The organism is Pseudomonas sp. DTU12.1, from assembly GCF_009873475.1.
Taxonomy (GTDB): Bacteria; Pseudomonadota; Gammaproteobacteria; order Pseudomonadales; family Pseudomonadaceae; genus Aquipseudomonas; species Aquipseudomonas proteolytica.
The window spans coordinates 1,660,554-1,887,669 of record NZ_CP045254.1; the positions used below are offsets into that span (position 1 = coordinate 1,660,554).

General features: G+C 61.1%; 210 protein-coding genes, 2 tRNA genes and 1 riboswitch (2 of these 213 only partly in view). Of the genes, 127 read left to right on the top strand and 85 right to left on the bottom strand.

The window, feature by feature from the left end; translation table 11 throughout:
• Positions 1-444: the 5' end (the start) of a DUF4917 family protein gene (locus tag GDV60_RS07325; RefSeq protein WP_159906735.1), read on the bottom strand. 573 nt of this gene lie to the left of the window's left edge; only the first 444 of its 1,017 coding nucleotides appear in the window; the start codon lies at positions 442-444; its stop codon lies beyond the left edge, outside the window.
• A gap of 126 nt (positions 445-570) precedes the next feature.
• On the opposite strand from GDV60_RS07325, the gene yiaY reads away from it, so the two are divergent.
• The 6 genes from yiaY (at position 571) to GDV60_RS07355 (ending at position 7,053) form a co-directional block, all read left to right on the top strand.
• Positions 571-1,719: an L-threonine dehydrogenase gene (gene yiaY, locus GDV60_RS07330; protein ID WP_029299114.1), complete on the top strand. Its 1,149-nt coding sequence runs from the start codon at positions 571-573 to the stop codon at positions 1,717-1,719.
• A gap of 91 nt (positions 1,720-1,810) precedes the next feature.
• Positions 1,811-2,485: an NAD-dependent epimerase/dehydratase family protein gene (locus GDV60_RS07335; RefSeq protein WP_159906737.1), complete on the top strand. Its 675-nt coding sequence runs from the start codon at positions 1,811-1,813 to the stop codon at positions 2,483-2,485.
• On the top strand, positions 2,485-3,402 hold the full coding sequence (locus GDV60_RS07340) for a LysR family transcriptional regulator (protein WP_029299111.1): 918 nt from the start codon (positions 2,485-2,487) through the stop codon (positions 3,400-3,402). Before GDV60_RS07335 ends, GDV60_RS07340 begins: the two co-directional genes overlap by 1 nt.
• Positions 3,403-3,532: 130 nt before the next feature.
• Positions 3,533-4,726, top strand: a complete 1,194-nt coding sequence (locus GDV60_RS07345) for a CaiB/BaiF CoA-transferase family protein (RefSeq protein ID WP_159906739.1) — start codon at positions 3,533-3,535, stop codon at positions 4,724-4,726.
• Positions 4,723-5,664, top strand: a complete 942-nt coding sequence (locus GDV60_RS07350) for a hydroxymethylglutaryl-CoA lyase (RefSeq protein WP_159906741.1) — start codon at positions 4,723-4,725, stop codon at positions 5,662-5,664. The genes GDV60_RS07345 and GDV60_RS07350 overlap by 4 nt, the downstream gene beginning before the upstream one ends.
• Before the next feature lie 60 nt (positions 5,665-5,724).
• Positions 5,725-7,053, top strand: coding sequence for an MFS transporter (locus GDV60_RS07355; protein ID WP_029299108.1), 1,329 nt, complete (start codon positions 5,725-5,727; stop codon positions 7,051-7,053).
• Between the two features lie 4 nt (positions 7,054-7,057).
• Here the strand turns inward: GDV60_RS07355 and GDV60_RS07360 are convergent, their stop codons facing one another.
• Positions 7,058-7,546, bottom strand: a complete 489-nt coding sequence (locus GDV60_RS07360) for a DMT family transporter (protein ID WP_029299107.1) — start codon at positions 7,544-7,546, stop codon at positions 7,058-7,060.
• Positions 7,547-7,614: 68 nt separating this feature from the next.
• On the opposite strand from GDV60_RS07360, the gene GDV60_RS07365 reads away from it, so the two are divergent.
• From GDV60_RS07365 to GDV60_RS26530, 4 genes are all read left to right on the top strand, one after another.
• Positions 7,615-8,541, top strand: coding sequence for a LysR family transcriptional regulator (locus GDV60_RS07365; protein WP_159906743.1), 927 nt, complete (start codon positions 7,615-7,617; stop codon positions 8,539-8,541).
• A 65-nt stretch (positions 8,542-8,606) separates the two neighbouring features.
• Positions 8,607-9,248, top strand: coding sequence for a LysE family translocator (locus GDV60_RS07370; protein WP_029299105.1), 642 nt, complete (start codon positions 8,607-8,609; stop codon positions 9,246-9,248).
• A gap of 118 nt (positions 9,249-9,366) precedes the next feature.
• Complete coding sequence (locus GDV60_RS07375) at positions 9,367-9,894, top strand: DUF4142 domain-containing protein (protein ID WP_029299104.1); 528 nt, start codon at positions 9,367-9,369, stop codon at positions 9,892-9,894.
• Positions 9,895-10,050: 156 nt separating this feature from the next.
• Positions 10,051-10,197, top strand: a complete 147-nt coding sequence (locus GDV60_RS26530) for a hypothetical protein (protein ID WP_166647832.1) — start codon at positions 10,051-10,053, stop codon at positions 10,195-10,197.
• 5 nt (positions 10,198-10,202) lie between these two features.
• On the opposite strand, the gene GDV60_RS07380 is transcribed toward GDV60_RS26530, so the two are convergent.
• From GDV60_RS07380 to GDV60_RS07410, 7 genes are all read right to left on the bottom strand, one after another.
• Entirely contained in the window at positions 10,203-10,703 is a 501-nt protein-coding gene (locus tag GDV60_RS07380; RefSeq protein ID WP_159906745.1) for a methylated-DNA--[protein]-cysteine S-methyltransferase, read from the bottom strand.
• A 102-nt stretch (positions 10,704-10,805) separates the two neighbouring features.
• Positions 10,806-11,216, bottom strand: coding sequence for a type II toxin-antitoxin system HicB family antitoxin (locus tag GDV60_RS07385; protein ID WP_070995801.1), 411 nt, complete (start codon positions 11,214-11,216; stop codon positions 10,806-10,808).
• A 23-nt stretch (positions 11,217-11,239) separates the two neighbouring features.
• Positions 11,240-11,422 (bottom strand): type II toxin-antitoxin system HicA family toxin, encoded by a 183-nt coding sequence (locus GDV60_RS07390; RefSeq protein WP_029299101.1) that lies wholly within the window; start codon positions 11,420-11,422, stop codon positions 11,240-11,242.
• Positions 11,423-11,692: 270 nt separating this feature from the next.
• Positions 11,693-11,766 (bottom strand) — tRNA-Gly (locus GDV60_RS07395).
• Positions 11,767-11,907: 141 nt separating this feature from the next.
• On the bottom strand, positions 11,908-12,792 hold the full coding sequence (locus GDV60_RS07400) for an alpha/beta fold hydrolase (RefSeq protein WP_029299099.1): 885 nt from the start codon (positions 12,790-12,792) through the stop codon (positions 11,908-11,910).
• Between the two features lie 299 nt (positions 12,793-13,091).
• Positions 13,092-13,784, bottom strand: a complete 693-nt coding sequence (locus tag GDV60_RS07405; RefSeq protein ID WP_092234235.1) for a pseudouridine synthase — start codon at positions 13,782-13,784, stop codon at positions 13,092-13,094.
• Complete coding sequence (locus GDV60_RS07410) at positions 13,784-13,996, bottom strand: cysteine-rich CWC family protein (RefSeq protein WP_092234238.1); 213 nt, start codon at positions 13,994-13,996, stop codon at positions 13,784-13,786. Before GDV60_RS07410 ends, GDV60_RS07405 begins: the two co-directional genes overlap by 1 nt.
• Before the next feature lie 218 nt (positions 13,997-14,214).
• Between GDV60_RS07410 and GDV60_RS26760 the strand changes: the two genes are divergently transcribed.
• The gene (locus GDV60_RS26760; protein WP_029299096.1) at positions 14,215-14,574 is read left to right on the top strand and encodes a hypothetical protein; all 360 of its coding nucleotides are present in this window, start codon (positions 14,215-14,217) and stop codon (positions 14,572-14,574) included.
• Between the two features lie 143 nt (positions 14,575-14,717).
• The gene (locus GDV60_RS07415) at positions 14,718-15,146 is read left to right on the top strand and encodes a DUF3757 domain-containing protein (RefSeq protein ID WP_092234241.1); all 429 of its coding nucleotides are present in this window, start codon (positions 14,718-14,720) and stop codon (positions 15,144-15,146) included.
• A gap of 22 nt (positions 15,147-15,168) precedes the next feature.
• Here the strand turns inward: GDV60_RS07415 and GDV60_RS07420 are convergent, their stop codons facing one another.
• Positions 15,169-16,281 (bottom strand): enoyl-CoA hydratase/isomerase family protein, encoded by a 1,113-nt coding sequence (locus GDV60_RS07420; protein WP_092234244.1) that lies wholly within the window; start codon positions 16,279-16,281, stop codon positions 15,169-15,171.
• Between the two features lie 131 nt (positions 16,282-16,412).
• Between GDV60_RS07420 and ung the strand changes: the two genes are divergently transcribed.
• Positions 16,413-17,108 (top strand): uracil-DNA glycosylase, encoded by a 696-nt coding sequence (ung, locus tag GDV60_RS07425; protein ID WP_166647838.1) that lies wholly within the window; start codon positions 16,413-16,415, stop codon positions 17,106-17,108.
• Positions 17,109-17,248: 140 nt separating this feature from the next.
• Here the strand turns inward: ung and GDV60_RS07430 are convergent, their stop codons facing one another.
• From GDV60_RS07430 to GDV60_RS07450, 5 genes are all read right to left on the bottom strand, one after another.
• Positions 17,249-18,286 (bottom strand): AbrB family transcriptional regulator, encoded by a 1,038-nt coding sequence (locus GDV60_RS07430; RefSeq protein ID WP_159906747.1) that lies wholly within the window; start codon positions 18,284-18,286, stop codon positions 17,249-17,251.
• Complete coding sequence (locus GDV60_RS07435) at positions 18,279-19,793, bottom strand: tripartite tricarboxylate transporter permease (protein ID WP_029299091.1); 1,515 nt, start codon at positions 19,791-19,793, stop codon at positions 18,279-18,281. Before GDV60_RS07435 ends, GDV60_RS07430 begins: the two co-directional genes overlap by 8 nt.
• 1 nt (position 19,794) lies before the next feature.
• Positions 19,795-20,253, bottom strand: coding sequence for a tripartite tricarboxylate transporter TctB family protein (locus GDV60_RS07440; RefSeq protein ID WP_029299090.1), 459 nt, complete (start codon positions 20,251-20,253; stop codon positions 19,795-19,797).
• Positions 20,254-20,397: 144 nt separating this feature from the next.
• A complete protein-coding gene (locus GDV60_RS07445) occupies positions 20,398-21,381 on the bottom strand; it encodes a tripartite tricarboxylate transporter substrate binding protein (protein WP_029299089.1) in 984 nt (327 codons plus the stop codon).
• A 44-nt stretch (positions 21,382-21,425) separates the two neighbouring features.
• Positions 21,426-22,718, bottom strand: a complete 1,293-nt coding sequence (locus GDV60_RS07450; protein WP_029299088.1) for an OprD family porin — start codon at positions 22,716-22,718, stop codon at positions 21,426-21,428.
• 246 nt (positions 22,719-22,964) lie between these two features.
• Between GDV60_RS07450 and GDV60_RS07455 the strand changes: the two genes are divergently transcribed.
• Together GDV60_RS07455 and GDV60_RS07460 are read left to right on the top strand one after the other, a co-directional pair.
• Positions 22,965-23,636 (top strand): response regulator, encoded by a 672-nt coding sequence (locus tag GDV60_RS07455; RefSeq protein WP_029299087.1) that lies wholly within the window; start codon positions 22,965-22,967, stop codon positions 23,634-23,636.
• On the top strand, positions 23,629-25,014 hold the full coding sequence (locus GDV60_RS07460; RefSeq protein ID WP_065943869.1) for a sensor histidine kinase: 1,386 nt from the start codon (positions 23,629-23,631) through the stop codon (positions 25,012-25,014). The genes GDV60_RS07455 and GDV60_RS07460 overlap by 8 nt, the downstream gene beginning before the upstream one ends.
• 130 nt (positions 25,015-25,144) lie before the next feature.
• Here the strand turns inward: GDV60_RS07460 and GDV60_RS07465 are convergent, their stop codons facing one another.
• Together GDV60_RS07465 and GDV60_RS07470 are read right to left on the bottom strand one after the other, a co-directional pair.
• The gene (locus GDV60_RS07465; protein ID WP_029299085.1) at positions 25,145-25,966 is read right to left on the bottom strand and encodes an HDOD domain-containing protein; all 822 of its coding nucleotides are present in this window, start codon (positions 25,964-25,966) and stop codon (positions 25,145-25,147) included.
• A gap of 36 nt (positions 25,967-26,002) precedes the next feature.
• On the bottom strand, positions 26,003-26,944 hold the full coding sequence (locus GDV60_RS07470) for a folate-binding protein YgfZ (RefSeq protein ID WP_029299084.1): 942 nt from the start codon (positions 26,942-26,944) through the stop codon (positions 26,003-26,005).
• A gap of 137 nt (positions 26,945-27,081) precedes the next feature.
• On the opposite strand from GDV60_RS07470, the gene GDV60_RS07475 reads away from it, so the two are divergent.
• Both GDV60_RS07475 and GDV60_RS07480 read left to right on the top strand, forming a co-directional pair.
• Positions 27,082-27,336 carry a succinate dehydrogenase assembly factor 2 gene (locus GDV60_RS07475; RefSeq protein ID WP_017736358.1) on the top strand — a complete coding sequence of 85 codons (255 nt, stop codon included), beginning with the start codon at positions 27,082-27,084 and terminating at the stop codon, positions 27,334-27,336.
• Positions 27,320-27,772 carry a hypothetical protein gene (locus GDV60_RS07480; RefSeq protein ID WP_159906749.1) on the top strand — a complete coding sequence of 151 codons (453 nt, stop codon included), beginning with the start codon at positions 27,320-27,322 and terminating at the stop codon, positions 27,770-27,772. The genes GDV60_RS07475 and GDV60_RS07480 overlap by 17 nt, the downstream gene beginning before the upstream one ends.
• Here the strand turns inward: GDV60_RS07480 and nadB are convergent.
• Positions 27,741-29,357 (bottom strand): L-aspartate oxidase, encoded by a 1,617-nt coding sequence (gene nadB / locus GDV60_RS07485; protein WP_029299082.1) that lies wholly within the window; start codon positions 29,355-29,357, stop codon positions 27,741-27,743. The genes GDV60_RS07480 and nadB overlap by 32 nt on opposite strands.
• A gap of 469 nt (positions 29,358-29,826) precedes the next feature.
• Here nadB and rpoE point away from each other — a divergent pair, with 469 nt between their 5' ends.
• The 4 genes from rpoE (at position 29,827) to GDV60_RS07505 (ending at position 33,684) form a co-directional block, all read left to right on the top strand.
• The gene (rpoE, locus tag GDV60_RS07490; protein WP_003172477.1) at positions 29,827-30,408 is read left to right on the top strand and encodes an RNA polymerase sigma factor RpoE; all 582 of its coding nucleotides are present in this window, start codon (positions 29,827-29,829) and stop codon (positions 30,406-30,408) included.
• Between the two features lie 32 nt (positions 30,409-30,440).
• Positions 30,441-31,028 carry a sigma-E factor negative regulatory protein gene (locus tag GDV60_RS07495; RefSeq protein WP_029299081.1) on the top strand — a complete coding sequence of 196 codons (588 nt, stop codon included), beginning with the start codon at positions 30,441-30,443 and terminating at the stop codon, positions 31,026-31,028.
• A gap of 16 nt (positions 31,029-31,044) precedes the next feature.
• Positions 31,045-32,001, top strand: coding sequence for a MucB/RseB C-terminal domain-containing protein (locus GDV60_RS07500; protein ID WP_159906751.1), 957 nt, complete (start codon positions 31,045-31,047; stop codon positions 31,999-32,001).
• Positions 32,002-32,253: 252 nt separating this feature from the next.
• Positions 32,254-33,684: a DegQ family serine endoprotease gene (locus GDV60_RS07505; RefSeq protein WP_092234285.1), complete on the top strand. Its 1,431-nt coding sequence runs from the start codon at positions 32,254-32,256 to the stop codon at positions 33,682-33,684.
• A gap of 73 nt (positions 33,685-33,757) precedes the next feature.
• Here the strand turns inward: GDV60_RS07505 and GDV60_RS07510 are convergent, their stop codons facing one another.
• Positions 33,758-35,191: a M48 family metalloprotease gene (locus GDV60_RS07510; RefSeq protein ID WP_029299078.1), complete on the bottom strand. Its 1,434-nt coding sequence runs from the start codon at positions 35,189-35,191 to the stop codon at positions 33,758-33,760.
• A 95-nt stretch (positions 35,192-35,286) separates the two neighbouring features.
• Between GDV60_RS07510 and GDV60_RS07515 the strand changes: the two genes are divergently transcribed.
• On the top strand, positions 35,287-35,526 hold the full coding sequence (locus tag GDV60_RS07515) for a sulfurtransferase TusA family protein (RefSeq protein WP_029299077.1): 240 nt from the start codon (positions 35,287-35,289) through the stop codon (positions 35,524-35,526).
• Positions 35,527-35,613: 87 nt separating this feature from the next.
• Here the strand turns inward: GDV60_RS07515 and GDV60_RS07520 are convergent, their stop codons facing one another.
• Entirely contained in the window at positions 35,614-36,087 is a 474-nt protein-coding gene (locus GDV60_RS07520) for a peroxiredoxin (protein WP_070995811.1), read from the bottom strand.
• 11 nt (positions 36,088-36,098) lie between these two features.
• The gene (locus GDV60_RS07525) at positions 36,099-36,659 is read right to left on the bottom strand and encodes a glycine cleavage system protein R (protein ID WP_029299075.1); all 561 of its coding nucleotides are present in this window, start codon (positions 36,657-36,659) and stop codon (positions 36,099-36,101) included.
• A 260-nt stretch (positions 36,660-36,919) separates the two neighbouring features.
• Here GDV60_RS07525 and dapA point away from each other — a divergent pair, with 260 nt between their 5' ends.
• The 12 genes from dapA to GDV60_RS07585 all read left to right on the top strand — a co-directional run bounded on the left by dapA (position 36,920) and on the right by GDV60_RS07585 (position 50,074).
• A complete protein-coding gene (gene dapA / locus GDV60_RS07530) occupies positions 36,920-37,798 on the top strand; it encodes a 4-hydroxy-tetrahydrodipicolinate synthase (protein WP_029299074.1) in 879 nt (292 codons plus the stop codon).
• A gap of 17 nt (positions 37,799-37,815) precedes the next feature.
• Positions 37,816-38,931: an outer membrane protein assembly factor BamC gene (bamC, locus tag GDV60_RS07535; protein WP_029299073.1), complete on the top strand. Its 1,116-nt coding sequence runs from the start codon at positions 37,816-37,818 to the stop codon at positions 38,929-38,931.
• A gap of 4 nt (positions 38,932-38,935) precedes the next feature.
• Entirely contained in the window at positions 38,936-39,694 is a 759-nt protein-coding gene (locus GDV60_RS07540; protein ID WP_133714159.1) for an MBL fold metallo-hydrolase, read from the top strand.
• A 28-nt stretch (positions 39,695-39,722) separates the two neighbouring features.
• Positions 39,723-40,436 (top strand): phosphoribosylaminoimidazolesuccinocarboxamide synthase, encoded by a 714-nt coding sequence (gene purC / locus GDV60_RS07545; RefSeq protein WP_003211975.1) that lies wholly within the window; start codon positions 39,723-39,725, stop codon positions 40,434-40,436.
• An 83-nt stretch (positions 40,437-40,519) separates the two neighbouring features.
• Positions 40,520-40,609: transfer RNA gene (locus GDV60_RS07550), tRNA-Ser, on the top strand.
• Positions 40,610-40,988: 379 nt separating this feature from the next.
• Entirely contained in the window at positions 40,989-42,242 is a 1,254-nt protein-coding gene (locus GDV60_RS07555; protein ID WP_029299060.1) for an OprD family porin, read from the top strand.
• Positions 42,243-42,299: 57 nt separating this feature from the next.
• Positions 42,300-43,664, top strand: a complete 1,365-nt coding sequence (locus tag GDV60_RS07560) for an MFS transporter (RefSeq protein ID WP_050493012.1) — start codon at positions 42,300-42,302, stop codon at positions 43,662-43,664.
• A gap of 173 nt (positions 43,665-43,837) precedes the next feature.
• Positions 43,838-45,943, top strand: a complete 2,106-nt coding sequence (locus GDV60_RS07565; RefSeq protein ID WP_159906753.1) for a 3-hydroxyacyl-CoA dehydrogenase NAD-binding domain-containing protein — start codon at positions 43,838-43,840, stop codon at positions 45,941-45,943.
• Positions 45,944-45,983: 40 nt separating this feature from the next.
• Positions 45,984-47,180, top strand: coding sequence for an acyl-CoA dehydrogenase family protein (locus tag GDV60_RS07570; protein WP_029299057.1), 1,197 nt, complete (start codon positions 45,984-45,986; stop codon positions 47,178-47,180).
• Between the two features lie 12 nt (positions 47,181-47,192).
• Positions 47,193-48,332: an acyl-CoA dehydrogenase family protein gene (locus tag GDV60_RS07575; protein ID WP_092234300.1), complete on the top strand. Its 1,140-nt coding sequence runs from the start codon at positions 47,193-47,195 to the stop codon at positions 48,330-48,332.
• 31 nt (positions 48,333-48,363) lie between these two features.
• Positions 48,364-49,113, top strand: coding sequence for an electron transfer flavoprotein subunit beta/FixA family protein (locus GDV60_RS07580; RefSeq protein ID WP_092234303.1), 750 nt, complete (start codon positions 48,364-48,366; stop codon positions 49,111-49,113).
• Between the two features lie 16 nt (positions 49,114-49,129).
• Complete coding sequence (locus tag GDV60_RS07585) at positions 49,130-50,074, top strand: electron transfer flavoprotein subunit alpha/FixB family protein (RefSeq protein ID WP_092237323.1); 945 nt, start codon at positions 49,130-49,132, stop codon at positions 50,072-50,074.
• 49 nt (positions 50,075-50,123) lie between these two features.
• Here the strand turns inward: GDV60_RS07585 and GDV60_RS07590 are convergent, their stop codons facing one another.
• The 3 genes from GDV60_RS07590 to GDV60_RS07600 all read right to left on the bottom strand — a co-directional run bounded on the left by GDV60_RS07590 (position 50,124) and on the right by GDV60_RS07600 (position 52,808).
• On the bottom strand, positions 50,124-50,912 hold the full coding sequence (locus GDV60_RS07590; RefSeq protein WP_029299054.1) for an IclR family transcriptional regulator: 789 nt from the start codon (positions 50,910-50,912) through the stop codon (positions 50,124-50,126).
• A 139-nt stretch (positions 50,913-51,051) separates the two neighbouring features.
• Positions 51,052-52,383, bottom strand: a complete 1,332-nt coding sequence (locus tag GDV60_RS07595) for a hypothetical protein (RefSeq protein WP_235860996.1) — start codon at positions 52,381-52,383, stop codon at positions 51,052-51,054.
• Positions 52,380-52,808 (bottom strand): PaaI family thioesterase, encoded by a 429-nt coding sequence (locus GDV60_RS07600; RefSeq protein WP_092234306.1) that lies wholly within the window; start codon positions 52,806-52,808, stop codon positions 52,380-52,382. Before GDV60_RS07600 ends, GDV60_RS07595 begins: the two co-directional genes overlap by 4 nt.
• Positions 52,809-52,968: 160 nt before the next feature.
• Between GDV60_RS07600 and GDV60_RS07605 the strand changes: the two genes are divergently transcribed.
• Together GDV60_RS07605 and GDV60_RS07610 are read left to right on the top strand one after the other, a co-directional pair.
• On the top strand, positions 52,969-54,501 hold the full coding sequence (locus tag GDV60_RS07605; protein ID WP_159906755.1) for a 3-hydroxyacyl-CoA dehydrogenase: 1,533 nt from the start codon (positions 52,969-52,971) through the stop codon (positions 54,499-54,501).
• 2 nt (positions 54,502-54,503) lie between these two features.
• Positions 54,504-55,706 (top strand): 3-oxoadipyl-CoA thiolase, encoded by a 1,203-nt coding sequence (locus GDV60_RS07610; protein ID WP_092234312.1) that lies wholly within the window; start codon positions 54,504-54,506, stop codon positions 55,704-55,706.
• Positions 55,707-56,110: 404 nt separating this feature from the next.
• Here the strand turns inward: GDV60_RS07610 and GDV60_RS07615 are convergent, their stop codons facing one another.
• From GDV60_RS07615 to GDV60_RS07625, 3 genes are all read right to left on the bottom strand, one after another.
• Positions 56,111-57,295 carry an acetyl-CoA C-acyltransferase gene (locus tag GDV60_RS07615; RefSeq protein ID WP_159906757.1) on the bottom strand — a complete coding sequence of 395 codons (1,185 nt, stop codon included), beginning with the start codon at positions 57,293-57,295 and terminating at the stop codon, positions 56,111-56,113.
• Positions 57,296-57,298: 3 nt separating this feature from the next.
• Positions 57,299-58,984 carry a long-chain-fatty-acid--CoA ligase gene (locus GDV60_RS07620; RefSeq protein WP_159906759.1) on the bottom strand — a complete coding sequence of 562 codons (1,686 nt, stop codon included), beginning with the start codon at positions 58,982-58,984 and terminating at the stop codon, positions 57,299-57,301.
• Positions 58,985-59,113: 129 nt separating this feature from the next.
• On the bottom strand, positions 59,114-59,914 hold the full coding sequence (locus GDV60_RS07625) for an oxepin-CoA hydrolase, alternative type (RefSeq protein WP_029299047.1): 801 nt from the start codon (positions 59,912-59,914) through the stop codon (positions 59,114-59,116).
• Positions 59,915-60,031: 117 nt separating this feature from the next.
• Between GDV60_RS07625 and GDV60_RS07630 the strand changes: the two genes are divergently transcribed.
• Both GDV60_RS07630 and GDV60_RS07635 read left to right on the top strand, forming a co-directional pair.
• Complete coding sequence (locus GDV60_RS07630) at positions 60,032-60,961, top strand: LysR family transcriptional regulator (protein WP_070996410.1); 930 nt, start codon at positions 60,032-60,034, stop codon at positions 60,959-60,961.
• Positions 60,937-61,467, top strand: a complete 531-nt coding sequence (locus tag GDV60_RS07635; protein ID WP_104911796.1) for a PadR family transcriptional regulator — start codon at positions 60,937-60,939, stop codon at positions 61,465-61,467. Before GDV60_RS07630 ends, GDV60_RS07635 begins: the two co-directional genes overlap by 25 nt.
• Before the next feature lie 159 nt (positions 61,468-61,626).
• Here GDV60_RS07635 and GDV60_RS07640 read toward each other — a convergent pair whose 3' ends face one another.
• On the bottom strand, positions 61,627-62,601 hold the full coding sequence (locus GDV60_RS07640; protein WP_092234328.1) for a nitronate monooxygenase family protein: 975 nt from the start codon (positions 62,599-62,601) through the stop codon (positions 61,627-61,629).
• Positions 62,602-62,768: 167 nt separating this feature from the next.
• Here GDV60_RS07640 and GDV60_RS26535 point away from each other — a divergent pair, with 167 nt between their 5' ends.
• On the top strand, positions 62,769-62,915 hold the full coding sequence (locus GDV60_RS26535; protein WP_166647833.1) for a hypothetical protein: 147 nt from the start codon (positions 62,769-62,771) through the stop codon (positions 62,913-62,915).
• Between the two features lie 28 nt (positions 62,916-62,943).
• Here the strand turns inward: GDV60_RS26535 and GDV60_RS07645 are convergent, their stop codons facing one another.
• Both GDV60_RS07645 and GDV60_RS07650 read right to left on the bottom strand, forming a co-directional pair.
• On the bottom strand, positions 62,944-63,336 hold the full coding sequence (locus GDV60_RS07645) for a VOC family protein (RefSeq protein ID WP_159906761.1): 393 nt from the start codon (positions 63,334-63,336) through the stop codon (positions 62,944-62,946).
• 33 nt (positions 63,337-63,369) lie between these two features.
• Positions 63,370-63,561 (bottom strand): hypothetical protein, encoded by a 192-nt coding sequence (locus tag GDV60_RS07650; RefSeq protein ID WP_029292315.1) that lies wholly within the window; start codon positions 63,559-63,561, stop codon positions 63,370-63,372.
• A 129-nt stretch (positions 63,562-63,690) separates the two neighbouring features.
• Here GDV60_RS07650 and GDV60_RS07655 point away from each other — a divergent pair, with 129 nt between their 5' ends.
• Positions 63,691-64,593, top strand: coding sequence for a LysR substrate-binding domain-containing protein (locus GDV60_RS07655; RefSeq protein ID WP_029292316.1), 903 nt, complete (start codon positions 63,691-63,693; stop codon positions 64,591-64,593).
• Positions 64,594-64,610: 17 nt separating this feature from the next.
• Here the strand turns inward: GDV60_RS07655 and GDV60_RS07660 are convergent, their stop codons facing one another.
• The 4 genes from GDV60_RS07660 to GDV60_RS07675 all read right to left on the bottom strand — a co-directional run bounded on the left by GDV60_RS07660 (position 64,611) and on the right by GDV60_RS07675 (position 69,227).
• Positions 64,611-65,567, bottom strand: coding sequence for a LysR family transcriptional regulator (locus GDV60_RS07660; protein WP_159906763.1), 957 nt, complete (start codon positions 65,565-65,567; stop codon positions 64,611-64,613).
• A gap of 137 nt (positions 65,568-65,704) precedes the next feature.
• On the bottom strand, positions 65,705-66,892 hold the full coding sequence (locus GDV60_RS07665; RefSeq protein WP_092234335.1) for a cyanate transporter: 1,188 nt from the start codon (positions 66,890-66,892) through the stop codon (positions 65,705-65,707).
• A gap of 819 nt (positions 66,893-67,711) precedes the next feature.
• On the bottom strand, positions 67,712-68,326 hold the full coding sequence (locus GDV60_RS07670; RefSeq protein ID WP_159906765.1) for an NAD(P)-dependent oxidoreductase: 615 nt from the start codon (positions 68,324-68,326) through the stop codon (positions 67,712-67,714).
• A 34-nt stretch (positions 68,327-68,360) separates the two neighbouring features.
• Positions 68,361-69,227, bottom strand: coding sequence for an MBL fold metallo-hydrolase (locus GDV60_RS07675; RefSeq protein ID WP_159906767.1), 867 nt, complete (start codon positions 69,225-69,227; stop codon positions 68,361-68,363).
• Between the two features lie 113 nt (positions 69,228-69,340).
• Between GDV60_RS07675 and GDV60_RS07680 the strand changes: the two genes are divergently transcribed.
• On the top strand, positions 69,341-70,246 hold the full coding sequence (locus GDV60_RS07680; protein WP_029292321.1) for a LysR family transcriptional regulator: 906 nt from the start codon (positions 69,341-69,343) through the stop codon (positions 70,244-70,246).
• A 99-nt stretch (positions 70,247-70,345) separates the two neighbouring features.
• Positions 70,346-70,519, top strand: a complete 174-nt coding sequence (locus GDV60_RS26540; RefSeq protein WP_166647834.1) for a hypothetical protein — start codon at positions 70,346-70,348, stop codon at positions 70,517-70,519.
• Here the strand turns inward: GDV60_RS26540 and GDV60_RS07685 are convergent.
• Complete coding sequence (locus GDV60_RS07685; RefSeq protein WP_070995095.1) at positions 70,493-71,407, bottom strand: helix-turn-helix domain-containing protein; 915 nt, start codon at positions 71,405-71,407, stop codon at positions 70,493-70,495. The two genes, GDV60_RS26540 and GDV60_RS07685, sit on opposite strands and share 27 nt — an antisense overlap.
• 179 nt (positions 71,408-71,586) lie before the next feature.
• Between GDV60_RS07685 and pobA the strand changes: the two genes are divergently transcribed.
• Positions 71,587-72,780, top strand: coding sequence for a 4-hydroxybenzoate 3-monooxygenase (pobA, locus tag GDV60_RS07690; RefSeq protein WP_159906769.1), 1,194 nt, complete (start codon positions 71,587-71,589; stop codon positions 72,778-72,780).
• 53 nt (positions 72,781-72,833) lie between these two features.
• On the top strand, positions 72,834-74,351 hold the full coding sequence (locus GDV60_RS07695) for an MDR family MFS transporter (RefSeq protein ID WP_159909191.1): 1,518 nt from the start codon (positions 72,834-72,836) through the stop codon (positions 74,349-74,351).
• A gap of 182 nt (positions 74,352-74,533) precedes the next feature.
• On the opposite strand, the gene GDV60_RS07700 is transcribed toward GDV60_RS07695, so the two are convergent.
• Entirely contained in the window at positions 74,534-75,376 is an 843-nt protein-coding gene (locus GDV60_RS07700) for a cache domain-containing protein (protein WP_159906771.1), read from the bottom strand.
• Positions 75,377-75,793: 417 nt separating this feature from the next.
• Here GDV60_RS07700 and GDV60_RS07705 point away from each other — a divergent pair, with 417 nt between their 5' ends.
• From GDV60_RS07705 to GDV60_RS07730, 6 genes are all read left to right on the top strand, one after another.
• Positions 75,794-77,167 (top strand): glutamine synthetase family protein, encoded by a 1,374-nt coding sequence (locus GDV60_RS07705; RefSeq protein ID WP_154906397.1) that lies wholly within the window; start codon positions 75,794-75,796, stop codon positions 77,165-77,167.
• Between the two features lie 91 nt (positions 77,168-77,258).
• Positions 77,259-77,915 carry a class I SAM-dependent methyltransferase gene (locus GDV60_RS07710; RefSeq protein ID WP_159906773.1) on the top strand — a complete coding sequence of 219 codons (657 nt, stop codon included), beginning with the start codon at positions 77,259-77,261 and terminating at the stop codon, positions 77,913-77,915.
• A gap of 122 nt (positions 77,916-78,037) precedes the next feature.
• Complete coding sequence (rnd, locus tag GDV60_RS07715) at positions 78,038-79,171, top strand: ribonuclease D (protein WP_070995099.1); 1,134 nt, start codon at positions 78,038-78,040, stop codon at positions 79,169-79,171.
• Positions 79,168-79,461: a YcgL domain-containing protein gene (locus tag GDV60_RS07720; protein WP_029292329.1), complete on the top strand. Its 294-nt coding sequence runs from the start codon at positions 79,168-79,170 to the stop codon at positions 79,459-79,461. Before rnd ends, GDV60_RS07720 begins: the two co-directional genes overlap by 4 nt.
• Positions 79,462-79,574: 113 nt before the next feature.
• Complete coding sequence (locus tag GDV60_RS07725) at positions 79,575-80,507, top strand: D-2-hydroxyacid dehydrogenase (RefSeq protein ID WP_070995100.1); 933 nt, start codon at positions 79,575-79,577, stop codon at positions 80,505-80,507.
• A gap of 90 nt (positions 80,508-80,597) precedes the next feature.
• On the top strand, positions 80,598-84,050 hold the full coding sequence (locus GDV60_RS07730; RefSeq protein ID WP_159906775.1) for a hypothetical protein: 3,453 nt from the start codon (positions 80,598-80,600) through the stop codon (positions 84,048-84,050).
• A gap of 49 nt (positions 84,051-84,099) precedes the next feature.
• On the opposite strand, the gene GDV60_RS07735 is transcribed toward GDV60_RS07730, so the two are convergent.
• Complete coding sequence (locus GDV60_RS07735) at positions 84,100-84,693, bottom strand: nitroreductase family protein (protein ID WP_029292332.1); 594 nt, start codon at positions 84,691-84,693, stop codon at positions 84,100-84,102.
• Positions 84,694-84,847: 154 nt separating this feature from the next.
• Here GDV60_RS07735 and GDV60_RS07740 point away from each other — a divergent pair, with 154 nt between their 5' ends.
• Both GDV60_RS07740 and GDV60_RS07745 read left to right on the top strand, forming a co-directional pair.
• A complete protein-coding gene (locus GDV60_RS07740) occupies positions 84,848-85,297 on the top strand; it encodes a YcgN family cysteine cluster protein (protein WP_029292333.1) in 450 nt (149 codons plus the stop codon).
• 12 nt (positions 85,298-85,309) lie between these two features.
• The gene (locus GDV60_RS07745; RefSeq protein ID WP_159906777.1) at positions 85,310-86,542 is read left to right on the top strand and encodes a hypothetical protein; all 1,233 of its coding nucleotides are present in this window, start codon (positions 85,310-85,312) and stop codon (positions 86,540-86,542) included.
• Positions 86,543-86,646: 104 nt separating this feature from the next.
• Here GDV60_RS07745 and GDV60_RS07750 read toward each other — a convergent pair whose 3' ends face one another.
• The 4 genes from GDV60_RS07750 to GDV60_RS07765 form a co-directional block, all read right to left on the bottom strand.
• Positions 86,647-86,988, bottom strand: coding sequence for a DUF2892 domain-containing protein (locus GDV60_RS07750; protein WP_029292335.1), 342 nt, complete (start codon positions 86,986-86,988; stop codon positions 86,647-86,649).
• Positions 86,989-87,057: 69 nt separating this feature from the next.
• Positions 87,058-87,525, bottom strand: a complete 468-nt coding sequence (locus GDV60_RS07755; RefSeq protein ID WP_003210674.1) for an RNA methyltransferase — start codon at positions 87,523-87,525, stop codon at positions 87,058-87,060.
• Between the two features lie 182 nt (positions 87,526-87,707).
• Positions 87,708-88,082 carry a YajD family HNH nuclease gene (locus GDV60_RS07760; RefSeq protein ID WP_003210675.1) on the bottom strand — a complete coding sequence of 125 codons (375 nt, stop codon included), beginning with the start codon at positions 88,080-88,082 and terminating at the stop codon, positions 87,708-87,710.
• 71 nt (positions 88,083-88,153) lie between these two features.
• Positions 88,154-88,840: a spermidine synthase gene (locus tag GDV60_RS07765; protein ID WP_159906779.1), complete on the bottom strand. Its 687-nt coding sequence runs from the start codon at positions 88,838-88,840 to the stop codon at positions 88,154-88,156.
• Positions 88,841-88,921: 81 nt separating this feature from the next.
• Between GDV60_RS07765 and GDV60_RS07770 the strand changes: the two genes are divergently transcribed.
• The gene (locus tag GDV60_RS07770) at positions 88,922-89,212 is read left to right on the top strand and encodes a hypothetical protein (protein WP_029292337.1); all 291 of its coding nucleotides are present in this window, start codon (positions 88,922-88,924) and stop codon (positions 89,210-89,212) included.
• Here the strand turns inward: GDV60_RS07770 and GDV60_RS07775 are convergent.
• A complete protein-coding gene (locus GDV60_RS07775; RefSeq protein WP_092234364.1) occupies positions 89,209-91,263 on the bottom strand; it encodes a S9 family peptidase in 2,055 nt (684 codons plus the stop codon). The genes GDV60_RS07770 and GDV60_RS07775 overlap by 4 nt on opposite strands.
• 90 nt (positions 91,264-91,353) lie before the next feature.
• Between GDV60_RS07775 and GDV60_RS07780 the strand changes: the two genes are divergently transcribed.
• Genes GDV60_RS07780 through GDV60_RS07790 form a run of 3 tightly spaced genes read left to right on the top strand, consistent with a single transcriptional unit; the run spans position 91,354 to position 93,179 of the window.
• Positions 91,354-91,818: a hypothetical protein gene (locus GDV60_RS07780; protein WP_029292339.1), complete on the top strand. Its 465-nt coding sequence runs from the start codon at positions 91,354-91,356 to the stop codon at positions 91,816-91,818.
• A 30-nt stretch (positions 91,819-91,848) separates the two neighbouring features.
• Positions 91,849-92,625 (top strand): class II glutamine amidotransferase, encoded by a 777-nt coding sequence (locus GDV60_RS07785; protein ID WP_029292340.1) that lies wholly within the window; start codon positions 91,849-91,851, stop codon positions 92,623-92,625.
• Positions 92,626-92,636: 11 nt separating this feature from the next.
• The gene (locus tag GDV60_RS07790; protein WP_029292341.1) at positions 92,637-93,179 is read left to right on the top strand and encodes a DUF2937 family protein; all 543 of its coding nucleotides are present in this window, start codon (positions 92,637-92,639) and stop codon (positions 93,177-93,179) included.
• A 265-nt stretch (positions 93,180-93,444) separates the two neighbouring features.
• Here GDV60_RS07790 and GDV60_RS07795 read toward each other — a convergent pair whose 3' ends face one another.
• Positions 93,445-94,383, bottom strand: a complete 939-nt coding sequence (locus GDV60_RS07795) for a LysR family transcriptional regulator (protein WP_159906781.1) — start codon at positions 94,381-94,383, stop codon at positions 93,445-93,447.
• A gap of 178 nt (positions 94,384-94,561) precedes the next feature.
• On the opposite strand from GDV60_RS07795, the gene GDV60_RS07800 reads away from it, so the two are divergent.
• The 3 genes from GDV60_RS07800 to GDV60_RS07810 are packed head-to-tail and all read left to right on the top strand — an operon-like array spanning position 94,562 to position 96,917.
• Positions 94,562-95,305, top strand: coding sequence for a 5-oxoprolinase subunit PxpA (locus GDV60_RS07800; protein WP_159906783.1), 744 nt, complete (start codon positions 94,562-94,564; stop codon positions 95,303-95,305).
• Positions 95,302-96,006 carry a 5-oxoprolinase subunit PxpB gene (pxpB, locus tag GDV60_RS07805; protein ID WP_029292344.1) on the top strand — a complete coding sequence of 235 codons (705 nt, stop codon included), beginning with the start codon at positions 95,302-95,304 and terminating at the stop codon, positions 96,004-96,006. The genes GDV60_RS07800 and pxpB overlap by 4 nt, the downstream gene beginning before the upstream one ends.
• Entirely contained in the window at positions 96,003-96,917 is a 915-nt protein-coding gene (locus tag GDV60_RS07810; RefSeq protein WP_070995108.1) for a biotin-dependent carboxyltransferase family protein, read from the top strand. Before pxpB ends, GDV60_RS07810 begins: the two co-directional genes overlap by 4 nt.
• A 114-nt stretch (positions 96,918-97,031) precedes the next feature.
• Here GDV60_RS07810 and GDV60_RS07815 read toward each other — a convergent pair whose 3' ends face one another.
• The 3 genes from GDV60_RS07815 to GDV60_RS07825 form a co-directional block, all read right to left on the bottom strand.
• Positions 97,032-98,210, bottom strand: coding sequence for a VWA domain-containing protein (locus tag GDV60_RS07815; protein WP_029292346.1), 1,179 nt, complete (start codon positions 98,208-98,210; stop codon positions 97,032-97,034).
• 11 nt (positions 98,211-98,221) lie between these two features.
• On the bottom strand, positions 98,222-99,067 hold the full coding sequence (locus GDV60_RS07820) for a MoxR family ATPase (protein ID WP_029292347.1): 846 nt from the start codon (positions 99,065-99,067) through the stop codon (positions 98,222-98,224).
• 117 nt (positions 99,068-99,184) lie between these two features.
• A complete protein-coding gene (locus GDV60_RS07825; RefSeq protein WP_159906785.1) occupies positions 99,185-100,261 on the bottom strand; it encodes a DUF748 domain-containing protein in 1,077 nt (358 codons plus the stop codon).
• A gap of 124 nt (positions 100,262-100,385) precedes the next feature.
• Between GDV60_RS07825 and cysK the strand changes: the two genes are divergently transcribed.
• On the top strand, positions 100,386-101,360 hold the full coding sequence (gene cysK / locus GDV60_RS07830; protein WP_159906787.1) for a cysteine synthase A: 975 nt from the start codon (positions 100,386-100,388) through the stop codon (positions 101,358-101,360).
• A 301-nt stretch (positions 101,361-101,661) separates the two neighbouring features.
• A complete protein-coding gene (locus tag GDV60_RS07835; protein ID WP_092234378.1) occupies positions 101,662-102,600 on the top strand; it encodes an aspartyl/asparaginyl beta-hydroxylase domain-containing protein in 939 nt (312 codons plus the stop codon).
• 44 nt (positions 102,601-102,644) lie between these two features.
• Here the strand turns inward: GDV60_RS07835 and GDV60_RS07840 are convergent, their stop codons facing one another.
• Together GDV60_RS07840 and GDV60_RS07845 are read right to left on the bottom strand one after the other, a co-directional pair.
• The gene (locus tag GDV60_RS07840) at positions 102,645-102,809 is read right to left on the bottom strand and encodes a hypothetical protein (protein WP_159439625.1); all 165 of its coding nucleotides are present in this window, start codon (positions 102,807-102,809) and stop codon (positions 102,645-102,647) included.
• Positions 102,810-102,851: 42 nt separating this feature from the next.
• Complete coding sequence (locus GDV60_RS07845) at positions 102,852-103,400, bottom strand: hypothetical protein (RefSeq protein ID WP_070995111.1); 549 nt, start codon at positions 103,398-103,400, stop codon at positions 102,852-102,854.
• Between the two features lie 445 nt (positions 103,401-103,845).
• Here GDV60_RS07845 and GDV60_RS07850 point away from each other — a divergent pair, with 445 nt between their 5' ends.
• Entirely contained in the window at positions 103,846-104,706 is an 861-nt protein-coding gene (locus GDV60_RS07850; protein WP_029292352.1) for a DMT family transporter, read from the top strand.
• A 30-nt stretch (positions 104,707-104,736) separates the two neighbouring features.
• Here GDV60_RS07850 and GDV60_RS07855 read toward each other — a convergent pair whose 3' ends face one another.
• Both GDV60_RS07855 and GDV60_RS07860 read right to left on the bottom strand, forming a co-directional pair.
• Positions 104,737-105,633: a DMT family transporter gene (locus GDV60_RS07855; RefSeq protein WP_092234383.1), complete on the bottom strand. Its 897-nt coding sequence runs from the start codon at positions 105,631-105,633 to the stop codon at positions 104,737-104,739.
• A 71-nt stretch (positions 105,634-105,704) separates the two neighbouring features.
• The gene (locus GDV60_RS07860; protein WP_092234386.1) at positions 105,705-107,330 is read right to left on the bottom strand and encodes a methyl-accepting chemotaxis protein; all 1,626 of its coding nucleotides are present in this window, start codon (positions 107,328-107,330) and stop codon (positions 105,705-105,707) included.
• A 400-nt stretch (positions 107,331-107,730) separates the two neighbouring features.
• Between GDV60_RS07860 and aceK the strand changes: the two genes are divergently transcribed.
• The 7 genes from aceK (at position 107,731) to GDV60_RS07895 (ending at position 118,916) form a co-directional block, all read left to right on the top strand.
• The gene (aceK, locus tag GDV60_RS07865) at positions 107,731-109,464 is read left to right on the top strand and encodes a bifunctional isocitrate dehydrogenase kinase/phosphatase (protein WP_029292355.1); all 1,734 of its coding nucleotides are present in this window, start codon (positions 107,731-107,733) and stop codon (positions 109,462-109,464) included.
• Positions 109,465-109,663: 199 nt separating this feature from the next.
• Positions 109,664-113,575 carry an ATP-dependent RNA helicase HrpA gene (gene hrpA / locus GDV60_RS07870; protein WP_092234389.1) on the top strand — a complete coding sequence of 1,304 codons (3,912 nt, stop codon included), beginning with the start codon at positions 109,664-109,666 and terminating at the stop codon, positions 113,573-113,575.
• 226 nt (positions 113,576-113,801) lie between these two features.
• On the top strand, positions 113,802-114,923 hold the full coding sequence (locus GDV60_RS07875) for a beta-ketoacyl-ACP synthase III (RefSeq protein WP_029292357.1): 1,122 nt from the start codon (positions 113,802-113,804) through the stop codon (positions 114,921-114,923).
• Positions 114,924-115,118: 195 nt separating this feature from the next.
• Positions 115,119-115,733, top strand: a complete 615-nt coding sequence (locus GDV60_RS07880; RefSeq protein WP_029292358.1) for an RNA polymerase sigma factor — start codon at positions 115,119-115,121, stop codon at positions 115,731-115,733.
• Positions 115,727-115,960: an anti-sigma factor gene (locus GDV60_RS07885; protein ID WP_029292359.1), complete on the top strand. Its 234-nt coding sequence runs from the start codon at positions 115,727-115,729 to the stop codon at positions 115,958-115,960. Before GDV60_RS07880 ends, GDV60_RS07885 begins: the two co-directional genes overlap by 7 nt.
• Before the next feature lie 331 nt (positions 115,961-116,291).
• Positions 116,292-117,626: an OprO/OprP family phosphate-selective porin gene (locus tag GDV60_RS07890; RefSeq protein ID WP_029292360.1), complete on the top strand. Its 1,335-nt coding sequence runs from the start codon at positions 116,292-116,294 to the stop codon at positions 117,624-117,626.
• A 165-nt stretch (positions 117,627-117,791) separates the two neighbouring features.
• A complete protein-coding gene (locus tag GDV60_RS07895; RefSeq protein WP_104911813.1) occupies positions 117,792-118,916 on the top strand; it encodes a GNAT family N-acetyltransferase in 1,125 nt (374 codons plus the stop codon).
• A 128-nt stretch (positions 118,917-119,044) separates the two neighbouring features.
• Here GDV60_RS07895 and aqpZ read toward each other — a convergent pair whose 3' ends face one another.
• The 5 genes from aqpZ to GDV60_RS07920 all read right to left on the bottom strand — a co-directional run bounded on the left by aqpZ (position 119,045) and on the right by GDV60_RS07920 (position 124,138).
• Positions 119,045-119,746: an aquaporin Z gene (aqpZ, locus tag GDV60_RS07900; protein WP_092234393.1), complete on the bottom strand. Its 702-nt coding sequence runs from the start codon at positions 119,744-119,746 to the stop codon at positions 119,045-119,047.
• A gap of 167 nt (positions 119,747-119,913) precedes the next feature.
• A complete protein-coding gene (locus GDV60_RS07905) occupies positions 119,914-121,746 on the bottom strand; it encodes an ABC transporter ATP-binding protein (RefSeq protein WP_092234396.1) in 1,833 nt (610 codons plus the stop codon).
• Between the two features lie 83 nt (positions 121,747-121,829).
• Positions 121,830-122,393: a peptidylprolyl isomerase gene (locus GDV60_RS07910; RefSeq protein WP_092234399.1), complete on the bottom strand. Its 564-nt coding sequence runs from the start codon at positions 122,391-122,393 to the stop codon at positions 121,830-121,832.
• Between the two features lie 3 nt (positions 122,394-122,396).
• Positions 122,397-123,200, bottom strand: a complete 804-nt coding sequence (locus GDV60_RS07915; RefSeq protein ID WP_159906789.1) for an alpha/beta fold hydrolase — start codon at positions 123,198-123,200, stop codon at positions 122,397-122,399.
• 14 nt (positions 123,201-123,214) lie between these two features.
• A complete protein-coding gene (locus tag GDV60_RS07920; RefSeq protein ID WP_092234405.1) occupies positions 123,215-124,138 on the bottom strand; it encodes a LysR family transcriptional regulator in 924 nt (307 codons plus the stop codon).
• A gap of 49 nt (positions 124,139-124,187) precedes the next feature.
• Between GDV60_RS07920 and GDV60_RS07925 the strand changes: the two genes are divergently transcribed.
• The 3 genes from GDV60_RS07925 (at position 124,188) to GDV60_RS07935 (ending at position 126,329) form a co-directional block, all read left to right on the top strand.
• Positions 124,188-124,502, top strand: coding sequence for a 3-phosphoglycerate kinase (locus GDV60_RS07925; RefSeq protein WP_070995119.1), 315 nt, complete (start codon positions 124,188-124,190; stop codon positions 124,500-124,502).
• Between the two features lie 151 nt (positions 124,503-124,653).
• Complete coding sequence (locus GDV60_RS07930; RefSeq protein WP_092234408.1) at positions 124,654-125,253, top strand: FMN-dependent NADH-azoreductase; 600 nt, start codon at positions 124,654-124,656, stop codon at positions 125,251-125,253.
• 203 nt (positions 125,254-125,456) lie between these two features.
• Positions 125,457-126,329, top strand: coding sequence for a carboxylate/amino acid/amine transporter (locus tag GDV60_RS07935; RefSeq protein WP_092237330.1), 873 nt, complete (start codon positions 125,457-125,459; stop codon positions 126,327-126,329).
• 153 nt (positions 126,330-126,482) lie between these two features.
• Here GDV60_RS07935 and GDV60_RS07940 read toward each other — a convergent pair whose 3' ends face one another.
• Positions 126,483-127,781 carry a mechanosensitive ion channel family protein gene (locus tag GDV60_RS07940; RefSeq protein ID WP_092234415.1) on the bottom strand — a complete coding sequence of 433 codons (1,299 nt, stop codon included), beginning with the start codon at positions 127,779-127,781 and terminating at the stop codon, positions 126,483-126,485.
• A 193-nt stretch (positions 127,782-127,974) separates the two neighbouring features.
• Here GDV60_RS07940 and GDV60_RS07945 point away from each other — a divergent pair, with 193 nt between their 5' ends.
• Positions 127,975-129,321 carry a DEAD/DEAH box helicase gene (locus tag GDV60_RS07945; RefSeq protein ID WP_029292371.1) on the top strand — a complete coding sequence of 449 codons (1,347 nt, stop codon included), beginning with the start codon at positions 127,975-127,977 and terminating at the stop codon, positions 129,319-129,321.
• A gap of 48 nt (positions 129,322-129,369) precedes the next feature.
• Here the strand turns inward: GDV60_RS07945 and GDV60_RS07950 are convergent, their stop codons facing one another.
• On the bottom strand, positions 129,370-129,645 hold the full coding sequence (locus GDV60_RS07950; protein ID WP_159906791.1) for a hypothetical protein: 276 nt from the start codon (positions 129,643-129,645) through the stop codon (positions 129,370-129,372).
• Positions 129,646-129,800: 155 nt separating this feature from the next.
• Here GDV60_RS07950 and GDV60_RS07955 point away from each other — a divergent pair, with 155 nt between their 5' ends.
• The 5 genes from GDV60_RS07955 to GDV60_RS07975 all read left to right on the top strand — a co-directional run bounded on the left by GDV60_RS07955 (position 129,801) and on the right by GDV60_RS07975 (position 133,873).
• Complete coding sequence (locus GDV60_RS07955; RefSeq protein ID WP_029292373.1) at positions 129,801-130,190, top strand: hypothetical protein; 390 nt, start codon at positions 129,801-129,803, stop codon at positions 130,188-130,190.
• A 98-nt stretch (positions 130,191-130,288) separates the two neighbouring features.
• On the top strand, positions 130,289-132,064 hold the full coding sequence (locus GDV60_RS07960; RefSeq protein ID WP_159906793.1) for a copper resistance system multicopper oxidase: 1,776 nt from the start codon (positions 130,289-130,291) through the stop codon (positions 132,062-132,064).
• Positions 132,065-132,074: 10 nt separating this feature from the next.
• Positions 132,075-132,917, top strand: a complete 843-nt coding sequence (locus tag GDV60_RS07965; RefSeq protein WP_159906795.1) for a copper resistance protein B — start codon at positions 132,075-132,077, stop codon at positions 132,915-132,917.
• Positions 132,918-132,977: 60 nt separating this feature from the next.
• Positions 132,978-133,364, top strand: a complete 387-nt coding sequence (gene copC, locus GDV60_RS07970) for a copper homeostasis periplasmic binding protein CopC (RefSeq protein ID WP_029292376.1) — start codon at positions 132,978-132,980, stop codon at positions 133,362-133,364.
• Positions 133,361-133,873, top strand: coding sequence for a hypothetical protein (locus tag GDV60_RS07975; protein WP_159906797.1), 513 nt, complete (start codon positions 133,361-133,363; stop codon positions 133,871-133,873). The genes copC and GDV60_RS07975 overlap by 4 nt, the downstream gene beginning before the upstream one ends.
• On the opposite strand, the gene GDV60_RS07980 is transcribed toward GDV60_RS07975, so the two are convergent.
• The 3 genes from GDV60_RS07980 to GDV60_RS07990 all read right to left on the bottom strand — a co-directional run bounded on the left by GDV60_RS07980 (position 133,870) and on the right by GDV60_RS07990 (position 135,922).
• Positions 133,870-134,736 carry a DUF6279 family lipoprotein gene (locus GDV60_RS07980; protein ID WP_159909193.1) on the bottom strand — a complete coding sequence of 289 codons (867 nt, stop codon included), beginning with the start codon at positions 134,734-134,736 and terminating at the stop codon, positions 133,870-133,872. The genes GDV60_RS07975 and GDV60_RS07980 overlap by 4 nt on opposite strands.
• A 66-nt stretch (positions 134,737-134,802) precedes the next feature.
• The gene (locus GDV60_RS07985) at positions 134,803-135,525 is read right to left on the bottom strand and encodes a TorF family putative porin (protein ID WP_029292379.1); all 723 of its coding nucleotides are present in this window, start codon (positions 135,523-135,525) and stop codon (positions 134,803-134,805) included.
• A gap of 217 nt (positions 135,526-135,742) precedes the next feature.
• Positions 135,743-135,922, bottom strand: a complete 180-nt coding sequence (locus tag GDV60_RS07990; RefSeq protein ID WP_007946007.1) for a hypothetical protein — start codon at positions 135,920-135,922, stop codon at positions 135,743-135,745.
• A gap of 333 nt (positions 135,923-136,255) precedes the next feature.
• Here GDV60_RS07990 and GDV60_RS07995 point away from each other — a divergent pair, with 333 nt between their 5' ends.
• Both GDV60_RS07995 and GDV60_RS08000 read left to right on the top strand, forming a co-directional pair.
• Complete coding sequence (locus GDV60_RS07995; RefSeq protein WP_029292380.1) at positions 136,256-137,092, top strand: S1 RNA-binding domain-containing protein; 837 nt, start codon at positions 136,256-136,258, stop codon at positions 137,090-137,092.
• A gap of 66 nt (positions 137,093-137,158) precedes the next feature.
• Positions 137,159-137,566 carry a DUF2177 family protein gene (locus GDV60_RS08000; RefSeq protein WP_092234431.1) on the top strand — a complete coding sequence of 136 codons (408 nt, stop codon included), beginning with the start codon at positions 137,159-137,161 and terminating at the stop codon, positions 137,564-137,566.
• Here the strand turns inward: GDV60_RS08000 and GDV60_RS08005 are convergent.
• Entirely contained in the window at positions 137,556-138,722 is a 1,167-nt protein-coding gene (locus tag GDV60_RS08005) for a YbfB/YjiJ family MFS transporter (protein WP_159906799.1), read from the bottom strand. The genes GDV60_RS08000 and GDV60_RS08005 overlap by 11 nt on opposite strands.
• A gap of 102 nt (positions 138,723-138,824) precedes the next feature.
• On the opposite strand from GDV60_RS08005, the gene GDV60_RS08010 reads away from it, so the two are divergent.
• From GDV60_RS08010 to GDV60_RS08015, 3 genes are all read left to right on the top strand, one after another.
• On the top strand, positions 138,825-139,718 hold the full coding sequence (locus tag GDV60_RS08010) for a LysR family transcriptional regulator (protein WP_029292383.1): 894 nt from the start codon (positions 138,825-138,827) through the stop codon (positions 139,716-139,718).
• A gap of 139 nt (positions 139,719-139,857) precedes the next feature.
• Positions 139,858-139,980: a PA1414 family protein gene (locus GDV60_RS26765; RefSeq protein WP_003210728.1), complete on the top strand. Its 123-nt coding sequence runs from the start codon at positions 139,858-139,860 to the stop codon at positions 139,978-139,980.
• A gap of 255 nt (positions 139,981-140,235) precedes the next feature.
• Positions 140,236-140,838, top strand: coding sequence for a peptidoglycan recognition family protein (locus GDV60_RS08015; RefSeq protein WP_133714199.1), 603 nt, complete (start codon positions 140,236-140,238; stop codon positions 140,836-140,838).
• A 427-nt stretch (positions 140,839-141,265) separates the two neighbouring features.
• Here the strand turns inward: GDV60_RS08015 and GDV60_RS08020 are convergent, their stop codons facing one another.
• Positions 141,266-142,648 (bottom strand): sodium:solute symporter, encoded by a 1,383-nt coding sequence (locus GDV60_RS08020; RefSeq protein WP_070995126.1) that lies wholly within the window; start codon positions 142,646-142,648, stop codon positions 141,266-141,268.
• A gap of 66 nt (positions 142,649-142,714) precedes the next feature.
• Positions 142,715-143,665: an agmatinase gene (gene speB, locus GDV60_RS08025; protein ID WP_029292385.1), complete on the bottom strand. Its 951-nt coding sequence runs from the start codon at positions 143,663-143,665 to the stop codon at positions 142,715-142,717.
• Between the two features lie 287 nt (positions 143,666-143,952).
• Here speB and GDV60_RS08030 point away from each other — a divergent pair, with 287 nt between their 5' ends.
• Together GDV60_RS08030 and GDV60_RS08035 are read left to right on the top strand one after the other, a co-directional pair.
• A complete protein-coding gene (locus tag GDV60_RS08030; RefSeq protein WP_133714200.1) occupies positions 143,953-144,846 on the top strand; it encodes a LysR family transcriptional regulator in 894 nt (297 codons plus the stop codon).
• Between the two features lie 2 nt (positions 144,847-144,848).
• Positions 144,849-145,445: a tRNA-uridine aminocarboxypropyltransferase gene (locus GDV60_RS08035; protein ID WP_159906802.1), complete on the top strand. Its 597-nt coding sequence runs from the start codon at positions 144,849-144,851 to the stop codon at positions 145,443-145,445.
• Positions 145,446-145,701: 256 nt separating this feature from the next.
• On the opposite strand, the gene GDV60_RS08040 is transcribed toward GDV60_RS08035, so the two are convergent.
• From GDV60_RS08040 to GDV60_RS08050, 3 genes are read right to left on the bottom strand one after another with little or no spacing between them, the layout of a single operon-like run.
• Positions 145,702-147,057 carry an HlyD family type I secretion periplasmic adaptor subunit gene (locus GDV60_RS08040; protein ID WP_029292388.1) on the bottom strand — a complete coding sequence of 452 codons (1,356 nt, stop codon included), beginning with the start codon at positions 147,055-147,057 and terminating at the stop codon, positions 145,702-145,704.
• A gap of 10 nt (positions 147,058-147,067) precedes the next feature.
• Positions 147,068-149,227, bottom strand: coding sequence for a type I secretion system permease/ATPase (locus GDV60_RS08045; RefSeq protein WP_159906804.1), 2,160 nt, complete (start codon positions 149,225-149,227; stop codon positions 147,068-147,070).
• A gap of 23 nt (positions 149,228-149,250) precedes the next feature.
• Entirely contained in the window at positions 149,251-150,609 is a 1,359-nt protein-coding gene (locus GDV60_RS08050) for a TolC family outer membrane protein (RefSeq protein ID WP_029292390.1), read from the bottom strand.
• A gap of 477 nt (positions 150,610-151,086) precedes the next feature.
• Here GDV60_RS08050 and GDV60_RS08055 point away from each other — a divergent pair, with 477 nt between their 5' ends.
• The 6 genes from GDV60_RS08055 to GDV60_RS08080 all read left to right on the top strand — a co-directional run bounded on the left by GDV60_RS08055 (position 151,087) and on the right by GDV60_RS08080 (position 167,668).
• Positions 151,087-161,154, top strand: a complete 10,068-nt coding sequence (locus GDV60_RS08055; RefSeq protein WP_159906806.1) for a retention module-containing protein — start codon at positions 151,087-151,089, stop codon at positions 161,152-161,154.
• A 334-nt stretch (positions 161,155-161,488) separates the two neighbouring features.
• A complete protein-coding gene (gene cysM, locus GDV60_RS08060; protein WP_029292392.1) occupies positions 161,489-162,391 on the top strand; it encodes a cysteine synthase CysM in 903 nt (300 codons plus the stop codon).
• On the top strand, positions 162,391-163,743 hold the full coding sequence (rlmD, locus tag GDV60_RS08065; RefSeq protein ID WP_029292393.1) for a 23S rRNA (uracil(1939)-C(5))-methyltransferase RlmD: 1,353 nt from the start codon (positions 162,391-162,393) through the stop codon (positions 163,741-163,743). Before cysM ends, rlmD begins: the two co-directional genes overlap by 1 nt.
• Positions 163,744-163,863: 120 nt before the next feature.
• Positions 163,864-166,107 carry a GTP diphosphokinase gene (gene relA, locus GDV60_RS08070; RefSeq protein ID WP_029292394.1) on the top strand — a complete coding sequence of 748 codons (2,244 nt, stop codon included), beginning with the start codon at positions 163,864-163,866 and terminating at the stop codon, positions 166,105-166,107.
• 156 nt (positions 166,108-166,263) lie between these two features.
• The gene (gene mazG, locus GDV60_RS08075) at positions 166,264-167,097 is read left to right on the top strand and encodes a nucleoside triphosphate pyrophosphohydrolase (RefSeq protein ID WP_133714205.1); all 834 of its coding nucleotides are present in this window, start codon (positions 166,264-166,266) and stop codon (positions 167,095-167,097) included.
• A gap of 25 nt (positions 167,098-167,122) precedes the next feature.
• Complete coding sequence (locus GDV60_RS08080) at positions 167,123-167,668, top strand: DUF2058 domain-containing protein (protein ID WP_070995894.1); 546 nt, start codon at positions 167,123-167,125, stop codon at positions 167,666-167,668.
• A 253-nt stretch (positions 167,669-167,921) separates the two neighbouring features.
• Here the strand turns inward: GDV60_RS08080 and GDV60_RS08085 are convergent, their stop codons facing one another.
• The 4 genes from GDV60_RS08085 to purM all read right to left on the bottom strand — a co-directional run bounded on the left by GDV60_RS08085 (position 167,922) and on the right by purM (position 170,852).
• The gene (locus GDV60_RS08085) at positions 167,922-168,110 is read right to left on the bottom strand and encodes a hypothetical protein (protein WP_029292397.1); all 189 of its coding nucleotides are present in this window, start codon (positions 168,108-168,110) and stop codon (positions 167,922-167,924) included.
• A 311-nt stretch (positions 168,111-168,421) separates the two neighbouring features.
• Entirely contained in the window at positions 168,422-169,135 is a 714-nt protein-coding gene (locus GDV60_RS08090; protein WP_029292398.1) for a DUF3108 domain-containing protein, read from the bottom strand.
• Between the two features lie 8 nt (positions 169,136-169,143).
• On the bottom strand, positions 169,144-169,794 hold the full coding sequence (gene purN, locus GDV60_RS08095) for a phosphoribosylglycinamide formyltransferase (protein WP_159906808.1): 651 nt from the start codon (positions 169,792-169,794) through the stop codon (positions 169,144-169,146).
• On the bottom strand, positions 169,794-170,852 hold the full coding sequence (purM, locus tag GDV60_RS08100) for a phosphoribosylformylglycinamidine cyclo-ligase (protein ID WP_029292400.1): 1,059 nt from the start codon (positions 170,850-170,852) through the stop codon (positions 169,794-169,796). The genes purN and purM overlap by 1 nt, the downstream gene beginning before the upstream one ends.
• A 358-nt stretch (positions 170,853-171,210) precedes the next feature.
• Here purM and GDV60_RS08105 point away from each other — a divergent pair, with 358 nt between their 5' ends.
• From GDV60_RS08105 to GDV60_RS08125, 5 genes are all read left to right on the top strand, one after another.
• Complete coding sequence (locus GDV60_RS08105) at positions 171,211-172,269, top strand: DUF2066 domain-containing protein (protein ID WP_029292401.1); 1,059 nt, start codon at positions 171,211-171,213, stop codon at positions 172,267-172,269.
• Positions 172,270-172,312: 43 nt separating this feature from the next.
• The gene (locus GDV60_RS08110; protein WP_133714206.1) at positions 172,313-173,386 is read left to right on the top strand and encodes an AI-2E family transporter; all 1,074 of its coding nucleotides are present in this window, start codon (positions 172,313-172,315) and stop codon (positions 173,384-173,386) included.
• A gap of 215 nt (positions 173,387-173,601) precedes the next feature.
• Complete coding sequence (hda, locus tag GDV60_RS08115) at positions 173,602-174,306, top strand: DnaA regulatory inactivator Hda (protein ID WP_029292403.1); 705 nt, start codon at positions 173,602-173,604, stop codon at positions 174,304-174,306.
• A 213-nt stretch (positions 174,307-174,519) separates the two neighbouring features.
• Positions 174,520-175,149, top strand: a complete 630-nt coding sequence (locus GDV60_RS08120; RefSeq protein WP_159906810.1) for a C40 family peptidase — start codon at positions 174,520-174,522, stop codon at positions 175,147-175,149.
• A 144-nt stretch (positions 175,150-175,293) separates the two neighbouring features.
• The gene (locus GDV60_RS08125; protein WP_159906812.1) at positions 175,294-175,833 is read left to right on the top strand and encodes a C40 family peptidase; all 540 of its coding nucleotides are present in this window, start codon (positions 175,294-175,296) and stop codon (positions 175,831-175,833) included.
• A gap of 130 nt (positions 175,834-175,963) precedes the next feature.
• Here GDV60_RS08125 and GDV60_RS08130 read toward each other — a convergent pair whose 3' ends face one another.
• On the bottom strand, positions 175,964-177,277 hold the full coding sequence (locus tag GDV60_RS08130) for a sorbosone dehydrogenase family protein (protein ID WP_159906814.1): 1,314 nt from the start codon (positions 177,275-177,277) through the stop codon (positions 175,964-175,966).
• 99 nt (positions 177,278-177,376) lie between these two features.
• Positions 177,377-177,625: riboswitch (cobalamin riboswitch) on the top strand.
• A 79-nt stretch (positions 177,626-177,704) separates the two neighbouring features.
• On the opposite strand from GDV60_RS08130, the gene cobO reads away from it, so the two are divergent.
• The 13 genes from cobO (at position 177,705) to GDV60_RS08195 (ending at position 188,972) form a co-directional block, all read left to right on the top strand.
• Positions 177,705-178,316 (top strand): cob(I)yrinic acid a,c-diamide adenosyltransferase, encoded by a 612-nt coding sequence (gene cobO, locus GDV60_RS08135; RefSeq protein ID WP_029292407.1) that lies wholly within the window; start codon positions 177,705-177,707, stop codon positions 178,314-178,316.
• Positions 178,313-179,695 carry a cobyrinate a,c-diamide synthase gene (locus tag GDV60_RS08140; protein WP_159906816.1) on the top strand — a complete coding sequence of 461 codons (1,383 nt, stop codon included), beginning with the start codon at positions 178,313-178,315 and terminating at the stop codon, positions 179,693-179,695. Before cobO ends, GDV60_RS08140 begins: the two co-directional genes overlap by 4 nt.
• Positions 179,692-180,342, top strand: a complete 651-nt coding sequence (gene bluB / locus GDV60_RS08145; RefSeq protein WP_159906818.1) for a 5,6-dimethylbenzimidazole synthase — start codon at positions 179,692-179,694, stop codon at positions 180,340-180,342. Before GDV60_RS08140 ends, bluB begins: the two co-directional genes overlap by 4 nt.
• Entirely contained in the window at positions 180,339-181,247 is a 909-nt protein-coding gene (gene cbiB, locus GDV60_RS08150) for an adenosylcobinamide-phosphate synthase CbiB (protein WP_159906820.1), read from the top strand. The genes bluB and cbiB overlap by 4 nt, the downstream gene beginning before the upstream one ends.
• Positions 181,240-182,229: a threonine-phosphate decarboxylase CobD gene (gene cobD / locus GDV60_RS08155; RefSeq protein WP_159906822.1), complete on the top strand. Its 990-nt coding sequence runs from the start codon at positions 181,240-181,242 to the stop codon at positions 182,227-182,229. The genes cbiB and cobD overlap by 8 nt, the downstream gene beginning before the upstream one ends.
• Positions 182,226-183,677 (top strand): cobyric acid synthase, encoded by a 1,452-nt coding sequence (locus GDV60_RS08160; protein WP_159906824.1) that lies wholly within the window; start codon positions 182,226-182,228, stop codon positions 183,675-183,677. Before cobD ends, GDV60_RS08160 begins: the two co-directional genes overlap by 4 nt.
• Before the next feature lie 10 nt (positions 183,678-183,687).
• Positions 183,688-184,209: a bifunctional adenosylcobinamide kinase/adenosylcobinamide-phosphate guanylyltransferase gene (gene cobU, locus GDV60_RS08165; RefSeq protein WP_159906826.1), complete on the top strand. Its 522-nt coding sequence runs from the start codon at positions 183,688-183,690 to the stop codon at positions 184,207-184,209.
• Positions 184,206-185,261 (top strand): nicotinate-nucleotide--dimethylbenzimidazole phosphoribosyltransferase, encoded by a 1,056-nt coding sequence (gene cobT, locus GDV60_RS08170; protein WP_159906828.1) that lies wholly within the window; start codon positions 184,206-184,208, stop codon positions 185,259-185,261. The genes cobU and cobT overlap by 4 nt, the downstream gene beginning before the upstream one ends.
• Positions 185,258-185,833, top strand: coding sequence for an alpha-ribazole phosphatase family protein (cobC, locus tag GDV60_RS08175; RefSeq protein ID WP_159906830.1), 576 nt, complete (start codon positions 185,258-185,260; stop codon positions 185,831-185,833). Before cobT ends, cobC begins: the two co-directional genes overlap by 4 nt.
• Positions 185,833-186,561 carry an adenosylcobinamide-GDP ribazoletransferase gene (locus tag GDV60_RS08180; protein WP_159906832.1) on the top strand — a complete coding sequence of 243 codons (729 nt, stop codon included), beginning with the start codon at positions 185,833-185,835 and terminating at the stop codon, positions 186,559-186,561. Before cobC ends, GDV60_RS08180 begins: the two co-directional genes overlap by 1 nt.
• A gap of 42 nt (positions 186,562-186,603) precedes the next feature.
• Positions 186,604-187,008, top strand: a complete 405-nt coding sequence (locus tag GDV60_RS08185; RefSeq protein ID WP_159906834.1) for a MarR family winged helix-turn-helix transcriptional regulator — start codon at positions 186,604-186,606, stop codon at positions 187,006-187,008.
• Between the two features lie 62 nt (positions 187,009-187,070).
• On the top strand, positions 187,071-188,270 hold the full coding sequence (locus GDV60_RS08190; RefSeq protein ID WP_169872029.1) for an MFS transporter: 1,200 nt from the start codon (positions 187,071-187,073) through the stop codon (positions 188,268-188,270).
• Positions 188,271-188,420: 150 nt separating this feature from the next.
• On the top strand, positions 188,421-188,972 hold the full coding sequence (locus GDV60_RS08195; RefSeq protein WP_159906836.1) for a glutathione peroxidase: 552 nt from the start codon (positions 188,421-188,423) through the stop codon (positions 188,970-188,972).
• Between the two features lie 65 nt (positions 188,973-189,037).
• Here GDV60_RS08195 and GDV60_RS08200 read toward each other — a convergent pair whose 3' ends face one another.
• The 4 genes from GDV60_RS08200 to GDV60_RS08215 all read right to left on the bottom strand — a co-directional run bounded on the left by GDV60_RS08200 (position 189,038) and on the right by GDV60_RS08215 (position 192,225).
• The gene (locus GDV60_RS08200) at positions 189,038-190,312 is read right to left on the bottom strand and encodes an OmpP1/FadL family transporter (protein WP_159906838.1); all 1,275 of its coding nucleotides are present in this window, start codon (positions 190,310-190,312) and stop codon (positions 189,038-189,040) included.
• A 146-nt stretch (positions 190,313-190,458) separates the two neighbouring features.
• On the bottom strand, positions 190,459-190,941 hold the full coding sequence (locus GDV60_RS08205) for a hypothetical protein (protein WP_092234485.1): 483 nt from the start codon (positions 190,939-190,941) through the stop codon (positions 190,459-190,461).
• Positions 190,942-191,219: 278 nt separating this feature from the next.
• Complete coding sequence (locus GDV60_RS08210) at positions 191,220-191,444, bottom strand: hypothetical protein (protein WP_007898912.1); 225 nt, start codon at positions 191,442-191,444, stop codon at positions 191,220-191,222.
• 475 nt (positions 191,445-191,919) lie between these two features.
• Positions 191,920-192,225, bottom strand: coding sequence for a hypothetical protein (locus tag GDV60_RS08215; protein ID WP_029292434.1), 306 nt, complete (start codon positions 192,223-192,225; stop codon positions 191,920-191,922).
• A 456-nt stretch (positions 192,226-192,681) separates the two neighbouring features.
• Here GDV60_RS08215 and GDV60_RS08220 point away from each other — a divergent pair, with 456 nt between their 5' ends.
• Both GDV60_RS08220 and rmuC read left to right on the top strand, forming a co-directional pair.
• A complete protein-coding gene (locus tag GDV60_RS08220; RefSeq protein ID WP_029292437.1) occupies positions 192,682-193,005 on the top strand; it encodes a sel1 repeat family protein in 324 nt (107 codons plus the stop codon).
• Between the two features lie 175 nt (positions 193,006-193,180).
• The gene (gene rmuC, locus GDV60_RS08225) at positions 193,181-194,545 is read left to right on the top strand and encodes a DNA recombination protein RmuC (RefSeq protein WP_167362643.1); all 1,365 of its coding nucleotides are present in this window, start codon (positions 193,181-193,183) and stop codon (positions 194,543-194,545) included.
• A gap of 247 nt (positions 194,546-194,792) precedes the next feature.
• On the opposite strand, the gene GDV60_RS08230 is transcribed toward rmuC, so the two are convergent.
• From GDV60_RS08230 to GDV60_RS08240, 3 genes are all read right to left on the bottom strand, one after another.
• Positions 194,793-198,263 carry a PAS domain-containing hybrid sensor histidine kinase/response regulator gene (locus GDV60_RS08230; RefSeq protein WP_159906840.1) on the bottom strand — a complete coding sequence of 1,157 codons (3,471 nt, stop codon included), beginning with the start codon at positions 198,261-198,263 and terminating at the stop codon, positions 194,793-194,795.
• 270 nt (positions 198,264-198,533) lie between these two features.
• A complete protein-coding gene (locus tag GDV60_RS08235; protein ID WP_029292443.1) occupies positions 198,534-198,923 on the bottom strand; it encodes a YbaN family protein in 390 nt (129 codons plus the stop codon).
• 20 nt (positions 198,924-198,943) lie between these two features.
• Positions 198,944-199,531, bottom strand: a complete 588-nt coding sequence (locus tag GDV60_RS08240; protein ID WP_092234491.1) for a YecA family protein — start codon at positions 199,529-199,531, stop codon at positions 198,944-198,946.
• A gap of 274 nt (positions 199,532-199,805) precedes the next feature.
• Between GDV60_RS08240 and recQ the strand changes: the two genes are divergently transcribed.
• Positions 199,806-201,935 carry a DNA helicase RecQ gene (gene recQ, locus GDV60_RS08245; protein ID WP_159906842.1) on the top strand — a complete coding sequence of 710 codons (2,130 nt, stop codon included), beginning with the start codon at positions 199,806-199,808 and terminating at the stop codon, positions 201,933-201,935.
• A gap of 121 nt (positions 201,936-202,056) precedes the next feature.
• Entirely contained in the window at positions 202,057-202,491 is a 435-nt protein-coding gene (locus GDV60_RS08250; protein ID WP_029292449.1) for a MarR family transcriptional regulator, read from the top strand.
• A 142-nt stretch (positions 202,492-202,633) separates the two neighbouring features.
• Here GDV60_RS08250 and GDV60_RS08255 read toward each other — a convergent pair whose 3' ends face one another.
• Complete coding sequence (locus tag GDV60_RS08255; protein WP_029292452.1) at positions 202,634-204,823, bottom strand: patatin-like phospholipase family protein; 2,190 nt, start codon at positions 204,821-204,823, stop codon at positions 202,634-202,636.
• Between the two features lie 84 nt (positions 204,824-204,907).
• Here GDV60_RS08255 and GDV60_RS08260 point away from each other — a divergent pair, with 84 nt between their 5' ends.
• Complete coding sequence (locus tag GDV60_RS08260) at positions 204,908-205,195, top strand: SelT/SelW/SelH family protein (RefSeq protein ID WP_029292454.1); 288 nt, start codon at positions 204,908-204,910, stop codon at positions 205,193-205,195.
• 38 nt (positions 205,196-205,233) lie between these two features.
• Here the strand turns inward: GDV60_RS08260 and GDV60_RS08265 are convergent, their stop codons facing one another.
• The 3 genes from GDV60_RS08265 to GDV60_RS08275 form a co-directional block, all read right to left on the bottom strand.
• On the bottom strand, positions 205,234-205,515 hold the full coding sequence (locus GDV60_RS08265; protein WP_029292456.1) for a hypothetical protein: 282 nt from the start codon (positions 205,513-205,515) through the stop codon (positions 205,234-205,236).
• A gap of 128 nt (positions 205,516-205,643) precedes the next feature.
• Entirely contained in the window at positions 205,644-206,525 is an 882-nt protein-coding gene (locus GDV60_RS08270) for a DMT family transporter (RefSeq protein ID WP_159906844.1), read from the bottom strand.
• A 93-nt stretch (positions 206,526-206,618) separates the two neighbouring features.
• Positions 206,619-207,377, bottom strand: coding sequence for an AraC family transcriptional regulator (locus GDV60_RS08275; RefSeq protein ID WP_159906846.1), 759 nt, complete (start codon positions 207,375-207,377; stop codon positions 206,619-206,621).
• 134 nt (positions 207,378-207,511) lie between these two features.
• Here GDV60_RS08275 and GDV60_RS08280 point away from each other — a divergent pair, with 134 nt between their 5' ends.
• Positions 207,512-208,321, top strand: coding sequence for a UDP-2,3-diacylglucosamine diphosphatase (locus tag GDV60_RS08280; RefSeq protein ID WP_029292463.1), 810 nt, complete (start codon positions 207,512-207,514; stop codon positions 208,319-208,321).
• A 138-nt stretch (positions 208,322-208,459) separates the two neighbouring features.
• Here the strand turns inward: GDV60_RS08280 and GDV60_RS08285 are convergent, their stop codons facing one another.
• The 3 genes from GDV60_RS08285 to phhA all read right to left on the bottom strand — a co-directional run bounded on the left by GDV60_RS08285 (position 208,460) and on the right by phhA (position 210,909).
• The gene (locus tag GDV60_RS08285) at positions 208,460-209,659 is read right to left on the bottom strand and encodes an amino acid aminotransferase (RefSeq protein WP_169872028.1); all 1,200 of its coding nucleotides are present in this window, start codon (positions 209,657-209,659) and stop codon (positions 208,460-208,462) included.
• Complete coding sequence (locus GDV60_RS08290) at positions 209,656-210,012, bottom strand: 4a-hydroxytetrahydrobiopterin dehydratase (protein ID WP_017134918.1); 357 nt, start codon at positions 210,010-210,012, stop codon at positions 209,656-209,658. The genes GDV60_RS08285 and GDV60_RS08290 overlap by 4 nt, the downstream gene beginning before the upstream one ends.
• A 105-nt stretch (positions 210,013-210,117) precedes the next feature.
• Positions 210,118-210,909 (bottom strand): phenylalanine 4-monooxygenase, encoded by a 792-nt coding sequence (phhA, locus tag GDV60_RS08295; RefSeq protein WP_104911839.1) that lies wholly within the window; start codon positions 210,907-210,909, stop codon positions 210,118-210,120.
• Positions 210,910-211,186: 277 nt separating this feature from the next.
• On the opposite strand from phhA, the gene GDV60_RS08300 reads away from it, so the two are divergent.
• The 12 genes from GDV60_RS08300 to GDV60_RS08355 all read left to right on the top strand — a co-directional run.
• Positions 211,187-212,749: a sigma-54-dependent transcriptional regulator gene (locus GDV60_RS08300; RefSeq protein WP_070995433.1), complete on the top strand. Its 1,563-nt coding sequence runs from the start codon at positions 211,187-211,189 to the stop codon at positions 212,747-212,749.
• 359 nt (positions 212,750-213,108) lie between these two features.
• Entirely contained in the window at positions 213,109-213,849 is a 741-nt protein-coding gene (locus GDV60_RS08305; protein WP_029292474.1) for a flagellar basal body rod protein FlgF, read from the top strand.
• Positions 213,850-213,916: 67 nt separating this feature from the next.
• Entirely contained in the window at positions 213,917-214,702 is a 786-nt protein-coding gene (flgG, locus tag GDV60_RS08310) for a flagellar basal-body rod protein FlgG (protein ID WP_057958870.1), read from the top strand.
• A gap of 52 nt (positions 214,703-214,754) precedes the next feature.
• Positions 214,755-215,450, top strand: a complete 696-nt coding sequence (flgH, locus tag GDV60_RS08315; protein ID WP_070995432.1) for a flagellar basal body L-ring protein FlgH — start codon at positions 214,755-214,757, stop codon at positions 215,448-215,450.
• Between the two features lie 27 nt (positions 215,451-215,477).
• Entirely contained in the window at positions 215,478-216,566 is a 1,089-nt protein-coding gene (locus GDV60_RS08320) for a flagellar basal body P-ring protein FlgI (protein WP_029292480.1), read from the top strand.
• Positions 216,567-216,576: 10 nt separating this feature from the next.
• Complete coding sequence (flgJ, locus tag GDV60_RS08325; protein WP_159906850.1) at positions 216,577-217,833, top strand: flagellar assembly peptidoglycan hydrolase FlgJ; 1,257 nt, start codon at positions 216,577-216,579, stop codon at positions 217,831-217,833.
• A 10-nt stretch (positions 217,834-217,843) separates the two neighbouring features.
• Positions 217,844-219,868: a flagellar hook-associated protein FlgK gene (gene flgK, locus GDV60_RS08330; protein ID WP_029292484.1), complete on the top strand. Its 2,025-nt coding sequence runs from the start codon at positions 217,844-217,846 to the stop codon at positions 219,866-219,868.
• A 14-nt stretch (positions 219,869-219,882) separates the two neighbouring features.
• Positions 219,883-221,502: a flagellar hook-associated protein 3 gene (locus GDV60_RS08335; protein WP_092234513.1), complete on the top strand. Its 1,620-nt coding sequence runs from the start codon at positions 219,883-219,885 to the stop codon at positions 221,500-221,502.
• Positions 221,503-221,770: 268 nt separating this feature from the next.
• Positions 221,771-222,700 (top strand): ketoacyl-ACP synthase III, encoded by a 930-nt coding sequence (locus GDV60_RS08340; RefSeq protein WP_092234516.1) that lies wholly within the window; start codon positions 221,771-221,773, stop codon positions 222,698-222,700.
• A gap of 183 nt (positions 222,701-222,883) precedes the next feature.
• The gene (locus tag GDV60_RS08345) at positions 222,884-224,560 is read left to right on the top strand and encodes a flagellin (RefSeq protein ID WP_104911841.1); all 1,677 of its coding nucleotides are present in this window, start codon (positions 222,884-222,886) and stop codon (positions 224,558-224,560) included.
• A 223-nt stretch (positions 224,561-224,783) separates the two neighbouring features.
• A complete protein-coding gene (locus tag GDV60_RS08350; RefSeq protein WP_092234523.1) occupies positions 224,784-226,451 on the top strand; it encodes a flagellin in 1,668 nt (555 codons plus the stop codon).
• Between the two features lie 223 nt (positions 226,452-226,674).
• Positions 226,675-227,116: the 5' end (the start) of a flagellin gene (locus tag GDV60_RS08355; RefSeq protein WP_092234526.1), read on the top strand. 1,229 nt of this gene lie beyond the right edge of the window; only the first 442 of its 1,671 coding nucleotides appear in the window; it begins with the start codon at positions 226,675-226,677; the stop codon falls past the right edge of the window.

The window sequence follows — 227,116 nt, forward strand, 5'->3', positions numbered from 1 at the left end:
GAGCAGGTCGTAATTGCTGGTGAACACCGTCTTGTAGCTCGCCAGTTCCTGATTGATTGTGGCCAGGGTCGAGGGCTGCACCAGGCGCCAGGGGATATGCACGGCGTGGATGCTATTGATCAGCGCTTCCTTGATCGCGTAGTAGCGATTACGTGGCGCGGCGGAGCTGACGGCCAGGGCCTTGTTGACGCGGCTGGTGGTTTTCAGGGCGCCCAGCACCTGCTCGAAGCTACGGGTCTGCATCGCGTCAAACACGCTCAATTCGGAAGCGCTCAAGGGCTTCTCTTCGACGGTGCGCGCGTTTTCAAACAGCGAGTCGTAGGCAAAATCTTCCCATACCGCACGACTGGCACCGTTGCCGATCAGGATCGCGGAAAAGGCGGTGCTGCTGCGCAGTGCGGTCCAGTCTTCAAGGGCGGCGTCGATATCCTGGAAATCCTTCATTGCGGCGGGTCTACTCAAAAACGGCTGGGCGGTGACTTTATCACGGGCGGGCGTTGATCTTGGTCAAGATGCCGCAGGCGGGTGGGGTTGATGCTGTAGGCATCAACGTATCCCCGAGGGTTCACCATGAGCAGCACGTTCTTCATTCCCGCCGTCAACATCATGGGCATCGATTGCCTCGACGAAGCCATGAGCGCGATCCGCAACTACGGTTTTCGCAAGGCGCTGATCGTCACCGACGCGGGCCTGGCCAAGGCGGGCGTGGCCCGCATGATTGCCGAGAAATTGGCGATGCAGGACATCGATTCGGTGCTCTACGACGGCGCCAAACCCAACCCCAACGTGGAGAACGTCGAGAACGGCCTGGCGTTGTTGCAGGCCAGTGGCTGCGATTTCGTGGTGTCGTTGGGCGGCGGTTCGCCCCATGACTGCGCCAAGGGTATCGCCCTGTGTGCCACCAATGGCGGGCATATCGGCGACTACGAAGGTGTCGACCAATCGAGCAAGCCGCAACTGCCGCTGGTGGCCATCAACACCACCGCCGGTACTGCCAGCGAAATGACCCGTTTTTGCATCATCACCGACGAAACCCGCCACGTGAAAATGGCCATCGTCGACCGTAACGTCACGCCATTGCTGTCGGTCAACGACCCGGCGCTGATGGTCGCCATGCCCAAGGGCCTGACCGCCGCCACCGGTATGGACGCGCTGACCCACGCCATCGAAGCCTATGTATCTACTGCCGCCAACCCGATCACCGATGCGTGCGCGATCAAGGCGATCGAACTGATCAGCGCCAACCTGCGCCTGGCGGTGCGTGACGGCAGCGACATGGCGGCCCGTGAAAACATGGCCTACGCGCAATTTCTGGCGGGCATGGCCTTCAACAACGCCTCCCTGGGTTTTGTCCACGCTATGGCCCACCAGTTGGGCGGCCTTTACGACTTGCCCCATGGCGTGTGCAACGCGGTGTTGCTGCCCCACGTGCAAAGCTTCAATGCCAGCGTCAGCGCGGCGCGCCTGAGCGACGTCGGCCGCGCCCTGGGTGTGACCGACAAACACGCCAGCCCCGAAGAAGGCGCGCAGGCGGCCATCGCAGCGATCCGCTGCCTGTCCCAGGACGTTGAAATCCCGGCCGGCCTGCGTGAGCTGGGCGCCAAGCTGCAAGACATTCCGTTGCTGGCGACCAACGCCCTCAAGGACGCCTGCGGCCTGACCAACCCACGGCGCGCTGACCAGCGGCAGATCGAGGAGATTTTCCGCAGCGCGTTTTGAGTCGAGCAGTGGCAAGCTTCAAGCGACAAGCTGTTAATCTGAGCAGCTTGTACTGCTCTTAACTTGAAGCTTGCCACCGAGGCCCACCCTTATGAGAGTTCTGCTATTCGGCGCCACCGGCATGGTCGGCCAGGGCGTGTTGCGTGAGTGTCTGCTGGCCGCTGATGTGCAGGAAGTGGTGGCGGTGGGGCGCACGGCGTTGACCCAGGAGCATGGCAAGCTGCATCAGGTGTTACACGCTGATATGTTCGACTTCCAACCCTTGGAGCATTTGCTGCAAGGCTTTGATGCCTGCCTGTTTTGCCTGGGGGTGTCGTCGGTGGGTATGGATGAAGCCACCTACACCCGCCAGACCTACGACCTGACCCTGGTCGCCGCCAGCACCCTGGCGCGGCTCAATCCGCAGATGACTTTTGTGTATGTGTCCGGCACGGGCACCGACAGCTCCGAGCAGGGCAAGGTGATGTGGGCGCGGGTCAAGGGCAAGACCGAGAATGCCTTGCTGCGCCTGCCGTTCAAGGCGGTTTACCTGTTCCGTCCGGGGATCATCCAGCCGGTGCATGGCGTGCGTTCTAAAACCCCGCTTTACCAGACAATCTACAACCTGATCGGGCCGCTGCTGTCGTTGGTGCGTCGTGTGCGGCCGGCGTGGGTCGTGAGTACTGAGACCGTCGGACGGGCGATGCTGGCGGTGGTCCGGCATGGCGCGCCGCAAGCGGTGATCGAGCCCGCCGAGATCCACCGTCTGGCCGCTGAGCGAGTGTGATGTTGTCCAAAAGCCTGATCCGTCGCCTGGATCTGATCACCTTGCAGCTGTTCGTCGCCGTGTACGAGGAGGGCACGCTGACCCGCGCTGCAGCGCGTGAATCCATTGCCGTATCGGCCGCCAGCAAGCGTCTGGTGGATCTGGAAAAAATGCTGGGCCTGACACTGTTTGTGCGCCAGGCCAAGGGCATGAGCCTCACTGCGGCGGGTGAAACCTTGTTGCATCACGGCCGGCAGATGCTGTTCAACGTGCAAAAGATGGGCCTGGAATTGGGCGAACACAGCCATGGCGTGCGTGGGTATGTGCGGATGCTGGCCAACCTGTCGGCGATCATCCAGTTCCTGCCGGAAGATTTGCGCGACTTCACCGCGCTGCATCCGCAGCTCAAGACCGACCTTGAAGAACGCCCCAGCACGGGTGTGGTTCAAGGTGTGCTTGACGGTGTGGCGGACTTGGGGATCTGCTCCAGCGATACCGATACCAAGGGCTTGTTCAGCGTGACGTATCGCCGCGACAACCTGATGGTGCTGATGCCGATGGATCACCCGCTGGCCGACCGCGAGGGGTTGTCGTTCAGCGAAACCCTGGGCTGCGATTATGTCGGCCTGCATGTCGCCAGTTCGATCAATATGCGTACCCACGCAGCGGCGCGGGAGGCCGGCAAGATGCTGCACCTGCGCATCCATGTGCCGGGCTTCGATGCGATGTGCCGCATGGTCCAGGCCCACATGGGCATCGGCATCCTGCCGCAGAAAGCCTATGAATTGTTCGGGCGCTCGCTGGGCCTGCAGGCGGTCCCGCTGACGGATGAATGGGCGGTACGCCGTTTGGTCCTGGTGGTGCGCGATGAAGCCGCGCTGTCGCCGGTCAGCCGTTTATTGTTTGAATATCTACACGCCTCTGAGGGTGCGGTCTGACGGAATGGTCTGTCGGCTCATTCCCTGGTCGTTCGCGTTTTGCGAACGCTCGTTGCCAATTGAAGGTTGGATTTACCCCTTCACCGTCCTCTAGCCTGGGTTCACATTCCAAGCACAAGAGGTACGCCCTATGACGGCTCCCCTGAGCGGTATCAAGGTGATCGAGATCGGCACGTTGATTGCTGCGCCGTTCGCCGCCCGGTTGATGGCCGAGTTTGGTGCCGAGGTGATCAAGATCGAATCCATGGGCCAAGGCGACCCGCTTCGCAAATGGCGAAAGCTGCATCAGGGCACCTCGCTGTGGTGGTATCTGCAATCGCGCAACAAGAAATCCCTGGCCCTGGACCTCAAGTCAGCCGAAGGCCTGGCGCTGGTCAAGCAGTTGCTTGGCGATGCCGATGTGCTGATCGAGAACCTGCGCCCTGGCGGCCTGGAGAAACTCGGCCTGGGCTGGGACGTGTTGCATGCCCTCAACCCCAGGCTGACCCTGGTACGCATCTCCGGCTACGGCCAGACCGGGCCTTATCGCGACCGCTCGGGTTTTGGTGCAATCGGCGAAGCCATGGGCGGGATTCGCTATACCACTGGCAACCCCGATTCACCGCCGGCCCGGGTCGGGGTCAGCCTCGGCGACTCCCTGGCTTCGTTGCACGGGGTGATCGGCGCCTTGATGTCGCTGCTGCGGGTCAAGACCGGGCAGGGCGATGGGCAGGTGGTGGACGTGTCTTTGGCTGAGAGTGTGTTCAACCTGATGGAAAGCCTGGTGCCGGAATACGACATGCTCGGCCATGTTCGTGAACGCAGCGGTGGCGCCTTGCCCGGTATTGCACCGTCCAATACTTACCTGACTGCCGACGGCGCCTATGTGGTGATCGCCGGTAACAGTGACCCCATCTACAAACGGCTGATGACTGCCATTGGCCGCATCGATCTGGCCGAGGACGAGGCCTTCGCCCATAACGACGGCCGTGCGGCGCAAAGCGGCCTGCTGGATGCGGCCATCACCCATTGGACCAGCAGCCTGCCCATCGAACGGGTGCTCGATGCCTTGCAGGCGGCCGAGGTGCCCGCCGGACGTATTTATTCGGTGGCTGATATCGTCGCCGATCCGCACTATCAGGCCCGGGGCATGCTGCTCAACGCCGAACTGCCTGGCGGGTTGACGGTGAAGATGCCGGGCATTGTGCCCAAACTCTCGCAAACCCCCGGCGCCGTGAACTGGCAAGGCCCCAGCCTGGGCCAGCACACCGATGAAATTCTCGGCGGCATGGGCCTGGCCGAGGCTGATATTCAGCGCCTGAAAAACGCGGGAGTAGTGCAATGATCGTTGATTATTCCGACCCACTGATTGTGCAGGAAGTCTCGCCCAGGGACGGCTTGCAAATCGAGCCGGGCTGGGTCGAGACCGCCGATAAAATCAGCCTGATCGACCAATTGTCCCAGGCCGGTTTTTCGCGCATCGAGGCCGGCTCCTTTGTCTCGCCCAAGGCTATTCCCGCACTGCGGGATGGCGAACAGGTATTCCAGGGGATTCGCCGTCGCACCGGGGTGATCTATGTGGCACTGATCCCCAACCTCAAGGGCGCCCAGCGTGCAGTTGCCTCTGGCGCGGATGAGTTGAACCTGGTGCTGTCCGCCAGCCAGACCCACAACCTGGCCAACCTGCGCATGCGCTGCGAAGCCTCGCTGGCGGCCTTCGGCGAGGTGGTGAATTTTGCCAGCGATTACCCGGTAAGCCTCAATGGCAGTATCGCCACCACCTTCGGTTGCCCGTTCGAAGGCAAGATCGACGAGGACCGTGTGTTGCACCTGGTGGACGCCTATCTCGAACTGGGCGTCCAGGGCATCACCCTGGCCGATACCACCGGCATGGCCAACCCGCGTCAGGTCCGGCGCCTGGTCAATCGGGTGTTGCAGCGTGTGCGCGCCAGCGATTTGACCCTGCATTTTCACAATACCCGTGGCCTGGGGTTGTGCAATGTACTGGCGGCCTACGAGGCCGGAGCCCGGCGTTTTGATGCGGCCCTCGGCGGGCTCGGCGGTTGCCCGTTTGCACCGGGGGCGTCGGGCAATATCTGCACCGAAGATCTGGTCAACTTGTGTGAAGAAGTTGGCATCCCCACCGGTATCGACTTGCCACATCTGTTGCAGATGTCCAGGCAATTACCGGCGCTGCTCGGCCATGAACTGCCTGGCCAGGTGGTCAAGGCCGGCCGCAACAGTGACCTGCATCCGCCCCCGGCGTATATCGCCACCCTGTGAGCCTCACCCAGACAACAAAAACAATTCGGACGCCTGTGGGCAGTCCCCCTGGAGAAACACATGAAGCCAAAGACTATGGAGGCCGGCGTACGCCCGGCCGTTGAGCCCGATGAAATGAAAGCCCTGGTCAATAAGGTCGCTTGGCGCCTGATGCCATTGATCATGGTGTGTTATCTGTTCGCGTTTTTTGACCGTATCAATATCAGCTTCGCCAAGTTCCAGTTGCAGGCCGATCTGGGGTTGAGCAACACCGCCTACGGCTTGGGCGCGGGGTTGTTTGTGATGGGCTATGTGATCTTCGAAGTACCGAGCAACATGATGTTGTACCGGGTCGGTGCCCGACGTTGGATCGCCCGGATCATGGTGTCATGGGGCCTTGCCACGGCGGCCATGGTATTTGTGACGGCCGAGTGGCAGTTCTACACATTGCGCTTTCTGATCGGCGCCATGGAAGCCGGTTTTGCGCCGGGGGTGCTGTATTACCTGACCTTGTGGTTCCCCCAGGATTTCCGCGGGCGGATTACCTCAATGCTGTTCCTCGCCTCGGCGTTTGCCGGGTTGGTGGGCGCGCCGTTTTCCGGCCTGGTGCTGGAACACATGGATGGCGTGCTGCAACTGCGCGGCTGGCACTGGTTGTTCCTGCTCGGTGGCTTGCCTTGCGTGGTGCTGGCATGGATGGTTTTGACCCAGCTCAAGGACCGCATTGAAGATGCGCCGTGGCTGAGCGCTGAAGAGAAAGCCCTGTTGTCGAGTCGCATCGCGGTGCATGAAGTTCACAAGAAAGGCTCATTGCTCCAGGCCCTGAAAATTCCCGGTTTCCTCACGCTGGGGTTGATCTACTTCCTGATCCAGGTGGCATCCTATGGCCTGAACTTCTGGGCGCCGCAACTGATCCGCAGCACTGGCGTCCAGAGTTCGGTCACCATCGGTTTTCTGACGGCGATTCCGTACGTCTGCGGGGCGATCAGCATGGTGGTGATCGGACGTTGGTCGGATGCAACCGGTGAGCGGCGCAAGTTTGTCAGCGGCCTGGTGGCACTGGGTGCCGTGGGCTTCTTCTGCGCCGGGATCTTTGATGACCACACGACATTCCTGATCATCGCCCTGGGCCTGTTGGGCGCCGGTATTATCGCCTCGATCCCGACCTTCTGGACCTTGCCTCCCAAGCTACTGGCCGGTGCCGGCGCAGGTGCAGCGGGCGGGATTGCCTTGATCAATACCCTGGGCCAACTGGGCGGCATTGTCAGCCCGGTAATGGTCGGGCGCATCAAGGACATCACAGGCAGCACCACCCCGGCGCTGTATGTGATTGGTGTGTGCGCGTTGATTGCGGCGGCGCTGTTGCTCTGGGGCTTGCCACACCTATTGCGCACCTCCGACAAGCGCTGAACCCTCATCCCACGGCGGTCAACGCCCTGGTCGGTGCGGCACTGAACTGAATCAACGCCACCCCCCCGATCAACATCAGCACCCCGAGCAAACGGGGTGCTGTCAGTTGCCGCTCCACCAAGCCAAACAAGCCAAAGTGATCAAGTAACAACGAGGCGAGGACCTGCCCGCTCAGGGCCAGGGCGATAAATCCGGAGGCGCCGAGCTTGGGCAGCAGGACCAGGGCCAGGGAGATAAAACACACGCCGAATGCGCCGCCGGTCCACATCCACAGTGGGGCCTTGCTGATAAAACCCAGGCTTGGCAGCGGCAACCTTAACGCCAGAATTACCGGCAGCAACACCAGGATACTCACCAGCAGCGAGGCCAGGGTCGCCCACAGCGGATGCCCAAGGCCGCGCCCGAGGTTAGCGTTGATCGCGCTCTGAAACGGCACCACCGCCCCGGCAATCACCGCCAACAGTAACAAGCCCAGCCAATGCAACGTGGTCATGATCAATCTCCCAAAGGTTTTACTGGACTCTACGGTATTCGTCGCGCAGATTTAAATTCCAAGTTCTTATGCTGAACATGCACCATATGAATGATCTGCGCCGTATCGACCTCAACCTGCTGGTGATCCTCGACGCGTTGCTCAGCGAGCAGCACGTCACCCGCGCCGCCGAGCGCCTGCACCTGAGCCAGCCGGCGGTGAGCCATGCACTGGCACGCTTGCGGGACCTGCTGGGCGACCCGTTGCTGGTGCGCCAGGGCAGTGGCCTGGTCGCCACCGCTCGTGCACTGGAACTGGCGGCGCCCTTGGCCGATGCGCTGGCCCAGGTGCAGTCGCTGCTGGCGCCGAACCGTTTCGAACCAGCGTCGGCCAAGCGCACTTTTCGTTTGGCCATGTCCGATTATGGCGCGGCGCTATTGTTGCCTGGGCTGGCAAGGGCGCTGCGCGAGCAGGCGCCGGGGATTGACCTGGCCATCACCCACGCCAGTCGTGAGGGCATGCAAGAAGGGGTGCTCAGTGGCGAAATCGACCTGGCCGCCGGGGTCTTTCCCGACCTGCCAGCCGAGTTGCGCAGCACGCCATTGTTCCAAGAGCATTACGCCTGCCTGGTGGACCGCGATAGTTTGCCCGCCGATGGTGTGCTCGACTTACCCACCTACCTGGCGCGGCCCCATGTGTTGCTGGAAATGCGCGGCAGTGGCACCCCGGAAATCGAACGGGCGCTGACCGCGATCCGTGAGCGGCGGCATGTGGCGATCAGCCTGCCGCATTGGAGCGTCGCGCCGCAGTTGATCCAGGGCACCGACCTGATCCTTACCGTGTCCTCACAGGGGCTGCTGAATATCGATCCGCGGCGTCTGCTGGTGGTACCGCCACCGTTTCATATTCCGTCCTTCGGTTTTGTACTGGCCTGGCATAAACGCCGCGGCGGGGACGGCGCGTTACAGTGGTTGATCGCGCAAGTGCAGGACGTGCTGGCCAGGCGTGGAACCTAGCATTGCAGTGTGGGGTGGATTGTGCACAATCGACGCGCCCCCACTATTTTCTGAGCGTGTTACCCATGACTTCATCATTGTTGTTTGCCGTCATTGCCTCGGGCTTTATCTACGGCATCACGCCGGGTCCAGGGGTGCTGGCGGTATTTGGCATTGGCGCCGCGCGCGGCCGGCGGGCCGGGGCCGGTTTTCTGTGCGGGCACCTGTTGGGCGATGTGGTGTGGTGCAGCACCGCGCTGGTGGCGATTGTCGGCGCGCGGGAAATCGGCAGCAGCGCGTTTGATGTGCTGGGTGTGCTCAGCGCCCTGTATCTGTTTTGGCTGGGCATTCGTGCGATTCGTACCCGCAACCGCAGCGACGAGTCGCCCCAGGGTGCAGCGCGCCAACCGTTCTGGCACGGCATCCTGTTTGGCCTGACCAACCCCAAGGCATATCCCGTGGCCGTGGCTACATTCACTGCGTTGCTGTCGAGCCGGGCCGAGTTGCTGACCTGGGGCATGTTGCCGTGGTTGATCGTCCTGAGCTTTTTTGGCGGCCTGCTGGCCTATGGGATCCTGATCGCAGTTGTCGGCGCGCGGCAGGTGCGTGCGGTGTATCAGCGCCATGAAGTGTTGATCACCAAGCTGTGTGGCGTGATGTTTATCGGCTTTGCGCTCAATGCCCTGGCCCATGCGTTGCCGGGCTTGCTGGGTAGTAAAACTGCCTGACGCCACACGACCGTTCGTCGCACCAACAAGTTTTTTCTAAACCTTTGCCGCCCTGAAAATTCAGATTCAGGGCGGGGCTCGTTCCCCGGCATGTATTTATTACCTGGAGGAACCCATCATGAGCCGCACGGCTATCCGGTTACGCACCGCCACTTTCGCGATGCTGCTGGGCCTCGGCGCCAGCAATGCGCTCGCCCAAGGGCCTGCCGAATTCATCGAACAAGCCTCGGCCAAAGGCATGGCTGATATCGAAACCAGCCGCATGGCCCACGCCAAGACTTCGTCCCAGGAAATCAAGGACTACACCATCGAGGTCATCAACGAACGCACCCTGGCCAACCAGCATTTGGCGGCCATTGCGAAAAAACTCGACTTGCCGGTGGCGCCTCGCGACCAGATCGCCGACAAGGCCGAAACCCTGATGCCTGAACTGACCGATGGCGATTCGTTTGACGCCGCCTACACGGCCCAGCAGGTCAAGGCCAACGAAGATGCAATCGCCTTGTTCAAGCAGGAAGGCGCTGCGTCGGAGATCCCCGAAATCAAGGCATTGGTCGATGAGACCTTGCCTAAGCTGGAAACCCGCCTGGAAAAAGCCCGGGCGCTGGCGTCGTCCTACGGCAAGAGTCGTCGCGGCGACGGTTGAGGGAGGTTGCGCTCCCGAGAACGGTGGTTGGATTGAACTCCAACCGCCGTTTTTTTATGCCGCTTGACCGTTCGGCGGGCCAACCGTGGGGGTATCGAACCCAGGCCCGGGCCGATGGGTCACTGTCTTATCACCCCGTTGAATGGACGCACGACCATGAACCTTACCCGTACCCTTTGCCTGGCCTGCTGCCTGGTACTCCTGCAGGGCTGCTTCGACAGCTCGAACAACGAAACCCAGGACAATACCGATGGCAGCAAATCATCCGTGCAAATGAAGGATTCCAAGGCCGACCAGCCATAGCGTCATCAAAACAGCGACCGGGTCGGCTCGCCGTCCTCCAGCGTGAGCAGGTACTGCTTGGCCTCCAGGCCACCGGCAAACCCGGTGAGCCGGCCCGACGCACCAATCACCCGATGGCAGGGCGCGACGATTGAAATCGGATTGCGCCCATTGGCGGCCCCCACCGCACGCACCGCTTTCGGGCTGCCAATCTGCGTGGCTATCTGGCTGTAGCTGCGGGTTTCGCCGAAGGGAATGGTCAACAGCGCGGCCCAGACTTTTTTCTGGAATTCGGTGCCTTCGAAATCCAGTTCCAGATCGAAGCGGTCGCGGGTGCCGGCAAAATATTCATTCAACTGGCGTTCCGCCTGCAGCAGCGCTGGGTTGTCATCGACCTCCACCAACTCGCCCAGGCGCACCCGGTTGGCGCGCTCGGTTTCCCACAAGATGGCGGCGAGCTTGCCGTTGCGTGCGACCAGGGTCAATTGGCCGACGGGGGAGGGCATGAGTTTGTATTCACACGGCATGAGCGGGCTCCTTGTTGGGCGGACCATTTAGTGGACAGGTTGGCACTTTAGCGCTCATCGCAGCTGCGTGAACTACGTTTCTTGCGGTCAAATTCGGTAGCGTCACCGCTCTTGTTGCAGAACTTTCAGCGCTGCCGAAGCCAGGAACCCGGAGCGGCTTTTTTCTTCCGGGTGATGCAGCACGTATTCATCAATGCGGTTGAGCAGATAACCCGGCAAGGTGATGTTGAGTTTTTGCGCCTTGCCCAGGTACTTGGTCACATCGATGTCCACTACCGCCCAGATGCAGCCGGCGTACAGAGGGTTGGCCGCGTGGTGGGTGACTTTTTGCGCGCTGGGAATGGGCGCGCCATCTTCCGCCAGCAGCTCGAAGTGACCTTCTATGGCCTCCCGTGCCATGGCCATGGCGTCATCCAGGTCATCTCCGGCAGAGAAACATCCAGGAATGTCGGGGACTTCCACTCCCCAGGCGTGGTCGTCGTCACCCGTTGAAATTGCAATCGGATACAGCATGTTCGTGGTTCTCCCTGGAGCGCTCAACCGAGCAGAGCTTGTTTCAAAATGCTCTTGGCGGTCTTGTCCAACAGCTCTTTCCGGGGATGGGGAATGGTCACCAGCCCAGGCTTGGTTGGATGTTTGAAATGATGATGGCTGCCCCTGACGCGTGCCAGATACCAGCCGTCTGCAACGATATGGCCTATCAAATATCGGCTATCCACATCACCTCCTTGTGGTGTGTTGGTAGTGACTATAACCACTGAAAAAAAATTATCAACACTCTACCTACCAAACGGCAGCGGCAAGTCGTTCAAGAAGTGTATGGGGGAACGCCGGGGCTGCCGGCTGGAGGTATTACACGGTTTTGCGGGTGGGGGCGGCTGAGCAGGCTGGGATTGATGGGTAAAATCCGGGCGTAAAAAAACCGGCTCCATGAGCCGGTTTTTTATCATTCCCCGCTAAAAACAATTTGGCGTGGGAACACAATGATGTGGAGCGGGTAGAGGGAATCGAACCCTCAACTAAAGCTTGGGAAGCTTTCGTTTTGCCACTAAACTATACCCGCTCAAAGCGGCTGACTTTGTACCAGATGTGCGCGGCGATTTGAAGTTTTTCTTTGAAAAATGTGCAAGTTGCGAGCGTCCGTCCAAACTTTCAGCCAACCCTGGGCAGCCACACAGCGTCATACCCGCCCAGGGTCCAGCCTTTAAATCGCCAGTGCATGCACAGCCTGTCCCTGGTGATACCGCAGTCGACTCACCGACTGTTGCGGTTTCAAAAAGCCCATCAATGCCTTCCGGCTGTCGTTGCACGCGGCCTTGTGCTCCATGTCCAGGAAGTGCCCGGTGGCCTGGATGGTGCCAAAGCTGCTGTTGGCCACATGTTGGCCAAACAGTCGGGCATCCTCGGCGCTGGTGTATTCGTCCCATTCGCCATTCAAGAACAACACCGGAATGTCGATCTGCCGCGCAGCCTTGAGGTAGCACTGGCGGTCGCTGTTGAGGACCTGGCTGATGTGGAAGTGCATCTGCCCATACTCGTGCTCGGCCAGGGTGCTGACGTGCCGATAGTTGAAGCGCTTGAACAGCGGCGGCAGGTGTTTGCCGATGGTGCTGTTGACCAGGTGCCCGACGCTGTGGCGGTCGAGGCTGCCGAGGTAGTCGACGCCGCGCTCCAGGTAGTCGCGCATCGGCGCGTTGATCACCGGAGAGAACGAGCTGATGACGGCCTTTTCCACTCGCCGAGGCCGCTGGGCAAGGGCGACGAGGGTGGCGACACCGCCCCAGGAGAAGGACAGCACATGTTCGGCGGCGAAGTGCTCGATGAGTTCCAGGAGGATCTGGCCTTCACTGTCCTTCGTCAGCATTTGCTCATGACGGTTGTGGGCTTTGGAGCGACCGGCGTAGGGCTGATCGTACAAAACCACGTTGAACTGCGGATACAGGCTTTTCACGGTCTGGGCAAAAGACGCGGTGGTGGCCATGGAGCCGTTGACCAGGATGATGGTCTTTTGAGCAGCCTCCGCGCGATAGAACTCCGTGTAAACCCGATACTGACCCTGTATATCCAGCACAGCGATTTCTGGCCTCATGTCGTAAGACTCCTGGCAAGCGGGTGGTGCGCGCAGATCACTCTGCACGAGCTTTGTGACAGGTAGGCATACGCCTGGAAGGGAGGCCCATGTCGGTCCGATGAAACTGGCCGACGGGTGTTGTTATGGCGGGCAGCTTGCCTGCAACGCCGGCAATCAAGGGAGTGCGGGCAGGCAATGTGTTTCTTGGAAGAGGCTGTGACTAGCCAGTCAGATTGCGGCTGGCGATTTGATTCAAGCAGGAGGCGGGCCAGGTCGCCAGTTTCCCCCTGGAGTTTTGCCGATCACCGGCCCAACGGTCATATCTGGCGGATTTCAGCCTCGGTCAGCGGCCGATACTGGCCGGGGGCGAGCTGTTCATCCAGCGCCAGCGGCCCCATGCGCTCGCGGTGCAGGCGCGTGACCTTGTTGTTGAAGTGCCCGAACATGCGCTTGACCTGGTGATAACGCCCTTCAATGATGCTTAGACGCGCACTTTTGGGGCCCAGCACCTGCAGATCGGCCGGTTGGGTGGTCAGGTCCTCGAAGGCGAAGTACAGGCCGGCGCTGAACGTTGCGGCATAGTCCGGGCCAATCTCCTGTTCGGTCTCGACGTAGTAGACCTTGGGCAGTTTGGTCTGGGGCTGGGTCAGGCGTCGCGACCACTGGCCGTCATTGGTGAGCAGCAGCAGGCCAGTGGTGTTGAAGTCCAGGCGGCCGGCGATATGCAGGTCGCCCTTGTCGGGTTCATCCAGCAGGTCGAGGACGGTGGCGTGTTGCGGGTCGACGGTGGCACTCACGCAGCCAGGCGGCTTGTGCAGCATGAAGTACCGTGCGGGTTTGCCGGCTTGCAGGAGTTGGCCATCACATTCCACCCGGCTGAATTCGCGAACGTCATGCCGTGGATCGTTTACCGGCTGTCCATCCACCTGGATCCGCCGCTCCGCCAGCAGCAGGCGCACCTGCTGGCGATTGAAGCGCGGCAGGTTGCTGAGAAATCGGTCGATACGCATTACTGGGGCTCGGCCCCGCGCAATTGGGCATCGACCTGGGCACAGCGCGGGCACAGGCAAGCCTTGTTGCGAAGCTCCATCGGCAGGGCTTCGAGCACCTTGGGGTCGATGGTGACGCTGTAGCACCAGCAGGCGCGGTCAGCGGTGCGTGGGTCGGCCAGGGTGCAGTCGTTGCGGGCGCCGCAGGCCGGGCAAAGTGTGGGAGTGGTCATTGGTCGGTTCAGGCGTGATTCAGTCGAGATTGCGGTGAAACCCGGTATACCTGGCACGATACAGCCCTGGGCGGTTTATTGCGCCACAGATGTTTCAATCTATGTCCATGTCGCACCAGATTCTGTTTTTGATGTCAGATATTTCGTCATTCAGCGAAGGCTGTGTGTCGCCCTCCAGCGTCGCTGGTGTGGGCTCTTCCGCGGTCCAGGAGGCCGCCATGTATCGTCGATTGCTCCTCACCGCTGTGCTCGGCTTGACCCTTTCTGCCTGTGTGCCCTATTACGATGGAGGCTCCAGCTACTACCGATCCGAAGTCTACACCGCGCCGGCGCCGGTCTATTACTACGGCGGCGGGCCGTCTTACCAGTATCGGCGTGGGTATTACGCACCGCCCCCGCGCTACTATTCCGCGCCTCGTTATTATCAGCCGGCACCCCGTTACTACCCAGCGGGGCCAAGAGCGGGCTACCGGCCCTACCCAAGCCAGGGTTGGGGCGATCACCGCGGCTACAGTGGTCATGGGCGAGGAGACGGCCGTGGCGGCGATCATGGCCGGGGCCGCGGCGGGCACCGGTAAACATCTATTCCTTTAAACGGCGCGCAAAGCGCCGTTTTTTGTGGGCGACCGTTTGTCTCCACTGTCATATTTCACAGCTATCTTGCGCGCCCTTCTCGGACTTAACTAAGTGGCAATACCTTAGCAGCGCACTGGGATGACACATGATCAGCCGGGTAGTCATTCTATGTTTACTAGGCGTTTTTCCGATCGCTGATGCCAGCGCAGAGTTCGGCTGCCCCTATCCCTCGTCGATCAAGCGCACGGGTGGTTATTTGCAAAGTGACAACGGCGCCTGGAAAAGCCCCAAGGTTGAGTTTCCGGGCTTTGTGGACACGTTTGTCGGCGCCGTTTTTACGCCGACCGAGGCCGGGGAGCGCAGGCGAGGGCATCTGGAATACTGCACCTACAAGGCGGCCAACAACCAGTGGGTCAACCTCAGGTTCCAGGCGCCCGAGCCGCGCCCCAGTATGTCACTGAGCGATTCCACCCACTGGGTGCCGGCCCGTGGGCCGTTTGACCAGCAAATCTACATATGTACGGACAGCCAGCCCGACAACTGTTCGTTCACCCTCGATAACCCCCAAAACTAGCCAATTGCCTGACGCCGCTCTGTCATAAGTCAGACAGGTCCGCCAGCGGATGGCGTCCTTCCCAGGCCTTGTGAAAGTGCGCCTCGACCACCGCCTCGGGAACGCGCTTGATATCCGGCCAATGCCAATGGGGCTGCTGATCCTTGTCGATCAGACGTGCCCGTACCCCTTCACTGAACTCCGGGTGCCGACAGCAATTGAGGCTCAAGGTGTACTCCATCTGGAAAACCTCTGACAGGGACAGGTGCCGTGCCCGTTGGATCTGCTCCCACACCAGATGGGCAGTCAGTGGGCAGCCCTCGCTCAATGTCTTGCCGGCCCGGCTGAACAGCGGGTCGGCATGCTCGCGCAACTGGTTCAACGCGCGCCAGGCGCCGCACACGTCGCCCACATCCAGCCATTCGTCGATTTGCTGGCGTCGTGGCAACCACTGCGGCGCGGGCTGCTGGCTGACGGCTTCCTGGGCCAGGGCCTTGAACAGGCTGTTGAGTTGCATCGCCGTCTGCTCCTGCCAATTCAACTGCAGCAGGCCTTCGAGCATCTCGTCCTGTTGTTCATCCAGCAGGAAACGGTCGGCCAGGCCCAGGTCCAGGGCGTCGCGACCATTCATATGGGCGCCGGTGAGGCCGAGAAACAGGCCGAGCTTGCCCGGCAGGCGTGAGAGGAACCAACTGGCGCCCACATCCGGGTACAGGCCGATGCTGATTTCCGGCATGGCCAGGCGGCTGCTCGGTGTGACCACGCGGATGGCTGCGCTTTGCAGCAAGCCCATGCCGCCGCCCAGCACATAGCCATGGCCCCAGCAGATCAGTGGCTTGGGGTAGGTATGCAAGCGATAGTCGAGACGATATTCCGCAGCAAAAAACTGTGCAGCCAACGCCGGCACTTCACCCGGCTGCTCACGACAGGCCTGGGCCAGGCTGCGCACTTCACCGCCGGCGCAGAACGCCTTGGCCCCATTGCCGCGCAGCAGCACGCAGACGATTTGCGGGTCCCTGGCCCACTGGTCCAGGCGTTCGCCCAGGGCCAGGATCATCGGGAGGGAGAGGGCATTGAGGGATTTTTCCGCGTCCAGGCTGGCGATGCCGATACGGGCTCCATCGGTGCCAGTGAGCTCTTCGAAGTGCAGATTCATCATGACCTCAATCGGTAAATTGAACGTTGAGTATGATCCCTTCGTGGGAATGTGCCGGTTATGCGTCAGATCAATTGACAAGTAGGGTGGGCTTTCCTAGGGTTCGCCCACTCTTTTTACATGATGTGTTTCTGATGACTTCCGACGACCGTATCAAACTCGAACCGAGCTGGAAACACGCCTTGCGCGAGGAGTTCGAGCAGCCGTACATGAACGAGTTGCGCGAGTTCCTGCGCCAGGAGCATGCGGCAGGCAAAGAGATCTACCCGCCGGGCCCGCTGATTTTCAATGCGCTCAACTCCACGCCGCTGGACAAGGTCAAGGTGGTGATCCTCGGGCAAGACCCCTACCACGGCCCGGGCCAGGCCCATGGCCTGTGCTTCTCGGTGCAGCCGGGCGTGCCGACGCCGCCGTCGCTGCTCAACATCTATAAAGAGCTCAAGCGCGACCTCAATATCGACATTCCCAACCATGGTTGCCTGCAAAGCTGGGCCGACCAGGGCGTGTTGCTGCTCAACACCACCATGACCGTGGAACGTGCGACAGCCAACGCCCATGCGGGCAAGGGCTGGCAGTTCTTCACTGACCGGGTGATTGAAGTGGTCAGCGAGCATCAGCCGCACCTGGTATTCCTGCTGTGGGGCGCCCATGCCCAGGGCAAGCAGAAGCTGATTGATGCCACCAAGCATTTGGTGCTGACTTCGGTGCATCCGTCGCCATTGTCGGCGTATCGCGGGTTTTTGGGCTGCGGGCATTTCAGTCGGACAAACAAGTTTCTTGAGCAGAATGGCGAGACGCCGATCGAGTGGCGGTTGCCGCCCATCTAAGGCCCAACACCAAAGGATGTGAGAGCGTGATTGTGTGGGAGCGGGCTTGCTCGCGAAGGCGGTGGGTCAGTCAAGTATTTATCAACTGAGCCACCGCCTTCGCGAGCAAGCCCGCTCCCACATTAGGGTTGTGCCAGGTTCTAGACGGTGTCCGGCTGGCGGTTCCAGTGGCGGAATAATGGTTCCGCGAGGAACAGCACAAACAACAACCGCATCACCTGCATCGCCGTCACCAACGGCACCGACAGTTGCAGGGTCTCGGCCGTGAGGCTCATTTCGGCAATCCCACCGGGCATCATGCCCAGCGTCAGCGAGCGCAGATCCAACTGCGTCAGCGCACTCAATCCTACCGCCGCCAGGGTGGCGATCAACATGGTCAGCACTGTGCCGACCAAGGTGCGGCCCATGAAGGCGGGCGCCCGACGAAAGAACTGCCGGTTGAAGTGGCAACCCAGGCCGCTGCCGATCAACCATTGGCCGACCTGACTGCCGCCATCGGGCAGGCCGATGTGCAGATCCCAGGTGATGCTGGCGATGGCGCTGACCAGCAACGGCCCGAACAACCACGGGTTGGGCTGGTGCAGACGCTGCCAGCCCCAGGCGACCAGGGCGCCGATGGGAAACAGCACGGCCAGCCAGGCCCAGTCCACGGGTGCCGGGTGAAATTGTGGTGCGCCGCCGCCGAGCAAATATTTGAAGATCGCCGGTACGCACAGCACCACCAACAACACCCGCAGACTCTGGCCTGCTGCCACGCGGCTGAGTACCGCGCCATTACGCGCACCGAGGTTGACCATCTCGCCGGAGCCGCCCGGCATACTCGAGAAAAACGCCGTGGCACGGTCTTCACCGCTGCGGCGCATCAACCACACACCGACAATGCTCGACAGGCTGGTGACCAGCGCGCCGAAGAAGATCAGGCCAAAGTGGCTCATCACCTGCTCGATCACCATCGGGGTGAAGTGCAGGCCGATACCGATGCCCACCACCCATTGCCCACATTTGCGCCCGCCGGGAATCTCGCCCAACTGCCAGGGCGTGAGGCAGCGCACCAGGATGATCGCCAGCAACGAACCGACCATATACGGCAAAGGCCAGCCGACCAGGCTGGCCAGGTAACCGCCGGCCAGACCGACCAGCGGTGTTGCCCACCATTGTTTAAAGGTGACTTCAGACATCGGCCACGGCGCGACGCTGCAGGGCCCGTTTGCGGTAGATGCGGATCAGCGGGAAGGCCAGCATCAATGCCGTCAGTACCCAGACGCCAAAGGTGATCGGGCTCGACCAGAGAATCTGCAAATCGCCGTTGGAGATCGACAGCGCCCGGCGCAGGTTCTGCTCCATCAGGCCGCCGAGGATAAAGCCCAGCAACACCGGTGACAGCGGGAAGTCCAGCTTGCGCAGGATGTAGCCGAAGATACCGATACCCACCATCAGGAACAGGTCGAAGGTGGTGGCGTGGACCGCGTACACACCAATCGCGGTGATGATGGCGATCACCGGCACCAGTGCCCAGTTCGGCACGGCGAGGATGCGGGTGAAGATGCGGATCATCGGGATGTTGAGGATCACCAGCATGATGTTGGCGATAAACAACGAAGCGATCAGGCCCCAGACGATATCCGGCTGCTGTTGGAACAACAGCGGGCCAGGGGTGATGTTGTATAGCGACAACGCGCCGATCATCACCGCAGTGGTACCCGAGCCGGGTACGCCGAGGGTCAACATCGGTACCAGCGCACCGCAGGCGGAGGCGCCGATGGCGGTTTCTGGCGCGGCCAGGCCACGCATGTCGCCTTGCCCGAATTTACCACTGGCACCGGCCAGGCGTTTCTCGGTCATGTAGGCCACGGCTGATGCCAGGGTGGCACCCGCCCCGGGCAGTACGCCCATGATGAAGCCCAGCAGGCCACAGCGGATGTTGACTACAAATACCGCAGAAGCCTCCTTCAGGTTGAACATCATCCGCCCAGTGGCTTTTACCGCCTCCTGGCCACGATGGGTTTTTTCCAGCAGCAGCAGGATCTCGCTGATGGAGAACAGGCCCAATACCAGCACCACAAACTGGATGCCGTCGGTCAGGTGAATATTGTCGCCGGTAAAGCGGTAAACGCCGCTGTTGGCGTCAATACCCACCGCCGACAGGAACAGGCCGATCAGCGCCGCTACAAAGGTCTTCAGCGGTTTGTCACCGGCCATGCCTCCGAGGCAGACGATGGCAAATACCATCAGCACGAAGTATTCCGCCGGGCCAAATGCGATCGCCCATTTGGCCAGCAGCGGGGCAAACAGCACCATGCCGCAGGTGGCGATAAACGCGCCGATAAACGAACTCCATGCCGACAACGACAGGGCCACGCCGGCCAGGCCTTTGCGGGCCATTGGGTAGCCGTCCAGGGTAGTCATCACGGTGGAAGCTTCGCCGGGGATGTTCAGCAGGATCGAGCTGATACGCCCGCCGTATTCGCAACCCAGGTATACGGCTGCCAGCAGGATCAAGGCCGATTCTGGCGGCAGGCCCAGGGCAAAGGCGATGGGGATCAACAGTGCCACGCCATTGATCGGGCCCAGGCCCGGCAGCAGGCCGACCACGGTGCCGATCAGGGTGCCGCACAGCGCGGTCACCAGGTTGTAGGGGCTCAGTGCGACGCCGAAGCCCTGGCCCAAATAGCCAAAAGTATCCATATCAGTTCTCCAGAACGTCGAGCAGACCGAGGGGCAGCGGCACGTCCATGGCTTTATCAAAGAGCAGATAAAGACCAATGGCCATCAGGCTGACGATTACCACACTGGGCATCCAGCGGCCGCCATACAGGCGCGCCATGGGGATGCCGATCAGCATGCTGCTGAGGATAAAACCCAAGGGTTCGAAGGTGCCGGCGAACACGATCAGCAGCGCAACGCAGATACCGATCTTGAACAGGGTCTGACGGTCGAGGGCGGGCTCTTCTTCGGTGTGCTTGGTCGGCTGCGGGCGAAACAGCATGTAGATCAGTGCCAGGCTCATCAGCCCGAGCATCAGCAGCGGGTAGGCCCGCGGCCCCACGGGTTCGTAGGAAAAGGACGCCTGGTACGGCCAGGCCATCAGCGCCAGGCCGGCGCAGGCCAGCAGCAGCACTGCGGCGAAAATGCGTTGTAAGAGCATAGGAAACTCCAAGGCCACCTTTGTAGGCGCGAGCTTGCTCGCGAAGAACGTGAAAGCGCCGCGTCAAACCAGTTGAACCGCGTTTTCGTTGACGTTTTTCGCGAGCAAGCTCGCTCCTACAGCGGCATTACATGACAGGGGCGATTACTGGATCAGGCCGAACTCTTTGGCCAGCACTTTGTAGTCAGCCACCTGTTTCTTCACGTAGGTGTCCAGCTCCTGGCCGGTCATGGCGAAGGGGAACAGCTCGCGCTGGTCACGCAGCTTGGCGAACTCTTCGGAGGCCAGCAGTTTGTCGAATGCATCTTTCCACCAGGCGTAGTCGGCATCGCTGACTTTTGGCCCGAGGTAGAAACCGCGTACCACCGGCCAGACGATGTCGTAGCCTTGCTCTTTGGCGGTCGGAATATTCTTCATTTCCGGCTCGTCCAGGCGCTCTTCGGAGAACACCGCGAGCAGGCGCATATCGCCGCTGAGGATGTGGGGCATGGAGTCGGAGATGTCGGTACTGCCCACCTGGATATGCCCGCCGAGCAGGGCAGTGGCGATTTCACCGCCGCCTTCGAGGGCCACATAACGCAGGTCGCGGGGGTTGATTCCGGCAGCCTTGGCGATCAGGGCGGTCTGCATCCAGTCCTGGCTCCCGACGGTGCCGCCGGAACCAATCACTACTTTGCTCGGATCTTTCTTCAGCGCCTGTACCAGGTCATCGAGGCTCTTGTAGGGCGAATCGGCTTTCACCGCAATCGCGCCATAGCTGGTGCCAACCGCGGCCAGCCATTTCACTGCGCTTTCATCGAACCGCCCGAATTTGCCCTGGGCCAGGTTCAGCAGGGAACCACTGGACCAGGCTACCAGCGTGCCAGCATCGGCGGGGCGCTGGGCCACGACGGCGTTATAGGCCACCGCACCCACGCCGCCAGGCATGTAGGTCACGCGCATCGGCTTGCTCAGCAGCTTCTCGTTGACCAGTGCGCTTTGCACCAGTTTGCACGTCAGGTCAAAACCGCCGCCGGGGGAGGCCGGTGCGATGCACTCCGGGCGCTTGGGTTCATCGGCGGCCAGCAGTTGGCCGGCGAACAACATGCAGCCGGCGGCCAGGGCAAATTTACGCAGGGATGAGGACATGGGGAACTCCGTCATTGTTGTTATTGGGGGTATGACTTTCAGGGTTACCACAGTGCGACGCTGTAACTGACCAGCACGCGCACTTCGTCTGCGTCCCGGGCCGAGTAGTTGGAGCGGTAGGTGGCGTTACGCAGGCGTACGGCCACGTCCTTGAGCGCGCCGCTTTGCACCACGTATTTGATTTCGGTGTTGCGTTCCCACTCTTTGCCGGTGTCGCCGTTCTTGAGCTTGATGTTGTCACCGGACAGGTAGCGGCTCATGAAGCTCAGGCCGGGGATCCCCAGCTTGGCAAAATCGTAGTCGTAACGGGCCTGCCAGGAGCGTTCTTCGGCGCCGGCAAAGTCGTTGATCTGTACAAAGTTGACCAGGTACGGGTCGCTGCCATCCACATACGGGAATGCGCTATCACCGGACATGTGCTGGTAGCCGGCGCTCAGTTTATGGCCGTTGAGGGCGTAGCTGAAAATGCCGTTGAGGGATTTGTTGTCAATGCTGCCGCCGCGCGCGCTGCCGGTGTCATCGCTGATGGCCAGGCGCAGGTCGGTGCCGAAGGTGCCCGGGCCCATGGGCGTTGAGGCGACCACGCCGAGGAAGTGTTGGCGGTACACGTCGTCCAATTGGGCGAAGTGGTAGCTGCCGGTGATCTTCTCGGCAAACTTGTAGTCCACGCCACCGAAGTTGAAGTGCTTGCCGGTGGCTCCGCTGAGGAAGCGGCTGTTCTTGTTGTTGAGGGCAATGTCCTCGTAGTTGGTGTCGTCGCGGTCCTTGGCCTTGTCCAGGCGCCCGCCGGTGAACGTCAGGTTCTTGAACTCCTTGGAGGTCAGCAGGCCACCGTTGAAGGTCTGCGGCAGGATGCGCCCGTCGTTGGCCTTGAGGATTGGCAACTCGGGGATCAGCGAACCGACCTTAAGCTCGGTGGCGGAGATTTTCACTTTGCCGGTCAGGCCCAGCTTGGAGTACTCGTCAGCGGCGCGGCCATCATCGTGGGTGGGCAGCAGGCCGCTGCCGGTGCGGTCGGGGCTGGAGTCGAGCTTGACCCCGAGCATGCCCAGCGCATCTACGCCAAAACCGACAGTGCCGTCGGTGTAGCCTGATTGCAGGTTGAGCATGAAGCCCTGGGCCCACTCGTCGCGCTTGGACTGCTGGGCGCTGGTACCGTCGCGAAAGTCGCGGTTGAAGTACATGTTGCGGGTTTCCAGGGTCGCGCTACTGTCTTCAAAGAAGGCAGCCTGGCTAAGCGGCGAAAAGCCGGCAAGGGCAGCGGCACTGGCGAGGGCGGTCTGGGTCAGGCGGGAAAAACGAACAGGCGGGCAAGCCTGGGGCTGTGTCGACAGCATCGTGATGCACTCCGTTATTGTTCTTATGAGGCGAAAACGCTTCGAGGCGTTTTTCGGGCGCTATGGGTGAAATAGCTCGGAAGGTGTAACCGTCCGTTTCCGGATGCTAATGGGCGAACCTTTCACTAACCTTTCAGCGTCCTTTCAATGTTTTCGGGCTTCACAGCACAGGCCGCGGCTGTAAACTGCGCCGCGAGTTGGTAAACAAAGGGTGGCACCGGCCACCCCTCAACGAGGTACAAACCCATGCGTGTCCTGCTCGTCGAAGACCATCTGCAACTGGCCGAAAGTGTGGCCCAGGCGCTCAAGAGCACGGGGTTGACGGTGGATGTGTTGCACGATGGCGTGGCGGCGGACCTGGCCTTGAGCAGCGAGGAATACGCCGTGGCGATTCTCGATGTGGGCTTGCCGCGCATGGATGGTTTCGAGGTGCTGGCGCGCTTGCGGGCCCGTGGCAAAAATCTTCCGGTGTTGATGCTGACTGCCCGCAGCGATGTAAAGGACCGGGTACACGGCCTTAACCTGGGCGCCGATGACTATCTGGCCAAACCCTTTGAACTGACTGAACTGGAAGCCAGGGTCAAGGCGCTGCTGCGTCGCAGCGTGCTGGGTGGCGAGCGGCAGCAGACCTGTGGCGTGCTGGTGTATGACGTGGAAACCCGGCGTTTCACCCTTGGTGGTGAGTTGCTGACGTTGACCTCCCGTGAGCAGGCGGTGCTCGAAGCGCTGATCGCCCGCCCTGGTCGGGTCATGAGCAAGGAGCAACTGGCGTCCCAGGTGTTTGGCCTGGATGAGGAAGCCAGCCCCGATGCCATCGAAATCTATGTGCACCGCTTGCGCAAGAAACTCGATGGGCAGCCGGTCGCCATCGTCACTTTCCGTGGTCTTGGATACTTGCTGGAAGCCCGTGATGCGTAAGCACAGCAGCCTGCGATGGCGCCTGCTGTGGAACCTGGCATTGCTGTTGGTGGTGTTGATGCTGGCCAGCGGCTTGAGCGCCTACTGGAACGGTCGCGAAGCGGCAGACACCGCCTACGACCGCACGTTGCTGGCCTCGGCGCGGACCATCGCCGCCGGCCTGTCCCAGCGCGACGGCACCCTCAGCGCCGATGTGCCCTACGTGGCACTGGACACATTCGCCTATGACAGTGCCGGGCGGATTTATTACCAGGTCAATGATATTCACCAGAAGCTGATTTCTGGCTACGAACACCTGCCAGGCCCGCCGCCGGGCACGCCGCGCACCGACGATTATCCGGCCTTGGCGCGTTTCTATAACGCCAAGTACCAGGGGCAGAATGTGCGGGTGGTGAGCCTGCTCAAGGCGGTGTCGGAACCGAACATGAATGGCATGGCCGAAATCCGCGTGGCAGAAACCGACGAAGCCCGCGTCAGCATGGCCCGCAGCCTGATGGCCGATACCTTGCTGCGCCTGGGGATGCTGGCCATTGGCGCCTTGCTGCTGGTGTGGTTTGCGGTAAGTGCGGCGCTGCGCCCGCTGGAGCGATTGCGCACGGCGGTGGAAGAACGCCAGCCGGATGATCTGCGGCCGCTGCCGCTGGTTGAAGTGCAGCACGAACTGGGGCCACTGGTGCGGGCCTTGAACCACTTTACCGAACGCCTGCGCGGGCAGTTCGAGCGCCAGGCCCAATTTATTGCCGACGCTTCCCACGAGTTGCGCACCCCACTGGCCGCGCTCAAGGCCCGGCTGGAATTGGGCCTGCGCGCCGAGGAGCCGGCCATCTGGCGCAGCACCCTGGAGACGGCGGCGCAAGGTACGGATCGCTTGACCCACCTGGCCAATCAATTGCTGTCCCTGGCACGCATCGAAAACGGTGCGCGGGCGATTGCTGAAGGGGGGGCGCAGTTGCTCGACCTCAGTCAGCTGGCCCGTGAATTGGGCATGGCCATGGCGCCCCTGGCCCATGCTCGCGGCGTGGCATTGGCATTGGAGGCGGATCAGCCGGTGTGGTTGCGCGGCGAGCCGACCTTGCTGAACGAGTTGTTGAGCAACCTGGTGGATAACGCCCTGGCGCACACGCCATCAGGTGGCAACGTGATCCTGCGGGTCACCGCGCCGGCGGTGCTGGAAGTGGAAGATGATGGCCCAGGCATTCCGCTGGATGAGCGCGACCGGGTGTTCGAGCGCTTCTATCGGCGCAACCAGCAGGGCGCGGGGTCAGGCCTGGGGTTGGCGATTGTCGGGGAAATCTGCCGCGCGCACCTGGCCCAGATCAGCCTGCATGATGGCGAGCTGAAAGGGCTCAAGGTGCGGGTAAGTTTTATCGCGGGCTGACAGCGAGGGCCGAGCTGCTTACCTGTGGGGGCTGGCTTGCCTGCGATAGCGGGCGACATACCGCCGCAGAGTGCCAGGCGCCCAGCGTCATCGTTGGCGAACATCGCGGGCAAGCCCGCTCCTACAGGGGTCAGTAGAACATTGAGCGTGCTTCATCCAGCTCGGTGCGCACCACTTCATTGAGCGGGTCGATGCGCAGCTTCTTGAATGCCGGCAAGTTCGACAGCGCAGTGTGGGCCAACGGGTGGTTGGTGTTCTTGTGGCAATACAGCACGGCCACTTGCACCAGGTCGACATAGTCCAGGCTGGCCGAGTCGCGCTCAAGGTCCTGGTAGTGTGCGGGCACATTCACCAGCATTTCCGGGAAGTCCCAGCCCCGCAGCAGTTTGTCCCCCAACAGCGGGTGGATGCTATCGATCACATGGTTGAGGCTGACCGGGTCAGAGAGCAGTTCGTAGTGATCTTCGGCGTAGGTCAGGATCGGCAATACGCCGATCTGGTGCACCAGCCCGCCGAGCGCCGCCTGGTCCGGCTTGAGCTGGCTGTGGTTGCGGCACAAGGCGTAGCAGACGCCCGCCACTTCCAGGCTGCGGCGCCAGACTTCACGCATCTTCTGTTCGACGGCTTCTGAGCGGGCATGGAAGATTTGTTCCATCACCAGGCCGATCGCCAGGTTGCTGCTGTAGTTGGTGCCCAGGCGCGTGATGGCGGTGTGCAGGTCGGTGACTTCCTGGGAGGCACGCAACAGCGGGCTGTTGACCACCTTGATCAGCCGCGCCGTGAGGGCGGTATCGCGGCTGATGACTTTGCTTAAATGACTGATGCTGACTTCGGGGTCTTCGGCGGCCTGACGAATTTTCAGGGCCACTTCCGGTAACGTGGGCAGAACCAGGTCATCGTTATCGATGGCCATCACCAACGCCTGTTGGACTTTTTCCGCCAGTTTGTTCATTCATGCTCTCTAGGGTGCTGCAAAAGGGTGTGGCGATTAACGCTGGATCTCGCGATCACGGTCCAGTGGGTAGGGCAGGTCGAGCAACTTGAGACCCGGGCCTTCCAGCGTACCTAAATGCACATCGCCACTGTCGGCTGCTTCGGCTTGCAGCACCGCCAGAAGTTCAATCCCTTCGTCGGCCCGGGCGGCAATCACCACCTCGCCGATGGCACTGTTATGGCTGGGGGCAAACAGTGGTGTACCTGGTTCGGGCAATGCGTCGCCATCCAGGCTCAGGCGGTACAGGCGCCGCTTGAGTTTGCCCAGGTATTGCATGCGGGCGACGATTTCCTGGCCGGTGTAGCAGCCTTTCTTGAAACTTACGCCACCAACCGCCTGCAGGTTGAGCATCTGCGGGATGAACAACTCGCGGGTCTGGGCCATGACCTGGCCGATGCCGGCGCGAACCTGCCCCAGCAGCCAGGCATTGAGATCGCCTTCGGCAAGTGTTGCGGCCAGTTGGTTGCGCAGCGGCTCGGCTTGCGCGGCGGGCGCCCACAGTTCGGCGCGGCCGGGGGAGACGCGAATGGCCAGCAGCTCTTCATGGCGCGCCACGCTGTCGGTCTCGGCTGGCAAATCCAGGCCCAGGCTGGCGATTGCCTGGTCAGCGTCGGCCAGGCCGAAGCGGACCCAGGCGGCGCTTTCGTCCGTGAGCTTGGACTTGGAAAACACGGCGTATTTTTTCAGGTCCGCCAGTTGTGGCTCCAGCAGTTCGCTGGCCATGGCCAGCAACACGCCGTCACCTTGCAGCACGATACGGAAGCTCGACTGCATACGGCCCTTTTGGGTGCAGCGCGCGCCGAGGCTGGCGTGGGTGTCGTTGAGGTAGTTGAGGTTGCAGGTCAGTTGTCCCTGGAGGAACTTGGCCGCGTCAGCGCCGCGAACGGCCAGGACGCCTTCGTGGGACAGGGGGCAGAAGAAAGCAGAGTCAGCCATGGGTCATCGCAGTTGGAAAGTCATGGGTGCATCATAGAGGGGCGCCCGGTAAATGGGTAGTTTCATAAGCCCGACCAAAGCCGACTGTTCCAAGGGGCGTGGGCCTGTATACTTGCGCCCTATTTGAGGAGCGCTCCATGGTCGAAGATGTAGAAATCAATCGCCTGTACTGGCACAGCCGTCGCGGCATGCTGGAGTTGGATGTGTTGCTGGTGCCTTTCACCAAAGAGGTTTATGCGACTCTCGATAAGGTGGATCGCGACCTCTACGTCAGGCTGCTGACCTGCGAAGATCAGGATATGTTCGGCTGGTTCATGGAACGTGCCGAATCGGAAGATCCGGAGCTGCAACGCATGGTCCGGATGATCCTGGATCGTGTCCAGCCCAAGTAACAGCTTTGAATGCCGCTGGCAGGCCTGCGGGCGGTTGCTGGCGGCGTATCTCCTTGCCCAGGTGCTGGCACTCGGTGCGCTGTACCTGCTGGCCGTACCTGTCTTAATTACTCTACTGGGTGTACTGGCGTGCCTGGCCCATGCCTTGTGGACCCTGGCGCGTCATATTCGCTTGACCCACCGTTCGTCGGTTCGTGGCCTGCGCCGCAATGCCGACGGCTGGCAATTGTGGAGCGCGGCGCGAGGTTGGCACGCCGTACAGTTGTGCCCTGACAGCCTGGCGTTGCCGCTGATCGTGGTGCTGCGCTACCGGTTGCCGGGGGAATGGCGGGTACGTTCGGTGTGCGTACCCCATGCTTCGCAGGCCGCCGATGCCCATCGGCGCCTGCGGGTACGCTTGAAGTTCAGTCGCCGTAGGTGGTTGGCACCAGGATAGTGTCGAGGGCCTCTGGCAGCATCTGCGGGTAGTCGAGCGTGTAATGCAGGCCTCGGCTTTCCTTGCGCTCCATGGCCGAGCGGATCATCAGCTCGGCGACCTGGGCCAGGTTGCGCAACTCGATCAGGTCACGGCTGACCTTGTAGTTGCTGTAGAACTCGTCGATCTCATCCAGCAACAACCGCACACGATGCTGCGCCCGTGCCAAGCGCTTGTTGGTGCGCACGATCCCCACGTAGTCCCACATGAAGCGCCGCAGCTCGTCCCAGTTGTGGGCGATGATCACGTCCTCGTCCGAGTCGGTGACCTGGCTGGCGTCCCAGCGGGGCAGGGCGGCCGGGACCGGGATGCGCGGCAGTTGTTCGAGGATGTCGGCGGCTGCGGAGCGGGCATAGACGAAGCATTCGAGCAGCGAGTTGCTGGCCATGCGGTTGGCGCCGTGCAGGCCGGTGAAACTGGTTTCGCCAATCGCATACAGGCCGGGGACGTCGGTGCGGCCTTGTTGGTCGACCATCACCCCGCCACAGGTGTAGTGCGCCGCCGGGACCACCGGGATCGGCCCTTTGGTGATATCGATATTGAAGGCCAGGCAGCGTTCGTAGACCGTCGGGAAGTGAGTCTTGATAAAGTCGGCTGGCTTGTGGCTGATGTCCAGGTAGACGCAATCGATGCCCAGGCGCTTCATCTCGTGGTCGATGGCGCGGGCCACGATATCCCTTGGTGCCAGTTCGGCACGCGGGTCGAAGCGCTGCATGAAGCGCTCGCCGTTGGGTAGCTTCAGGTGGGCGCCTTCGCCCCGCAGGGCTTCGGTGATCAGGAAACTCTTGGCCTGGGGGTGATACAGGCAGGTGGGGTGAAACTGGTTGAACTCCAGGTTCGCCACCCGGCAACCCGACCGCCAGGCCATGGCGATGCCATCCCCGCAGGCACCGTCGGGGTTGCTGGTGTAGAGGTAGACTTTGGCGGCGCCACCTGATGCCAGGATGGTGAAACGCGCGCCGTAGGTATCGACTTCACCGCTGGCGCGGTTGAGGACGTAGGCCCCCAGGCAGCGCTCGCCGGCCAGGCCCAGGCGTTTTTCGGTGATCAGGTCGACGGCGACCCGTTGCTCCAGCAGTTCGATATTCGGCCGTTGCCGGGCCTGGGCCAGCAGGGTCTTGAAGATCGCGGCGCCGGTGGCATCGGCGGCATGGATGATGCGCCGGTGGCTGTGGCCGCCTTCACGGGTCAGGTGGAACTCGAAACCACCGTCATCACTGCCCGCATGTTCATCACGGGTAAACGGCACGCCCTGGTCGATCAGCCACTGGATGGCTTCGCGGCTGTGCTCGACGGTGAAACGCACCGCTTGTTCGTTACACAGGCCGCCGCCGGCGTTGAGGGTGTCTTCAACGTGGGATTGCACCGTGTCGGTGTCATCCAGCACGGCAGCAACTCCGCCCTGGGCCCAGAACGTCGAACCATTGGCCAGGTCGCCCTTGCTCAATACAGCTACGCGCAGATGGCTCGGCAGGGTCAGTGCAAGGCTCAAGCCTGCGGCGCCGCTACCAATCACCAGGACATCGTGTTGAAACTGTTGGCTCATTTATGGGATTCCGCAAAAAGCGATCCGAAGGGGTGGCGCAAACAGGACGCCTGGATCGGCGAATCAAAGGGTCACACGGCCCACTAGTATATAGAGGGGGCTATCGGCACAATAGCCGGGCATTCGTGGCATTGTGAGACTACGGTGAACGAACTGCACGGCTTTGATGAGGCGGTCCGGTAGGGAGATGGGAACTTTTGTATCCCTCCCGACTCCATTACAGGATGCCCGAAAGCTGGGAAAACGTTGGTTTTACTGATTGGCCTGGAGCATGGGAGCGTCAGAAAACCGGCGACAAGATTATTCGCGCAGCCGGCTATGCCCGCGCTGCGTTTTTCGTGTGTGCCAAAACAGAGCCCACCGGAAACTTGCTTGAAGGGGGAGAACTTTTGCGAAAAGTCCTAGTCTATGTTTGCAAGCCTGATCGTTTAGTTATGCAAGCCTCCTTCAAGTACAACGAGGAGTGTTCATGCTAACCCAGGAAGAGGATCAGCAGCTTGTTGAGCGCGTTCAGCGCGGCGACAAGCGAGCATTTGATCTGCTAGTGCTGAAATACCAGCACAAAATTCTCGGGTTGATCGTGCGGTTTGTGCACGACACCCATGAAGCGCAGGACGTTGCACAGGAAGCCTTTATCAAGGCTTACCGTGCACTCGGTAATTTCCGCGGTGACAGTGCGTTTTACACGTGGCTTTACCGCATCGCCATCAACACGGCGAAGAACTATCTGGTTTCTCGCGGTCGCCGCCCGCCAGATAGTGATGTGAGTTCGGAAGATGCTGAATTTTATGATGGTGATCACGGCCTCAAAGATCTCGAGTCGCCGGAGCGTGCATTGCTGCGCGACGAGATCGAAGGCACTGTCCATCGCACTATTCAGCAACTGCCAGAAGATTTGCGTACGGCGTTAACTTTACGTGAATTCGATGGTCTGAGTTACGAGGACATTGCGAGCGTCATGCAATGTCCGGTGGGGACCGTACGCTCCCGGATTTTCCGGGCTCGGGAAGCCATCGATAAAGCCCTGCAACCGTTGTTGCAGGAAAACTAAAGACAGCGGCGACAGCCAAGAGAGGAACCGCCATGAGTCGTGATGCCCTGCAGGAATCGCTGTCCGCAGTGATGGATAACGAAGCGGATGAACTGGAACTTCGTCGAGTGCTCAATGCATTTGATGACGCCGAAACCCGTGATACCTGGTCTCGTTACCAAGTCGCTCGGGCGGTGATGCACAAGGATCTACTAGTCCCTCGTCTGGATATTGCTGCGGCCGTTTCTGCTGCGCTGGCCGATGAAGCCGTTCCGGCAAAAGCTGCACGTGGTCCGTGGCGTAGCCTGGGTCGCTTGGCAGTTGCTGCCTCGGTGACTGTGGCCGTACTGGCTGGTGTGCGCCTGTACAACCAGGACGAGATCGCCGGTGCCGAACTGGCCCAGCAAACCCAGCAACCGGTCATGGCCGGTCCGCAGGTCAAGGGTCCAGCTGTACTGGCCGGCTACAAGGAAAGCTCTGAAGCACCAGGCCCGATGGCCAATGGCGTGCTGCAAGGGCAATCCGGCTGGCAGGACCAGCGTCTGCCAGGCTACCTGCGTCAACACGCTCAGGAGTCGGCGGTAAAAGGCACCGAAAGCGCCTTGCCTTACGCTCGCGCTGCAAACCTGGAAAACCGCTAAACCGCTAAGGAGCTTTATGCGTGCCATACCGCTCCTTGCGCTTTTGCTCAGTGGCTGGTTTGCAGTTCCTGCCCAAGCCGACGAAGGCCAGGATTGGCTGAAACGTCTTGGGCGGGCAGGGCAGCAAAGCTACCAAGGCACGTTTATCTACGAGCGTAACGGTAGTTTTTCTACCCATGAGATCTGGCATCGCGTCCAGAACGGCCAGGTTCATGAGCGCTTGTTGCAGCTCGATGGATCGGCTCAAGAGCTTGTGCGTATCGATGGGCGCATCCAATGCGTTTCCGGCAGTCTGGTGGCCGGCGTCGATAACTCCCCGGGCGCTTCCGCCCACGAATTCGACCCACAAAAACTCAACCCTTTCTACGAGATTGTCGTCAGCGGAAAGTCGCTAGTGGCCGGCCGTAAAGCGGTGATCGTGTCACTGACCCCGCGTGACCAGTACCGCTACGGATTTGAGTTGCACCTGGATCGTGAAACCGCGCTGCCTCTCAAGTCGTTGCTGATTAACGATAAGGGGCAATTGCTGGAGCGATTCCAGTTCACCCAACTGAAGACCACAACCCCCGATGCGCGTGATTTGCAGCCAGGCAGCGACTGCAAGCCGTTGACCCCTGCGAGCAATAAGGCGTCATCGCCGACGGGCCAGGCCCAGGCTTGGCATCCGCAATGGTTGCCGCCAGGGTTCGAGTTGACCCGCAGTGACGCGCGCAAGGATCCCAAGACCCAGGTGGTTGTAAACAGTTTGATGTATGACGATGGGCTCGCGCGTTTTTCACTGTTCCTTGAGCCTGTGACGGGCGAGGCTGCTACCGAAAGCCGCGTTCAGCTTGGTCCTACGGTTGCGGTATCCCGTCGCATGAGTACGCCTGAGGGCGACATCGTTGCCACGGTTGTCGGGGAGATTCCAATGGGTACCGCCGAACGGATAATCCTGTCTGTTCGCAGTGGCCCGGCGCCCGAAAAGCCTTGAACCGTTAATCCTATGCTCATCCAGATCGTTCACAGTGCTGCAGGAGGCGGGCGAAGGTTGCCTTGTTCTTCTGCCGAGAACATGAAACTTCTGGAGAGTATTTTCACTTGCAAAATCTCCTTATGTTTTTTATAGGTCAGAACTCCTCGGCCCTGGCCTTGTGTTGTTCACGCAATGTTGACGTCGCTAGTAGTAGTCTTCGGCGTTTATTGAACCCTGTCGCCCAACCCTGCTCGTCGTAACGGGAGCTGTATGTCGATACCACGTTTGAAATCTTACCTATCCATAGTCGCCACGGTGCTGGTGCTGGGTCAGGCCGTTTCCGCGCAAGCGGCGGAGTTGCCTGACTTCACCCAACTGGTGGAGCAGGCTTCGCCTGCCGTGGTGAACATCAGTACCACCCAGAAGCTGCCGGATCGTAAAGTCTCGAACCAGCAGATGCCCGACCTTGAAGGCCTGCCGCCCATGCTGCGGGAGTTCTTCGAGCGTGGCATGCCCCAGCCGCGCTCGCCCCGTGGTGGCGGTGGTCAGCGCGAAGCGCAATCCCTGGGCTCGGGCTTTATCATTTCGCCCGACGGCTACATCCTGACCAATAATCATGTGATCGCCGACGCCGACGAAATTCTCGTACGCCTGGCTGACCGCAGTGAACTCAAGGCCAAGCTGGTCGGCACCGATCCTCGCTCCGACGTCGCCTTGCTGAAGATTGAAGGCAAAGACCTGCCGGTGTTGAAGCTGGGTAAATCCCAGGACCTCAAGGCCGGGCAATGGGTGGTGGCCATTGGTTCGCCGTTTGGCTTTGACCATACGGTGACCCAAGGCATCGTCAGCGCTATCGGCCGCAGCCTGCCGAACGAGAACTATGTACCGTTCATCCAGACCGACGTGCCGATCAACCCGGGCAACTCCGGTGGCCCGCTGTTCAACCTGGCGGGCGAAGTGGTGGGGATCAACTCGCAGATCTACACCCGTTCCGGTGGATTCATGGGCGTCTCCTTCGCTATCCCGATTGATGTGGCCCTGGACGTTTCCAACCAACTCAAGGACGGTGGCAAGGTCAGCCGTGGCTGGTTGGGCGTGGTTATCCAGGAAGTGAACAAAGACCTGGCTGAATCCTTTGGCCTGGACAAGCCGGCCGGCGCCCTGGTCGCGCAGATTCAGGATGATGGCCCAGCTGCCAAAGGCGGCTTGAAGGTTGGCGATGTGATTCTCAGCATGAATGGCCAGCCGATTGTCATGTCTGCTGATCTGCCGCATCTGGTAGGTGCACTCAAGGCAGGTGGCAAGGCCAAGCTTGAAGTGATCCGCGAAGGCAAGCGTCAGAATGTTGAACTGACTGTCGGAGCCATTCCGGAAGAAGGCCAGGAACTCGCGCTGGGCGGCAAATCCGGCGCCGAGCGCAGCAGCAACCGCCTGGGCATCGCGGTGGTGGAGTTGACCGACGAACAGAAGAAGAGCTTCGACCTCAAGAGCGGCGTGGTGATCAAGGAAGTTCAGGACGGCCCGGCCGCCCTGATCGGCCTGCAACCCGGTGACGTGATTACCCACTTGAACAACCAGGCCATCAATTCCACCAAGGAGTTCACCGACATCGCCAAGGCGCTGCCGAAGAATCGCTCGGTGTCGATGCGGGTCCTGCGTCAAGGGCGCGCCAGCTTCATCACCTTCAAACTGGCGGAGTAATGTGCTAGTAGCGGGTCAATAAAAAGCCCCGCTCTCGATAGTCGAGAGCGGGGCTTTTTTGTGGGCGCTGGGTTTAGCTCATCATGCCTTTGACGATGCGCTCCTGTTCGATCAACTCACGCTGGCGCGCATCGATGCGTGACGACAGCGGGAAATTGCTGCCGGCGCGGCGCTTGGCAAAGTCCAATTGCTGGATCGCTTGCTGGAAGTCGCCCACCAGCGCGAAGTACTCGGCGCGGGCTTGATGCAAGCCGATGATATTGCCGGACAGGCCACGAGTCTCGGCGACCTGATACCACACATCCGGATCATCGGAACGCGACTTGAGCAGACCTTCCAGGGCCTTTTCCGCGTCGGCCGTACGGTTCTGCTTGAGCAGCAGGTCCACGCGCACCTGGTTCAACGGGTAGTTGCTGGGGTACTGGGCCAGCATGCGATCGGTACGTTGCTGCGCGTCGGGCATGCGATTGTTGGTGATATCCAGCTCGATCTGCGCCAGGTTGTAGGTGATGTCGTTGGGCGCCTTGGCCAGCAGCGGCTTGAGGGTTTCCCGCGCCTCATTGAGTTGGGTGCCCTTGATCTGGGCGATGGCCAGGCCGTAGCGCGCCACATCGCTTTTTGGGTTCTCATCCAGCTGGGCGCGGAAGCGCTTGGCGGCCAGCCCAGGTGTGTCTTCGTAATACAGCTGGACCCGGGCGCGTATCAATTGATAACGCAGGCTGTCTTCGGTGCCGCCGGTCTTGGCTTGCTCGGCGCGGTTACGGGTGTCGGCGATCCGCGATTCGGTGACCGGGTGCGTCAGCAGGAATTCCGGTGGCTTGGCATCGAAGCGGTATTGGCGCATCAAGCGCTCGAACATGGTTGGCATCGAGCGCGGATCGTAGCCGGCCTTGACCATGTTGAGGATGCCGATGCGGTCGGCTTCCTGTTCATTTTGCCGGGAGAAGCGTCGTTGCTCCTGGATGGCCGCGGCCTGGCTGCCGGCAATCGCAGCGATCCCGGCATCCCCGGCGCCGGCGGCTGCCGCGATAATCCCGCCGAGCAGCGCGGCCATCATCGGGATCTGCATCCGTTGCTGGGCTTCCACGCCACGGGCGAAGTGGCGTTGCGACAAGTGCGCCAGTTCGTGAGCCATGACCGAGGCGTATTCGCCTTCGGTCTGGGCGTTGAGGAACAGGCCGCCGTTGACCCCGACAATCCCGCCCGGTGCGGCAAACGCGTTAAGTTGCGGGCTATTGATCAGGATGAACTCCAGCCGCCGGTCATTGACCTGGCTGGTCTCCACCAGCTTGTAAACGCTGGTTTCGACGTAATCCTTGAGTTGCGGGTCATTGAGGACCGAGACCTGCCCGCGCAGGAATGCCAGCCAGGCCCGGCCCAGTTGGTGTTCCTGTTGTGGCGAGACAATGGCAGAACTGGCGTCGCCAAGTGACGGCAGATCGTCGGCGAAGCCTGGAGAGGCAAGCAGGCAAGCTAGCGTCAGCAGGGTAGGGCGCAAAAAAGTCATGCACAAAGCCTTTCGACAAAGACCTTACTGTAGCCGGACACTGAGCCTGGGACCAGATATTCTAAGCACCCCTTGATGCCGCCAGGAGCAAAACCATGACCGATGCTGTAAACCACGACGCCGAGCTCGATGCCAGCGGCCTGAACTGCCCGTTGCCATTGCTCAAGGCCAAGATGGAGCTCAATCGGCTGGCCAGCGGTGCGGTACTCAAGGTGATTGCCACGGATGCGGGTTCCCAGCGCGACTTCCGCACGTTTGCCAAGCTGGCGGGGCATGCGCTGTTGCACGAAGAGGCCGATAACGGTGTGTATCGTTACTGGTTGCGCAAGGCCTGATGGCCCCATCGCGGGCAAGCCCGGCTCCACCGATCCAATGTAGGAACTGGCCTGCCAGCGATAGCTATCTAACGGCCATCCACTACATCAAGCCTTGTCCAGCGCCTGCGCCGCCGCCAAGACGGCATCCACATGCCCCGGCACCTTCACGCCGCGCCATTCCTGGCGCAGCACGCCATTTTTGTCGATCAGGAAGGTGCTGCGATCCACCCCCATGTATTCCTTGCCGTACAGTTTCTTCAGCTTGATTACATCAAACAGCTGGCAAACCGCTTCGTCCTTGTCGCTGATCAGCTCGAAGGGGAAGGCCTGCTTGGCCTTGAAGTTCTCATGGGACTTCACGCTGTCCCGGGACACGCCAAACACCTCGGTGTTGGCGGCCTGGAAGGCAGCGTACTGGTCACGAAAACCCTGGCCTTCAGTGGTGCAGCCTGGCGTGCTGTCTTTGGGGTAGAAGTAGATCACCACTTGCTTGCCCTTGAGTCCCGCGAGGCTGAACGTCTGCCCGCTGGTCGCCGGGGCTTGGAAATCGGCGACCGGTGTGTCGATGACTACCGCCATGGAAAACTTCCTTACATTGGGTTCTGTGGGCGCCAGGGTTCGATCAGTGCATCCAGGTTCAGCGCATCGGCGAAATCCAGGAACTGGTCACGCAACCAACTGATCTGCACGCCTGCCGGCAAGGTCACCGTAAAGGTGGCGTTGAGCATGGTGCCGCCGGTCTGAGGGGCCTGATAAGTGTCAAACGTCAGGTTTTCCAGTTCGACGTTATGGTCGATAAAGAACTGGCACAGTTCATTGACGATGTCCGAACGGTAGGCCGAACTGACGTAGGCCACATACGGTAGCGCCTGGGGACGGTTCTCCAGGGCCGCACTGCGCACCACATTGACGGTGAAGTCGTGCTTCTTGGCCAGGGTCGGCAAGCCGGCTTCCAGGCGCGCCAGGGCATCCCAGCTTCCGGAAATCTGCAGGACCAGCGCACTGCATTCGCCATGGCGAGTCAGGCGTGAGGTCACGACGGCGCAGCGGTTTTCATGGCTGGCGCGGCACAGGACGTTAGTCAGCTCCATGGGGTTGGCGCCAAGGGCACTGATAACAAGGAATTGTTCGCGGACTGTGGGGGTGGACATGCAGCATTCCTAAAGCGATGAGCGGTCGATACGAGCGTGCGGTACCGATCAAAGGATCAAGGGTAGCGAAAAGCGCCGCCAAGGGCTAGGACGTGGCGTTTTCATTGCATATTCAGTGGCAGTTGGCCGTGCTTTGGCCCAATGATGGCATTGCCGGCAACTAAGTTGATCCAGAACGCATCCTCAGAGGGTACTTCGCTTGTGCAAGCATCTTGGCGCCAGTACCATTACGGCTCTCTTTTTCCGGCAGGAGCGGTTGCATGATTGCGGGCAGTATGGTGGCACTGGTCACACCCATGGATGCACAAGGTAATCTCGACTGGGACAGCCTGGGCAAACTGGTGGACTTTCACCTGCAAGAAGGCACCAACGCCATTGTGGCCGTCGGCACCACGGGTGAATCGGCCACGCTTGATGTGGAAGAACACATCGAGGTGATCGAGTTTGTGGTCAAGCGCGTTGCAGGGCGTATCGCGGTCATTGCCGGTACGGGCGCCAACTCGACTCGCGAAGCGATCGAGCTGACCAAGAACGCCAAGAAAGCCGGTGCCGATGCCTGCCTGCTGGTGACGCCGTACTACAACAAGCCGACCCAGGAAGGCTTATACCAGCACTTCAAGACCATCGCCGAAGCCGTCGACATCCCGCAGATCCTCTACAACGTGCCAGGGCGCACGGCGTGCGACATGCAGGCCGCGACCGTGATCCGCCTGTCGACCGTGCCGAACATCATCGGTATCAAAGAAGCCACGGGCGACCTGCAGCGCGCCAAGGACATCCTGGCCGGCGTGAGCAGTGACTTCCTGCTGTACTCCGGCGACGACGCCACGGCGGTGGAGCTGATCCTGCTGGGCGGCAAGGGCAATATCTCGGTAACCGCCAACGTTGCCCCGCGTGCCATGAGCGAAATGTGCGCCGCCGCCATCGCCGGCGACGCCGTGACCGCCCGCGCGATTCACGAAAAGCTGATGCCGCTCAACAAAACACTGTTCATCGAATCCAACCCTATTCCCGTGAAATGGGCGCTGCATGAAATGGGCCTGATGCCGGACGGTATCCGTCTGCCGCTCACCCAACTCAGCCCAGCCTGTCACGAACCGCTGCGACAGGCCCTGCGCCAGTCCGGCGTCCTGGTTTAATTGAGGAAGCACTACGCATGAAGCGATTGGCCGGACTTTCCGCACTTGCCTTGATTATCTCCAGCACCAGTGGCTGCGGTTGGATCTGGGGCCCGGAAGGCTACTTCCGTGACCGCGGCAGCGATTACCTGGAAGCACAACAAACCGCACCGATGCAATTGCCGCCGGACGTCAACGTCGCCAAGCGCCTTGACCCGTTGCTGCCGATCCCGCGCAACGTAGCCGACGACACCGTCAAGGGCGAGTACGAAGTACCGCGTCCACAACCGATTTCGGCCCTGGCCGATGCCAGCGACTACAGCCTGCAGAAAAGCGGCGATTCGCGCTGGATCATGGCCCAGCGCCCACCTGCCGAAGTCTGGCCGGTGGCGGTGCAGTTCTTCCAGGACAATGGCTTCCGTATCGACGAGCAACGCCCGCAGACCGGTGAATTCACCACCGCGTGGCAGCAGCCGAGTGAGCTGTCTGCCAACATGGCCAAGCGCTTGCAGGCGGGTGGCGTCGCCGCTGATGGCGAAAGCCGCATCCGCGTGCGCATCGAGCCAGGCGTGCAGCGCAATACCAGTGAAGTCTACGTGGTCAGCGCCGAGCGTCCTGCGGGCAGCACCGCCAACGTCGACTTCACCAACCGTTCGGTCAACAGCGGTGTCGATGCCGCGCTGGTCGACGAGATGCTTGCCAGCATGAGCCGCATCTCCGAGAAGGGCGGTTCCGTCTCGCTGCTCGCCGCCCGTGACTACGACACCCCTAGCCGTGTCAGCCTCACCGAAGACGGCAGCGGCAACGTTGTGCTCAACCTGGGTGAAGACCTGGACCGTGCCTGGGCCAGCGTCGGCCGTGCCCTGGAGCAAGGGCCATGGCGCGTCGAAGACATCAACCGCAGCCTGGGCCTGTACTACATCAACGTGGCAGAAAAGGCCGAGAAGAAAGACGAAGAACGTGGTTTCTTCAGCAAGTTGTTCGGCAGCGAGCCGACCAAGGAAGAGATCGAGACCCGCGCCGAGCGTTATCAAGTGCGCTTGAGCAAGGTCGGCGACAACGTGCAAGTCACCGTCGAGAAAAACATCAACACCGTGGCGCCAGCAGAAACGGCGCGCAAAGTGTTGGGCGTGATTCAGGACAACCTGGGCTGATCCGATGCGTTTTGCTGTTCTCGGCAGCGGTAGCCAAGGGAACGGCACGCTTGTAGCCCACGACGACACGTACGTCCTGGTGGATTGTGGTTTCTCCCTGCGGGAAACCGAGCGACGCCTGCTGCGCCTGGGGGTTCACCCTGCGCAGTTGAGCGCGATTCTAGTGACCCACGAACATGCCGACCACGTGCATGGCGTGGGTTTGCTGTCTCGGCGCTACAATCTTCCGGTGTACCTGAGTCGCGGCACCTTGCGCGGGATGCGCAAACCCATTGAACCCGCAGGTTTCCTGGCCGGTGGCGAGCAACTGCAGATCGGAGCCTTGAGCGTCGACGTGATTGCCGTGGCGCATGATGCCCAGGAGCCCACGCAATATGTATTCAGTGACGGCGAGCGCCGCTTCGGCCTGCTTACCGACCTGGGTTCCTACTGTGCCAAGGTGCTGGAAGGCTATCGTGACCTCGATGCGTTGATGATCGAGTCCAACCATTGCCGTGACCTGCTGGCGCGCGGTCACTACCCGTACTTTCTCAAGCAACGGGTGGGTGGCGAGCTGGGACATTTGAACAACCACCAGGCGGCGTACCTGGTGTATGAGTTGGGCTGGCAAGACCTGCAACACCTGGTCCTGGCCCACCTGAGCAGCAAGAACAACCTGCCGCAGCTTGCCCGGCAATGTTTTGTCGACACCCTCGGGTGCGACCCGGACTGGCTGCAACTGGCCGATCAAGATTCAGGGCTCGACTGGCGACATATCGCCTAGCCCATCTACTTACCAAGCGGAGCCCATCATGGAAAAACGTGAAGAACTCTACCGCGGCAAAGCCAAGTCGGTTTACAAGACCGACGACGCCAACCGCTTGATCCTGCTGTTTCGCAACGACACCTCGGCGTTCGATGGCAAGCGCATCGAACAGCTCGACCGCAAGGGCATGGTGAACAACAAGTTCAACGCCTTCATCATGCAGAAACTCGAAGCGGCCGGCATTCCGACCCAATTCGACAAACTGCTGGGCGACAACGAATGCCTGGTGAAAAAACTCGACATGATCCCGGTCGAGTGCGTCGTGCGTAACTACGCAGCCGGCAGCCTGGTCAAGCGCCTGGGCGTGGAAGAGGGCCTCAAGCTCAACCCTTACACGTTCGAACTGTTCCTCAAGGACGACGCCAAGGGCGACCCGTTCATCAACGAATCCCACGTCGTGGCATTCGGCTGGGGCACTGCTGAACAGCTGGCACGCATGAAAGAACTGTCGCTCAAGGTCAACGACGTCCTGAGCAAACTGTTTGACGATGCTGGCCTGCTGCTGGTGGACTTCAAACTGGAATTCGGCGTATTCCACGACGGCTCCATCGTCCTGGGCGACGAATTCAGCCCAGACGGCTGCCGCCTGTGGGACAAGGACACTCGCAAGAAGATGGACAAAGACCGCTTCCGCCAGGGCCTCGGTGACGTTATCGAAGCCTACGAAGAAGTCGCCAACCGTCTCGGCGTACCGCTGTAATCGACGCAAGCATCTGATAGCACGGAAAAAAATCCACTGAGAGCTTTGCTTCCCAGTAACAGGCTGTTATGATGCGCGCCGTTGGAGAGATGCCAGAGTGGCCGAATGGGACGGATTCGAAATCCGTTGTACCTTCACCGGTACCTAGGGTTCGAATCCCTATCTCTCCGCCATTACATAGAAAAGCCCCGCAGATTAATTTCTGCGGGGCTTTTTCGTTTCCGTCTCCCTCTTTTCCAGCGCCTGCCTCCCCAGTTTTGCCACCCTGTTCTGACGATTTCTCCCCAGCGTTTTGCCTAGCGAAACACTTCCAACAATCGCTCCCTGGTTTTCATTCAGGTAAACCCATAAAAAACAATCACATACATATTTTGTGATTTTGTTTTCCCGTCAGCCCTTTACTTAAAATTGGTGAAATGCTTATATTTTGTTGTTAATTCAAAATACAGTTCCGCACAGCGAAATTGATTGAATTGTCAAAGCTGTAGCGTTCCTTCGTCCTTGGCGAGGGGCGAGGGACTTCACACATAACAACAAAAATAGGGCTGCATCATGGAGCGCCATTCCTGCGTCATTGCTACGTGTCTCCTGGTTTCCATTGTGCCTGCGTCGGCGTATGCGGACTTTTTCGCAGACAGTAAGGCCAGCGTCGAGCTGCGTAATTTTTACATCAATCGCGATTACAGCCAGGCCAGCACCACCCAGTCCAAGCAGGAAGAGTGGGCCCAGGGCTTTTTGCTGCGTTACGCATCTGGGTTTACCGCGGGCCCTGTGGGTTTTGGGCTGGATGCGATCGGTTTGGTTGGCGTGAAGCTCGACTCCAGCCAGGACCGTGCCGGTTCCGGTTTGTTGCCTCGTCAGCGAGATGGCCGGGCGGTGGATGAAAGAGGCTCCCTGGGCCTGACGGCCAAGGTGCGGGCGTCCAAAAGTTTGCTCAGGATCGGGACCTTGCATCCGCGCCTGCCGGTTGTTCAGTTCAACGACACCCGCTTGTTGCCGCAGACGTTCGAAGGCGTGCATCTGAATTCCCAGGAGTTCGCCAACACCACCCTTGATGCGGGGCAGATCCGCCAGGTGACCCAGCGCGATTCCACGAACCGCGAAGACCTGACCCCTTCAGTGGCCAATGCCAAGGGCATTCGTGTCAGCAAAGGCGCCAGCACTGATGAGTTCAACTTCGCAGGCGTCGGTTACAAGTGGAGCAACCAGTTAAGTGGCAGCTACTTCTACGGTGAACTCGACCGTTTTTACCGCCAGCACAATTTCAGCCTGTTGCATGTGCTGCCCCTTGGGGAAGGGCAGTCGCTCAAGAGTGACTTGCGTTATGCCAGGTCCTACAACGAAGGCCAGAGCAATATCGATAACACTGCCGTGTCAGCGATGCTCACCTACAGTCTGGGCGGCCACGCGTTTGGTCTGGCCTATCAGAAGATGAGTGGCGACACTGGCTACGCCTATATCCATGGCGCCGATGCGTTCTTGCCCAACTTTATTTCCAACAACGATTTTGCCAACCGGGATGAAATGTCCTGGCAGGCTCGCTACGACTTCAATTTTGCTGCTGTGGGTATTCCGGGCCTGACCTTCATGACCCGTTACGTCTACGGCAGCGATATTGAGTTGGGCGCTGGCAAACCGACGGGCTCTGAGTGGGAGCGCGATACGGACATTGCCTACGTGTTCCAGGACGGTTCGTTGAAAAACCTGGGGGTGAAATGGCGTAACTCGTCTTTGCGCATGAATCACTTTGGCAGTGATCTGGACGATAACCGCCTGATCATCAGTTACACCCTGCCACTCCTGTAGTCGAGTCGGTGACAGCCCGCCAGGCGGGTCAATAACAACAATGAGGTCGTAGCGGCTATGAAGAACGCACTTTATCCATCACGTATACGCGCCTGGTTCACCGTCAGCATACTGATGCTGGCCTACGTTTTATCCTTCGTGGACCGGCAGATTCTCAACCTGCTGGTGGGCCCGATCCGTCACGACATGGATATCAGCGACACGCAGATGAGCCTGTTGATGGGGCTGTCGTTTGCGATTTTCTACACCCTCTGTGGCATCCCGCTGGGGCGGATTGCCGACAGCAAGAGCCGGCGTAACCTGCTGATGTGCGGGATCCTGGTGTGGAGCGGCATGACGGCCGCTTGCGGGATGGTCAAAGGTTACTGGCAGTTCCTTTTTTGCCGGATTGGCGTGGCAGCAGGCGAAGCCTCCTTGGCGCCCTGTGCTTACTCGATGATCTCCGACAGTTTCACCCCTGAGCGTCGCGGTACGGCGTTCAGCGTGTATTCGACGGCGATTTACCTGGGTTCGGGCGTTGCCCTGTTGTTGGGCGGGGTGGCGGTGCACTTTGCTACCAGCCAGGGTGATATGACATTGCCGCTGATCGGCACGGTGCGCCCGTGGCAAATGGTGTTCCTGATTCTCGGCGCGGTTGGCGTGGTCTTCTCCCTGTGCTTGCTGTTGTTGCGCGAGCCGGTGCGCCATGGCGTGGGGGCGGGCCTGGAGCTGCCGTTTTCGGAGTTCGTCGATTACCTGCGTAAAAACCGCCGCACCATGCTTTGCCATAACCTGGGCTTTGCTTGCCTGACGTTTACGGCCTACGGCAGCAGTGCCTGGATCCCGACATTTTTTGTGCGCTCGTTCGACATGAGCGTACCTGAGGTCGGGGTGATCTACGGCAGTATGCTGGCGATCTGCGGCTCCCTTGGCTTGTTGGTGGGCGGCCGGTTGTGCGACTGGCTGATCAAGCGCGGTCACCGCGATGCTCCCCTGCGTATCGCAATCCTGGCTGCTGTGCTGACCTTGCCGTCGAACCTGGGCTATCTGGTGGATGACAAGAACCTGGCCCTGGTGATGATGGCCCTTCACGTGTTTACCGTGAGCATGCCCTTTGGCGTCGGTCCTTTGGCCGTGCAAGAAGTGGTGCCGAGCCCGATGCGTGGGCAGGCCTCGGCGCTTTATCAGTTTGCCGTGACCCTGATCGGCCTGGGAATTGGCCCGACGGCCGTGGCCTTGGGCACCGATTACGTGTTCGGCAGCGACTCGGCGCTGCGCTACTCGCTGGCAGTGGTGACGGGCGTTTCGCTGGTGCTGGCCGTGGTGATTCTGATGAGCGGCCTGCGGTCGTATCGCGAGAGCCTGGAGCGTCTCAAAAGCTGGGCGCCCAAGGATCCCACGCTGGTGGTCCCTGGGCGGCAGGTGCCAGCGGCTGACGCTTGAGTCAGCAATTTCTCGCGCTCGATCAAGCTGGCACCCCCGTGGGGTGTCGGCTTTTTTTTCGTCGGAAATCTTTCCAGAAACCGTTTGCCAAAACATGGCTCTTTGATAAAATCGATTCACATGTTCCGCAATGCGGAACATGGTTTCAATAAAAACAAGATATCGAGGTTCAGATGAATTCCAGCGTGAGCTACGAGCGCCAAGGCGAGATTGCACTGATCACCCTGAACAACCCGCCGGTCAACGCCCTCGGTCAAGCCGAGCGTGAAGGTCTGTTGCGCGCCTTGCACCAGAGCCAGATCGACACGCAGGCCAAGGTGTTGGTGTTGCTGTGCGCTGGCCGCACTTTCATTGCCGGGGCTGATATCAAGGAATTCGGCAAGCCGCCTCAGGCGCCGAGCCTGCCGGAAGTGGTCAACGCCTATGAACAAAGCGACAAACCCTGTGTCGCGGTGATTCACGGCACGGCCCTGGGCGGAGGCCTGGAAATGGCCCTGGGTTGCCATTATCGAATCGCCCGCCGCGATGCCAAGGTCGGCCTGCCGGAGGTCAAGCTCGGGTTGCTGCCGGGCGCGGGCGGCACCCAGCGCTTGCCCCGTCTGGCCGGTGTGGCCAAGGCCCTGGAGATGATTGTCTCCGGCCAGCCCATCAACGCCACTCACGCCCGGGAACATCACATTGTCGATGAACTGTTCGACGGTGATCCTCGCACCGCCGCCATCGCCTTTGCCCAACGCATGCTGGATAACGGCCTGGGTGTGCGGCGCACCGGTGAACAAACCGCCGCCCTCAAGGGCGCGGACAACGCCGCGTTGATCGCCGCCAAACGCCTGGAGGTCAGCCAGCGTTTGCCGGGTTTCTTTTCCCCGCCCCGCTGTGTCGCGGCGGTCGAGGCGGCGACCTTGCTGCCACTGGCCGAAGGCTTGCAACGCGAGCGCGCACTGTTCCAGGAGTGCCTGGCCTCTGAGCAGCGTGCGGCGCTGGTACACGCCTTTTTTGCCGAGCGCCAATGTGCCCAGATCGACGACCTGTCCAAGGACACGCCCGTGCGTAACGTTGAACGTGTCGGGGTGATCGGTGGCGGCACCATGGGCGTGGGCATCGCCTTGAGTTTTGTCAGCGCCGGCATTGCCGTGCTGCTCTTGGAAGTCGATGAGCCGGCTCTGCAGCGGGCATTGCAGCGTGCCCGCGAGACCTGCGAAGCCAGTGTCGCCCGTGGCAGCTTGAGCCCTGCCGTGATGGAGCAGCGTTTGGCGCTGCTGCATGGCGGGGTGGACTACAGCGAGTTGGCCACTGCCGACCTGGTCATCGAGGCGGTGTTTGAAAGCCTGGAGGTCAAGCGCCAGGTGTTTGAGCGCCTGGATCTGGTCTGCAAACCCGGCGCGATCCTCGCCAGCAATACTTCGTCACTGGACCTGGACGTCATCGCCGGCTTCACTTCGCGGCCTCAGGATGTGGTGGGCCTGCACTTTTTCAGCCCGGCCAACGTCATGCGCCTGCTGGAAGTCGTGCGCGGGCGGCACACCGCTCTCGACGTGTTGGCCACCGTCATGCAATTGAGCAAAAAGCTCAACAAGATTGCCGTGGTGGTAGGCGTCTGTGACGGGTTTGTCGGTAACCGCATGATCTTCCAGTATGGCCGCGAGGCCGAGTTCCTGTTGGAGGAGGGCGCCACTCCCGAGCAAGTCGACGGGGCCTTGCGCACCTTCGGCATGGCCATGGGCCCCAATGCCATGCGGGACCTGTCGGGGCTGGATATCGGCTGGAGCATCCGCCAGCGCCAGCGCGCCACGCTGCCCGCGAACTATCCGTTGCCCGGCGTCCTCGACGCGTTGTACGCGGCCGGCATGCTCGGCCAGAAGACCGGCAAGGGCTTCTACTGTTACGCCCCCGGCTCCCGCCGTCCCGAGCCCAACCCTGAACTGTTGCCGCTGCTGCAAGCCGTCTCCCGCGACAAAGGCATCGAGCGCCGCGCCCTGACTGATGAATACATCGTCGAGCGCTGCCTGTTCGCCTTGATCAACGAGGGCGCAAAAATCCTTCAGGAAGGCATCGCCCGACGTAGCAGCGACATCGATGTCATCTACCTCAATGGCTATGGCTTTGCCGCCTGGCGAGGCGGCCCGATGTTCTATGCCGACAGCCTTGGCCTGGACAAGGTACTGGCCCGTATTCGCGAGTTCCACCAACGCTTCGGCGCCTGGTGGGAGCCCGCGCCGCTGCTGGAAAAACTGGCGGCAGAAGGGCGGCGCTTCGCTGACTGGAAACTGGATTCATAACGGCCTGCTTCACGGTCTATCAATGGCTTGGAGAAACAACATGGATATTCATTTTACCGCTGAAGAACTGGCGTTTCGTGATGAAGTCAGGGCCTTCTTGAAGAACAAACTGCCCCAGGACCTGGCCGACAAGGTGCGTCTGGGCAAGCCCTTGTCCAAGGATGATCACCTGCGCTGGCAGGCAATCCAGAACGCGCAGGGATGGTACGCCACCCATTGGCCAGTGGCCTTTGGCGGCACCGGCTGGGGGGCTGTGCAAAAGCATATCTTTGATGAGGAATGCGCACTGGTGGGCGCTCCGCGCAGCATTCCGTTCGGGGTCAACATGGTGGCGCCGGTGCTGATCAAGTTCGGCACGCCGCAGCAACAAGACCACTACCTGCCACGCATCCTCAACGGTGCCGATTGGTGGTGCCAGGGCTACTCCGAGCCAGGCGCCGGCTCTGACCTGGCCTCGCTGAAAACCCGCGCGGTGCGCGAGGGCGACTATTACATCGTCAATGGCCAGAAGACCTGGACCACCCTGGGCCAGCACGCCAACATGATTTTCTGCCTGGTGCGCACCGACCCACAGGCGCAGAAGCAGCGGGGTATTTCCTTTCTGCTGATCGATATGACCAGCCCGGGTATCAGCGTGCGGCCGATCATCACCCTGGACGGCGAGCACGAGGTCAACGAGGTGTTCTTCGACAACGTCAAGGTGCCCGTAGCGAACCTGGTGGGCGAAGAAAACCAAGGCTGGACATGCGCCAAATACCTGCTCACCTACGAGCGCACCGGCCTTGCGGGAATCGGTGCATCGAAAGCGGCGCTGGCCCACCTCAAGCGCATTGCCCGCAAGCAGATGAGCGAAGGTCGGCCGATATTCGACGACCCGCTGTTTCGCGCCCAGGTCGCAGAGTTGGAAATGCAACTCATGGCTGCCGAAATGAGCACGCTGCGCACCCTGGCTGCGGCCAAGGACGGCGGGGTGCCGGGGGCAGAAAGTTCGATCCTCAAGGTCAAGGGCACTGAAGTCCGCCAGGCCATCAGCCACTTGCTGCGCAAGGTGATCGGGCCGTACGCGTTGCCGTTTCTGGAAGAAGAGTTGGGCCTGGATTACCCGGGCGAACCCCTGCACGCCGACTACAGCGTGGCGTTGGCCAGCCAGTATTTCAACCTGCGCAAGCTGTCGATCTTCGGCGGTTCCAACGAAATCCAGAAAAACATCGTCGCCAAGATGATTCTCGAACTGTAAGGGGCTCTGACCATGGACTTCAAACTGACCGAAGAGCAGCAAATGCTGCAAGACACAGCGACACGCCTGGTACGCGACGCCTACAGCTTCGAGGCGCGTGAGCACTATGCCCAGAGCGACGCGGGTTTCAGCCTGGCCTTCTGGCAGCAGTTGGGTGAGTTGGGGCTGACAGCAGTGCCGTTTCCCGAGGACTTGGGCGGTTTTGGCGGGGGCGGCGTCGACACGATGCTGCTGATGACCGAATTCGGCCGAGGCTTGTGCCTGGAACCCTATGTGGAGTCGGTGATTTATGCGGGCGGCTTGCTGATGCAGCTCGGCAGTCCGGCCCAGCAAAACCTGTTGCAACAAGTGGCCAGCGGTCAATTGCTGCTGGCCACGGCCTTTGAAGAACCACAGAGTCACTACCATCTGAACGATGTGCAGACCCGTGCCGAACAGACGGCCGAGGGCTGGACACTGACCGGCAGGAAAGCGGTGGTGATAGGTGGGCACCAAGCCGGCTTGATTCTGGTCAGCGCGCGGATCAGCGGTGACAGTCGCGATGAGCACGGCCTCGGCCTGTTCCTGGTCGATCCGCAGGCCGCTGGCGTCGAGCGCCGCACCTATCCCACGGTGGATGGCCGCAAAGCCTGCGACCTTTACCTGGACAAGGTGACCGTCTCTGCCGATCAGGTATTGGGTGAGCCGGGCCAGGCACTGGCAGCGTTGCGTTATCAGCAAGGGCGCGCCATTGCCGCACAGTGCGCCGATGCCCTGGGCAGCATGCAGGAAGCCTGTCGCCTGACCCTCGACTACCTGAAGACGCGCCAGCAGTTTGGTGTGGCAATTGGGCAGTTCCAGGTGCTGCAGCACCGTATGGTCGACATGCGCACTGAACTGGAACAGGCCACCAGCATGGCCATCCTGGCCGCGTGCTACTGCGATGAAGCGCACAGCCTTGAACGCACCCGGACCCTGGCCGCCGCCAAGTTCATCGTCACCCGCGCCGCGCGCAACATCGCCGAGCAGGCGATCCAGCTACACGGCGGGATTGGCATGACTTGGGAATATTCCCTGGCGCACCACGCCAAACGCCTGGTGATGCTTAGCCATCAGTTCGGTGATGACGACCATCACCTCAAGGCCTATGCCGCGTTGCTCGATGCCGCATGAACCGCCCATTTTTCACTCTGAGGGAGTCCTTATGAAAGTCCTCGTCGCAGTCAAACGAGTGGTCGATTACAACGTGAAAGTTCGCGTCAAGGCGGACAATTCCGGCGTCGATCTGGCTAACGTCAAAATGTCGATGAACCCCTTCTGCGAAATCGCCGTGGAAGAGGCCGTACGTTTGAAGGAAAACGGTAAAGCCACTGAAATCGTCGTCGTTTCCGTAGGGCCATCCACTGCTCAAGAACAGTTGCGTACTGCTCTGGCGCTGGGTGCTGATCGCGCCGTACTCGTCGAATCCGCTGAAGAACTGACCTCGCTGGCCGTTGCCAAGCTGCTCAAGGCCGTTGTCGACAAGGAACAGCCGCAACTGGTGATCCTTGGCAAACAGGCCATCGACAGCGACAACAACCAGACTGGCCAGATGCTGGCTGCACTGACCGGTTACGGCCAGGGCACCTTCGCTTCCAAAGTCGAAGTCAGCGGCGACAGCGTTGCCGTGACCCGCGAAATCGACGGCGGCGCGCAGACGGTTTCCCTGAAACTGCCGGCCATCGTCACCACCGACCTGCGTTTGAACGAGCCGCGTTATGCGTCCCTGCCAAACATCATGAAAGCCAAGAAAAAGCCTCTCGAAGTGCTGACTCCGGATGCTTTGGGCGTTTCCACTGCCTCCACCAACAAGACCGTCAAAGTCCAAGCGCCAGCTGCACGCAGCGCGGGTATCAAGGTCAAGTCGGTGGCTGAACTGGTCGAGAAACTGAAAAACGAAGCGAAGGTGCTTTGAATTGGAGAGCCTGATCATGACTATCTTGGTAATCGCCGAACACGACAACAAGGTGCTGGCCCCGGCCACCCTGAACACCGTTGCTGCTGCCGCCAAAATCGGTGGCGACATCCACGTACTGGTCGCTGGTCAAGGCGCTGGCGCCGTGGCTGAAGCCGCAGCAAAAGTCGCGGGCGTGAGCAAAGTACTGCTGGCCGATAACGCTGCCTACGCGCACCAGTTGCCGGAAAACGTTGCCCCTCTGATTGCTGCTCTTGGTTTAGAGGCGGGAGGCTCTGGCTACAGCCACATCCTGGCTGCCGCCACTTCCAACGGCAAAAACATCCTGCCACGCGTTGCTGCGCAGTTGGACGTTGACCAGATCTCCGAGATCGTTTCGGTCGAAAGCGCCGACACCTTCAAGCGCCCGATCTACGCCGGTAACGCCATTGCCACCGTGCAATCGACTGCTGCCGTCAAAGTCATCACCGTGCGTGCTACCGGTTTCGACCCAGTTGCCGCCGAAGGTGGTTCGGCTGCCGTTGAAGCAGTTGCTGCTGCCCACGATGCTGGCACTTCCAGCTTTGTTGGCGAAGAACTGGCCAAGTCCGACCGTCCTGAGCTGACCGCTGCCAAGATCGTCGTTTCCGGCGGACGTGGCATGCAGAACGGTGACAACTTCAAGCACCTGTACGCCCTGGCCGACAAGCTGGGCGCGGCAGTCGGCGCTTCGCGCGCGGCGGTCGACGCAGGCTTCGTACCCAACGATATGCAGGTCGGCCAGACCGGCAAGATCGTGGCGCCACAGCTTTACATCGCCGTCGGCATCTCCGGCGCGATCCAGCATTTGGCCGGTATGAAGGATTCCAAAGTGATCGTTGCGATCAACAAGGACGAAGAAGCACCGATCTTCCAGGTGGCTGATTACGGCCTGGTGGCGGACTTGTTCGAGGCGGTTCCCGAGTTGAGCGCTAGCCTGTAGATGGCTCATGCAGGCGCGATCAGTTGCGCGCCTGCATGAGCAATGGCGATCAGGCGCCCAGGCTTTCGATGTCCCTGGCCAGCATCACCAGTTGATGCGCCAGGGAGCTTTGCAGGGTGTCGGTAGGCAGCTGGAACTTCGGCGCGCCACAGGTCAGGGCCATGATGCTGCCGTCGGCCAGGCGCAGCGGAACGCCTGCGGCGTTGACGTTGCGGTCCCACTCGCCGAGGGACAGGCAAAAACCGAACTCTTCATACTCGCGGAACGACTCGTTCAACGAGATTTCCAGGGCCGGCCATTCGTCACCGGCTTTCTTGGCTATTTCGCCGATCAGATGCGCCCGCTCGTTTTCCGGCGTGGCGGCCAGGTAGGCGCGACCTGCGGCAGTGGTGCTCAACGGCAGGCGCACACCGGCTTCCATACGCAGGCTGGCGACGTCGGGTGGGCGGCAGCTTTCCACGTAGATCATCGACAGGCGGTCGCGGCAGGTGAGGCCAACGGTGGTGTTGGTGCGCCGTGCGAACTCGTCCATCAGCGGCTTGCCCAACTGGCGCACCCGCAGGTTGTTGACGTAGGCGTAACCCAGGGCCAGCACCCCCGAGTCCAGTTGGTACTTTTCCACGTCCTGGTTGTAGCTCAGGTAGCCAAGCTGCGTCAGGGTGTAGGTCAGGCGCGAAACCGTGGGCTTGGGCAGGCCGGTAATCCGCGCAATGTCCTGGTTGCCACGGGTGACGTTGCCGTGGGTGAACGCGCGCAGCACTTCGAGACCGCGACTCAGGGCTTCGACGAATTTCCGGTCCTTGGGTTCGTTCTCGGGCGTTTCGATTTCTTCAGTCATGGAGGCTCGTGTGGGCAGCGGACAGGCAGTGGAAGAGGTTAGTCGATAATGCCCGGCAGTGTGGGCAGTAACCGTCGCGATTTCAATGCAACGACTTATATAGTCGCGCAAAGTGGCAGCATAGCGGAATCCTGTTCCGCTAGTGGAACCATTGCACGACCCACGACAGGGCCAGCAACACCGGAATGGCGATCAGCGCGAAACGGCCATTCCAGGTGAGGACAATCGTCCACGCCGAGGTGCCAGCCGTGCGCGCCAGGATCAGCACCGCAGGCCCAAAGGGCGAGAGCAGCATCGCCAGGGAAAACGCGCAGACCAGGCTGACGGCAGGCCCCAATGGGTTGATGCCGGCCACCTGCAATTGGGCCAGCAAGCCGGCACAAATGCTCAGGGTGATAATCGGCGCAATACCGACCAGGGCGAGCCCCACCACGCCCAGCAACGCCATGCATTGCACCCAGAAAACCTGAGAGGAGCCACCGAGCAACGGCACCACCTGCTCCAGGGAAACCAGTTGATTGAACAGCGCACCGAACAGCGCCGAACAGCCAAATATAAAAATTTCATTACGCATGCCGGCCAGATGCTCGGCCAATTCGTCGTAGGCCTTGCGCGGGCTTTCGAGGAACAGCCAGCCGCTGACCAGTAGCGGCACCACCATCAGCGATGCCTGGGTGATGTTCAGCCAACTCAGGCTGGCCAGCGCCACAATCGCACCAATGCCCACGGCGGTGCCGAGCGCCAGCGGGTTGAGAGACGCGGCGGGGATTTCGGGTGATTCGTCGACCAGGGTCTGCAAGTGGCGGTTTTCCGTGCGTGCGCCAATGAGCATGAGCAGCACCGTGGCGATCACCCCGTAAGGCAGCAGGTCGGCCCAGGCCAGGCTCGGCACTTCACGGGTGATGATCGCCACGACAATACTGGTCGGCGCAACCAACGGCACCAGGGCAAAACCGCGAATGGCAGCGGTCAGCACGCCGCGCTGGCCATCACGCCGGCCCGGATGATCCGGCGCAAACGGCTGCAGGTAGCTGTGCAGGGTCGAGCACATCAGGTTGAGCATGCCGAAACTGAGGATTGACCCCAGTCCCAATGCGGCCAGCAGATAGCGCGGATAGAGCAGCGAACGTGGTCCACGCAACAGAAAACGATGCACCTCCCGCAGTGCCGGCAGGCGCTTGACCAGGCAGCCCATCAGCCCCAATCCACCAATGAACGCTGCGTAATAGGCGCCAGCGCTGCTCATGCGCTGGACGGCGGGCAGATCCAGCGGGGCCTTGAGCAGCCAGATCGCGAGCAACACCAGCGTCGCCAGGCCCAGGCGCCGAGGGTAGGGCATGAGCGACTGCCAGTGGCGGATAAAAAACAACCCGAACAGCAGCGCCGCGATCAGGCTGAACGCACTGGTACGCGTGCCCAGGGCAACCAGTTCGCAGAGCAGGGCCAGTGGCAGCAGGCGTGTCAGCTTCACGCGGGCAGGCGGCGCAGGCGGCTACGCTTGAACACACCTTCGGCGCTGGCCAACAGGTGGTCCTCGGCATCGAGCACATCACACGCGGCCATGTAGATTTTCGGCCCGCCGCCCCGGACCCGGGCGACGACCCGAACCCGACTGCCTGCGGGGGCGGGAGCCATGTAGTTGATGTTCAGTGACAGGGTCAGGGACAAGCGCCACAGGTCCGGGTCGATGTTCCAGGTGCCGCACATGCCCAGCGCCGCGTCGGCCATGGCGGCAATCACACCGCCGTGCAGGTTGCCGGCCTGGTTGAGATGCTCGGGGCGCACCTGCAGCGCGATGACGGTTTGCGCCTGGCCGTATTCAACCAGATCAAGGCCCAGGTACGCGGCGAATCCACTGAACAGGCCTTGCAGGTCGGCGGGTGGTGAGACGGTCATGGTGTGTTCTCTTTTTGTTATGGGTGAACGGCGGCACTTGCTATGCACGGTATGTTCCGCAAAGAGCCTTTTTTATATTGAAGTTGAGCCTGACAATAATTAGTATTCTAGTCAATACGGAATTAGGTTCTGCACAGCGAAACATAAAATCGGAGAAACCATGTTTTCACGTATCGGTGTGATTGGCAGCGGCGCCATGGGCCGTGGCATTGTTCAAGTGTTTGCGACGTCAGGCTGTGAGGTGCTGCTGTATGACGTGCGCCCTGAAGCGGTCGAAAAGGCGCTGAGCTTTAACAAAGACCTGTTGGAGCGCCAGGTGGCCAAGGGCAAGCTCAGCCCCGAGCAGTTGGCGCAGACGCTGGCGCGCATGCAGCCTGCTGCCAGCCTGGAAGCCTTGGCCGGTTGCGATCTGTTGATCGAAGCCATCGTCGAGAATCTGGAGGCCAAGCAAGGGCTGTTTCGCCAGTTGGAAGCCATCGTTGCGCCGAGCGCGGTATTGGCTACCAACACGTCGTCGCTGTCCGTCACGCAGATCGCCAGCGGATGCCAGCACCCCGAGCGGGTTGCCGGTTTTCACTTCTTTAACCCCGTACCGCTGATGAAGATCGTCGAGGTAGTGCGCGGCGAACGTACCCAGGTGCAGGTGGTGGAGCGCCTGTGTGCGCTGGCCGAGGCGGCTGGTCACTTTGCGGCTCAGACCCCAGACACGCCGGGCTTTCTGGTCAACCATGCCGGTCGTGCCTATGGCACTGAAGCGTTGCGTATCCTTGGCGAGAACATTGCCGATTTCGAGCAGATCGACCGCATCTTGCGCGATGGCCCGGGGTTTCGCATGGGGCCGTTCGAGCTTTTTGACCTCACCGGCCTGGACATCTCCCATGGCGTGATGGAGTCGATCTACGCGCAGTTTTATGGTGATCCGCGTTATACCCCGTCTTACCTGGCGGCCCAGCGGGTGGCCGCAGGTTTGCTGGGGCGCAAGAGTGATGGGCAGGGCTTTTACCGCTATGTCGATGGTCAGCAACTGCGTTCGCCGCAGCCCCAACGCGCGCATGTGTCGGTTGACCGCAGCTTCTGGCTCGACAGCCAGGATGCGCAGGTGAGGGGTGAAGTGGCAGCCTTGCTCGGCGCCGGTGGGGCGATGCTCGAAGAGGCCGCTCAACCCTCGGCCAATGCGATCTGCCTGATCACCCCGCTGGGGGAAGATGCCAGCAGCGTGATCGCGCGCCAGGGGTTGCCCGCCGAGCGCACCCTGGCCCTGGACACCTTCTGCGACTTCTCCAAACGCCTGGTGTTGATGCGCCAGCCTGCGCTGGACCCGGCATTCGAAGCCCAGGCGGTTCAGGCCTTGGGCAGCAACGGGGTACCGGTGGAAGTGATCAATGACTCACCCGGTTTCATCATCCAGCGGGTAGTGGCAAGCGTGGCCAACCTGGGAGCGGAAATCGTCCAGCGCGGCATCGCCACCCCGGCCACCCTCGACCGCGCGGTGATGCTGGCGCTGGGTTATCCGCGCGGCCCACTGGCCTTCGCCGAGTTCTATGGCGCCGACAAAATCCTCGCCGTGCTGCGTGGCATTCAAGGCTGCTATGAGGAGCCGCGCTACCGTCCCAGCCCCTGGCTGCGTCGCCGGGTCCAGTTGGGCCTGAGCCTGCAAACTCCCGATCAACCCTCTGCCGTGCAGGAGCAATAACCATGTCTGCTTATATCTATGATGGCCTGCGTACACCTTTTGGCCGCAGCGCCGGCGCCTTGGCCAGCGTGCGCCCCGATGACTTGCTGGGTGAGGTCATCCGCGCCCTGGTGGCGCGTAGCCCGTTCGCTGCCGAGGACTACGAAGACGTCGTGGCGGGCTGTGCCTGCCAGGCCGGTGAAGATGCGCGCAACGTCGCCCGCAATGCGGCCTTGCTCGCGGGTTTGCCATTGACCACCGGTGGCTTGACGGTCAACCGCTTGTGCGGCTCGGGGCTGGCGGCGGTGCTGGATGTGAATCGGATGATCCGGTGCGATGAAGGCCAGCTGTTTATCGCCGGCGGCACCGAGAGCATGAGCCGTGCGCCGTTTGTTGTCGGCAAGAGCGAGGCGGCCTTCTCCCGGGCGTTCCAGGTTTTTGACAGCAGTATCGGTGCACGTTTTCCCAACCCGCGGATCGAGGCTGAATTCGGCGCCGACAGCATGCCGCAGACCGCCGATAACATTGCGCACGATCTGGGTATCAGCCGTGGCGACAGTGATGCGTTCGCGGCGCGCAGCCAGGCGTTGTATGCCAAGGCGCTGGCCGAGGGTTTTTACGAGGAGGAACTGCTGCAGGTCCTGGTGCCCCAGGGGCGCAAGTTGCCGCCCAAGGCGGTGGTCGCTGATGAGCATCCACGGCCGAGCACCGATGAACCCGCGCTGGCCCGTCTGGGGGCGCTGTTCGAGGGCGGCGTGGTCACGGCAGGTAATGCCTCGGGGATCAACGATGGCGCGGCGGCGCTGATTATGGGCAACCGCGCTATCGGTGAGCGTCACGGGCTCAAGCCACGGGCACGGATCGTGGCCGGTGCGGTCGCGGGGGTCGCACCACGGGTGATGGGCCTGGGGCCGGTACCGGCGATTCGCAAGGTCTTGGCGCGTGCCGGGCTGAGCCTGGCGGATATGGACGTGATTGAAATCAACGAAGCCTTCGCCACCCAGGTACTGGGGTGCGCCAAGGAGTTGGGCCTGGCCTTCGACGACCCACGCTTGAATGCCCAGGGCGGTGCCATCGCCATCGGCCACCCGCTGGGCGCCTCCGGTGCCCGCTTGGCCCTGACCGCCTTGCGCAGCCTGGAGCGCCAACAAGGGCGCTACGCATTGGTGAGCCTATGCATCGGGATTGGCCAGGGCATTGCCTGCGTGATCGAACGGCTTGACTGAAACCACCGCATGCAAATGCGGACTTGTTGTGGCGAGCGGGCTTGTCGGAACGCCGCATCGCCCGCGTTGGGTGGCGGAGTCGCCCCAAAACCTGCCGGCTCGGTATGCCTGAAACAACCGCGGTGCCTGGAGTGGGGCTGCTACGCAGCCCAGCGCGGGCGATGCGGCGTTCCGACAAGCCCGCTCGCCACAGGGTAGGTCTTCAGTTTCAGACCTATGGTCATCCCAGGCAAGCCAGCTCCTCCATGTGATGGGGGGGGGCAAAGACTCTGCGCCTGGCACAGATCCCCTGTGGGAGCGGGCTTGCCCGCGAAAGCGGTGGGTCAGAAAAATAGATTCTGACTGACCCACCGCTTTCGCGAGCAAGCTCCCACACAGATGCAGCTTCGCACGCTGGTTCTGCGTCAGACCACCTCGAACAACCCGGCAGCGCCTTGCCCGCCGCCGATGCACATGGTCACCACCACATATCTGGCGCCGCGCCGTTTGCCTTCGATCAGGGCATGGCCGGTCAGGCGTGAGCCGGTGACGCCATAAGGGTGGCCGATGGAGATGGAGCCGCCGTTGACATTCATCTTCTCCAAGGGAATGCCAAGCTTTTCCCGGCAGTAGATCACCTGCGAAGCGAAGGCCTCGTTGAGCTCCCACAGGTCGATATCGTCGATCTTCAGCCCGTTGCGCTTGAGCAGGCGCGGGATGGCATAGACCGGGCCAATGCCCATTTCGTCCGGCTCGCAACCGGCCACGGCAAAACCCCGGAAAATCCCCAGCGGCTCGAGGTTATTGCGTTCGGCGTAGAGGCTGTGCATGACCAGGCACACCGATGCCCCATCGGACAATTGGCTGGCATTGCCCGCCGTGATGAATTGCCCGGCTCCGCGCACCGGCTCCAACAGGGCCAGGTTTTGCAGGGTGGTGGAGGGGCGGTTGCATTCGTCTTGGGTGAGGGTGACGGGCTGCTCGCTGACCTCGCCGCTGTGTTTGTCCTTGACCAGCATGTGCGTGGTGAAAGGAACAATCTCGGCATCAAACAAACCGGCGGCCTGGGCCGCGGCGGTGCGCTGCTGGCTGAGCAGGGCGTATTCGTCCTGGGCCTCGCGGCTGATGTTGTAGCGATGGGCAACGATGTCGGCGGTTTCAATCATCGACAGGTAAAGCTCGGGTTTGTGCTCCAGCAGCCAGGGGTTCTGACTGCGATAGGTATTGAGCTTGTCGTTTTGCAGCAGGCTGATGGATTCCACGCCGCCGGCGATCATCGCCGGGACTTTTTCCGACACGATACGCTGGGCCGCGAGGGCGATGGCTTGCAGCCCCGAGCTGCAAAAGCGGTTGATCGACAAACCCGCGGTGGTGGTAGGCAACCCGCCACGGATGGCCGCCAGGCGTGCCATGTTCTTGCCCTGGGCACCTTCCTGGAACGTCGCGCCGAGGATCACATCCTCAATCAGCCCTGGATCAATCCCGGCACGGGCCACGGCCTGTTGGATCACATGCCCGGCCAGGTCGATGCTGTGGGTGTTGTTCAGGGCGCCCCGGTAGGATTTGCCCAGGGCGGTACGCGCGGTGGAGACAATAACGACGTCAGACATCAATCAGCTTCCTGTGCCAGTAACGGTGGGGGTGTGGGCGGCCCATTCTTCATCCTGCAATTGGCGCCAGAGCAGTTTGCCGGCACCGGATTGCGGCAGGTGCTCGCGAAACTCAATGGTGACGGGGACTTTGTAGGCCGACATGTTGGCCTTGCACCACTCGATGATGTCGCTGGCCGTGGTGTCCTGTTGTCCGGGGTGCAGGGTCACCAGGGCTTTGACCGCTTCCCCTCGGCGTGCGTCGGGGGAGGAGATGACGCAGCACTGCTTGATCGCCGGATGGCGGTACATCAGGCTTTCGACTTCCGAAGGCCAGACCTTGTAGCCGGAGGCGTTGATCATGCGTTTGATGCGGTCGACCATGAAGAAGTAGCCGTCTTCATCGTAGTAGCCGAGGTCGCCGGTGCGTAGGAAGCGTTTACCTTCCAGTTCGATAAAGGCTTTTTCGGTGTCCTGCGGGAGTCGCCAGTATCCTTTGAACACCTGCGGGCCCCGGCAGACAATTTCGCCCACTTCGTGGGGCGCCAGCTCCAGGCCGGTGGTGCTGTCGATCACGCGCGAGTCGACGTCGAACGCCGGAATGCCCAGGCATTGGGATTTGCTGCGCGCCTTGGGGTTCATATGGGTCGCGGCCATGGTTTCGGTCATGCCGTAACCTTCGATGTAGTCCAGGCCCAGCAACTGCTTGAGCTTGTCCTTGACCGGGCCGGGCATCGCCGCGCCGCCGCCGCCAATGTAGTTGAGGCTCGACAGGTCATAGCGGTCGAGCCCGTCCTGGGTCAGGAAATCCACGGCCATGGTGACGATATTGGACCAGTTGCTGACGCGATATCGCTGCATCAACTGTGCGGCGACTTCACGGTTCCAGCGGGTCATGACCACCACACAGGCGCCACTGAAAATCGGCCCGTTCATCGACGATTGCATACCGGCGACATGGAACAGCGGCAGGGTGGTCAGCACCACGTCTTCGCAATTGCGGTTGGTCCAGGCTTGGCGGTGCACCGTCGTCGCCATCACCGACCCATGGGTATGCAGGCAGCCCTTGGGTACGCCGGTGGTGCCTGAGCTATAAGGCATCACGCAGTGATCGTCGGCGTCACTCAGGTGGGGGCCGGGGCGTTGCCCGCAATCGAGGGCGGCCTGCCAGCGTGTCACGCCCGGCAACGTTGCCGTTTCAACCGGGGCCAGCAACTCGGGCGGCAGGGGCAGGTCGGTGGGTGTACGCAGGTACTCGGAGTAGGCCGTGGTCAATACGTGGCGCAGCTTGAAGCGGCCGAGCAGCGGCGTGACAAACGGCGCGAGATCCTGGGCGCAGACGACGATCTCGCCGTCAGTATCGTGCAGGTAGTGTTCCAGCTCGCTGGCGCGGCTCATGGGGTTGAGCGGTACCACCATGGCATCGGCGCGCAGCGCGGCGTAGTAGGTGATGATGAACTGCGGCGAGTTCTGCATGAACAACAGGACTCGGTCCCCGCGCTTGACCCCCTGGGATTGGAAATACCCGGCCAGCCGCTCGACCTCATCAAGCAACTGGGCGTAGGTGATGAGGGTGTCGTAGTAGATGATCGCGGTCTTTTGCGGATAACGCCGGGCAGAGATTTCCAGGTTACAGAACAGGCTGGTATCCGGCAGTGTCAGGTGGTGGGGCGCACCCTCCGGCCAATGGGGCAGGTGACGGTTGAACATTCTAAAACCCTATTGTTATGAGTCTGGGTTAATCGATATGCGGGCGGTATGGCGGTGCCATCTCGCTGGAGATTTGCACGCAATGCGGCTGCATGTCAAATATATGGAATCGTGTTTCGCTATGCGGAACTATTGATCGGTTATTCGTAAGCCGTTGAAGTCTGCGGGGCGTTTGTCAAAGAAGGCGGCAATCCCTTCGGCAGCTTCATCGTCCCCCATGGACACCACCATATGGTTGGCCTCCAGCTCCAGCTGTTGTTCGAGGGTCGTGCGGCTGGCCTGGCGGCACAGGGTCTTGATGCGTGCCATTGCTCGCTGGGGGCCAGCGGCAATCCGGGTTGCCAGGGTGATGGCTGTCGGGAGCGCGTCACCGGGTTCGGTCAGCGCATTGACCGCGCCCAAGGCATGCAAGCGTTCACCGCTGATACGCTCACCTGTCAGGCACAGTTGCGTCAGTACCTGGCGCGAAACAAACTCGGCGAGGAACGCCGTGGCACCACCATCGGGCGTGAGGCCAACCTTGACGTAGGCCACCGAAAACGCAGCGTTACGCGCCACGACCAGCATGTCGCAAGCCAACGCAATCGATAGGCCGGCGCCGGCGGCGGCGCCTTCGACGGCGGCAATCACCGGCTTGCTGCAATTTTGGAGCGCGCGGATCAGGTCATGCAGGCCTTCAAGATTGACCCGGCGCTCCGCCGGCGTCATGGCCCGACGCAATGCCAGCCGATGCAGATCGCCGCCAGCGCAAAAATGGCCGCCAACCCCGGTCAGCACCACGGCGCCAATCGACGGGTCTGCCTCGGCCTGGGCCAGGGCCTGGGGCAATGCGGCATAGAACTCGGGCGTGAGTGCATTACGTGCGGCGGGGTTGTTATTGGACAGCACGAGGACAGCACCTTCACGCCCCACAAGAATCGGTTCACCCATGGTTTCACCTGTTGTGCTCAGTGGCTGGTTATCCCAAGGATTATCGGAAGGCAAAGCTTCATTGACAATCACAGCCCTGATTGACAGGCTGTTCAAAATCCTTTGACAGTGATCCCCATGGACCTCAAGTCGCTTACCTTGCTGGTCGAAATCATCGATGCAGGCAACCTCAGCGAGGCCGCACGGCGACTTAAAGTCAGCCGGGCCAATATCAGCTACCACCTCAGCCGCCTGGAGCAGTCGATCGGTTTGCAACTGGTGCGGCGCACGACGCGCCGCATTGAGCCGACCGAGATCGGCCTGCGCCTGTATGAGCACGGGCGGGCCATTCGCAATGAACTGCTGGCGGCGCAAGAGTCGGTCTCATCGCTGGGCCAGAGCTTGCAGGGCAGGGTGCGGGTGAGTGTGCCCAGCGGTTACGGGCAGTGGGTGATGGCCGATTGGCTGCTGGACTTCAAGCGGCTGTACCCGGGGATCGTGCTGGATGTGATGTTCGAAAATCGCGTCGAAGACCTGATGCGCGATGAAGTGGATATCGCAGTACGGGTCATGTCCGAGCCGCCGCAAAACCTGGTAGCTCGGGACATGGGCGTGTTGCGCTACGTGGCTTGCGTCTCGGCGGCCTATGCCCGGGAACATGGCGTGCCCGGACAACTGAGCGACTTGCGCACCGCGCCGCTGATTACCGCAGCGGTGGTCGGCCGACAATTGCGCGTTGCTGCGTACCTGGACGATGAGCGTCATGAGGTACTGCTGGAGCCCACCCTGATTTCAGAGAACTTTCTGTTCCTGCGCCAAGCCGTATTGGCCGGGCTGGGCGTAGGGCTGGTGCCGGACTACCTGGTGCAGGACGACGTACGCCAGGGCACGCTGGTTACCGCACTGGACGCCTGGCGTCTGAGCATCTTCGGCACCAACATGTATATGCTCTACATGCCCGACCACCACCACACTCGCGCGACATCGACGTTCATCGACTTCATGCTCGCCCGCTCCAGAACCACGGAGATAGACTGCGCCCCATGTCCATCCAACACGCACTCCTGACCTCACTCCTGGAAAAGCCCTCGACGGGGTATGAGCTGGCCAACCGGTTTGATCGTTCCATTGGTTACTTCTGGCAGGCCACCCATCAGCAGATCTATCGTGAGCTGGGGCGCATGGTCACGGCCGGCTGGCTCATGGCGCAGGACTGTCCCGAGGCCGACAAGCGGCGCAAAAAAATCTACCAGGTGCTACCTGCGGGGCGCGAAGAGTTGCAGCGTTGGGCGGGCGAGCCGCAAGAGTCGGGGGACCAGAGCCAGGCACTGCTGATCAAGCTACGTGCCGAGGCGGTCATCGGGCCGTTGGGCCTGCGTGAGGAAGTGCTGCGCCTGTTCAAGCAACACCAGGCCATGCTTGAGACATATCGGCAGATTGAACAGCGCGACTTTTCGTCTGCTTCGTTGACCCACGCACAGCGCCTGCAATACGTGGTGCTGCGGCGCGGAATCATGCTCGAAGAAAGCTGGCTGGCCTGGGCGGAGGAGTTATTGCCATTGATTGAGGCGTGAGGCCAGGCAGGGTTCGACTCCGCCCCACCGCCAATCCCTGTAGGAGCTGTCGAGCCCCAGCGAGGCTGCGATGACGGCAACACAGGCACCGAAGATGTCGCCTGACCCACCGCCATCGCAGCCTCGCCGGGGCTCGACAGCTCCCACTTTTGTTCTTCGTTAATGAGTCGCGCTGAGGTCCAGGCGTTTACGTGAGGCTTGATACTCGCCCTTGAGCCGCTCGATCAAACCGCCCGCCGGCAGTACCGACTTGACCGCGCCTACACCTTGGCCTGCGCCCCAGATATCTTTCCATGCCTTGGCCTTGGCCCCTTCACCGGTGCCGAAATTCATTGCCGAAGGGTCGGACACCGGTAGTTCATCCGGGTCCAGGCCGCTGTTGGCGATGCTTTGGCGCAGGTAATTGCCATGCACGCCGGTAAACAGGTTGGAGTACACAATGTCATCGGCCGAGCTCTCGACAATCATTTGCTTGTAGGCCGCCTGGGCATGGGCTTCTTCAGTGGCGATAAATGCCGAGCCTATGTAGGCAAGGTCCGCACCTGCTGCCTGCGCGGCGAGAATTCCATTGCCGTGGGAAATGGCCCCCGAAAGCAGCAGCGGGCCGTCGAACCATTCACGGATTTCCTGGATAAGCGCAAAGGGCGAAATCTTCCCCGCATGGCCACCGGCGCCCGCAGCCACGGCGATCAGGCCGTCGGCGCCTTTGTCGATGGCTTTTTTGGCGAAGGTATTGTTGATCACGTCGTGCAGCACGATGCCGCCGTAGGCGTGCACCGCGTCATTCACATCCACCCGCGCACCCAGGGACGTGATGATGATCGGGACTTTGTACTTGGCGCACAGGGCCAGGTCGTGTTCGAGGCGATCATTGGACTTGTGCACGATCTGGTTGACCGCAAACGGCGCAGAAGGCTTGTCCGGATGCAGGGCATCGTACGCGGCTAGCTCGGTTGTGATCTGTTTGAGCCACTCCTCCAGCACCGGTGCCGGCCGTGCATTCAGCGCCGGGAACGAACCCACCACGCCCGCCTTGCACTGGGCGATTACCAGCTGCGGGCTGGAAATAATAAACAGCGGCGAACACACCACTGGAATCGAAAGACGGCCTTGCAACACAGCGGGGAGAGTCATGGCGGCTCCAATCGGATCGGGGGTCGGGTACCCGGCGAGGAGAAATTAGCAGGGTGAATTTTAATATGCAACCAGTTGCATAGTTGCAGCGCTCGCTGCCCGCAAGAAATGCGTTTGCTGTTCTATGCTGCTTAAGCGGGACTCAATCTTAAGGACGGGAGGACGGTATGAACAATGAACCCAAGCCGCACGACGAGACGCAGCAGGAGCGCGCCCGGCAGCGTCGCGAGGAAGAGAAACCACAGACCTGGAAGCACCCGGATGATGGTACGGAACTGTCCGAGCGCGATCAGGAGCGTCCGCTGAAACCCTGACGGCAACAGCCGGCTTGCCAGGTGCGTGTCAGCCTTGGATCGGCGTACACAGTTCCACCAGCGTCCCATCCGGGCAACGCACATACGACACCACCTGGCCCCAGGGCTTGCTGCTTGGCGCCGTCAGCTCGCTTGCACCGGCGCTTAGCGCCTTGGCGTGGGCGGCCTGCACGTCATCGGTGACGAACCCCAACTCCATGCCCAGTGGTTGTTTCGAGCTGTGGGCTGCCACGTGCCCGCCGGGAAAATTCATCTCCCCCAGCTCATGGGCCGCAAAGGACAAGGTGGTGCCACCCGTATCCAGCTCGCCATAGGTGCCTGATTCATGCAGGAAACGTCGGTTGAAGCCGAAGGCGTTTTCAAAAAATTGCAGGGACGCGGCGACGTCGGGCACATAGACGATGGTGTAGGCGAATTTCATGGTTAAGCGCTCCATGCTTGAGTGAGATGGCGATTAAAGAATGCCTGCCGATACCAGCAAGGCCGTAGGAAACCCCGACGCGAGCACCAGGTACGCAACGATAGCGGCCAGGCACAACCCGACAAATACCCGCAACAGTGTTCTGGCGGTAGGGTGGGCGATGAACTTGATGGACCAGATGCACATCCCGGCCATCAGAACAGCCAGGACAAGAATGACCAGCACGGTGATGTTCTCGGTTGCCGTGGAAGCTGATTTATAGTCCCAAACCCTTGGCTTGGATAGTCTGCACATAGACGCAGGGCCCGCTGTGTTCCTAAACTGCCGGCTGTCTTGGGCTGTGGTGCGCGTGCCATGAATCGCAATGAATTACGCAAGGCCGATATCAATCTGATGGTGGTGTTTGAAACGCTGATGCTCGAGCGCAACGTGACACGCGCGGCAGAGAAGCTGTTTCTCGGCCAGCCGACGATCAGCGCCGCCCTCAACCGCCTGCGCACGTTGTTCAACGACCCGCTGTTTATCCGCGTCGGCCATCGCATGGAACCCACGGCGCGGGCCGAGGAACTTATCCTGCATCTGTCGCCGGCCCTGGATTCGCTGTCGGCGGCGTTGAGTCTTACCCATGATTTCGACCCGTCTGTCAGCACCATGACCTTTCGCATCGGCCTGTCCGATGACGTTGAGTTCGGCCTGTTGCCACCGCTGCTGCGTGCCCTGCGCACCGAAGCGCCGCAGGTGGTATTTGTGGTGCAGCATGTGGATTACTGGCGCATCCCGGATTTGCTGGCAGCGGGCGATATTACCGTGGGCATCACCCAGACCCGCGGCCTGCCGGCCAATGCCAAGCGCAAGTTGTTGCGCCATATCCGCCCCAGCGTGCTACGCGCCGATCCCTCGGACCAGCCGCTGACCCTCGATGAATATTGCTCACGGCCCCATGTGCTGGTGTCCCACACCGCCAATGTCGCGGGTTTTGCCGATGAGTGGCTGGCAGAGATCGGTCGCAAGCGGCACGTAGTGTTATCCGTGCCGCAATACAGCTCCTTGCCGGCGTTGTTGGCCGGCACCGATATGATCGCCAGCCTGCCAGACTATGCGGCCCAGGCCATGGCGGCGGCGGGCAACCTGTTTTGCGAGCCGTTCCCGTTCGACACGCCGACCCTGGACCTGTCCATGGTCTGGCTCAGCCACGTTGACAGCGACCCCGCCGAGCGCTGGATGCGCTCACGGCTGGAAGCCTTTATGAAGGGCTGAGAACGTTGGATTGCACGCTATGCATGGGCTTCTTTCAGCGCTTCCAGCTTGAGGCTTGCTGCGGCTCTGGCCACCTGTTCCCGAAACCACAGGTTGGCGCTTTCCTGCTCGCTGACGTCGTTCCATTGCATATCCAGGGTAAACCCCGGTAGGCCGTTGGGTGCCTCGCAGTGGCCAAACTGCGGCTCCACGGCCAGCAACTGCTGCACACGTCGGGGCAGGGTGACGATGAAGTCGGTGCCGGCAATCATCTTCAGCGCCGCGCTGTAGCTGTTGGCGCGGGCGATGACCTGGCGCTTGTGGGCCTGGCGGGCCAGCCAGCCGTCGATCATGTTGGTGTCCGAGGTCCAGGGCGTGGGGAATACATGGCGCCGTGCCACAAAGGACTGCAGGCTGAACGCCGGCTCGCGCGGGGCGGCGCGTTTGTCGAAGACGCAGACCAGGTCGTCCTCCAGCAGCATCTCGGTCCTGAGGTCCTTGTGCTCGCGATGAAAGTGCGGGCCGAAGCAGATCACCAGGTCCAGGCGCCCGTCGCGCAGCGCTTCGATGGGAATCTCGGTTTCCAGCTTCTGCACGTTGACGATCACCGGCAGGTCGGCATGATCGAAGTCTTTCAACAATCTGGGCAGGATCAGTTGTTCGAAGTACTCCGGCGCACAAAGGTTGAAGGTGACGGTTTTTTGCTTGGGGTCGAACGTCTGCGCACCCGCATGGCAGAGGTTGATGCTTTCGAGGATTTTCTGCACATGGCCATACATGGTGCTGGCCTTGTAGGTCGGGCGCATGCCGGCACGGGTATTGATAAACAAGTCGTCCTCGAAGCTGGTGCGCAGCTTCTTCAGGCTGTAACTGACGGTGGACTGGCTGACAAACAGGGTTTCGGACACATCGGTGACGCTGCTTTGCTCATACACCGCGATGAACACCATCAGGTCCTGCATATCGAGCTTTCTAAGCAAGTTGCTGTTTAGCATTCGTTCCGTCCGTGAGTCTGTTGCGCGACCGCAGCGCAAACAAGACAAAATGTTAACGGAACGCTCGTACCAATAGAAAGGTCTGTCGGACCTTTCTATGTTCATTGTGGGACAGATACTGTTTGGAACACGACGCCCTAGCGGATATGCCGTGCATAGTGGCGTGGGTCGAAGCGCAGGACGATCAGTAACATCACCACCACCACGGCGGTGAGCGACCACCAGGCCCACTCGAAACTGCCCAGTTGGTCGCGGATCATCCCGGCAATCAGCGGCGATACGCCAGCAATCAGGTAGCCGATGCCCTGCACGAATGCCGTCAGGCCACCGGCGCGGCGTGGGTTGTCCAGATGGTCGAGCGACAGGATCAGGCTCATGGGGAACAGCCCGCCAATGCCCAGGCCCAGCAGGCACGGCCACAGTAATGTGAGGTGCTGCGGCGAGAGGATCAGGCCACAGAAGCCCGCGATGATCAGCACCAGCAACACGGCAACCACGCCGCGCTTGTCCTGCCGCCGGTTGGCGATGGCCGGGGTGATCAGCCCGGACACCACTTCCATGGCCGTGAGGAAGCCCAGTAGCAGCCCGGCGTTTTGTTCGCTCCAGCCCTGCTCGACGTAGTACGGCGCCAGCCATGCCAGTACGCAGGTGTAGGAAGCGGTACCGAGGCCGAAGAAAATCGCCAGCAACCACGCACGGCGATTACCGAAAAATGACTCCTGGGGGCCGGCGCCGGCTGGGGGCAGGGGTGGCAACGCCGCGCGCTGGGCGTACCAGAACAGCAGCGCCAATACCGCAAGCACCGCCCAGATTGCCAGGCCGATGCGCCAACTGCCGGTTTGCACCTGGATGAACGGCGAGAACGATGCCGCTAATGCTGCGCCACCCATGATCGCGGTGACGTACAGGCCCATGAACAGCGAAACATTGTCACGAAAGTGCGACTTGATCAGCGCGGGCATCAACGCCTGGATCAACGCAATGCCCACGCCGGCGGCAATGGCGCTGAGGATCAATTCGGCCGCAGAGTCGAGAAACAGCCGCGACAGCGTGGCCAGGCCAATCACCACCAGCGACAGCACGATACTGCGATGCTCTCCCAACCGTTTGCCCAGGCCAATGCCAAAGAACATCGCCAAGCCCATCGCCATCACTGGCAGCATGGTCAACAACGAGGCGGTGCTGAAACTCAGGGGTACATCGGCGCGGATCGACGATAACAAAGGCCCGACCGCCGCCATGGACGGGCGCAGGTTCAGGGCCACCAGCACAACGCTGAGCATCAGCCAGAGGGCGGTGGTGGGTTTAGCGTGGACGTTTTCCATGGGCGGGCCTTGAGCGGACAAGGTCGCTATTAGGCGGCCACCCAGGGCGGGGGGCAAATGAGAAAGTCGCAGGGGCTATTGAAAAAACAGGCGCCGCTTTGTCGATTGCACACCTGACCTGTGGCAATCAGATATTGCGCAGAGACTGGTTGTGGGGCTGCTGCGCAGCCCCGCGCGGGCATGAGTATCTACACAACTCTCTGATACTTCTGGGCTCTGGGTTTTGGGCTGATGTAGGGGGCATATCCATTGCTGCGGTAACGGCGGCCATGGGTTCCGCCCTTACGGCGGCTCACTTTTGAACAGCGCAAAAGTAAGCAAAACGCTCTTGCCCCACCACTCGGTGCCTCGCCTAGGCTCGGCATGCCCGCAGTCAGGCATTGCTCCGTGGGCCCGCCGCGATCGGCCATCCATGGCCGTGTCGCGGCTACCCCGGCATCCTGCCGGGGTGCCCACTGCGCAATACCTGCCTGCGGCCATCGTGGTTTAACGGGGCGCCCAAGATCAAAAGCCAGATCAAAAGCAGAGCAACAGCAACAACAAAGCCAGAGCGCGCAGCTGCATTCCCCTGTGGGAGCTGGCTTGCCTGCGATAGCGGTGTATCAGCCGATAAATATATTGACTGATCGACCGCTATCGCAGGCAAGCCAGCTCCCACAGGTATACGCGTAAGCCTCACCGATCAGGTCGGCTGTCAGGGCGGAACCCATAGCCGCCGTTACCGCAGCAACGGATATGTACACAACCCAAAGAACCATCAAAGAGTTGTGTAGATACTCATGCCGCGCGGGGCAAGCCCGCTCGCTACAGGGTGTGTGCTTAGTAGCCTACGGTGAAACGCTGGCGCGAATGTTTCGGTGTTTCCACTTCATCGATCAACGCAATGGCGAAGTCGGCAAAGCTGATCCAACTGCGGCCTTCGCTGCTCACCAGCAGGTCGTCCTGGCCCAGGCGGAACGTGCCGGTGCGCTCAGTCTCGACAAACTCTGCCGAGGGCGAAAGAAAGGTCCAGTCCAACGTCTTTTCCTGGCGCAAGGTGTCGAGGAACATCGCACCCGCACTGGCCTCGGCCTTGTATTCGGCAGGGAACCCTTCGCTGTCGATGACCCGCCCGCCGCCGGGCAACAGCAGCGAACCCGCACCGCCCACTACCAGCAAACGCTTTACGCCGGCCTGTTTGACCGGGCCGATCACTGCGGCAGCGGGCAGGGTGGCGAAGTGCGCGGCGCTGATCACCACGTCGTTGCCGCTGATGGCCTGTTGCAGAGCTGCCGCGTCCAGGGCGTCGACCTGTTTGACGGTCAGGCCGGGACGCGCTGCGATAGCGCCAGTGTTACGGGCAATGGCAGTGACCGTGTGGCCGCGACGCAGGGCTTCTTCCAGCAGTTGGCTACCGGCACGGCCGGTGGCACCAATGATTGCAATCTTGCTCATGACGTTCTCCAGGGTGGGTAAGGGTTGGATCAATTCACCACTTCATTTCGCCCTTGGCGACTTTGGCGCTCAGTTCCAGGGAGCTTTCATCGGCCAGGTGCGGGTAGCGTTTTTTCATCGCCGCGATCAGTGCGGTGGAGTCCTTGGCCTTGGCGGCCTCTACGTCGAACGCCTTGATGTAGTCGGCAGTGAAGGCGACAGATTTGGCCGAAGGTGTGCCCAGGTAGTGACCGGGTACCACGGTGACCGGTTTGAGTTTTTCGATACGTTGCAGGGTGCCCAGCCAATCGGCGTGGGATTTCGCGCCCTGGGTGTCGGCCATCCACAGGTGGATGTTTTGCGAGACCACCACGCCGCCGACCACGGCCTTGATCGATGGGATCCAGACAAAGCTGCGATCCGGCTGCGGGCCGTCCAGGCCGATCACTTCCAGTGCTTGCCCTTCAAGCGTCAGGCTATGGCCTTCGAGGACTTGGGGAATAATGGTTTTGGCCGGCTTGTCGTCGCCCATTTTCGGACCCCAGTATTCGATCTTTCCGGCAACGGTGGCCTTGATATGGTCGACCACTGGCTGCGGGGCGAGGATCTTGGCCTGGGGGAAGGCGCTGGCCAGGGTGTCGAGGCCGAAGTAGTAGTCTGGGTCGCCATGGCTGATATAGATGGTGGTCAGTTGTTTGCCGCTGGCGCGGATTTTCTGCACCAGTTGTTCGGCCTGGCCTTTGCCAAACTGCGCGTCCACCAGGATCGCGTCTTTCTCGCCGCTGACCAGCACCGAACTGACAGGGAAGATCGCCGATTCGCCCGGGTTGTAGACATCGAGGGTGAGGTCGGCGGCGACGGCGTGGGCGGCAAAGCCGAGAACGGTAGTGGCCAATACAAAGCGCTTGAGGGTGGTGAGCATGTTCAGGTCCAGGTCAGGGGTGCCTTGGCAGGCGATGGACAGAGCTTAGTTGCACTGAACGCAGCAAAAAATGCGATGCTGGAACATAGTTTGTTTCTGAAATCGGGCAAATCATGGATCGTCTTCAAGCAATGCGGGTGTTTGTCACCGTGGTCGACCTGGGCAGCCAATCTGCCGCCGCCGATCATCTGGACCTGTCGCGCCCTGTGGTGTCGCGTTATCTGGCGGAGTTGGAGGACTGGGTCGGCGCACGCTTGATGCACCGCACCACCCGCAAGCTCAGCCTGACCGCCGCCGGCAGCGAAACCCTGCCACGATGCCGGCAGATGCTGGAATTGTCCTGCGACATGCAGGCCGCCGTCAGCGAACCGGACGACGCCCCCCGTGGCCTGGTGCGCCTGAGTGTCAGCACCTCGTTTGGCCAGGCGCAGTTGGCCGAGGCGATGGCCGATTACGTCAAGCGTTACCCGTTGGTCAGCATTGACCTGCAGATGCTCGATCGCACGGTGAACCTGGTGGATGAGCGCATTGACCTGGCGATCCGCACCAGCAATGACCTGGACCCCAACCTGATCGCCCGTCAACTGACGGTATGCCGCTCGGTGATCTGCGCTTCGCCGGCGTATCTGCAGGAACACCCGCAACCCCAGCGGGTAGAGGAGCTGGCGGGGCATAACTGTCTGACCCATTCTTACTTCGGCAAAAGCCTGTGGCATTTCGAGGAGGATGGCGAACCGGTATCGGTGCCGGTGCACGGCAATATCAGCGCCAATGAGGCCAGCACCTTGCTACGGCTGACCCTGGCCGGAGCGGGGGTGGCGATGTTGCCGACCTATCAGGCCGGCGATTACATCCGCAGCGGGCAACTGATCCGCCTGCTGCCCCATGCCGAGCCCCGGCGGATGAACATGTACGCGGTCTACGCCTCGCGCAAGCACATGCCGCAGGCCTTGCGCAGCCTTCTGGATTTCCTGGTATTGCGCTTCCCGCCCGAGCCGCAATGGGATGCGGGGCTGTAGGGCCGATAAGGCGCCTGAATACCCGTCAATACTGGCAACTCGCCCTGGCTGACCTATGCTTAAGACAGCACCTTCTTGATCTGTCCGGAGGTCACCGCCATGACGATCAAAACCAGAAAGTACCTGATGATCTTTGCCCTGTGCGCCTTCGCCACAGCCCTGTACGGCACCGCCGCCTACCGCGCCGAACAGGCCCGCCAGCAACCGGGCATGGCCGCGAGTTGCAACCATGGGCAATGCACCTACTCAGCGACGTTGAGCGCTCTGCGCTGACACACCATCGTTAGGCGCCGCGTTCAGCTGTTCGCGAAATGCCTTGGGTGAAAACCCCACGCGTCGTCGGAACAGGCGTGAAAAGTTGGTCGGATCTGAAAACCCCAAAACCTCAGACATTTCGTTGATGGTCATGCTGGTGTAGGTCAGCAGGCGCTTGGCCTCCAACAACTGACGGTCATGCATGATCTGCAAGGCCGGCTGCCCGCCCAATTCGCGGCAGGTGCCGTTGAGGTGCGACACAGAGATCCCCAGCTTGTGCGCCAGGTCTTCGATTTTCGGGTGTTCGCGGTAGTGCTGCTCCACCAACTGGGTGAAACGCCGGAAGTATTCACGGCCCCGTGGGGCCCGTGGATGGCGGCGCTGGATGGCCTGGCGGCTGATCCACACCAGCAGCACGCTGACCAGGGCGTGCATCATCATGTCCCGGGCCGGGAAGTCGTCGCTGTATTCGTTCTGCAACCGCGTAAACAGGCTATTGAGATAGTCACTGTCCTGGCCCGCCGGGTAGCTGCCCAGGGCGCTCAAGCCGTCCACCGCCGAACCCAATTGGCCTTGCAGGTGCGCCACCAGTGGCGCGGCCAGTGTCACCACAAATCCTTCGACATCCTCGGAAAACCGGAACCCATGCACACACAGTGGCGGCAGCACCTGCAGGGTCGACTGCGTCAGCGTCGTGCGCTGGCCCTCGATCTCCAGTTGCGCCTGGCCCTTGTACACGTAGAGCAATTGGCACAGGTCCGCATGCCGGTGGGGTTGGATTTCCCACTGGTACTCACGGCTGCGCCGGGAGATGGTTTCACAGTGCAGCAAGTCTGGCGTCGGCCACTGTTGGCTTTCCCCGTAGAGTTTGAACACTGGAATCGCGGGGCTGGCATTTTTGGTCATGTTTTTATCCGATACTCAGGACAGTGGTTCGGTAATCGCCCCGATTGGCGAAAAGCGCAGGCTTTGGCTCAGTTTTCACCTTCTTGTGGCGGTCACTCAAGGGAAAAATGCCAGTACCAAAACCACTGACAACGCTTTCACCGGTTACGTTCGGGGGAAGCAGGCGGGTGATAAAAATAATGAAAACGCTAAAAACCCAAATCGCCATCATCGGCGCCGGTCCTTCGGGGCTGCTGCTCGGCCAGTTGCTGCACAACGCCGGGATTGAAACCCTGATTCTTGAGCGGCAGACCCCGGACTATGTACTGGGGCGGATTCGCGCCGGGGTGCTGGAGCAGGGCATGGTCGAGCTGTTGCGCCAGGCGGGCGTCGGCCAGCGGATGGACGCCGAGGGCCTGGTGCATGAAGGCTTCGAGCTGGCTCTGAATGGGCGTTTGCAACACATCGACCTGAAATCCCTGACCGGCGGCAAGACCGTGATGATCTACGGCCAGACCGAAGTCACCCGCGACCTGATGGCCGCCCGCGAGCAGGCCGGCGCCATCACTTTCTATGAAGCACGCAACGTACAACCCCACGACCTCAAGGGTGAGCGGCCCTGGCTGACCTTCGAGCATCAAGGCCAGCAGGTACGCGTGGACTGTGACTACATCGCCGGTTGCGATGGCTTCCACGGCGTGGCGCGTCAGTCGATCCCCAGTGACGTGCTCAAGACCTTCGAGCGGGTTTACCCCTTCGGCTGGCTGGGCATTCTTGCCGACACCCCGCCGGTCCACGACGAATTGGTATACGCCAAGCACCCGCGCGGCTTTGCCCTGTGCAGCATGCGTTCGCCCAGCCGCAGTCGCTATTACCTGCAAGTGCCGGCCGAGGAGTCGATTGACGGGTGGTCCGACCAGCGCTTCTGGGATGAACTCAAGGCGCGCTTACCCACGGATCTGGCGGCGCAATTGGTCACCGGGCCGTCGATCGAAAAAAGCATCGCCCCGCTGCGCAGTTTCGTGGTGGAGCCCATGCAGTACGGGCGCCTGTTCCTGCTGGGAGACGCCGCCCACATCGTGCCGCCCACCGGGGCCAAGGGCCTGAACCTGGCGGCCAGTGATGTCAGCACCCTGTTTACGATCCTGTGCAAGGTGTACCGGGAAGGGCGCGTGGAGCTGCTGGAAAAATACTCACAGATCTGCCTGCGCCGTATCTGGAAGGCCGAGCGGTTTTCGTGGTGGATGACCTCGATGCTGCACCAGTTTCCCGAGGCGGATGGCTTCAGCCAACGCATCGCCCAGAGTGAGCTGGAGTACTTTGTCGAGTCTGAGGCCGGGCGTAAAACCATTGCAGAAAATTACGTAGGACTTCCCTACGAAGCTATCCAATAGCTGGCTATCGAGTAACATGACGGGCATTGCCGCGGGCCTCTTTTTCCGTGGCCTTGCCTGCAGGTTCTGCCGTGACTCAACCCACACCTTCCGTACGCAGTGTCCTCGCCGCGCTGATGTTGGCGATTTTCCTCGGCGCCCTGGACCAGACCATCGTGGCGGTGTCGATGCCGGCCATTTCCGCCCAGTTCAACGACGTCAACCTGCTGGCCTGGGTCATCTCCGGCTACATGGTGGCGATGACGGTGGCGGTGCCGATCTACGGCAAGCTCGGCGACCTGTACGGGCGCCGGCCCATGATGCTGATCGGCATGGGCCTGTTCACCGTCGCCTCGCTGTTTTGTGGCATGGCGCAAAGCATGGAACAACTGGTGCTGGCGCGTATCCTCCAGGGCATTGGCGCGGGCGGGATGATTTCCGTGAGCCAGGCGATCATCGGCGACATCATCCCACCCCGCGAGCGCGGGCGTTACCAGGGTTACTTCAGCAGCATGTACGCCGTCGCCAGCGTGGCCGGGCCGGTGCTGGGCGGCTATATGACCGAGTACCTGTCGTGGCGCTGGGTGTTTTTGATCAACCTGCCATTGGGCGCGGGCGCCTGGTGGGTGGCCCATCGCACCCTGGTGGGGCTGCCGGTGCCACAGCGCAAGCCGATCATCGATTACCTTGGCACGCTGCTGATGATCGTTGGCCTGACGGCGCTGTTGCTGGGCATCACCGAAATCGGCCAGGGCCATCATTGGCGCGATGATCAAGTGCTGGGCCTCCTGGCATGTGCCCTGGTGGCGTTGACGCTGTTTGTCTGGCACGAGCGCCGGGCGCGGGAGCCGTTGTTGCCCATGCACCTGTTCGCCAACCGCAGCGCGGTGCTGTGCTGGTGTACGATTTTCTTCACCAGTTTCCAGGCCATCTCGCTGATCGTACTGATGCCCCTGCGCTACCAGAGCGTCACGGGCGCCGGCGCCGACAGCGCCGCCCTGCACCTGCTGCCGCTGGCGATGGGCTTGCCCATGGGCGCGTTCTTCGCCGGGCGCATGACCTCGGTGACGGGGCGCTACAAACCCATGATCCTGGCCGGGGCAGTGCTCACGCCGATTGCGATCCTCGGCATGGCCTTCAGCGCACCCCAGTCCCTGGTCTTGAGCAGCCTGTTCATGGTGCTCAGTGGCATTGCCTCAGGCATGCAGTTCCCGACGTCCCTGGTGGGCACGCAAAACTCGGTGGCCCAACACGACATTGGCGTCGCCACCAGCACCACCAACCTGTTCCGCTCCCTGGGTGGCGCGGTTGGCGTGGCGTGCATGTCGGCCTTGCTGCTGGCGTTGTTGCAGGATTCGAGTATTGCCCATCTGGCCAGTGGCTCGATGATGGCTGAAGGCAGTTCCGGCAACGTCCTGCTCGATGGCCTCAATGCCGCGCCCGGCCCGGCGCAGAATGCCTTGCGTGGGGAGTTGCTGAGTACGTTCCGGCATTTATTGATGATCAGTGCGGCGGTGTCGCTGCTGGGGCTGGCGGCGGCGATTGCCATGCCCAACCATCTGTTGCGTGGGCGTGAGGACAAGGCGCGATAAACGCTTCGACCCAGGACGCTCAATCAAGCGCGAACCCCGCCCGTGGCGAGGGGGCTCGTCCCCCGTTGGGCTGCGCAGCAGCCCCAACCCAATAGGCCTCACCGAGTTTTATCTGACACACCGGGGTGACATATTTTGGGGCTGCTGCGCAGCCCAACGGGGGATTCTTTAGCGCGGGCGCTTTATGGGCTGTAGTAACCCACCGCCACCAGAAAATGCCCACTTTTACGCAGGTAGGCATGCTTGTCTTCCACCTTGCCGGTCACCGGGTTTTTCCAGCGGTACTCATATTCGCCCTGACCCTGCTCCTTCATCAGTGCCAGGATCGGCTCACCCACGGGCTTGCCGTCCGGGTCCTTGACCTTGGCAAAGTCGGTGTTGATCAGGCGCAGGTTGGTGCCATGGGCCACGTAGCGCCCGGTATCCAGGTCGACCACGAACACATACAGGTCGTCCTGCAGGAAGCCACCTTGCAGCGCGTTGATTGCCTTCAGGGTGCCCGCTTCGTTTTTCTCCAGGTCCTTGACCGCCTTGTCCCGCAGGGCCTTGGCCTGTTCGGGCGTGGCGCGGGGCAGGTAATAGCCGACGGCGAGGATGCGCTGGCCGATGCGCTGGTAGAACACACGCTTGCGTTCAACCTTGCCATCGTTCCAGTTCTGCCAGCGGTATTCGGCCTGCTGGATGCCATTGCCTTCCGGGATTTTCAACGCCTCCGTGAAGGACTCGCGCAGGTCCGGGCCGAGCACTTTGGACACGTCGCGCCCGATCAACGCCGATGACGGGCCGCCACTGGCCAGCAGCACGCCCTTGGTATCGACCACGAACACATAACGGTCCTTGTCGACAAACTCGCCCTGGCGGCTGAAGGCGGCGAAGGCCTTGTCACCGTTGTCGTGGTAGTAGGCCAGAGCCTTCTCCAGCAGCGCCTTGGCGGCCTGGGCGTCCTGTTCCTGGGCGGTAGCGGCGTGGGCCTGGCTGGCACACAACAGCAACAGCAGCCAGGTGGCGCGGAGCATTCCCTTCATTGACCCGTCCCTCGTTCTTGTGAATGTCCCAACAGCGTAGACGGCTGTGAGCTATGCATGAATATTCAGCAAACGATGTAAGTTACTTCTGAATGTTTAGTGAGGTCGCATCCAAACTCCATCAAGGGTGAATTTAACGACTTATTGCACCGTGTGACGCTGGTGCTCATCTCTTCACTGTGATCACTGCATGGACGGCTCCCCCGACGCTCACCCCGAGGCCTCGCCTGGCGCCATCGCGCCCTGCTGCCCGGTATGTCGGTTGGGTGCTGATGCACTGCCCTCTGAACTGGCCTTTTGGGCGCTGTGGCACTGCCGCCACGCCCGCCCGCCAGACACCACGCCCTTACGCTGATTGCCCCCATCCAGGGCGTGCCGTCGTGCGCGCCTGCCTGACGCAAACGTAAGAGAGCTGCCATGAGTACCGTCTTTGCCAACCTGCACGAAGCCCAGTCCTTTCTTGACCACAACCCCGATATCGAGATGTTCGAACTGTTCATCCTCGACAGCAACGGCGTGCCCCGGGGCAAGTTGCTGCACCGTGATGAACTGCTGGCGGTCTATGCAAGCGGTCGGCCGCTGCCCAGCACCATCCTGGGCCTGACCCTCAATGGCGATGACGTAGAAAACTCCGGCCTGGTGTGGGAGGTGGGCGATATCGATTGCCGTGCCTACCCGATCAGCGGCAGTTTGCAACGCATGCCGTGGCGCTTGATTCCCACGGCTGCGGTACAAGTCAGCATGCACCCCGAGGAAGGCCTGCCGGCGACGGTTGCCGATCCCCGGCACTTGCTGGCCAAGGTCATCGACGGGCTCAAGGCCGACGGTTATTACCCGGTGATGGCGGCGGAACTGGAGTTCTACCTGCTCGACCAGAAACCCGACAGCAATGGCCGCCCGCAACCGGCGCGGGATGTGGATGGCGCTCGCCCGCGCTCGACCCAGGTCTATGGCCTGCGCGAACTGGAGCAGATCGAGCCGTTTCTGGCCGACCTGTACAGCGCCTGCAAACTGCAAGGCATCCCCGCGCGCACGGCAATTTCCGAATACGCCCCAGGCCAGGTGGAGATCACCCTCGAGCATCGCAGCGATGCGTTGCAGGCGATGGACGAGGCGGTGCGTTACAAACGCCTGGTCAAGGGCGTGGCCCACAAACACGGGATGACTGCCTGTTTCATGGCCAAGCCGTTCGACGACCTGGCCGGCACAGGCATGCACATGCATGTCAGCCTGGCGGATGCCGACGGCAACAACCTGTTTGCCAGCGAGGCGCCCGACGGCACGCCATTGTTGCGCCAGGCGGTCGGCGGGATGCTCAGTACCTTGCTCGATTGCTTGCTGCTGTTTTGTCCCAACGCCAACTCCTACCGCCGCTTCCAGAGCAACAGCTACGCGCCGCTGGCCGCCACCTGGGGCGTCGACAACCGCACGGTGAGCCTGCGTGTGCCGGGCGGGCCGGCGTATTCGCGGCATATCGAACACCGCATCTGCGGCGCCGATGCCAACCCTTACCTGGCCGCGGCGGCCATTCTCGCGGGGATTCACCGAGGCATTCGCGAGCAGCGCGATCCGGGCGCGCCGGTGACCGGCAACGGTTATGCCCAGGCCAAGGAGTTGCTGCCTACCGATTGGCTGACCACCTTGCGCGCATTGGAAGCTTCGGCCTGGGCGCGTGAGGCGTTCGGCCAGGAGTTCCTCGGTGTGTACCTGGCGGTCAAGCGGGCCGAGTACCGGCAGTTCATGGGCGAAGTGGGTGAGCAGGACTGGCGTTGGTACCTGCACCAGGCGTGACGGTGAACCTTTCGACCTTTTTTTCACGCAGGGGTGGTTAAGCTCAAGTTCCAGTGTCCGTAGAGACCGGTTCATCTACATGAGTCCCGTGATGTCGCCACCCCCCCTATCGTCTATCGAGGCTGAATTCGCCGCGCGCTGTGACCGTGACCACGCTCGGGTCTGTGGTGACACGCGACCGCCTGGTTTGCTGCGGCGCTTGTGGTTATGGCGCGATGAGCGCCTGGTGCGCCAGGCCCTGAAGGTGGCGGGGGAGCCCGGCCTGGTGCTGGACCTGGCCTGCGGGGCGGGGCGTTTCTGGCCGGTGCTGGCTGAACACAGCAACCGCGTGATCCTGGCCTCGGACGCCTCCCAAGTCATGCTCGATCATGCACAGAGCCACCATGGCGCGGCATTTCTGCGGCGGATCAAGACGTTTCAGGGCTCGGCCTTTTCCATCGGCCTGTCGGCCAACGCGGTGGACTGCATTTTTTGCCTGGAATTGTTTCGCCACGTCCCCACGGCTGACGCGCGGCTGGCGTTGTTGCGCGAATTTCACCGGGTCAGCCGCGACACGGTGATTGTCTCGGTAGACAGCGACAGCCGCCATAGTCAACGCCACCCGGCAGGCGCGGGGCAACCTTTGCTGGCCCATCGCAGCGAGGTGGAAGCGGAGTTCCGCCAGGCGGGCTTCACGGTGCTGAACCAGCAGGAGTTCATGCCCGGCTCGGCCTTGTGGCGGGTTTATGTGCTGCGTAAAAGAGGATAAGCCGTACACGTCGGACTATTCTTCGTCTCCTGTCAGAGTTTTCATGATGGCTGGCACACTGCGGGTGCTCGAAAGACCCTCAGGCGATATATACTGCGCGCCATTCTTCAAGGGAGAGCCGTGTGGCCATCGATATTCACTGGATCTGCGACAACGATAGCCTCGGCCAGCATTGCGCCGAATGGCAGCAGTTGCCATTCGTCGCCCTCGACACCGAATTCATGCGGGTCGACACCTTCTATCCCATCGCCGGGTTGATCCAGATCGGGGATGGTGTACGCGCTTATCTGATCGATCCCCTGACCATCGATAACTGGCAGCCCTTGGCCGCGCTGCTGGAAAATCCAGCGGTGATCAAGGTGGTGCACGCCTGCAGCGAAGACCTGGAAGTATTGCTGCGCCTGACCGGCAGCCTGCCGGTGCCATTGTTCGACACGCAATTGGCGGCGGCCTACCTGAACCTCGGCTTCTCCATGGGCTACTCGCGCCTGGTGCAAGCGGTGCTGGATATCGAGTTGCCCAAGGGCGAGACGCGTTCGGACTGGCTGCAGCGGCCACTGTCCGAGACCCAGGTCAGTTACGCCGCCGAAGACGCGGTGCATCTGGCGCAGGTCTATACGCTCCTGCGTCCGCGGTTGTCCGACGATAAGTACGCCTGGGTCCTGGAAGATGGCGCCGAACTGGTGGCCAACCTGCGCCGGGAAATCGACCCCTACGAGGTCTACCGCGACGCCAAGCTGGCTTGGAAACTGTCCCGGGCCCAGCTCGCCGTGTTGCGCGAACTGTGCGCCTGGCGCGAGCAGCAGGCCCGTGCCCGCGACCTGCCACGCAACCGCATCATCCGCGAACACTCACTATGGCCCCTGGCCAAGTCGCAGCCGGATAACCTCGCTGCCCTGGGCAAAATCGAAGACATGCACCCGCGCACCGTGCGCCAGGACGGCGAGTTCCTGCTGGGCCTGATCAAGCGTGCCGCCAGTGTGCCGATGGACCAATGGCCACCGGCCGTGCCCGAGCCGTTGCCGGTGGATGCCGCGGTGCTGATCAAGCAACTGCGCGCCCTGGGCCAGACCTTCGCCGAACGCCTGGACATGGCCCCGGAACTGATGCTGCGCAAGAAAACCCTTGAGGCGCTGGTCAAGAGCGGCTACCCCGATGGGCCTTACCAATTGCCTGACTCGCTGCGTGGCTGGCGCCGCGAGTTGATGGGCCAGGCGCTGCTGGACAGCCTGGCCACTGCCGGAGAACAGCCTTGAAACATATTTGCTCCATCTACCGCAGCCCGAAACGCGCCGGCATGTACCTCTACGTGCTCAAGAGCGATGCCCTCGAGCGCGTGCCCGAAGGCCTGCTGACGGTGTTCGGCAAGCCGGTACACGCGTTCAACCTGGTACTGACGCCGGAACGCAAGTTGCAGCAGGAGGATATCGTGGCGGTCCTGGCCAACCTCGAAAAGCAGGGCTACCACCTGCAGATGCCGCCGCCGGATGACGAGTACATCGAACACCTGCCCGAAGAGTTGCTGCGCCGTAACGACCCGATGTGATCGACCAGTGTCCCGTTCGGGACACGTTTGAATCGAATGACCTGGCGAGCCCCGAGCCCTGCAGTCAGTTTGCTGGCGGTGGCCGCCTGCACTGTTTTTGAAAGGTTTGAACCATGCGCGTTCTGATAGCAGAACAGGACCACCCGCTGTACGCCCGATTGCTGCGCGAAGCGGCGCCGGATATTGAAGTCCTGACCAGTGGCGACTCGGCCCAATTGTCGAGCCTGGCTGCCGATTGCCCGGTGTGGCTGGGCCAGCCGGACCTGCTGGCAACCCTGCTGCGCCAGGGCCATCACCCGCAGTGGCTGCAATCGACCTGGGCCGGCATCACACCGCTGCTGGCCGATGGCCTGCCACGGGATTATCGGCTGACCCGTGCCGTCGGCATTTTTGGCCAGGTGATGGCCGAGTACGTGCTCACCTATATGCTCGGTCACGAGCGTGAAGTGCTGGCGCGCCTGGTGAGCCAGGTCGAGCGCAAGTGGGACAACCGCATGGGCCAGAGCCTGGCGGGGCGCAAGGTGCTGATCGTCGGCACCGGCGATATCGGCCAGAGCGTGGCGCAGTTCCTGCTGCCCTTTGGCGTGGAGTTGTACGGCATCGCCAGCGAAGCCCGGGAGCAGGCACCGTTTATCGAGGTGGTCGGGCCGGATCAACTGGGCCGCCTGGTGGGCGAGGTGGACTATGTGGTCAACCTGCTGCCCAACACGCCCAACACCCACGACCTGTACGACGCAGCGCTGTTCAAGCAGTTCAAGCCGACCGGGTTGTTTATCAACGTCGGGCGTGGCGTGGCGGTGGTGGACGCCGACCTGGTCGAGGCGTTGAAGGAAGGTCACCTGGCCGGTGCGGTGATCGACGTTTGCCGCCAGGAGCCACTGCCCCAGCGCCATCCGTTCTGGACCGCCTGGGGGTTGCTGCTGACGGGCCACAGCTCCGCGCCGACCTGCCCGCGCAGGATGGTGGCGCTGTTTGTGGAAAACCTGCGGGCGTACCAGGCCAAGGATTCGCTGCGGGGCGAGGTGAGTTTCGAGCGGGGATATTGAAAAACCCCACACAGTGCGTGGCACCCATCTGATTTTATCGCTGGCGGCAAAAGTGGGAGGCTCTCTGACCTTAAGAAGGGAGGCCTCTCCATGCTCGTTTTGCGCGCTGTTCCCCCGCCACTATCCCCGCTTCTCATGCCTGCGGCTGATCGCGCCGTTGACGCTTCCCGCCCGCTGCAGCCGCAACCTGATCCGACCACTGTTGATGCAGGCGCCCAGGTCATCCCGGCCCGAACCAAGCAGCCGGCGGGTTTGCGGGCCGCGCTGGCAGACCAGGCAAACCTCAAGCTCCTGGCGCGCAAGCTCCACGAGGTCGCCACCCGATTGGGCGTAGACGCTGCGCCTCAAGCAGTGCTGGCGGCGCTGGAGAGTACGCCGATGGGCATCGACCCTGAGTCGTCCCATGCGCTGGAGACCGGTCGCAGCATCACCTTGGCAGCCTTTATCAAGCATCTGGGTTTATTCCTGCCCTCCAGTCATTTTCATCTCACCAGCCTGGCCCAGGCGCTGGATGAAAAAGCCCTGGAGCACCCTCTTGGCGATTTTGGTGGTGGGTTGTCCTGGCCGGTGCCCTTGAGCCCAACCGAGCAGCGCAAACTTGGCGTGTTGACCCAGAGTTATCTGGGTGAGCAGCCACAAGGCAGGCAAGGCAAGGGGGTGTTGGGTTTCCTGCACGCTTGCCAGCCAGTCGCCGCGCCTGTGCTGGGCAACCCCGCCAAGGCTCTGGAGTCGCTGGTCAGTTCCAGCGAGGGGCAGCGGCTGGGGAAGTACCTGCAGGAACAAATGGGCGGGATAGCCACTGACTGCAGTGCCGGCGACTATTTGCTGGCAGCCATTGCTGTACAGATGGATCCCGAGTCCATCGGCGCTCCCCAGCGCAACAAGGTGGCGGGTTTCGACCTGGCCAGCGAGAAGCACTGGGGCCAACCCGCTTCAACGGTGGTAGCGGGGTTGAGCGAGCACCTGAGCGCTGGAGGCAAGACCAGCCCGGAAATGGCCGGGGTGGGCGCCTATCTGTTGCTGGCCAAAGCGGCTCCCGAATTTCTTATCAAAGACATCCCCGCCAGCGTGACCTATGGCAGTTCGGCCTGGGCCAGCCTGGCGATTGCGGCGGCGACCATCGAGGCCCAGTCGCCGGGCAAAGTACCGAACATGACCTTTGTGCAGGTCATGCAGCAGGCCGAGCGCGCAAGGCTGGCTGATCCGGATATCACCCAGCGTGCACAGCAGGCTGCGCTGGTGGACTGGGGGGTGGTCAATGGCCTGCTGGTGCGCAAGGCGGACGAACGCTACACCGACCAAGAACTGGACACCCTCCAGAACACCTTCAATACCCGCCAGCAGCAAATGATCAGTGCCAGCCGGTCATTGGACCAGGCCCTCCCTGGTCGAAAGGCACTGGCGCTGGCCGAACTCAAGCAACGGTTTGGCGATCTCGGTGGGCTTTTTGAAGAAAGGTTGATCAGCACCACAAGCTACCCGCGAGGAGCGCCGGGAACGCCGGCCACCCGATTGGTCGGCCTCCATTCGTTGCTGGATATCGCCATGATGGACCTGCCTTCTCCAGCCTTGTTCTATTCGGCGGACAGCCGCATCCCCCTGGCCGAGTTGAATGCCAACTACCGGTTTGGCACAACCGAGTCGTTCAACCAGCAGTTCAATGATGTCATCCAGAGTAAAAAGGCGGCGGTCACCACAGCCGTCAAACACTTGATCGCGCAGCTTCCCCTGGAGGACCGAAAGAACTTTGAATATGGAAAGATCGCCTTCTATCAACGTTCATCCCATACGCTCGGGCTGGGGTTCTCCGATAAAACCCATCATCCCAAGGGGGTGGAGCTGCTGGTAAAAACCGAACGCGAGGGAAAGACGGCGGCGTACGAAATAAACTTTGCCCAAGGCACTATTCGATCAACTGAGCCCTGGCAAGCCGAGGAGCGTCGTTCCAGAAATGCCAACCTGGTCTGCGAGACCAAGGCGTTCACACCTGCCGCCAACCAAGCCCAGCAACAAGAACAAACAACACCCGTGGGTAACCCGCTACTTGATAGTTTTGCGACGGCACGCACTCAATACATTGCGCAGGCATTTGTCGAACACCTTGATCTTGATGATCCCGCGATAAAGGAATACGCGGGAGGGCACACCACGCTGGACGCACAGCGGGGCAGGGCCAAGGTTGTTGAAACGTTTTTATTGAACCTGGTTCCGCTGCGTTCGGCGATTGTCAATTTCCAGCAGGGCAACTATGGCGAGGGCGCCTTTGACCTGGCGCTGGATATCTTTGGCTTCCTGACTGCCGGCGCGGGCGTCGCCGGAAAGCTTGGCAAGTTAGGCAGCGCAGCCATATCCGGGACGGCCAAGGCCTTGCAGGGAGCGAAGATCATTGGTGCGGCCACGATTGGCGCCTTGAACCCGCTGGGCGGGTTGGGCGATTTGAGCGTCGGCGGTGCCAGGCTGGTCGGCAAAGGGCTCGCCAAAGGTGTCGGCGGGGTCAATAGGCTCAGGGGCACTTCCGGCAGCTATGACCTGTTGAAGGCTGTCAGCAACGACTATGGCGCAGCGGCTACCGGCAGGTTCAAGGTGGCAGGGCGCAGTGTCGAAGCAGGGGCCGTCCTGCATAACGGCAAATGGTATGCCTTTGATGCCGACAGGCTACGTGCCTATGGTGGGCCTCTGCAGGACTTTGTGGCCCAAACCAGGGCCGTGGACGGCACGCTTGCCATGGCACGTGTCGCGCCGGGCAGCGAGTTGGGCAACAGGATGCTCGTCGAGTACAGCGTTGCGCCCTCGAAAATAGCCGGGCTGTCGCGCAACAGCCAGGGCGTCTATGTTGCGGCTGACGGTCACTTGTCCCATATCCGCCATACCGACAGTGCCGGTGAGACGGCTGTGTATGAGGTTCGGCAAGTCACCCGTACCGAAGAGGGCGTGGTGCAGGCACGGATCTATCACCGTGGTCGGCAGACGCCGCTATTGGTCCAGCATGTACAAGGTGATCAATGGCAGCGCCTGAATCTGTTGGGCGCTGCTCCGATGCCGGTGGCAGCCGATCTGGGCGCTGTGATCGGGCAAGGTGGCGAGGGCATTATCTACGCGAGCCTTGATGGCAAAAGTGTCTACAAGGATCTGGGGCCTACATCAATCAAGCCATCGGATAAGTACATCAATACGGAAGTGGTCTCGCTGAATAAATATTACGGCGAGGGTTTTGCCAGGGTAATCATCGAGGATGGGCGTAAATATATAAAAATGGGACGGATCGAGGGTGTGGATCTCAGCATGTTCAAGCGCAATGGCCTGCCACCCGAGGCGCGCTCATTGCTGGATGATGTATTGGCGCAAATGGAAGCCAAGGATATCTATCACAATGATCTGCAATTAAATAACTTTATGTACTCTGCCAAAGACCAGAAAGTTTACCCGGTGGATATGGATTCCCAGGGCTTGGAGTTTATGGTGCCGGTGGTCATGGACACATATAACAGGCATAAAGAGGCGCTGCGCGTGGCCTACAGTGGCCTTATCGCTAAACCTTCTTGATGGGGGGGCTGGACACCCCGCCGTTTGTCAGCGGCGGGGGGGGGCAGGCTTAAAGGTTGAAGTCCCCGGCGGCCACCAACTCGCTCAATGGCCGGCGCGGGCTTGGAGCTTCACGGGCTTGGAGGTATTGCGCCAGGGTCGACTTGTCTCCCAGCTTGCCCACGGCAACCGCCGCATGCAGCGCATACCCCTCGGGGATTTTCAGTTCCTTGCGGGTCAGTTCCTGATCGAAACCGGCCATGCCATGGGTGTGCCAGCCGCTGATGCTGGCTTGCAGCGCCAGGTGGCCCCAGGCCGAGCCGGTATCAAAGGTGTGCCACAGGGCAGGGGTTTCTTCGCTGGCGCCCGGCACCGCAAAATCGGTTTTCGAGACCACGATCACCAGCGCCGACGCATGTTGCGCCCAGCCACGGTTGAATTCGTTCAGCAGGCCAAGGAAGCGCTGCCAGTCCGGCGTATCGCGACGGGCATAGAGAAAGCGCCAAGGCTGCGAGTTGTAGGCCGAAGGCGCCCAGCGCGCGGCCTCGAAGAAGCTCAGCAAGGTTTCCTCCGGGATGCTTTCCCCGGTAAACGCACGCGGCGACCAACGTTCGGTGAACTGCGGGTGGATCGGATAATCGGCAACGCGTGCTTCAGTGCTCATAAGCGCATCCTGATGGAAAAAACCGGCCTTCAAAGCTACTGCGCCACCGCGTACCTGACAAGTCTTGCCCTACCGGTAGTCGTAAGCGCTTGGCCCCAGGGGGCTTGGGCACTAGACTGGCGGCCTTTTAACATACCGAAACTGATGTAGAGCCATGGCCGCCAAAGTCGAACCTTTCTGGATACGCAAAACCCTTGAGCACCTCGACCAGGAGGAATGGGAGTCGCTGTGCGACGGCTGTGGCCTGTGCTGCCTGCAAAAGCTCGAAGATGAAGACGACAACAGCGTCTACTACACGCGTATCGCCTGCAAACTGCTGGACCTGAAAACCTGCCAGTGCACCGACTACCCTAACCGCCGCGACTCGGTCCCCGATTGCATCCAGCTCACGCCGGGCCAAGCCGATCAGTTCAAATGGCTGCCGCCGACCTGCGGCTATCGCCTGGTGAGTGAGCGCAAGGACCTGCCGCTCTGGCACCACCTGGTCTGCGGTGATCGCGATGCCGTGCACCACGAACGCATTTCCCAGTCCGGACGCATGCTCAGCGAAGGCAGCGTGCCCGAGGATGATTGGGAGGATTACCTGATTTTCCGCGCAGGCTGAAAAGGAGAGCGTATGACGGTCCAAGCCAAGCTGGCGGTGAGCCTGCTGTTGTTGGGGTTGAGCGCGTCGGCGTGGTCGGCGAAAAAGGTCGACCTCGACTATCACGTCAAACTCTTGCCCCAGAGCGATCAGGCCGAAGTCCGTTTAAGCCTGTCCCAGGGCTCGGCGGTGCGCAGCCTGGACTTCGACTTGGGGCGCGACGGTGACTACAGCGATTTCAAGGCCGACGGCCAGTGGCAGGTCAGGCCTGACGCGGGGGCCAGTCGTGGCCTATGGCAGCCGGGCGCCGACAAGGCCAGCCTGACCTACCGCGTGCGCTTGAGCCATGCGCGCAAGGTCGGTATCTACGAGTCACGCATGACCCCCAGTTGGGCGCTGTTTCGCGGCGAGGACCTGGTGCCAGCGGCCCGTCTGGACCAGCAGGATGGCGTGGAACTGGTGTCGCGGCTGACCTTCGAACTGCCGGCGGGGTGGAAAAGCGTCGAGACGCCCTGGCCGCGGATCGGCAAGCACAAATTCCGTATCGACAATGTGTCCCGTCTGTTCGACCGGCCCACTGGCTGGATGCTCGCCGGCAGCCTGGGCAGCCGCCGTGTGCGCCTGGGCGAAACCGAAATCACCGTGGCCTCGCCCAAGGGCCAGGCCATGCGGCGTATGGATGTGCTGACGTTGCTGACGTTCGTCTGGCCTCAGGTGCAAGCGGCGTTTCCCAGGCACCCGGCCAAGCTGCTGGTAGTGGGCGCCAGCGACCCAATGCGCCGTGGCGCGTTTGCCGCACGCGATTCGGTATACCTCAATAGCCGCACGCCGCTGGTCAGCGAGAACGGCAGCAGCCCGCTGATTCGCGAAGTGGTGCAAGCCATCGGACGGTTCAACGACCACCAGGGCAGTGACTGGATCAGTGAGGGGCTTTCGGAGTACTACGCCATCGAGCTGCTGCGGCGCGCGGGTGGTATCAGCGATGAGCGTTATGTGGCGATCCAGGCGCGCCTGAGCAAGGATGGCAAGGGCGTGACGACCTTGCGTGGCGAGCACGTCAGCGGTGCCACGGTGGCGCGGGCGGTGGTGGTTTTGCAAGAACTGGATCGCGAAATTCGCCTGAAAACCCACAACAAGCGCTCACTGGATGACCTGACCCAAGCGCTGATGCGCCTGGACAGTATCAGCACCAAGGAGTTTGTGCAGTTGGCTGAAAGCGTGATCGGCGAATCGTCCGTGGTGCTCGACAGCAAGCTGCTGCACTGACCGGGCCCGTGTAGGAGCAGGCTTGCCAGCGATGCAAGCGGCTCGGTCCATCAGGTGTACCGAGGTGACGCTATCGCTGGGCAGCTCCTACATTTTGATTGGTGTCAGCCGGTGGTTTTTTCGGCAGCCACTTCAGCCCGGGTCTTGAGGTTCTTCAATTCCTCGCCGGCCCGCTCGATCTTGGTCCGCACACTATTGATATCCTGACGGCTTTTTTCCAGCAGCGACTTGGCCGAGCTATGGCCGCTGATCCCGCGCGCCAATGCCACGCCGCCAATCGCCACCTGGATCAGGCCGAAAAAACCGCCCCGGCGAATGCCCTTGCCCATCATCACCACGCCACCGGCCAGGGAGCCAATGCGCTCCCAGCCCTGGACGTTCTGGGTCGGCTGGGTCTGGAACGGCGTCGATTCAATCACAGGTTTGAGGGTTCTGCTGTCGCTCATGGTCTGTCTCCAACAAAGGGCCATTGATATGCAACTGACTGTCGGCAGTTCAAGGATGTTCCCAAAAACTCAGTACTTGGGTCCCGAACGGGTGTTATTGCCCTTGGCCAAGCGGTCGTAGAGCACCACATTGACGGTGGCTGCCAGGTTCATGCAACCGGTGGTCGGGATGTAGATCACGTCTTCGCACCAGTCGCGGATCTCTTTGTCGAGGGAGCCGTCTTCAGGGCCGAAGATATACAGCGCCCGATCAGGATGGGTGTATTCCGGCAGCGGCCGAGCGCCCTCTACCAGTTCCACGGCGACCGGGATGCAGCCCAGGGGCAGGATTTTCTTCAGATCGTCGATGCCGATCAGCGGGATATCGTGGTGGACCTTCTTGGTGTCGGTAATAAAGTCCCGGGCCCGCTCATAACGTTTACCGGTGTAGAACACCGAAGCCACCCCATAGCAGCCGGCGGCACGCATGACCGAGCCAACGTTTTCGGGGGATTTGGGGTTGTACAGACCGATGCAGCTGTAGCGTTTATTGCCCACGGGAGAGGGTGCCTTCGAGAAAAACCGCGATTATACGGGGATTGCTCGAACAGCGGTCGGTATAGAAATGGCGGGTCTGGGGGATTGTCATCGCGGGCAAGCCCGGCTCCCACATTTGAAATGCATTCACCTGTGGGAGCCGGGCTTGCCCGCGATAGCGTCGTTGCGTTCAGCGCCGAGCGTCAGTCGTCCTTTTTCATCAACCCCGCCAACGCCGCAAACGGGTTGTGCGTAGCCTTGGCGATGGTCGGGCTGCTGGTGGAGCCTTCGCCGAAATACTGTTGGTCGGTATAGCGCGAGTGTTCGTTGTCGTGGCAGTACAGGCACAGCAACTCCCAGTTGGAACCGTCCTGGGGATTGTCGTCATGGTTGTGGTTGCGGTGGTGCACGGTCAGTTCGCTGAGGCGCTTGCCAGCGAATTCACGGGCGCAGCGGCCACACACGTGGGGGTACATTTTCAGGGCTTTGTCGCGGTAGCCCATTTCCCGGTCGCGCTGGGCATCGGCGAGGATGCGGTCCAGCTTGGCGGTGTGGGAGGGCGGGTTGGTCGAGCTCATCATGGCTCCTGTTCATTTATTGGATAGATCACGGATGACGTTGATTCTAGCTGCTCGCCTGGCAATTTGCCTCAGCCCTTGAGCTTCTCGGCAATCCAGATGGTATGCCGGGTGCCCTTGTTGCCATGGGCGAAGACTTGCACTTCCTCGGCCTTGAAGCCGGCCTTGCGCAGTTTGTCGCTGAACTGCTTGTCGGCGCTGGCCGACCACACGGCCAGCACGCCCTTGGGGCGCAGGGCCTTGGCGCAGGCGCTGAGGCCACCGGCGGAGTACAGCCAGCTGTTGGCTTTTTGCGTCAGGCCTTCGGGGCCGTTGTCGACGTCGAGCATGATCGCATCAAAGCCCAGGGGCTCGGCCTGCAGGACCTTGGCCACGTCTTCCAGGCGGATCACGGTGCGCGGATCCTGCAACGGGTTGCCGGATTTTTCTCCAAGAGGGCCGCGATTCCATTCCACTACGCCCGGCACCAATTCTGCCACGACCACTTGCGCCGTCTTGCCCAGGTGCTTGAGCGCCGAGGCCAGGGTGAACCCCATGCCCAGGCCGCCAATCAATACCCGCGAGCCGGGGCGCCCGGCAACTTTGCGACAGGGGATTTCTGCCAGGGCGTCTTCGGAACCGTGCATGCGCGTGTTCATCAATTGCCCGCCGTCACCACCCTGGATCTTGATCACAAAATCCTCGCCGTACTCGAAGAGGCACAGGGCGCCGCCGTTGTCGGGGATGGGAGTGGTGTCGAGCAGCACGAAACGTTTCATGGAAATCTCATTGGGAAGGGCATTCTTGCGCGGTTGGGAGTAGCCTTGGGACTGGTTAACAGTCAGGCCATGGAGCCATCGATGAAGTGCAGCATTCTAGCGGTCATTGTAGGGAGTGTGCTCACATTGGGTGCCGCACATGCCCAGCAGTTGCAACCCGTGCCGAACACACCGGCGACCACCACGGGTGCACCGGGTACTGCAACGCCGACCCCCTATCCGCAAGTCACCCCGCCGATGGCACCCAAGCCACAAGGGGCCGGGGCGCCGTTGTTGCCGCCGATTGAAATGCCCAAGCCGCCCAAGGACCAGACCTTGCCCGGCCTGCAGCAAAGCGACAGCAAGCCGAAGGCGCCGGCAGCGGGTTCTTAAACCAACCCCAGGGCCTTGAACACAAAGGCGTATTCCAGGGCTACGTCACGCAGCCCCTGGTAGCGCCCGCTCATGCCGCCATGGCCGGCGCCCAGTTCGGTCTTGAGCAGCAGCAGGTTGTCGTCGGTCTTGGTGGCGCGCAACTTGGCCACCCATTTGGCGGCTTCCCAGTACTGCACACGGCTGTCGTTATAGCCGGCGATCACCAGCATCGCCGGGTACGCCTGGGCGCTGACGTTTTCGTACGGCGCATAGGCCTTGATCCGCTCGTACACCTCGGGTTCCTGTGGGTTGCCCCACTCGTCATATTCAGTGACGGTCAGTGGCAGGTCCGGGTCGAGCATGGTGTTGAGCACATCGACAAAGGGCACTTCGGCAATCGCTGCCTGGAACAGTGCCGGGCGCTGGTTGAGCACGGCACCGATCAACAGCCCGCCGGCGCTGCCGCCGCTGATGGCCAATTGTTTGGAAGTGGTCAGGCCTTGGGCGATCAAGTGTTCGGCACAGGCAATAAAGTCGCTGAAGGTGTTTTGCTTGTGCTCCTGCTTGCCGGCGCGGTACCAGGCTTCGCCCAGTTCGCCGCCGCCGCGCACGTGGGCAATGGCAAACGCCACGCCCCGGTCCAGCAGGCTCAGGCGTGCATGGGAGAACCACGGGTCGAGGCTGGAACCGTAGGCACCGTAGCCATACAGGTACAGCGGCGTTGGCTGGCCCACCTGGTCGCGCTTGACCACCAGGCTGATCGGCACCTGGGTGCCATCGGCAGACGTCGCCCACAGGCGCTGGCTGACGTAGTCGTCAGCGTTGAACTCACCCAGCACCGGGGTTTCCTTGAGCACCTGCTGTGCGCCGCTGGCCAGTTCCAACTGGCGAACCTGCGCCGGGCGGTTCAGCGCTTCGTAACGCAGGCGGATCTTGTCGCTGTCGAACTCCAGGCTGTTTTGCACATACAGGCTGTAGGCCGCGTCTGGAAGCTCCACGCGATAGCTCGGCAAACCTTGTGGGTGCACGTCGATCACCGGCAGGCCGCCAATGCGCAGGCTCAGGGTCATGGCGCGGGCATTGAGCGTCACGCCATCGAGCATCACCGCGTCATCGTGGGCAATCAGGTTGTGCCACTGCTCTTCGCTGGGCACGCTGCCGTTGTCCGGCGCCTGGAACAGCGCAAAGTTGATGCCGTCGCGGTTGCTGCGGATAAACCAGGTCCACTGGTCGTCCAGCTTGCCGTGGTCGACATCGTATTCATGGCCTTCAACCCGTGGCGCCAGGCAGGCAAATGCCTGTTGCGGCTGCTCGGCGTCCAGGGCCCAGATTTCACTGGTGGTCTTGCTGCCCAGGGCCAGGAGCAGTTGGCGCTCGGAACTGGAGCGGTAGCAATGCAGGAAGAAGCGGCCGTCGGGCTCGTGGAACACCTGTTCGGCAGCGGTACCGTCCAGGCGATAGCGATACAGTTTGTGTGGGCGATGGGTGTCGTCCAGTTCGCCGAAGAACAGCGTCAGGCTGTCGTTGGCCCAGGTCATGCTGCCGTCGCAATTTTCGAACGTCAGTTCGCTGACCTTGCCTGAAGACAATTCCTTCACGTACAGGGTGTAGATCTCTTCGCCATTGGTGTCCAGGCTGTAGGCCAGGCGCTTATGGTCCGGGCTGATGCTGAAGGCACCGAGGGAGAAAAACCCGCCATTGGCCAGTACATTCGGGTCCAGCAGCAATTCTTCGGCGCTCTCATCGATCTGCTGGCTGTCGTCGGCCGGGCGCGGGCAGCGGTAGTGACGTGGGTATTCGTCACCGGCGGTGGTGCGCGTGTAGTACAGGTAGGGCCCCCAGGGCGAGGGCAGTGACAGATCGGTCTCGAGGATGCGCCCCTTGATCTCTTGAAACAGCGTTTCGCGCAGCTCTTTTTGATCATCGAGCTGTGCCTCTTGCCAGGCATTCTCGGCCTTGAGGTAGTCGAGCACCTCGCTGCTGTCGCGTTCCTGCAACCAGGCATACGGGTCCTGGCCTGGGGCGCTGCGGGCAATCGGGGCGGCAGTGATGTGGGTCGATGGAGGCATGGATCACTCTCTGTCTGGCAGTGGGCCGACGGCATTGCAGCCGTGGCACGGAAAAGCCGTTATCATACGGGCCTGTTTGCCTACCTTGCCATGGACACCATGACCGAGAACGACTATCTGACCGCTTGGGGCCTCTACGCCTTCGCCGCTTTGGGCTGCCTGCTGGTGTGGTTTCGCCTGACCCGCTGGATCTGGCGCTGGCTGCGCGAACCGCTGCGGTTGCTGATGGCGGTGCTGTTGTTGAGCCCGACCATTGTCGACCCGGTCAAGGAGCAGTTTGCCCCGGCCGTGGCCATCACCGCCCTGGATCTACTGCTCAAGGTGGGCAATAACGCCTGGCGAGCGGTTTCCGATTTGCTCATGTACGCGATGATTGCCTTTGGCCTGTACCTGGTCTTTGTGCTGATCCGCTGGCCCATCGAGCGTGCCGCCAAGGCCCGGCGTGAGCAGAAGGCCGCCGCTGCGGCAGCGGTCGCGGCCGAGCCAGAAGACGACGAACCCTATGGCCGTCCGCCGGCCCCTGTCAGTGGCATGCGGGTCGAGCCGCGTCTTTAACGTTGTAAGCCCTGCATCGAGAGTCCTGGCATGTGTGAATTATTGGGCATGAGTGCCAACGTACCGACCGATATCGTGTTCAGCTTCACCGGGCTGATGCAGCGCGGTGGGCGTACCGGGCCGCACCGCGATGGCTGGGGCATTGCCTTCTACGAGGGCCGTGGCCTGCGGCTGTTCCAGGACCCGGCGGCCAGCAGCGAGTCTGAGGTGGCGCTGCTGGTGCAGCGTTATCCGATCAAGAGCGAAGTGGTGATTGGCCATATCCGCCAGGCCAACGTCGGCAAGGTCAGCCTGTCCAACACCCATCCGTTCGTGCGCGAATTGTGGGGGCGCAACTGGTGTTTTGCGCATAACGGCCAGTTGGCCGACTTCACGCCCCAGGCCACGTTCTACCGGCCGGTAGGCGATACCGACAGCGAAGCGGCGTTCTGTGACCTGCTCAACCGTATTCGTGAGGCGTTTCCCGAGCCGGTGGATATCGAGCAAGTGTTGCCGGACCTGATCGCCGCCTGCGCCGAATACCGCAGTAAAGGCGTGTTCAACTGCCTGCTCAGTGATGGTGACTGGCTGTTCTGCTACTGCTCGACCAAACTGGCGCAGATCACCCGTCGCGCACCCTTTGGCCCTGCGCGCCTGAAAGATGTCGACGTGATCGTCGATTTTCAGGCCGAAACCACGCCAAACGATGTAGTAACGGTGATTGCTACCGAACCCTTGACCGAAAACGAGACCTGGACCCGCTACGAACCGGGCCAGTGGAGCCTGTGGCGGCGCGGTGAATGCGTGCGCCAGGGTACAACCGCATAAGGACGTCGATTATGTTGCTCAGCTATCTGCGCCTGGTGTTGTTTGCCATCGGCTTGTTGGTCGGGGTGCAAGTCCCGGGGTTTATCAACGACTACGCCAAGCGCGTCGAAGCCCATTTGATCGAAGCCCAGACCGGCCTGCGCGGGTTTGAAAGCACTGCGCAGCAGTTCTTCAATGGCGATTTGCAGGCATTGGTGGCGCATTACCGCGCCAGTGAGGATCCGGTGTTCCGCAGCGATGCCAACAGCCTTGGCACCTTGCTCGATCGCCAGGTGGCGTTGGACAAGCAGTTCCAGGCCATGCAGGGGCCGTGGTACATCCGCGCCTTGCAAGTGGCGGTGGCCGCCGACCCGGATATCCGCAAGGAGACCTGGAATGGCTACAGCTACCAGATCCTCCTGACCCCCGAAGCCATGGGCTGGGGCCTGGGCGGGGCGATGCTGTTGTCGTTCGGCCTGGAATGCCTGTTCCGCCTGATCGACTGGGTGGTACTGGGTGGCAAGCGTCTGCGCCAGAGCCGACCGATTGAAGAGCGGGACCTCAAGGGTTTGTAAATCCAAATGTGGAACGGGGTTTGTAGACCCTGGCTTGCTCCCCTGTGGCGAGCGGGCTCGCCCCGCGCTGGGCTGCGAAGCAGCCCCAATAAGCACGGCGCGGTCCTTCAGATAAACCGCGATGACCGGGTTTAGGGCTGCTTCGCAGCCCAGCGCGGGCGATGCGGCGTTCCGACAAGCCCGCTCGCCACAGCGGCCCTAGCTGCTTGGATTTACGCGTTGCGGCAAAAAAGCTGCGGTTTACAGGCAAGCCAGCCCCGCCCTTTCAATCGGGTTTCTTCAGTGAGGGTGGGTGACTGAGCACCATGCGTTCTTCACCCACTTCCTCGGCATACCGCGCCACGACGCTCTGGCACAACGCAACAATCTCCTCCACCAACTCCACGCCCACCCGCCACGACACCACCACCTGCAGGTTTGGTAAGCGCTGCGTCATGGGCAGCATGACCAGTTCGCCCCGCGCCAACTCTTCGCTGACCAGCACCGGCGGCAACGCACCGATACCGAAGCCGTCGCGCAGCAAGCGGGTGATGGCCGACACCGAATTCACACAGTTCATACGCGGCGCCGCCACGCCATGGGCCTGCATCAGGCTCAACACGTCCTGGTGCGGGTGGGAGTTTTTCGAATAGGTGATGATCCGCTCTTGGGCCAACTCGGCCAGGGAGGCGTAGTCACGGTTGTAGATGCTATGGCTGGCGACGATCCAGCCCATGGGGTGGCTGGCCAGTTCCAGGCTGCGCACCGATTCCTGGCGTAGCAGGTCGGTTTGCAGGATCAGATCGAGAAAGCCTTTTTGCAGCTGATCGCTGAGGTTGAGCGCGGTATCGGCGACCAGTTCGATTTCCACCAGGGGGAAGCGGTCCATCAGTTCGGTCACCAGCGGGCTGAGCCAGGTATGGATCACCGTGTCCATCGCGCCGATGCGGATGCGTCCGACCTTGCTGCTGGTGGTTTCCAGTGACTGCTTGAGCCCCTGCATGGTGACCATCATCTGCTCGGCATAATCGAGCACCTTAATCCCATCCGGGGTCAGGCTCACCCCTCGTGAGTCACGCAGGAACAGTTTCACCCCCAGCTCGCTTTCCAGTACCGCAATGCGGCTGGAGATCGAGGCCTGGGTGGTGAACAGCTTCTCTGCCGTCAGCCGGAAGCTCTTGAGCCGGGCTACCCAGACGAAGGTTTCGAGGAACTTCAAATTCATGGGATCAACTTTTTCTTATGCATGGATCGGTTTTTATTAGTTGGACGCAGCAGGGGCTGCGCGCCAAAAATCGGGCTGTCTCACGATAAGCGTCGTCGGGGCTCAGGACAACATCGTTGCGGGATCTTGGTAAAAGATCCCACACTACAAAAAAATAAAGCCTACAGGAGTCTTCACCGTGAGCCGCCTGCTACTGAATTGCGACATCGGCGAAAGCTTTGGCGCCTGGACCATGGGTCTGGATGCCGAGGTCATGCCATTCATTGATTGCGCCAATATTGCCTGCGGCTTCCACGCCGGCGACCCGAGCATCATGCGCAAGACCGTCGCCCTGGCATTGCAGCATTGCGTGCAGATCGGTGCGCACCCGGCCTATCAGGACCTGGCAGGCTTTGGCCGCCGCTCCATGGCGTATGGGGCCGAGGAACTCCAGGACCTGCTGCATTACCAGATCGGTGCCCTCGACGGTATCTGCCGGGCCCAGGGTGGCCGGGTCAGCTACGTCAAGCCCCATGGCGCGATGTACAACGACATGATGGCCAAGCCTGCGCAACTGCGCGCGGTGATCCAGGCCGTGGCGGCGTACGACGCGAGGCTGCCGTTGATGCTCATGGCTACCCGCGACAACAGCGCCGCCCAGGCCCTGGGTGATGAGTATGGCGTGACCCTGTGGTTCGAAGCCTTTGCCGACCGCGCCTATGACAACGCCGGGCACCTGGTCTCGCGCCAGTTGCCCGGAGCCGTGCATCATGATGCGCAGGTCATCCTCCAGCAGGCCCTGACCATTGCCCGTGGCGAAACCCTGGTCGCCAGCGATGGCAGCCCCTTGCTGTTGCAGGCCGACACTCTTTGCGTGCATGGCGATAACGCCAGCTCGGTGGCAGCGGTGCAGCGCATTCGCCAGGCGTTGACGCCACCATGAAGCCACGGATTGAAGTAGTGGCCATCGACTGCCTGATGGTGCGCCTGTTTGATGCAATAGCCGAAGACAACATGCCCTGGATGCTCGCCGCCACGCGCCGCCTGCGCGAGGGCTTTGGCTCGGCGTTGGTGGACCTGGTGCCTTCCTACACGACGCTGATGGTGCATTACGACCTGCTGGCGCTGAGTCCGGCACAGGCACGGGAGCTGATCGATCAGGCGCTTACCGACCTGCAGCCACAGGCCCAGGGCAGCGGGCACTGTCACGTGTTGCCGGTGTGGTACGACCTGAGCGTCGGCCCTGAACTGACCTTGCTCGCCCAGCGCAGCGGGCTTGCGGTCGACGAGGTGATTCGGCGCCACAGCCAGCATCACTATCAGGTTTTCGCCCTGGGTTTTGCCCCAGGTTTTGCCTTTATGGGCCTGGTCGAAGAACAGCTCGCCGCGCCACGCCTGAACACCCCGCGCAAACGCGTGGCGCCGGGCAGCGTCGGCATCGCCGAGCGGCAGACCGCAGCCTACCCAGTGGAGTCCCCAGGGGGCTGGAACCTGATCGGCCGCACCCCGGCCAAACTGTTCGACCGCGAGCGCGATGGCTACAGCCTCATGCAGCCAGGCGACAGTGTGCGTTTCGAAGCCATCGGCCGCGCTGAATTTATCAACCTGGGTGGCGATGACACGCCCTTGGAGGCCCAGGCATGAGCCGCTTGTTGATCGAGGCCAGCACCGCGCTGTGCCTGTTGCAGGACGCCGGGCGTTTTGGTGTGCGGCATCTGGGCGTGACCCAGGGTGGCGCGCTGGATTGGGTGTCGATGTCCTGGGCCAATTGGCTGCTGGGTAATCCACTGGATGCGCCGGTGGTGGAGATCACCTTGGGCGGTTTTACCGTCCAGGCCCAAGGCTATTGCGTGCTGGCACTGGCCGGTGCTGACCTGGGGGCGTACATCGACGAGCGTGCCGTCAGCCCAGGGCGTAGTTTCATTCTGCAAAAAGGCCAGCGTTTGCGCTTCACCCAACCACACCGTGGCGCACGGGCTTACCTGGCGGCGCCGGGAGGTTTTGATGCGCCCAAGGTGCTGGGCAGTTGTGCCAGTGTTGGCCGCGAGGCCTTGGGCGGTTTGGACGGGTTTGGCCGGGCCCTGGCTGAAGGCGCTACGCTTGCCTATTGCGGCACGAGCAGCAATTTGCGTGAGTTGCCTGTGGAGCAATTACACCCAGCGGCGCCTCTGGACGTGATTCTCGGTGCGCAGATCGGCCAGTTCAGCGGCCAGAGCCTGTTCGATGCGTTTAACACCGAATGGGCCCTGGACAGCCGCGCCGACCGCATGGGCATGCGCCTGCTGGGCACGCCGCTGGCGTATCAGGGCGCGTCGCTGATCTCCGAAGGCATCCCCTTGGGCGCGATCCAGGTACCGCCGGATGGGCAGCCGATTGTGTTGCTCAATGACCGGCAGACCATTGGCGGCTACCCGCGATTGGGTGCGTTGACGCCGTTGTCATTGGCGCGCCTGGCCCAGTGCCTGCCGGGGGAGAAGGTGCGGTTGGCACCGGTGATGCAGGAGACGGCGCACCGTGAGCATCTGAGCTATTTGCAGCGATTTATGAACCGCTAAAGGCATCGCAGGCAAGCCAGCTCCCACATTTAAACTGTTTTCACACAGTAAAGTATGTGAATGCATTCCATGTGGGAGCTGGCTTGCCTGCGATAGCGTCAGTGAATTCACCACCTATTTAGAGAGAAAGCGCATCCCTTCTTCCAATCCCCGCAAGGTCAGCGGATACATCTGGTCCTCAATCAAATCCCGCACGATATTGGTCGACGAGGTATAGCCCCAGGTATCTTTCGGGTACGGGTTAATCCAGATCAGCTTCTTGTACTTCTCCATGAACCGCTGCATCCACACATACCCCGGCTCCTCGTTCCAGTGCTCCACGCTGCCACCGGCCTGGGTGATTTCGTAAGGCGCCATGGCCGCATCGCCGATAAAGATCACCTTGTAGTCAGCGCCGTACTTGTGCAGCAGGTCCTGGGTCGAGGTGCGCTCGGAGGTGCGGCGCATGTTGTTCTTCCACACTGATTCATAAATGAAGTTGTGGAAGTAGAAGTACTCCAGGTGCTTGAACTCGGTCTTGCAGGCCGAAAACAGCTCCTCGCAGATCTTCACGTGGGCATCCATCGAGCCGCCGATGTCGAACAGCAACAGCAATTTGACCGTGTTGCGCCGTTCCGGGCGCATCTGGATATTTAGCAGGCCAGCGTCGCGGGCGGTGTGGTCGATGGTGCCGTCGATATCCAGCTCTTCGGCCGCACCCTGGCGTGCAAATTTGCGCAGGCGGCGCAGCGCCACCTTGATATTGCGCGTGCCCAGCTCCACCGAATCATCGAGGTTCTTGTACTCGCGTTGATCCCAGACCTTGACCGCCTTGCCCTGGCGCTTGCCGGCATCGCCCACGCGAATACCCTCGGGGTTGAAGCCGCCGGAACCGAACGGGCTGGTGCCGCCGGTGCCGATCCATTTGTTGCCGCCGGCGTGGCGTTCCTTTTGTTCTTCCAGGCGTTTCTTGAACTCTTCGATCAGCTTGTCCAGGCCGCCCAAAGATTGGATCTGCGCGCGCTCTTCATCGCTCAGCGAACGCTCGAACTCCTTGCGCAGCCAATCTTCGGGAATCAGCGCCTGCAAGTGATCGTCGAGTTTTTCCAGGCCGTTGAAGTAGGCGCCGAAGGCACGGTCGAACTTGTCGAAATGGCGCTCGTCTTTCACCAGGATCGCCCGGGACAAGTAGTAGAACTCGTCCATGTCGGCGAAGGTCACCCGTTGTTTCAGGGCGTTGATCAAGTCCAACAGCTCACGCACCGAGACCGGCACCTTGGCTGCACGCATTTCATTGAACAGGTTGAGCAGCATGGCAAAAGCCCTTATCGAGTGCCGCGACGGCTCATGAACGCCAGGCGCTCAAGCAGTTGCACATCCTGCTCGTTTTTCACCAGGGCGCCGGCCAGTGGCGGGATGGCCTTGGTCGGATCACGCTCGCGCAACACCGCTTCGCCGATGTTGTCGGCCATCAGCAGCTTGAGCCAGTCCACCAGTTCGGAGGTGGAAGGTTTTTTCTTCAGGCCCGGCACCTTGCGCACGTCGAAGAACACGTCCAGCGCTTCGCTGACCAGGTCTTTCTTGATGTCCGGGTAGTGCACGTCGACGATTTTCTGCAGGGTGGTGCGGTCGGGGAAGGCGATGTAGTGGAAGAAGCAGCGACGCAGGAACGCGTCCGGCAGCTCTTTCTCGTTGTTGGAGGTAATGATGATGATCGGGCGCTTCTTGGCCTTGATGGTCTCGTCGATTTCGTAGACGTAGAACTCCATCTTGTCGAGTTCTTGCAACAGGTCGTTGGGGAACTCGATGTCGGCCTTGTCGATCTCGTCGATCAGCAGGATCACCCGCTCTTCGGACTCGAAAGCCTCCCACAGCTTGCCTTTCTTGAGGTAGTTGCGCACGTCATGGACCTTGTCCACGCCCAGCTGCGAGTCGCGCAGGCGGCTGACCGCATCGTATTCATACAGGCCCTGGTGCGCCTTGGTGGTGGACTTGATGTGCCAGGTAATCAAGCGTGCGCCGAATGATTCGGCCAGTTGTTCGGCGAGCATGGTCTTACCGGTGCCCGGCTCGCCCTTGACCAGCAGCGGGCGCTCCAATGTGATGGCAGCGTTGACCGCCAGTTTCAGGTCATCGGTGGCAACGTAGGCCTGGGTGCCTTCGAACTTCATTTCTCAATCCTCGAACATGACGCCGGTAGTCAGCATGCCTGCGACTATAGCGCGCAGCCCCGGTGACTGTGAACGCAGACGGGTTATTCAGTCTCTGAATGACCAGTCACGCCACGGTCAATCCGCGCTGGGCTTGGGTTGTTCGTAGCGGGCATTGAAGGCCTGGACGAAACCATTGCGCAAAATCTGCAAAAACGCCTGGAATGCGCTGATATCTTGCTGGTGCACGCTGCCACTGAGCTCGACTCGGGTGGCGAACTGGTTTTTGCTCTGGTTCTTCAGGACGGTTTCGCTGGCGCCGACCACGGCTTCCCAGATCGAGCGGAAAATCCCCTTGTCCTTGTTCTCCACATCCTGCTGCCAGTCGAAGACTTCCACGTCCCGCAACAGTGGCTTGATATAACCGGTCAGTTGGGCTTTTTCGGCCTGGGCCTCGATGACCACGTCGCCGGTGCCGGCTTTGAAGTCGAACTTGCCATAGGCCGAGGCGAAGTCGTTCATGCGCTTGAGCTGGATATCACGGGCGCGGAAGCGGAACTCGAAGTCTTCAAAGTTGCTCAGCGGGTCGAAAGTCGCGCTGGCTTCCAGTGGTGCATGCCCCAGCAACATGGCCTTGCCGTCAAAGCGCGCATCGCGCTTGCCTTCGACGTCCACCACATTGGTCAGGTTATAGAGGCTGGCGTTGACCTGGGTGGCGCCGATGTTGACCGGCGGCTTTGAATTGAAGTTGTGAAAGGCGATCTTGCCGTCGTCGATGCGCACTTCGTTGAGGGTGATGGGCAGCAACTTGCCCAGTTGTGCCCGCCAGTCGGTGCCGCGACCGGTCTGGGACGCCTGTTTGTTGGGGCCGCCGTCGACGAAGTTGAGTTCTGGCTCGACGAATTGCACTTCGGCTACAACCGCATGGTCGTACCATAAGGAATGCCAGCTGACCGACAGATCGATCACCGGGGCCTTGACGAACGGTACGGGCACCTTGCCATCGACCTTGACGATCTGCAGGCCGTTGATCCGGTACGCGCCGCGCCATAGCGCCAGGTCGACATCAGTCACTTGGCCACGGTAGTCGCCCATGTCGGCGAGTTTTTCGTTGAGGTAGTTGCGCACCAGGTAGGGCAGGGCGATATCCAGTGCCACCAGCACGACCACCAGCCCGGCGACCGTCCATATCGGCCAACTGTAGCGACGCTTCATAGGTTTTTCCTCCCTGTGTATAGGCGGTTGACTACGCAGGCAGCGCCAACGTTCCTCGACTGGACGCCTTGGAGTACGAGGCATACCCTTGTTGCCTTCTTGAAACCGCCTAAAGGACCCCGCCATGAGCCGCATTTTTGCAGACAACGCGCACTCCATCGGTAACACGCCCCTGGTTCAGATCAACCGCATCGCGCCCCGTGGCGTGACCATCCTGGCCAAGATCGAAGGGCGTAACCCTGGGTATTCGGTGAAGTGCCGGATCGGCGCGAACATGATCTGGGACGCGGAAAGCAGCGGCAAACTCAAGCCTGGCATGACCATCGTCGAGCCGACGTCAGGTAACACCGGGATTGGCCTGGCCTTTGTCGCCGCTGCCCGTGGCTACAAGTTGCTGCTGACCATGCCTGCCTCCATGAGCATCGAGCGGCGCAAGGTGCTCAAGGCCCTGGGCGCTGAACTGGTGCTGACCGAGCCGGCCAAGGGCATGAAGGGCGCGATCGAGAAAGCCGGCGAAATCCTTGCCAGCGACCCGGCGACCTACTTCATGCCGGCCCAGTTCGACAACCCGGCCAACCCGGCCATCCATGAAAAAACCACCGGCCCGGAAATCTGGAACGACACCGATGGCGCCGTGGATGTGCTGGTAGCGGGTGTCGGCACGGGTGGGACCATCACCGGTGTGTCGCGTTACATCAAGAATACAGCGGGCAAACCGATCCTCTCGGTGGCCGTGGAGCCCATCAGCTCGCCGGTGATTACCCAGGCGTTGGCCGGTGAGGAAATCAAGCCCAGCCCCCACAAGATCCAGGGTATTGGCGCGGGGTTTGTGCCGAAGAACCTCGACCTGTCGATGGTCGACCGGGTGGAGTTGGTCAGTGACGATGAGTCCAAGGCCATGGCGCTGCGGTTGATGCAGGAAGAAGGCATCCTGTGCGGGATTTCCTGTGGTGCGGCGATGGCCGTCGCGGTACGCCTGGCGGAGAAACCAGAAATGCAGGGCAAGACCATTGTGGTAATCCTGCCGGACTCCGGCGAGCGTTACCTGTCGAGCATGCTGTTCAGTGATCTGTTCACCGACCAGGAAAACCAGGCCTGACCCTGTAGGAGCGAGCTTGCCCGCGAAGACCCTGAGGGCGCCGCGTCTAACCAGAAGGCACGCGTACCGTTTTCATTCTTTGCCCGAATGCCCCTTGCAGACACGCTTGCTCTTACAGAAATCGGGTTGATCCAAATCAGCCCGGTTTGATGCCCTTTATGCATAATTGTTTGCTCGCCGCGCACCCCTTAAAACGTATTGTTGGATAACGCGGGTTTTTCCTCCGGCCTGGAGTGTTTATCATGGCCGGCTGCTATGTCGGGTTTCCCGCTGCCGGGAGGCTATTTCCAGGAGTTGCTGCATGACCTTTTCTTTGGCCGCCAAGCTGTCGGTGCTGCTGTTGTTTATCGGCAGTACGCTTTACGTGCATTTGCGCGGCAAGGCGCGTTTGCCGGTGCTGCGCCAGTTCGTCAACCATTCGGCACTGTTCGCCCCGTACAACGCCTTGATGTACATCTTTTCGGGTGTGCCGTCCAAGCCGTACCTGGACCGCACCAAGTTCCCGGAACTGGATGTGCTCAAGGACAACTGGGAAGTGATCCGCGACGAGGCCATGCACCTGTTTGACGAAGGCTATATCCGCGCCGCCGAGAAGAACAACGATGCCGGTTTTGGCTCGTTCTTCAAGAAGGGTTGGAAGCGCTTCTACCTCAAGTGGTACGACAAACCACTGCCGTCGGCCGAGTTGCTGTGCCCAAAAACCGTGGCCCTGGTCAGCAGCATCCCCAACGTCAAGGGCGCCATGTTTGCCCTGTTGCCGGGCGGCAGCCACCTCAATCCCCATCGCGACCCGTTTGCCGGGTCCCTGCGCTATCACTTGGGGTTGTCGACGCCCAACTCCGACGACTGCCGTATTTTCGTCGATGGCCAGGTCTACGCCTGGCGCGATGGTGAAGATGTGATGTTCGACGAAACCTACGTGCACTGGGTGAAGAACGAAACCGAGAAGACCCGGGTGATTCTGTTCTGCGATATCGAACGCCCCCTGAGCAACCGATTGATGACCCGTATCAACCGCTGGGTCAGTGCCCAATTGGGCCGCGCGACTGCGCCACAGAACCTGGACGACGAGCGCGTGGGCGGGATCAACCAGGCCTATGCCTGGAGCAAGAGCTTCAGCGATCGCTTCAGTGGTGTGGTCAAGCAGTGGAAGCGCAAGCACCCCAAAGCCTATCGCGTCATGCGGCCGGTATTGGCGGCGGTGGTTGTGGGGGCGTTGGTGTATTGGTTGTTTGGCTGATGGGTTCAAAAAAACCGCTCGTATGAGCGGTTTTTTTATGACTTTTATTTTTCCGTGTGACCCGCCAAAAGGCTTGGTTCTTCAACGTTGCCGGCCATAGCCGCGCTGAGAAAACGGCGCTGATTGGCGGTCAGCACAGTGCTTTTAGGTTCCTGGCCGGCCTTGGACGACGCTTTTCGGGCGACGGGTTTTTTAATAAGTTCTCCCATGCAGCCTCCACGATTGATCATTAATTGAACATGTTTGCGATGCTATTCGTTCTCTACCGCTATCACAAGCCTGCCCCGTGAATCGAAGTCAAAGCCCAGGTTTTGATAGAGGGGAATAGCCCCGGGTGCGGGCTCCTGAATTTCTATCCATTGGCTGCCAATGATTCTCGCGTAATGGTCGATGGCAATCATCGTCAGTGATGCTATGCGGCTTTTCAAAGGGTGGGATTTTCCAGGTCTTCCCTCCAGGCGGATGACCTTGATCCGCAATCGGCTTTGATTGGGATTGGCAAAGCACAGCCCACAGAGCACCTCGTCGTACCAGAGGGACAAATCGAACGCCATCGGTTCACGGCCTTTCCATGTCGCAACCTCGTCCCATGAGAAGTGAGAGTCTTCTGCCCAGTCCTGATAGGCAGCCAATGCATGGCTGTCGATCAATTCAAAACGGACATGGGTCAAGTCGATCTCTGCGCCTTGGGCGTCGGTGTGTTTCAGGTTTTTGTACCACTGTTGAGTCGATGCATTCGCAAGGCGTAAAGCTTTGGATCGGTAGAGCTGGTATCGCAAGGAGTCGCGTGTTTTTGGCATTGGCGGTCATGAGTCGAAAGCCTCCTGAAGAGGAGTGAGTTGGTTTTTCCCAAGGCTAGAGGTGGTTTTTCAACTTGTCCTTACTGGCCTTTTGGCAAAGCCATTGCAAAGCGTGTCACCGGCTGGTTATAGTCGGCGCCAGGTGTTTCACAGCACCTTTAATCCCTTCAAAAAAGATCAGCCCATGCCTGCTTCCCCACGCATAGCGGTAGTCGATTCAGCGGTCAACGCTGCGGTCGTGCCGTGTGGGAGCCAGCAGCCTGCGCAGATCAGTCATTACCCTCCACCTGTCAGTAGCACGCCGGTGTACGCAGTCGTATCACCGCCGGGCGTTGGCATTTCGGGCTGATCAGCAGATCACTGTTGCCCGTTGCCTGCCTGTACCGAACCTACTGAATTTCAGCCTTGGCTGAGTTGGCTTTTTGCCTGACTACAGGTGTTCATCATGTCTGTTCTTTCGAAACAATCCGTGGCCGCGGCGGCCTCGACGAGCCTGTTTGTCCTGCTGTGGAGCAGCGGGGCGATTTTCTCCAAGCTGGGCCTGGCCCATGCATCACCCTTTGCCTTCCTGTTGATCCGCTTTGCCATTGCCCTGGCGGGCCTGGTGGTGCTGGTACCGATCCTCAAGCTCAGGTTGCCGCGCCCGGGCAAACCGCTGTGGTATGCGGTGGCCACCGGGCTGGTGCTGCTGGGGGCCTATCAGATTTTCTATCTGCTGGCCCTGGACCTGAAGATCACCCCTGGTGTGATGGCAACCATCATGGGCGTGCAACCGATCCTCACCGTGGTGTTGATGGAGCGCCAGCGTTCATGGCGTCGGATATTCGGCCTGGCGCTGGGGTTGGTGGGGCTGATCATGGTGGTGTACCAGGGCATCGGTCTGGCCGGCATGTCCCTGGCCGGCATGCTGTTTGGCTTGCTGGCGCTGGCGAGCATGACCCTGGGCTCGATCATGCAGAAGCGCATTACCGAGAACCCATTGGGCACCTTGCCAGTGCAGTACCTGGCGGGCCTGTTGTTGTGCGCAGTGTTCGTGCCGTTCCAGCCTTTTCATTTCGAGCACAGCAGCCGCTTTTACCTGCCGGTGTTGTGGATGGGGCTGGTGGTGTCACTGTTGGCGACGCTGCTGCTGTACCGCCTGATCGCCCGGGGCAACCTGGTGAATGTCACCAGCCTGTTCTACCTGGTGCCAGCGGTGACTGCGGTGATGGACTACCTGATCTTTGGCAATCGGCTGGCGCTGCTGAGTGTGCTGGGGATGGGCTTGATCATCGTCGGCTTGGTGTTCGTTTTCCGTAAAGCCTGATACCCCGTGTAGGCGCCGGCAAGCCGGCGCCTACACGGTTTTGATCAGTTTCCCTGGGCGTAGCACCAGCCACAGCGCCCCCGCGATCAACATCCCGCCATACAGATGGGCCATGGACAACGGCTCATCCAGCAGCAATGCACCCCACAACACGCCGAATGGCGGAATCATGAAGGTGACGGTCATCGACTTCACCGGCCCGATGGATGTCAGCAAGCGGAAGTACAGGATGTAGGCAAACGCCGTACACAACAGCCCCAAACCGAGCAGCGACAACCACACATTCCAGCCACCCCAACTGGCGGGCGGATGGCTGATGGCGCTCCAGCCAAACCAAGGCAATAAAAACAATGTGGCACCGAGCATGCTGCCCAAGGCCGAAAGGCGGCTGTCCAGGCCTCCCTGTTGATCCAGCCAGCGGCGCGCCAGGAAGCCGGCGAAGCCGTAGCAGGTGGTCGCCAGCAGGCAGGCGAGGGCGCCCATCAGCAGTTCCAGGTCAAAGGCCACCGGCCCGGCCCGCGTGAGGGTGCCCACGCCGAACAAACCCAGGCCTACTCCGGTAATCTTCGACAGCGTCAGCCGTTCATGGAAAAACAGCCCGCCAATCAATACGCCCATCAACGGCGTCGTCGCGTTGAAAATCGCCGAATAACCTGCGGGCAAGACCTGCGCCGCCACCGAATACATGGTCGCAGGGATCCCGGAGTTGATCACCCCAAGCAACAGCACGGTCTTGAATTTACCGCGAAAATCCCAGCTCACCCGCAGGATTGCCAGGATCACCAGCAACCCGGCGGCGGCAATTGACACCCGGAAGAATGCTGTAGGAATCGTGCCGATCTCGGGGGCGATAATCCGCATGAACAGAAAGCTCGCGCCCCAGATGGCGGCCAGTACCAGCAGGTACAGGGTGTCGACAGGTCTCACGGACAGCTCCTTTTTAATCAGGGCGAGAGTGTTGCCCAGGGACCTGCCTGACACAATCTTTTACGTATCCACTACACAATAAAGCGCGTCACCAAACCATTGAGGTCCACCGCCAGGCGCGACAGCTCCTGGCTGGCGGCCGAGGTCTGGGTCGCCCCGGCGGCGGTCTGGGTCGACAGGTCGCGGATGTTCACCAGGCTCCGATCCACCTCCCGGGCCACCGACGCCTGTTGCTCGGCAGCACTGGCGATCACCAGGTTGCGCTGGTTGATCTGCGAAATGGCGGCGGTGATTTTTTCCAGGGCGCTGCCTGCGCTGTTGGCCCGTTGCAACGTCTGGCTGGCGTGCTCGGCGCTGCTGGTGAGGGCTCCGACCGTGTCCTGGGTGCCTTGCTGGATACCGGTGATCATCTGCTCGATTTCTTCGGTGGAGTCCTGGGTCCGTTGTGCCAGGGAACGTACCTCGTCGGCCACCACCGCAAAGCCCCGCCCGGCCTCGCCAGCGCGGGCGGCTTCAATGGCGGCGTTGAGCGCAAGCAGGTTGGTCTGCCCGGCAATCCCGCGTATCACTTCCAGTACCTTGCTGATGTCTTGCGCCTGCACCGCCAGGCCCTCGGCCTTGCCCGAGGCGTCGAGCACCTCGTTGACCAGGTTCTGGATCGAGCTGATGGTTTCGCTGATCTGATAGTGCCCGTGCTTGCTGTCTTCATCGGACGCCTGGGACGCTTCGGCGCTGGAGACCGCATTGCCGGCCACCTCATCCACCGCTGCGCTCATTTGCGTGACGGCGGTGGCGGCCTGCTCGATTTCATCGTTCTGGGCTTGCAGGCCGCGAGTGCTTTGCTCCATCACCGAGCTCATCTCTTCGGCGGCCGAGGCCAATTGCTGGGCGGATTCGCTGATACCGCGAATAGTCGCCTGCAATTGCTCCTGCATGGTGGCCAGGGCGCCCAGCAACTGTGCCGGTTCGTCCTTGCCCTGCACGTGGATCGACTGGCTCAGGTCGCCGGCGGCAATCGTACGTGCCGCGCGCAACGCCTGCGCCAGGGGCGTGGTGATACTGCGGGTCAACAGCCAGGCCAGTAGCAACGTCGCGATCAGGGCGACCGCGATGATGACGCCGACGATCCACTGTGCACTCTGATACACCTGCGCCGCCGATTGCGCCGCATCCTGCGCGCCTTGCTGGTTGAAGTCGATCAACGCGTCCAGGCTCCGGCCGAGGATCACGCCCTGGGGCGTCAACTTGTCGGTGAGCAAGGTCAGGGCCTGCATCTGCTCATCCTGGTCTACCCGTTGGATCAACTGGTCGACGATGGTCATATAACCCGCCGCGGCGGTTTTGAGCTGGTCCAGTAGCTGACGCTCCTGATCATTGCTCAACAGGGCCTGGTGATTGTCCAGGCGCTCCTGCAACTGCGCGCGCTCCTTGGCGATCAAACCTTTGCTGCGCTCGCGCACCGCCGACTCATCGGTGGTCAACAAGCGCAGCGCCTCCAGGCGGATCGCCGCGACGTTGGCGGCGCTGTCGTGGATGTTCTCGATGCTCGGCATCCAAGCCGTTTCAATGATGGCGGCACTTTCGCGCAGCTTGGCCATCTGCCCCAGGCCAAACAACCCGACCAGCACCAGCAGGCCGGCCAATACCGCAAAACTCAGACTGGCGCGCAGGCCGATCCCCATATTCCTCAATGACATTGCAATGCTCCTTGGGCGATTTAAATCCGTTCCCAAGCCGGTCTTTTGACCTTGTTATCAGGGAAGGGGGTGGCTATATAGCAAAGTGCCATCATTGAGGTAATCAGGGTTTCCCTTACATTGGATCCACGTTTGTATAAGGCCGCAGAGCCCACGCCGGCCTGAGTTGTTCCCTGCTTTTGGTGCCAGCGCCCGGCTTTTGCGGCCTTCAGGTGAATCGATTCATCGACGCGACGTGACTTTGGGGTGTTTTATTGACCGGATGGTCGAATTAAAAAATCGTAAACATTTGTTTGTCGCGCATCGATCCGCGTGGCATCGCCCGGCAAAAATTGTACTTCTCCTGCTTGCGGACTCTGGCTAATCTCAGGGCTTCCGAACGCCCGCAGAGGTCTCCGACATGCCGCAGCAAACGCCTGCCATCGACACCGCGCAGTCCATCGCACAGATGATCCTTGATGGCTTCGACGATTACCGCGAGCACTTTCGCCAGATCACCGACGGCGCCCGCGAGCGCTTTGAGAAGGCCCAGTGGCAGGAGGCGCAAACCGCATCGGCGGCGCGGATCAACCTGTATGAAGAAAAGGTCGGTGAAGTCACCACGCGCCTGCGGGCAACCTTTGACGCAGGCGCGTTGCTGGATATCAAGTCCTGGCCACTGGTCAAGAGCGCCTATATCAGCCTGATCGACCTGCGGTTTGACGATGAGCTGTCCGAGACTTGGTACAACTCGATCTTTTGCGGGCTGTTCAGCCACGACCTGATCAGCGACGGCTGCATGTTCATCCACACCACTCGCCCGAGCCTGCGTCGCGCCCGCGCTGCGCAAACCCGCACCTACAAGCCCCAGGGCCAACTGGCGGGCATGCTCGAGCAGATTTTCAGCGACTACCGCTTCAGCGAGCCCTACGCCGACCTGGCCGCCGACCTGCAGCGCCTCGAAGCGCAACTGCGCGAGAGCCTGCCGGATTGGGTCTGCAAGGACCCGGACCTCAACGTCGAGCTGTTTTCTTCGGTGCTCTATCGCAACAAAGGCGCATACCTGGTGGGCCGTCTCTATACCCGCGACGAACAGTGGCCGCTGGTGATCCCGCTGCTGCATCGCGAAGGGCAGGGCATCCGCATCGACGCGCTGATCACTGACGAAGCCGATGTGTCGATCATCTTCTCGTTCACCCGGTCCTATTTCATGGTGGATGTGCCGGTACCGGCGGAATTCATCGGCTTTCTCAAACGCATCCTGCCGGGCAAGCACATCGCCGAGCTGTACACCTCCATCGGCTTCTACAAACATGGCAAGTCAGAGTTCTACCGGGCGCTGATCAACCACCTGGCCAGCACCGACGACCAGTTCATCATGGCCCCGGGCGTGCGGGGGATGGTCATGAGCGTGTTCACCCTGCCGGGGTTCAACACGGTGTTCAAAATCATCAAGGACCGTTTCTCGCCGTCGAAGAACGTCAACCGTGCGACGGTTATCGAGAAGTACCGCCTGGTCAAAAGTGTCGACCGGGTCGGGCGCATGGCTGACACCCAGGAGTTCGCCGACTTCCGTTTCCCGTTGAGCAAATTCGAGCCGCAATGCCTGGCCGAACTGCTGGAAGTGGCTGCGGGCACGGTCGAGGTGGAAGGTGACACGGTACTGATTCGTCACTGCTGGACCGAACGGCGCATGACCCCGCTCAACCTCTACCTGGAAAACGCCAATGAGGCCCAGGTGCGCGAAGCCCTCGAAGATTACGGCCTGGCAATCAAACAGCTGGCGGCGGCGAATATCTTTCCCGGCGACATGCTGCTGAAAAACTTTGGCGTTACCCGCCACGGTCGCGTGGTGTTCTACGACTATGACGAGATCTGCTTCCTCACCGAAGCCAACTTCCGCCATATCCCGGCACCCCGAACCCCGGAAGATGAAATGGCCTCCGAGCCGTGGTATTCCATCGGCCCGCTGGACGTATTCCCCGAGGAGTTCCCGCCGTTCCTGTTTGCTGATGCCGGGCAACGGCGCTTGTTCGATGAGTTGCACGGTGAGCTGTACAACGCCGACTACTGGAAAGGCCTGCAAGAGGCGATTCGGGCGGGGAAAGTGATTGATGTGTTCCCGTACCGGCGCAAGGGCCTGGATAACGAATAAGGGCACTAATCCCTGTAGGAGCGGGCTTGCCCGCGATAGCGGTGGGGCAGGCAACATTGATGCAGGCAGTGCCGCCGTCATCGCAGCCTCGCTGGGGCTCGACAGCTCCCACACGTGATTTACGCGGCCTTTAACGTTGCGGGCGCTTTTCTGCCACAATTGCCGGCCGTGCATAAATAGACGACCTGCAAAGTACCTGATGACTGATCAAGCGCCCGCTATCGACCAACTCCTGAAGAACCTCGATCACGCCATGCTCGCCGACCGCCATCGCTTGCGCCGGCAGTTGCTTGAGCTGCGCAAGAAGCCCGATGAGGAGAAGCTGGCGCAGTGGGTGGCGCGCATGCAGGCGTCCTGTGCCCAGGTCACGGCGCGCGCGGCCAGCGTGCCGCAGGTTCGTTACGACGACAGCCTGCCCATCGCCGCCAAGCGCGATGAAATCAAGGCGGCGCTGCAAAAGCACCAGGTGTTGATCATCGCGGGCGAGACCGGCTCGGGTAAAACCACGCAGTTGCCGAAAATCTGCCTGGAACTCGGTCGCGGCCAGTACGGCTTGATCGGCCATACCCAACCCCGGCGTATTGCGGCGCGCAGTGTGGCGAGTCGGGTTGCCGAAGAACTGGCGACGCCTTTGGGCGCGCTGGTCGGCTATCAGGTGCGGTTCGAGGACCAGAGCGACTCCAACACCCTGATCAAGCTGATGACCGACGGCATCCTGCTGGCCGAGACCCAGAACGACCGCTACCTCGAGCGCTACGACACGATCATCGTCGACGAAGCCCACGAGCGCAGCCTGAACATCGACTTCCTGCTCGGCTATCTGAAGACCCTGCTGCCACGTCGCCCGGACCTCAAAGTCATCATCACGTCGGCCACCATCGACCTGGAGCGCTTCTCCAAGCACTTCGACGATGCGCCGATTGTCGAGGTCTCGGGGCGTACGTTCCCGGTGGAAACCTGGTACCGCCCGCTGACCCTGGAACAGGACGAAGAGGGCAACCGCGTCGAAGACGACTTGACCGTGGACCAGGCGATCCTCGCCACCCTCGATGAAATTGCCGCCTTTGAACGCAGCGAGCGCAAGAGCCCGGGCGATGTGCTGGTGTTCCTGCCCGGTGAGCGCGAGATCCGCGATGCCGCCGACATGCTGCGCAAGGCCCAGCTCAAGCACACGGAAATCCTGCCGTTGTACGCGCGCCTGTCGCCGGCCGAACAGCAGCGCATTTTCCAGTCCCATCCGGGGCGGCGCGTGGTGCTGGCGACCAACGTCGCGGAAACCTCGCTGACCGTGCCGGGCATCCGCTACGTGATCGACAGCGGTACCGCCCGCATCAGCCGCTACAGCTACCGCGCCAAGGTCCAGCGCCTGCCAATCGAGGCGGTTTCCCAGGCCAGCGCCAACCAGCGTAAGGGGCGTTGCGGCCGGGTTGAACCGGGCATTTGCGTGCGCCTGTACAGCGAAGAAGATTTTATCGGGCGCCCGGAATTTACCGATCCGGAAATCCTGCGCACCAACCTGGCGGCAGTGATCCTGCAGATGCTGCACCTGCGCCTGGGCGAAATCACCGACTTCCCGTTTATCGAACCACCGGATGGCAAGGCCATCAGCGATGGCTTCAACCTGCTGCAGGAACTCTCGGCGGTGGACCGCAACAGCCAACTGACGCCTCTGGGCCGGCAACTGGCGCGCCTGCCGGTGGACCCGCGCATGGGCCGCATGTTGCTGGAAGCGGCCAAGCTCGGCAGTTTGCAGGAAGTGCTGATCGTCGCCAGTGCCATGTCGATCCAGGACCCGCGCGAGCGCCCGCCGGAGCGCCAGCAAGCGGCCGACCAGGCCCACGCGCAATGGAAGGATCCCGATTCGGACTTCGCCGGTCTGGTCAACCTGTGGCGCGGCTTTGAAGAGCAGCGCCAGGAATTGACCGCCAGCCCGTTGCGCAACTGGTGTCGCAAGAATTTCCTCAACTACCTGCGCCTGCGCGAGTGGCGTGATTCCCACCGCCAGTTGAGCCTGATCTGCCGTGACATGCAGTTGACGGTCAACAAGGAGCCGGCGGATTTCCCGAAACTGCACAAGGCGGTGTTGTCCGGCCTGCTGAGCCAGATCGGCCAGAAGACCGAAGAGGGCGACTATCTGGGTGCCCGTCAGCGGCGCTTCTGGATTCACCCGTCGTCGGGGATCGGCAAGAAGCGCCCGCAATGGTTGATGACCGCCGAGCTGGTGGAAACCACCAAGCTGTATGCGCGCATGGTGGCCAAGATCGATGCCGATTGGATCGAGCCCCTGGCCGGGCACTTGATCAAGAAAAACCACTTCGAGCCCCATTGGGAGAAGAAGCGCGGCCAGGTCGTGGCCTTCGAGCAGATCACCCTGTTCGGCCTGATTGTGGTGGGGCGCCGGCCGGTGCATTACGGGCCTGTGGACCCGGTGGTGTCGCGCGAGCTGTTTATCCGTGAAGGCCTGGTACGTGGCGAGATCCAGTCCCGGGCCAAGTGCCTGGCCGCCAACCAGCAGTTGCTGGAGCAATTGGACGAACTGGAAGCCAAGGCCCGGCGCCGCGATATCCTGGCCGACGAAGAAACCCTGTACGCCTTCTACGATGCGCGCCTGCCGGCGGAGATCCACCAGACGGCGACCTTCGACAGTTGGTACAAGATCACCAGCCAGAAAGACCCGCAACTGCTGATCATGCGCGAAGAAGACGTGCTGGCGCGCGAGGCCAGTGAAGTCACCGCTGCCCATTATCCGGACACGCTGCACTTGGGTGACCTGGCCCTGGCCTTGAGTTATCACTTTGAACCCAATCACCCGCGCGACGGCGTGACCGTGCGGGTGCCCGCGCCATTGTTGCCGGCCTTGCCTGCCGAGCGCCTGGAGTGGCTGGTGCCCGGGCTGATCGAGGCCAAGTGCATTGCCCTGGTGCGCAACCTGCCCAAGGCCCTGCGCAAGAACTTCGTGCCGGTGCCGGATTTCGTCAAGGCTGCGCTGCAACGTATCGAATTTGCCCAGGGCTCGCTGCCCCAGGCGCTGGGGCGCGAGCTGCTGCGCATGACCGGTGCGCGGGTCAGCGATGAAGCCTGGAGCGAAGCCGCGCAGCAGGTGGAAAACCATCTGAAAATGAACCTGGAAGTGGTGGACGCCCAGGGCAAGTTCCTCGGCGAGGGCCGCGACCTGGCCGCGCTGACAGCACGTTTTGTCGAAGCCAGCCAGGCCGCCCTGGCGGTGCCGCAGACTGCCAAAAGCCAGTTGCCGGTGGAGGCCAAGGTCTTTGCCGCCGTGGCCGAGACCACCCAGCAAAAGATCGCCGGGCTGTCGATGACGGTGTATCCGGCGTTGGTGGAGGAAAACGGGACGGTCAAGGAAGGGCGCTTCTCCACCGCTGCCGAAGCCGAGTTCCAGCATCGCCGTGCCTTACAGCGTCTGTTGATGCAGCAACTGGCCGAGCCGGCAAAATTCCTGCGCGGCAAGTTGCCCGGTCTTACCGAGCTGGGGCTGATGTACCGCGAGCTGGGACGTATCGACGCCCTGGTGGAAGACATTCTGCTGGCCAGCCTCGACAGTTGCGTACTGGAAGGCGAGGCCAGCCTGCCGAGGGATGGCGCTGGTTTGGCGGCCCTGGCCGAGCGCAAACGCGGCAGTTGGACCGAACATGCCGAACGCCTGGCGCGCCTGACCCTGGAAGTATTGAAGCTGTGGCACGGCCTGCAAAAGCGCTTCAAGGGCAAGATCGACCTGGCCCAGGCCGTGGCACTCAACGATATCAAGCAACAACTGAGCAACTTGGTGTACCCAGGCTTTGTGCGCGAAACCCCGGCGCAGTGGTTCAAGGAACTGCCGCGTTATCTCAAGGCCATCGAACTGCGCCTGGAAAAACTGCCCAGCCAGGTGCAGAAGGATCGGGTCTGGAGCGGCGAGTTGAGCGGCCTGTGGAGCCAGTACCAGACGCGGCTGAACAAGCACACTCAGGAAGGCAAGCGCGATCCGCAGTTGGAGCTTTACCGCTGGTGGCTGGAGGAATACCGGGTGTCGCTGTTTGCCCAGCAGTTGGGCACCAAGGTACCGATTTCCGACAAGCGTTTGAGCAAACAGTGGAGCCAGGTCGAGCCTTGACCTGCAATCCCGGGGGCAGGTGCGCGTGTGACAGGCGCCAAACCCCCCGGTTTATGGCAAACTTCGCCGTTATAAATGCCAGGATCGTCTAGATTGGCTGTATCAGCCTCGACGCGCCGGGACAAAGCGTTTCCCCGTTTGATGTCCGCGCGGCGGACTAGAGCGACTTACGGTTTGGTACGAAGGTACCAATCCCTTCTGCCTGAACAGATTTAGAGGAACGACCGTGCATAACGTCGTCATCAGCGGCACAGGCCTGTACACCCCGGCCAACAGCATCTCCAACGAAGAGCTGGTGCAGTCTTTCAATGCTTACGTTCAACAGTTCAATGCCGACAACGCCGTGGCTATCGAGCAGGGTGACGTTCAGGCGTTGACCGAATCCAGCGCCGCCTTTATCGAAAAGGCTTCGGGTATCAAGAGCCGGTTTGTCATGGACAAGGAAGGCATTCTGGACCCCACGCGCATGACCCCGCGCCTGCCCGAGCGCTCCAACGACGAGTGGTCGATCCTCTGCCAGATGGCCGTGGGCGCCGCCGAGCAAGCCCTGCAGCGCGCCGGCAAGACTGCGGCCGATATCGACGGGGTGATCGTTGCCTGCTCCAACCTGCAACGCGCCTATCCGGCCATCGCCATCGAAGTCCAGGAAGCCCTGGGTATCCAGGGGTTCGGTTTTGACATGAACGTGGCCTGTTCTTCGGCGACCTTCGGCATCCAGAACGCCTGCAACAGCATCCAACTGGGCCAGGCCCGGGCGATCCTGATGGTCAACCCGGAGATCTGCACCGGCCACCTGAACTTCCGTGACCGCGACAGCCACTTCATCTTTGGCGATGCGGCCACCGCGGTGATTCTGGAGCGTGCCGACCTGGCCACTTCCGAGCACCAGTTCGACGTTGTCAGCACCAAGTTGCTGACCAAGTTCTCCAATACCATCCGCAACAACTTCGGCTTTCTCAACCGCGCTGCGGAAGAGGGCATTGGTGCACCGGATAAACTTTTCGTACAGGAAGGCCGCAAAGTCTTCCGTGATGTCTGCCCGATGGTTGCAGAGTTGATCGGCCAGCACCTGGTTGAAAACCAGTTGAGCGTGACCGACGTGAAGCGCTTCTGGCTGCACCAGGCCAACCTGAGCATGAACCACCTGATCGTCAAGAAACTGCTGGGCCGTGAAGCCGAGATCGAAGAGGCACCGGTGATCCTCGATACCTACGCCAACACCAGTTCGGCGGGTTCGGTGATTGCGTTCCACACCTACCAGGACGACCTGCCCAAGGGCGCGCTGGCGGTACTCAGCTCGTTTGGCGCCGGGTATTCGATTGGCAGCGTGATCCTGCGCAAGCGCTGAGTGGCCAAGAGGCCTATCGGTGGAGGCTTGTTGTGGCGAGGGGGCTTGTCCCCCGCTGGGCTGCGCAGCAGCCCCAAAACCACCCCCTCGGTCTGCCTGACACTACTCAGTGGGTTTTATGGGGGCTGCTGCGCAGCCCAGCGGGGGACAAGCCCCCTCGCCACAACGGCTCCCCTCAACACAGTGAGATTCTGAATGGCAGCAGCCGACGACGCGCACTTGCTTGAGCGCCTGCTCAAGGGCGAGCAGCAGGCCTATAAGGAGTTAGTCACCCAGTACCAGAGCGCCATGCGTGCGGTGGCCTACGCCATCGTTGGCCAGCGCCACGCTGACGAAGTGGTCCAGGACGCCTGGCTTTCGGTGGTACGCAGCCTCGCCAAGTTCGAAGGGCGCTCCAGCCTCAAGACCTGGCTGCTGACCATCACCGCCAACTCGGCCAAGGGGCGTTACAAACAGAACCGCCGGGAAGTGTTGCTCGACGACTTGCCGTCGCCCCACGGGACCATTGGTGATGAGCGCTTTGCCGCCGGCGACGAGCATTGGCTGATCGCGCCCTTTGCCTGGCATCAGGACACCCCCGAGGCGCTGCTCACCGAAAACGAGCTGCGTGAATGCCTGGAGCACACGCTGCTCAGTCTGTCCGAGCTGCAAAGCAGCGTGCTGCTGCTGCGCGAACGCCAGGGCCTGGAGTTGGAAGAAATTTGTAATCTTCTGGAAATCTCGCTCTCCAATGTGCGTGTACTGCTGCATCGGGCGCGGCTTAAAGTCTTCGCCACGGTGGAGCATTTCGAGGAAACCGGCGAATGTTGACCTGCAAAGAACAAGTGGCACGCTCCAGTGATTATCTCGATGGGCAACTGACCTTTCGCGAGCGCCTGCTGATGCGCCATCACCTGATGTTCTGTGCCAACTGCCGGCGCTTCATTCGCCAGATGCGGCTGATGCAAGCCACCTTGCGCATCCTGCCCGAACCCGAGGTGCCGGATGCACAAGGGTTGGCCGAACGCCTGGCCTCGGAGCTCAAGCGCAACTCCTGACCGCCTTCCGCTGGACCCAACGCCCGCGACGTCGCCATCGCGGGCTTTTTTGTGTCGGCGAAAAGCCCTGCGCTGAAAAACATTGCAGGTTCGTAAGTTTTTTTCACCTTTTTTTCACCTGGCATTTCTCGTACTTTTTTTGCTCAAGCCCGCGCCGGCTCTAGCTTTGCGCTTATTCCCAGTGGTTGTAAGAAAGTTCCCCTGTAATAAAATATTTATCTTGCAGCAACTTGCCTGAAATATCCCCTCGCCAAGATCCCCTCCCAACACCAGCGGGGCAGAACCCGTGTGTTTTCCAACGCAAAAGACCACCAATTAGGGGAATTCTTCGATGATCCGTAAGCACTTCGCCGGTTTCGCGGCCAGCGCCCTGGCCCTGGCCGTTACCGCCCAGGCTTTCGCTGGTACTGTCACTACTGACGGCGCCGATATCGTTGTCAAAACCAAGGGCGGCCTTGAGGTTGCTACTACCGACCAGAACTTCAGCTTCAAGCTGGGTGGTCGCCTGCAAGCCGATTACGGCTCATTTGACGGCTTCTACACCAAGAACGGTGACTCGGGCGACGCCGCTTACTTCCGTCGCGCCTTCCTGGAGCTGGGTGGCACCGTCTACAAGGATTTCAAATACCAGCTCAACTACGACTTCTCCCACAACTCGGGTAACTCCGACGACGGCTACTTCGACGAAGCGTCCATGTCCTATGTGGGCTTCAAGCCAGTAACCATCCGCGTCGGTCGTTTTGACCCGGATTTCGGCCTGGAAAAAGCCACCAGCTCCAAGTGGATCACCGCCATGGAGCGTAACTCCGCCTACGAGGTTGCGGACTGGGTCAACACCCACGAAAACGGCATGGGCATCCAGGTCAGCGGCACTGCGGCGGACATGTTCTACGGCTCCGCCAGCCTGGCCTCCAAGGACATCAACGACGAAGACGGCAAGGGCGTGAAGCAATTCAACGGCCGTATCGTGTTGGCACCGATGAACAAAGGCGGCGACGTCCTGCACTTCGGCTTGAACGTGGCGGCACGTGATCTGAACGATGCAGCCTTCGACTCGCGGATTCGTCCTCGTCTCGGCGCTCGTGGCGTAGCGACCACCGGTGGCAACGATGCCGGCTCCAACGGCAACCGCGCTACTTTCGGCGGTGGTCTGGGCCTGAACGCCAGCAACCTGACCGCAGTGGGCGCCTATGACACCGACACCGTGTTCGGTGGTGAGTTTGCCTTCGCAACCGGCCCATTCTCGGTGCAGGCTGAAGCCCTGAGCCGCAAGATGAAAGCTGACAGCAATGCCTACCAGGACGTGAAAACCAGCGGTTTCTACGGCCAACTGGCCTACACCCTGACCGGCGAGTCCCGTGCCTACAAGCTCGACGGCGGCAAGTTCGACGCGATCAAGCCCGAGAACAAGCAATTCGGCGCCTGGGAAGTGTTCTACCGCTACGACAGCATCAAGGTTGACGACAAGAACATCGTCGTCAGCAGCGCTACCCGCGAAACCGGCGACGCCAAGGCCAACGTGAACACCCTGGGTGTGAACTGGTACGCCAACGAAGCGGTCAAGCTGTCGCTGAACTACAGCAAGGTCAGCACCGACAAGATCACCAACGCCAATGGCGATGACAGCGGTGATTCCATCGTCGGTCGTGTGCAGTACGTGTTCTAAGCAACTGTAATACCGCTCCAACGCGCTCTTTCTTCATCCGTTAAAGCGCGATCCTCTTTTTCACCCCGCCATTTGGCGGGGTTTTTTTTTGCTGCCCGCGCAGGCAGTGGGTTCTGTCAGAATGGCCTGAATATCGTGAGTGAGCGTTTACCGTCGGGGAATGGCATGCCGTTGAAACGTTTGAATAGCCTGTCCGAAATATCGCCTGATGAGTGGAACGTGTTGGTCCCCGAGGATCAGCCGTTTCTGCGCCATGCGTTCCTCAGTGCGCTGGAGGACAGTGCCAGCCTTGGTCGGCATTCTGGCTGGCAGCCCGAGCACTTGCTGCACTACGAGGGTGAGCGGCTGGTCGCGGCGCTGCCCAGCTACCGCAAATGGCACTCCTATGGCGAATACGTGTTTGACCATGGTTGGGCGGACGCCTGCGCGCGCGCCGGCATCGATTACTACCCCAAGTTGCTGACAGCCGTGCCCTTCAGCCCGGTCAGCGGGCCGCGCCTGCTGGCGGCCAATGGTGCGGATGGCCTGGAGCTGCTGCAGAGCTTGCCTGGCTACCTGGAGATCGAAGGGCTTTCCAGCGCCCATATCAACTTCACCGATGCCATGGCCGATGCGGCACTGGGCCAGCAACCCGGTTGGCTTGCGCGTCTGGGTTGCCAGTTCCACTGGCAGAACCGTGGTTATCGCGATTTCCAGGACTTCCTCGACGCCCTGAGTTCGCGCAAGCGCAAGCAGATGCGCAAGGAGCGCGAGCAAGTGGCGGGGCAGGGGATTGAGTTCCAATGGTTGCAAGGCCATGAGTTGAGCGAGGCCCAGTGGGATTTTGTCTACGCCTGTTACGCCAACACCTATGCCGTGCGCCGCCAGTCGCCGTACCTGACGCGGGCGTTTTTCAGCCTGTTGGCCGAGCGCATGCCGCAGGCCATCCGGGTGGTGCTGGCCAAGCAAGGGGCGCGGCCGGTGGCCATGGCGTTCAGCCTGGTGGGTGGCGATAGCCTGTACGGTCGCTATTGGGGCTGCCTGGGTGAGTTCGACCGGCTACATTTCGAAACCTGTTTCTATCAAGGCATGGATTACGCGATCGCCAATGGACTGCAACGTTTCGATGCCGGTGCCCAGGGCGAGCACAAGTTGATCCGGGGGTTTGAGCCGGTGATTACCCGCTCCTGGCATTACTTGCGCCATCCGGGCCTGAAAACCGCCGTGGCAGACTTCCTGGAGCGCGAGCGGGTAGGGATTCTGGCGTATGCCGAAGAGGCGCGGTCGGCGTTGCCGTATCGGCAGGCATAACGCTCAGGGAACTCGACCGGTTCCCCTGTAGGAGCTTGCTCGCGAAGAACTCAAGTACAGCGCGTTCATTCTGGATAAACGCGGCGCCCTCAGGTTTTTCGCGAGCAAGCTCACTCCTACAGGGTGGATCAGGCGTTTTCTTCCTTGCCCAGCCAACGGTAGGTGATGCCACCGATTACCGCGCCAAGGATCGGCGCCAGCCAGAACAGCCACAACTGCTGGATCGCCCAGCCGCCGACAATCAGCGCGGGGCCGGTGCTGCGGGCCGGGTTGACCGAGGTGTTGGTGACCGGGATGGAGATCAGGTGGATCAGCGTCAGCCCCAGGCCGATGGCGATGGGTGCCAGGCCCGCCGGTGCACGACGGTCAGTGGCGCCGAGGATGATCAGCAGGAACATCGCCGTCATCACCAGTTCGGTGACAAACCCCGCCGCCATCGAGTACCCGCCCGGCGAATGTTCGCCGTAACCATTGGAGGCCAGCCCAGAAGCCAGTTCAAAGCCCGGCTTGCCGCTGGCAATGAAATACAACAGGGCCGCCGCGACGACGCCACCTATGACCTGCGCGACGATATACGCTGGCAACTCCTTGACCGGAAACCGGCCGCCGACCACCAGGCCCACGGTGACTGCCGGGTTGAGGTGACAGCCGCTGATATGGCCAATGGCGAACGCCATGGTCAGCACCGTCAGTCCAAATGCCAGGGATACCCCCAGTAGACCAATTCCGACATCGGGGAACGCTGCGGCCAGAACCGCACTCCCGCAACCACCCAACACCAGCCAAAACGTACCTAACCCTTCTGTAACGGAACGTTTGAACAGAGACATGAACGCGTCCTTCTAAATCAACTGGTCGGTGAGGCTTCCCTGCAGTCTGATGTCAGGGCCCTCCCTGGGCCCTGATTGCAGTACAGCAGGATTGTGATACACGGCCAGCGAGTTAGAAAAAACTGTCAGAATTGTTCGGAATTGATAGCGCCGTTAGTAGTCCAGAATCAGTCGATACCGACGAATCCGCCGGTCTGGTGTTGCCACAATCGCGAGTACAGGCCGCCCTGTGCCAGTAGTTGGGCGTGGCTGCCGCTCTCGGCGATCTGGCCTTTTTCCAGGACGACCAACCTGTCCATTCGAGCAATCGTGGACAGACGGTGAGCGATGGCAATCACCGTCTTGCCTTGCATCAGGGTTTCCAGGCTTTCCTGGATGGCCGCTTCCACTTCCGAGTCCAGGGCCGACGTGGCTTCGTCCATGATCAGGATCGGCGCGTCCTTGAGCAGGACCCGGGCGATGGCGATGCGTTGGCGTTGCCCGCCGGAGAGTTTCACCCCGCGCTCACCCACATGGGCGTCCAGGCCGACACGGCCCTCGGCGTCTGAGAGCAGCGGGATAAATTCATCGGCACGCGCCTTGCGGATGGCCTCCCAAAGTTCCTGGTCGGTGGCGTCGGGCTTGCCATACAGCAGGTTGTCGCGGATCGAACGGTGCAGCAGCGAGGTGTCCTGGGTAATCATGCCGATGCGTTCGCGCAGGCTTTCCTGGGCCACTTCGGCGATGTTCTGGTCGTCGATCAGGATGCGCCCGCCCTGCAGATCGTAGAGGCGCAGCAGCAGGTTGACCAGGGTCGACTTGCCGGCACCGGAAGGGCCGATCAGACCGATCTTTTCCCCTGGCTTGATCACCAGGTTCAGGCCCCCGATGATGCCGCTGCTCTTGCCGTAGTGGAAATCCACTTGCTCGAAGCGCACTTCGCCGTGGGGCACGCGCAGGCGCGGGGCGTTCTCGCGGTCGATCACCGCCAGTGGCTGGGCGATGGTCTTCAGGCCGTCCTGGACCATGCCGATGTTCTCGAAAATGCCGTTGACCACCCACATGATCCAACCCGACATATTGACGATGCGGATCACCAGGCCGGTGGCCAGGGCAATGGCGCCCACCGAAATCAGCGACTGGGTCCACAGCCACAGGGCCAGGCCGGTGGTGGTGACGATCAGCAGGCCGTTCATGGTGGTGATCACCACGTCCATGCTGGTCACCACGCGGCTGGCCAGCTGGGTTTTTTCGGTCTGCTCGATGATTGCTTCCTTGGCGTACTCCTGCTCGGACTGCGTGTGGGCGAACAGTTTCAAGGTGGTGATGTTGGTGTAGCCATCGACGATGCGCCCCATCAACTTGGAGCGCGCCTCGGAGGAGATCACCGAGCGTTCCTTGACCCGTGGCACGAAGTAGCGCAGCGCCAGGCTGTAGGCGATGATCCAGGTGACCAGCGGGATCATCAGGCGCCAGTCGGCCTCGGCAAACAGCACCAGGGAACTGATGGCGTAGATCGCCACGTGCCAGATGGCATCGACAGCGGCGACGGCTGAGTCGCGCAGCGAGTTGCCGGTTTGCATGATGCGCTGGGCAATGCGCCCGGCAAAATCGTTCTGGAAAAAGTTCAGGCTCTGCTTGAGCACATAGCTGTGGTTCTGCCAGCGGATCAGGCTGGTCATGCCGGGGCTGATGGTCTGGTGTACCAGCAGGTCGTGCAGGGCGCCGAAGATCGGGCGTAGCAGCAGGGCGACCACGGCCATCCAGATCAACTCGGTGGCGTGGACCTGGAAGAAATTGGCCGGCGGTGTGCCCTGGGCCAGGTCGATGATGCGGCTCAGGTAGCTGAACAGCGCTACTTCGATCAGCGCGCCAATCAGGCCGACCACCAATAGCGCGGCAAAGCACGGCCACACCTGGCGCAGGTAATAGAGGTAGAAGGGCAGGACTTTATCGGGAGGTGCCGCGCTGGGAGCGTCGCGGAAGATATCGATCAGTTGTTCAAAGCGACGATAGAGCATTAGGTCTGACGCCCGCCGGGCGGGCTCTCCTTTTCAAATACACGCGCCGCCTTGTGGGCGGCGCGCGAAACGCCCTGTGGACCTTAGTCGATACGCTTGGCCGACTTGATCAGGACAGGATCGATAGGCACGTTTTGCATGCCTTGCTTGGTGGTGGTCTGCGAGTTGACGATGATATCGACTACGTCCATACCCTTGACCACTTTGGCAAATACCGCGTAGCCAGCATCACGGCCCGGGTCGAGGAAGGCGTTGTCGGCTACGTTGATGAAGAACTGGCTGGTGGCCGAATTCGGGTTACTGGTACGCGCCATGGACAAGGTGCCACGCACGTTATGCAGGCCGTTGCTGGCTTCGTTCTTGATCGGCGCTTCAGTTGGCTTTTGCGACATTTGCTGGGTGAACCCGCCGCCTTGCACCATAAAACCCGGGATCACCCGATGAAAAATGGTGTTGGTGTAGAAGCCTTTGTCGACATAGGACAGGAAGTTCTTGGTACTGATGGGCGCCTTGACCGGATCCAACTCGATTTCGATCTCGCCATTGGTGGTGGTGATCAATACGTGTGGTGCCTTGGCCGGCGTGGCCGCCATCAGGTTGGCAGCAAACAGAACAGAACCGGCAAAAACGGCGATTTTTTTCAGCATGGGTCAGTGATCCTGGGAAGTGCTTTCGACTGTCTTCAGAAAATCGAGCAGGGTTGTATTGAAGGTTTCGGGTTGGTCCAGCGGTGTGGCGTGACGCGAATCCTCGATCACCACCAACCGCGCATCGGGCAGCAGTTTTACATAGATTTGTTTCTGCGCCACCGGGGTGTAGTCATGGTCGGCGCTGATGACCAGGGTTGGACAGGTGATTTTCGAAAGTCGTTCCTGCACGCCCCAGCCCACAATCGCGTCGAAGCTCTCGAGGTAAGCACGTTTGTTGTTTCTTGCCCAGCGCTCGGCCATCTTGCGCCGCAGGTCGGCCTGTTCGGGTTTGGGAAACAGCCTGTCACCGAGGGCCTTGCCGATGGTCTTCAAGCTCAGCACACGTGCCAGGGTCCAGCGCTTGGCCCATTGCCAATAGTCATCGGCGCTGCGCACCTTGACCTCGGGTGCGCTGTTGACGATACACAGGCTCTTGAGCAGTTGCGGTTGGTCGACCGCCAGTTGAAAGGCGATCATCGCGCCCATCGACAGGCCCACCACATGGGCGGCGGGCAGTTGCAGGTGTTCGATCAAGGCCACCAGGTCGGCGGTAAATCCTTCGATGCTGTAGCGCTCCCGAGGCTTGTCGGAGCGGCCGTGACCGCGCACGTCCAGCACCACCAGGCGGTAATGCCGGGACAATACCGGTATTTGCAGTTCCCAATCCTGGCAACTGGAGCCCAGGCCATGGATCAGGATCAGCGGCTCGCCGTGGCCATATTCCTCGTAATGCAGGGTGCAACCTTCATGTTCGAAATAGGCCATGGGTGAACTCCGTTTCAGGCTTGCCGGGGGGCGGCAAAGGGGGCGTCCAGCGGTGCGGTGTCGAAGGTGCGTAGCAGTTCGACGAGAATCTGCGTCGCCGGGCCCAGGGGCTTGTCCTTGTTGGAGTACAGGTAGAACGTCGGGTGGCGGCTGCCGCCTTGCTCCAGGGGCAGTTGCTTGAGCACGCCTTCTTTAAGCTCGCGCTCGATCAGGTGCCGGGGCAGCCAGGCAAACCCCAGGCCGCTGCCGACGAAGGTGGCGGCGGTGGCCAAGCTGCCCACGGTCCAGCGCTGTTCGGCGCCGAGCCAGCCGACGTCCCGTGGTTGCTGGCGGCCGGAGTCGCGGATCACCACTTGCATCTGGCTTTCCAGGTCCTGGAAGCTCAACTCGCGGTTAAGCCGGTGCAGGGGGTGTTCGGGGTGGGCCACGGCGACAAATTCCACATCGCTCATTTCCGTGCCCAGGTAGCCTGGGATGCTGAAGCTGCTGATCGCCAGGTCGGCGACGCCTTCAATCAGCAGTTCCTCGACACCCGACAGCACTTCTTCACGCAGGCGCACGCGGCAGCCACGGCTTTGCGGCATGAAGGCGGTGAGGGCGCGTACCAGGCGGGCGTTGGGGTAGGCGGCATCGACCACCAGGCGTACTTCGGCTTCCCAACCTTGCTCCATATGATGGGCCAGGTCTTCGAGCTGGCTGGCGTTTTTCACCAGTTGCCGGGAGCGGCGCAGCAGCACTTCGCCGGCCTCGGTGAGCACGGCCTTGCGCCCGTCGATGCGCAGCAGGGGCACGCCCAACTGGTCTTGCATGCGGGCGACGGTGTAGCTCACCGAGGATTGCGAGCGGTGCAGTACTTCGGCCGCCTGGGCGAAGCCACCATGGTCGACCACGGCTTGCAACGTGCGCCATTGATCAAGGGTCACGCGGGGCGCTTTCAAGATGAGCTCCTCTTGTCCTAAGCTGGCGGTCCTTATTGGAGACTGCCGAATGAGAAAATTCTGTTGTGTAGTGCTGGCACTGTTGCCGCTGAGCGCGTTTGCCTATCCGATCGACGTGTCAAAATCGATCAAGGGGGTGAGCATCGATTACATGGCGTCCGATGTGGACAGTGAGATCAGCTCCATCCAACTCAGTAACTTCGGCAGCAACGACGCTGCGTGCAGGGTCGCATTTACCAATGGTCCGGAGCCTGCGCGGGTACGCAATGTCACGGTTCCTGCCGGCAAAAGCACCAACACCACGGTCAAGTTCAGCCGCGCGATTATCAAGATGCGCATCAAACTGACCTGCGAGCCAAAATAAGGCACAAGCGGGGCGCGGCCAGCGCTGTGCTCCGCTTATAAACAACTTTATAGATGGGTTATAGCAGTTTTTTACGCTTTTTTATCGAACGGGCTCTGTTTAACCTTCACTCCATCGACTTACAGCAATTACCGATGGAGCCTACAAAGCCATGTCCAATGTTCTGATCATCGAAAGCAGCGCCCGCCAGCAGGATTCCATCTCCCGCCAGTTGACCCAACAGTTCATCAGCCAATGGCAGGCGGCCCACCCGGCCGATCAGATCACCGTGCGTGACCTGGCCATCAACCCGGTGCCGCACCTGGACGCCAACCTGTTGGGCGGCTGGATGAAGCCGGTCGAGCAGCGCAACGCAGATGAGCAGGCTTCCCTGGACCGTTCCAACCAACTGACCGACGAACTGCTGGCCGCCGATGTGCTGGTAATGGCCGCGCCGATGTACAACTTTGCCATCCCCAGCACCCTCAAAGCCTGGCTTGACCATGTGTTGCGCGCTGGTGTGACGTTCAAGTACACCGCCACCGGGCCACAGGGCCTGTTGACCGGCAAGCGCGCCGTCGTGTTGACCGCCCGTGGCGGTATCCATACCGGCGCGAGCAGCGATCACCAGGAACCGTACCTGCGCCAGGTCATGGGCTTTATCGGTATCCATGACGTCACCTTCATTCATGCCGAAGGGGTGAACCTGGGTGGCGACTTCCAGGAAAAGGGCGTGAACCACGCCAAGGCCTTGCTGGCACAGGTTGCCTGAAGCGTTAATCGCCAGATAATCGCGTGGTGTTTTTATAACCCCACGCAACCCTTCAAGTTCGCGTATCGAACCTCCCTTTGCACTTGTTGCTCCTGAGTGCTCCTGCCCGACTGCCGCTTTAGCGAGGTCGGGTTTTTTTTGCCCCGAGTTTCGCCCCGCCGTGAAAAACGCTAATGTCGCGCCCATTCAAATACGAGGCGCACATGGGCTATTTACTGATTGTCACGCTGATCCAGGCGTTTTCCTTCAGCTTGATCGGCGAATACCTGGCCGGTCATGTCGACAGCTATTTCGCCGTGCTGGTACGCGTGTTGCTGGCCGGGCTGGTGTTTATCCCGCTGACCCGTTGGCGTTCGGTGGAGCCTGCGTTCATGCGCGGCATGCTGCTGATCGGCGCGTTGCAGTTTGGCGTGACATATGTGTGCTTGTACTTGAGCTTTCGCGTGCTGACGGTGCCCGAGGTGTTGTTGTTCACCATCCTCACGCCGTTGCATGTGACGTTGATCGAAGACGCACTGAACCGGCGCTTCAACCCGTGGGCGTTGATTGCTGCGCTGGTGGCGGTGGCGGGCGCGGCGGTGATCCGCTTTGACCAGATCAGCCCGGACTTCTTCATGGGCTTCCTGTTGCTGCAACTGGCCAACTTCACCTACGCCGCCGGGCAGGTGCTGTACCGGCGCCTGGTGGCGCGCCATCCAAGCGACTTGCCGCACTACCGGCGCTTTGGCTATTTCTACCTGGGAGCATTGGCCGTGGTGTTGCCGGCGTTCCTGTTGTTCGGCAAAGCCAACTTCCTGCCCGAAGCGCCATTGCAGTGGGGGGTATTGGTGTTTCTGGGGCTGGTCAGCACCGCGTTGGGCTTGTACTGGTGGAACAAGGGCGCCTGCCTGGTCAACGGCGGCACCCTGGCCGTGATGAACAACCTGCATGTGCCGGTGGGGTTGCTGCTGAACCTGCTGATCTGGAATCAGCATGAACCGTTGGGGCGGTTGTTCCTGGGCGGGGCGGTGATCGTGGCGGCGGTGTGGATCAGCCGGTTGGGTGTGCGCCCGGCTGTTGGACCTGCAACCCAGTAAAAGCTGGCTGATATGGGGCTGTGGTGGCGAGGGGGCTTGTCCCCCGCTGGGCTGCGCAGCAGCCCCAATAAAGCCAACGAGTTCTCTCAGGTAACCCGAGTTGGTTGGTTTTGGGGGACAAGCCCCCTCTCCACAATAGGTCTGCGCAGTGGATTAAAGCGCAGCTTTTTCTGGGGCTGGCAAATAGCTGGCACCCAGCACCGCCGGCAATACCCCGGCCCGCAGGTCATTGCCACTTGGCTGCTGGTACAGGCTCAAGCCAAACTCCGGCAGTACTGCCAACAGGTAGTCAAAAATATCCCCCTGGATGCGTTCGTAATCCGCCCACGCGGTGGTGCGGGTAAAGCAGTAGATTTCCAGGGGCACGCCCTGGGAGGTGGTCTGCATCTGGCGCACCATGCAGGTCATGTTCGGCTGGATATCGGGATGGCTCTTGAGGTACGCCAGGGCGTAGGCACGGAACGTCCCCAGGTTGGTCATCCGCCGGCGGTTGGCCGAGAGTTGCGCGCTGTGGCCCTGGGCTTCGTTCCAGGCTTTGAGTTCCGCCTGCTTGCGGCTGATGTAGTCGGTCAGCAGGTGGACCTGGGTCATGCGCACTTCTTCATCATCACGCAGGAAGCGCACGCCGGCCGCGTCGATAAACAGGCTGCGCTTGATCCGCCGCCCGCCCGAGGCCTGCATGCCGCGCCAGTTCTTGAACGATTCGGACATCAGGCGCCAGGTGGGGATCGAGACGATGGTCTTGTCGAAGTTCTGCACCTTGACCGTATGCAAGGTGATATCCACCACATCGCCATCGGCGCCGACCTGGGGCATTTCGATCCAGTCGCCGACCCGCAGCATGTCGTTGCTGGTCAATTGCACGCTGGCGACAAACGACAGCAGCGTGTCCTTGTACACCAACAGGATCACCGCCGACATCGCACCCAGGCCGGACAACAGCAACAGCGGCGAGCGGTCGATCAGCGTGGCGACGATGATGATCGCGCCAAACACGAACAACACCATTTTTGCCAATTGCACATAGCCCTTGATCGAGCGCGTGCGGGCGTGTTCGGTGCGGGCGTAGATATCCAGCAGGGCGTTGAGCAGGGCGCTCATGGCCAGGACCTGGAACAGGATGGTGAACGCCAGCGCCACGTTGCCGATGAACAACGCGGCGTTTTTGCTCAGTTCCGGCACCAGGTGCAGGCCGAACTGGATCACCAGGGACGGCGTCATCTGTGCCAGGCGATGGAAGACTTTGTTGTGCCGCAGGTCATTGAGCCAGTGCAGCGCCGGCTGGCGCCCGAGCAGTTTGACGGTGTGCAGGATGAGGTAGCGAGCCACCCGTCCGACAATCAGGGCCACGACCAGCAGCACCAGCAAGGCGATGCTTGAATGCAGCAGCGGATGTTGGTCCAGGGCACCCCAGAGGTCTTGGACGTTGAGCCAGAGCTGTTTGATATCCATGGTTTAAAGCGATTCTTCTGTAAGACATGACGGGGCGATTAGAGCATTTAAGTGCTGCAAAGTTGTGCAGGCAGACAAATCACCTGACAAAAAACCATCTGATTGGCCCACTTCGCGTAAAGAAACTCGGCCTGAGCGCCCGAAACCGTTACCCTATGCAGCTGATTTTTTGTATTTTTTCGAGGTAGCACCCGTGTTTTCCCAATTCGCCCTGCACGAACGCCTGCTCAAAGCCGTGGCCGAGCTTAAATTTGTCGAGCCTACGCCTGTGCAAGCAGCGGCCATCCCGCTCGCGCTCCAAGGGCGTGACCTGCGGGTGACGGCTCAAACCGGGAGTGGCAAGACCGCCGCTTTCGTCCTGCCGATCCTCAATCGTCTGATCGGCCCGGCCAAGATCCGCGTCAGCATCAAGACCCTGATCCTGTTGCCTACCCGTGAACTGGCCCAGCAGACCTTGAAGGAAGTGGAGCGCTTCTCGCAGTTCACCTTCATCAAGTCCGGCCTGATCACCGGCGGTGAAGACTTCAAGGTGCAGGCCGCCATGCTGCGCAAGGTCCCGGATATCCTGATCGGCACCCCTGGGCGGATGATCGAGCAACTGAACGCCGGCAACCTGGACCTCAAGGAAGTCGAAGTACTGGTGCTCGACGAAGCCGACCGCATGCTCGATATGGGGTTTGCCGACGACGTGCAGCGCCTGGTCGAAGAATGCGTCAACCGCCAGCAGACCATGCTGTTCTCCGCCACCACTGGCGGTTCGACCCTGCGCGAGATGGTCGCCAAGGTCCTGAACAACCCAGAGCACCTGCAGGTCAACAACGTCAGCGACCTGAACTCGACCACCCGTCAGCAGATCATCACCGCTGACCACAATGTGCACAAAGAGCAGATCCTCAACTGGCTGTTGGCCAACGAGACATATCAGAAGGCCATTGTGTTCACCAACACCCGGGCCATGGCCGACCGCATCTACGGGCGCCTGGTGGCTCAGGAGTACAAGGCGTTTGTCTTGCACGGTGAGAAGGACCAGAAGGACCGCAAGCTGGCCATCGACCGCCTCAAGCAGGGCGGCGTGAAGATCCTGGTAGCCACCGACGTCGCCGCGCGCGGCCTGGACGTCGAAGGCCTGGATATGGTGATCAACTTCGATATGCCGCGCAGCGGCGACGAATATGTACACCGTATCGGCCGTACCGGGCGTGCCGGCAACGATGGCCTGGCCATTTCGCTGATCTGCCATGGCGACTGGAACCTGATGTCGAGCATCGAGCGCTACCTCAAGCAGTCGTTTGAGCGGCGCACCATCAAGGAAGTCAAAGGCACCTACACCGGGCCGAAGAAGGTCAAGGCCTCGGGCAAGGCCGTGGGCGTGAAGAAGAAAAAGGTCGACGCCAAGGGCGACAAGAAGAAAGCCGGCGCCAAGTCGCCGACCAAGCGCAAGATCGCCAACCGGCCGAAGACCGACAACCTGTCGTTGGTCAGCAAGGACGGCATGGCACCGCTCAAGCGCCGCAAGCCAGAAGCACCGGCTGCCGAATAATACGGCGGCGCACAAAAAAACCGGACAATGTCCGGTTTTTTTATGCCTTCAGTTTTTTGCCTTGGCCGCTGCTTCCTTCAATTCCTTGAGCCGCGCCTCGATCAGCTGGCACTTGTCGGGAAACTTTGCGCTTTCGGTATCCAGGTCCATTTGCTGCAGTTCATCGTTGATTTCCTTGGCCTTGGTCGGGTTCTGCTGGGTGAGGGTGCTGACTTCCTTGGCCAGTTGCTCACGTTTTTCCGTGGCCTCTTCCGGGGTACAGGCCCAGGCGGGCAGGGCGCTAAACAGGGTGGCGGCGACGGCCAGTTGCATCAGGGTTTTCATGGGTGGACCTCCTTGGCGGTGATACTCGGTTGAGGGCTATGGCCCGCGAAAAGTTCAGTGCAATCACGCTCGTCCATCCGGCTGAACGGCGCCCGCACACGCCGGTCACAACCTTTGAAGGCCGCCAGTCGGTGTGCCTGCAGGAGGGATTCAGGATGAGTACTTACAATTGGGATCTGATCGAGCGTCTGTTACATGAAGTGCAAAATGGCGAGGGCAGCTTTGCCCCGCGCAAGTATGCCGAGCAGGAAGCCGCCGAGAAGGCCACGGCCGGCGACTTCAACGGCGACCTCGATGCGCTGAAAAAGACCGCAGCCGACTATGAGGCGCTGTTGTTCAAGCGCGGCTTTATCGAGTCCCGTCCAGAGGATCAGGGCGGCAATGGCGAGAACTTCATTTTGACGCCGCTGGGGGCCCGCCTGCTGGCGCTGATCGACAGTTCCATCCCGGGTAACGATCACCCGCGCCAGGTTTTGGACGAGCAGGCCGACGCGCTGGATCCGGCGACGTTCGAGGTTGTGGCCTCCAAGGCGCAAATCGCCTGAGCCGGCTGAAACTGTCAAATCGGTAATCTGGCGCTAAGCCAACTGACAGGCGCCGATTCCTATTCTTGGGTCATTCAATTGACGGGAATGGAATCGGCATGCACTCCAACACTTCTCGACGAACCTTCGTCAAAGGCTTGGCTGCGGCCGGCCTGCTGGGCGGCGCAGGCCTTTGGCGGCCACCGGTCTGGGCCCTGGCCAGTCCCGGACAACCGGGCGTGCTGGCAGGCAGCGATTTTGAACTGTCCATTGGCCAGACCCCGGTCAACCTCACCGGCAACGTGCGCACTGCCTTGACCATCAACGGCAGTTTGCCGGGGCCGCTGCTGCGCTGGCGCGAAGGCGATACCGTGACCTTGCGCGTGCGTAACCGCCTGGCAGAGCCGACGTCGATCCACTGGCACGGGATTATCCTGCCGGCCAATATGGACGGCGTGCCGGGCCTGAGTTTCAAGGGGATCGAGCCGGGTGGGGTGTACGTCTATCAGTTCAAGGTCAATCAGCATGGCACCTACTGGTACCACAGCCACTCCGGGTTCCAGGAGCAACAAGGGGTTTATGGCCCGCTGGTGATCGACCCCCGAGAGCCCGAACCCTTCTCGTACCAGCGTGACTACGTGGTGATGCTGACGGACTGGACCGACGAAGATCCCGTCAGTTTGATGAAGATCCTGAAGAAACAGTCCGACTACTACAACTTCAATAAACCCACCGTGGGCGACTTCATCAAGGATGTGGCCGACAAGGGCTGGTCAGCCACCGCTGCCGACCGTCTGATGTGGGCGCAAATGAAGATGAATCCCACGGACCTGGCGGATGTCAGCGGCGCGACCTACACCTTCTTGATGAACGGCCAACCACCTGCGCAAAACTGGACCGGGCTGTTTCGCGCCGGTGAGAAGATCCGCCTGCGCTTGATCAACGGCTCGGCCATGACCTACTTCGATGTGCGTATTCCGGGCCTGAAGATGACGGTTGTGGCTGCCGACGGCCAGCCGGTGAAACCGGCCAGCGTGGACGAGTTGCGCATCGCCGTGGCCGAGACCTACGACGTGCTCGTCGAACCGAGCGAGGCGGCCTACACCCTGTTCGCCCAATCCATGGACCGCACCGGCTACGCACGCGGCACACTCAGCCGTGAGCCGGGCTTGCTGGCGCCTGTCCCGGCGCTGGACGCCCGCCCCTGGTTGACCATGGATGACATGGGCATGGGCGGTATGGACCACGGTGCAATGGATCACGGGGCCATGGCAGATATGCCGGCCATGGATCACAGTCAGATGGCCGGCATGGACGGTGGGGCGATGCAGGGCATGGACCACAGCGCCATGGCGGGGATGGCGATGCCAATGCAAAGCCATCCGGCCAGCGAAACCAATAACCCGTTGGTAGACATGCAGGCGATGAGCACCTCACCCAAGCTCGACGACCCTGGCATCGGCTTGCGCAACAACGGGCGCAAGGTCCTGACCTATGCCGATTTGCGCAGCACCTTTGAAGACCCCGACGGCCGCGAGCCCAGTCGTACCATCGAGTTGCACCTCACAGGGCATATGGAGAAGTTCGCCTGGTCCTTCGACGGGGTGAAGTTCTCCGATGCCGAGCCGATCAGGTTGACCTATGGCGAGCGGGTGCGGGTGGTGCTGGTCAACGACACCATGATGACGCACCCGATTCACCTGCATGGCATGTGGAGTGACCTGGAGGACGAAAACGGCCAGTTCATGGTGCGCAAACACACCATCGACATGCCGCCAGGATCGCGTCGCAGTTACCGGGTGACCGCCGATGCCCTGGGGCGCTGGGCCTATCACTGCCATCTGCTGTACCACATGGAAATGGGCATGTTCCGTGAAGTCCGGGTGCAAGAATGAGGAACCGAGCATGAGCCATCTATTTCGCCCCGCTGCGCTACTGATCGCGACATTTGCCCCCGTAGCGTTGGCCAGCGCCGAAACCATGGACCACAGCCAGATGCAGGGCATGACGCCAGCGACACCGGCGGCCAGCAGTCAGAGTCGTACGCCGATTCCACCGCTGACCGATGCCGACCGCGCCGCGGTCTACAACGCCCCGGGCGGGCATGTGGTGCATGACAGTGGCATCAACTCGTTGTTTGTGATCAACCAACTGGAATGGCAAGGCTCTGACGATGGCCGCGCCGTGGGCTGGGATGCCAAGGGCTGGATCGGCGGTGATATCGACCGCTTGTGGTTGCGCACCGAAGGTGAGCGCGCCAAGGGCAAGACTGAAAAGGCCGAGGTCCAGGCGTTATGGGGCCACGCCATCAGCCCGTGGTGGGATGTGGTGGCCGGTATGCGCCAGGACTTCAAGCCCGGTGACAGCCAGAGTTGGGCGGCGTTCGGCCTGCAAGGCATGGCCCTGTACAACTTCGAGGCCGAGGCCACGCTGTTTGTCGGTGAAGGCGGGCAGACCGCGGCGCGCCTCGAAGGGGACTACGATATTTTGCTGACCAATCGGCTGGTGCTGCAGCCTACCGCCGAGGCCAACTTTTACGGGAAAAACGATCCCGGGCGCGGGATTGGCTCAGGCCTTGCGCAAACCGAGGTTGGGGTGCGGCTGCGTTACGAAATCCGTCGCGAGTTTGCGCCTTACGTCGGGGTGACCTGGAATCGTGCCTACGGCCAGACGGCCGAGTACGCCAGGGACGAGGGCGAGGACCGCAGCGAGGTGCGCTGGGTACTGGGTGTACGCCTGTGGTTTTGATGGATGCTGATTAAAAAACTCTACCTATAACCTGTCGCCATGAGCGGCCAGGAGCCTTGCATGTCTGTGTTTAAAACCACGTGGGTGGCGGTTGCGCTGTGTTCCGGATTATTGCTCAGCGGGCCTTCCTGGGCCCATCCGAAGTTGCTGTCTTCACTGCCTGCGGCCGGGGCAAGCGGGCCGGCCCCCGAGACCATTGAGCTGCACTTTTCGGAAAACCTGCTGACCCAGTTTTCGGGCGCCAAGCTGATCATGACGGCGATGCCCGGCATGGCCCATTCGCCCATGCCCATCAAGGCCAGTGTGTCGGGCAGCAGCGACCCCAAGGTGATGCTGATCAAGCCTGCGGCGCCGCTGCCGGCCGGGACCTACCGGGTGGACTGGCGCGCGGTGTCGTCAGACACCCACCCCATTACCGGCGATGTGGTGTTCAGCGTCCGGCCATGAGTGAGTCTGTGGGCATTGCCTTGCGGTTTGCGCTGTACCTGGACCTGATGCTGCTGTTCGGCTTGGGCTTGTTTGGTCTGTATGGGCTGAAGGCATCGGAGCGGCTATCCGGCGCGGTGTTGAATTTCAAAGGCTGGCTGGCAGGGACCGCGCTGCTTGGCATGTTGCTCTCGATGGCTTCGCTGCTGGTCATGACCCGAGCCATGAGCGGTGAGCAAGAGTGGCAGGCACTTGGGCCGCATCTGCAGATGATGCTGTGGCAGACCGAGTTTGGCTTGACCTGGATGCTGCGTATCGGCGTGTTGCTGGTGGCCGCTCTGGTTGCCTTGATCGGTGCAATGTGGCCCAGCGCCAGTGTGTGGCTGGCGACCTGGGCGGTGGAGGCTGGCCAACACACGCTGGCCTGTCGCGCCCTGCGGCGTAGCCTGAGCGTGGAATTCGGTGCGGTGCTGCTGATCCTGGGGCTGGTCGCGTGGCTGGGGACGCTGGGCCCAATGGCATCGGGCTAGGCTGGGCTGCCCTTGAGGCACTTGAGGGACTGGAAGTCGCTGCGCACTTTATCGATTTTCTGCACCAGCTTCTGTCGTTGTTGCACCGTGCTTTCGGCCATCAAATCCACCAGCAGGCTGCGGGCCGCCGCTTCGGTCTGGGCATAGGCCTGGCGATAATCTGCGGTCCACAGGCTTTCACGGTCCACCAGCAGTTGCTCCATCTTGCGCGGGAAGTCGCTGCTAGCCCGTTGGTTAACGGCCGCGATGAACTGCGCCTGCCAATGGGCGCGGTTGCCGATCCATTGCTGGTTCTGCGCCCCCAGGGCGGTGGACCAGGCCAGCACACGCTCTTGCTGGCTGGCGCTCAACGGGCCGAGCCAAGCGTCCAGGCGTTTGTTCATGCGTTCGCTACGGTCCTTGATCTGTTGCGCCAGGGGTGGCTTGAGGTATTCGTCCTGGCGTTTACGCAGGTCCTTGGCCAGCGCTTGATCCATCTCCCGTACCTGCTGCTCGTCCAGCCCGCGTAGCAATTGGATGGCGGATGGAGTGATCTGCCGGGCGACGTCGGCGATGGCCTGCTTGGCTTCGAGGGTGCGGGTTTGCAGGGCCGCATCACTGACCTGATGGTTGTCGACCATCTGTTGCAGGCGGTCGAGCCAGTCGAGGTAGCCGGGCAATTGGGTGGTGCAGTGCCAGGCCAGGTGGTCCTTGAGGGTGTCGTTGAACCAGCTTTTCTGCCCGGCGTTCATGTCCAGGTAGTCGTTGAGGGTCCAGGGGATGATCACGTCGAGGTTGCGATAGGCCAGGCCCACGCGGTTGCAGCCGGCAAGCAGCACGCTCAGGGCCAGCAAGGCCACCAGGATTCTTAACCGATACAGCATGGGCGAGTCCTTGCGCAGTCCAGGGATGTTCATCTGAACTCGCCGGGGGCGTGACAGTTCAGCCCATCAATAAAACGATCGCTCGGCCTTGAGGGTCAACAGGCCATCACATTGCGAATTGTGTCCGGAGTAGGCCGAGCAGTCGCTGCCGCTGAGGCTGGAGTCGCTGTAGATCAGGTCCAGGTCGACGCCCATCCACGGCCGGGAGAACTTCACCGACCAGTCGCTGAAACTACGGATCGAGCCGCCCTCCACCGATGCCGGAGCGCCTAACTGATGAGTGGTGTACTTCATGCTCACGCCAATGCCAAACGGTTGGGTGCCGCCCAGGTCGGCAAACAGGGTGCTGTCGCGACGATCGGGGTCGTTGCCCAATGACACGCCAAAGCGATTGCCCAGCAAGTTCAGGCCGCCGTAGAACTCCTGGCTGTCGAGCGGGCTCAACTTGGGGTAGCTGTAGTGGATCATCCCCAGTTCATAGCCCAGGGTCTGGTCGAACGGGCGCTTGAAGCCCAAATAGGAATCGACTTCCAGGTTACTGGCGGGTGACAGGCCCATGCTCGGCGAAAACTGGCCGAAATACAGACCGCTGGCGTGGCTCAGGTCGAGGCCGCCGTGGAACGAGTTGCTGCCCGGAGAGGTGGGTTTGACCAGGCCCTGGGCCATGCTGCGACTGGGCGTAGTCCCCAGTTTCAAGTCGAAGTCGCCCAGTTCACGCTGGAAAACCTGCGCGTCGGCGAGGGGGCTGGCGAGCAGGGCGCTGACCAGGAAAATGCACGGCTTGAGCATGCGTCACTCCATGAAAAGCGAGGAGCAGTAACAGAAGGAATCGGGCAAACGCCCGATCTAGACGTGTGCAAGCATACCGGCGAAAGTCAGGGGCTGAGGCCCGTTCGTCGATTGGCGGGGTTGAAAGTGTGTCGGGGGGAGGGTGCTGGCTCTAGTCCTAGCGCCTTGATAGGCAAGACGCTTAGGGACCAGGTGGGAGGCGTAGGCGGCTTCGCGCTTACTTCTTACCCAGGGTGATCTGCTTGGACGGGCCGAAAGTCTGGCCGCTCACGCCCTTGGCGATCTGCTGGATTTCGCCACCGGACTTGAGGAACGCGGCGATTTGGTTGTTGATCGATTCGCTGGTTTCAACGGCGGGAGCTGGCTTTGCTTTGCTGTTGGATGCTTTTACGCGCATGGCGGCCACTAACCTGTAGAAAATTAACTTGGCCAGGCATCGTACATGAAATGCTTGACAATTGCTTGGTAAATATCTCCCAGGAATAAGCTGCGTTATTATAAAAACCTAAGTTGATCTATGGTTGAGGGCCCTAACTCGCTGTTTTAAATAGAAACCCGAGGGGAAAACTCCAGCCGCCCATCGATGCCAGCACCCAGCCCGACCTGACGAGCGGAGCGGTTGCCTGAAATCCCCTGGCAAACCCGCGATTTTTCAGGGTTGCGCGCCTGGACACGGGACCGCTGCCTTCAACTCGGGTAGAATGCCGCCCACGCAATGAGGGTATTGGAAATGGCTTTAGTCGGGCGCTACAACAGTTTGCAAGTGGTTAAACACACTAACTTTGGTTTGTATCTGGATGGTGAGCAAGAGGGCGAAATCCTCTTGCCTAATCGTTATATTCCCAAAGATATTCCCAGTGAAGATGAAGACTGGCTTAACGTTTTTATTTATCTGGACAGCGATGACAAACTTATCGCCACCACTGAAAAACCAAAAGTGCAGGTGGGTGAGTTTGCCAGCCTGAAAGTGGTAGAAGTCAACAGCATCGGGGTATTCCTCGACTGGGGCCTGCCCAAGGACCTGCTGCTGCCTTACTCCGAGGAAAAGCGCCAACTGACTGCCGGTGAATACTGCGTGGTGCATGTCTACCTCGACAAGCACACCAAGCGCATCACCGCCACTGCGCGCCTGGACCGTTACCTGGACAAGACCCCGGCCAACTACACCGTGGGCCAGGAAGTTGATTTGCTGGTTGCCGAAGCCACTGATATGGGGTTCAAGGCGATCATCAACAACAAGCACTGGGGCCTGATCCACAAGAACGAAGTGTTCAAGTTCCTGCGTCCGGGCAAGGAAGAGAAGGGGTTCATCAAGGAGATCCGCGCCGACGGCAATATCAGCCTGAGCCTGCAACCGGTCGGCGAGCAAGCGGCGTCCAGCCTGAACTCGAAGATCCTCGCCAAGTTGCGTGAAAACAACGGCAGCCTGCCGGTCAGCGACAAGAGCGACCCGACCGTGATCAGCAACTTGTTTGGCGTGAGCAAGGGCAACTTCAAGAAGGCCATTGGTGCGCTGTACAAGCAGGGCCAGATCGTGATTCACGCTGATCGTATTGAACTAAGCTGACTGCAACCTGCTCTTGTGTAGGAGTCGCTATCGCCGGCATGCCGGCTCCTACAGTAGGGTGTCGTCATGGGCAAAAAAGTCGTGTTTGCTTACCTCGGTACGTTATTGGCTTTTTTAGTGCTCGATGGCCTCTGGCTTGGCGTGTTGATGGGGTCGACCTACAAGGCCCTGCTGGGGCCGCTGATGCTTGAACAACCGCGATTGCTGCCGGCGGCACTGTTCTACTTCCTTTATGTATTCGGCTGTGTGGCTTTTGTGGTGCTGCCGGCGCTGGCCAGTGGTGGCTGGCAACGGGCCGCCCGCCTGGGCGCCTTGCTCGGGTTGGTGGCCTATGGCACCTATGACCTGAGCAACTGGGCGACCTTGCAAGGCTGGTCGGCGGGCCTGGCATTGATGGACATGGCGTGGGGCACCTGCCTCACGGCTGCGTGCTGCTTGCTGGGGTACGGGGCGGCGCACCGCGTCAGGGGCTGAGCCGCGCCCGGCAATCAATCGGTGCCGGGGCCGGTCGTAGCAGCAATGCACCGGCCAGTATCAGGCCGGTGCCCGCCACTATCAGCGCCGGCTGCAAGCCGCCGCTAAGGTGGCTACTCAACGAGGCCAGCAGTGGGCCACTTAACTGGCCCAGGGCAAAACATGCCGTCAGCAGCCCCGTGCTGCGTTGCGCACCGTGGGGTGCGATTTCCCGCAGGCGCTGCATCACCAGTTGCATGCACGCCAGGAACGGCAGACCGCACAGCACTACGCCCAATGCCAAACCCACACCATTGCCCAGCAAACAAGCGAAGACGCCGGCCGCTTGCAGCCATAGGGTGGCCATCAACCAATAGCGTGTAGTGTCGGGGTTGGGCTTGCGCAGGCTGACCAGCAACACACCCAGGGCTGCCGCGAGGCCAAAGCACGGCCAGAACAGGTCCGCCTGCCAGGCGCCCTTGAACTGCGCGCTGGCCATTTGTGACAGGAACGTGGCGGGGATGATGTAGCCCAAGCCAAACAACAAGTAAACCCAGCCCAGATGCGCGATGCTGCCATTGCTCCCGGTAGTGGCGCTGCTGCTCTGCGGCTGTCCTCTGTCAGGCTGGGGCAGCAACGGCAGGATCACCAGCAACATGCCCAGGGCGACCACGCCATACACCAGCCACAACGTCGCCGAATCCTCGCGCAGCAGGTTCGAGCCCAATGCCAACAGTCCCGTGAGCAGTATCCCCAGCCCAGGCCCGGCAAATACCAATGCTCCTAATCGCGGGCGCCCGGCGGCAATCGCCAGGGGTTGGCTCAGGCCGGTAATCATCACCAGCACCCAGGCGCTGGCCACGCCCGTGCCAAAGCGCAATATCAGGTGCGACCAGAAGCCGCTGGCCCAGAACGATGCCAGGGTCAGCAGCACACACAACCACAACCCGCCGAGCAGCCGCCCGCGTATGTGGTGATGACTGCGCGCGAACATCGAGTCCACGGCCCCCACGAAATAGCCCAGGTAGTTGGCTGCGGCGATCAGCCCGGCCTCGGTCAGGTCGATTTGCCCTTCGCTGAGCAAGTGTGGCATTTGCGGGGTGAGGGCAAAGCGGCCAATGCCCATGGCCATCATCAGGGCGATAAAACTGGCGAGTAAGCGAATCAGGGGAGACATGGGGCAAATTCCTGCAAGAAGCGATGACCCCAGGTTAAGGTGGATTGTTATTCAGTAAAAATGAATAATACTGAGCAACTTGTTCAGTTAAGGAGAATGGTCGTGGAGTTCAGCCAATTGCGTATTTTCCAGGCTGTGGCCGAAGAGGGCTCTATCACCCGTGCAGCAGAGCGCCTGCACCGGGTGCCGTCGAACCTCTCGACCCGTCTCAAGCAAATGGAAGAGCAATTGGGTGTCGAGTTGTTCGTGCGCGAGCGCCAGCGCCTGCAATTGTCGCCGGCTGGCAAGGTGCTGCTCGACTACAGCACGCGGCTTCTGGCGCTGCACGACGAAGCGCACGGTGCCGTGCAGGGCGGGCAACCAGCCGGGGACTTTGTGCTGGGCAGCATGTACAGCACCGCCGCGATCCATTTGCCGAAACTGCTGGCGCAGTATCACAAGGCTTACCCGATGGTGAACCTGCAAGTGCAGTCGGCGCCCAGCGGTGAGCTGCTTGAAGGCCTGATCACCGGGCGTCTGGATGCGGCGCTGGTGGATGGCCCATTGACCTTGGCGACCCTGGACGGTGTGCCGTTGTGCGAGGAGCGCTTGCTGCTGATCTGCGAGGCGGACCACCCGCCGGTACGCGGCCCGCAGGATGTGGCCGGGCGCTCGGTGTTCACCTTCCGACGCAGTTGTTCGTATCGGGCGCGCCTGGAAGCGTGGTTTTCCCACGACCGCGTAGCCATGGGGCGGGCCATCGAGATTGAGTCGTATCAAGGCATGCTTGCGTGTGTGATCGCCGGTTCCGGGGTGGCGTTGATGTCCGAATCGATGCTCGACAGCCTGCCCGGCAAGCACAGCGTCTCGATCCACCCCCTGGCCGAGCCGTTTGCCCACGCGACCACCTGGCTGATGTGGCGCAAGGGCATGCTCGGGGCTAATCTCAACGCGTGGATTGACCTGCAGCAAGAGGGCAAGACGCGGCCTGTACAAGAGGCGCGAGCGATTGCCTGACCGCATCGTCAGGATTTGTATCAATTCAGTAATGGTTCGTTGCGGTTTCAGGCAAGCATTGCGTGGGACTTAGTACTACTATCTGTAGGAAGCAGCCACAGAATTCCAGCTGCTCGGCACTACCCTCAAAGGGGGCACCATGAAAGAAAAACTGCAAAACTGGCTGCACGACCTCGGCGTCGCACTCGGCTTGATCGAGCCACCGCTGCAACCGGTGCCTATCCGCACCGATGACGAACAGCGCCGCCCGCGTCGCAGGTAAGCCCGGAAAAGCGCTCAAACACAGGGTTTGAGCGCGATCACTGGTTACGCTTTCCCAGGAACACAGTGGATGGGCGCGTGCTCGTATGTGATAGAACCGCGCCAGTCGAAGACCACGTTCCTAAATTAAGTTGCGCTCGCTTTGTCTGATCATGGAAGTATTCTGGTCGGACGTTTCCTTTTGTCTGCTCCCTCGACCTTTTCTATATTTGGACGTTTTATATTCCTGCTCTCTTCAAGGAAGGAAGGCAGGGGTATGTCGTTTGTTAACAGTGATGGAATGCTGATCTCCGACAAAGTGATACTGCGTCGATTTAACGCGATTGAGCATGGGGATTTGCACGGTGTACAGGCTTTAGTTGTCCACCAGACGGATGCACCGACGGCGCAACATACGTTCAATGGCTATCTCGCAAAAGGCAGTGGTGCGCACTTTCTGATTGATAAAAATGGTTTTGTTTACCAGACGGCCAGTTTGAAAAAACGCTGTTACCACGTTGGAAAACTCATTCGCTCGAAGTGCTTGGCGATTGATAAAAAAACGTGTGACAGCGCGCAGATGGCCCGCATTCAAACGTTATCGTGGACTGCGCAGATCAAGGCGTTGGACGCGCATGAGCGAGCCAAAAGCTATCCTGAACGCTATCCCGTGAACTCCGACTCTATTGGCATCGAACTGGTGGGCAAGCACTTGGATACCTCTCGGTATGAGACCGTTACCGCCGCCCAGAACCAATCCCTTCAATGGCTCGTTAACGAGTTGTATGTTCATTTCAACCTATCCTCGGGTGATGTCTACAGGCATCCGCAGATATCCTATAAAAACCCAGGTGAAGCCAGTAGTGCGGTGTGGGAATGATGACGATCAAAGTGTGGCCGATTGGCGCATTACTCGTTCTTGCGGGATGTACGGATCTGCACAACACGCCCGACCTTGAAAGCATTGTTATCTCCAGCTTCCAATCCCAGGAACCCGAGAGTTGCCGGTCTTCTGACGTGCCACTCGACCCAAGCCGTGTGCGGGCGTTTTTCCAACGAGCGTCGAAGATTGATAGCCGCACCCTGCATGACCGTTACGAGTGGGCACCTTGCTATTTGGAGGGCAGTCTGAAGTACAACGGGCAGGTTTGTACGTGGCAGGTAAGGGCGGGAGCCACTGGGGTCGTCCAGTGTCCGTCGGCAGAGCAGTACTTTACTTGTGAAGAGTGCAGCGACCTGTTTGCAAAACCCGGGGATTAAAAAAACGGATGCGACACCGACGTCGCACCCGCTGAAGAAAGCTTTATTCAAGCCGCGTCGGCCACCGCCACCTGTGGCCGGCGCGACAGCATGCTCACCAGCACAAAACTCACCACACTCACGCCCAGGCTGTAGTAGATCGGTGTGTTTGCCTCCAGACCATCCTTGATCATGAACACCAGCGACGTGGCAAACCCCAGTGCCATGGCGCTGATTGCGCCCGAAGTAGTCGCGCGTTTCCAGTAGATCGCGCCGATCAACGGGATCAACATGCCGCCGACCAGCAGGTTATAGGCCAGGGTCAAGGCACTGATCACATCGGTTACCACCAAGGCGATAGCCAGCACGGCGATGCCGGTCAGCAGGGTGAACAGGCGGTTGATGTTCAGGCTCGACTGTTTGCCGCCGCGCAGGCGTGGCAGCAGGTCTTCGGTGAGCACGGTGGATGCGGCGAGCAGCCCGGCGCTGGCCGTGGACATCATGGCCGCCAGGGCCGCGGCGATCACCAGGCCACGCAGGCCATCGGGCAGCGACAGTTTGACGATGGCGGCGAAGGCGTTGTTGACGTTGTCCAGGTCCGGGATCAGCACATGGGCGGCCATGCCGATCAGGGCACAGGCCAGGCCGTAGAGGATGCAGTAGAAACCGGCGAAAGTGCCTGCATACTTGGCGACCTTTTCGTCCCGGGCGGTAAAGACCCGTTGCCAGATGTCCTGGCCGATCAGGATGCCGAAAAAGTAGATCATGAAGTAGGTGATGATGGTGTCCCAGCCGATGCTGGTGAAGCTGAAACTGGCCGCTGGCAGCTTGGCCACCAGCTCATCCCAGCCGCCCACGCGGTACAGGCAGATCGGCAGCAGGATAAACATCAGGCCGACGGTCTTGATCACGAACTGCACGATATCGGTCAAGGTCAGTGACCACATGCCGCCGATGGTCGAATACACCAGCACCACGCCGCCGCCCAGCAGGATGGCGGCCCAGAAGGGCAGGTCAAACATCACTTGCAATACGGTGCCGATCCCCAGGATCGAGGTCACTGCCAGCATCAGCGCGTAGGCCAGCATGATCAACCCGCTGGCCTGGCGGGCCGTGGGGTTGTAGCGCTGCTCCAGGACCTGGGTCACGGTGAAGATTTTCAGCTTGAGCAAGGGCTTGGCGAGGAACAGGTTCAGCGCGATGATCCCCGCGCCCAGCGCTGCGCAGAGCCAGAAGCCGGAAATGCCGTGGACATAACCCAGGCGCACGCTGCCCACGGTGGAAGCGCCACCGAGTACCGTTGCCGCCATGGTGCCCATGTACAGGGTCGGCCCCAGGTTGCGCCCGGCGACCAGGTAGTCTTCATGGGTCTTGGCCCGGCGCATGCCCAAATAGCCGAGCACGAGCATGCCGGCGGCGTAGATAAGTACGACGAATAGATCCACAGCCATGGTGGCGAATCTCCAATTATTATTTTTATCGGTGTTCAGGCGCGGGGCACATGGCCCCGCGCTACATCAGCGGTGCGTGACACCAGGCAGTACACAGAGCATTTCATACAGCAGGTTGGCGCCCAGCAACGAGGTGTTGCCGGTGGTGTCGTAGGGCGGTGAAACTTCCACCAGGTCACAACCAATCAGCTCCAGGCCCTGGCAGCCACGGATAATCTCGATCGCCTGGATGGTGGTCAGCCCGCCGATTTCCGGGGTGCCGGTACCGGGTGCCCAGGCCGGGTCGATGCCGTCGATGTCGAAACTCAGGTACACCGGGCCGCCGCCGACCTTTTCCCGGACTTCGGCCATCAACGGCGCGAGGGACTGGTGCCAGCACTCTTCGGCCTGGACCACGCGGAACCCCTGTTTACGGCTCCAGTTGAAGTCTTCGGCGGTATAGCCCTGGGCGCGCAGGCCGATTTGCACCACGCGGTCGCAATCGAGCAGGCCCTCTTCGACGGCACGGCGGAAGGTGGTGCCGTGGGCGATTTTCTCGCCGAACATATGGTCATTGACGTCGGCGTGGGCATCGATATGCACCAGCCCGACCTTGCCGTGCTTCTTGTGGATCGCCCGCAGGATCGGCAGGGTGATGGTGTGGTCGCCGCCCAGGGTCAGCGGGATCACGTCGTGCTTGAGGATCTCATCGTAGGATTCTTCGATGATGCGCACGGCGTCCAGCAGGTTGAAGGTGTTGATCGCCACATCGCCGATGTCGGCCACTGACAGCGAGTCGAACGGTGCGGCGCCGGTGGCCATGTTGTAGGGGCGGATCATCACCGACTCGGCGCGGATTTCGCGGGGCCCGAAGCGGGTCCCGGCGCGCAGCGAGGTGCCAATATCCAGGGGCACGCCGACAAAGGCCGCATCCAGGCCGGCTGCGGTTTGCAGGTGGGGCAGGCGCATCATGGTGGCGATGCCGGCAAAGCGCGGCATTTCATTGCCGCCCAGTGGTTGGTGAAAGATCTTGTCCACGGGAGTGCCTCATCGTTGTTGTGGTTATCAGAGGCCGATTCTGCGAAATGTCGGACACGGGAAGAATCGCTGCGGGAAAATACTTAGTTCAGATTTTTCTGAACTAATGCCTGGGGTAGACTCCACCGGTGTGCAAAACCTGTTCCCTGTAGGAGCGAGCTTGCTCGCGAAAAACGTTAACGATGACGCGGGCATTCAGAATGTACGCGGCGCTCTCAGGTTTTTCGCGAGCAAGCTCGCTCCTACAGGGAATGGGCCTGTCAGCCGATTTTTTGCCTGGAGGTTCCATGGCCAGCGCCTTGCCCGACCTGAAACTGTTGCGCATCTTCGTCAGCGTGGTGCGCCACCAAGGGTTTGCCAGTGCCCAGCACGAACTCAACCTGTCGACGTCCGCCATCAGTACCTATATGAGCCAGTTGGAAGGCGCCCTGGGCCTGGTGTTGTGCCATCGTGGGCGGGGCGGTTTCAGCCTGACCAGCAAGGGTGAGCTGTTTCATCAGGAAACCTTGCGCCTGCTGGCCGAGTTGGAGGGCTTCGAGCAGTATGCGGCGGCGCTCAAAGGCGAGCTGCGTGGCACGCTCAAACTGGGCGTGCTCGACTCCACCGTCAGCGACAAGGCCCTGCCATTCGCTGAAGTCATCGGCGCCTACAGCCTTGAGCACCCGGCCGTGCATTTGCATTTGTCGGTCATGAGCCCCTACGAGCTGCAACTCGGGGTCCAGGACAATCGCCTGGACCTGGCCATCGGCGCCTTCTCCAACCGCATGAGCGGCTTGATCTACATGCCGTTGTACCGCGAGCAACACTGGCTTTACTGCAGTTCGCGCCATCCACTGTTCAGCGAGCGGCGCATCCCCGAACAGGTGATTACCCAGCAACGCATGGTCGGGCGCGGGTATTGGAGCCAGGCGGAACTGGCGCGCCACGGCTTCAAACACAGCGCCGCGACGGTAGAAAGTATGGAAGCGCAGTTGATCCTGGTGCTGTCCGGTGCCTACGTCGGCTACTTGCCCGAACACTACGCCCAGGCCTGGGCTGACAAGGGCGACTTGCGGGTGCTGCTGCCCGCGACTTTTGGCTACCAGGCGCCGTTTTCGCTGATCATGCGCCGTGGGCGCAGCCGCGAACCGTTGATCCAGACCTTCCGCGACTTACTCAAAGCACAGCTCAATCAGGCCTGAACATGTCCAGACTCCAATGCCCCCGCTGCCTGCGGCCGACCACCCACTGCCTGTGCGCGCTGATCCCGAGCCTGGACAGCCGCACCCGGGTGTTGCTGTTGCAACATCCCAGCGAGGTCAACCATGCCCTCAACACCGCACGTCTGGCCGCGTTGGGCCTGGTGAATGCGCAACTGGTGGTGGGTGAGATTTTCGAGAATTTGCCTACGCTGCTGAACGCGCCGGGCTACCAGGCACGCCTATTATTCCCTGCTGAAGATGCCCAGCCGCTGCAGGCTTACCGCCCATCCGATGAGCCGCTGCTGCTGGTGGTGCCCGACGGCACCTGGCGCAAGGCGCGTAAATTGCTGCACCTCAACCCGCTGCTGGCGGCGTTGCCACGGGTGACGCTGACGGCGGGCGCCGTGTCCCGTTATCGGTTGCGCAAGGCACCGGGGCCGGGGGCGTTGTCGACGGTGGAGGCGATCGTGCAGGCGTTGACGGTGCTGGAGGCGCCGCAGTCATTCGAGCCGTTATTGCGACCGTTCGAGGCGTTGATCGAGGGGCAGATTGCGGCGATGGGGGAAGAGGTTTTCCAGCGCAATCATGGGGGGGATTAGTAGGGGCACCGAGGTGGGGCCATCACAGCGACGCGAAGGGCACAGGTACCTACACAGCTTTTAGAAACTGACGATTTCCCTGTGGCGAGCGGGCTTGCCCCGCGCTGGGCTGCAAAGCAGCCCCAGTCAGTCGAATGCGGTATATCAAATACTCCGTAGCGGTTGGTTTTGGAGCTGCTTTGCAGCCCAGCGCGGGGCAAGCCCGCTCGCCACTGCAGCCCTATCTAGTTGGGTTTAAGCGCCCGCGCAAACACCGTTAACGCTCGCGCATCGCCTCCGTCCTCGCCTTCAGCACCGGCTTGAGCAAGTAATCCAGCACGCTTTTCTCCCCGGTAATAATGTCCACCGTTGCCACCATCCCCGGGATGATCAGCAGCGGTTTTTTCTCCCCGCCCAAATGGTTCTTATCGGTGCGCACCTGGATCAGGTAGAAGCTGTTGCCCTTGTCGTCGGTAATCGTATCGGCGCCGATCAGCTCCAGTTTTGCCGCGAGCCCGCCGTAGATGGTGTAGTCGTAGGCACTGAACTTGACCATCGCCTTCTGCCCCGGATGCAAGAAGGCTACGTCCTGGGGCCGCACTTTGGCCTCGATCAGCAGGTTGTCTTCCAGCGGTACGATTTCCACCATGTCGCTGCCCGGTTGGACCACGCCGCCGATGGTGTTGACCTTCAGTTGCTTGATCACCCCATGGACCGGCGAGACCACGGTGGTGCGGCTGACACGGTCATCAATGGCGATGCTGGTGGCGGTGATTTTCGATAGATCAGTGCGCTTTTCGTTGAGCTCCTTGGCCGCTTCCGAGCGGAAGGTCTGCACCGATTCGTCGATTTTGCTCTTGATCTCATTGATCGCCGACTCCGCCCGTGGGATCGCCAGGGTGGTGGCGTTCAATGAACCACGGATCTCCACGGCGCTGCGTTTGAGGCGCAGGATTTCCACTGGCGAGACCGCGCCGGTGCCCACCAGCGGCGCCGACATGTTCATCTCTTGCTGCAGCAGGGCGAGGCTGGAGCTGAATTGGCCCTGCTTGGAGCGGAATTCCGCCAGCTCCTGGGTTTTCTGCCGCAGTTGTTCGCTCAAGGTCCGCTGTTCGCTGCTCAAGCGCCGCTGGCGTTGTTCGAACAACGAGCGTTCGTCCTCGGCCACTTGCGGGGCCTTGGCGATCACTTCATCGGACAATTTGAACGGCCGCCCCTCGGCCTCGGCGGACAGGCGTTCGACCTGGGCGGTGAGGGCATAACGGTCGACTTCGCTTTCGCCCTTGTTCGAGCGAAACCGCGTGTCGTCCAGTTGCAGCAACTTGTCGCCCTTGTCCACCATCTGTCCTTCGCGCACGTAAATCTGGGTGACGATGCCACCCTCCAGGTTCTGGATCACCTGCACTTTGCTCGACGGGATGGCCTTGCCTTCGCCCATGGTCACTTCATCGAGCACGGCAAAGTTGGCCCACAGCAGGGCGCAGATCAGCAGGCCAGCGGTGAGCCACACGATAATCCGTGAACGGCGCGGCGAATCCTGCAGTGCAGCGCCCGCCAGTTCGGGCATGAATTCGCTGTCGGCGGTTTTGCCAAAACTCTTGAAGTAGCCCGGTGATGAGGGAGTGGCTGACATGGTGGGGCTCCTAGACGGCGGCCGAGCCGACACGGCCCTTGCGCAATGCATCGATCACACTTTCTTTGGGGCCGTCGGCCACGATGCGGCCGTTGTCCAGCACGATCAAACGGTCGACCAGGCTGAGCATCGAGGTGCGGTGCGTGACCAGGAGCAACGTCTTGCCCTTGACCCATAGTTCCAGGCGCTGGCGCAGGGTTTCTTCGCTGCTGTTGTCCATGGCGCTGGTGGGTTCGTCCAGCAGCAGGATCGGCGGGTCGAGCAGCAGCGCGCGGGCCAGCAACACCGCCTGGCGTTGGCCGCCGGACAGCAGTTGCCCGCGCTCGCCCACCGGCCGGTCGAAGCCTTGGGGGTGTTGACGGGCCAGCTCGCTGACGCCGGTCAGTTCGGCCACTTCGAGCATCCGCGCATCGCTGATATAGCGCGCGCCCAGGGTCAGGTTGTCGCGCAGGCTACCGGCCAGCAGCGGCAGATCATGGGCCACGTAGCCCACTTGCTGGCGCAGGTCGGTCACGTCCAGTTGCCGCAGGTCGAGACCGTCGAGCAGCAATTGGCCTTCTTCTGGGGTGTAAAAACCCATCACCAGCCGGCCCAGGGTGCTTTTGCCCGAGCCGCTGCGCCCGATAATCCCCACGCGCTCGCCCGCCTTGAGCTGGAAACTGACCTGGCTCAGGGCCGGGGCGTTTTGCCCGGCGTAGTGGAAGGTCACCTGGCTGACTTCCAGGGCGCCCGTCAGTTGCGTGCGTTCCAGGGGGCGCTGTTGCGGGTCGCGCTCCTGGGGCAGGGCCATCAACGCGTCGGTGCTGCGCATGGTCAATTGCGCCTGCTGATAGCGGGTGATCAACCCGGCAATCTGCCCCAGCGGCGCCAGTACCCGGCTGCCGAGCATGTAGGTGGCCACCAGCGCACCGACACTGAGGCTGCCGGCGATGATGCTGTAGACCCCGGCGACAATCGTTGCCATCCCGGAAAACTGCTGGATGAACAACGTGCCATTGGTGGCCAGCGCCGAGAGGTTGCGCGCGTGGCTATCGAGGCGGGTGAGGGCGCCATGGGTGCTTTCCCACTGGTGCTGGCGCTCGCTTTCGGCGCTGCAGGCCTTGAGGGTTTCCAGGCCGCCGAGGGTTTCGATCAACAACGCCTGGCGTTCGGCGCCCAGGCTCAGGCTTTTTTGCACGGTGTCGCGCAGGCGAGCCTGGATCAGCATCGCAAAGCCGATGGTCAGCGGGAACGCACACAAAGGAATGATCACCAGCCAACCGCCGAGCAGGCCGATCACCACCAGCATCAGCACGGCGAAGGGCAGGTCGATCAGGCTGGTGAGGGTCACGGCGGTGAGAAACTCGCGCAGGCCCTGGAAGTCATGGATGCTCTGGGCGAAACCGCCGATGGTGGCCGGGCGCGCCTTCATCGACATGCCGGTGATGCGCTCGAACAGGGTGGCCGAAAGAATCACGTCGGTCTTCTTGCCGGCGGTGTCCAGCAAGTGGGCGCGCACCACCCGCAGCACCAGCTCGAAACCCGTGCCGATCAGCAGGCCGATCACCAGGACCCACAAGGTCGACGTGGCCTGGTTCGGCACCACGCGATCGTAGGTCTGCATGACAAACAGCGGCACCATCAGGCCCAGCAGGTTGATCAGCAAGCTGGCGAGAATCGCATCGCTGTACAGCCAGCGCGACAGCTTCAAGGTGTCGCGAAACCACGCCTCGACCCGCGGCACCAATGGCGCGCGCAGGTCTTCGATCTCGTGCCGTGGCCGGGCGAACAGGGCCTGGCCGCTGTAGGCAGCGTCGAGCTCCTCGCGGCTGACCCACTGTTCGCCGCCTTCGGCTTCGCTGGGCAGGATCAGCGCCTGGCCATCCTCGCTCCAACGCCGCAGCACCGCGCAGCGGCCTTCGTTGAGCAGCAGCAGCACCGGCAGGTTGAGCGCCGAGATTGCCTTCAAGTCCCGGCGCAATACCCGCGCCTGCAAGCTGGCCCGGGCCGCTGCCCGTGGCAGCAAGTCCAGGCTCAGGCGTTGTTGCGCCAAGGGCAGGCCGGCGCTCAGGCTGGCGCGGCTGACGGTACAGCCATGCAGCTTGCACAGGATCAGCAGGCCGTCGAGCAACGGGTCATCAAAGCTCTGGCGCGGGTCGACACCCGGGTTCAGCGGTTCCATCTGGCTCACGGCGGTCTGCTCCACGTCGTTGGCTACTTCAGGTCAGGCAAGTGGGCTTCGCTTCTGACTTCCGACTGGGCAATGGCTTCGGCCGGCACCACCACGCGCTCCTTGTTCAGCAGCTCGCCCATGTTGGCCAGCACGCGGTACATGGAGAACTCTTCGGTGTAGCGCACTTCGGTATAGCGCCGGTTGGCGTTGTACAGCTCGTTTTCACTGTCCAGCAGGTCCAGCAGAGTGCGCTGGCCCAGGCCGAACTGATCCTGATAGGCCGCGCGCACCCGTTGGGTGGTTTCGGCGTATTCGCGGGCGGTGGGGGTCTGGATGCGTGCGTTGTCCATGGCGTGCCAGGCCAGGTTGAGGTTCTCGTTGAGCATGCGCAGGGCGTTGTTGCGGATGTCCATGGCCTGGTTGATCTTGTGCGAGTCCGACGCCAGGCGGGCCTTGTCGCTGCCGCCACGGAACAGGTTGTAGTTCATCACCACGCCCACCCGCCATTCATTGTCGTGGCCCAGGTCGCCCTGCACATTGTTATTGGCGCCCACCGCAGCCTCGGCGTCGAAGCGTGGGTAGAACGGCGACTTGGCTACTTCGTACTGACTCTCGGCGGCCATCACATCGGACTGGGCGGATTTCAGATAGGGGTTGTTCTCCAGCATGCTGCGCCGCGCACCGAGTTGGTCGGCGGGCAACTGACCCTTGATCGAGGCTGGGCTTTCCAGTTCGTCTGGCATGCGCCCGACCACACTATAAAAATTCGATTCGGCGTCTTGCAGGTCGACCATGGCGGTCTGGTAGTTGTTGTCCGCCAGGGCCCGACGGGCGGTGGACTGGTCGCGGTCGGCGGTACTGCCGATGCCGCGCTCGGTGCGCAGGCCGATCTGGTCGGTGACCCGCAGGTGCGCCTGCAGGTTGTTCTTGGCCAAGGTCAGCAGGTCGCGGCGCTTGAGCACTTCCAGGTACACCTCGACGGTGCGCAGGGCCAGGCTTTCGGCAGTGCCGCGGGTGTAATAGGCACGTGAGTTGACCACGGCGCCGGTGCGTTGCACTTCGTTGGAGGTGTTGAAGCCGTCGAACAGCATCTGGCGCAGGCGCAGTTCTGACTGGGTGTAATTGTCGGTCTCGGTGTGGTGGTTGCCGCCGCGGGCGCGGGTGGTGCTGTTGTCGCTGTAGCCGCGGCCATAGGCGGCATTCAGGTCGAGGCTGGGATAGAAGCCACCCTTGGCGACTTTCACATCTTCGTCGGCCGACAGCCGGCTGTTACGGCTGGCATTGAGTTCCGGGTGAGTGTCCAGCGTGCTTTGGATCGCTTGGGTCAGCGACATCGCTTGGGTGTTGGTGCATGCCATGGCGATCAGAATGGCGCTGCAGAGGGGGGTAAAGACGCGCATGGGAACATCTCCTGTGTATCAGTGCTGCTGGTCTGTCGCCATTTATTTGACGAATTTAGGGGGCAAACCGTCTCAGGCTTGTAACAACAGAGCTAAGAACATTTGCAGGAGGACCTAAGAAGAATTTCTCATAACGTTTATGTCCAAAAAAACTTATGCGTTCTGCGTGAAGCAAGACATTGTTCAAAGCACAAGCCTTGAGTTATGTGCGCTTCGGCGCATTTTCAGGGCCTTGGAAAGTTCAATCGCAAGTGCAAGCGGATCGTGGGGTAGCGGAAAAAAGGGAATTTAAGAGTGACGGTTTTTTGTCACTTGGTCCCTGGGAAGGCTCTCTGCAAGCGGGTCGAAGCGCGGTTTGGCGGCTGATTTGAATCAGTTTTGTGCCACTTCCGGGCGAAGGCCCGGGCCACTGGATCCACTGCATTTGTGCACGTAACCGAGGTGTCGACTACTGGGGTCGGACAGGGAGATAAGCACATGGCCAAGTTAATCGGTGTTGTCAGCAAGGTGGTTGGGGAAGTCTTTGCCGTGGCGGGAGATGGCAGCCGCCGGAGCCTGATCGAAGGCGACCGACTGTTTGCCGGCGAGCAACTGCAGACCGGCGCGGCCGGTGCGGTGGCGGTGCAACTGACCAACGGCCATGAGCTGACCCTGGGGCGCGACAGCAGCCTGGGCCTCTCCCCGCAACTGCTGGCCGGCCAGGCGCCGCAGGTTCATGGCTCTGAAGACCTTGCGCCGAGCCAGGCGCAGTTGACCGATGTGCAGCAACTGCAAAAAGCCATTGCTGCCGGTGCCGACCCGACCCAGACCGGTGAAGCCACGGCGGCTGGCCAGACCGGCAGCACAGCGGCGGGTGAGTTGGGCGGTGGGCACTCCTTTGTGCTGCTGACCGAAGTCGCCGGGCGCGTGGAGCCGGTCATCGGCTTTCCGACGGCGGGCTTTGGCGGTATTCCCGAGTTTCCGTTGTTCCAGGTCGCCGGCCAGCCGGATACCGGCAACGACCAGCCGGTGGTGGTGCCTCCCGACAACCCGGTGAGCCTGGGCGGGCTGGAGGTCGAGGGCGGTGAGTTGACGCTCGACGAGGCCAATCTTGCCCAAGGCTCGGCCAGTAATCCGGCGGCGCTGGTGCAAAGCGGCACCTTCAACGTCTCGGCGCCCGATGGCCTGCAAAGCCTGACCGTGGGCGGCATCAGCGTGGTCAGCGGCGGGGTGGCCAGCAGCTTCCCGCAAACCATCACCACCGGGCTGGGCAACACCCTGAGCATCACCGGCTACAACGCGGCCACCGGGGTGATCAGCTACAGCTATACCTTGACCGGCAATGAGGCCCATCCGTCAGGTGGCGGCACCAACAGCCTGGGCGAACAATTTGCGGTGGTTGCCACCGATAGCGACAACGACACCGCCACCGGTTCCCTGGATATCACCGTGATCGATGACGTGCCCAAGGCGCTGGACGACAGCCACGAGGGCAGCGCTTCGGAAAGCCTGTTGACCCTCAGCGGCAACGTATTGGACAACGACACCCAGGGTGCGGACCGTATCGCTACTGGCCCCATCGTCGGCGGTACCTTCACCGGCCAATATGGCACCCTGGTCCTGGCTGCCGATGGCAGCTACACCTACACGCTGAACACCGCCGACCCTGACTTTGTCACGCTGCAGGGCGGTGGCAACGGCACGGAAACCTTCACCTACACCCTGACCGACGCCGATGGCGACAGCAGCACCGCCAACCTGGTGCTGCAAGTGCATAACAACGACGATCCGGTGGTGATCGGTGGCATCAGCATCAATGGTGCCGACCTGACGCTTTATGAAAAGAACCTGGTGGACGGCAGCAGCCCCGACGCTGGCGCGCTGACCCGCACCGGCAGCCTCACCGTGTCGGCAGCGGACGGCTTGCAGAACCTGTCCGTGGGCGGTATCAGCGTGGTGTCCGGTGGTGTTGCCGCCAGCTTCCCGCAATCGATCGCCACCGGCCTGGGCAATACCCTGACCATCACCGGTTTTGACCCGGCCACCGGAGTAATCACCTACAGCTACACCTTGACCGGCACCGAGGCGCATCCAACGGCGGCGGGGGTGAACGAACTGACCGAAAGCTTCAGCGTGATCGCCAGTGATACCAACAACAGCACGGCCACCAGCACGCTGCATATCAGTGTGGTGGACGACGTACCGGCCGCTGCCGATGACAGCAATGCGCAAGTGGCGTCTGAAAGCCTGTTGACCCTGACTGGCAGCGTGCTGGGCAATGACGTGCAAGGCGCGGATCGGGTCGCCACCGGCCCGGTAACTGCGGGTACGTTCACTGGTACTTATGGCACCTTGCAGCTTTTCGCCGATGGCAGCTATGTGTACACCTTCGATAAGACCGACCCACAATTCATGGCTCTGAATGGCGGTGGTAGCGGCACTGAAACCTTCACCTATCAACTGAATGACAGCGACGGTGATACCAGTACCGCCAGCCTCGTCTTGCAGGTGCATAACAACGACGATCCTGTGGTACTGACGGGCCTTGAGGTGAACGGCGGGGAAGTCACTGTCTACGAGAAAAACCTGCCATCGGGCAGCGCTATCGATGGGTCTGCTTTGACCCAATCCGGCACCTTTACCGTGACCGCATTGGATGGGCTGAAAAACCTGACTGTGGGCGGTATCAGCGTCGTCACCAATGGCGTGGCGGCGACCTTCCCGCAAACGGAACCTACCGGTTTTGGTAACACTCTGACCATCACCGGCTACAACGCCAGTACTGGTGTGATCAGCTATAGCTACACGCTCAACGGTACTGACAGCCACCCAACCGGCGCGGATGCCAATAGCATCAGTGAGTCGTTTGCGGTAACTGCCACCGACAGCAACAACAGCAGTGCCAATGGTTCGTTGGACGTCAACGTGGTCGACGATGTGCCCAAGGCTACTGACGATACCAATGGACAAGTGGCCTCTGAAAGCCAACTCATCCTCAGCGGCAGCGTGCTGGGCAACGATGTGCAAGGCGCTGATCGGGTCGCCACCGGCCCCGTCACGCCAAACACTATTGTTGGCACCTACGGGACCCTGCAACTGTTTGCCGATGGCAGCTACACCTACACCCTCGACAAGACTGATCCACAATTTATCGCCCTGAACGGCGGTGGCAGCGGCACTGAGACTTTCACTTATCAATTGAATGACAGCGACGGCGATACCAGTACCGCCAATCTCGTCTTGCAGGTCCATAACAACGACGATCCAGTGGTACTGACGGGCCTTGAGGTGAACGGCGGGGAAGTCACTGTCTACGAGAAAAACCTGCCGTTGGGCAGCGCCAACGATGGGACTGCTTTGACCCAATCCGGCACCTTCACCGTGACCGCATTGGATGGCCTGAAAAACCTGACGGTGGGCGGCATCAATGTCGTCACCAACGGCGTCGCCGCGACCTTCCCGCAATCGGAGCCCACCGGTTTTGGTAACACTCTGACCATTACTGGCTACAACGCCAGTACTGGTGTGATCAGCTACAGCTACACGCTCAACGGCACTGACAGTCACCCAACGGGCGCAGGCACCAATAGCATCAGTGAGTCGTTTGCGGTAACTGCCACCGACAGCAACAACAGCGGCGCTACGGGCACGTTGGACGTCAATGTGGTCGACGATGTGCCAAAAGCCTTCGACGACAACCCCGGCGGCGTGGCCTCTGAAAGCCAGCTCATCCTCAGCGGCAGCGTGCTGGGCAACGATGTGCAAGGCGCTGATCGGGTCGCCACCGGCCCGGTAACTGCCGGTACCTTCACCGGTACTTACGGCACCCTGCAGCTCTTCGCCGACGGCAGCTACACCTACACCCTGGACAAAACCGACCCACAGTTTGTCGCCCTGAACGGCGGTGGCAGCGGCACTGAAACCTTCACCTATCAATTGAACGACAGTGACGGCGATACCAGCACCGCCAAGCTGGTGCTACAGGTGCATAACAACGACGACCCAGTAGTACTGACCGGCCTGGAAGTAAACGGCGGCGAAGTCACGGTCTACGAGAAAAACCTGCCGTTGGGCAGCGCCAACGATGGGTCTGCATTGACCCAATCCGGCACCTTCACCGTGACCGCACTGGATGGCCTGAAAAATCTGACTGTGGGCGGTATCAGCGTCGTCACCAATGGCGTGGCGGCGACCTTCCCGCAATCGGAACCCACCGGTTTCGGCAACACCCTGACCATCACCGGCTACAACGCCAGCACCGGTGTAATCAGCTACAGCTACACCCTCAACGGCACTGACAGCCACCCAACCGGCGCAGGTACTAACAGCATCAGCGAGTCGTTCACGGTGACCGCCACCGACAGCAACAACAGCGGCGCTACGGGCACGTTGGACGTCAATGTGGTCGACGATGTGCCAAAAGCCTTCGACGACAACCCCGGCGGCGTGGCCTCTGAAAGCCAGCTCACCCTGACTGGCAGCGTGCTGGGCAACGATGTGCAAGGTGCTGATCGGGTCGCCACCGGCCCGGTCACGCCCAACACCATCGTCGGTACTTACGGCACCCTGCAACTGTTTGCCGATGGCAGCTACACCTATACCCTGGACAAGACCGATCCACAGTTCATGGCCCTGAATGGTGGTGGCAGCGGGACTGAGACTTTCACTTACCAACTGAACGACAGCGATGGCGATACCAGCACCGCCAACCTCGTCTTGCAGGTGCATAACAACGACGACCCTGTGGTACTGACCGGCCTGGAAGTAAACGGCGGCGAAGTCACCGTCTACGAGAAAAACCTGCCATTGGGCAGCGCTATCGATGGGCCTGCACTGACCCAATCCGGCACCTTCACCGTGACCGCATTGGACGGCCTGAAAAACCTCACTGTGGGCGGTATCAGCGTCGTCAGCAATGGCGTCGCCGCGACTTTCCCGCAATCGGAGCCAACAGGTTTCGGTAACACCCTGACCATCACCGGCTACAACGCCAGCACCGGTGTAATCAGCTACAGCTACACCCTCAACGGCACTGACAGCCACCCAACCGGCGCAGGCACTAACAGCATCAGCGAGTCGTTCACGGTGACTGCCACCGACAGCAACAACAGCGGCGCTACGGGCACGTTGGACGTCAATGTGGTCGACGATGTGCCAAAAGCCTTCGACGACAATCCCGGCGGCGTGGCCTCTGAAAGCCAGCTCACCCTGACCGGCAGCGTGCTGGGTAACGATGTGCAAGGTGCTGATCGGGTCGCCACCGGCCCCGTCACGCCAAATACGATTGTTGGTACCTACGGCACACTGCAATTGTTTGCCGATGGCAGCTATGTCTACACCCTGGACAAGACCGATCCGCAGTTCATGGCTCTGAATGGTGGTGGCAGCGGGACTGAGACGTTCACTTACCAACTGAACGACAGCGATGGCGATACCAGCACCGCCAACCTCGTCTTGCAGGTGCATAACAACGACGATCCTGTGGTTCTGGCCGGCCTGGAAGTAAACGGCGGCGAAGTCACCGTCTACGAGAAAAACCTGCCATCGGGCAGCGCTATCGATGGGTCTGCTTTGACCCAATCCGGCACCTTTACTGTGACCGCATTGGATGGGCTGAAAAATCTGACTGTGGGCGGTATCAACGTCGTCAGCAATGGCGTTGCGGCGACCTTCCCGCAATCGGAACCTACCGGTTTTGGTAACACTCTGACCATCACCGGCTACAACGCCAGTACTGGCGTGATCAGCTATAGCTACACGCTCAACGGTACTGACAGTCATCCAACGGGCGCGGATGCCAATAGCATCAGTGAGTCGTTTGCGGTAACTGCCACCGACAGCAACAACAGCAGCGCCAATGGTTCGTTGGACGTCAACGTGGTCGACGATGTGCCCAAGGCTACTGACGATACCAATGGACAAGTGGCCTCTGAAAGCCAACTCATCCTCAGCGGCAGCGTGCTGGGCAACGATGTGCAAGGCGCTGATCGGGTCGCCACCGGCCCGGTAACTGCCGGTACCTTCACCGGTACTTACGGCACCCTGCAGCTCTTCGCCGATGGCAGCTACACCTACACCCTGGACAAAACCGATCCACAGTTCATGGCTCTGAATGGCGGTGGCAGCGGCACTGAAACCTTCACCTATCAATTGAACGACAGCGACGGCGACACCAGCACCGCCAACCTCGTCTTGCAGGTGCATAACAACGACGATCCAGTGGTATTGACTGGTCTTGAGGTGAACGGCGGCGAAGTCACCGTTTACGAGAAAAACCTGCCGCTGGGCAGCGCTATCGATGGGTCTGCTTTGACCCAATCCGGCACCTTTACTGTGACCGCATTGGATGGACTGAAAAATCTGACTGTGGGCGGTATCAGCGTCGTCACCAATGGCGTGGCGGCGACCTTCCCGCAATCGGAACCCACCGGTTTCGGCAACACCCTGACCATCACCGGCTACAACGCCAGCACCGGTGTAATCAGCTACAGCTACACCCTCAACGGCACTGACAGCCACCCAACCGGCGCAGGTACTAACAGCATCAGCGAGTCGTTCACGGTGACCGCCACCGACAGCAACAACAGCGGCGCTACGGGCACGTTGGACGTCAATGTGGTCGACGATGTGCCAAAAGCCTTCGACGACAATCCCGGCGGCGTGGCCTCTGAAAGCCAGCTCACACTGACCGGCAGTGTGCTGGGTAACGATGTGCAAGGTGCTGATCGGGTCGCCACTGGCCCCGTCACGCCAAACACTATTGTTGGCACCTACGGGACCCTGCAACTGTTTGCCGACGGCAGCTACACCTACACCCTCGACAAGACCGACCCCCAATTTATCGCCCTGCACGGCGGGGGGAACGGTACCGAGACTTTCACCTACCAGTTGAACGACAGTGACGGCGATACCAGCACCGCCAAGTTGGTGCTACAGGTGCATAACAACAACGACCCGGTGGTGCTCACCGGCCTGGATCTGACTGGCGGGGAGTTGACCGTCTTTGAAAAAAACCTGGTCGATGGTTCCAACCCGAACACGCCCTTGTTGACTCAGACCGGTACCTTCACCGTGACCGCCCTGGACGGTTTGAAAAACCTCACGGTCGGTGGCCTGAATGTGGTGACCAACGGGGTGGTTGCCACCTTCCCGCTGGCGGAAGGTACCCTGCTGGGCAACAGCTTTGTTGTCACTGGCTACGACCCCAACACCGGGGTGGTCAGCTACCGCTACACCCTGCTCGACAACGAAACGCACCCCAATGCCAGCGGTGCCAACAGCCTGTCCGAGCAAATTCCGGTCACTGCCAGCGATTACGACACCAATACGGCGACGGGCACGATTGATATCAACATCATCGATGACCTGCCCATCGCCAATCCCGATGTGCGCTCGGTAGCAGAGGGCGGTGTGGTCAGCGTCAATGTGTTGGGCAATGATGTCGGCGGTGCCGACAGCCCCACCCTGGCGGGTGCGGTGGTCGGGGTGCGGGCAGGGAGTGGTGTCGGTACGCCGGCCAGTGGTGGCCTGGGCGGGAATATCACCGGCAGCTTCGGCTACCTGACCCTGGATGCGAACGGCAACGCCGTGTATCACAGCAACCCCAACTCGGTGAACCCACCGGGAGCCGTGGACACCTTTGTCTACACCGTGCGTGATGCAGACGGTGACTTGAGCACCACGACCCTGACCATCAATGTGGCCGACAGTGGCCTGGTGGCTAGCGTCGATGGCGATGTCACTGTCTACGAAAAAGCCCTGGACCTGAAACTCGATGGCCTCGACCTGGCGCCCGGCACTGTGATCGGCAGCGACCCGACCGCCACCAGCGAAACGGCCACTGGCACCCTGGTGGGCTCGACCACCGGCGGCACTGGCCCGTTGAGTTTCAGCCTGGTCGGCAGTGCGACGGGCAGCTATGGGCAGATCCTGCTCAATGCCAATGGCACCTACACCTACACCCTGACGTCGGCACCGAAGACCTTGCCCAACAGCAATGACGGGCCGAATGTGCTGACCGAGACCTTCACCTACAAGGTCACCGACCAACTGGGCAACTCCACCACCAGCAGCATCGTGGTGAGTATTGTCGACGACATGCCAATAGTGGTGTCCAGCGCGCGTGAGGTCACGGCGACGGAGGTGGATTCCAACCTGCTGCTGATCATCGACATTTCCGGCAGCATGAATGACGCGTCTGGGGCCGGCGGTACGCGGCTCGACCTGGCCAAGGCGTCCATCACCCAGTTGCTTAACCGCTATGACGATATGGGCGACGTGAAGGTGCAGATCGTGACCTTCAACGACAGCTCGCAACAGTTGAGCAGCCAATGGGTCAGCGTCGCCACGGCCAAGACCCTGGTCAACGGCCTCACCGCGTTCAATGGCACCAACTACGACTCGGCCCTGGGCACTGCGCAGACCGCCTACGGCACCGCCGGCAAGCTGGAAGGTGCGCAGAACGTGGCGTACTTCTTCTCGGACGGTAACCCCACCACGTCCAACACCAATAACCCGAACAACCCTGGCAACGTGGTCAACCCGGAGTACGGCGACGGTATCGATGCCACAGAAGAAGGCGTATGGCGGGCCTTCCTCGATGCCAACGGCATCAAGGCCTATGCCATTGGCCTGGGCGCGGGCGTCAACAGCATTTACCTGGACCCGGTGGCCTACGACGGCAGCACCCACACCAATACCAATGCGGTAGTGGTGGCCAACCTGGCGGGCCTGGATGCGGTGCTGGCCGGCACCGTGCAGGGCGCGCCAGTCACGGGGAGCCTGCTGACGGATGGCACATTTGGTGCCGACGGTGGCTTCGTCAAATCCCTGACTGTGGATGGCATCACCTACACCTACAACCCGGCGGCGGGGGGCTCGATGAGTGCCAACCTGCCGGGCGGGCACGGCACGTTCGACACCGTCAGCAACAGTATTACCATCACCACCAATCAGGGTGGCACGCTGATCGTCGACATGGACAACGGCGAGTTCCGCTACAACCCGCCGAAATTGACGGGCTCGCTGGTCACCGAAACCTTTGGCGTGACCGTCAGCGATAACGACGGCGACCTGGCGACCTCCAGCCTGGTGGTCAAGGTCAACCCCAACGTGGCACCGGTGGCCGGTGATGACCATGTGATCACCAATATCCTGTCGGGCAACATTGTGGTGCCTGCGCAGTTGCTGCTGGCCAATGACAGCGATGCCAACCATGACAACCTGACGGCTATCCCCACCAGTTTTCCAACCGGCTGGGTGGCCAAGAACGCGGCGTTTACCGGGACGGGGGCCAGAACGCTCACCGGTACAAGCCTGGGGGATGTACGTACCTCGTTTGCCGATATCGGGGCCCTGACCGCAGCCCTTGCGATCACCGGCAGTCTCGGCAGTGTCGGCAGCGCTACGGCCGACGATCGCGTGACGGTCACACTCAGGGCGGGGGAGACCCTCAACCTGGATCACAACCGGCCGGTCGGTAACATCGTCATGACCTATTCGCTCAACGGTGGCGGAGAACTCCCTCTCGCGGATGGCGCGACGCTGACTGCGTTAACGGGCGGCAGCTATCAGATTCACATTGCCAACACCACCAATCCAGCAGGTGGCAACGCCAATGGCGCAGAAAACTACCAGCTGAATATGAAGATCAACTACGCCGGCGCCCAGGACTTCACGCCGGACTACCACGGTAACTACTCGGTCAGCGATAACCACGGCGGCAGTGATAGCGCCGCCGTAGACATCACCTACCAGGCCGGCACCACCCTCACCGGTACCAACGGTGATGACATCCTCATGGCCGGGCCCGGTAACAACATCCTCAATGGCGGCGATGGCAATGATGTACTGAGTGCTGGCAATGGCAACAACGAGATGCACGGCGGCAATGGCAATGACCTGCTGTTCAGTGGTATCGGCAATGACCTGCTCGATGGTGGAGCGGGCATCGATACAGTGAGTTACGCCAATGCCACGTCGGGCGTGACCGTCAACCTTGGCACGGAGGGAGGGCAAATCACGGGGGGCGCCGGGACCGATACATTGCAGGCCCTGGAGAACCTGATCGGTTCCAACTTCAACGACTTCCTCACCGGCAACGGCAGCAACAACCTGATCTCGGGCGGGCTGGGCAATGACACCCTCAAGGGCGAGGGCGGCGATGACATCCTGATCGGTGGTCCGGGCAACAACACCCTGACCGGCGGCGCGGGTGCCGACACCTTCCAATACCTCACCGGCGGTAGCGGGCACGACGTCATCACCGACTTTACCGTGGGCACCGACAAGCTGGACCTCTCGCAATTGCTGCAAGGGGAGAATGCGACGACGGCGTCCCTGGATGATTACCTGCACTTCAAGGTGGTGAGCGGCACGACCACCATCGACATCAGCTCTGTTGCAGGGGCCACGGCTACCCAGACCATCGACCTGGCCGGCGTCAACCTGGCGACCCAATACGGCGTGACACCGGGGGCGGGTGGCCTGATTGCGGGTGGGGCAGACACGGCGACCATCATTAACGGGATGCTCAACGATCATTCATTGAAGGTGGATACCGTGTAACTCCTGTGGCCAGGGAGCTGTTCTGGCAGAGGGGCTTTTGTGGAGAGGGGGCTGTCGTGGCGAGGGGGCTTGTCCCCCGCTGGGCTGCGTAGCAGCCCCAAAACCTGCACCCTCAGTTGACCTGACACACCTCGGCGGTCTTATTGGGGCTGCTGCGCAGCCCAGCGGGGGACAAGCCCCCTCGCCACAACAGTCCCCTCGCCACAACAGTCCCTAGCCACGACAGCCCTGGGCTTTAGTTCATTGAGTTATAAGCACCACACTTTGCGTGATATGGCCCGCCAGCGTTTGCCGGTATGATAGGCGCCCCCGCAGTCTGGATTGCGAATACGCCATGACCTTGCAGTACCCAACCATCGCCGATTGCGTCGGCAACACCCCCCTGGTCCGCTTGCAGCGCATGGCGGGTAACACCAGCAATACCTTGCTGCTCAAGCTCGAGGGTAATAACCCGGCAGGCTCGGTCAAGGACCGCCCGGCGTTGTCGATGATCACCCGCGCCGAGTTGCGTGGGCAGATCAAGCCCGGCGACACCCTGATCGAAGCCACCTCCGGCAATACCGGGATTGCCCTGGCCATGGCCGCGGCGATCAAGGGCTACAAGATGATCCTGATCATGCCCGACAACGGCAGCGCCGAGCGCAAGGCGGCGATGACCGCCTATGGTGCCGAGCTGTTGCTGGTCACCCCGGAAGAAGGCATGGAAGGCGCGCGCGATCTCGCCGAGCGCATGGCCGCCGAAGGCCGTGGCCAGGTCCTGGACCAGTTCGCCAACGGTGACAACCCGGAAGCGCACTACGCCAGCACCGGCCCGGAAATCTGGCGCCAGACCCAGGGCACCATCACCCATTTCGTCAGCTCCATGGGCACCACCGGTACCATCATGGGTAACTCGCGCTACCTCAAGGAGCAGAACCCGGCGATCCAGATCGTTGGCCTGCAACCGATGGAAGGCGCGGCGATCCCCGGTATCCGCCGCTGGCCCGAGGAGTATCTGCCAAAGATCTACAACGCCGCCCGCGTCGATCGCATCATCGACATGGCCCAGCGTGAAGCCGAAGACACCACCCGTCGCCTGGCCCGTGAAGAAGGCATCTTCTGCGGTGTGTCCTCGGGTGGCGCTGTGGCCGGCATGTTGCGCTTGTCTGCAGAACTGGAAAACGCGGTGATCGTCGCGATCATCTGTGACCGAGGCGACCGTTACCTGTCGACCGGCATTTTCGACGCGCCCAACTGATGGCCAAGCAAGAGCGAGGCCTGCGTTTCCAGCCAACGGGCGGTAATCGGGCGCCACAAATCCCGGTCGGTAAAAAACAGCGCCTGACCATCGAACGCCTGGCCAACGATGGCCGGGGTATCGTGTTTTTCGAGGGCCGCACCTGGTTTGTAGTGGGTGCACTGGCCGGCGAAGAGGTCGAGGCGCGGGTGCTGGGTGCCCATGGCAAAGTGGTCGAGGCCCGCACCGAACGGGTGTTCAAGGCCAGCGAACTGCGTCGCCCGGCGCCGTGCGCCCATGCCGGCCGTTGTGGCGGTTGCAGCCTGCAACACTTGCCCCACGACGAACAGCTTGCCCTGAAACAGCGCATGCTCGCCGAGCAATTGTCCCGTGTTGCCGGGGTCGAGCCCCAGGAGTGGGCCGCGCCGTTGAGCGGGCCCGAGTTCGGCTATCGCCGCCGGGCCCGCGTGGCCGTGCGCTATGACGTCAAGGCCAAGCGCCTGGACGTTGGCTTTCGCGCCGTGGCCAGCCAGGACATCGTGGCCATCGATGATTGCCCGGTGCTGGTACAGGCCTTGCAACCGATCATGCAACGCCTGCCCAACATGTTGCGGCGCCTGAGCAAACCTCAGGCCCTGGGGCATGTGGAGTTGTTCAGTGGCTCGTCGATTGCCGTGTTGCTACGGCATATGGCGCCGCTGTCGGATGCCGACCTGGTGGTGCTGCAAGAATTCTGTGCCTTCCATGATGCCCAGTTGTGGCTGCATGGAGAGGGCGAGCCCCAGCCGTTCGCGGCCGGGGCGGGCCTGGGCTATCGTCTGCAGCAGTGGGACTTGGACCTGGCTTACCGGCCTGGGGATTTTGTGCAGGTCAACGCCGGGGTCAACGAAGCGATGGTTGCCCAGGCGCTGGATTGGCTGGCACCACGTTCCGACGAACGGGTGCTGGACCTGTTCTGCGGCCTTGGCAACTTTGCCCTGCCTCTGGCGCGCCAAGTGCGTGAAGTGGTGGCGGTAGAGGGCGTGCAGGCCATGGTGGACCGCGCGGCGCTGAATGCCGCAAGCAACAATTTGCATAATGTGCAGTTTTTTCAGGCCGATTTGTCCCAGCCTTTGAGTGATGCGCAGTGGGCCAAAGCAGGCTTTTCTGCGGTACTCTTGGACCCACCCCGCGATGGTGCCCTGGAGGTTGTGCGCAAGCTCGCCACTCTGGGGGCTGATCGCCTGGTGTATGTGTCCTGCAATCCAGCCACGCTGGCGCGGGACACTGTCGAGTTGGTCAAGCAAGGCTACCGGCTAAAACGTGCCGGGATCCTCGATATGTTTCCGCAAACTGCGCATGTCGAGGCGATGGCGTTATTTGAAGCGAGCTAGGATGCTCGCTTAGTCCGACTGGCCTGCGTTCTCCAGGGCCTGTGACCTGCCAGGGAGTTCGCGTTACAAGGGTCAGCGATTTTGACGCGCTACAGGCGCGTCGTAGGGAAGGTAAGCAAGATGGTACAGGTGAGAGCACACCAGCCGATCAACACCGACGGCAGTATCAATCTCGAGGCATGGCTGGATCATGCCATCAGTGTCGATCCGGCACTGGACCGTGAAGCCTTGAAAGCCGCCTGCGAGTTCGCTCGCGAGGCAGAACAGCAAGACAATGCGGCCAAGAACCTCTGGGCCGAAGGAACATCCAGTTTTCGTACCGGGCTTGAAATCGCCGAGATCCTCGCCGACCTCAAGCTGGACCAGGATTCCCTGATCGCCGCGGTGCTCTATCGCGGTGTGCGCGAAGGGCATATTGCGTTGCCGCTGGTCAGCCAGCGTTTCGGCGCGGTGGTGGCCAAGCTGATCGATGGCGTGTTGCGTATGGCTGCGATCAGCGCCAGCCTCAGCCCGCGCCAGTCGATGGTGCTCGGCACCCAGGGCCAGGTGGAAAACCTGCGCAAGATGCTGGTGGCGATGGTCGACGACGTACGCGTCGCGCTGATCAAGCTGGCCGAGCGCACCTGCGCGATCCGTGCGGTGAAAACCGCCGATGACGAAAAGCGCAATCGCGTCGCCCGTGAGGTCTTCGATATTTACGCGCCCCTGGCTCACCGCCTGGGCATCGGCCATATCAAGTGGGAGCTGGAGGACTTGTCCTTCCGCTACCTGGAGCCCGATCAATACAAACAGATCGCGACCCTGCTGCATGAGCGGCGGTTGGATCGTGAGCGTTTCATCAGCGATGTGATGGGCCAGTTGCGCTCGGAATTGCAGGCTACCGGTGTCGAAGCCGATATCAGCGGCCGGGCAAAGCACATCTATTCGATCTGGCGCAAAATGCAGCGCAAGGGCCTGGCCTTCAGCCAGATCTACGACGTGCGCGCCGTGCGTGTGCTGGTGCCGGAAATGCGCGACTGCTACACCGCGCTGGGTATCGTTCATACGCTGTGGCGGCACATTCCCAAAGAGTTCGACGACTACATCGCCAACCCCAAGGAGAACGGCTACCGCTCGCTGCACACGGCGGTGATCGGCCCCGAGGGCAAGGTGCTGGAAGTGCAGATCCGTACCCACGCCATGCACGAAGAGGCAGAGTTGGGCGTGTGTGCGCACTGGCGCTACAAGGGTACCGACGTCAAGTCGGGCTCCAACCAGTACGAAGAGAAAATCTCCTGGCTGCGCCAAGTGCTGGAATGGCACGAAGAGCTGGGCGATATCGGCGGCCTGGCCGAGCAACTGCGGGTGGATATCGAGCCCGACCGGGTCTACATCTTCACCCCCGACGGCCACGCCATCGACTTGCCCAAGGGGGCGACGCCGCTGGACTTTGCCTACCGCGTGCACACCGAGATCGGCCACAACTGCCGTGGCGCCAAGATCAACGGGCGCATCGTGCCGCTCAACTACAGCCTGCAGACCGGTGAGCAGGTCGAGATCATCACCAGCAAGCACGGTACGCCGAGCCGCGACTGGCTGAACCCGAACCTGGGCTACATCACCACGTCGCGTGCGCGGGCGAAGATTGTCCACTGGTTCAAGCTGCAGGCGCGGGACCAGAACGTCGCCGCCGGCAAGACCTTGCTCGAGCGCGAGTTGGGGCGCCTGGGCCTGCCCCAGGTGGATTTCGACAAGTTGGCCGAAAAGGCCAACATGAAGATTGCCGAAGACATGTTCGCTGCCCTCGGTGCCGGCGACCTGCGCCTGGCGCAGTTGGTCAACCTGGCCCAGCAACTGGTGGAACCGGAGCGTGGCAGCGAGCAACTGGAACTGATCCCACGCAAGGCCACCGGCTACAAGCCGGGCAAGCGCGGCGATATCCAGATCCAGGGCGTAGGCAACTTGATGACCCAGATGGCCGGCTGCTGCCAGCCGTTGCCGGGCGATGCCATCGTCGGCTACATCACCCAGGGCCGTGGGGTGAGCATTCACCGCCAGGACTGCGCCTCGGTGCTGCAGTTGGGCGGGCGTGAGCCGGAGCGGATCATCCAGGTCAGTTGGGGGCCGGTGCCGGTGCTCACCTACCCGGTGGACATCATCATCCGTGCCTACGACCGCTCGGGTCTGCTGCGGGACGTTTCGCAAGTGCTGCTCAATGAGCGGATCAACGTACTGGCAGTCAATACCCGCTCGAACAAAGAGGACAACACTGCACTGATGTCCCTGACCATCGAGATTCCGGGGCTGGACGCGTTGGGGCGGTTGCTGGGGCGTATCTCCCAGTTGCCGAACATCATCGAGACGCGGCGTAACCGCACGCCATGACCTGATCCCTTGTTGGAGCCGGCTTGTGTGGGAGCTGGCTTGCCTGCGATCGCATCGACTCGGTCTGCCAGGCACACCGAGGCGCTTGCATCGCGGGCAAGCCCGGCTCCCACATTGATCGGTGGCATGACCATTTCAGCGGACAGAGATTGACCGATGTATTCACTTGAAGACCTGCTGCACCTGATGAACCGCCTGCGTGACCCGCAATATGGTTGCCCGTGGGACATCAAGCAAACCTACGCCAGCATCGTGCCCCATACCCTGGAAGAAGCCTACGAAGTCGCCGACGCCATCGAGCGCGGGGATTTTGATCATCTGCAAGGCGAGTTGGGCGACCTGTTGTTCCAGGTGGTGTATTACAGCCAATTGGCCCGGGAAGAAGGGCGCTTCGAGTTCGCCGGGGTGGTCGACAGCATCACCCGCAAGCTGATTCGCCGGCATCCCCATGTGTTCCCCACCGGCGACCTGTATGCGCCGCTGGATGTTCCTCAGTTAAGCGAAGAGCAGGTCAAGGAGCGCTGGGAGCAAATCAAGGCCGAGGAGCGCGCAGAAAAATCCCAGGCCCCGCAGCAACTGTCCCTGCTCGATGATGTACCCAGCGCCTTGCCGTCACTGTCCCGTGCGGCCAAATTGCAAAAACGCGCGAGCCAGGTAGGCTTTGACTGGCCAGCGGCGTTACCGGTGGTGGATAACGTGCGTGAAGAGCTCGATGAGGTGCTCGAAGCCATGGCCGACAACGACCCGGCAGCGATTGCCGATGAAGTCGGTGACCTGCTGTTTGCGGCGGTCAACCTGGCCCGGCACCTCAAGGTGGACCCGGAAACCGCCCTGCGCGGTGCCAATGCCAAATTCGAAAGGCGATTCCGATTTATCGAACAGGCATTGCGCGACACCCACCGTCCCATGGAAGATTGCACCCTCGAAGAGTTGGACGCCCTGTGGGGTGAAGCCAAACGCCAGGAAAAGAATGTGTCCAACTGCGGTTGAGCAGTTGCCTAAGTGAGTAAGCACCATGAGCATTTCCCTTCGCGACCAGTTGCTCAAAGCAGGCCTGGTCAATCAGAAGCAGGCCAAGCAGGTCGGCAAAGACAAGCAGAAGCAGCAGCGCCTGGTTCACAAAGGCCAGGCCCAGGCCGATGACACCCAGCAGCGCCTGGCCCTGGAAGCGCAGGCCGAGAAGGTCAAGCGCGACCAGGAGCTCAACCGTCAGCAGCAGGAAAAGGTCGAGGCCAAGGCCCGTGCCGCGCAGGTCAAGCAATTGATCGAGACCTCGCGCCTGCCCAAGCTGACCACCGAGGACTACTACAACTTTGTTGACGACAAGAAGGTCAAGCGCCTGTCGGTCAATACCTTGATGCGCAACAAGCTGAGCAACGGCTCGTTGGCGATTGTCCACCATGGCGGTAGTTACGAAGTGATTCCACGGGAGGCCGCCCTGAAAATCCAGGAGCGCGCGCCTGAACGCATCGTCCAGCTCAACATCCTCACCGAGACCCAGGTGCCGGATGAGGACGATCCATACGCCGCGTACCAGATCCCTGATGATCTGATGTGGTAACAACCTTGCGGTTGTAAGCGGGGCTATTGTGGCAGGCGGGCTTGTAGTGGCGAGCGGGCTTGCCCGCGCTGGGCTGCGAAGCGGCCCCAAAACGTAAGCCCACCGTTGTATCTTAAAGATCGCGGCCGGCCTTATTGGGCCTGCTTCGCAGTCCAGCGCGGGGCAAGCCCGCTCGCCACAACAAGCCCGCTCGCCACAATCACTTCCACCTCCGTGGTCATAGCCACGGAGCGGCCCATAGCACTCCAGTGAGTCAGGAGCTGGATGCCTGGCGTTTCATTTCGAGGGTTTCGAGCTCGTTTTTATAATTGTGGGCGTCGCACTCGTTGTGAAACATGCCTACCAGCAGGTCTTGTTGATGCACATCCCAGATATGAATGCCGTGGGCCAGGGCTTCGTGGGACATATGGGCATCGTCGCGTTCAGTTACTTTTACTGTCATCTGCTTGCTCCAGTCTCTGGTTGATCTGCGGCAAGGCGTCGCAGGCCTTTGTTATATATTTTGTTAGCTTGCTAAGTAAACTGACTTGGCGTGCAACAATTCATTGCAGTAGCCGCAACAATGCTCCAGGCCCCGTAAACCGCGACATTGCGTCGCAGGAGGGGGCGGTTTATGACAAAAGTTTCATGTTGGTTAGTCTGTTTAGACCTGTAGGAGCCGGCTTGCCGGCGATAGCGGTATCAGCCACCCATGAAAAAATGCAGGCGAAAAAAAGCCCCGCAGTTAGCGAGGCTCTTTCAATCAATCAACGATCAGCTGCCTTTCACAGCCTTGCCATTGACCGTACCGTCCAACAGCATGATGTTGTATTCCTTACCGTCGGTTTCGACTTGTTGCAGGCGAACCAGCAGGTAGTCCCAATCCTTGGCAAACCACATCACCGTGGTGCGCTTGCTTTGCGTCGGATCGCGCACGCGCTCAACCTTGATGGCGTCGATCTTGCCGGCCTTGGTGTCGACTTTCTCGGTGCCCAGTACGCGGAAGTCATAGGTCTCGACTTCGCCGTCATCCACTACCTGGTAACTCATGGTTTTCTTGCCGGCCGCTACGTCATGCTGCAGGGCCAACTGGTAGGTGGATTTATCGACCATACCGCGGTTCAGTGGGATCTTGACCGCGTCGCCGCGATCGGTACCGGTGACCATCTTGGCGGTCCAGTCGAAGTCCAGGTCGGCCTTCTTGGCTTTGCCCAGGCCACCACGTTCAAAGTGGTAGGACTGGGGCAGCAGGGTGTCCTTGTCCAGGGTCAGGGTGCTTTCTTCCGTCAGGCTGGCGATCATCATCGAGGCCTTGAAGCTGAGCTTCCAGACGCCGTTACCGGTGCTTTCCAGGCTGCGGGAGGCCTGGCCGCTCATGGGCAACTGCTTCCAGTCGGCGGTGTAGCTGGCGGAGAAAGGCTGTAGATCTGCCGCGTGCACGGTAGGCAGGGCAAGCAGAGCAAAAGCGAAGAGCAGGGCACGACGCATAAAATCTCCTAGGTACGAATCAAGTGGCCGCTGGCCGCAAGTAACTGGCCGTCCAACAACGCGCCTTGTTCACCGAGCACCAAGCGTCCTTCGGCAAACCAGCGAACCGCCAGCGGGTAAATCCTGTGTTCCTGGGTGTGAACCCGTTGCGCAAGGCTCTGCGCCGAGTCCGCAGACTCTACCGGAACTACTGCCTGTACGACCAGAGGCCCGCCATCGAGTTCCTCGGTGACAAAGTGCACGCTGCAGCCGTGCTCTGTATCTCCGGCCTCAAGGGCCCGTTGGTGGGTATGTAACCCTTTGTATTTGGGCAGCAGGGAAGGGTGGATATTCAGCAGGCGCCCCTGGTAGTGGCGCACGAAGTCAGCGCTGAGAATGCGCATGAAACCGGCGAGGACCACGAGCTTGGGATTGAAGGCGTCGATCAGTTCGATCAAGGCTGCATCGAAGGCCTCGCGACCGTCGAACGCCTTGTGATCCAGGGAGCGGGTATCGATACCCGCGTCCTGGGCGCGTTGCAGGCCGTAGGCGTCGCTGCGGTTGGAAATCACCGCAGCGATGCGCACCGGGCTGTCGTCGGCGCGCGTGCTATCGATCAGGGCCTGCAAGTTACTGCCGGTGCCGGAAAGCAGCACCACGACATCACAGGTTGCTGGCATCAGTGAGCCTTGAGGTTCTTCAGTTCAACCTGGGCAGCACCTTCGGCAGCGGTGGCGATCTGGCCGATCACCCATGGCTGCTCGCCGGCTTCACGCAGTACGTTCAGCGCAGTTTCCACGTGTTCTTGAGCCACGCAGATGACCATGCCCACGCCGCAGTTCAGCACGCGGTGCATCTCGGTTTCATTGACGTTGCCTTGCTCTTGCAGCCAGTCGAAGACCGCCGGGCGCTGCCAGCTGGCCACGTCGACGATGGCCTGGGCGCCTTTTGGCAGCACGCGCGGGATGTTGTCCAGCAGGCCGCCACCGGTGATGTGGGCCATGGCCTTGACGGCGCCAGTGTCCTTGATCAGCTTGAGCAATGGCTTGACGTAGATGCGGGTCGGGGCCATCAGCAGGTCGGTCAAGGGCTTGCCGTCGAGCTGGGTGTTCTCGATGTCGGCGCCGGACACTTCGATGATCTTGCGGATCAGCGAGTAGCCGTTGGAGTGCGGGCCGGACGATGGCAGGGCCAGCAGGGCGTCGCCAGCGGCCACCTTGGAACCGTCGATGATCTCGGCTTTTTCTACAACGCCGACGCAGAAGCCGGCCAGGTCGTAGTCTTCGCCTTCGTACATGCCCGGCATTTCAGCGGTTTCGCCGCCGACCAGGGAGCAACCCGACAGCTCACAGCCGGCGCCGATACCGGTGACCACTTGTGCAGCGGTCTCCACGTTCAGCTTGCCGGTGGCGTAGTAGTCGAGGAAGAACAGCGGCTCGGCGCCACATACCACCAGGTCGTTGACGCACATGGCTACCAGGTCGATGCCGATGGTGTCGTGCTTGTTCAGGTTCAGCGCCAGGCGCAGCTTGGTGCCCACGCCGTCGGTGCCGGAGACCAGCACAGGCTGCTTGTAGCCGGCCGGGATCTCGCAGAGGGCGCCGAAACCGCCCAGGCCGCCCATGACTTCGGGGCGCGCAGTGCGCTTGGCGACGCTCTTGATGCGTTCGACCAATGCTTCACCGGCGTCGATGTCTACACCGGCGTCCTTGTAGCTCAGGGAGGGTTGCTTGCTCATGATCCAGGCCTTTAGGGGGGGATTCAGGGGTAACGACCGATGCGGTGGGGGTACGGAAGTTGAACACTTCAGGACGCCCAGCCGTTGACGGTCTGCGAAGGCGCGCGATTTTATCAGGCTTGAGGGGCAGCGGCCATCCTCGGGCCGACGGGCAGAGGCATATGGTGCTAAAAAAACCTTATTCGGCGCCGCGATCGCCTGTATTAAGGTATAGCCTTTAACCCGCTATCGTTATGACAGTACGAAAACTTACCGGGGCCTTGTGAATGTTTTGCCGGTCGCTGTGGTCACAGCCTTGCTTAACCTTCTTCACGCGGTCTGTTCCAGCCGCTTTTTTGTCGTTCGGGAATCTTTTTTCATGGGTCTGAGTAGATACTTTTTTGTCGGCTGTTTGTCGTTGGTCAGCCTGGCGAGTCATGCCGAAACCCTCAATGGCCTCTATCAAGTGCTGGAGCCTGTCAGCAGCCAGGCGCCGCAAGAGCGTGAACAAGCCACCCAGCGTGCCCTGCAGACCCTGGTGATCCGCCTGACCGGCGACGCCAAGGCCGCCGAGGGCCCTGGCCTGGCAGCGATCCGCAAGGATCCGCAACAGATCATCAGCCAGTACGGCTACGACGCGGGCCCCCCGGAAAGCCTGCAAGTGGATTTCGACCCGGTCAGCACCGACCGCGCCCTGCGCGATGCAGGCCTGGCGTTGTGGGGCAACAATCGGCCGTCGATCCTTGGCTGGTGGCTGAACGATTCCACTGAAGGCAGCAGCCTGGTGGGTGATGGCCAGTCGGCGGCCGAGCCACTGCGCCGTGCAGCCCAGCATCGCGGCTTGCCGTTGCGCCTGCCACTGGGCGACCTCGATGAGCAGATCGTTGCCACCGCGCCTAATCTTGAAAGTGCAGATCCCGCGCCCCTGCGTTCGGCTTCCGAACGTTATGGCGCCGATGCGCTGCTGGCGGTGCACGCCCGTGAAGAGGCGGGCCAATGGCAAGCCAAATGGCGCCTGTGGTTGGGTGACAAAGCCGAGCAGGGCAGCGTACAGGGCGCTGACACGGCTGCCTTGGCTGATGCCGTGTTGCTGGCGGTCAGTGAGCGTCTTGCTCCCCGTTTTGCGGTAAAAGCCGGGGTGTCCAGCGAGCAGTTGCTGCAAGTGCAAGGCATGACCCTGGAACGCTACGCCGCCCTCGGTCATCTGCTGGAACCTTTTGGCGCGCAGTTGCAGCGGGTGGATGGCGATCGGATCGTCTATCGGGTCAATGGCAGCAGCGAGCAACTGCGCAGCCAGTTGAGCCTGGCCAAGTTGCAGGAAGTGCCCGCCGGTGAGGCTCTTGCGCCGCAGCCTGTACAGCCGCCCGTGGCCGAGGGGGCTGCACCTGCGCCGCTGCCGCCAGCCGAGCCTGAGCCGCAACTGCGTTTTCGTTGGTAAATGTTCTTCCTTATATAGAAGCAAATGACAGATGGAGTGGTTTATGGCGGATACGCGTCGTTGGGTGTGGCTTGGCGGGATTGTCCTGCTGTGCGTCTTTGTGTTCTTGCTGCATTCGATCCTGACGCCGTTCCTGGTCGCGTTGCTGTTGGCCTATCTGTTCGATCCGGTGGTGGATCGCCTGGAAAAGGCCGGTTTGTCGCGAACCTGGGGGGTGGTGGCGGTATTTGCGCTGTTCACCCTGATCGTCATGGCGCTGTTGCTGGTGCTGGTGCCGATGCTGGCCAAGCAGCTGGTCCGCCTGTATGAGCTGGCGCCGCAGATGCTCGACTGGCTGCAACACACAGCCATGCCCTGGGCGCAGTCCAAGCTTGGCCTGGCCGATGGCTTCTGGAAGTTCGACAAGGTCAAGGCCGCGATCAGCGAGCACATGGGCCAGACCACCGATATCGTCGGGGTCATCCTCAGCCAGGCCACGGCCTCCAGCCTGGCCTTGATCGGCTGGCTGACCAACCTGGTGCTGATCCCGGTGGTGGCGTTCTACCTGCTGCGCGACTGGGACATCATGATGGCCAAGATCCGCAGCCTGCTGCCCCGTGATCGTGAGGAGCGCATCGTGTCCCTGGCCGGGGAGTGCCACGAGGTGCTGGGTGCCTTCGTTCGTGGGCAGTTGTTGGTGATGGTGGCGTTGGGGATTATCTATGCTGGCGGGCTAATGGCGATTGGCCTGGAGCTCGGCCTGTTGATCGGCATGATTGCCGGCCTGGCGGCGATTGTGCCGTACATGGGCTTTGTCATCGGGATTGGCGCGGCGCTGGTGGCCGGCCTGTTCCAGTTTGGCGGCGACTTGTACCCGATGCTGGGGATTGTCGCGGTGTTCATGGTCGGTCAGGCGCTGGAAGGCATGGTGTTGACACCGTTGCTGGTGGGCGACCGTATCGGCCTGCACCCGGTGGCCGTGATCTTTGCGATCCTGGCGGGCGGCGAGCTGTTCGGCTTTACCGGCATCCTGCTGGCGCTGCCGGTGGCGGCGGTGATCATGGTGCTGGTGCGCCATGTGCATGATGTGTACAAGGATTCGGACGTGTACACGGGCGCGGATGACCCTCAGTTGTAAGGCTGATCACAAACCCGGCGCAAGGCCGGGTTTGTTGTCTTCAGGGCTTGGCATTTAGCCATCGCGTCAAACAATCTCCAAAAAATCCAATGAGTTAACGCAAACCTTTGATTTTGCTTGTGGTCTGTTGCATTGTGCGCCCGGCGTCACGGGTATAAACTTTGCAAACTTTTCACAGAGGCCACTAACGGTTCGATTGGAGCCGTTCAGTCAGCATGAAACCGATTCAGCTGCCCCTAGGTGTGCGTCTGCGTGACGACGCTACCTTCATCAATTACTACCCAGGCGCCAATGCCGCTGCACTCGGCTATGTCGAGCGGCTCTGCGAAGCCGACGCCGGGTGGACGGAAAGCCTGATCTACCTCTGGGGCAAGGACGGCGTGGGGCGTACCCACCTGTTGCAGGCTGCCTGCCTGCGCTTTGAGCAGTTGGGTGAACCGGCGGTTTACCTGCCGTTGGCCGAACTGCTGGACCGTGGCATCGGCATCCTCGACAACCTCGAGCAATACGAACTGGTGTGCCTGGATGACCTGCAAGCGGTCGCTGGCAGGGCGGACTGGGAAGAGGCGCTGTTCCATCTGTTCAACCGCCTGCGCGACAGCGGTCGGCGGCTGTTGATTGCCGCGTCAACCTCGCCTCGGGAACTGCCGGTCAAGCTGGCGGACCTGAAGTCGCGGCTGACCCTGGCGCTGATCTTCCAGATGCGTCCGTTGTCCGATGAAGACAAGCTGCGTGCCTTGCAACTACGCGCATCGCGCCGTGGCCTGCACCTGACCGATGAAGTCGGGCATTTCATCCTTACCCGTGGCACCCGCAGCATGAGCGCGTTGTTCGACCTGCTCGAACAGCTCGACCAGGCCTCCCTGCAGGCCCAGCGCAAGCTCACCATCCCCTTTCTCAAAGAGACCCTCGGCTGGTAGCCAGCCCTTTGAAACCGGGGCTTCTGGCAAAATCCAGGCGCCAGAAAACCTGCGTTTGGGCCGCTCTGGCCACGCAAAAGGCTCTAAATGGGGTTTAAGGGCTTAGATGACATAGGTCAAACAAGAAGTCACATAGATCACGATTGAATTTGCAAATCGATGTCATAGAAGGCATAGTCTCGACTTCTTTACATATCAGCCACGGTCGTGCCCATGCTAAATCGCTTCGCACCCCTCGTGCCTCTCGCACTCGTTACCCTGTTGTTTGGTTGCGCCACCCACCCCCAGCAGGTGGTCGAGCAGCAAAAGCCACAGCAACAACATCAAGCCAAATTCGTCGCAACACAGTCTTCTTCTGTTTATGAAGAAGAGGTGGCGACCGAAAAAGAACTGGCCCAGTTCGCCGGCAGCAAGCCTTATCAGTTGCCACTGCTGGCCGACAGCATCCTCGAACGCGGCATGTCCCTGATCGGTACCCGCTACCGTTTCGGCGGTACTTCCGAAGCCGGTTTCGACTGCAGCGGTTTTATCGGTTATCTGTTTCGTGAAGAGGCCGGCATGAACCTGCCGCGCTCCACCCGCGAAATGATCAACGTGGATGCACCGTTGGTCGCACGGAACAACCTCAAGCCTGGCGATCTGCTTTTCTTCAGTACCAATGGCCGTGGTCGTGTCAGCCACGCCGGTATCTACCTCGGTGATGACCAGTTCATCCACTCCAGCAGCCGCCGCAGCGGTGGGGTGCGGGTCGATAAGCTGGGCGACAGCTACTGGAGCAAAACCTTCATCGAAGCCAAGCGCGCACTGGCGATGGCGCCGACTACCGTTACCGCTCGCAAGTAAACTTAAAGTGATACTTGAAGTTTGACGCGTAACCGCTAAAATCCTGAGATATTGTTGCGAACCTGACCGCGCAAGCTTGCTTGCGCGGTCTAGTTTTCAGCGTTCGGCAGCGAAAGCCGCATCCAGATCAGGATTGTTCTGCCCATGTCGACCTCGGCCCGCCTAATTCTTCTTGTCTGCGCCGTGCTGCTCAGTGCCTGCGCCAGCCGTCCTCCACCTGCGCCTGTGGCCGTCAAGCCCAAGCCGGTATTCAACTACACCACCCAGAACTTTTCGCCGGTTGCCGAAGATGTGCTGTTTCGCGCCTTGGGCCTGGTCGGCACGCCTTATCGCTGGGGCGGCAACACGCCGGACTCGGGGTTTGATTGCAGCGGCCTGATTGGTTTTGTCTACCGCGATGCTGCTGGCATCTCGCTGCCGCGCACCACTCGCGAGTTGATCGTGATGCGTGCCCAGGACGTGCGTGAAGATGCGCTGCAAACCGGCGATCTGCTGTTTTTTGCCACGGGCGGTGGTTCGCAGGTCAGCCATGCCGGCATCTATGTAGGGGAAGGGCGCTTCGTCCATGCGCCACAAACTGGCGGTACGGTGAAGCTTGATACCTTGTCCAAGGCCTATTGGCAGAATGCCTACCTGAGCGCCAAGCGCGTGTTGCCGGCCGAGCACCTGGCGCGTAACCCTTAAGCCAGCCTATAACCCAATGTGGGAGCGGGCTTGCCCGCGATAGCGGTGTATCAGTGGATAGATTCCTGGCTGATCCACCGCCATCGCGGGCAAGCCCGCTCCCACAGTTGTTTTTTGGGAGGCAAATTATTTATTTAACAGCCGACACCCGCCACACCTTGTTCCCCACATCATCCGCCACCAACAGCCCGCCTTGCTGGTCGATCACCACCCCCACCGGCCGCCCCATGGCTTTCTCATCACTGTTGAGAAACCCGGTCAGCACATCCACCGGTTGCCCCTTCGGCTTGCCGCCTTCGAACGGCACAAAGATCACCTTGTAGCCACTGTGCGGCTTGCGATTCCACGAGCCATGCTGGCCGATAAACGCGCCATGGCTAAATTGTGCCGGTAGCGTGTTGCCTTCTGCGAAGGTCAGTCCCAGGGACGCGGTGTGTGGCCCGACGGCGTAGTCCGGCGCGATGGCCTTGGCCACCATGTCCGGGTCCTGCGGCGTGACCCGTACATCCACATGTTGGCCGTAGTAACTGAACGGCCAGCCATAGAAGCCGCCATCCTTGACCGAGGTGATGTAGTCCGGCACCAGGTCGCTGCCGATTTCATCGCGCTCGTTGACCGCCGTCCACAGCTTGCCGCTTTGCGGCTCCCAGGCCATGCCGTTGGGGTTACGCAGGCCGGAGGCAAAAATCCGCTGTGTGCCGCTGGCCCGATCGACTTCCCAGATCGCAGCGCGGCCCTGTTCGGCTTCCAGGCCGTTTTCGCCGACGTTGCTGTTAGAGCCGACGCTCACATACAACTTGCTGCCATCCTTGCTGGCCACCACGTTCTTCGTCCAGTGGTGGTTCAGCGGGCCGCCCGGTAGGTCGATGACCTTGGTGCCTGGCGCCTTGATCGCGGTTTCCCCCGGTTGATAAGGGAAGCGCAGCAGCTTGTCCGAATCGGCCACATACAGATCGTTGCCCACCAGGGTCATGCCAAAGGGCGAGTTGAGGTTTTCCAGGAAGACCGTGCGGGTTTCTGCCACGCCATCATGGTCGGCATCGCGCAGCAGGGTGATGCGGTTAGGGCTGGGCACACCCGCGCCGGCGCGGCCCATGACCTTTTCCATGACCCAGCCGCGAATGCCCTTGGAGTCATCCGGCTTGGGCGGCGCGTTGGTCTCGGCCACCAGCACGTCGCCATTGGGCAATACATACAGCCAGCGCGGGTGGTCCAGGCCTTCCGCGAAGGCGCCGACCTGGGTACCCGCGGCGGCCTGGGGCTTGGCGCCATCGGGCCAGCCAACGGCCGGGGCGATGTTGACAGTGGGGATCAGGGTTTTGTTTGGTTCCGGCAGCTTGGGCGAAGGCCCGGTGCCGTCGGACACCTGCAACGTTGAGCTTTCCCCGCAGGCGGCGAGTGCGCCTGCGGCCATGATCAGTACGGCGAGTCGGGTCTTGTGCATGTTTTTCTCCTCAATGCCTGTAGTCATAGAGGTACGGCCCGTGGCGATGGTTCAAGTGCGCGGCCGGCTTTAATTGACGCTGTACCCCCAACCCACTAACCTTCGCCGCTTGTTTCAGGTGCTCTGTGGCGTACGCGTCGATCGAGTGAAACAGGGAAGCCGGTGAGGGCGCGCACTTTTCTACAGTGCGGCCACGATCCCGGCGCTGCCCCCGCAACGGTAAATGAGTCAAGACGCTGCTTTTGCCACTGTATCGCGTGCGATATGGGAAGGCGCATCGTCGGCCCGCCCTGCTCAACAGGGCGCCACTCATGAGCCCGGAGACCGGCCTGATTCATCCAACAGCATCACGGTGGGCGATGCTTGGCTTCATAGAAATTGTCTTTTCCTGCCCGCCGTTTTTGTCCAGCCCCAACGGAGAGCTGCCATGACTGATTCCCCTGATCGTGACGAACGCCACCTGGCGCGCATGCTGCGCAAAAAAGCGGTGATTGATGAGCGCATTGCCAATTCACCGAATGAATGCGGTTTGCTGCTGGTATTGACCGGCAATGGCAAAGGCAAGAGCAGTTCGGCGTTTGGCATGCTGGCCCGCGCCATGGGGCACGGCATGCAATGCGGCGTAGTGCAGTTCATCAAGGGCCGTAACAGCACCGGTGAAGAACTGTTCTTCCGCCGTTTCCCCGAGCAGGTGCGGTTTCATGTGATGGGCGAGGGCTTCACCTGGGAAACCCAGGACCGCCAGCGCGATATCGCCGCCGCCGAAGCGGCCTGGCAAGTCTCCCGGGAAATGTTGCAGGACCCGTCCATCGGCCTGGTGGTGCTGGATGAGCTGAACATCGCGCTCAAGCACGGCTACCTCGACCTGGACCAAGTGTTGAGCGACCTGCAAGCCCGGCCACCGATGCAGCACGTGCTGGTCACCGGTCGTGGCGCCAAGCCAGAACTGATTGAAATGGCCGACACCGTGACCGAAATGGGCATGCTCAAGCACGCGTTCCAGGCCGGTATCAAGGCACAGAAAGGCATCGAACTTTGAATCAGCCGCGCCATTGCCCAGCCGTACTGATCGCCGCACCGGCGTCAGGCCAGGGCAAAACCACTGTCACCGCCGCCCTGGCCCGTTTGCACCGCAACCTGGGGCGCAAGGTCCGGGTATTCAAATGCGGCCCGGACTTTCTCGACCCGATGATCCATGAGCGCGCCAGTGGCGCGCCGGTCTATCAATTGGACATGTGGATGGTGGGCGAGCAGGAAAGTCGCCGTTTGTTGTGGGAAGCCGCGGGGGAGGCGGACCTGATCCTGATCGAGGGCGTGATGGGGCTGTTTGACGGCACCCCCTCCAGCGCCGACCTGGCGCGCCACTTTGGCGTGCCGGTACTGGCGGTGATCGACGGCACCGCCATGGCCCAGACCTTTGGCGCCCTGGCGCTGGGGCTGGCGCGTTACCAGGCGGACCTGCCGTTCGCCGGGGTCCTGGCCAACCGCGTCGGGACCGTGCGCCATGCGCAATTGCTTGAAGGCAGCCTGACCGAAGGCCTGCGTTGGTACGGTGCACTGTCCCGGGAAACCGGGATCGAGTTGCCCAGCCGCCACCTGGGCCTGGTGCAGGCCAGCGAGTTGAACGACCTGGACCTGCGCCTGGATGCGGCCGCCGAAGCCCTGGCCGGCAGTTGCGAGGTAGCGCTGCCACCGCCGGTGGAGTTCGCCGCACCCGAGCTGATCGAGGCCGAACCTTTGCTGGCCGGGGTGCGGATTGCCGTGGCCCGTGATGAAGCCTTCGCGTTCACCTATGGCGCGAGCCTCGACTTGCTGCGGGCGATGGGCGCCGAGTTGCGCTTCTTTTCGCCGATCCATGACCAACTGTTGCCCGATGCCGATAGCCTCTATCTGCCTGGTGGTTACCCCGAGCTGCATCATCAGGCGTTGTCGCAAAACACCGCGATGCTGCAGGCGATCCGTGGCCATCACGCCGCCGGCAAGCCGTTGTTGGCCGAATGTGGCGGCATGCTCTATTTGCTAGACTCATTGACCGATGTCGAGGGCACTCGCGCCGAACTGCTGGGGCTGTTGCAAGGCGATGCGGTCATGCAGAAACGCCTGGCGGCCCTGGCCCTGCAAACGGTGGAATTGCCGGAAGGCGTGCTGCGCGGCCATACCTATCATCACTCCCTGACCAGCACGCAATGGCAGCCGATTGCCCGTGGCATGAGCCCCAATGGCGGGCGCGGTGCCGAGGCGGTGTATCGCCAGGGGCGGATGACGGCCTCCTATGTGCACTTTTATTTCCCGTCGAACCCGGCTGCGGTGGCTGCGCTGTTTGCGCCCGAGCGGGACGCCGCTATCGCCGGCAAGCCAGCTCCCACAGGGGATTGCATTGCAACTGTAGGAGCGGGCTTGCCCGCGATAGGGCCATGACCGACAACGCCTTCCCCGCAGCCGAGCGCCAGGCCATCTACCGCGCCATCGCCGAACGCCGCGACATGCGCCACTTCAGCGGCGGCACCGTGGCCCCCGAACTGCTCCAGCGCCTGCTGCACGCCGCGCACCAGGCCCCCAGTGTCGGCCTGATGCAGCCTTGGCGCTTTATCCGCATCAGCGACCGCAACCTGCGTGGGCAGATCCAGCAGTTGGTGGAAGCCGAGCGCATCCGCACCGCGGCCGCCTTGGGCGAGCGCTCGGACGACTTTATGAAGCTCAAGGTCGAAGGCATCAACGACTGCGCCGAAGTGTTGGTGGCAGCGTTGATGGATGATCGCGAGCGGCATATCTTCGGCCGGCGCACGTTGCCGGAAATGGACCTGGCCTCGCTGTCCTGCGCGATCCAGAATCTGTGGCTGGCCTCCCGAGCCGAAGGCCTGGGCATGGGCTGGGTGTCGTTGTTCGAGCCCCAGGACCTGGCCGACCTGCTGGGCCTGCCGCCCGGCGCCAAGCCGCTGGCCGTGCTGTGCCTGGGCCCGGTGACGGCGTTCTACCCGGCACCGATGTTGCAACTCGAAGGCTGGACCGAACCGCGTCCGTTGAGTGACATGCTGTATGAGAATTATTGGGGAGTGAGTCAATGAGTGTGGCCTTGCTGAGTGTCGCGGCAGTGGCGCTGGATGCGCTGCTGGGCGAGCCCAGGCGCTGGCATCCGCTGGTGGCGTTCGGCAATTTTGCCGGGCGCATCGAGCAGCGTTTCAACTCCGCAGGGCGTGGCTGGCGCAGCCATGGCGTGACCGCCTGGTTTATCACCGTGATACCGCTGACCTTGCTGGCCACGGCGTTGTCCTGGGCGCCTTACTTTGGCTGGGTGATCGAGATCCTCGCGTTGTACCTGGCCCTGGGCATGCGCAGCCTGGGGGAGCACGTGTTGCCGGTGGCCCAGGCCCTGCGCAGTGGGGACTTGGATGAGGCGCGTACGCGCGTCAGTTACCTGGTCAGTCGCCAGACCAGCGAACTGGACAGCACTGAAGTGGCGCGTGCCGCCACCGAGTCGGTGCTGGAAAACGGCAGCGACGCGGTGTTCGCCGCGCTGTTCTGGTTTGTTGTGGCCGGGGTGCCGGGCGTGGTGCTGTACCGCCTGAGTAATACCCTGGATGCCATGTGGGGCTATCGCAACGAACGCTTTGAACGCTTCGGCTGGGCGGCGGCGAAAATTGACGATCTGCTTAATTACATTCCCGCGCGCCTGGTGGCGTTGACCTACGCCGTGCTCGGCAAGACGCGCCTGGCGCTCAAATGCTGGCGCCGCCAGGGCCCGACCTGGGACAGCCCGAATGCCGGCCCGGTGATGGCCGCCGGTGCTGGCGCCCTGGGCGTCGAGTTGGGCGGTGCGGCGATTTATCACGGTGAATTGCACCAGCGTCCGGTCCTCGGCGAAGGACCAGCAGCCGATGCCGATTCCATCGAGCGTGGCTGGCAACTGGTGCAGCGCGGCGTGTGGTTGTGGGTGTTGATCCTGTGCGCGGGGGCGCAATTCTATGCTTGAACATGGTGGCCGGCTGCGCAAAGCCGCGATGCAGTACGGCATCGCCCAGGAAGACTGGTTGGACCTTTCCAGTGGCCTCGCGCCCTGGCCCTGGCCAATCCCACCCATCCCGTTACGGGCCTGGGCGCGCTTGCCAGAGACCGATGACGGCCTGGAACAGGCCGCCTGCGACTACTACGGCGCCGCCCAGGTGTTGCCGGTGGCGGGCTCCCAGGCGGCGATCCAACTGCTGCCGCGCCTGCGCCGAGCGGGCAAGGTCGGCGTATTGTCGCCGTGCTATGCCGAGCATGCCGAAGCCTGGCGCCGCGCCGGTTACATCGTGCGTGAGGTGCTGGAGCAGGAAGTCGACTTCTTCCTCGACAGCCTCGACGTGTTGGTGGTGGTCAATCCCAATAACCCAACCGGCCTGAGCCTTACCCCTCAGCGCCTGCTGGATTGGCATGCGCGGCTGGCCCAGCGTGGTGGCTGGCTGGTGGTGGATGAAGCCTTTATGGACAACACCCCGCACTTGAGCCTGGCAAGCCAGGCTAACCAAGTGGGGTTGATTGTGTTGCGCTCCTTCGGCAAGTTTTTCGGCCTGGCCGGGGTGCGCCTGGGCTTCGTCCTGACCGAGCGCAAGCTGCTCAAGCTGCTGGCCGAACAGGTCGGGCCGTGGGCGGTCAGCGGGCCGACCCGGGAGTTGGGCCAGGTCTGCCTGCGTGACAGCGCCGGCCACGCCCACCAGCGCCAACGCTGCGAGGAAGCCAGCCAGCGTCTGTTCAATCTGCTGGACCAGTATGGCCTGCGCCCGCAAGGCGGTTGTGCGCTGTTCCAGTGGCTGATCGCCGATCGTGCCGAGCAGTTGCATGAGTTCATGGCCCAGCGCGGCATCCTGCTGCGCCTGTTTGTCCACGACAGCAGCCTGCGTTTTGGCCTGCCCGGGACCGACGCCGATTGGCTGCGCCTTGAACAAGCCCTGACTGCCTGGAAACACGCCTCATGACCACCTTGATGGTGCAAGGCACCACCTCCGACGCGGGCAAAAGCACCTTGGTGACCGCGCTGTGCCGCTGGGTCGTGCGCCAGGGCGTGGCGGTGGTGCCCTTCAAGCCGCAAAACATGGCGCTCAACAGCGCCGTCACGGCAGAAGGTGGCGAGATCGGCCGTGCCCAGGCCGTGCAGGCCCAGGCCGCCAACCTGGCGCCGCACACCGATATGAACCCGGTGCTGCTCAAGCCCAACAGCGACACCGGCTCCCAGGTCATCATCCATGGCCATGCCGTGACCAGCATGAATGCCGTGGCCTATCACGACTACAAGGCCATCGCCATGCAGGCGGTACTGGCCTCCCATGCGCGCTTGAGTGCGGCCTACCCTGTGGTGATGGTCGAAGGCGCTGGCTCCCCGGCCGAGATCAATCTGCGGGCCAACGACATCGCCAACATGGGGTTCGCCGAAGCGGTGGATTGCCCTGTGCTGCTGATTGCCGATATCAATCGCGGCGGGGTATTCGCCCACCTGGTCGGCACGTTGGAGTTGCTATCGCCGTCGGAGCAGGCGCGGGTCAAGGGTTTTATCATCAACCGCTTTCGCGGCGATATCGCGCTGCTGCAACCGGGCCTCGACTGGCTTGAAGCGCGCACCGGCAAACCGGTGGTCGGCGTGCTGCCCTATGTGATGGACCTGCATCTGGAAGCCGAGGATGGCATCGATCAGCGCCAGATCGACAAGGCGGCGCAGGTGCTCAAAGTGGTGGTGCCGGTATTGCCGCGCATCAGCAATCACACCGACTTTGACCCACTGCGCCTGCATCCCCAGGTGGATTTGCAGTTTGTCGGGCCGGGGCAGGCGATCCCTGCCGCTGACCTGATCATCCTGCCCGGCTCGAAAAGCGTGCGCAGCGATTTGGCCTACCTGCGCGCCAATGGCTGGGACAGTGCGATCGCCCGGCACTTGCGCTACGGCGGCAAGGTCCTGGGGATCTGCGGCGGCCTGCAGATGCTGGGTGAGCAGGTCCACGATCCGCTCGGCCTGGAAGGCACTGCGGGCTCCAGTGAGGGGCTGGGCCTGTTGGCGTTCAGCACCACCCTGGAAGCCGAGAAACAACTGCGCAATGTGCGTGGCCGGCTGGTGCTGGAAGATGCGCCGGTCAGCGGTTATGAGATTCATGCCGGCGTGACCCGTGGCATAGCCCTGGAGCAGCCGGCGGTACGCCTGGATGACGGTCGCAGTGACGGCGCCTGTAGCGATGACGGGCAGATCCTCGGCACTTATCTGCACGGCCTGTTCGAAACGCCCGCTGCGTGCAGCGCCTTGTTGCGCTGGGCCGGTTTGCAGGATGTGCAGGAGGTGGATTACCACGGCTTGCGCGAGCGCGATATCGAGCGCCTGGCGGACCTGGTGGAGCAGCATCTGGACACCCGGTTGCTGCGCCAGTTATGTGGGATTTGAGGGTTTGACCATGTTGCAACTGATCCTCGGCGGCGCCCGTTCCGGCAAGAGTCGCCTGGCTGAAAAACTCGCCAGCGACAGCGCCATGCCTGTCACGTATATCGCCACCAGTCAACCCCAGGACGGTGAAATGAACGCGCGCGTGGCCCTGCATCGTCAGCGTCGCCCAAGCAGTTGGGGGCTGGTCGAAGAACCGCTTGAGCTGGCCCGGGTCCTGCGCGAACACGCCGCCCCCGGCCAGTGCCTGCTGGTGGATTGCCTGACCCTGTGGCTCACCAACCTATTGATGCTCGACGACCCGCAGCGCCTGGACATTGAGCGCGAACACCTGCTGGACTGCCTGGCGTCGCTGCCGGGGGAAATCATTTTTGTCAGCAACGAGACCGGCCTGGGTGTCGTGCCGCTGGGCGAATTGACTCGCCGCTATGTGGATGAAGCCGGTTGGCTGCATCAAGCCCTGGCCGAGCGTTGTCAGCGTGTCGTGCTGACCGTTGCGGGCCTGCCCCTGACTTTGAAAGGTACTGCGTTATGAGCCAATCCTGGTGGCTGGACCCCTGCAAGGCGCTGGACGCCGCGGCCTATGAACAAGCCCTGGCCCGCCAGCAACAACTGACCAAGCCCGCCGGGTCCCTGGGGCAACTGGAGGCGCTGGCGGTGCAATTGGCCGGTTTGCAGGGCCGGGTCAAACCGACGCTCGAGCACGTGTGGATCGCCATCTTTGCCGGTGATCACGGTGTGGTCGCCGAAGGTGTGTCGGCCTATCCCCAGGAAGTCACCGGGCAGATGCTGCATAACTTTGTCAGTGGTGGCGCGGCGATCAGCGTATTGGCCCGCCAACTGGATGCGCGGCTGGAAGTGGTGGACCTGGGCACTGTCACGCCGTCCCTGGACCTGCCGGGCGTGCGCCACCTGAATATCGCCCCGGGCACGGCCAATTTCGTGCTGGGCGCGGCCATGACAGAGGCTCAGGGCCAACTGGCCCTGGCGGCGGGGCGTGACAGTGTGCAGCGGGCGATCAACGCCGGTGCGCAGCTGTTTATTGGTGGCGAGATGGGCATCGGCAACACCACTGCCGCCAGTGCGCTGGCCTGTGCGTTGCTCGATTGCCAGGTCAGCGACCTGACCGGCCCCGGCACCGGCCTGAATGCCCAGGGTGTGAGCCACAAAGTAGCGGTGATCGAGCGCGCCCTGGCCTTGCATGCCGGGCACCGCGGTGATCCGTTGCAGACCCTGTTTAATCTTGGTGGCCTGGAGATCGCCGGGTTGGTTGGGGCCTATCTGGCTTGCGCCCAGGCGGGTGTGGTGGTGCTGGTCGACGGGTTTATCTGCACCGTCGCGGCGCTGGTCGCCACGCGCCTGAACCCGTCCTGCCGGCCATGGCTGTTGTTCGGCCACCGGGGCGCCGAGCCGGGCCATCGCCACGCGCTGCAAAGCCTGCAAGCCCAGCCGCTGCTGGAGCTGGGCCTGCGCCTGGGCGAGGGCAGTGGTGCGGCGCTGGCGGTGCCACTGCTGCGCCTGGCTTGTGCGTTGCACGGGCAGATGGCGACGTTTGCTGAGGCGGCAGTGGCGGATCGCCCGGCATGACCTTGCACCTGGACCTGCTGCGCCATGGCGAAACCGAACTGGACGGCGGCTTGCGCGGCAGCCTGGATGATGCGCTGACTGCCAAGGGCTGGACGCAGATGCGCGAGGCGGTGCTGGCGCGCGGGCCGTGGGATCGCCTGGTCAGTTCGCCGCTGCAGCGTTGCGCGCGTTTTGCTGAAGAGTTGGGCGCACGGCTGCATTTGCCGGTGAGCTTGGAGCCGGATCTGCAGGAGCTGTATTTCGGTGCCTGGGAAGGGCAGAGCGCGGCGAAGTTGATGGAAACCGACGCCGAGGCACTCGGGCTGTTCTGGGCTGACCCGTATAGCTTTACGCCGCCGGATGGCGAGCCTGTCGAAGGGTTTTCCCGGCGTGTACGCGGCGCTGTCCTACGCCTGCATCAGCTGTACGCCGGGCAACGGGTGCTGCTGATCAGCCATGGTGGTGTCATGCGTTTATTGCTGGCCCAAGCCCGTGGCTTGCCCCGTGAACAATTATTGAATGTCGAGGTGGGGCACGGCGGCTTGTTCAGCCTGCGGGTCGAGGCCGATGGCGTATTGAGCGAGGGCGCCTGATGTTGCCCTTCTGGATTGCCTTGCAGTTTCTCAGCAGCTTGCCGATCCGCCTGCCGGGCATGCCGCAACCGCAGGAACTGGGGCGTTCGCTGTTGTTTTATCCGTTGGTGGGGCTGCTGTTCGGGCTACTGCTGTGGGGCTTGAACACGCTGTTGTTGGGCGCGCCGTTGCTGCTGCACGCGGCCCTGCTGCTGACGGCGTGGGTGCTGCTCAGTGGCGGCCTGCACCTGGATGGCCTGGCGGACAGTGCCGATGCGTGGCTGGGTGGCTTTGGCGATCGCGAACGCACCCTGACCATCATGAAGGACCCGCGCAGCGGCCCGATTGCCGTGGTCACCTTGGGGCTGGTGCTGCTGCTCAAGTTCACTGCCCTGGTGGCCTTGATCGAGCAGCACAACGGTGCGGCATTGATTCTTGCGCCGTTGATCGGGCGCGGTTCGCTGCTGGCGTTGTTCCTCACAACGCGCTATGTGCGTGCCGGGGGACTGGGCCAGGCGCTGGCCGACCATTTGCCGCGGATTGTCGGGCAACAGGTACTGATCCTTACCGGTCTGGCCTGTGTGTTGATCGGTGGTTTCAGCGGTGGGATCGCCGTCCTGCTCGCTGCCATCTGCTTTATGGGGCTGCGCCAAGTGATGATCAATCGACTGGGCGGCACCACCGGTGACACGGCCGGCGCCTTGCTGGAGCTGCTCGAAGTGGCAGTGTTGATCGGCCTGGCTCTGTAACACTTTCTTGCATTTCCTTAATCGCGGGTATATACACGTTCCATGCTTGCCTCCCAATGTTTATGCACCAACCTGCGTCGTGCCGCCCGTGGCGTCAGCAGGTACTACGACGGCGCCCTCGATGGCTTCGGGATCAACGTCGCCCAGTATTCCTTGCTGTGTAATCTGCAGCGCCTGGACCAGCCGAGCATTTCCAGCCTGGCCGATGCCATGGGCCTGGACCGCAGCACCCTGGGGCGTAACCTGCGGGTGCTGGAGGGTGAAGGCCTGGTTCGGTTGGTCGAGGGCGATGATCTGCGCAATCGCCTGGTAATGCTCACCGAGGAAGGCCAGCAGCGCCTGGCGGCCGCGTTGCCGGCCTGGGAAGCGGCGCAGCAAAAATTGATCGATAAATTGGGCGTACAAAAACGCGAAACCCTGTTGGCCTTGCTGGACGAACTCGCTTAAACGCGGGTTTGTTCGAACACAAGCGGGTATATACCCGTGAGCGGAGAATAATAATGACCTCGATGTGGCGTACCAGTGGCTGGATTCTTGTCGGGAGTGCGCTGATCCTGGCGCTTTCCCTGGGCGTGCGGCATGGCTTTGGCCTGTTCCTGGCGCCCATGAGCGCCGAATTCGGCTGGGGCCGTGAAACCTTTGCCTTTGCCATCGCTTTGCAAAACCTGATCTGGGGCCTGGCGCAGCCGTTTACCGGGGCCCTGGCCGACCGCTTTGGCGCGGCCAAAGTGGTGATGATCGGTGGCGTGCTGTATGCCTTGGGCCTGGTGTTCATGGGCTTGTCCGATTCGGCGTGGTCGCTGTCCTTGAGTGCCGGCTTGCTGATTGGTATCGGCCTGTCCGGCACCTCGTTCTCGGTGATCCTCGGCGTGGTAGGGCGTGCCGTGGCCCCGGAAAAACGCAGCATGGCCATGGGCATTGCCAGTGCTGCCGGTTCTTTCGGCCAGTTCGCCATGTTGCCGGGCACCCTGGGCCTGATCGGCTGGCTGGGCTGGTCCGCGGCCTTGCTGGTGCTGGGCCTGCTGGTGGCGCTGATTGTGCCACTGGTGACGATGATCAAGGATCGCCCGCTACCGGTCATGGCTGGTCAGCAAACCCTGCGCGAGGCCTTGCAGGAAGCCTGTTCCCATTCCGGGTTCTGGTTGCTGGCCTTCGGTTTTTTTGTCTGCGGTTTCCAGGTGGTGTTTATCGGCGTGCACTTGCCGGCGTACCTGGTGGACCAGCATCTGCCGGCGACCGTCGGCACTACGGTGCTGGCGCTGATCGGCCTGTTCAATATCTTCGGCACCTACACGGCAGGCTGGCTCGGTGGGCGGATGTCCAAGCCACGCTTGCTCACGGCGTTGTACCTGCTGCGGGCGGTGGTGATTGTGCTGTTCCTGTGGGCGCCGGTGACACAGATGAGCGCCTACCTGTTCGGCATGGCCATGGGCTTTTTGTGGCTGTCGACCGTACCGCTGACCAACGGTACGGTGGCGACCTTGTTCGGCGTCAGAAACCTGTCGATGCTGGGTGGGATTGTGTTCCTGTTTCATCAGCTAGGTTCGTTCCTGGGCGGTTGGCTGGGTGGCGTGGTCTATGATCGAACGGGCAACTACGATTTGATCTGGCAGGTGGCGATTGTCCTGAGCCTGGTCGCGGCCGCCCTGAACTGGCCGGTGCGTGAGCGACCGGTAGCAAGGCTGCAGGCGCAGATGGGGGTGGCATGAACTCGCTCGGATACTGGTTTGGCGCAGCCGGGCTGCTGACGCTGTTGCTGCTGGCCTGGTGGGGTTGGCAGCGCAGCGGGCTGGCGTTGATGCAACTGGGCATGGCGATCTGTTAGGTTGCTTGTCTGACTCTGTCCAAGGAATCTCGACATGTTGATGCGCTGGCTCGCAGTACCCGCCCTGATGATGGCTTTTGGCGGTGTCGCCATGGCCGCCGATTGTCCGTCGTTGCTTGAAGGCCAGTTGCCGAAGTTACGCGCCAAGGAGTCCATCGACCTGTGCCAGCGTTTTGCCGGCAAGCCTCTGGTGATCGTCAATACCGCCAGTTTCTGTGGATTTGCCCCGCAGTTCAAAGGCCTGGAGGCGTTGTATCAGCGCTACAAGGGCGACGGCCTGGAAGTGATTGGCGTGCCTTCCGATGACTTCAAGCAGGAAGCCAAGACGGGCGAAGAGACCGCCAAGGTTTGCTATGTGAACTACGGCGTGACTTTCACCATGACCGAGCCACAGAAGGTCAGGGGCCCCGATGCGGCACACCTGTTCAAGGTCCTGGCCGAGCAGAGCAACGCACCGAAGTGGAATTTCTACAAATACGTAGTGGACCGCCAGGGCAAGGTAATCGCCAGCTTCTCCAGCCTGACCAAGCCGGACAGCCCGGAGCTGATCGAGGCCGTGGAGCAGGCGCTGGCTTCCAAGCCCTGATTATCGGCCACTAAAAAGCCCCGCCTCCTTTGCAGGAGAGCGGGGCTTTTTTATGCAGCGTTGGATCAGAACTTGTACGTCATGCCCAGGCCAAAACCGTTGGCGCTGTTTTTGTACTTGGCGTTGTAGCTTGCTAGAGCGTTGGAGCGGTTGACGCTGACTTCTTCTTCCTTGAGGTAGGAGTAGGCCAGGTCGATGGTCATGTTATCCATGACCGCGTAGCCCAGGCCAACACTGAAGATGGTCCGGTCGCCGGTAGGGATACGCGGCGAACGATCAGCGTTGTTGGTTGGCGACTGGTCGAAGGTCAGGCCGGTGCGCAATACAACCTGCTTGGTCAGCTGGTACGAGGTGCCCACGGCATAAGCCCAGGTGTCGTGCCAGTTCTGATCTTCCTTGATGGTGCCCACAAGACCTGGGGCGAGGCCGCCACCGGCTGCTGTCACGCCTTTGTTGTTGACGGTGATGTCCTTCAGGCGGCTCCAGCGAGTCCAGGTAGCACCGGCATACAGCTTCCAGGCGTCGTTCATGTCCTGGGTCACCGACAGATCCCAGGATTCAGGCGTGTCGATTTTCAGCGACGCGTCATAACGGCCGGTTGCCAGGGCGCTGGAGGTAGCAGTAGGCGCGTTGACTTCGGTGTGGCCTTCAAGCTTGTACTTGACCTTCGAGTGGTAGGTCAGGCCGACGCGGGTGGTATCGGTCGCCTGGACCAATACGCCGGCGTTGAAGCCAATGGCAGTATCGTCACCCTTGATCTTGATCTTGGTATCTGGCACAGCCGGGTTGAGGGTCAGCTCGGATTCCAGGGTGCCGGCAATGCGGTTGAAGGTTGGGCCAAAACCGACGGAAACCCGGTCGTTGAAGGCATAGCTGACGGTCGGCTGGAAAGTGATGACTTGCACTTCACTTTTGCTGCCAAAGCCACGGCCCTGATAGCCTCTTTCGTAGTCGGTAATCAGACCGAACGGTGCGTACACACCAAAGCCGACTGCCCACTGGTCATTGAGTTTGTTGGTGTAGAAGCCGAACGGTACCGCCGTGAAGGGGACCATGTCGCCCTTGTTGGTGCCGCGGGAGCGACCGCTGACATCTTTGATATCAGTGGACGCATCAATCGCCGCAACACCGCCTGTAACTTGCTGGCCTTCAAGGCGAGCCATACCGGCAGGGTTACCATAAACAGTGCTTGCATCATCGGCAGAAGAAGAACGGCCTGCGAAACCGGTACCCATACCGCTGACGCTTTGTTCGTTGAGGGCAAAGCCGCTTGCGAACAGTTGGGAAGAGGCCATGGCAACGGCGAGGCTAAGTGTGGTCTTGAGCATTACTTTTTTCATTATTAGAACTCCGAGGTGATCACCGCTGCGGAAAGTACCAATAAAATTAACGCAGCGCTATAGGCTGTAATGTAGGAGATAGAGCGTTTTTGTAGGACAATCCGACCAAAATTGCCGATTTTTGCCGAATCTTGCAAAGTGCCCGATCAGCAGGCGACCTGATTCATTGGGTTTACACAGGTTTGCCAGGCCAGGGTGTAATCGCGCAGCCGGCCCTGGGGGTGAAAAATTTCTTTCCAGATACGGGCCATGGCGAGCAAGTCGTCGGGCTGGGGGAGTTCGGGGCGATGTTGCTCCACCAGCAGCCAGGCGATGGCGGTGGCGTAGCGCAGGTTGACCGTCAGCTCCAGTTGCGGCCCGCTGAGGAAAGCATGTTGGCTGGCGAGGCCACGCACCAGGCTGGCGCGCTCTGGGTCGAGGGCCAGGTAGTCGTCCCACAGGGCCCTGTGGCGCGGTTCGGTAATGCGATACAGGCCGTGGCCGCGCCTGTCGTGCAAGGCAGAGCCCAGTTCCGATTGGCTGGCGGCAACCCCCAGCAGCAGGGTTTCTGCGGTCTGGCTGTGGCGGCCCAGGTAAATCAACGTGGGTCGGATCACATAACGACACAACTCGCCGGCGGCAATGCCCATAAAACCCTCGAAACCGTAAAAGTGGTCGACGAGGCCTGAGAAGGGGGGCTTGGCAGCGGTGAATCGGATCTCAGGCTCGCCGGAGGCGGGACATGCCGCCTGAGTTGAAGTGTAGTGTCAGATTCACGACGTAAAGGACTGTTTTTAAAATATTTCCGGCTACGGGTTATAAGCGTTATATCTGTTTGGCCTAAGGGGAACCGCTAAAAAAGCCGAATCGCGGGCAATAAAAAACCCTGCCTTGCGGGCAGGGTTTTCGATGTTCAGCGTCGGGTCAATCAGGCAACCAGTGCCTGACGGGTACGCTCGATCACGGCCTGCAGCGGTTCTGCGCTGGAGTATTGATCGGGGTACAGGCGTTCGCTATGACGAGCGATGCCGTGTTCGTTGACCAGGGTGAAGCTGAAGCAGCCTTTGCGAGCGGCCATGATCAGGCAGTTCATTGGAGCAAAAGCATTGGTTAGGGTGCGAATGGCATCCTGAGTATGGATTTGAGTGGACATATTATTGGTGTTCCTACAAATGACACGGATAAGAACCGTGCAACGTTAAAACGTTCCAGTGACGCTGATCACCATTGATCATGCGAAGAACCCGACTGGAACAAAGCAGCCAGTTTGAAGCGCTAAATAGTTTGGCGCGCTTGGGCTGGCAGGTAGGTACTTAGGAGGGCAGGCAACACAACAGGGGCAAAGGTTCTGGGCCCAGGGTGAAGATCCTGATCAATTTGCAGGTTGGTTCGGTCAGAGTATGGATACTTCGCGACACCCTTTGCATTGTTCAAAGGCAGTGTCGTCGCAAGTGATACCTGGAAACCATCGAGGTGGTCGATCCCATCAAGATTGACAGAACTTCTCTTTAGGGAAGCTACGTCGCGGGGATTAGTTCGACCAGAATTGACTTTCAGCTTGGTACTAACGCTGCGGATACTAATGGCTTGAAACAGCTAAAGCAAGTGTGTTAGCAAAAATACTTCAATCAGCCGCCCATCAGCCCGCGATAAATCAGCACCGTGGACGCTGCGGCCAATGAACAGCCCAGTGCATAGGCGGCGAGGGTCAAGCGCAGGGATTGACCGGTTTCGATGACTTTCACTACATCGCGCAGGTCGTTGACCCGTCCGTCACCCAGCTCGATACACAAACTGACCGCCGTGAAAGCGGCCGACAACAGGATGGCGATGGCAAACAGCGCGCCGTCGGGGGATGGCAGCACGGCATTGGTGCCCAGGGAAATCACACAAACGGCGAACAGCAATAACGCGAACACCAGGATTCCTTTCATGAAGTGGCGCACCTCCTTGCTGTAGGGCGAACAGTGTGGCGAGCGCAGGCACGTTTGAAAAGTGGCCCTTGTGTGTCGCCCGTAACGTTTTGTTGTGCCCTCGGGCCACAAAAGTGCGGGATATAACCGTCAGGCAGGTAGTTGTGCACATTGGTTGCGCAGTGTGTCACCGGGAAGGTGCTGCGCCGGATTGGCCCGTGAATGCCTGCATCGAAAATTTAAGTCAATGAAAAATCTGGCTTTTTTTTATTGGTGAAAAAATCGTCAGTTTAAGCGCGGCCCCCGTTCCATGGGCCTTTGCGCGAGTTAAAGCACGGTTGTCCACTGAGTTATCCACAGCTTCTGTGGATTGTCCCAAGCGCTTGCTCTAGAACGGGCGTGCAGGTTTTTTTCAGCTTTACCCGTACGAAAAAAGGAGTAGAGTGGCGCGCCTTCCGTTCTGCCCTACAGTGCTTTATGAAGTTTCGCTCAGTATCATCTTCTGTTACCGACAACCCTCCAAGTGTTACCGCACCCAAGCGCTTCTCCTTGAAAGTCGCCTTGTGGCTGTTGGATAGCCCACGCATTGGCGATCACCCCAATATCAAGCATTTTGCCGGGCGTTTGCTCAAGCAGCCGGCCCGTGAAGGGGTGGTTGTGGCACAGAGCCGCCTGGGCCTGTTGATGTGTCGTGAGTGCGGCAATGCCCGAGACCGCCGCATCGGCCACGACCTTCTGCGCCAGGCCGCCCGTGCCGGCGACGTGGGCGCTCAGCGTGAACTGGGCCAGATCAAAGACTGAGCTGTCCACGAAGCGCCCGCTTGGTTAACCTTCCTCTTTTACCGTAATGGCAGGAATGGCTATGGCTTTTGACTGGACCAGTGTTGCACTGGGTCTCGCCGCTGCGGCGTTGCCTCTGTCGGTCCTATGCTGGCAGATCCAGCGCCGCCTGAATGCACGCAGCGCCGGTTGGGAACTGCTGGAGGAGCGCCTGGCGACGGCGCAGATGGCCCAGGAAGGCCTGGCCGCGCAACTGGACGCCAGCCGTGACGAGATCAGCGACCTGAGCCAGGCCAATGCTGCCAAGCAGGCAGATCTGGCCGCTGTGCGCCGGGAAGTCGAGTTGCTGCAGATCGACCGCGACAATGCGCGTGATGCCGCTCATGCCTGGAACATCGAGCGCAGCGCCAAGGAAGGCGAACTGCGCCGCCTGGACGCCTTGTCGGCCTCCCTGCGTGCCGAACTGCGGGAGCAGCAAGACAGCCATCAACAGCGCCTCAATGACCTGCAAGGCTCGCGGGACGAGTTGCGTGCGCAGTTCGCCGAACTGGCCGGGAAAATCTTCGATGAGCGCGAACAGCGGTTTGCCGAGACCAGCCAGCAGCGCCTGGGGCAATTGCTCGATCCGTTGAAAGAGCGCATCCAATCGTTCGAAAAGCGTGTGGAAGAAAGCTATCAGAACGAGGCGCGCGAGCGTTTTTCCCTGGCCAAGGAGCTGGAGCGCCTGCAGCAATTGAACCTGCGCCTGTCGGACGAAGCCACCAACCTCACCCGCGCCCTCAAGGGGCAGAAAACCCAGGGTAACTGGGGTGAGTTGATTCTGGAGCGGGTGCTGGAACATGCCGGCCTGGAGAAGGGCCGCGAGTACCAGACCCAAGTCAGCCTCAAGGGCCCGGATGGCGAGCGCTTCCAGCCGGACGTGTTGATCATGTTGCCTGGCGACAAGCAGGTGGTGGTGGACTCCAAGGTCAGCCTGACGGCCTACCAGCAGTACGTGGCGGCCGATGACGAGGTGATCGGCCAGGTCGCTCTCAAGCAGCACGTGCTGTCGTTGCGCAACCATGTAAAAGGCTTGGCCGGCAAGGACTACAAGCGTCTGGAAGGCCTGCATAGCCTGGATTTCGTGTTGTTGTTCGTGCCCATCGAAGCAGCATTTTCCGCCGCGTTGCAGGCCGAGCCCAACCTGTTCCAGGAAGCCTTCGACCGGCATATCGTGATTGTCAGCCCAACCACCTTGCTGGCGACCCTGCGCGTGATCGACAGCCTGTGGAAGCAGGAGCGGCAAAGCCAGAACGCCCGGGAAATCGCCGAGCGCGCCGGCTGGCTGTACGACAAGTTCGTGCTGTTTATCCAGGACCTGGACGAAGTGGGCAATCGATTACAGCAGCTGGATAAGGCTTACAGTGCAGCGCGCAATAAGCTCACAGATGGTCGCGGCAATCTGGTCAGCCGGGTCGAGCAGTTGAAGCTGCTGGGCGCGCGCGCGAGCAAAGGCTTGCCGTCCGACCTGTTGGAGAAAGCGATGACCGATGAAGATGGCGTCGCACAGTTACCTGACTAAACGCAGAGCCCAAATGTGGCATCGGGTATCTACACAACGTTCAGAAACTGATGACTCTCCCTGTGGCGAGCGGGCTTGCCCCGCGCTGGGCTGCGCAGCAGCCCCACCCCAGGCATCGCGGTTGTTTAAGACATACCGAGCCGGCAGGTTTTGGGGCGGCTGCGCCACCCAACGCGGGCGATACGGCGTTCCGACAAGCCCGCTCGCCACAGCAGCCCTATCGGCTTGGGTTTAAAGCGCCCACAAGCTACAGCGGCAAATGCCGGTTCAGCAGCGCCCGCAACGCCGCTGGCTTGACTGGCTTGGCCAGGTAATCCAAACCCGCTGCATGCACCTCGGCCACCATCTCTGGCCGGCCGTCGGCGCTGATCACCACCCCTGGAATCGGCTCTGCCAGTTGCGCGCGCAACCAGCCCATCAACTCGGTGCCCGTCTCGCCGTGGTCCAGGTGGTAATCCACCAGTGCCAATTGCGGGCGCATGCCCTCGGCCAGCAACGCCGCGCATTGCGCCTGGTCGCGTGCGGTCCAGACCTGGCAGCCCCAACGACTCAACAGGCTGCGCATGCCAATCAGGATGCTGTCTTCGTTGTCCACGCACAGCACCTGGGCGCCGCTCAGTGGCAGGCCCTTGTCCGGTGTGACCGGTAGCGGCAAGCTGGTTTGCGCCTTGGCCAGTGGCACGCTGACGCTGAACACACTGCCTTTGCCCGGCCATGAGCGCACGCGCAAGCGGTGGCCGAGTACCCGGCACAACCCGTCGGCAATCGCCAGGCCCAGCCCCAGGCCCTTCTCGGCACGGGTCTGGTGGCTGTCCAGGCGCTTGAACTCTTCGAAGATCACTTTCTGCTTATCCAGTGGAATCCCCGGTCCACGGTCCCACACCTCCAGGCGCAGCTCACCGCGACGCCGTCTTACACCCAGCAGCACTGGGCCGTGGGCATAACGGAAGGCGTTGGTCAGGAAATTCTGCAGGATGCGCCGCAGCAGCTTGATATCACTGTCGATGCGCAAGCGGCTGCCACGCAGGCGGAAGCGCAAGCCTTGTTCCTGGGCCAGCACCTTGAACTCTGCGCCCAGGGCATCGAACAGTTCACTCAAGGCAAACGGCTGGCGCTGGGGATTGATCTTGCCGTTTTCCAGGCGCGAGATATCCAGCAAATCGCTGATCAGGTCTTCGGCCGAGCGCAGCGAACTGTCCAAGTGGTGCACCAACTGCCGAGCCTCGCCGGACAATCCTTCGCTCTGGTGGGAGAGGGCGGCCGAGAACAGCCGCGCAGCGTTGAGCGGCTGCATCAGGTCATGGCTGACCGCAGCAAGGAAGCGGGTTTTCGATTGGTTGGCCGATTCGGCCACGCCTTTGGCGTCGGTCAGCGCGAGGTTGAGTTGCGACAGCTCATGGGTGCGCTCGGTGACGCGCTGTTCCAGGCCCTCATTGGCCTCGGTCAGGGCCTGTTCGGCCTCGCGGAAGGCGGTGATGTCGGTGAAACTCATGACAAACCCGCCGCCCGGCATCGGGTTGCCGATCAGCTCGATCACGCGGCCGTTGGGAAACAGCCGTTCCGAGGTATGCGCGCGGCCCTGGCGCATCCAGTGCAGGCGTCGCGCCACGTGGACTTCGGCCTCACCGGGGCCGCACAGGCCGCGCTCGGCGTTGTAGCGAATAATGTCGGCAATCGGCCGCCCGACACTGATCAATCCGTCGGGGTAGTTGAACAGTTCCAGGTAGCGGCGGTTCCAGGCCACCAGCTTGAGGGACTGATCCACCACGCTGATGCCCTGGGTGATGTTCTCGATTGCACCTTGCAACAGTGCCCGGTTGAACTGCAGCACTTCGGAGGCTTCGTCAGCGATACGGACTACGTCCTCCAGCTGCATTTCGCGGCCTTCAATCGCTGCTTTCACCACCGCCCGCGTGGATGAGGCACCCAGTACGCCTGCCAGCAGCCGCTCGGTGTGGGCGATCCAGTCGTTGTCGGCATTCTGGTTGGGGTTAAAGCCCTTGCCTTGGCGGTAGGCGAAGCGGATGAAGCTCTGTTGCGCCCGTTCCTCGCCGACAAAGCGCGCCGCCAGGCTCAACAGATCATTGATCTGCACCGATAACATGGAGCGGGCGCTGGCGCGCTGGCTGGTTTCCTGGCCGATAAACCGCCCGGCCTGCCAATGCTCTGATACCCGAGTGCGCGAGAGGACCGAGACCCAGGCAAACAGAGTGAAGTTACCGGCCAGGGACAGCACAACCCCTTGGGTCAGCGGCGTGATCGGCAGCCCCAGCGGGTTGCCGTGCAGCCAGGAGAGGCCAGGGAAGATATTCAGCGACCAACCCAGGCTATGGGCGGCAATTGGCAGCACCAGGGTGTAGAACCACAGGAACGTGCCCGCCGCCAGGCCGGCAAACACGCCGCGACGGTTGGCCTGCTTCCAGTACAGCGCGCCGAGCATTGCAGGCGCCAGTTGGGTCACGGCGGCAAAGGCAATCTGGCCGATGGTCGCCAGGCTCGCGGTGGAGCCGAGCAGGCGATAACTCACATAGGCCAGCAGCAGAATAATCACGATGCTGACCCGGCGTACCGAGAGCATCCAGTGGCGGAAGACTTCGAACGGGCGCTCGGCGTTGGTGCGACGCAGCAGCCAGGGCAACAGCATATCGTTGGAGACCATGGTCGACAGCGCCACGCTCGCGACGATGACCATGCCGGTCGCCGCCGAAGCACCGCCGATAAATGCCAGCAGCGCCAAGGCCGGATGGGCTTCGGCCAGGGGCAGGCTGATCACGTAGGAGTCCGGTAGCACCGAGCTTGGCAGCAGCATCTTGCCGCCGAGGGCAATCGGCACCACAAACAGCGCAGCCAGCACCAGGTAGGCCGGGAACACCCATTTGGCCAGGCGCAGGTCCTGGGGCTCGATATTCTCCACCACGGTGACGTGGAACTGCCGGGGCAGGCAGATAATTGCCATCATCGCCACGCCGGTCTGCACCACCATGGATGGCCAGTTGACCGTCTCCTTCCAGTACTCCTCCAGCCTCGGCGCGAGCATTGCCTGGCTGAACAGGTCGTTGAAACCGTCGTACAGGCCGTAGGTGACAAACGCGCCGACGGCGAGAAATGCGAACAGCTTGACCAGGGATTCAAAGGCAATCGCCAGGACCATGCCACGGTGGTGCTCCGTGGCGTCGAGGTTGCGCGTGCCGAACACAATGGTGAACAGCGCCAGCACCAGGGACACAATCAGGGCGGTATCCTGGGCCCGTGTGCCGGTGGCATCGGCGCCGGCGCCAATCAGCAGGTTGACCCCCAGCACGATGCCTTTGAGTTGCAGGGCAATATAAGGCAGCACACCTACCAGGCAGATCAGCGCCACCACCACCGCCAGTGACTGGGATTTGCCATAGCGCGCGGCGATGAAGTCGGCGATGGAGGTGATGTTTTCCTGCTTGCTGATCAGCACCATTTTCTGCAGGACCCAGGGCGCGAGTACCAGCAGCAGTACGGGTCCCAGGTAGATCGGTAAAAAAGCCCACAATTGTTCGGCGGCCTGGCCTACGGCGCCGAAGAAGGTCCAACTGGTGCAGTACACCGCCAGCGACAGGCTATACACCCACGCACGCACCCGTGGCGGCAGCGGCGCGTGGCGGCGGTCACCGTAGAAGGCGATGGCAAACATAATGGCCATATAGGCCAGGGCAACGGCGGCGATCAGCCCGCTGGACAGCGTCATGAGGACTCCGGACATAAGAACACCCAGGCATTCCAGGCCCGGGGCGACAGTCTCGCATGATGCTCGGGGTTAGTCAGTGTCGACGAAGGTCGGGTAGGTGCTGTCATGCAGGGGTGGATGGGCGGTGCTGTCGTGGCGAGGGGGCTTGTCCCCCGTTGGGCTGCGCAGCAGCCCCAAAACCATCCCCCTCGGTGTGCCTGACACTCCTCGGTGGGGCTTATATTGGGGCTGCTGCGCAGCCCAACGGGGGACAAGCCCCCTCGCCACGGGTCAGTTGGATCGTGGTGGCAGGGTTTTCTGGCGCAGGATATAGATCGTCACCAGCACCGCACTGGTCAACATGAACCCGCGTGCCCAGGGCATAGGCACCAGGTAGCAGGACAGGCCGATGCTCAGCCACATCAGGCCGATGGCGTACACCTTGCCTTTGAGAGGGATACCGTTGCCATCCAGGTAATCCCGAATCCAGGGACCCAGGCGCGGATGGTTGACCAGCCACGCATAAAAGCGCGGTGAACTGCGGGCAAAACAGCCGGCAGCCAGGAGCAGGAAGGGGGTGGTCGGCAAGACTGGCAAGAAGATTCCGATCACGCCGAGCACCACGCTCAACCAGCCAATGGCCAGTAGCGCGTAGCGCACAATCGGCGAGCGGTTGCCCATGGGCGCCACGGGCGGGGGACTCAGTGGTGGCGAGGCTTGAGGATCGCCGGTTTTTCGTCGGGGGCGTTGCACAGCAGGTACAGGGCGGTCAGTGCTTCCGGGATCTGTACGATCATGTCGTCCATCAGGTTGGCGTCGCTGGCGATATCGGCGAATTCAGGCTGGTCGTCGAACAGGCCGGAACCGACCATGATCGGCAGCAGCATTTCGCTGACTTCGTCCTCGGCGGTTTCGAACCAGGCCGCTTCACGCAGGAACACGCCTTCCATGAAGCCAATGCACCAGCCGCGCAGGTCGGAGTCGTCCGGCTCTTCGCCCAGGTCGAGGTCGCATGGCAGCTCGAACTCTTCATCGGATGCCAGTTGGCGGGAGATGTGGGCCTTGAGCTGGACCAGGGTTTCTTCGATCTCGGTGCGCTGGGCCTCGTCCTTGTAGTGAGGCTCTTCGGCGAACAGCGCGTCGATCCATTCACGGTCAGGGACCTGCTCCGAGCAGATCGATAGCGCAGTCAGGTAGCCATGGGCGGCTACGTAGTCCAGCGCCTCGTCATGCAGCTCATCGGCATCGAGGAAGGCTTGCAGGCGGTTTAGTTGCTCAGCGAAGGACATTGAAAGACTACCTTGGGAATAAACGATGCTGAATTCTAGGCCTTCTTGAGCGTGCAGGCCAGCCGCACTGCATATTTGCAAGGTTTTCAGATGGGCCGCTATTCGTCAGTGGCGCCCTTTGCCGGGGAGCGCTCGGGTATACTGCCGCGTTTTGTGATGCCCCTGCAGGCCGGAGGCGGTCGCGGGAAAAGTTCGCTTACGGATTATTTCCCGGCCAAGCGCGCTTTTTCAGCCAGCCTGTACAGAGGGATTTCGGTGGAATTTGGAGTTTTTCATGCTTGAACAGGCTCAACGCGTCCTCAAGGACATCTTCGGCTACGACAGCTTTCGTGGCCGCCAGGGTGCGATCATTGAGCGCGTGGCCAGCGGTGGTGATGCGCTGGTCCTGATGCCTACCGGTGGTGGCAAGTCGTTGTGCTTCCAGGTGCCGGCATTGTTGCGTGAAGGGCTGGCGGTGGTGGTTTCGCCGTTGATCGCACTGATGGACGACCAAGTGGCCACCCTGGAAGAACTGGGTGTCGCCGCCGCTGCGTTGAACTCGACCCTGAGTGCCGAGCAGCAGCGCGACCTGGCGGCGCGGATCCGCCGGGGCGAAGTGAAGATGCTCTATCTTGCGCCCGAGCGTCTGGTGCAGCCGCGCATGCTGGCGTTTTTGCAGAGCCTGGAAATCTCCCTGTTCGCCATCGACGAAGCCCACTGCGTTTCCCAATGGGGTCACGATTTCCGGCGTGAATACCTGCAACTGGGGCAACTGGCCGAGCTGTTCCCCAATGTGCCGCGTATCGCCCTGACGGCCACGGCCGACAAGCGTACCCGCGAAGAAATCGTCGAGCGCCTGCACCTGCAGAACGCCGAGCGCTTTCTCTCCAGCTTCGACCGGCCGAATATCTTTTATCGCATCGTGCCCAAGGAACAGCCGCGCAAGCAATTGCTGGCGTTCCTCTCGGAGCGGCGCAGCGATGCCGGGATTGTGTATTGCCTGTCGCGCAAGAAGGTCGATGAAGTGGCCGCGTTCCTCTGCGAGCAGGGCTACCCCGCGTTGCCTTACCACGCTGGCCTGCCCAACGAGTTGCGGGCCTATCATCAGAAGCGCTTCCTCAACGAGGAAGGCCTGATCATGGTGGCGACCATTGCGTTCGGCATGGGCATCGACAAGTCCAACGTGCGCTTCGTTGCGCACATGGACCTGCCCAAGTCCCTCGAGGCGTACTACCAGGAAACCGGACGGGCCGGCCGCGATGGCCTGCCGGCGGATGCCTGGATGGTCTACGGCCTGCAGGATGTGGTGATGCTCAAGCAGATGCTGCAAAACTCCGAAGGCGATGAGCGCCACAAGCGCCTGGAGCAACACAAGCTCGACGCCATGCTGTCGCTGTGTGAAGAGACCCGCTGCCGCCGCCAGACCCTGCTCGCCTATTTTGACGAAGACATGCCCCAGCCGTGCGGGCATTGCGATAACTGTATGGACGGCGTGCAGACCTGGGATGCCACCGAGCCGGCGCGCCAGGGCCTGTCGGCGATCTTCCGTACTGGCCAGCGTTATGGTGTCGGGCATCTGGTCGATGTGCTGCTGGGCAAGGACAACGAAAAAATCCGCAGTTTCGGTCACCAGCACCTGTCGGTGTATGGCGTGGGCAAGGCGCGGGCTGAAGGCGAATGGCGGTCGTTGTTCCGCCAGATGGTGGCCCGTGGCCTGGTGGATATCGATCTGGAAGGCTATGGCGGCCTGCGCCTGAATGACAGCTGCCGGCCGCTGCTCAAGGGCGAGGTCAGCCTGGAGCTGCGCCGCGACCTCAAGCCGCAGACCACTGCCAAGTCCAGCAGCACCAGCCAGGCCAGCCAACTGGTGCGCGGCGAGGAGCGGGAACAGTGGGAAGCCCTGCGGGCGTTGCGGCGCAAGCTGGCGCAAGAGCACAGCGTGCCGCCCTACGTTATCTTCCCCGACTCCACCCTGCTGGAAATGCTACGCGAGCAGCCCACCACCATGGCTGAAATGGCCCGGGTCAGCGGCGTGGGCGCGCGCAAGCTGGAGCGTTATGGCCAGGCCTTCCTGGAAGTCCTCGGCGGCCAGGCCGAGGCACCGAAGGAAATCGCCGATATTCGCCACGAACTGATCAGCCTGGCCCGTGCGGGCATGACGCCGATCCAGATCGCCGGGCAGTTGCAATGCTCGGAAAAAAACGTCTACACCTTGCTGGCCGAGTCCATTGGCAAGCAGCAGTTGTCTCTGGAGCAGGCTCTAGACCTGCCGGAAGACTTGCTCGGGGAAATCCAGGACGCCTTTCTCGACGGCGAAGGTGAATTGCCACCGGTTAGCGATATAGCGCCGCTGTTTACCGGACGGGTGCCCGAGGGCGTTTTGTACTGTGTGCGGGCCGCTTTGCAGTCGGAATTCGAGATTTAATGTGTCAATTACGACAATGTAACGAATCAGTACATTGCAAACCTTGCCTACTGTCATGGGTCATGCTTAGCTGACTAATAATTAGCCATACTTTATTTTCAGTCTAACCCATGAGTTTTTTATGCCGTTAACCGATCAACACCGTTTTGGCATGCAGTTGGCGCAAATGTCCCGTGGCTGGCGCGCAGAACTGGATCGCCGCCTGGCGGGGCTGGGATTGTCCCAGGCCCGCTGGTTGGTGCTGCTGCATCTGGCCCGTTTTGAAGAAGCACCGACCCAGCGCGAATTGGCGCAGAGCGTCGGCGTTGAAGGGCCAACATTGGCTCGCCTACTCGACAGCCTGGAGAACCAGGGCCTGGTGCAACGCCAGGCGGTGGTGGAAGACCGGCGTGCCAAGCGCATTGTGTTGTGTGATCCCGCCCGCCCGTTGATCGATCAGATCGAGACCATCGCCACGGCCCTGCGCCAGGAGCTGTTTGTGGGTGTCGATGAAGAGGATATGCGGGTGTGCATGCGGGTCCATGGGCACATCCTGGCCAATCTGGAAAAGACCTGAGCCGATTACGTCGCTGATCAAAATGTGGGGGCGGGGTTGCTCGCGAAAGCGGTGTGTCAGTCAATATATTCGGTGACTGAACCACCGCTTTCGCGGGCAAGCCCGCTCCTACACAAGCCTGCTCCGTCTTGGCTAAGTGTCGTTAGAAGGTCTGGCCGAGGTTCAGGTACACCGCCTTCTGATTGTCATCATTAAACCCATAGCTGAAATTCAACGGCCCCAGTGGCGTATCGAACCCCAGGAAGATGCTCGCGGCGTTGATGTAGCCACTGTCGAACTCATTGTCGTTGTTCCACGCCCGCCCGCGTTCCAGGGAGGCGCCCAGGTACAGCGGGAAGTCCAGTGGCAAGTACGAGCGTGGGGTCAGGCGACGGTAGTAGACGGCGCGCATCAGGCTGATGTTCTGCCCGGAAATCGCATCCTGGCGGAACCCTGACAACTGCCGCGCGCCGCCCAGCAGGAAGCTGGAAATCACCACGTCGGAATCGTCCAGGGTGCGCCCGTAGCGACCGCCCAGTACCAGGGTGTCCGGGCCGTGGCTCATGGCTTTGTCCAGCTTGAACTCCCATTGCCGGTAGCGCTGGTCGGAGCCTAGGCCCGGTTCGAACTCACGGTAGGCCAGGCCGATGTCCTCACCTGTGTGGGGGAAGTACACGTTGTCCAGGGAGTCGAACGAGTACTTGAGTTCATAGAAACCCTCGCTGAAGCTCACGCTTGGCAAGTCGCGGTCGCCGATGCGCACATCGGCCTTGCCCCACGCCTCGCCCACGCCGAAGCGGATTTCGCCGCTGTTGCCGATCTGCCGACCGACGTTCAGGCCAAACCCGTAGCGCTCAAGGCGGTATTCGGAGATCGGGTCGTTATCCAGGATCAGTTCGACGTTCTGCGCCTGGGCGCTGATGTAGGGGGCGACGAAATAACGTGAGCCGGTATCCATCGGCTGATAGAACTCGCTGTACAGCTCCTGGCGATCACCGATCTGTACCCTTGTCAGCCATTCGGCGCCGAGGCGGTTGATGCCATTGACCCGGTAGCTGGCGCCGAGGTTGAAGGCGCTGTCGCCGCGCATGTCGTCGGACAGGTTGAGCCCCAGGCGCAGGTAATCGGTGCCGCTGCGTTTGCCACGGGCGCTGATCACCAGGGTGTTGTCCGGGCCTTTTTTCACCACGCGGTATTGCACCTGCTCGAAGTAATCCAGGCCATACAGGGTGCCCATGTCCGATTGCAGGCGGGCCAGGTTCAGGGGTTCGCCGATGGGTTGGCGGATGTAGTAGCGGATCACGTCGTCACCGACTTTTGAGTCGTTCTCTACCTTGATTGCGGTGATCGTCGGGTTGCGCTGGCCCGGGGTGCGGGCGGCGGTCAGTTCGGCGTCTACCGAGCCGGTGGGGCGCAGGCGTGCCATGCGGGTATCCAGGGCGCGGGTGGCACGGTAGCCGGCGTCGATCATGTCCTTGGCGCGGCCAAAGTCGGTCACACCATAGGCGGCCAACGGTGGCTGGATCAGCACGTCGCCGGGATGCAGGGCCTTGAGTTGCTCCTCGGAATTTCGGCGGGTCATCAGGGTGATGGACTGGTTGAGCACATCCACCACCGTCGCCAGTTGCTTGCGGCTGCGCAGCGGCGTACCGATATCCACCACGATGGCGATATCGACCCCCATCTCACGTGCCACATCCAGGGGGATGTTATCGGTCATGCCACCATCCACCAGCAGTCGCCCGTCCAGTTCCACCGGGGCGAACACCGCGGGGATCGACATGCTGGCGCGAATCACCTGGGGCAGGTGACCCTTGCGGAACACCACTTTCTCGCCGCTGGTGATATCGGTGGCCACGGCGCGGAATGGAATCGGCAGCTTGTCGAAGTCGCGGGTGTTGCTGCTGTGGGCGAACATGCTCTCCAGCAGCAGTGCCAGGTTCTGACCCTGGATAACGCCCAGGGGCAGGCCGAGGCTGCCGTCGTCGCGAAAGCTCAGTTTCTGCTTGATCAGGAAGTCCCGGTCATCCTGCTTGCGCCGGAACGGCACGTCTTCCCTGGGCGGGGCATCGGACAGCGCCAACTGCCAGTCGATGCTCAGCGCCAGCTTTTCCAGTTCGTCGATCTTGTAGCCCGACGCGTACAGCCCGCCAATCACCGCCCCCATGCTGGTGCCGGCAATCGCATCGATATGGATGCCTTGCTCTTCCAGGGCCTTGAGCACGCCGATGTGCGCCAGGCCACGGGCGGCACCGCCGGACAACACCAGGCCGATTTTCGGGCGGGGGGCTTCCACGGCTTGGGCAAGGACAGGGAGCAGGCACAGCAACAGGCAGGACAACAGGCGGCGCATCATCAATCTCGGGGCTGGACGGCAAAGGCCGGTATTATAGCCATCCGATCCACCTGTCTCGTCATCTCAGGAGTTCTTCATTTCATGTCCGCATCCAGGCCCGAGATTGTCATCACCTATTGCACCCAATGCCAGTGGCTGCTGCGCGCCGCGTGGCTGGCCCAGGAACTGCTGAGCACCTTTGCCGATGACCTCGGCAAAGTGGCCCTTGAACCGGCGACCGGCGGGGTGTTTCGCATTACATGCGACGGCGTGCAGATCTGGGAGCGCAAGGCCGATGGTGGCTTTCCGGAGGCCAAGGTACTCAAGCAGCGAGTACGTGACCAGATCGATCCAGAGCGAGACCTGGGGCACAACGACCGTACCTCGTAAACGACACTGCCGGCATGCAGCCGGCAGTGACAGTGGGTTTATTTGGCGGCCATTTTGTTTTTGATCCAGCCGACGACAAACGTCAGCACCAGGCCGCCGACACCGCCGCCGACGATATTGCTGCCCACCGCCGCGACATCCAGCGCGCCGCCAGGAGGCAGGCCGCTGATGGCCGAGACGATCTGCCCCAGCACCAGGCCGCCGACGCCACCGACCACTGTATTGAGCCCGGAGCCCAGGCCTTGTTTGCTCAGGCCGGCCAGGTTGCCGCCGACTGCGCCGCTGATGATCTGAATGATCAGGGTGATGAACATGTCCATGGTGAAACTCCTGCGTAGCGTTAGGGGAGCGACCACTCGCATGCAGCAACTTCAAGGTTCACGGCTGTCGTCGAGGAGTCTGTATCCGTTGAACGACAGCTGACTGTTGCGGATAGGAAAAGTATAGATCAGGCCATGGTTGATGGCTGTTTGACCTTGACGGGGCGGCTCAGCAAGCCCGAGACCACGATGGCCGCAATGATCAGTGCGCCGCCCAGCAGCATGCGCAGGGTCGGGGTTTCGCTGAACAGCAGCCAGGCCACGGTGATGCCATACACCGGCTCCATGGCGAACACCACGGCAGCGGTGCGCGCCTTGAGCACTTTGAGGCTGGCGACAAACAAGCTGTGGGCCAGGCCAGTACAGAACACCCCCAGCAGGCCGATCCATAGCCAATCCAGAGCGCGCACTTCGCCCAGGCCAGGAGCGGCGAAGGGCAACAAGCACAGGGCCACCACCACATTTTGACAGAGGGCCGCCTGCACTGGCGGGATGCTGGCGCTGGCTCGATTGTTCAACGACAGCAGCGAGAACAGCAGGCCCGAGACCACGGCCCAGACCAGGCCGCTGGTGGCCTGGCTGGCGAGATCGAAGTCCGGGGTGACCAGCACCAGGCCGATGCTGACCAGCAGCACCAACACCATTTCATTGGCGCGAATCCGCTCGCGGAAGATCAGGCCTTCGAGGATCACCGTAAAAGCCGGGAATGTGGCAAACCCCAAGGTCGCAATCGCCACGCCGGCCACTTTCACCGCTATAAAGAAGCTCACCCAGTGCCCGGCCAGCAGCAGGCCGCTGAGCAGCAGGCGCCGCAGGTCGGTGCTATAGAGTTTTTGCCACGGCGTGCTGCTGGCAAAGCGCGCGAACAGCGCCAGGGCGATTACCGCGAAAGCGGCACGGCCAAATACGATGATGCCGGGCGAGGCGGCGGCAAGCTTGCCGAAGACGCCGGTGAGGCCAAACATCAGTGCGCCGATGTGCAGGGCGCCTAAGGCAGTGCGGGGAGTCATGACAGTCCTTAAAACAGTAAGCAGGCAGGCATCCAGTCTAGAGCGCCTGGCGCCTGGGTGTCTGTCGTGGGAATCGCCGGTTTTATCGCAGGACTAGCGCCCGTTGTCGAGCCGGCGCAGGGCTCCGGGCGAGCAGCCGAACTCGCGCAACACGGCCGCGGCAAACGCGCTTTGCGAGCCATAGCCGACCCGCGCGGCAATCTCGCCAATGGGCAGGTGGCTGTCGCGCAACAAGCCGCGGGCCATTTGCAGGCGGCGGGTGCGGATGTAGTCCATGGGGGTCAACCCGCATTCGGCGATAAAGCGGGCGTGCAGGCGTGCGACGGAAATATCTGCCAGGCGCGCCAGATCCGCGACCTGCAGCGGGTAGGCCGCGTGCTGGTCGATATGTGCGTTGAATGCGCCATAGGGCAGGCGTCGCGCACTGGCTTGAGCAGGCGGCTGGCCATTGAGCGTAGCCAATAACAACACCGCGCCTTGCTGGGCGATCAGTGGGTCATCCAGCGCGCCGCTCGCCAGCCAGTTGACCAATTGGCCCTGGCGGGCATCCAGCTTCACCCGAGTCGGTTGGTCCAGCAGGCGGCGACTGGCATCCGCGTGCTCGCCCAAAGATTGCATCACCCACTGTTCGTCGGGCACATCCAGCACCAGGCATTGGCTGCCCCGGGGGCTGCCACAGCTGTGATGGGTGGAGAAGGGCAGGACCATCACCCCTTGCGGGCAGATTTCGCCGCCGATGCCTTCCACCTCGAAGTCCAGGCGGCCGGCCAGGCCAAACACCAGTTGCGCGTGGTCATGGCTATGGGCGATCAGGTCGTGGGTGTAATGGCGCAGCGTGAGGGTCGGTCTCATCGCAATCTCCCGGGCAGGCCGGCAGTTTACACCGCCCGACGCGCGGCGGGCGTTGTCATCTGACTGACGCAAGACTGTCATGGGCTATTAATTGCCCGGGAGCAAGCTGGCGAAAACACCCTCGAGGTATGCCCATGACCAGCGCCGAGCTCGCCAAACCCAGTCGCAAGCAACGGGTTCGCACCCTGTGGATCTCCGACGTGCACCTGGGCACCCGGGATTGCCAGGCCGAACATTTGTCGCGGTTTCTCAAGGGCTACCACGCCGACAAGGTGTACCTGGTGGGCGATATCATCGATGGCTGGAAAATGCGCGGCGGCATGTATTGGCCCCAGGCCCATACCAACGTGATCCGCCGCCTGCTGACCATGAGCAAGCGCGGCACCGAGGTGATCTACGTCACCGGTAACCATGACGAGTTTCTGCGCCGCTATTCCAAGCTGATCCTGGGCAATATCCAGTTGGTGGACGAAGCGGTGCATGTGACCGCCGATGGCCGGCATCTGCTGGTGATCCACGGCGACCAGTTCGACGTCATCACCCGCTACCATCGCTGGCTGGCGTTTCTTGGCGACTCGGCCTACGAATTCACCCTGACCCTCAACCGCTGGCTGAACCACTGGCGGGCACGCTACGGCTACGGTTATTGGTCGCTGTCGGCGTACCTCAAGCACAAGGTGAAGACCGCCGTGAGCTTTATCAGCGACTTCGAGGAAGCCATCGCCCACGAAGTGACCAAGCGCGAGTTGCACGGCGTGGTGTGCGGGCATATCCACCACGCGGAGATTCGCAAGGTGGGCGAGGTGGACTACCTCAATTGCGGGGATTGGGTGGAGTCGTGCACCGCGTTGATCGAGCACTGGGATGGGCATATCGAGCTGTATCGACTGGCGGATGCCCAGGCCAAGGAGGCGCAGGTCAAGGCCGAGATGGTTGCGGGCTGAAGATCGCCTCGGTCAAAAATGTGGGAGCGGCGGTGCGACGATTCGACTTGCTCGCGAATGCGGTGTATCAGTCAACATATCCATCACTGACCCACCGCATTCGCGAGCAAGCCCGCTCCCACATTTGATTCGGTTTCGTCAGTTGCGGCACACGTCTGCAATGGCCTCGGCCAGCAACCCCAGTCGCGTCTCATCAATCCCGGCGACGTTGGCGCGCCCGGAGCTGACCATGTACACGCTGTGTTTTTCCCGCAGTTGCTTCACCTGTTCGGCGCTCAGGCCGGTATAGGAAAACATCCCGCGCTGCACGCCGACATGGGCAAAACGCTCGGCCAGTCCATGGGGCACCAGTGCTTCGACCAGTCCCGAGCGCAACTGCGCGATACGCGAACGCATGCCTTCGACTTCGGCGCTCCACAGCTGTTTGAGCTCAGTGTCGCCGAGGATAGTCGCGACCACGGCAGCTCCATGATCCGGCGGTGTCGACCACAGGTTGCGCGCGATAAACGCCAGTTGGCTGCGCACATCCAGCAGCTTCTCGGCATCGTTGGCGCACACGATCAGCGCGCCGACGCGGTCGCTGTACAGGCCAAAATTCTTCGAGCAGGAACTGGTGATCAGCACCTCAGGCAGTTCATCGGCAAACAAGCGTACTGCCCACGCGTCCTGCTCCAGGCCATCGCCAAAACCCTGGTAGGCGAAGTCGATCAGCGGCAGGAGGTGGCGTTCGCGCACGATCTGCAGCACCTGGCGCCAGTCGTCCTGGGACAGGTCGAAACCGGTGGGGTTGTGGCAGCAAGCGTGCAGCAGCACCACGTCGCCTTCGGGCACGGTGGCCAGGGTGGCGAGCATGGCCGGCACGTCCAGGCGGTTGTCACTGCCCACGTACGGGTAGTGGCTGACCTTGAGCCCGGCCTTGGCGAAGATGGTTTCGTGGATCGGCCACGTCGGGTTGCTCAGCCACACGCCACGGCCTGGCAGGCTGTGGGCGATGAAGTCGGCGCTCAGGCGCAGGGCACCGGTGCCACCCGGGGTTTGCGTGGCGCCAGCGCGTTGTGCCTTGAGCAGTGCGCTGCCTGCGCCCAGCACCAACTCACTGACCAGCCGGCCGAAAGCCGGGTCGCCATGCCCACCGATATAGGTCTTGGTGGTTTGCTGCTCGACCAGGCGCTGCTCGGCGCGCTTAACTGCCTGCAGGATCGGGGTCAGGCCCTGGGCATCCTTGTAGACGCCCACGCCGAGGTCGAATTTTTGCGGGTTGGCGTCCTTGGCATAGGACTCCATCAGCCCCAGGATCGGATCACCAGGCACCCGGCCAATATCGGCGAAATGCATCACTTGCGGCCCTCGGCATCCTTGGCCACTTCGTCGGTGCGCGCGGCCATGATGAAGTCGTTGCGGTGCAGGCCTTTGATCGAGTGGCTCCACCAGGTCACGGTGACTTTGCCCCATTCGGTCAGCAGGCCTGGGTGGTGGCCTTCAGCCTCGGAGATTTCGCCCATGGCGTTGGTAAAGGCCAGGGCGAATTTGAAGTTTTTGAACAGGAAGACTTTTTCCAACTGCATCACACCGTCGCGCACTTCGATGTTCCAGTCGGGGATCTGCTTGATCAGCACCGGCAGTTCTTCGTCGCTGACTTGTGGGGCGTCGGCACGGCAGGCTTCGCAATGGGCTTGGTTCAAGGTGGTCATAAAGGTGTTCCTGAAATCGAGTATGTGGAATTCGGTTGCCAGTGGCGTCACCCTAAAGCAACGCGCGGCCAGGGAACAGACTCACCTGGCCTTAAAAGCATCAGTTCAAGCCGCCTTGGGCTTGGGTGGGAACAGCGGCGCGTGCAGACCCAACTGCATACCGCGCTCGACCATGCCCATGATGTCTTCCTGCGCCACTTCAAACAGGCGCTTGAGGTTGGGCAGGGCGAAATACAGCGGTTGCAGGATGTCGATGCGATAAGGGGTGCGCATGGCTTCCAGCGGATCGAAGGCTTGGTGCTTGGGCTCATCCGAGAGGCAGTACACCGTCTCTTTGGGTGACGACAGAATGCCGCCACCATAGATGCGTCGACCTTCAGGGGTGTCCACCAGGCCGAACTCGATAGTCATCCAGTACAGGCGCGCCAGGTACACGCGCTGCTCCTTGGTGGCGGCGAGGCCGAGCTTGCCGTAGGTGTGGGTGAATTCGGCGAACCAGGGGTTGGTCAGCAGTGGGCAGTGGCCGAAAATCTCGTGGAAAATATCCGGTTCTTGCAGGTAATCCAGCTCTTCACGGGTACGAATAAAGGTCGCTACCGGAAACTGCTTGTTGGCGAGCAATTCAAAGAAGGTCTGGAAGGGGATCAGCGCCGGCACCCGCGCCACTTGCCAGCCGGTGGTTTGGGCTAGCACTTTGTTGATTTCCGCCAGTTGCGGAATACGGTCGTGGGGCAGGCCGAGCTTCTCGATACCGTCCAGGTATTCCTGGCAGGCGCGACCCTCGATCACTTTCAGTTGGCGAGTGATCAGGGTGTTCCACACCGCATGTTCTTCGGGCGGGTAGTGGATAAAACCTTGCGCATCGGGCTCGCGGGCCACGTAGTGCGTCTGCTTCATACGGCTCTCCTGCTAGGCATTCGTTCTTGTTATGTCCTGCTATGGCCTTATTGATACTCCGCCTGGCGGTGGATTCCACCTGTCATTAGGGCAGGGCTGTAGGAAAATGCACCGATTATCGTAAAGTATTCGTTACGGATTAGGCGTGGCGCACGCTGCATTGTGATTTTCGGATGGGAAAAGGTCGTTGGCTGTCACATAATCTTGACGACTATCTGCGTCCGGCGACAAAAAGACGCAGCTCGATCAGCTCTCCTACAACAAACCGGGCCTTTACATGCGTATCAAAGTGCATTGCCAGAACCGCATCGGCATCCTGCGGGACATTCTCAACCTGCTGGTGGAGTACGGCGTCAACGTGGCCAAGGGCGAGGTCGGTGGCGAGCATGGCAATGCCATTTACCTGTACTGCCCGAACCTGGTGAACATGCAGTTCCAGGCCCTGCGCCCGCAGTTCGAGGCAATCGCCGGGGTATTTGGCGTCAAGCGGGTAGGGCTGATGCCCAGCGAGCGTCGGCACATGGAACTCAACGCCTTGCTCGGAGCGTTGGAATTCCCGGTGCTGTCCATCGACATGGGCGGCTCGATTGTCGCGGCCAACCGCGCTGCGGCGCAGTTGCTCGGGGTGCGGGTGGACGAAGTGCCGGGCATTCCCTTGTCACGCTACGCCGAGGACTTCGACCTGCCGGAACTGGTGCGCGCCAGCAAGTCGCGGATCAATGGCCTGCGGGTCAAGGTCAAGGGCGATGTGTTCCTGGCCGATATCGCCCCCTTGCAATCCTCCGAGCATGACGACAGCGAAGCCATGGCTGGCGCCGTGTTGACCTTGCACCGTGCCGACCGCGTCGGTGAGCGTATCTACAATGTGCGCAAGCAGGAGTTGCGCGGCTTCGACAGCATTTTCCAAAGCTCCAAAGTGATGGCAGCGGTGGTGCGTGAAGCCCGGCGCATGGCGCCCCTCGACGCCCCTCTATTAATAGAAGGTGAAACCGGCACCGGCAAGGAGCTGCTGGCACGCGCCTGTCACCTGGCCAGCCCGCGCGGGCAGTCTCCGTTGATGGCGCTCAATTGCGCTGGGTTGCCGGAGTCGATGGCCGAAACCGAGCTGTTTGGCTACGGTCCCGGCGCATTTGAAGGGGCGCGTGCAGAGGGCAAGCTCGGGCTGCTGGAGCTGACGGCAGGCGGTACGTTGTTTTTGGATGGCGTGGGCGAAATGAGCGCGAGGTTGCAGGTGAAATTGCTGCGCTTTCTGCAGGATGGCTGCTTCCGCCGTGTAGGCAGCGATGAAGAGGTCTACCTGGATGTGCGGGTGATCTGCGCGACCCAGGTGGACTTGTCGGAACTGTGTGCCCGCGGGGAGTTTCGCCAGGACCTGTATCACCGGCTCAACGTGTTATCGCTGCATATCCCGCCGCTGCGCGAATGCCTCGATGGTTTACCGCCGCTGGTCGAGCACTTTATCGACCAGGCCAGCCGCCTGATTGGCTGCCCGCTGCCCAAGCTGGCGCCGGCGGCCATGGAGCGGCTCAGTCACTACCATTGGCCGGGTAACGTGCGGCAGTTGGAAAACGTGCTGTTCCAGGCGGTGTCGTTGTGTGAGGGCGGGACGGTCAAGGCTGAGCATATTCGCCTGCCGGACTACGGCGTGCGCCAGCCCCTTGGCGATTTCTCCCTGGAGGGCGGCCTGGAGGAGATTGTCGGGCGGTTTGAAAAGGCGGTGCTGGAGAGCCTGTATGCCGAGCATCCCAGCAGTCGGTTGTTGGGTAAGCGCCTGGGTGTATCCCACACCACCATCGCCAATAAACTGCGCGATTACGCAGTGCTCAAGGCCGACAAATAAACCCCTGACACAACGGGATTAAAAATGTGGGAGCGGCGGTGCGACGATTCGACTTGCTCGCGAAGGCGGTGGATCAGTCAATAGATGTGCCGGCTGATTCACCGCCTTCGCGAGCAAGCCCGCTCCCACACAAGCCCACTCCCCATTGAATTTGTATAGCTGCCAAGACCGCTGTTTGCCGCAACCGGCAGAACTCCGCCGTTTTTCCGACTCGTCCTGCCCCTGCGATAATCCTCGATACGCCCCAACCCCTTGCCCCGCCTGGCTTTCCCCGGCTTTTAAAAAGTTGGTGCGCAAATTGCTAAAGACTCCTCAGTACATCGGTGGGCGGCAAACGTCCGTCAGTAAGAGGAATGAGCGTGGACAAGTACCTTTATGTGGCAATGACCGGCGCCAGCCAGAATGCACTGGCGCAAAAGGCCCATGCCAACAACCTGGCGAACATTTCCACCAACGGTTTTCAGCGTGACCTGGAGCAGGCCCGCTCGATGCCGGTGTTTGGTGACAGCTTTCCGGCGCGGGCGTTTGCCCTGACCGAGCGGCCGGGCACTGATTTTTCCCCCGGCTCGATGGTCGAGACCGGTCGTGACCTGGACGTTGCCGTCGGCGGCGATGGCTGGATCGCGGTGCAGACCCCCGATGGTGGCGAAGCCTACGTGCGTACCGCCAGCATGAATATCGATGCGCTCGGCGTCCTGCGGGCCGGCAACGGCATGCCGATCATGGGCAATGGCGGGCCGATTTCCGTGCCGCCCGAGCAGAAGGTCGAAATCGGCGAAGACGGCACCATCAGCATCCGCGCCATGGGCGAAGGCCCGCGGGTGATGGCTGAAGTGGACCGCATCAAGCTGGTCAAACCAGACCTGGCCAACATGACCAAGGGCCTGGACGGCGCGATCCACACCAAGGACGGCCAGCCCGCGGTGGCCGATGCCAGCGTCAAGGTGAATTCGGGCTTTTTGCAGTCGAGCAACGTCAATGCCGTTGAAGAAATGACCGCGGTGCTGGCCTTGTCCAAGCAATTCGAATTGCACGTGAAAATGATGAACAGCGCCAAAGAAGACGACCAGGCCATGACCCGCGTCATGCAGATGAGCTGATTGCAGCGCCACTGACCACCAATTTCGTAACGCGGCGCCAACAAACAGGCGCACGAAGGAGAACAGCATGCTTCCGGCTCTATGGGTTGCCAAAACCGGTCTGTCCGCCCAGGACACCAACCTGACCGTTATTTCCAACAACCTGGCGAACGTTTCGACCACGGGCTTCAAACGTGATCGCGCCGAGTTCCAGGACCTGCTCTATCAGATCAAGCGCCAGCCGGGTGCGCAGTCGACCCAGGACAGCGAATTGCCGTCGGGCCTGCAAGTGGGTACGGGTGTGTCCATCGTCGGCACCCAGAAGAACTTCACCGCCGGTAACCTGCAACAGACCGGGCAGCCGCTGGACATGGCGATCAATGGCCGTGGGTTCTTCCAGATCCTGCAACCGGATGGCACTACTTCCTACACCCGTGACGGCACCTTCCACCTGGACTCCAACGGCCAGGTCGTGACCGCCAACGGCTTTGCCCTGGAGCCGGCGATTGTCGTGCCCAACGATGCCCAGACCTTCACGGTCGGCGCCGACGGCACCGTGTCGGTCACTATCGCCGGCAACCCAGCGTCGCAAGTGATCGGCAACCTGCAGACCGCCGACTTCATCAACCCGGCCGGCCTGCAAGCCACCGGTAACAACCTGTTCCTGGAAACCGCCGCCAGCGGCGCGCCGCAAGTCGGCACCCCGGGCCTCAACGGGTTTGGCACCACCCTGCAAAGCACCCTGGAAACCTCCAACGTCAGCACCGTGGAAGAGATGGTCAACATGATCACCACCCAGCGTGCCTACGAGATGAACTCCAAGGTGATCTCTACCGCCGACCAGATGCTTTCGTTCGTTACGCAGAATCTGTAATCCAGTCTATGGGGCGCTCATAAGGCGCCTGCAACACCGTGAGGTAAGGGTCATGAGTCGCTTTGTTTCTGTTCTGGCATTGAGTGGGATTGCCGTGCTCGCGGGCTGTGTCGCCCCGGCGCCAAAACCCAATGACCCGTACTACGCGCCGGTGTTGCCGCGCACGCCGCTGCCTGCCGCCGCCAACAACGGTTCGATCTACCAGGCCGGTTTCGAACAGAACCTGTACAGCGACCGCAAGGCATTCCGGGTCGGGGACATCATCACCATCACCCTGAACGAGCGCACCACAGCGAGCAAGAACGCCAACTCCCAGGTGGCCAAGAACAGCAAGACCGGCATCGGCCTGACCTCGCTGTTTGGCGGTGGCTTGAACACCAACAACCCGTTGGGCAGTGGTGACTTGAGCCTGGACGTGGGCTACAGCGGCGACCGCGCCACCAACGGCAGCAGCAAGGCCGGGCAGGGCAACAGCCTGGTGGGCTCGATCACGGTGACGGTGGCCGATGTACTGCCCAACGGCATCATTGCCGTGCGCGGCGAAAAATGGATGACCCTCAACACCGGTGACGAACTGGTGCGCATTGCCGGCATGGTGCGGGCGGACGATATCGCCACCGACAACACCGTGCCGTCCACGCGGATCGCCGATGCACGCATTACCTATTCGGGTACGGGTTCGTTTGCCGACGCCAGTCAGCCGGGTTGGTTTGACCGTTTCTTCCTTAGCCCGCTGTTCCCTTTCTAGGTGATCACTTTGAATCTCAAACAGCTGATGGCAGCGGTGTTGTTGCTCTCCCTGAGCGTCGCTGCCCAGGCCGAACGCCTGAAGGACATCGCCAGTATTTCCGGGGTGCGCACCAACCAGTTGATCGGTTACGGCCTGGTGGTGGGTCTCAACGGTACGGGTGACCAGACCACCCAGACCCCGTTCACCCTGCAGACCTTCAACAACATGCTCTCGCAGTTCGGGATCAAAGTGCCGCCCGGCTCGGGCAACGTGCAGTTGAAAAACGTCGCGGCGGTGTCGATCAGTGCCGATCTGCCGGCGTTCTCCAAGCCAGGGCAGGTGGTGGACATCACCGTCTCGTCGATTGGTAACTCGAAAAGCCTGCGCGGCGGCACCTTGCTGATGACCCCGCTCAAAGGTATCGACGGCAACGTCTACGCCATCGCCCAGGGCAACCTGGTGGTGGGCGGGTTTGATGCTGAAGGTCGCGACGGTTCGAAGATCACCGTCAACGTGCCATCGGCCGGGCGGATTCCTGGCGGCGCCACGGTGGAACGCACCGTGCCCAGCGGGTTCAACCAGGGCAACAGCCTGACCCTGAACCTCAACCGTTCGGACTTCACCACCGCCAAGCGTGTGGTGGACAAGATCAACGACATGCTCGGCCCTGGCGTGGCCCAGGCCATCGACGGCGGCTCGATCCGCGTGACCGCGCCGCTGGACCCAAGCCAGCGTGTGGACTACCTGTCGATCCTGGAAAACCTTGAGGTTGATCCGGGTCAGGCGGTGGCCAAGGTCATCATCAACTCGCGTACCGGCACCATCGTGATTGGGCAGAACGTCAAGGTGTCGCCAGCGGCCGTGACCCACGGCAGCCTGACCGTGACCATCACCGAAGACCCGATTGTCAGCCAGCCTGGGGCGTTTTCCAACGGCGAAACCGCCGTGGTCCCACGCTCGCGGGTCAATGCCCAGCAAGAAGCCAAGCCGATGTTCAAGTTCGGCCCCGGTACCACCCTGGATGAAATCGTACGAGCGGTGAACCAGGTGGGCGCGGCGCCCGGCGACTTGATGGCGATCCTTGAAGCCCTGAAACAGGCCGGCGCCTTGCAAGCCGACCTGATCGTGATTTGAGGCCCTAGTCATGGACATGCGCAAGAGCGGTATCGCCAGCACGGCCGACTCGGGGTCTTACTCGGACCTGAACCGGCTTAACCAGCTCAAGTTCGGCGACAAGAACAGCGAAGGCAACATGCGCAAGGTGGCGCAGGAATTCGAGTCGCTGTTTCTCAACGAGATGCTCAAGTCCATGCGCTCGGCCACCGATGCCCTGGGCAAGGACAACCCGCTGAACACCCCGGCGGCCAAGCAGTACCAGGAAATGTACGACCAGCAACTGGCCGTCTCGCTGTCCCGCGAGGGCGGCGGTATTGGCCTGGCGGACGTGCTGTTGCGCCAGATGCAAAAGAACAAGCCGGTAGAAGGGCAAGCCTCGACGTTGCAGGGTCCGGACGCGGTCGAGAAGAAAGTCGACGTACCGACGCCGATTGCCGCCGGCACCCAGGCGGATGGCCCGCTGGGTCGTTCCAATGGCCAGCGCGCGCTGTGGGCGGCGCGGGTCGAGGTGGCGCCACGGGCCGATGACGGCACCCTGCGCAATGACATGGCGTTGATGAATCAGCGGCGCATTGCCTTGCCAAGCAAACTCACCGATCGCCTGCTGGCCGGTATCGTGCCGGGTGTCGAGGCGACGGGTGCGGCCAAGGCCGCGCCATTGCGCAACAGTGCCGCCGAAGATGGCGTGATCAACGGTGCCGCGCGCACTTTTGCCGCCCGCGATTCGCGCATGCAGATCTACGGCCGTGCCGTGGCCCAGCCACCGCTGGCGCCGGCGAAAAAAGCCTTCAGCTCGCAAGACGAATTTGTCGCCACCATGCTGCCCATGGCCAAGCAGGCGGCCGAACGCATTGGCATCGACCCACGTTACCTGGTGGCCCAGGCTGCCCTGGAAACCGGTTGGGGCAAATCGGTGATGCGCCAGCAAGACGGCAGCAGCAGTCACAACCTGTTTGGCATCAAGGCAGGCCAAAGTTGGCAGGGCGCCCAGGCGCGGGCGATCACCAGCGAGTTTCGCAATGGCGAGATGGTCAAGGAAACGGCGCAGTTCCGTTCCTACGACTCTTATCAGGACAGCTTCCACGACCTCGTGACCTTGTTGCTAAGCAATGAAAGATATCAAGAAGTCCTGAAGTCGGCCGATAACCCGGAACAGTTTGTACGCGAGTTGCAAAAAGCCGGTTATGCAACGGATCCGGCGTACGCCAGCAAGATTTCGCAGATCGCCAAAACCATGAACAGCTATCAAAACTACGCTGCCGCTGGCGCATCCACTCATTTATAAGGTTTGAACCATGGGTTTGCTCAATATCGGGATGTCAGGACTCAATGCGGCTCAGGGATCGCTTGCGACCTTGAGTAACAACATTGCCAACGCCAAGACCCCTGGATACTCGCGTCAGCAGACCATGCAGACGGCCAACGGCATGTCCGGGGTCGGCGGGGTCTTTGTCGGCACCGGCACCACGCTGTCGGATGTGCGCCGGGTGTATAACCAGTTTCTTGACACCCAGTTGCAGACCACCACGTCGCTGAACTTCGACGCCAAGGCTTATCTGGACCAGATCGGTTCGGTGGACAAGCTGCTGTCCGACAAGTCCACCGGTGTCGGTGCGGCCTTGAACAGCTTCTTCGCCGCATTGCAGACGTCTTCGGCCAACCCCAGCGACAACTCCGCGCGCCAACTGGTATTGACCATTGCCCAGACCTTGGGCAATCGCTTCAACTCGATTGCCACCGAACTGAACAAGCAAAAAGAAGGCATCAACAGCCAACTGGAGACGATCACCGGCCAGGTCAACCAATTGACCTCTTCGATCGCCTCCCTCAATCAGCAGATTTTCCAGGCCAAGGGCCAGGGCAATGGCGAGCCGGCGAACCTGCTGGATGCGCGCAACGAAGCCGTGCGCTCGCTCAACGAGCTGGTTGGGGTCAAGGTCACTGAGTCGGACGGCCATTTCAATGTCTCCCTGGGCACTGGGCAGACCCTGGTTGCGGACGGTGTGTCGAACAAGCTGTCGGCGGTGCCGAGCAAGGATGACAAGAGCCAGTACTCGGTGGTGCTGACCACCGGCGGGCAAGCGATGGACGTCAGCTCCGTGATCAGCGGTGGCTCCATCGGCGGCTTGCTGCGTTATCGCCAGGACGTGTTGATGCCGGCCATCAATGACCTGGGGCGTACCGCCATGGTTGTTGGTGAAGCGGTCAATACCCAGTTGGGGCAGGGCCTGGACGCCAATGGGCAGTTCGGCGCCGCGCTGTTCAATGACATCAACAGCGTATTTGCCATTGGCCAGCGCAGTGTGGGCGGCTCGAACAACAGCGCGAACTCCGGCAACCTGAACGTCACGATCAAAGACACCAGCAAACTGAGCACCTTTGACTACAAGGTGACCTTCAGTGACGACAAGATGTACAGCGTCCTGCGTTCGGACGGTAAGTCCATGGGGCCCTTCGACGTCACCCAGACCCCACCGGAAATCGACGGCTTCACCCTGGCCCTCGATGGCAAGGGCCCGGTAGCTGCGGGCGATACGTTCAAGGTCAGCCCGACCGCTGGCGGCGCGATGGACCTGAAGGTGGTGATGACCGACCCCAACAAGCTGGCGTTTTCTGCGCCGCTGCTGGCCGAGGGCAACAAAAACAACAGTGGTACTGGCGTGTTTGAGCCGCCGACCCTGACGCTGCCCCTGGACATCCATGGCGGCGCCGATACTGCGCAGCTGGAAGCGGCGATCAAGTCGTCGATGCCGGTCAAAATGACCTTTGGCGAGCGTGCCGCCGATGGCACCCAGAGCTATGTGATCAATAACGCACAGGGCCAGCCTATTGGCACCGGCACCATCGTGCCGGGCCAAGACAACAAGCTGACGATCAAGGTGCCCTACGTCGACGCCGGCGGTAATGCGCAGACGTTCGGGGTGGACACCGTGATCCGTGGCGAGCCGAAGCCGGACGACAGCTACACCGTGTCGTTCAACAGCAGCGGCAAGCTCGACAACCGCAATGCCCTGCAATTGCTCGACCTGCAAACCCGCAAGACCGTGGGCGCCACTGATGGCAATGCGGGCGTGAGCATGAGCACCGCGTACAGCCAGTTGGTGTCGAGCGTCGGCGGCAAGGCCAGCCAGGCTAACGTCGACAACAGCGCGACCGGCGCCATGCTCGCGGCCGCCACGTCCAATCGCAGCTCCGTGTCCCAGGTCAACCTGGATGAGGAGGCCGGCGACATGATCCGTTTCCAGCAGTACTACACCGCGTCGTCGCAGATCATTAAAGCTGCGCAAGAAACCTTCAGCACGCTGATCAACAGTCTTTAAGGGAGTTTGAGACGATGCGAATCTCGACCGAACAGTATTTCAATACCACGACTGCGCGTTATACCAACAACTTCTCCAACGTCACCAAGACCCAGCAGCAGATCGACTCCGGCGTACGTATCCAAACTGCGGCGGATGATCCGGTGGGCGCGGCGCGTTTGCTGCTGCTGCAACAGCAGCAGGACATGTTGGGGCAGTATGCGGGCAATATCAGCAGCATGAAGAACTCGCTTAATAGCGAGGAAAGCGTGCTTGACGGTATCAACACGGCCCTGCAACGTGCCGGCGAATTGGCTCTGCAGGTTGGGGGCAAGGGCGGCGGCGGCATTAGCGATGCGGAGCGAAAGGCGGTAGCCGCCGAAATTGGTGAAATCGAGAAGCAGGTTCTGAGCCTGCTCAACAGCAAGGATTCATCCGGCCATTACTTGTTTGCCGGCGGCAAGAGCGATACGCCGCCCTACGCTCGCAACAGCGATGGGACCTACAGCTACAAGGGTGACGAAACTCCCCTGAGCCTGAAGGTTTCGGACACCTTGTCGATGGTGGTCAACGACACCGGCAAGTCGATTCTTGAGGGCACGGTCAACGCCGGTCGTACGCAGGCCACTGGTAGCGTCAACGATGGCAAGGTGCTGGTCTCGAGCGGCATCGTGACCTCGCCTTCTAACTACGACAGCAGCTTCACTGATGGTCAGCCGTATAAGCTGACCTTTATCAGCAGTACGGAGTACACCGTATCGGATGCGGCGGGTAACGACATCACCTCGCAAACCCCGGGTAATGGCAAGTTCGATGCGACCAAGGAAGGAAGTGCGTCGGTCACCGTGCATGGTGTGACCTTTGATATCAGCCAGAAACTAGGGGATACCAAACCCGGTGCCGAGGCTGATGCGGTGTACAAAGACCGGGAATTCACCCTGCAAAGCAAACCGGACAGTTTCAGTATCTCGCGTACTCCGAGCAATACGTCCTCCGCGCAATTGGCGGGAGGTACTATCACCAGCCAAGCGGACTACGGTAGCACCTTCCCGAACAAGGGCGCGGTGATCAAATTTACCTCGAGCACCGCGTACGAGGTGTATGCCCAGCCGATCACGGCCGACAGCAAGCCGGTCTCCAACGGTACTGTGGTGCCTGGCACGCCAGCACAGCCGGGGCCGCCGCCTGTGCTCGCGACGCCAGGCAGCATCACGGCGGCCGGGGTGAAGTTCGACCTCACTGGTGCGCCAGATATTGGTGACCAGTTCGCCGTGGGTTCCAATACCCACAAGACGCAAAATGCGCTGGATACCCTAAGCCAGTTGCGCCAGGCCCTCGAAACGCCTTCCGATGGCGACCCGATTGCTCAGGCCATGGTGACTGACGTGGTCAACTCGGCCATCACCAATATCAAGACCTCTATGGCTCAAGTTGACAGTGTGCGGGGTTCCATTGGTGCTCGATTGAACTCGCTGGCGATTCAGGAAACTGAGAATACCAGCATGGTGTTGGCCAATAAATCGACGACCGCTGCCATTGGTGACACCGACATGGCTACGGCCTCCGTTGATCTGGCGTTCCAGAAGGCAATGCTGGAGGCTTCGCAGTTGGCCTTTGTGAAGATCTCCCAATTAAGCCTGTTCAGCAAGATGTAATTGTCCCGGAAATCCCCGGCGGCCCACCCTGGAAACAGGGTGGGCCGTTGTCGTTTTTGGCGCAGGCTTTTAAACAAAGCGCACAAAAATGAGTGACCTATGAGTCATAAAGCGCATCTTCACTGTATCGTGTGAAAAGGCCAGACCGCTTTCCAGGCTTTGGCTTCGGTAGTTTCGGCGGGTTTTTGCGGGGTTATCCCCTTTATTGTCAGCGCTCCTGAAGGGTTTTCAGGGGTGTTCTCCAGCTATTTTGTATTGGGAAGCCACAATGATTGGCATAAAAAGCATCGCCAGCTACGTGCCGGCAGAAGGGCTGGACAACTACGCCCAGGGTGCCAAATTCGCCAAGGATGAAGAATTCATCATTGGCAAGATCGGCTCGGCATTCCTGCCGCGCAAGGATGCTGCACAGGAAACCTCGGATTTGTGCGTCGAGGCGGTCAATGCCTTGTTTGCCAACAACCCCGAGCTCAAGCGTGAGTCGATCGACGCGCTGATCGTCGTGACCCAGAACGGCGACGAAGAAGGGCTGCCGCACACCGCCGCCATCGTCCAGGACAAGCTGGGCCTGCCGACCCACGTTGCGGCCTTCGATATTTCCCTGGGCTGCTCCGGCTACGTCTACGGCATCTACGCGATGAAGGGCTTCATGGAAGCCGCCGGCCTGAAAAACGGCCTGCTGGTGACCGCCGACCCGTACTCGAAGATCGTCGACCCGGAAGATCGCAACACCACCATGCTGTTCGGCGACGCCGCCACCGCTACCTGGATGGGCGAAGACGCCACCTGGCAGTTGGGCAAGGCCAAGTTCGGTACCGACGGCTCCGGCGCACCGCATTTGAAGGTCAGCGATGGCGTGTTCTTCATGAACGGCCGCCAGGTCTTCAACTTCGCCCTGCTTAAGGTGCCAGCGCACCTGCACGAGTTGCTCAACGAGTCGGACCTGAAGGCCGATGATATTGACGCGTTCTGCATCCACCAGGGCAGTGCGGCGATTGTCGACGCCGTGGCCCGTCGTTTTGAAGATGCACCGGTGGAGAAATTCATCAAGGATATGGTCGAGACCGGTAACACTGTGTCATCGAGCATTCCGCTGCTGCTGGAAAAGCACGTGATGGACGCCGAGTGGAAGCGCGTGGCCATCAGTGGCTTTGGTGTTGGCTTGTCCTGGGGATCGGCGATTATATACCGGCTTTAATGTAGAGTTTTGCTTGGTTCCTCAAGCGCCCAAGGTCAATAGCCTTGGGCGTTTTCATTATTCTGTAGGAAATTTCTCAAGAAACTATCAGGCGCGACGATAAGTATGACGAAGGTTTTCTAGGCCGACCCAGGCGCTTGCCCCGGCCGGAAGCCGTAGCACTCAATCCACGAGGGACTCGTCATGGCTTTATCCGTAAACACCAACATCACGTCCTTGGGCGTTCAGAAGAACCTGAACAAGGCTTCCGACGCACTGAGCACCTCGATGAGCCGCTTGTCTTCCGGCCTGAAAATCAACAGCGCCAAAGACGATGCTGCCGGCATGCAGATCGCTAACCGTCTGACCAGCCAGGTCAAAGGCCTGACTGTCGCTGTGGCTAACGCCAACAACGGCGTGTCGATTGCCCAGACTGCTGAAGGCGCGATGCAAGAATCGACCAACATTCTGCAGCGTATGCGTGAACTGGCCCTGCAATCGGCGAACGGTTCGAACAGCGATGACGACCGTACGTCCCTGCAGCAGGAATTCACGGCGCTGACCGGTGAATTGACCCGTATTTCCCAAACCACCAACTTCGGTGGCCGTAAGCTTCTGGACGGTTCGTTCGACAACGTAGGCTTCCAGATCGGCGCCAATGCCAATGAAACCATTTCGTTTGGTATGACTGATATCAGTGCTACCGGCCTGAAAGGTTCCTACGGCGAAGCCAAAGCTGCCGGTGTTGCGACTGACCTGTCGGCCAAAGTGACCGGTGGTGAAGGTAGCTTCGCCAGTGGCTTCGCTACCTCCACCGCGTACACCACCACTACTGCTGCTCGTGTTCTGACGGTCAATGGTACCGCGATCAACATTGGTAGTGGTGTTGACCGTGCTGCTGCTATTGGCCTGATCAATGGTCAGACCGGTACTACCGGTGTCAAGGCTGAAGCCGATGGCGCTGGCAACATCAAAATGACCTCCACCGCAGCGTTTGCGGTTCAGGGTGACAACGCAGAAGTAGCGCCAACCACGGCTACTAACGCAACAGCGTTCTCTGGTCTGTCTCAAGCTGCTGAAATCAATATCAACGGCACCACTGTGACCATCGCTGCCGGTCAGACGCTGACCCAGGCAGTTGCCACTATCAATACTCCGGCCACCGTAACGGCTACTGGCGTAACTGCTTCGCAGCAGGATGGTCGTCTGGTTCTGACTTCTGCCGATGGCAAGGCTATTAAGCTTGATAACGGTGCTGGTGCTGCCAACGGCCCAGGTGCTCTGGCTCGCTTGGGGCTGCAGTCGGGCACCACTCAGGCCAAACTGACCGCCGATACTTCAGTCGTCCTCAATGGCGTGGAAGTTAAGTTCAAGAAGGGTGACACCGCAGACGCGATCGTTTCTTCGATCAACAGCGCAAGCACCGGTGTGACGGCTAGCAAGAATGCTGACAACACCTTGGCACTGTTCTCCAACAAAACCTTTAGCGTGGCCAACGGCAGTGCTGGTACCGGCCTGGCTCAACTGGGCTTGACGGCGGGTACTTCGACGGCGATCACCGTGGAAACCACCGTTTCCAACCTGAGCATCCAGGATGCCGCTTCGTCGCAGCGATCGGTTCAGGCGCTCAACGATGCTATCCAGCAGATCGACAGCCAGCGTTCCCAGTTGGGTGCAGTGCAAAACCGTTTCACCAGCACCGTTGCCAACCTGCAAAGCATTTCGGAAAACTCCACTGCTGCCCGTAGCCGTGTGCAGGACGCCGACTTTGCTTCGGAGACTGCCGAGCTGACCAAGCAGCAAACCCTGCAACAGGCTTCTACTGCCATTTTGTCGCAGGCTAACCAACTGCCATCGTCGGTACTGAAACTGCTTCAGTAATCGCTTAAGGCTGGTTAAAGACGGAAGGGCGCCTAGTGCGCCCTTCCGTTTTTTTTTGCTTGATTCCCGTGGCACCTGCAGGCGATATGAATATTCCTACAAATAAATCAGAAAGATCTCAAGAAGCCAGCATGGCTGACGATAACCACTATGAAGGTTTTCAAACCATGCCAGGCGGTTGCCCGGCCGGAAGCCGCAACACCCCATTTACGAGGATTTCGTCATGGCTTTATCCGTAAACACCAACATCACGTCCTTGGGCGTTCAGAAGAACCTGAACAAGGCTTCCGACGCACTGAGCACCTCGATGAGCCGCTTGTCTTCCGGCCTGAAAATCAACAGCGCCAAAGACGATGCTGCCGGCATGCAGATCGCTAACCGTCTGACCAGCCAGGTCAAAGGCCTGACTGTCGCTGTGGCTAACGCCAACAACGGCGTGTCGATTGCCCAGACTGCTGAAGGCGCGATGCAAGAATCGACCAACATTCTGCAGCGTATGCGTGAACTGGCCCTGCAATCGGCGAACGGTTCGAACAGCGATGACGACCGTACGTCCCTGCAGCAGGAATTCACGGCGCTGACCGGTGAATTGACCCGTATTTCCCAGACTACCAACTTCGGTGGCCGTAAACTTCTGGACGGTTCGTTCGACAACGTAGGCTTCCAGATCGGCGCCAACGCCAACGAAACCATTTCGTTTGGTATGACTGATATCAGTGCTACCGGCCTGAAAGGTTCCTACGGCGAAGCCAAGGCTGCTGGTGCGGCGACTGACCTCGCTGCGACTGCGGTAGGCGGCGAAGCCGAGATCGGCCAGTTCTCTACCGTCAACGCTTTCACTCCGACCGACGGCACCTTGACGCTCAACGGCACTTCGATTGCGCTGCTGGCTGCCGATACCCTTGCGCAGTCGATTACTAAAATCAACGACCAAAGTGCTGTTACTGGCGTCAAGGCCCAAGCTGTTGGCGCGACGCTACAGTTGACCTCGGCTTCTAGCTTCACTGCAGCCGGTTCTGCTGCGGGCATTCTTCCCGCGGCGGCAGTTGTTGCCAAAACCACGACCACCAACAGCGCCGCGCAAATCAGCATCAATGGCACTGAAATCACCATTGCAGCGGGTCGTACACTGGCTCAGGTTGCTGCCGACATTAATGGCACTGCAGGTGCAAACACCACTCTGACCGGTGTTACCGCGACAGCTGCCGACGGTCGTCTGACCCTGACTTCGGCTGACGGTAAAGCTATTAAGCTGGATAACGGTTCTAATACCACCGACGGTCCAGGGGCTCTGGCCAAGCTGGGTCTGCAAGCAGGTACGTCCCAGGCCAAGCTGACTACCGACACTTCGGTGGTCCTGAACGGCGTAGAAGTGAAGTTCAAGAAGGGTGACACCGCTGACGCGATCGTTTCCTCGATCAACAGTGCAAGTACCGGCGTTACGGCCAGCAAAAATGCTGACAACACCCTGGCGCTGTTCTCCAACAAGACCTTCACCGTTGCCAATGGCAGCGCTGGCACTGGTCTGGCTCAACTGGGTCTGACAGCTGCCACGTCGACGGCAGTTACCGTGGAAACCACCGTTTCCAACCTGAGCATCCAGGATGCAGCTTCGTCGCAGCGATCGGTTCAGGCGCTGAACGATGCGATCCAGCAGATCGACAGCCAGCGTTCCCAGTTGGGTGCAGTGCAAAACCGTTTCACCAGCACCGTTGCCAACCTGCAAAGCATTTCGGAAAACTCCACTGCTGCCCGTAGCCGTGTGCAGGACGCCGACTTTGCTTCGGAGACTGCCGAGCTGACCAAGCAGCAAACCCTGCAACAGGCTTCTACTGCCATTTTGTCGCAGGCTAACCAACTGCCATCGTCGGTACTGAAACTGCTTCAGTAATCGCTTAAGGCTGGTTAAAGACGGAAGGGCGCCTAGTGCGCCCTTCCGTTTTTTTTTGCTTGATTCCCGTGGCACCTGCAGGCGATATGAATATTCCTACAAATAAATCAGAAAGATCTCAAGAAGCCAGCATGGCTGACGATAACCACTATGAAGGTTTTCAAACCATGCCAGGCGGTTGCCCGGCCGGAAGCCGCAACACCCCATTTACGAGGATTTCGTCATGGCTTTATCCGTAAACACCAACATCACGTCCTTGGGCGTTCAGAAGAACCTGAACAAGGCTTCCGACGCACTGAGCACCTCGATGAGCCGCTTGTCTTCCGGCCTGAAAATCAACAGCGCCAAAGACGATGCTGCCGGCATGCAGATCGCTAACCGTCTGACCAGCCAGGTCAAAGGCCTGACTGTCGCTGTGGCTAACGCCAACAACGGCGTGTCGATTGCCCAGACTGCTGAAGGCGCGATGCAAGAATCGACCAACATTCTGCAGCGTATGCGTGAACTGGCCCTGCAATCGGCGAACGGTTCGAACAGCGATGACGACCGTACGTCCCTGCAGCAGGAATTCACAGCGCTGACCGGTGAATTGACCCGTATTTCCCAGACTACCAACTTCGGTGGCCGTAAGCTTCTGGATGGTTCGTTCGACAACGTAGGCTTCC

Excerpts from the sequence above, each read along its gene's own strand:
- yiaY (WP_029299114.1), top strand. The coding sequence starts at position 571 with ATGAGCAGCACGTTCTTCATTCCCGCCGTCAACATCATGGGCATCGAT.
- GDV60_RS07335 (WP_159906737.1), top strand. The coding sequence starts at position 1,811 with ATGAGAGTTCTGCTATTCGGCGCCACCGGCATGGTCGGCCAGGGCGTG.
- GDV60_RS07340 (WP_029299111.1), top strand. The coding sequence starts at position 2,485 with ATGTTGTCCAAAAGCCTGATCCGTCGCCTGGATCTGATCACCTTGCAG.
- GDV60_RS07345 (WP_159906739.1), top strand. The coding sequence starts at position 3,533 with ATGACGGCTCCCCTGAGCGGTATCAAGGTGATCGAGATCGGCACGTTG.
- GDV60_RS07350 (WP_159906741.1), top strand. The coding sequence starts at position 4,723 with ATGATCGTTGATTATTCCGACCCACTGATTGTGCAGGAAGTCTCGCCC.
- GDV60_RS07355 (WP_029299108.1), top strand. The coding sequence starts at position 5,725 with ATGAAGCCAAAGACTATGGAGGCCGGCGTACGCCCGGCCGTTGAGCCC.
- GDV60_RS07360 (WP_029299107.1), bottom strand. The coding sequence starts at position 7,546 with ATGACCACGTTGCATTGGCTGGGCTTGTTACTGTTGGCGGTGATTGCC.
- GDV60_RS07365 (WP_159906743.1), top strand. The coding sequence starts at position 7,615 with ATGCTGAACATGCACCATATGAATGATCTGCGCCGTATCGACCTCAAC.
- GDV60_RS07370 (WP_029299105.1), top strand. The coding sequence starts at position 8,607 with ATGACTTCATCATTGTTGTTTGCCGTCATTGCCTCGGGCTTTATCTAC.
- GDV60_RS07375 (WP_029299104.1), top strand. The coding sequence starts at position 9,367 with ATGAGCCGCACGGCTATCCGGTTACGCACCGCCACTTTCGCGATGCTG.
- GDV60_RS26530 (WP_166647832.1), top strand. The coding sequence starts at position 10,051 with ATGAACCTTACCCGTACCCTTTGCCTGGCCTGCTGCCTGGTACTCCTG.
- GDV60_RS07380 (WP_159906745.1), bottom strand. The coding sequence starts at position 10,703 with ATGCCGTGTGAATACAAACTCATGCCCTCCCCCGTCGGCCAATTGACC.
- GDV60_RS07385 (WP_070995801.1), bottom strand. The coding sequence starts at position 11,216 with ATGCTGTATCCGATTGCAATTTCAACGGGTGACGACGACCACGCCTGG.
- GDV60_RS07400 (WP_029299099.1), bottom strand. The coding sequence starts at position 12,792 with ATGAGGCCAGAAATCGCTGTGCTGGATATACAGGGTCAGTATCGGGTT.
- GDV60_RS07405 (WP_092234235.1), bottom strand. The coding sequence starts at position 13,784 with ATGCGTATCGACCGATTTCTCAGCAACCTGCCGCGCTTCAATCGCCAG.
- GDV60_RS07410 (WP_092234238.1), bottom strand. The coding sequence starts at position 13,996 with ATGACCACTCCCACACTTTGCCCGGCCTGCGGCGCCCGCAACGACTGC.
- GDV60_RS26760 (WP_029299096.1), top strand. The coding sequence starts at position 14,215 with ATGTATCGTCGATTGCTCCTCACCGCTGTGCTCGGCTTGACCCTTTCT.
- GDV60_RS07415 (WP_092234241.1), top strand. The coding sequence starts at position 14,718 with ATGATCAGCCGGGTAGTCATTCTATGTTTACTAGGCGTTTTTCCGATC.
- GDV60_RS07420 (WP_092234244.1), bottom strand. The coding sequence starts at position 16,281 with ATGAATCTGCACTTCGAAGAGCTCACTGGCACCGATGGAGCCCGTATC.
- GDV60_RS07430 (WP_159906747.1), bottom strand. The coding sequence starts at position 18,286 with ATGTCTGAAGTCACCTTTAAACAATGGTGGGCAACACCGCTGGTCGGT.
- GDV60_RS07435 (WP_029299091.1), bottom strand. The coding sequence starts at position 19,793 with ATGGATACTTTTGGCTATTTGGGCCAGGGCTTCGGCGTCGCACTGAGC.
- GDV60_RS07440 (WP_029299090.1), bottom strand. The coding sequence starts at position 20,253 with ATGCTCTTACAACGCATTTTCGCCGCAGTGCTGCTGCTGGCCTGCGCC.
- GDV60_RS07445 (WP_029299089.1), bottom strand. The coding sequence starts at position 21,381 with ATGTCCTCATCCCTGCGTAAATTTGCCCTGGCCGCCGGCTGCATGTTG.
- GDV60_RS07450 (WP_029299088.1), bottom strand. The coding sequence starts at position 22,718 with ATGCTGTCGACACAGCCCCAGGCTTGCCCGCCTGTTCGTTTTTCCCGC.
- GDV60_RS07455 (WP_029299087.1), top strand. The coding sequence starts at position 22,965 with ATGCGTGTCCTGCTCGTCGAAGACCATCTGCAACTGGCCGAAAGTGTG.
- GDV60_RS07460 (WP_065943869.1), top strand. The coding sequence starts at position 23,629 with ATGCGTAAGCACAGCAGCCTGCGATGGCGCCTGCTGTGGAACCTGGCA.
- GDV60_RS07465 (WP_029299085.1), bottom strand. The coding sequence starts at position 25,966 with ATGAACAAACTGGCGGAAAAAGTCCAACAGGCGTTGGTGATGGCCATC.
- GDV60_RS07470 (WP_029299084.1), bottom strand. The coding sequence starts at position 26,944 with ATGGCTGACTCTGCTTTCTTCTGCCCCCTGTCCCACGAAGGCGTCCTG.
- GDV60_RS07475 (WP_017736358.1), top strand. The coding sequence starts at position 27,082 with ATGGTCGAAGATGTAGAAATCAATCGCCTGTACTGGCACAGCCGTCGC.
- nadB (WP_029299082.1), bottom strand. The coding sequence starts at position 29,357 with ATGAGCCAACAGTTTCAACACGATGTCCTGGTGATTGGTAGCGGCGCC.
- rpoE (WP_003172477.1), top strand. The coding sequence starts at position 29,827 with ATGCTAACCCAGGAAGAGGATCAGCAGCTTGTTGAGCGCGTTCAGCGC.
- GDV60_RS07495 (WP_029299081.1), top strand. The coding sequence starts at position 30,441 with ATGAGTCGTGATGCCCTGCAGGAATCGCTGTCCGCAGTGATGGATAAC.
- GDV60_RS07500 (WP_159906751.1), top strand. The coding sequence starts at position 31,045 with ATGCGTGCCATACCGCTCCTTGCGCTTTTGCTCAGTGGCTGGTTTGCA.
- GDV60_RS07505 (WP_092234285.1), top strand. The coding sequence starts at position 32,254 with ATGTCGATACCACGTTTGAAATCTTACCTATCCATAGTCGCCACGGTG.
- GDV60_RS07510 (WP_029299078.1), bottom strand. The coding sequence starts at position 35,191 with ATGACTTTTTTGCGCCCTACCCTGCTGACGCTAGCTTGCCTGCTTGCC.
- GDV60_RS07515 (WP_029299077.1), top strand. The coding sequence starts at position 35,287 with ATGACCGATGCTGTAAACCACGACGCCGAGCTCGATGCCAGCGGCCTG.
- GDV60_RS07520 (WP_070995811.1), bottom strand. The coding sequence starts at position 36,087 with ATGGCGGTAGTCATCGACACACCGGTCGCCGATTTCCAAGCCCCGGCG.
- GDV60_RS07525 (WP_029299075.1), bottom strand. The coding sequence starts at position 36,659 with ATGTCCACCCCCACAGTCCGCGAACAATTCCTTGTTATCAGTGCCCTT.
- dapA (WP_029299074.1), top strand. The coding sequence starts at position 36,920 with ATGATTGCGGGCAGTATGGTGGCACTGGTCACACCCATGGATGCACAA.
- bamC (WP_029299073.1), top strand. The coding sequence starts at position 37,816 with ATGAAGCGATTGGCCGGACTTTCCGCACTTGCCTTGATTATCTCCAGC.
- GDV60_RS07540 (WP_133714159.1), top strand. The coding sequence starts at position 38,936 with ATGCGTTTTGCTGTTCTCGGCAGCGGTAGCCAAGGGAACGGCACGCTT.
- purC (WP_003211975.1), top strand. The coding sequence starts at position 39,723 with ATGGAAAAACGTGAAGAACTCTACCGCGGCAAAGCCAAGTCGGTTTAC.
- GDV60_RS07555 (WP_029299060.1), top strand. The coding sequence starts at position 40,989 with ATGGAGCGCCATTCCTGCGTCATTGCTACGTGTCTCCTGGTTTCCATT.
- GDV60_RS07560 (WP_050493012.1), top strand. The coding sequence starts at position 42,300 with ATGAAGAACGCACTTTATCCATCACGTATACGCGCCTGGTTCACCGTC.
- GDV60_RS07565 (WP_159906753.1), top strand. The coding sequence starts at position 43,838 with ATGAATTCCAGCGTGAGCTACGAGCGCCAAGGCGAGATTGCACTGATC.
- GDV60_RS07570 (WP_029299057.1), top strand. The coding sequence starts at position 45,984 with ATGGATATTCATTTTACCGCTGAAGAACTGGCGTTTCGTGATGAAGTC.
- GDV60_RS07575 (WP_092234300.1), top strand. The coding sequence starts at position 47,193 with ATGGACTTCAAACTGACCGAAGAGCAGCAAATGCTGCAAGACACAGCG.
- GDV60_RS07580 (WP_092234303.1), top strand. The coding sequence starts at position 48,364 with ATGAAAGTCCTCGTCGCAGTCAAACGAGTGGTCGATTACAACGTGAAA.
- GDV60_RS07585 (WP_092237323.1), top strand. The coding sequence starts at position 49,130 with ATGACTATCTTGGTAATCGCCGAACACGACAACAAGGTGCTGGCCCCG.
- GDV60_RS07590 (WP_029299054.1), bottom strand. The coding sequence starts at position 50,912 with ATGACTGAAGAAATCGAAACGCCCGAGAACGAACCCAAGGACCGGAAA.
- GDV60_RS07600 (WP_092234306.1), bottom strand. The coding sequence starts at position 52,808 with ATGACCGTCTCACCACCCGCCGACCTGCAAGGCCTGTTCAGTGGATTC.
- GDV60_RS07605 (WP_159906755.1), top strand. The coding sequence starts at position 52,969 with ATGTTTTCACGTATCGGTGTGATTGGCAGCGGCGCCATGGGCCGTGGC.
- GDV60_RS07610 (WP_092234312.1), top strand. The coding sequence starts at position 54,504 with ATGTCTGCTTATATCTATGATGGCCTGCGTACACCTTTTGGCCGCAGC.
- GDV60_RS07615 (WP_159906757.1), bottom strand. The coding sequence starts at position 57,295 with ATGTCTGACGTCGTTATTGTCTCCACCGCGCGTACCGCCCTGGGCAAA.
- GDV60_RS07620 (WP_159906759.1), bottom strand. The coding sequence starts at position 58,984 with ATGTTCAACCGTCACCTGCCCCATTGGCCGGAGGGTGCGCCCCACCAC.
- GDV60_RS07625 (WP_029299047.1), bottom strand. The coding sequence starts at position 59,914 with ATGGGTGAACCGATTCTTGTGGGGCGTGAAGGTGCTGTCCTCGTGCTG.
- GDV60_RS07630 (WP_070996410.1), top strand. The coding sequence starts at position 60,032 with ATGGACCTCAAGTCGCTTACCTTGCTGGTCGAAATCATCGATGCAGGC.
- GDV60_RS07635 (WP_104911796.1), top strand. The coding sequence starts at position 60,937 with ATGTCCATCCAACACGCACTCCTGACCTCACTCCTGGAAAAGCCCTCG.
- GDV60_RS07640 (WP_092234328.1), bottom strand. The coding sequence starts at position 62,601 with ATGACTCTCCCCGCTGTGTTGCAAGGCCGTCTTTCGATTCCAGTGGTG.
- GDV60_RS26535 (WP_166647833.1), top strand. The coding sequence starts at position 62,769 with ATGAACAATGAACCCAAGCCGCACGACGAGACGCAGCAGGAGCGCGCC.
- GDV60_RS07645 (WP_159906761.1), bottom strand. The coding sequence starts at position 63,336 with ATGAAATTCGCCTACACCATCGTCTATGTGCCCGACGTCGCCGCGTCC.
- GDV60_RS07655 (WP_029292316.1), top strand. The coding sequence starts at position 63,691 with ATGAATCGCAATGAATTACGCAAGGCCGATATCAATCTGATGGTGGTG.
- GDV60_RS07660 (WP_159906763.1), bottom strand. The coding sequence starts at position 65,567 with ATGCTAAACAGCAACTTGCTTAGAAAGCTCGATATGCAGGACCTGATG.
- GDV60_RS07665 (WP_092234335.1), bottom strand. The coding sequence starts at position 66,892 with ATGGAAAACGTCCACGCTAAACCCACCACCGCCCTCTGGCTGATGCTC.
- GDV60_RS07670 (WP_159906765.1), bottom strand. The coding sequence starts at position 68,326 with ATGAGCAAGATTGCAATCATTGGTGCCACCGGCCGTGCCGGTAGCCAA.
- GDV60_RS07675 (WP_159906767.1), bottom strand. The coding sequence starts at position 69,227 with ATGCTCACCACCCTCAAGCGCTTTGTATTGGCCACTACCGTTCTCGGC.
- GDV60_RS07680 (WP_029292321.1), top strand. The coding sequence starts at position 69,341 with ATGGATCGTCTTCAAGCAATGCGGGTGTTTGTCACCGTGGTCGACCTG.
- GDV60_RS26540 (WP_166647834.1), top strand. The coding sequence starts at position 70,346 with ATGACGATCAAAACCAGAAAGTACCTGATGATCTTTGCCCTGTGCGCC.
- GDV60_RS07685 (WP_070995095.1), bottom strand. The coding sequence starts at position 71,407 with ATGACCAAAAATGCCAGCCCCGCGATTCCAGTGTTCAAACTCTACGGG.
- pobA (WP_159906769.1), top strand. The coding sequence starts at position 71,587 with ATGAAAACGCTAAAAACCCAAATCGCCATCATCGGCGCCGGTCCTTCG.
- GDV60_RS07700 (WP_159906771.1), bottom strand. The coding sequence starts at position 75,376 with ATGAAGGGAATGCTCCGCGCCACCTGGCTGCTGTTGCTGTTGTGTGCC.
- GDV60_RS07705 (WP_154906397.1), top strand. The coding sequence starts at position 75,794 with ATGAGTACCGTCTTTGCCAACCTGCACGAAGCCCAGTCCTTTCTTGAC.
- GDV60_RS07710 (WP_159906773.1), top strand. The coding sequence starts at position 77,259 with ATGTCGCCACCCCCCCTATCGTCTATCGAGGCTGAATTCGCCGCGCGC.
- GDV60_RS07725 (WP_070995100.1), top strand. The coding sequence starts at position 79,575 with ATGCGCGTTCTGATAGCAGAACAGGACCACCCGCTGTACGCCCGATTG.
- GDV60_RS07730 (WP_159906775.1), top strand. The coding sequence starts at position 80,598 with ATGCTCGTTTTGCGCGCTGTTCCCCCGCCACTATCCCCGCTTCTCATG.
- GDV60_RS07735 (WP_029292332.1), bottom strand. The coding sequence starts at position 84,693 with ATGAGCACTGAAGCACGCGTTGCCGATTATCCGATCCACCCGCAGTTC.
- GDV60_RS07740 (WP_029292333.1), top strand. The coding sequence starts at position 84,848 with ATGGCCGCCAAAGTCGAACCTTTCTGGATACGCAAAACCCTTGAGCAC.
- GDV60_RS07745 (WP_159906777.1), top strand. The coding sequence starts at position 85,310 with ATGACGGTCCAAGCCAAGCTGGCGGTGAGCCTGCTGTTGTTGGGGTTG.
- GDV60_RS07750 (WP_029292335.1), bottom strand. The coding sequence starts at position 86,988 with ATGAGCGACAGCAGAACCCTCAAACCTGTGATTGAATCGACGCCGTTC.
- GDV60_RS07760 (WP_003210675.1), bottom strand. The coding sequence starts at position 88,082 with ATGAGCTCGACCAACCCGCCCTCCCACACCGCCAAGCTGGACCGCATC.
- GDV60_RS07765 (WP_159906779.1), bottom strand. The coding sequence starts at position 88,840 with ATGAAACGTTTCGTGCTGCTCGACACCACTCCCATCCCCGACAACGGC.
- GDV60_RS07770 (WP_029292337.1), top strand. The coding sequence starts at position 88,922 with ATGAAGTGCAGCATTCTAGCGGTCATTGTAGGGAGTGTGCTCACATTG.
- GDV60_RS07775 (WP_092234364.1), bottom strand. The coding sequence starts at position 91,263 with ATGCCTCCATCGACCCACATCACTGCCGCCCCGATTGCCCGCAGCGCC.
- GDV60_RS07780 (WP_029292339.1), top strand. The coding sequence starts at position 91,354 with ATGGACACCATGACCGAGAACGACTATCTGACCGCTTGGGGCCTCTAC.
- GDV60_RS07785 (WP_029292340.1), top strand. The coding sequence starts at position 91,849 with ATGTGTGAATTATTGGGCATGAGTGCCAACGTACCGACCGATATCGTG.
- GDV60_RS07790 (WP_029292341.1), top strand. The coding sequence starts at position 92,637 with ATGTTGCTCAGCTATCTGCGCCTGGTGTTGTTTGCCATCGGCTTGTTG.
- GDV60_RS07795 (WP_159906781.1), bottom strand. The coding sequence starts at position 94,383 with ATGAATTTGAAGTTCCTCGAAACCTTCGTCTGGGTAGCCCGGCTCAAG.
- pxpB (WP_029292344.1), top strand. The coding sequence starts at position 95,302 with ATGAAGCCACGGATTGAAGTAGTGGCCATCGACTGCCTGATGGTGCGC.
- GDV60_RS07810 (WP_070995108.1), top strand. The coding sequence starts at position 96,003 with ATGAGCCGCTTGTTGATCGAGGCCAGCACCGCGCTGTGCCTGTTGCAG.
- GDV60_RS07815 (WP_029292346.1), bottom strand. The coding sequence starts at position 98,210 with ATGCTGCTCAACCTGTTCAATGAAATGCGTGCAGCCAAGGTGCCGGTC.
- GDV60_RS07820 (WP_029292347.1), bottom strand. The coding sequence starts at position 99,067 with ATGAAGTTCGAAGGCACCCAGGCCTACGTTGCCACCGATGACCTGAAA.
- GDV60_RS07825 (WP_159906785.1), bottom strand. The coding sequence starts at position 100,261 with ATGAAGCGTCGCTACAGTTGGCCGATATGGACGGTCGCCGGGCTGGTG.
- cysK (WP_159906787.1), top strand. The coding sequence starts at position 100,386 with ATGAGCCGCATTTTTGCAGACAACGCGCACTCCATCGGTAACACGCCC.
- GDV60_RS07835 (WP_092234378.1), top strand. The coding sequence starts at position 101,662 with ATGACCTTTTCTTTGGCCGCCAAGCTGTCGGTGCTGCTGTTGTTTATC.
- GDV60_RS07840 (WP_159439625.1), bottom strand. The coding sequence starts at position 102,809 with ATGGGAGAACTTATTAAAAAACCCGTCGCCCGAAAAGCGTCGTCCAAG.
- GDV60_RS07845 (WP_070995111.1), bottom strand. The coding sequence starts at position 103,400 with ATGCCAAAAACACGCGACTCCTTGCGATACCAGCTCTACCGATCCAAA.
- GDV60_RS07850 (WP_029292352.1), top strand. The coding sequence starts at position 103,846 with ATGTCTGTTCTTTCGAAACAATCCGTGGCCGCGGCGGCCTCGACGAGC.
- GDV60_RS07860 (WP_092234386.1), bottom strand. The coding sequence starts at position 107,330 with ATGTCATTGAGGAATATGGGGATCGGCCTGCGCGCCAGTCTGAGTTTT.
- aceK (WP_029292355.1), top strand. The coding sequence starts at position 107,731 with ATGCCGCAGCAAACGCCTGCCATCGACACCGCGCAGTCCATCGCACAG.
- hrpA (WP_092234389.1), top strand. The coding sequence starts at position 109,664 with ATGACTGATCAAGCGCCCGCTATCGACCAACTCCTGAAGAACCTCGAT.
- GDV60_RS07880 (WP_029292358.1), top strand. The coding sequence starts at position 115,119 with ATGGCAGCAGCCGACGACGCGCACTTGCTTGAGCGCCTGCTCAAGGGC.
- GDV60_RS07885 (WP_029292359.1), top strand. The coding sequence starts at position 115,727 with ATGTTGACCTGCAAAGAACAAGTGGCACGCTCCAGTGATTATCTCGAT.
- GDV60_RS07890 (WP_029292360.1), top strand. The coding sequence starts at position 116,292 with ATGATCCGTAAGCACTTCGCCGGTTTCGCGGCCAGCGCCCTGGCCCTG.
- GDV60_RS07895 (WP_104911813.1), top strand. The coding sequence starts at position 117,792 with ATGCCGTTGAAACGTTTGAATAGCCTGTCCGAAATATCGCCTGATGAG.
- aqpZ (WP_092234393.1), bottom strand. The coding sequence starts at position 119,746 with ATGTCTCTGTTCAAACGTTCCGTTACAGAAGGGTTAGGTACGTTTTGG.
- GDV60_RS07905 (WP_092234396.1), bottom strand. The coding sequence starts at position 121,746 with ATGCTCTATCGTCGCTTTGAACAACTGATCGATATCTTCCGCGACGCT.
- GDV60_RS07910 (WP_092234399.1), bottom strand. The coding sequence starts at position 122,393 with ATGCTGAAAAAAATCGCCGTTTTTGCCGGTTCTGTTCTGTTTGCTGCC.
- GDV60_RS07915 (WP_159906789.1), bottom strand. The coding sequence starts at position 123,200 with ATGGCCTATTTCGAACATGAAGGTTGCACCCTGCATTACGAGGAATAT.
- GDV60_RS07925 (WP_070995119.1), top strand. The coding sequence starts at position 124,188 with ATGAGAAAATTCTGTTGTGTAGTGCTGGCACTGTTGCCGCTGAGCGCG.
- GDV60_RS07930 (WP_092234408.1), top strand. The coding sequence starts at position 124,654 with ATGTCCAATGTTCTGATCATCGAAAGCAGCGCCCGCCAGCAGGATTCC.
- GDV60_RS07935 (WP_092237330.1), top strand. The coding sequence starts at position 125,457 with ATGGGCTATTTACTGATTGTCACGCTGATCCAGGCGTTTTCCTTCAGC.
- GDV60_RS07940 (WP_092234415.1), bottom strand. The coding sequence starts at position 127,781 with ATGGATATCAAACAGCTCTGGCTCAACGTCCAAGACCTCTGGGGTGCC.
- GDV60_RS07950 (WP_159906791.1), bottom strand. The coding sequence starts at position 129,645 with ATGAAAACCCTGATGCAACTGGCCGTCGCCGCCACCCTGTTTAGCGCC.
- GDV60_RS07955 (WP_029292373.1), top strand. The coding sequence starts at position 129,801 with ATGAGTACTTACAATTGGGATCTGATCGAGCGTCTGTTACATGAAGTG.
- GDV60_RS07960 (WP_159906793.1), top strand. The coding sequence starts at position 130,289 with ATGCACTCCAACACTTCTCGACGAACCTTCGTCAAAGGCTTGGCTGCG.
- GDV60_RS07965 (WP_159906795.1), top strand. The coding sequence starts at position 132,075 with ATGAGCCATCTATTTCGCCCCGCTGCGCTACTGATCGCGACATTTGCC.
- copC (WP_029292376.1), top strand. The coding sequence starts at position 132,978 with ATGTCTGTGTTTAAAACCACGTGGGTGGCGGTTGCGCTGTGTTCCGGA.
- GDV60_RS07975 (WP_159906797.1), top strand. The coding sequence starts at position 133,361 with ATGAGTGAGTCTGTGGGCATTGCCTTGCGGTTTGCGCTGTACCTGGAC.
- GDV60_RS07980 (WP_159909193.1), bottom strand. The coding sequence starts at position 134,736 with ATGCTGTATCGGTTAAGAATCCTGGTGGCCTTGCTGGCCCTGAGCGTG.
- GDV60_RS07985 (WP_029292379.1), bottom strand. The coding sequence starts at position 135,525 with ATGCTCAAGCCGTGCATTTTCCTGGTCAGCGCCCTGCTCGCCAGCCCC.
- GDV60_RS07990 (WP_007946007.1), bottom strand. The coding sequence starts at position 135,922 with ATGCGCGTAAAAGCATCCAACAGCAAAGCAAAGCCAGCTCCCGCCGTT.
- GDV60_RS07995 (WP_029292380.1), top strand. The coding sequence starts at position 136,256 with ATGGCTTTAGTCGGGCGCTACAACAGTTTGCAAGTGGTTAAACACACT.
- GDV60_RS08000 (WP_092234431.1), top strand. The coding sequence starts at position 137,159 with ATGGGCAAAAAAGTCGTGTTTGCTTACCTCGGTACGTTATTGGCTTTT.
- GDV60_RS08005 (WP_159906799.1), bottom strand. The coding sequence starts at position 138,722 with ATGTCTCCCCTGATTCGCTTACTCGCCAGTTTTATCGCCCTGATGATG.
- GDV60_RS26765 (WP_003210728.1), top strand. The coding sequence starts at position 139,858 with ATGAAAGAAAAACTGCAAAACTGGCTGCACGACCTCGGCGTCGCACTC.
- GDV60_RS08015 (WP_133714199.1), top strand. The coding sequence starts at position 140,236 with ATGTCGTTTGTTAACAGTGATGGAATGCTGATCTCCGACAAAGTGATA.
- GDV60_RS08020 (WP_070995126.1), bottom strand. The coding sequence starts at position 142,648 with ATGGCTGTGGATCTATTCGTCGTACTTATCTACGCCGCCGGCATGCTC.
- GDV60_RS08030 (WP_133714200.1), top strand. The coding sequence starts at position 143,953 with ATGGCCAGCGCCTTGCCCGACCTGAAACTGTTGCGCATCTTCGTCAGC.
- GDV60_RS08035 (WP_159906802.1), top strand. The coding sequence starts at position 144,849 with ATGTCCAGACTCCAATGCCCCCGCTGCCTGCGGCCGACCACCCACTGC.
- GDV60_RS08040 (WP_029292388.1), bottom strand. The coding sequence starts at position 147,057 with ATGTCAGCCACTCCCTCATCACCGGGCTACTTCAAGAGTTTTGGCAAA.
- GDV60_RS08050 (WP_029292390.1), bottom strand. The coding sequence starts at position 150,609 with ATGCGCGTCTTTACCCCCCTCTGCAGCGCCATTCTGATCGCCATGGCA.
- GDV60_RS08055 (WP_159906806.1), top strand. The coding sequence starts at position 151,087 with ATGGCCAAGTTAATCGGTGTTGTCAGCAAGGTGGTTGGGGAAGTCTTT.
- cysM (WP_029292392.1), top strand. The coding sequence starts at position 161,489 with ATGACCTTGCAGTACCCAACCATCGCCGATTGCGTCGGCAACACCCCC.
- rlmD (WP_029292393.1), top strand. The coding sequence starts at position 162,391 with ATGGCCAAGCAAGAGCGAGGCCTGCGTTTCCAGCCAACGGGCGGTAAT.
- relA (WP_029292394.1), top strand. The coding sequence starts at position 163,864 with ATGGTACAGGTGAGAGCACACCAGCCGATCAACACCGACGGCAGTATC.
- mazG (WP_133714205.1), top strand. The coding sequence starts at position 166,264 with ATGTATTCACTTGAAGACCTGCTGCACCTGATGAACCGCCTGCGTGAC.
- GDV60_RS08080 (WP_070995894.1), top strand. The coding sequence starts at position 167,123 with ATGAGCATTTCCCTTCGCGACCAGTTGCTCAAAGCAGGCCTGGTCAAT.
- GDV60_RS08085 (WP_029292397.1), bottom strand. The coding sequence starts at position 168,110 with ATGACAGTAAAAGTAACTGAACGCGACGATGCCCATATGTCCCACGAA.
- GDV60_RS08090 (WP_029292398.1), bottom strand. The coding sequence starts at position 169,135 with ATGCGTCGTGCCCTGCTCTTCGCTTTTGCTCTGCTTGCCCTGCCTACC.
- purN (WP_159906808.1), bottom strand. The coding sequence starts at position 169,794 with ATGCCAGCAACCTGTGATGTCGTGGTGCTGCTTTCCGGCACCGGCAGT.
- purM (WP_029292400.1), bottom strand. The coding sequence starts at position 170,852 with ATGAGCAAGCAACCCTCCCTGAGCTACAAGGACGCCGGTGTAGACATC.
- GDV60_RS08105 (WP_029292401.1), top strand. The coding sequence starts at position 171,211 with ATGGGTCTGAGTAGATACTTTTTTGTCGGCTGTTTGTCGTTGGTCAGC.
- GDV60_RS08110 (WP_133714206.1), top strand. The coding sequence starts at position 172,313 with ATGGCGGATACGCGTCGTTGGGTGTGGCTTGGCGGGATTGTCCTGCTG.
- hda (WP_029292403.1), top strand. The coding sequence starts at position 173,602 with ATGAAACCGATTCAGCTGCCCCTAGGTGTGCGTCTGCGTGACGACGCT.
- GDV60_RS08120 (WP_159906810.1), top strand. The coding sequence starts at position 174,520 with ATGCTAAATCGCTTCGCACCCCTCGTGCCTCTCGCACTCGTTACCCTG.
- GDV60_RS08125 (WP_159906812.1), top strand. The coding sequence starts at position 175,294 with ATGTCGACCTCGGCCCGCCTAATTCTTCTTGTCTGCGCCGTGCTGCTC.
- GDV60_RS08130 (WP_159906814.1), bottom strand. The coding sequence starts at position 177,277 with ATGCACAAGACCCGACTCGCCGTACTGATCATGGCCGCAGGCGCACTC.
- cobO (WP_029292407.1), top strand. The coding sequence starts at position 177,705 with ATGACTGATTCCCCTGATCGTGACGAACGCCACCTGGCGCGCATGCTG.
- bluB (WP_159906818.1), top strand. The coding sequence starts at position 179,692 with ATGACCGACAACGCCTTCCCCGCAGCCGAGCGCCAGGCCATCTACCGC.
- cbiB (WP_159906820.1), top strand. The coding sequence starts at position 180,339 with ATGAGTGTGGCCTTGCTGAGTGTCGCGGCAGTGGCGCTGGATGCGCTG.
- cobD (WP_159906822.1), top strand. The coding sequence starts at position 181,240 with ATGCTTGAACATGGTGGCCGGCTGCGCAAAGCCGCGATGCAGTACGGC.
- GDV60_RS08160 (WP_159906824.1), top strand. The coding sequence starts at position 182,226 with ATGACCACCTTGATGGTGCAAGGCACCACCTCCGACGCGGGCAAAAGC.
- cobU (WP_159906826.1), top strand. The coding sequence starts at position 183,688 with ATGTTGCAACTGATCCTCGGCGGCGCCCGTTCCGGCAAGAGTCGCCTG.
- cobT (WP_159906828.1), top strand. The coding sequence starts at position 184,206 with ATGAGCCAATCCTGGTGGCTGGACCCCTGCAAGGCGCTGGACGCCGCG.
- cobC (WP_159906830.1), top strand. The coding sequence starts at position 185,258 with ATGACCTTGCACCTGGACCTGCTGCGCCATGGCGAAACCGAACTGGAC.
- GDV60_RS08180 (WP_159906832.1), top strand. The coding sequence starts at position 185,833 with ATGTTGCCCTTCTGGATTGCCTTGCAGTTTCTCAGCAGCTTGCCGATC.
- GDV60_RS08185 (WP_159906834.1), top strand. The coding sequence starts at position 186,604 with ATGCTTGCCTCCCAATGTTTATGCACCAACCTGCGTCGTGCCGCCCGT.
- GDV60_RS08190 (WP_169872029.1), top strand. The coding sequence starts at position 187,071 with ATGTGGCGTACCAGTGGCTGGATTCTTGTCGGGAGTGCGCTGATCCTG.
- GDV60_RS08195 (WP_159906836.1), top strand. The coding sequence starts at position 188,421 with ATGTTGATGCGCTGGCTCGCAGTACCCGCCCTGATGATGGCTTTTGGC.
- GDV60_RS08200 (WP_159906838.1), bottom strand. The coding sequence starts at position 190,312 with ATGAAAAAAGTAATGCTCAAGACCACACTTAGCCTCGCCGTTGCCATG.
- GDV60_RS08205 (WP_092234485.1), bottom strand. The coding sequence starts at position 190,941 with ATGGGCATTGCCGCCGGCGAGTTGTGTCGTTATGTGATCCGACCCACG.
- GDV60_RS08210 (WP_007898912.1), bottom strand. The coding sequence starts at position 191,444 with ATGTCCACTCAAATCCATACTCAGGATGCCATTCGCACCCTAACCAAT.
- GDV60_RS08215 (WP_029292434.1), bottom strand. The coding sequence starts at position 192,225 with ATGAAAGGAATCCTGGTGTTCGCGTTATTGCTGTTCGCCGTTTGTGTG.
- GDV60_RS08220 (WP_029292437.1), top strand. The coding sequence starts at position 192,682 with ATGAAGTTTCGCTCAGTATCATCTTCTGTTACCGACAACCCTCCAAGT.
- GDV60_RS08230 (WP_159906840.1), bottom strand. The coding sequence starts at position 198,263 with ATGACGCTGTCCAGCGGGCTGATCGCCGCCGTTGCCCTGGCCTATATG.
- GDV60_RS08235 (WP_029292443.1), bottom strand. The coding sequence starts at position 198,923 with ATGGGCAACCGCTCGCCGATTGTGCGCTACGCGCTACTGGCCATTGGC.
- GDV60_RS08240 (WP_092234491.1), bottom strand. The coding sequence starts at position 199,531 with ATGTCCTTCGCTGAGCAACTAAACCGCCTGCAAGCCTTCCTCGATGCC.
- recQ (WP_159906842.1), top strand. The coding sequence starts at position 199,806 with ATGCTTGAACAGGCTCAACGCGTCCTCAAGGACATCTTCGGCTACGAC.
- GDV60_RS08250 (WP_029292449.1), top strand. The coding sequence starts at position 202,057 with ATGCCGTTAACCGATCAACACCGTTTTGGCATGCAGTTGGCGCAAATG.
- GDV60_RS08255 (WP_029292452.1), bottom strand. The coding sequence starts at position 204,823 with ATGCGCCGCCTGTTGTCCTGCCTGTTGCTGTGCCTGCTCCCTGTCCTT.
- GDV60_RS08260 (WP_029292454.1), top strand. The coding sequence starts at position 204,908 with ATGTCCGCATCCAGGCCCGAGATTGTCATCACCTATTGCACCCAATGC.
- GDV60_RS08265 (WP_029292456.1), bottom strand. The coding sequence starts at position 205,515 with ATGGACATGTTCATCACCCTGATCATTCAGATCATCAGCGGCGCAGTC.
- GDV60_RS08270 (WP_159906844.1), bottom strand. The coding sequence starts at position 206,525 with ATGACTCCCCGCACTGCCTTAGGCGCCCTGCACATCGGCGCACTGATG.
- GDV60_RS08275 (WP_159906846.1), bottom strand. The coding sequence starts at position 207,377 with ATGAGACCGACCCTCACGCTGCGCCATTACACCCACGACCTGATCGCC.
- GDV60_RS08280 (WP_029292463.1), top strand. The coding sequence starts at position 207,512 with ATGACCAGCGCCGAGCTCGCCAAACCCAGTCGCAAGCAACGGGTTCGC.
- GDV60_RS08290 (WP_017134918.1), bottom strand. The coding sequence starts at position 210,012 with ATGACCACCTTGAACCAAGCCCATTGCGAAGCCTGCCGTGCCGACGCC.
- phhA (WP_104911839.1), bottom strand. The coding sequence starts at position 210,909 with ATGAAGCAGACGCACTACGTGGCCCGCGAGCCCGATGCGCAAGGTTTT.
- GDV60_RS08300 (WP_070995433.1), top strand. The coding sequence starts at position 211,187 with ATGCGTATCAAAGTGCATTGCCAGAACCGCATCGGCATCCTGCGGGAC.
- flgG (WP_057958870.1), top strand. The coding sequence starts at position 213,917 with ATGCTTCCGGCTCTATGGGTTGCCAAAACCGGTCTGTCCGCCCAGGAC.
- flgH (WP_070995432.1), top strand. The coding sequence starts at position 214,755 with ATGAGTCGCTTTGTTTCTGTTCTGGCATTGAGTGGGATTGCCGTGCTC.
- GDV60_RS08320 (WP_029292480.1), top strand. The coding sequence starts at position 215,478 with ATGGCAGCGGTGTTGTTGCTCTCCCTGAGCGTCGCTGCCCAGGCCGAA.
- flgJ (WP_159906850.1), top strand. The coding sequence starts at position 216,577 with ATGGACATGCGCAAGAGCGGTATCGCCAGCACGGCCGACTCGGGGTCT.
- flgK (WP_029292484.1), top strand. The coding sequence starts at position 217,844 with ATGGGTTTGCTCAATATCGGGATGTCAGGACTCAATGCGGCTCAGGGA.
- GDV60_RS08335 (WP_092234513.1), top strand. The coding sequence starts at position 219,883 with ATGCGAATCTCGACCGAACAGTATTTCAATACCACGACTGCGCGTTAT.
- GDV60_RS08340 (WP_092234516.1), top strand. The coding sequence starts at position 221,771 with ATGATTGGCATAAAAAGCATCGCCAGCTACGTGCCGGCAGAAGGGCTG.
- GDV60_RS08345 (WP_104911841.1), top strand. The coding sequence starts at position 222,884 with ATGGCTTTATCCGTAAACACCAACATCACGTCCTTGGGCGTTCAGAAG.
- GDV60_RS08350 (WP_092234523.1), top strand. The coding sequence starts at position 224,784 with ATGGCTTTATCCGTAAACACCAACATCACGTCCTTGGGCGTTCAGAAG.